The sequence below is a fragment of the Anaerolineales bacterium genome, assembly GCA_003105035.1.
Lineage (GTDB): Bacteria > Chloroflexota > Anaerolineae > Anaerolineales > UBA4823 > FEB-25.
Genome location: PQAL01000019.1, coordinates 1 through 198,954, shown reverse-complemented (window position 1 = coordinate 198,954; position 198,954 = coordinate 1). Strand labels below are relative to the sequence as shown.

The 198,954-nt window shown below is 52.2% G+C and carries 161 protein-coding genes, 3 pseudogenes and 1 riboswitch; of the genes and pseudogenes, 93 read left to right on the top strand and 71 right to left on the bottom strand.

Annotation, left to right across the window (positions count from 1 at the left end; all coding sequences use genetic code 11):
* Positions 1 to 60 precede the first annotated feature (60 nt).
* Complete coding sequence (locus C3F13_09415) at positions 61 to 1,956, bottom strand: aldehyde:ferredoxin oxidoreductase (protein PWB53616.1); 1,896 nt, start codon at positions 1,954 to 1,956, stop codon at positions 61 to 63.
* 283 nt (positions 1,957 to 2,239) lie between these two features.
* Here C3F13_09415 and C3F13_09410 point away from each other — a divergent pair, with 283 nt between their 5' ends.
* Positions 2,240 to 2,584 (top strand): TIGR04076 family protein, encoded by a 345-nt coding sequence (locus C3F13_09410; protein PWB53615.1) that lies wholly within the window; start codon positions 2,240 to 2,242, stop codon positions 2,582 to 2,584.
* 22 nt (positions 2,585 to 2,606) lie between these two features.
* Positions 2,607 to 3,458, top strand: coding sequence for a hypothetical protein (locus C3F13_09405; GenBank protein ID PWB53614.1), 852 nt, complete (start codon positions 2,607 to 2,609; stop codon positions 3,456 to 3,458).
* Positions 3,459 to 3,471: 13 nt separating this feature from the next.
* Here the strand turns inward: C3F13_09405 and C3F13_09400 are convergent, their stop codons facing one another.
* Positions 3,472 to 3,849, bottom strand: a complete 378-nt coding sequence (locus C3F13_09400; GenBank protein PWB53627.1) for a thioesterase — start codon at positions 3,847 to 3,849, stop codon at positions 3,472 to 3,474.
* 241 nt (positions 3,850 to 4,090) lie between these two features.
* Between C3F13_09400 and C3F13_09395 the strand changes: the two genes are divergently transcribed.
* The 5 genes from C3F13_09395 to C3F13_09375 all read left to right on the top strand — a co-directional run bounded on the left by C3F13_09395 (position 4,091) and on the right by C3F13_09375 (position 9,738).
* Positions 4,091 to 5,467, top strand: coding sequence for a hypothetical protein (locus tag C3F13_09395; protein ID PWB53613.1), 1,377 nt, complete (start codon positions 4,091 to 4,093; stop codon positions 5,465 to 5,467).
* A gap of 76 nt (positions 5,468 to 5,543) precedes the next feature.
* Entirely contained in the window at positions 5,544 to 6,227 is a 684-nt protein-coding gene (locus C3F13_09390) for a metal-dependent hydrolase (GenBank protein PWB53612.1), read from the top strand.
* A gap of 20 nt (positions 6,228 to 6,247) precedes the next feature.
* Positions 6,248 to 6,886, top strand: coding sequence for a sulfite oxidase-like oxidoreductase (locus C3F13_09385; protein PWB53611.1), 639 nt, complete (start codon positions 6,248 to 6,250; stop codon positions 6,884 to 6,886).
* A 50-nt stretch (positions 6,887 to 6,936) separates the two neighbouring features.
* Positions 6,937 to 8,370: a peptidase C69 gene (locus C3F13_09380; GenBank protein ID PWB53610.1), complete on the top strand. Its 1,434-nt coding sequence runs from the start codon at positions 6,937 to 6,939 to the stop codon at positions 8,368 to 8,370.
* 24 nt (positions 8,371 to 8,394) lie between these two features.
* Positions 8,395 to 9,738 (top strand): hypothetical protein, encoded by a 1,344-nt coding sequence (locus C3F13_09375; GenBank protein PWB53609.1) that lies wholly within the window; start codon positions 8,395 to 8,397, stop codon positions 9,736 to 9,738.
* 108 nt (positions 9,739 to 9,846) lie between these two features.
* On the opposite strand, the gene rnz is transcribed toward C3F13_09375, so the two are convergent.
* Positions 9,847 to 10,806, bottom strand: coding sequence for a ribonuclease Z (gene rnz / locus C3F13_09370; protein PWB53608.1), 960 nt, complete (start codon positions 10,804 to 10,806; stop codon positions 9,847 to 9,849).
* Between the two features lie 65 nt (positions 10,807 to 10,871).
* Here rnz and C3F13_09365 point away from each other — a divergent pair, with 65 nt between their 5' ends.
* The 16 genes from C3F13_09365 (at position 10,872) to C3F13_09290 (ending at position 28,992) form a co-directional block, all read left to right on the top strand.
* Positions 10,872 to 13,370: a hypothetical protein gene (locus C3F13_09365; protein PWB53607.1), complete on the top strand. Its 2,499-nt coding sequence runs from the start codon at positions 10,872 to 10,874 to the stop codon at positions 13,368 to 13,370.
* 116 nt (positions 13,371 to 13,486) lie between these two features.
* On the top strand, positions 13,487 to 13,867 hold the full coding sequence (locus tag C3F13_09360) for a hypothetical protein (GenBank protein PWB53606.1): 381 nt from the start codon (positions 13,487 to 13,489) through the stop codon (positions 13,865 to 13,867).
* Positions 13,864 to 15,177 (top strand): glucose dehydrogenase, encoded by a 1,314-nt coding sequence (locus C3F13_09355; GenBank protein PWB53605.1) that lies wholly within the window; start codon positions 13,864 to 13,866, stop codon positions 15,175 to 15,177. The genes C3F13_09360 and C3F13_09355 overlap by 4 nt, the downstream gene beginning before the upstream one ends.
* Entirely contained in the window at positions 15,174 to 16,265 is a 1,092-nt protein-coding gene (locus C3F13_09350; GenBank protein PWB53604.1) for an alkaline phosphatase, read from the top strand. The genes C3F13_09355 and C3F13_09350 overlap by 4 nt, the downstream gene beginning before the upstream one ends.
* Positions 16,262 to 18,286, top strand: a complete 2,025-nt coding sequence (locus C3F13_09345; protein ID PWB53603.1) for a hypothetical protein — start codon at positions 16,262 to 16,264, stop codon at positions 18,284 to 18,286. The genes C3F13_09350 and C3F13_09345 overlap by 4 nt, the downstream gene beginning before the upstream one ends.
* A gap of 558 nt (positions 18,287 to 18,844) precedes the next feature.
* Complete coding sequence (locus C3F13_09340) at positions 18,845 to 19,672, top strand: ABC transporter (protein PWB53602.1); 828 nt, start codon at positions 18,845 to 18,847, stop codon at positions 19,670 to 19,672.
* A gap of 1 nt (position 19,673) precedes the next feature.
* Positions 19,674 to 20,057 (top strand): hypothetical protein, encoded by a 384-nt coding sequence (locus tag C3F13_09335; protein PWB53601.1) that lies wholly within the window; start codon positions 19,674 to 19,676, stop codon positions 20,055 to 20,057.
* Positions 20,058 to 20,118: 61 nt separating this feature from the next.
* Positions 20,119 to 20,709, top strand: coding sequence for a GNAT family N-acetyltransferase (locus C3F13_09330; GenBank protein ID PWB53600.1), 591 nt, complete (start codon positions 20,119 to 20,121; stop codon positions 20,707 to 20,709).
* Positions 20,702 to 21,271 carry a GNAT family N-acetyltransferase gene (locus C3F13_09325; GenBank protein ID PWB53599.1) on the top strand — a complete coding sequence of 190 codons (570 nt, stop codon included), beginning with the start codon at positions 20,702 to 20,704 and terminating at the stop codon, positions 21,269 to 21,271. Before C3F13_09330 ends, C3F13_09325 begins: the two co-directional genes overlap by 8 nt.
* Before the next feature lie 48 nt (positions 21,272 to 21,319).
* Positions 21,320 to 21,883 (top strand): GNAT family N-acetyltransferase, encoded by a 564-nt coding sequence (locus tag C3F13_09320; GenBank protein ID PWB53598.1) that lies wholly within the window; start codon positions 21,320 to 21,322, stop codon positions 21,881 to 21,883.
* A 17-nt stretch (positions 21,884 to 21,900) separates the two neighbouring features.
* Complete coding sequence (locus C3F13_09315; GenBank protein ID PWB53597.1) at positions 21,901 to 22,728, top strand: ABC transporter; 828 nt, start codon at positions 21,901 to 21,903, stop codon at positions 22,726 to 22,728.
* Between the two features lie 148 nt (positions 22,729 to 22,876).
* Positions 22,877 to 24,865 carry a hypothetical protein gene (locus C3F13_09310; GenBank protein PWB53596.1) on the top strand — a complete coding sequence of 663 codons (1,989 nt, stop codon included), beginning with the start codon at positions 22,877 to 22,879 and terminating at the stop codon, positions 24,863 to 24,865.
* Positions 24,862 to 25,785, top strand: a complete 924-nt coding sequence (locus C3F13_09305; GenBank protein ID PWB53595.1) for a hypothetical protein — start codon at positions 24,862 to 24,864, stop codon at positions 25,783 to 25,785. The genes C3F13_09310 and C3F13_09305 overlap by 4 nt, the downstream gene beginning before the upstream one ends.
* A 1-nt stretch (position 25,786) precedes the next feature.
* Positions 25,787 to 26,557, top strand: coding sequence for an SAM-dependent methyltransferase (locus C3F13_09300; GenBank protein PWB53594.1), 771 nt, complete (start codon positions 25,787 to 25,789; stop codon positions 26,555 to 26,557).
* Positions 26,558 to 26,619: 62 nt separating this feature from the next.
* Positions 26,620 to 27,894 (top strand): hypothetical protein, encoded by a 1,275-nt coding sequence (locus tag C3F13_09295; GenBank protein ID PWB53593.1) that lies wholly within the window; start codon positions 26,620 to 26,622, stop codon positions 27,892 to 27,894.
* Between the two features lie 57 nt (positions 27,895 to 27,951).
* Positions 27,952 to 28,992, top strand: coding sequence for an N-acetyltransferase (locus tag C3F13_09290; GenBank protein PWB53592.1), 1,041 nt, complete (start codon positions 27,952 to 27,954; stop codon positions 28,990 to 28,992).
* A gap of 86 nt (positions 28,993 to 29,078) precedes the next feature.
* On the opposite strand, the gene C3F13_09285 is transcribed toward C3F13_09290, so the two are convergent.
* The gene (locus tag C3F13_09285) at positions 29,079 to 29,582 is read right to left on the bottom strand and encodes a hypothetical protein (GenBank protein PWB53591.1); all 504 of its coding nucleotides are present in this window, start codon (positions 29,580 to 29,582) and stop codon (positions 29,079 to 29,081) included.
* Positions 29,583 to 29,715: 133 nt separating this feature from the next.
* Between C3F13_09285 and C3F13_09280 the strand changes: the two genes are divergently transcribed.
* Complete coding sequence (locus tag C3F13_09280; GenBank protein ID PWB53590.1) at positions 29,716 to 31,743, top strand: glycoside hydrolase family 15; 2,028 nt, start codon at positions 29,716 to 29,718, stop codon at positions 31,741 to 31,743.
* A gap of 48 nt (positions 31,744 to 31,791) precedes the next feature.
* On the opposite strand, the gene C3F13_09275 is transcribed toward C3F13_09280, so the two are convergent.
* On the bottom strand, positions 31,792 to 32,544 hold the full coding sequence (locus tag C3F13_09275; protein PWB53589.1) for a hypothetical protein: 753 nt from the start codon (positions 32,542 to 32,544) through the stop codon (positions 31,792 to 31,794).
* A gap of 227 nt (positions 32,545 to 32,771) precedes the next feature.
* On the opposite strand from C3F13_09275, the gene C3F13_09270 reads away from it, so the two are divergent.
* Genes C3F13_09270 through C3F13_09255 form a run of 4 tightly spaced genes read left to right on the top strand, consistent with a single transcriptional unit; the run spans position 32,772 to position 36,291 of the window.
* Positions 32,772 to 33,380 carry a hypothetical protein gene (locus C3F13_09270; protein PWB53588.1) on the top strand — a complete coding sequence of 203 codons (609 nt, stop codon included), beginning with the start codon at positions 32,772 to 32,774 and terminating at the stop codon, positions 33,378 to 33,380.
* Positions 33,381 to 33,388: 8 nt separating this feature from the next.
* Positions 33,389 to 34,000 carry a hypothetical protein gene (locus C3F13_09265; protein ID PWB53587.1) on the top strand — a complete coding sequence of 204 codons (612 nt, stop codon included), beginning with the start codon at positions 33,389 to 33,391 and terminating at the stop codon, positions 33,998 to 34,000.
* Between the two features lie 10 nt (positions 34,001 to 34,010).
* Complete coding sequence (locus tag C3F13_09260; GenBank protein ID PWB53586.1) at positions 34,011 to 34,853, top strand: spermine synthase; 843 nt, start codon at positions 34,011 to 34,013, stop codon at positions 34,851 to 34,853.
* Positions 34,854 to 34,893: 40 nt separating this feature from the next.
* On the top strand, positions 34,894 to 36,291 hold the full coding sequence (locus tag C3F13_09255; protein PWB53585.1) for an Asp-tRNA(Asn)/Glu-tRNA(Gln) amidotransferase subunit GatA: 1,398 nt from the start codon (positions 34,894 to 34,896) through the stop codon (positions 36,289 to 36,291).
* Here C3F13_09255 and C3F13_09250 read toward each other — a convergent pair.
* On the bottom strand, positions 36,280 to 36,960 hold the full coding sequence (locus tag C3F13_09250; protein PWB53584.1) for a CDP-alcohol phosphatidyltransferase: 681 nt from the start codon (positions 36,958 to 36,960) through the stop codon (positions 36,280 to 36,282). The genes C3F13_09255 and C3F13_09250 overlap by 12 nt on opposite strands.
* Positions 36,961 to 36,981: 21 nt before the next feature.
* A complete protein-coding gene (locus tag C3F13_09245; GenBank protein PWB53583.1) occupies positions 36,982 to 37,893 on the bottom strand; it encodes a hypothetical protein in 912 nt (303 codons plus the stop codon).
* Between the two features lie 218 nt (positions 37,894 to 38,111).
* On the opposite strand from C3F13_09245, the gene C3F13_09240 reads away from it, so the two are divergent.
* The 8 genes from C3F13_09240 to C3F13_09205 all read left to right on the top strand — a co-directional run bounded on the left by C3F13_09240 (position 38,112) and on the right by C3F13_09205 (position 46,554).
* Positions 38,112 to 38,372, top strand: coding sequence for a 4Fe-4S ferredoxin (locus C3F13_09240; protein ID PWB53582.1), 261 nt, complete (start codon positions 38,112 to 38,114; stop codon positions 38,370 to 38,372).
* Positions 38,373 to 38,397: 25 nt separating this feature from the next.
* Positions 38,398 to 39,504 (top strand): 2-oxoglutarate synthase subunit alpha, encoded by a 1,107-nt coding sequence (locus C3F13_09235; GenBank protein ID PWB53581.1) that lies wholly within the window; start codon positions 38,398 to 38,400, stop codon positions 39,502 to 39,504.
* A 2-nt stretch (positions 39,505 to 39,506) separates the two neighbouring features.
* Positions 39,507 to 40,361, top strand: a complete 855-nt coding sequence (locus C3F13_09230) for a 2-oxoacid:ferredoxin oxidoreductase subunit beta (GenBank protein PWB53580.1) — start codon at positions 39,507 to 39,509, stop codon at positions 40,359 to 40,361.
* Between the two features lie 38 nt (positions 40,362 to 40,399).
* Positions 40,400 to 40,948, top strand: coding sequence for a 2-oxoglutarate ferredoxin oxidoreductase subunit gamma (locus C3F13_09225; protein ID PWB53579.1), 549 nt, complete (start codon positions 40,400 to 40,402; stop codon positions 40,946 to 40,948).
* Between the two features lie 81 nt (positions 40,949 to 41,029).
* A riboswitch (cobalamin riboswitch) is annotated at positions 41,030 to 41,181 on the top strand.
* A gap of 116 nt (positions 41,182 to 41,297) precedes the next feature.
* Positions 41,298 to 42,893, top strand: coding sequence for a hypothetical protein (locus tag C3F13_09220; protein PWB53578.1), 1,596 nt, complete (start codon positions 41,298 to 41,300; stop codon positions 42,891 to 42,893).
* 47 nt (positions 42,894 to 42,940) lie between these two features.
* Positions 42,941 to 43,813: an ECF transporter S component gene (locus C3F13_09215; protein PWB53577.1), complete on the top strand. Its 873-nt coding sequence runs from the start codon at positions 42,941 to 42,943 to the stop codon at positions 43,811 to 43,813.
* A complete protein-coding gene (locus C3F13_09210) occupies positions 43,810 to 44,877 on the top strand; it encodes a hypothetical protein (GenBank protein ID PWB53576.1) in 1,068 nt (355 codons plus the stop codon). Before C3F13_09215 ends, C3F13_09210 begins: the two co-directional genes overlap by 4 nt.
* Positions 44,878 to 44,931: 54 nt before the next feature.
* On the top strand, positions 44,932 to 46,554 hold the full coding sequence (locus tag C3F13_09205) for a hypothetical protein (protein ID PWB53575.1): 1,623 nt from the start codon (positions 44,932 to 44,934) through the stop codon (positions 46,552 to 46,554).
* Here the strand turns inward: C3F13_09205 and C3F13_09200 are convergent.
* Together C3F13_09200 and C3F13_09195 are read right to left on the bottom strand one after the other, a co-directional pair.
* Entirely contained in the window at positions 46,551 to 47,936 is a 1,386-nt protein-coding gene (locus C3F13_09200) for a hypothetical protein (protein ID PWB53574.1), read from the bottom strand. The two genes, C3F13_09205 and C3F13_09200, sit on opposite strands and share 4 nt — an antisense overlap.
* A 90-nt stretch (positions 47,937 to 48,026) precedes the next feature.
* Positions 48,027 to 48,416: a cupin domain-containing protein gene (locus tag C3F13_09195; GenBank protein PWB53573.1), complete on the bottom strand. Its 390-nt coding sequence runs from the start codon at positions 48,414 to 48,416 to the stop codon at positions 48,027 to 48,029.
* A 389-nt stretch (positions 48,417 to 48,805) separates the two neighbouring features.
* Between C3F13_09195 and C3F13_09190 the strand changes: the two genes are divergently transcribed.
* From C3F13_09190 to C3F13_09165, 6 genes are all read left to right on the top strand, one after another.
* On the top strand, positions 48,806 to 49,666 hold the full coding sequence (locus tag C3F13_09190) for a cytochrome C (GenBank protein PWB53572.1): 861 nt from the start codon (positions 48,806 to 48,808) through the stop codon (positions 49,664 to 49,666).
* 50 nt (positions 49,667 to 49,716) lie between these two features.
* Complete coding sequence (locus tag C3F13_09185; protein PWB53571.1) at positions 49,717 to 53,349, top strand: nitrate reductase subunit alpha; 3,633 nt, start codon at positions 49,717 to 49,719, stop codon at positions 53,347 to 53,349.
* Between the two features lie 9 nt (positions 53,350 to 53,358).
* Complete coding sequence (gene narH / locus C3F13_09180; protein ID PWB53570.1) at positions 53,359 to 54,861, top strand: nitrate reductase subunit beta; 1,503 nt, start codon at positions 53,359 to 53,361, stop codon at positions 54,859 to 54,861.
* Positions 54,862 to 54,864: 3 nt separating this feature from the next.
* Complete coding sequence (locus C3F13_09175; GenBank protein PWB53569.1) at positions 54,865 to 55,443, top strand: hypothetical protein; 579 nt, start codon at positions 54,865 to 54,867, stop codon at positions 55,441 to 55,443.
* The gene (gene narI, locus C3F13_09170) at positions 55,379 to 56,119 is read left to right on the top strand and encodes a respiratory nitrate reductase subunit gamma (GenBank protein PWB53568.1); all 741 of its coding nucleotides are present in this window, start codon (positions 55,379 to 55,381) and stop codon (positions 56,117 to 56,119) included. The genes C3F13_09175 and narI overlap by 65 nt, the downstream gene beginning before the upstream one ends.
* Positions 56,120 to 56,193: 74 nt before the next feature.
* A complete protein-coding gene (locus tag C3F13_09165) occupies positions 56,194 to 57,195 on the top strand; it encodes a C4-dicarboxylate ABC transporter (protein PWB53626.1) in 1,002 nt (333 codons plus the stop codon).
* On the opposite strand, the gene C3F13_09160 is transcribed toward C3F13_09165, so the two are convergent.
* The 6 genes from C3F13_09160 to C3F13_09135 form a co-directional block, all read right to left on the bottom strand.
* Positions 57,184 to 58,338 carry a 2-alkenal reductase gene (locus C3F13_09160; protein ID PWB53567.1) on the bottom strand — a complete coding sequence of 385 codons (1,155 nt, stop codon included), beginning with the start codon at positions 58,336 to 58,338 and terminating at the stop codon, positions 57,184 to 57,186. The two genes, C3F13_09165 and C3F13_09160, sit on opposite strands and share 12 nt — an antisense overlap.
* Before the next feature lie 347 nt (positions 58,339 to 58,685).
* Positions 58,686 to 62,747, bottom strand: a complete 4,062-nt coding sequence (locus C3F13_09155; GenBank protein ID PWB53566.1) for a hypothetical protein — start codon at positions 62,745 to 62,747, stop codon at positions 58,686 to 58,688.
* Positions 62,748 to 63,451: 704 nt separating this feature from the next.
* Positions 63,452 to 67,216 carry a hypothetical protein gene (locus tag C3F13_09150; GenBank protein ID PWB53565.1) on the bottom strand — a complete coding sequence of 1,255 codons (3,765 nt, stop codon included), beginning with the start codon at positions 67,214 to 67,216 and terminating at the stop codon, positions 63,452 to 63,454.
* A gap of 381 nt (positions 67,217 to 67,597) precedes the next feature.
* Entirely contained in the window at positions 67,598 to 68,266 is a 669-nt protein-coding gene (locus C3F13_09145; GenBank protein PWB53564.1) for a hypothetical protein, read from the bottom strand.
* Positions 68,267 to 68,520: 254 nt separating this feature from the next.
* On the bottom strand, positions 68,521 to 69,138 hold the full coding sequence (locus tag C3F13_09140) for a hypothetical protein (GenBank protein ID PWB53563.1): 618 nt from the start codon (positions 69,136 to 69,138) through the stop codon (positions 68,521 to 68,523).
* A gap of 211 nt (positions 69,139 to 69,349) precedes the next feature.
* Complete coding sequence (locus C3F13_09135) at positions 69,350 to 72,328, bottom strand: hypothetical protein (GenBank protein PWB53562.1); 2,979 nt, start codon at positions 72,326 to 72,328, stop codon at positions 69,350 to 69,352.
* Between the two features lie 941 nt (positions 72,329 to 73,269).
* Between C3F13_09135 and C3F13_09130 the strand changes: the two genes are divergently transcribed.
* Complete coding sequence (locus C3F13_09130) at positions 73,270 to 75,837, top strand: peptidase S8 (GenBank protein ID PWB53625.1); 2,568 nt, start codon at positions 73,270 to 73,272, stop codon at positions 75,835 to 75,837.
* A 269-nt stretch (positions 75,838 to 76,106) separates the two neighbouring features.
* Here the strand turns inward: C3F13_09130 and C3F13_09125 are convergent, their stop codons facing one another.
* The 15 genes and pseudogenes from C3F13_09125 to C3F13_09055 all read right to left on the bottom strand — a co-directional run bounded on the left by C3F13_09125 (position 76,107) and on the right by C3F13_09055 (position 94,966).
* Positions 76,107 to 76,727, bottom strand: coding sequence for a hypothetical protein (locus tag C3F13_09125; GenBank protein ID PWB53561.1), 621 nt, complete (start codon positions 76,725 to 76,727; stop codon positions 76,107 to 76,109).
* A gap of 292 nt (positions 76,728 to 77,019) precedes the next feature.
* Positions 77,020 to 77,222: pseudogene (locus C3F13_09120) on the bottom strand (hypothetical protein).
* A gap of 263 nt (positions 77,223 to 77,485) precedes the next feature.
* The gene (locus tag C3F13_09115; GenBank protein ID PWB53560.1) at positions 77,486 to 78,154 is read right to left on the bottom strand and encodes a hypothetical protein; all 669 of its coding nucleotides are present in this window, start codon (positions 78,152 to 78,154) and stop codon (positions 77,486 to 77,488) included.
* A 157-nt stretch (positions 78,155 to 78,311) separates the two neighbouring features.
* A complete protein-coding gene (locus C3F13_09110; GenBank protein PWB53559.1) occupies positions 78,312 to 78,518 on the bottom strand; it encodes a hypothetical protein in 207 nt (68 codons plus the stop codon).
* A 70-nt stretch (positions 78,519 to 78,588) separates the two neighbouring features.
* Entirely contained in the window at positions 78,589 to 78,756 is a 168-nt protein-coding gene (locus tag C3F13_09105; protein ID PWB53558.1) for a hypothetical protein, read from the bottom strand.
* 214 nt (positions 78,757 to 78,970) lie between these two features.
* Positions 78,971 to 79,645, bottom strand: coding sequence for a hypothetical protein (locus C3F13_09100; protein PWB53557.1), 675 nt, complete (start codon positions 79,643 to 79,645; stop codon positions 78,971 to 78,973).
* A gap of 264 nt (positions 79,646 to 79,909) precedes the next feature.
* Positions 79,910 to 81,091, bottom strand: a complete 1,182-nt coding sequence (locus C3F13_09095; protein PWB53556.1) for a hypothetical protein — start codon at positions 81,089 to 81,091, stop codon at positions 79,910 to 79,912.
* Positions 81,092 to 81,374: 283 nt separating this feature from the next.
* Complete coding sequence (locus tag C3F13_09090; protein PWB53555.1) at positions 81,375 to 81,770, bottom strand: hypothetical protein; 396 nt, start codon at positions 81,768 to 81,770, stop codon at positions 81,375 to 81,377.
* Positions 81,771 to 81,864: 94 nt separating this feature from the next.
* Positions 81,865 to 83,361, bottom strand: coding sequence for a hypothetical protein (locus C3F13_09085; protein ID PWB53554.1), 1,497 nt, complete (start codon positions 83,359 to 83,361; stop codon positions 81,865 to 81,867).
* Positions 83,362 to 83,747: 386 nt separating this feature from the next.
* Positions 83,748 to 85,340, bottom strand: a complete 1,593-nt coding sequence (locus C3F13_09080; GenBank protein PWB53553.1) for a magnesium chelatase — start codon at positions 85,338 to 85,340, stop codon at positions 83,748 to 83,750.
* Between the two features lie 151 nt (positions 85,341 to 85,491).
* Positions 85,492 to 85,974: a hypothetical protein gene (locus tag C3F13_09075; GenBank protein ID PWB53552.1), complete on the bottom strand. Its 483-nt coding sequence runs from the start codon at positions 85,972 to 85,974 to the stop codon at positions 85,492 to 85,494.
* Between the two features lie 177 nt (positions 85,975 to 86,151).
* The gene (locus C3F13_09070; GenBank protein PWB53551.1) at positions 86,152 to 87,540 is read right to left on the bottom strand and encodes a penicillin-binding protein; all 1,389 of its coding nucleotides are present in this window, start codon (positions 87,538 to 87,540) and stop codon (positions 86,152 to 86,154) included.
* Between the two features lie 216 nt (positions 87,541 to 87,756).
* Positions 87,757 to 88,539, bottom strand: a complete 783-nt coding sequence (locus tag C3F13_09065) for a hypothetical protein (GenBank protein PWB53550.1) — start codon at positions 88,537 to 88,539, stop codon at positions 87,757 to 87,759.
* Positions 88,540 to 88,768: 229 nt separating this feature from the next.
* Positions 88,769 to 90,133: a Subtilisin DY gene (locus C3F13_09060; GenBank protein PWB53549.1), complete on the bottom strand. Its 1,365-nt coding sequence runs from the start codon at positions 90,131 to 90,133 to the stop codon at positions 88,769 to 88,771.
* An 87-nt stretch (positions 90,134 to 90,220) separates the two neighbouring features.
* Positions 90,221 to 94,966 (bottom strand): alpha-amylase, encoded by a 4,746-nt coding sequence (locus tag C3F13_09055; protein ID PWB53624.1) that lies wholly within the window; start codon positions 94,964 to 94,966, stop codon positions 90,221 to 90,223.
* 519 nt (positions 94,967 to 95,485) lie between these two features.
* Here C3F13_09055 and C3F13_09050 point away from each other — a divergent pair.
* Positions 95,486 to 95,827 carry a hypothetical protein gene (locus tag C3F13_09050; GenBank protein ID PWB53548.1) on the top strand — a complete coding sequence of 114 codons (342 nt, stop codon included), beginning with the start codon at positions 95,486 to 95,488 and terminating at the stop codon, positions 95,825 to 95,827.
* 170 nt (positions 95,828 to 95,997) lie between these two features.
* Positions 95,998 to 97,881 carry a hypothetical protein gene (locus tag C3F13_09045; GenBank protein PWB53547.1) on the top strand — a complete coding sequence of 628 codons (1,884 nt, stop codon included), beginning with the start codon at positions 95,998 to 96,000 and terminating at the stop codon, positions 97,879 to 97,881.
* A 144-nt stretch (positions 97,882 to 98,025) separates the two neighbouring features.
* Here C3F13_09045 and C3F13_09040 read toward each other — a convergent pair whose 3' ends face one another.
* Positions 98,026 to 99,582: a hypothetical protein gene (locus C3F13_09040; GenBank protein ID PWB53546.1), complete on the bottom strand. Its 1,557-nt coding sequence runs from the start codon at positions 99,580 to 99,582 to the stop codon at positions 98,026 to 98,028.
* 55 nt (positions 99,583 to 99,637) lie between these two features.
* On the bottom strand, positions 99,638 to 100,138 hold the full coding sequence (locus tag C3F13_09035) for a cation-binding protein (GenBank protein ID PWB53545.1): 501 nt from the start codon (positions 100,136 to 100,138) through the stop codon (positions 99,638 to 99,640).
* Between the two features lie 240 nt (positions 100,139 to 100,378).
* On the opposite strand from C3F13_09035, the gene C3F13_09030 reads away from it, so the two are divergent.
* The 7 genes from C3F13_09030 to C3F13_09000 all read left to right on the top strand — a co-directional run bounded on the left by C3F13_09030 (position 100,379) and on the right by C3F13_09000 (position 109,309).
* On the top strand, positions 100,379 to 101,083 hold the full coding sequence (locus tag C3F13_09030) for a Crp/Fnr family transcriptional regulator (protein PWB53544.1): 705 nt from the start codon (positions 100,379 to 100,381) through the stop codon (positions 101,081 to 101,083).
* 580 nt (positions 101,084 to 101,663) lie between these two features.
* On the top strand, positions 101,664 to 103,889 hold the full coding sequence (locus C3F13_09025) for a copper oxidase (GenBank protein PWB53623.1): 2,226 nt from the start codon (positions 101,664 to 101,666) through the stop codon (positions 103,887 to 103,889).
* A gap of 304 nt (positions 103,890 to 104,193) precedes the next feature.
* A complete protein-coding gene (locus C3F13_09020) occupies positions 104,194 to 105,528 on the top strand; it encodes a hypothetical protein (GenBank protein PWB53543.1) in 1,335 nt (444 codons plus the stop codon).
* A 138-nt stretch (positions 105,529 to 105,666) separates the two neighbouring features.
* Positions 105,667 to 107,004, top strand: coding sequence for a DUF711 domain-containing protein (locus tag C3F13_09015; GenBank protein ID PWB53542.1), 1,338 nt, complete (start codon positions 105,667 to 105,669; stop codon positions 107,002 to 107,004).
* A complete protein-coding gene (locus C3F13_09010; protein ID PWB53541.1) occupies positions 107,004 to 107,690 on the top strand; it encodes a hypothetical protein in 687 nt (228 codons plus the stop codon). The genes C3F13_09015 and C3F13_09010 overlap by 1 nt, the downstream gene beginning before the upstream one ends.
* Positions 107,691 to 107,721: 31 nt before the next feature.
* Positions 107,722 to 107,928 (top strand): hypothetical protein, encoded by a 207-nt coding sequence (locus C3F13_09005; protein PWB53622.1) that lies wholly within the window; start codon positions 107,722 to 107,724, stop codon positions 107,926 to 107,928.
* Complete coding sequence (locus tag C3F13_09000; GenBank protein PWB53540.1) at positions 107,906 to 109,309, top strand: SAM-dependent methyltransferase; 1,404 nt, start codon at positions 107,906 to 107,908, stop codon at positions 109,307 to 109,309. The genes C3F13_09005 and C3F13_09000 overlap by 23 nt, the downstream gene beginning before the upstream one ends.
* A 253-nt stretch (positions 109,310 to 109,562) precedes the next feature.
* On the opposite strand, the gene C3F13_08995 is transcribed toward C3F13_09000, so the two are convergent.
* Positions 109,563 to 110,156, bottom strand: coding sequence for an ArsR family transcriptional regulator (locus C3F13_08995; protein PWB53539.1), 594 nt, complete (start codon positions 110,154 to 110,156; stop codon positions 109,563 to 109,565).
* Positions 110,137 to 110,724 (bottom strand): ArsR family transcriptional regulator, encoded by a 588-nt coding sequence (locus C3F13_08990; GenBank protein PWB53538.1) that lies wholly within the window; start codon positions 110,722 to 110,724, stop codon positions 110,137 to 110,139. The genes C3F13_08995 and C3F13_08990 overlap by 20 nt, the downstream gene beginning before the upstream one ends.
* Positions 110,725 to 110,952: 228 nt before the next feature.
* On the opposite strand from C3F13_08990, the gene C3F13_08985 reads away from it, so the two are divergent.
* The 19 genes from C3F13_08985 (at position 110,953) to C3F13_08895 (ending at position 133,063) form a co-directional block, all read left to right on the top strand.
* A complete protein-coding gene (locus tag C3F13_08985) occupies positions 110,953 to 112,854 on the top strand; it encodes a DNA primase (protein ID PWB53537.1) in 1,902 nt (633 codons plus the stop codon).
* Between the two features lie 57 nt (positions 112,855 to 112,911).
* Positions 112,912 to 113,523, top strand: coding sequence for a hypothetical protein (locus C3F13_08980; protein ID PWB53536.1), 612 nt, complete (start codon positions 112,912 to 112,914; stop codon positions 113,521 to 113,523).
* A gap of 117 nt (positions 113,524 to 113,640) precedes the next feature.
* On the top strand, positions 113,641 to 115,332 hold the full coding sequence (locus tag C3F13_08975; GenBank protein ID PWB53535.1) for an RNA polymerase sigma factor RpoD: 1,692 nt from the start codon (positions 113,641 to 113,643) through the stop codon (positions 115,330 to 115,332).
* A 302-nt stretch (positions 115,333 to 115,634) separates the two neighbouring features.
* A complete protein-coding gene (locus C3F13_08970; protein PWB53534.1) occupies positions 115,635 to 116,006 on the top strand; it encodes an NADH-quinone oxidoreductase subunit A in 372 nt (123 codons plus the stop codon).
* Positions 115,997 to 116,479, top strand: coding sequence for an NADH-quinone oxidoreductase subunit B (locus C3F13_08965; protein ID PWB53533.1), 483 nt, complete (start codon positions 115,997 to 115,999; stop codon positions 116,477 to 116,479). The genes C3F13_08970 and C3F13_08965 overlap by 10 nt, the downstream gene beginning before the upstream one ends.
* Before the next feature lie 86 nt (positions 116,480 to 116,565).
* Positions 116,566 to 117,021, top strand: a complete 456-nt coding sequence (locus C3F13_08960) for an NADH-quinone oxidoreductase subunit C (GenBank protein ID PWB53621.1) — start codon at positions 116,566 to 116,568, stop codon at positions 117,019 to 117,021.
* A gap of 2 nt (positions 117,022 to 117,023) precedes the next feature.
* Positions 117,024 to 118,256 (top strand): NADH-quinone oxidoreductase subunit D, encoded by a 1,233-nt coding sequence (locus tag C3F13_08955; protein ID PWB53532.1) that lies wholly within the window; start codon positions 117,024 to 117,026, stop codon positions 118,254 to 118,256.
* On the top strand, positions 118,253 to 118,753 hold the full coding sequence (locus C3F13_08950; protein PWB53531.1) for a hypothetical protein: 501 nt from the start codon (positions 118,253 to 118,255) through the stop codon (positions 118,751 to 118,753). Before C3F13_08955 ends, C3F13_08950 begins: the two co-directional genes overlap by 4 nt.
* Before the next feature lie 5 nt (positions 118,754 to 118,758).
* Positions 118,759 to 120,018, top strand: a complete 1,260-nt coding sequence (locus tag C3F13_08945; GenBank protein ID PWB53530.1) for an NADH-quinone oxidoreductase subunit NuoF — start codon at positions 118,759 to 118,761, stop codon at positions 120,016 to 120,018.
* A 6-nt stretch (positions 120,019 to 120,024) separates the two neighbouring features.
* The gene (gene nuoG, locus C3F13_08940) at positions 120,025 to 122,550 is read left to right on the top strand and encodes an NADH dehydrogenase (quinone) subunit G (protein ID PWB53529.1); all 2,526 of its coding nucleotides are present in this window, start codon (positions 120,025 to 120,027) and stop codon (positions 122,548 to 122,550) included.
* 48 nt (positions 122,551 to 122,598) lie between these two features.
* Positions 122,599 to 123,621, top strand: coding sequence for an NADH-quinone oxidoreductase subunit NuoH (locus C3F13_08935; protein ID PWB53528.1), 1,023 nt, complete (start codon positions 122,599 to 122,601; stop codon positions 123,619 to 123,621).
* 4 nt (positions 123,622 to 123,625) lie between these two features.
* Positions 123,626 to 124,132, top strand: coding sequence for an NADH-quinone oxidoreductase subunit NuoI (locus C3F13_08930; protein ID PWB53527.1), 507 nt, complete (start codon positions 123,626 to 123,628; stop codon positions 124,130 to 124,132).
* Positions 124,133 to 124,159: 27 nt separating this feature from the next.
* Positions 124,160 to 124,663, top strand: coding sequence for an NADH-quinone oxidoreductase subunit J (locus C3F13_08925; protein ID PWB53620.1), 504 nt, complete (start codon positions 124,160 to 124,162; stop codon positions 124,661 to 124,663).
* Positions 124,664 to 124,675: 12 nt separating this feature from the next.
* Positions 124,676 to 124,978, top strand: a complete 303-nt coding sequence (locus C3F13_08920; protein PWB53526.1) for an NADH-quinone oxidoreductase subunit NuoK — start codon at positions 124,676 to 124,678, stop codon at positions 124,976 to 124,978.
* Positions 124,979 to 124,999: 21 nt separating this feature from the next.
* On the top strand, positions 125,000 to 127,159 hold the full coding sequence (locus C3F13_08915; GenBank protein ID PWB53525.1) for an NADH-quinone oxidoreductase subunit L: 2,160 nt from the start codon (positions 125,000 to 125,002) through the stop codon (positions 127,157 to 127,159).
* A 52-nt stretch (positions 127,160 to 127,211) separates the two neighbouring features.
* Positions 127,212 to 128,714: an NADH-quinone oxidoreductase subunit M gene (locus C3F13_08910; GenBank protein ID PWB53524.1), complete on the top strand. Its 1,503-nt coding sequence runs from the start codon at positions 127,212 to 127,214 to the stop codon at positions 128,712 to 128,714.
* Positions 128,715 to 128,800: 86 nt separating this feature from the next.
* Positions 128,801 to 130,258 (top strand): NADH-quinone oxidoreductase subunit N, encoded by a 1,458-nt coding sequence (locus C3F13_08905; protein PWB53523.1) that lies wholly within the window; start codon positions 128,801 to 128,803, stop codon positions 130,256 to 130,258.
* An 88-nt stretch (positions 130,259 to 130,346) separates the two neighbouring features.
* Positions 130,347 to 130,658: a hypothetical protein gene (locus C3F13_08900; protein ID PWB53522.1), complete on the top strand. Its 312-nt coding sequence runs from the start codon at positions 130,347 to 130,349 to the stop codon at positions 130,656 to 130,658.
* Between the two features lie 353 nt (positions 130,659 to 131,011).
* A complete protein-coding gene (locus C3F13_08895; protein PWB53521.1) occupies positions 131,012 to 133,063 on the top strand; it encodes a hypothetical protein in 2,052 nt (683 codons plus the stop codon).
* A gap of 54 nt (positions 133,064 to 133,117) precedes the next feature.
* Here C3F13_08895 and C3F13_08890 read toward each other — a convergent pair whose 3' ends face one another.
* The 6 genes from C3F13_08890 to C3F13_08865 form a co-directional block, all read right to left on the bottom strand.
* Positions 133,118 to 133,534: a hypothetical protein gene (locus C3F13_08890; protein ID PWB53520.1), complete on the bottom strand. Its 417-nt coding sequence runs from the start codon at positions 133,532 to 133,534 to the stop codon at positions 133,118 to 133,120.
* 8 nt (positions 133,535 to 133,542) lie between these two features.
* Positions 133,543 to 133,872, bottom strand: coding sequence for a hypothetical protein (locus C3F13_08885; GenBank protein ID PWB53519.1), 330 nt, complete (start codon positions 133,870 to 133,872; stop codon positions 133,543 to 133,545).
* 336 nt (positions 133,873 to 134,208) lie between these two features.
* The gene (locus C3F13_08880) at positions 134,209 to 134,583 is read right to left on the bottom strand and encodes a hypothetical protein (protein PWB53619.1); all 375 of its coding nucleotides are present in this window, start codon (positions 134,581 to 134,583) and stop codon (positions 134,209 to 134,211) included.
* A 94-nt stretch (positions 134,584 to 134,677) separates the two neighbouring features.
* Entirely contained in the window at positions 134,678 to 134,950 is a 273-nt protein-coding gene (locus C3F13_08875; GenBank protein PWB53518.1) for a hypothetical protein, read from the bottom strand.
* A gap of 8 nt (positions 134,951 to 134,958) precedes the next feature.
* On the bottom strand, positions 134,959 to 135,339 hold the full coding sequence (locus tag C3F13_08870) for a hypothetical protein (protein PWB53517.1): 381 nt from the start codon (positions 135,337 to 135,339) through the stop codon (positions 134,959 to 134,961).
* A 116-nt stretch (positions 135,340 to 135,455) separates the two neighbouring features.
* Entirely contained in the window at positions 135,456 to 136,688 is a 1,233-nt protein-coding gene (locus tag C3F13_08865; GenBank protein PWB53516.1) for a tyrosine--tRNA ligase, read from the bottom strand.
* A 183-nt stretch (positions 136,689 to 136,871) separates the two neighbouring features.
* On the opposite strand from C3F13_08865, the gene C3F13_08860 reads away from it, so the two are divergent.
* The 4 genes from C3F13_08860 (at position 136,872) to C3F13_08845 (ending at position 139,348) form a co-directional block, all read left to right on the top strand.
* Positions 136,872 to 137,345 carry a hypothetical protein gene (locus tag C3F13_08860; protein PWB53515.1) on the top strand — a complete coding sequence of 158 codons (474 nt, stop codon included), beginning with the start codon at positions 136,872 to 136,874 and terminating at the stop codon, positions 137,343 to 137,345.
* Between the two features lie 15 nt (positions 137,346 to 137,360).
* A complete protein-coding gene (locus C3F13_08855) occupies positions 137,361 to 138,098 on the top strand; it encodes a radical SAM protein (GenBank protein ID PWB53514.1) in 738 nt (245 codons plus the stop codon).
* A 143-nt stretch (positions 138,099 to 138,241) separates the two neighbouring features.
* Positions 138,242 to 138,760 (top strand): DinB family protein, encoded by a 519-nt coding sequence (locus C3F13_08850; GenBank protein PWB53513.1) that lies wholly within the window; start codon positions 138,242 to 138,244, stop codon positions 138,758 to 138,760.
* 84 nt (positions 138,761 to 138,844) lie between these two features.
* Positions 138,845 to 139,348 carry an HNH endonuclease gene (locus C3F13_08845; GenBank protein PWB53512.1) on the top strand — a complete coding sequence of 168 codons (504 nt, stop codon included), beginning with the start codon at positions 138,845 to 138,847 and terminating at the stop codon, positions 139,346 to 139,348.
* Between the two features lie 17 nt (positions 139,349 to 139,365).
* On the opposite strand, the gene C3F13_08840 is transcribed toward C3F13_08845, so the two are convergent.
* The 8 genes from C3F13_08840 to sodN all read right to left on the bottom strand — a co-directional run bounded on the left by C3F13_08840 (position 139,366) and on the right by sodN (position 147,718).
* Complete coding sequence (locus C3F13_08840) at positions 139,366 to 140,856, bottom strand: hypothetical protein (protein PWB53511.1); 1,491 nt, start codon at positions 140,854 to 140,856, stop codon at positions 139,366 to 139,368.
* Positions 140,789 to 141,772, bottom strand: coding sequence for an ABC transporter ATP-binding protein (locus tag C3F13_08835; protein PWB53510.1), 984 nt, complete (start codon positions 141,770 to 141,772; stop codon positions 140,789 to 140,791). Before C3F13_08835 ends, C3F13_08840 begins: the two co-directional genes overlap by 68 nt.
* A gap of 41 nt (positions 141,773 to 141,813) precedes the next feature.
* On the bottom strand, positions 141,814 to 142,668 hold the full coding sequence (locus C3F13_08830) for a prolipoprotein diacylglyceryl transferase (GenBank protein ID PWB53509.1): 855 nt from the start codon (positions 142,666 to 142,668) through the stop codon (positions 141,814 to 141,816).
* Positions 142,669 to 142,683: 15 nt separating this feature from the next.
* Positions 142,684 to 143,304 carry a hypothetical protein gene (locus C3F13_08825; protein ID PWB53508.1) on the bottom strand — a complete coding sequence of 207 codons (621 nt, stop codon included), beginning with the start codon at positions 143,302 to 143,304 and terminating at the stop codon, positions 142,684 to 142,686.
* Between the two features lie 124 nt (positions 143,305 to 143,428).
* Entirely contained in the window at positions 143,429 to 145,699 is a 2,271-nt protein-coding gene (locus tag C3F13_08820; GenBank protein ID PWB53507.1) for a DNA translocase FtsK, read from the bottom strand.
* 214 nt (positions 145,700 to 145,913) lie between these two features.
* Complete coding sequence (locus C3F13_08815; GenBank protein PWB53506.1) at positions 145,914 to 146,867, bottom strand: hypothetical protein; 954 nt, start codon at positions 146,865 to 146,867, stop codon at positions 145,914 to 145,916.
* A gap of 57 nt (positions 146,868 to 146,924) precedes the next feature.
* A complete protein-coding gene (locus C3F13_08810) occupies positions 146,925 to 147,218 on the bottom strand; it encodes a S26 family signal peptidase (GenBank protein ID PWB53505.1) in 294 nt (97 codons plus the stop codon).
* Positions 147,218 to 147,718, bottom strand: coding sequence for a superoxide dismutase, Ni (gene sodN / locus C3F13_08805; GenBank protein ID PWB53504.1), 501 nt, complete (start codon positions 147,716 to 147,718; stop codon positions 147,218 to 147,220). Before sodN ends, C3F13_08810 begins: the two co-directional genes overlap by 1 nt.
* 262 nt (positions 147,719 to 147,980) lie before the next feature.
* Between sodN and C3F13_08800 the strand changes: the two genes are divergently transcribed.
* Positions 147,981 to 148,379, top strand: a complete 399-nt coding sequence (locus C3F13_08800; protein ID PWB53503.1) for a hypothetical protein — start codon at positions 147,981 to 147,983, stop codon at positions 148,377 to 148,379.
* 112 nt (positions 148,380 to 148,491) lie between these two features.
* Here the strand turns inward: C3F13_08800 and C3F13_08795 are convergent, their stop codons facing one another.
* From C3F13_08795 to mtnP, 8 genes and pseudogenes are all read right to left on the bottom strand, one after another.
* Complete coding sequence (locus C3F13_08795) at positions 148,492 to 149,376, bottom strand: hypothetical protein (GenBank protein ID PWB53502.1); 885 nt, start codon at positions 149,374 to 149,376, stop codon at positions 148,492 to 148,494.
* A 38-nt stretch (positions 149,377 to 149,414) separates the two neighbouring features.
* A complete protein-coding gene (locus C3F13_08790; protein PWB53501.1) occupies positions 149,415 to 149,978 on the bottom strand; it encodes a hypothetical protein in 564 nt (187 codons plus the stop codon).
* A gap of 470 nt (positions 149,979 to 150,448) precedes the next feature.
* Positions 150,449 to 152,044 (bottom strand): annotated as a pseudogene (locus C3F13_08785) (hypothetical protein).
* Between the two features lie 222 nt (positions 152,045 to 152,266).
* Positions 152,267 to 152,653 (bottom strand): DUF805 domain-containing protein, encoded by a 387-nt coding sequence (locus C3F13_08780; protein ID PWB53500.1) that lies wholly within the window; start codon positions 152,651 to 152,653, stop codon positions 152,267 to 152,269.
* A 403-nt stretch (positions 152,654 to 153,056) separates the two neighbouring features.
* Entirely contained in the window at positions 153,057 to 154,058 is a 1,002-nt protein-coding gene (locus tag C3F13_08775; protein ID PWB53499.1) for a hypothetical protein, read from the bottom strand.
* A gap of 14 nt (positions 154,059 to 154,072) precedes the next feature.
* Complete coding sequence (locus C3F13_08770; protein ID PWB53498.1) at positions 154,073 to 154,405, bottom strand: PadR family transcriptional regulator; 333 nt, start codon at positions 154,403 to 154,405, stop codon at positions 154,073 to 154,075.
* An 87-nt stretch (positions 154,406 to 154,492) separates the two neighbouring features.
* Positions 154,493 to 157,174, bottom strand: a complete 2,682-nt coding sequence (locus tag C3F13_08765) for a hypothetical protein (protein PWB53497.1) — start codon at positions 157,172 to 157,174, stop codon at positions 154,493 to 154,495.
* A 7-nt stretch (positions 157,175 to 157,181) separates the two neighbouring features.
* On the bottom strand, positions 157,182 to 158,045 hold the full coding sequence (gene mtnP, locus C3F13_08760) for an S-methyl-5'-thioadenosine phosphorylase (GenBank protein PWB53496.1): 864 nt from the start codon (positions 158,043 to 158,045) through the stop codon (positions 157,182 to 157,184).
* 258 nt (positions 158,046 to 158,303) lie between these two features.
* Between mtnP and C3F13_08755 the strand changes: the two genes are divergently transcribed.
* A complete protein-coding gene (locus C3F13_08755) occupies positions 158,304 to 159,287 on the top strand; it encodes a hypothetical protein (protein PWB53495.1) in 984 nt (327 codons plus the stop codon).
* A gap of 3,303 nt (positions 159,288 to 162,590) precedes the next feature.
* Here the strand turns inward: C3F13_08755 and C3F13_08750 are convergent.
* Positions 162,591 to 163,025 (bottom strand): annotated as a pseudogene (locus C3F13_08750) (isoleucine--tRNA ligase).
* Positions 163,026 to 163,205: 180 nt separating this feature from the next.
* Between C3F13_08750 and C3F13_08745 the strand changes: the two are divergent.
* The gene (locus C3F13_08745) at positions 163,206 to 163,505 is read left to right on the top strand and encodes a hypothetical protein (protein ID PWB53494.1); all 300 of its coding nucleotides are present in this window, start codon (positions 163,206 to 163,208) and stop codon (positions 163,503 to 163,505) included.
* A gap of 365 nt (positions 163,506 to 163,870) precedes the next feature.
* Here the strand turns inward: C3F13_08745 and C3F13_08740 are convergent, their stop codons facing one another.
* Positions 163,871 to 164,911: an aspartate--ammonia ligase gene (locus C3F13_08740; protein ID PWB53493.1), complete on the bottom strand. Its 1,041-nt coding sequence runs from the start codon at positions 164,909 to 164,911 to the stop codon at positions 163,871 to 163,873.
* A gap of 272 nt (positions 164,912 to 165,183) precedes the next feature.
* Here C3F13_08740 and C3F13_08735 point away from each other — a divergent pair, with 272 nt between their 5' ends.
* The 4 genes from C3F13_08735 to C3F13_08720 all read left to right on the top strand — a co-directional run bounded on the left by C3F13_08735 (position 165,184) and on the right by C3F13_08720 (position 169,685).
* Positions 165,184 to 165,891, top strand: a complete 708-nt coding sequence (locus tag C3F13_08735) for a hypothetical protein (protein ID PWB53492.1) — start codon at positions 165,184 to 165,186, stop codon at positions 165,889 to 165,891.
* 202 nt (positions 165,892 to 166,093) lie between these two features.
* The gene (locus tag C3F13_08730) at positions 166,094 to 167,308 is read left to right on the top strand and encodes an MFS transporter (protein ID PWB53491.1); all 1,215 of its coding nucleotides are present in this window, start codon (positions 166,094 to 166,096) and stop codon (positions 167,306 to 167,308) included.
* Positions 167,266 to 168,090: a hypothetical protein gene (locus tag C3F13_08725; GenBank protein PWB53490.1), complete on the top strand. Its 825-nt coding sequence runs from the start codon at positions 167,266 to 167,268 to the stop codon at positions 168,088 to 168,090. The genes C3F13_08730 and C3F13_08725 overlap by 43 nt, the downstream gene beginning before the upstream one ends.
* A 230-nt stretch (positions 168,091 to 168,320) precedes the next feature.
* Entirely contained in the window at positions 168,321 to 169,685 is a 1,365-nt protein-coding gene (locus tag C3F13_08720) for a hypothetical protein (protein PWB53489.1), read from the top strand.
* On the opposite strand, the gene C3F13_08715 is transcribed toward C3F13_08720, so the two are convergent.
* From C3F13_08715 to C3F13_08695, 5 genes are read right to left on the bottom strand one after another with little or no spacing between them, the layout of a single operon-like run.
* Entirely contained in the window at positions 169,641 to 171,011 is a 1,371-nt protein-coding gene (locus tag C3F13_08715; GenBank protein PWB53488.1) for a hypothetical protein, read from the bottom strand. The genes C3F13_08720 and C3F13_08715 overlap by 45 nt on opposite strands.
* Positions 171,008 to 171,841, bottom strand: coding sequence for a hypothetical protein (locus C3F13_08710; protein ID PWB53487.1), 834 nt, complete (start codon positions 171,839 to 171,841; stop codon positions 171,008 to 171,010). The genes C3F13_08715 and C3F13_08710 overlap by 4 nt, the downstream gene beginning before the upstream one ends.
* Positions 171,838 to 173,127, bottom strand: coding sequence for a hypothetical protein (locus C3F13_08705; protein ID PWB53486.1), 1,290 nt, complete (start codon positions 173,125 to 173,127; stop codon positions 171,838 to 171,840). The genes C3F13_08710 and C3F13_08705 overlap by 4 nt, the downstream gene beginning before the upstream one ends.
* A complete protein-coding gene (locus tag C3F13_08700) occupies positions 173,117 to 174,679 on the bottom strand; it encodes a hypothetical protein (protein ID PWB53485.1) in 1,563 nt (520 codons plus the stop codon). The genes C3F13_08705 and C3F13_08700 overlap by 11 nt, the downstream gene beginning before the upstream one ends.
* 12 nt (positions 174,680 to 174,691) lie before the next feature.
* On the bottom strand, positions 174,692 to 175,159 hold the full coding sequence (locus C3F13_08695) for a hypothetical protein (protein PWB53484.1): 468 nt from the start codon (positions 175,157 to 175,159) through the stop codon (positions 174,692 to 174,694).
* Between the two features lie 155 nt (positions 175,160 to 175,314).
* On the opposite strand from C3F13_08695, the gene C3F13_08690 reads away from it, so the two are divergent.
* The 4 genes from C3F13_08690 (at position 175,315) to C3F13_08675 (ending at position 180,468) form a co-directional block, all read left to right on the top strand.
* Entirely contained in the window at positions 175,315 to 176,817 is a 1,503-nt protein-coding gene (locus C3F13_08690; protein PWB53483.1) for a peptidase S10, read from the top strand.
* Between the two features lie 725 nt (positions 176,818 to 177,542).
* Entirely contained in the window at positions 177,543 to 178,661 is a 1,119-nt protein-coding gene (locus tag C3F13_08685; protein PWB53482.1) for a hypothetical protein, read from the top strand.
* A gap of 90 nt (positions 178,662 to 178,751) precedes the next feature.
* Positions 178,752 to 179,888: a hypothetical protein gene (locus C3F13_08680; GenBank protein ID PWB53481.1), complete on the top strand. Its 1,137-nt coding sequence runs from the start codon at positions 178,752 to 178,754 to the stop codon at positions 179,886 to 179,888.
* Positions 179,889 to 179,967: 79 nt separating this feature from the next.
* Positions 179,968 to 180,468: a GNAT family N-acetyltransferase gene (locus tag C3F13_08675; protein ID PWB53480.1), complete on the top strand. Its 501-nt coding sequence runs from the start codon at positions 179,968 to 179,970 to the stop codon at positions 180,466 to 180,468.
* A 69-nt stretch (positions 180,469 to 180,537) separates the two neighbouring features.
* On the opposite strand, the gene C3F13_08670 is transcribed toward C3F13_08675, so the two are convergent.
* The 4 genes from C3F13_08670 to C3F13_08655 are packed head-to-tail and all read right to left on the bottom strand — an operon-like array spanning position 180,538 to position 183,588.
* On the bottom strand, positions 180,538 to 181,329 hold the full coding sequence (locus tag C3F13_08670) for an ABC transporter permease (GenBank protein ID PWB53618.1): 792 nt from the start codon (positions 181,327 to 181,329) through the stop codon (positions 180,538 to 180,540).
* A gap of 43 nt (positions 181,330 to 181,372) precedes the next feature.
* Positions 181,373 to 181,741 (bottom strand): GxxExxY protein, encoded by a 369-nt coding sequence (locus C3F13_08665; protein ID PWB53479.1) that lies wholly within the window; start codon positions 181,739 to 181,741, stop codon positions 181,373 to 181,375.
* Positions 181,742 to 181,795: 54 nt separating this feature from the next.
* Complete coding sequence (locus C3F13_08660; protein PWB53478.1) at positions 181,796 to 182,599, bottom strand: ABC transporter permease; 804 nt, start codon at positions 182,597 to 182,599, stop codon at positions 181,796 to 181,798.
* Positions 182,596 to 183,588, bottom strand: a complete 993-nt coding sequence (locus tag C3F13_08655) for an ABC transporter (protein ID PWB53477.1) — start codon at positions 183,586 to 183,588, stop codon at positions 182,596 to 182,598. Before C3F13_08655 ends, C3F13_08660 begins: the two co-directional genes overlap by 4 nt.
* An 80-nt stretch (positions 183,589 to 183,668) precedes the next feature.
* Between C3F13_08655 and C3F13_08650 the strand changes: the two genes are divergently transcribed.
* From C3F13_08650 to glnA, 4 genes are all read left to right on the top strand, one after another.
* Positions 183,669 to 184,760 (top strand): hypothetical protein, encoded by a 1,092-nt coding sequence (locus tag C3F13_08650; GenBank protein PWB53476.1) that lies wholly within the window; start codon positions 183,669 to 183,671, stop codon positions 184,758 to 184,760.
* Positions 184,761 to 184,840: 80 nt separating this feature from the next.
* Positions 184,841 to 185,326, top strand: coding sequence for a GNAT family N-acetyltransferase (locus tag C3F13_08645; GenBank protein ID PWB53475.1), 486 nt, complete (start codon positions 184,841 to 184,843; stop codon positions 185,324 to 185,326).
* Positions 185,327 to 185,365: 39 nt separating this feature from the next.
* Positions 185,366 to 186,100 carry a zinc ribbon domain-containing protein gene (locus C3F13_08640; GenBank protein ID PWB53474.1) on the top strand — a complete coding sequence of 245 codons (735 nt, stop codon included), beginning with the start codon at positions 185,366 to 185,368 and terminating at the stop codon, positions 186,098 to 186,100.
* A gap of 75 nt (positions 186,101 to 186,175) precedes the next feature.
* The gene (glnA, locus tag C3F13_08635) at positions 186,176 to 187,597 is read left to right on the top strand and encodes a type I glutamate--ammonia ligase (GenBank protein ID PWB53473.1); all 1,422 of its coding nucleotides are present in this window, start codon (positions 186,176 to 186,178) and stop codon (positions 187,595 to 187,597) included.
* A gap of 176 nt (positions 187,598 to 187,773) precedes the next feature.
* Here glnA and C3F13_08630 read toward each other — a convergent pair whose 3' ends face one another.
* Complete coding sequence (locus C3F13_08630; GenBank protein ID PWB53617.1) at positions 187,774 to 187,956, bottom strand: hypothetical protein; 183 nt, start codon at positions 187,954 to 187,956, stop codon at positions 187,774 to 187,776.
* A gap of 351 nt (positions 187,957 to 188,307) precedes the next feature.
* Here C3F13_08630 and C3F13_08625 point away from each other — a divergent pair, with 351 nt between their 5' ends.
* From C3F13_08625 to C3F13_08615, 3 genes are all read left to right on the top strand, one after another.
* Positions 188,308 to 189,507, top strand: a complete 1,200-nt coding sequence (locus C3F13_08625) for a hypothetical protein (protein PWB53472.1) — start codon at positions 188,308 to 188,310, stop codon at positions 189,505 to 189,507.
* A 548-nt stretch (positions 189,508 to 190,055) separates the two neighbouring features.
* Positions 190,056 to 191,096 (top strand): ribosome small subunit-dependent GTPase A, encoded by a 1,041-nt coding sequence (gene rsgA / locus C3F13_08620; GenBank protein PWB53471.1) that lies wholly within the window; start codon positions 190,056 to 190,058, stop codon positions 191,094 to 191,096.
* The gene (locus C3F13_08615; GenBank protein PWB53470.1) at positions 191,080 to 191,571 is read left to right on the top strand and encodes a hypothetical protein; all 492 of its coding nucleotides are present in this window, start codon (positions 191,080 to 191,082) and stop codon (positions 191,569 to 191,571) included. The genes rsgA and C3F13_08615 overlap by 17 nt, the downstream gene beginning before the upstream one ends.
* A gap of 58 nt (positions 191,572 to 191,629) precedes the next feature.
* Here the strand turns inward: C3F13_08615 and C3F13_08610 are convergent, their stop codons facing one another.
* From C3F13_08610 to C3F13_08600, 3 genes are all read right to left on the bottom strand, one after another.
* Positions 191,630 to 192,316: a hypothetical protein gene (locus tag C3F13_08610; protein PWB53469.1), complete on the bottom strand. Its 687-nt coding sequence runs from the start codon at positions 192,314 to 192,316 to the stop codon at positions 191,630 to 191,632.
* Between the two features lie 282 nt (positions 192,317 to 192,598).
* Complete coding sequence (locus C3F13_08605) at positions 192,599 to 194,635, bottom strand: excinuclease ABC subunit B (protein PWB53468.1); 2,037 nt, start codon at positions 194,633 to 194,635, stop codon at positions 192,599 to 192,601.
* A 369-nt stretch (positions 194,636 to 195,004) separates the two neighbouring features.
* Entirely contained in the window at positions 195,005 to 198,853 is a 3,849-nt protein-coding gene (locus tag C3F13_08600; protein PWB53467.1) for a hypothetical protein, read from the bottom strand.
* Positions 198,854 to 198,954: the final 101 nt, after the last annotated feature.

Sequence of the window (198,954 nt, the reverse complement as noted above, 5' to 3'; positions counted from 1 at the left end):
ACATTATCTTTTGAATTGACTAGTCCCTACGGGCTTGTTGATATACTCAAGCTTCAGTTATCAAACCATCCAGCCAAGGCCCAATTCTTCCAGCTTGGCTTGGGTTGGTTTCCCGCTGGTCACATCCCAACCGCACATCTCATAGTAAATATCCAGCGCTTCTTCAAGCTCCTGGCGGGTAACGGTCAGGCCATCGGATGCACCGCCCTTGAGCGGTTCATCAAATATCTTCTTGGGCAGTGTATCCATCTCACGACCAGCCCCTTCACGGGCATTAAAAGCTCGCATCATGTTCAAGCGCCGCTCCCCAACTTTCTGCACGTCGGCGACAGACCAATCCCAGCCAGTCGTGGCCCGCATAAGCTCCGCTTCCTCATTAGGGCCATACACCTGCCAGGCAGGTCCAAATACGAACTGGCACAATGTGGCCGTATCCATGAAGCAGTAGTTCAGCTCCGTAGTCAGCGCCATATTGACTTTCTCCCTGTCCAGCACCCGGTCAGACATGGGGTGGGTCAGTCCAACTTCCGACATCCGTTCCAGGTTATAGGAGGCTGTATCGGGTGTATAGCCAGGATCATGCTCAGACGATTGGTGGTCCGCCCCAAAGGGATTGACTGCATAGATCAACGCCAGGCTGCGTTTCACCTGCGGCATATGAGCCGGTAGTTCATGGCTCTTGATAGCCACGACCAGGTCTTCAGCTCCCTTGCCGATTTTCTTCGCCGCTGCTGCAGAGCCATTTGCAAGCAGCTCTCCCAGGCCTTCCCGCCGGGCGATCATGCCCACCATTGCAATCAATGCATCGGCATCGCCAAAACGCAGGTCGATACCGCCCGTGTCCTTCAAGGTCAGGTAGCCATGTTCGAAGCAATCCATGGCAAACGCAATGGTTGCTCCGCAGGCGATGGTATCCATTCCATACTGGTCGCAGATCTGGTGGGCGATGGAGACGGCATTGAGATCGCTTATCCCGCAATACGACCCCATGGTGGACAGGGTTTCATACTCAGGGCCACCATAAAGCGGATCGAAAGGTTGATCCTTATATTGGGTCTGCACCACCCGCTTGCAACGCACCACACAGGCATAGCAGGTGTCATTCTTTGTTAATATCGTTTCAGACATGTGCTCACCAGAGATATCTTCCGCGGGCTCGAAAAATCCGCTGGAATAGTTGCGGGTCGGCAAGCCTCCCACTGAATTCTGGTAATTCAAGACGGAGGCAGTGCCGAAGTCTTGCAAGCCTTTCATGTCGGGGATATCCTGGACGCGCTTAGGGCCCAGGCGTGCGAGTTTGGTGATAGCTGCTGGGTCGGCGGTTTTTACTTTCTGATGGCCGCGCACGGCGATGGCTTTGAGATTCTTGCTGCCCATCACTGCGCCCATGCCGGTGCGGCCATTGGCGCGGTTGCACATGTTCATGATAGCGGCAAAGCGTACCAATTTTTCACCTGCCGGCCCGATCTGCGCTACTTCGATCTTGGCATCGCCAAGCTCATCTCGGATGGTCCTCTGCACTTCGCCGGTGATTTTTCCCCACAGGTGGGATGCATCACGCAGCTCTGCCTCATTATCGTGGATCCACAGATAGACTGGCTTGGGAGATTTACCCGTGAACACCACACCATCAAAGCCGGTGAATTTTAATTCTGCGGGGAAGAACCCACCCACCTGGCTGTCACCGATCAACCCGGTCTCTGGGCTCTTGGCAGTGACATTCATGCGACTTTGCCCGCTGATTGAGACCCCTGTGGTAGGTGAGATCATGAAGGCCAGAGTGTTCTCAGGCCCCAAAGGGTCGGCACCCGCTGGGGTATTTTTATAAAGGTAATAAATCCCCATAGCACTGCCGCCAATGTAGGTCTTATAAAAATCCTCACCTGGTTGCTCGATGCTAATTTTTCCTTTGGTAAGGTCGACGTGTAGAATTTTCCCGGCACTTCCGTAAAGCATGGAACACTCTCCTCTTTTTATATTTCTGCTAATGTTCTAGGAAATATTTTTATTCAGGTGATCAGCTTTCACTATTTATTATTATCGGGTAGGCATAGACGGGTATCAGCATGCTATCAAAGCAACAGGTTTCACAATGATCTGCTAACCCATATTATATCAACCAATAAGATTTCGTGGTTTAGAACGGGAATATCCTCTTTCGACAATTCATTGAATGGTAAAAAACCAATATCTCAGAGGATGATTGGTTTGACCTGAAATTCGGCATATAATGAATTGAATGACAGGCGATTGCAGGAATCCAATTCCTGGAGAGACGCAAATGAAAAAATGGTATCCAGAAGATTGGCAGTTCAAAATCGAAGTATTAAAAGTGGGCAAGGAGAATAAGGCTGAGGAATGCCGAATAGGCTTAGAGCCAGGTGATATCTTCCTATGTGAATACAGCACACCGGCAGGATTTTGTCCATCATCGTTTATAAAGATATTTCCGCTAATGGAAATTATCCGTTGCGAGGGTGACCTGAGATACCTGGGCGCTCGTAATTCACAGGAAATGGAATGTCTCTGCCCGGATGGTTGTGTCAGATTCCGCATCAGCGGGTTCAGGCAAGAAAAAGCCTAATCATGTATAATTCTATTTCGTTATGTTAAAAAAATTCCTGTTTACCGTGAGCCTGGCTGGGCTAATCCTCCTGATCTTCGCCCAGAGCTACCATACCCTGGCAGCCCCCTTGGCTCAGCTGACGGTGTTCCCCACGCCCACCCCTGGACCGGATGGGAAGATCATCTATATTGCCCAGGAGAACGATACCGTTTGGCGTATCGCAGCCATCAGTGGGATAACCGTTGATGAATTCCGCAAGCTGAACCCATTGTTGAAAAACGATATCATTATCCCGGGCGAGTCTTACCTGATTGGATATGCTGGCCCCTCAGGCCCAACTGCGATTCCGGGTGTCTTGCCCACCCAGGCACCCGTAACCCCTTCACCAACCGCGCCTCCCGGTTGGGGGATACTCTGTGTGTTGCTTTATAACGACGTCAATGGTGATTCGATGCGCCAGGAGACTGAGCCATCAATCCAGGGAGGCGAGATCAGCATCAGCAACCGTCTGGGGAGCGTGTCGTTGACGGCTGAGACTCCCTCCGGTGGAATCGCCACGAATATCCAAAACCCCACGCCCCAGGAGCGGGGGTATACATGCTTTGACCAGCTGTTACAGGGGGAGTATCTCATCAGCGTGGCTGCCCCCGAAGGCTATAACCGGACCACGGAGCTCAACCAAACCTTACGACTGGAGGCAGGTCAGACCACCGAAATCGCTTTTGGTGCCCAGGCGAACTCAGAGACGGAGGCCCAGACGGCGATCATCCCGGAGACGCCTGGGAAAAGCCCGCTGCTGGGTATTTTGGGAGGGTTATTCCTGTTAGCAGGGATTGGGTTGGGGGTATATGCAGCCTTGCTTCGCCGGGCAGGTGGAACAAAAACTGGATAGTTTTCCCTCAGGGTTATAGACTGGCGATCTTTTTCTCCACCCGGCGCCAAAAACGCGCCTCATCAATGATCACCCGTTCATGTTTCCCTTCGCCCACCTTTTCCAGGTAATCCCAGGCTTCGATCGAAAAACTGACTTTGAATCCTTCCAGGGAGAGCACTTCCGCCCTGACGCGTAAGACTGCCCCGACGGGGGTGGGTGCCAGGTGGTGGACATCCAGGTGGGTGCCAACACTGGAATAGCCCTCCGGCAGGCAGCAGGTCAACAAGCGGTGCGATACCCTTTCCATGAAGGCGATCATCCAGGGCGTGGCCAGCACACGCGAAGACCCACTTCCCAGGTGGATGGCGCTGTTTTCTAGCATGATCTCAAAGCTATCTTCGCGGGTCATGCCCGGATGGAAGAGTTCCGAAAATTCCATGGTGTACTCCTAAAGCTTAATCTCAAGATTGCTTGGGATATCAGGTAATTAAAATCAACCTGAAATATCGGTCAGGTTTTTCCTGCTTTCGATATTTATCGATCTACTATGGATTATAGCAGACCGGATGGACGGGAGCGGTTTCAGCTTGCTTTCACCTGCGAGGTGTATACTTAATGCCATCTTCCTCGATGGGAGAATTGGATCAGGAATGAAGGATGATATCCACCAGCTAAACGAAGTTTTCAAACGAGCCAGCCATGACCTTGGTGTTACCCTGCTTCCTGGTGAGATTGCCCGGCTTTCTACTTTCATATATCAAGCGATGACGGGGGAAGGAAGATATTTCCATACCACCGCGCATGCCCTAAACCTGTGCGACCTCCATGACCCCATCCAATCCATGGCAGCATTGTTCCATGATGTGGTTTATTTTCAGGTTGATCGAGGTTTTAGTGATCAGGTATGGGAAACCCTAAAGGATTATCTCTTACCACGCGGCAAAGGAAATCCGGTCTACACGATCACCGGGTCAGTCCCTGGCGATGACCGGGGCTTTCATATGGTGAGGGAGCTATTTGGGTGGCCAGCAGGGCAGGATGTTGCGCTCAATTCTGGCACCAACGAATTACTCAGCTGCCTGGTCATGCTACGCCAGCTATCTGCTAACCTGACTGCCCCAATCCTGCTAAAAATCAGTGCGTATATTGAGACCACGATCCCTTTCAGGCCCAGAGACGAAAAAGGAATCGGTCCATTCGAGCGCTTGCAGTCACGCTTTATCAAAGTGTCCCACGACTTTAATTTACCGATGGCCGAGGCTGAGATCGAAGAGACCATGCATGGTGCCGTGCGCTTCGCCAACCGGGATGTCGAGAATTTCGCCGGGAGTGACCCGGCGGGTTTCCTGGAGACTACCTGGAAATTACTGCCAGAGGCATACCCAGCCATACGGATTGGATGCGATTACACATATGGGGAGTACCGCCAGGCATTGCAGGGGATGGTGAAGTTCCTGCATTCCATTCAAGCTGAGCACGTGTATCACGATTACGCCGGGATTCCTGATCAGCAAACAATGGGTATGAAACTTGAACAGGTACGGAGCAACTTACAAACCAGTAGCCGATACATCGAGGTGAAGCTATTGACCATGGCTATCCTGGAAACCCTGGCAGAGATATCTGGTGGCGATGCACCGGTTGCGTTGTTCCTGGGAGATATTCACAACGAAAGTCATACCCAGCAGGATATCAGTAACCAGCTCCCCAGGGATGGTCGAGAAATGGTCCACAGAGATGTTAACCCATCGATTGCTCAATTGCTGCACTCTGGTCGACGCGGCCTGGTAGATTTCACCGATCTGAAGACTTCGCCTGTTGCCCTGTTTATTTATGAGCGAAGCGGAGAAAAATTGCTTTCTCAATACCTTCAGCAGGCATATCTAATGTTTGACAATCGCCTTTCAGCGGAAGAATTCCTGCTGGGTCTGGAACCAGCACTACTGACCAATATTGTGGAAGCGTGTGGAAAAATGGCAAGCCAGCGAGCTGGACAATTGAAGTCATTTGCCAGGGTAATCGCCTAATACGCAATATCCGCAAACAAATCAGGTTCAATCATTTCAAGATAAGGTATAACAGCACAAGGTTAAAGGAGGAAAAATGAGCACGAAAATCACCTGGTTCGGTCATTCGACCTTAGGATTGGAGGTGGGGGGCTACAAGCTGCTCGTCGATCCCTACTTCACCGATAACCCTGCCGTGTCCATCTCTGCCCAGGATGCTATCGCCGACTTCATCCTCATCACCCATGGGCATTTTGATCACGTAGGAGATGCGGTGGCAATTGCTAAACGCACCGGGGCGATGGTGGTGAGCAACTTCGAGATTGCCGAATGGGTAGCGAAACAGGGCGTGCAAAACACCCATGGGCAGCATATTGGCGGCGGGCACAGCTTTCCGTTTGGCTATCTCAAGCTCACCCCCGCATTACATGGCTCTGGCTTGCCAGACGGCACGAATGGTGGGAACCCTGCCGGTTTCTTGATCACACCTGAAGATGGTCAGAAGATCTACATCACGGGTGACACGGGTTTATTCAGCGATATGAAGCTGATCGGCCAGGAGGGCATTGCTGTCGCATTGCTCCCCATCGGCGATAACTACACCATGGGACCGGATGATGCTTATAAGGCTGTTGAACTGATCATGCCGAAACATGTCATCCCTGTCCACTATAATACCTGGGAACTCATCGCCCAGGACGCGATAAAATGGGCCGAGTGTGTTAGCCGGCTGGGCGTGAAGGTTCACGTGCTGAAGCCCGGCGAAAGCCTGGCATTATAACCTGCGTGCTAAAGGTGACTATGTTTAACGGTATATTCAAGCGTAAAGAATTAGAAGACCAGACTAAAAAAGAAGGACGCCTGCCTCCAGGCCAGTCATTAACAGTAAAATTCCCGGTGCTGCATTATGGACCGGTGCCAATGTTTAACCCTGCCACCTGGGATTTTCGCATCTGGGGTGAAGTTGAGGAAGAAAAAAGCTGGACCTGGGATGAATTTAATCAGCTGCCCCGCACTACCCTGACTATGGATATCCACTGCGTCACCCGCTGGAGCAAGCTGGATACCACCTGGAAAGGTGTTTCGGTACGCAATCTCGTGGACCAGGGATTGATCAGGTTGAAACCGAGTGCCAAATTCGTACTGCAGCATGCTGAACACGGCTTCACGGTGAACCTGCCCCTCGAAGTGGTATTGGCAGAGAACTTCTTGCTGGCAACCCATTTTAATGGTCAACCGCTGACCGCAGAACACGGTGCACCCTTGCGTGGGGTGGTGGGATACGTTCCTGGCCGGGTTGACCTGAAGACGCCATATTTTTGGAAGGGGGCAAAATGGCTGCGGAGTCTTGAGTTCATGCCACGCGACCGGCCTGGGTTTTGGGAACAGGCTGGCTATCATAATGAAGCGGATATCTGGAAAGAACAACGATTTGGTTAATCAAATCGATTATTACGCATAATAGACAGGAGGTTAATTTGAAAGAGCTAATGATGCGTGCCCTCGACCTGGCTCGCAGGCGGGGAGCACAATATGCCGATGTACGCCTGGTAAATGACCGTTCAGAAAGTGTCTCGGTGAAGGACGGGCTCGTGGAGGAATTGGCTTCTAGCGAGAGTGAAGGCCTGGGAGTGAGGGTGTTGGTGAATGGCGCCTGGGGCTTTGCTTCGAGCCGTAACCTGGATGGTGCAGAAATCGACCAGATCACCGCTCAGGCACTAGAAATCGCCCAGGCTTCATCCCTGGTGGGTGGTGAAAAGGTAAGCCTTGGACCGGAAGTGACCAGCCAGGGGACTTACCAGACGCCTTATAAAATTGACCCGTTTAGTGTGCCATTGGATGAGAAACTTGCCTTGCTCCTCAAGGCTGATGCTGAGATGGGCCGTGTGCAGGGGATACGCACGCGCCGGTCGCATGCCACCATGCTCAAGGTGCACAAGCAATTTGCCAACACTGAAGGGGCTTTCACCGATCAGACCCTCCTGGAAACCGGGGGTGGTATCGCCGCGACTGCCGTGGGAGGCAGCGAGATCCAGGTGCGGTCGTATCCCAATGCTTTCGCCCGCCAGCAGGTGACTGGCGGCTGGGAGCAGCTGTTGCGCTGGGACTTGCCTGGAAATGCAGAACGGATTGCCAGCGAGGCGGTGGCGTTGCTGACCGCTGACCCCTGCCCATCCAATATCACCACGTCACTGATCCTGGGTGGTTCGCAATTAGCCTTGCAGATTCATGAATCATGTGGCCATCCCACCGAGCTGGACCGGGTGTACGGAAGCGAAGCAGCTTATGCAGGCACGTCCTTCCTGACCACCGAGAAGTTGGGTAATTTTAAATACGGTTCGCCGGTGGTCAACCTGACTGCCGACAGCATACGCCCACTCGGTTTGGGTACTTTTGGCTGGGATGACGAAGGTGTGCCTGCCCAATCGTCTCCTCTGGTGAAGGAAGGTTTGTTTGTTGGCTATCTGATGTCGCGCGAGACTGCCACGCAGCTGGGGCGGACCTCCAACGCATGTATGCGTGCCTCGGGATGGAACCGCATCCCGATCATCCGCATGGTCAACGTCAGCCTCGAGCCGGGCACCTGGAAGTTCAATGACCTGATTGCCGACACCGAGGATGGGATTTACATGGAGTCAAACCGCTCATGGTCTATTGACGACAAGCGTTACAACTTCCAGTTCGGTACAGAGATCGGTTATGAGATCAAGCATGGGAAAATGGGCCGGCTGCTGCGTAACTGCACCTACACTGGGATCACCCCAGAGTTCTGGAATAGCTGCGATGCAGTGTGTAACTCAGACCATTGGGTAATGTGGGGCACCCCTAACTGTGGGAAAGGCCAGCCAGCTCAGGTTGCCCATACCGGGCATGGAGCAGCACCGGCACGCTTCCGTAATGTGAAGGTTGGGGTATTGAAATAAAGGCAGCGTTCCTCAGGAGATGACATGATAGACGAAAAAGAAGCACGAAAAATTACCGAGGCGATCTTGGCGCGTTGCAAGGGGAACCCCGCTGAAGTGACATTGTTAACCCTTGACACTGCCCTGACGCGCTTTGCCAACAATATCATCCACCAAAATGTTGCCGAGCGAGACGCTGAAGTCAGCTTGCGTTACTTAATTGGGAAGAAGATCGGTACAGCCACCACGAACCGCCTTGACCAGGCTGGCCTGGACGAATTGGTGAGGCGGGCAAAGACCAATGCCCAGGCCAGCCCTGAAGATCCAAATTACCCGGGCTTACCCGAACCAGCTGCTTACCAGCACGTGAATTCATGGGATTCCAATACTGCCAGTTATTCGGCTGAAAAACGTGCCAGGGCTGTGGGGGTCGTGTGCCACGTGGCAGCTGAAAAGGGCTTGATTGCCTCAGGCGCGCTGACCACCGGTTCAGGCGATACTGTGGTGGCGAATTCGCAAGGTGTCTTCGCCCATCACTCGAGGACCAACGCGGACTTCCAAACAGTGGTGATGAGCCATGACTCTTCCGGATGGTCCCAAGGGTCTGCCTGGAAAATCACTGAGCTGGATGTGGAATCCCTTGGAAAAAGGGCCATTGATACTGCCGAAAGAGGCCATAACCCGGTCAAGATCGAGCCAGGGGAATATACCGTCATCCTTGAGCACTACGCCACGGATGATCTGCTGAGTAGCTTGAACTTTTATGGGATGGGTGCGCAGGCTGTCCAGGAAGGCCATTCATGGATGAATGACCGGCTGGGGCAACAGGTCATGAGCCCACAGGTCAACATCTGGGACGACGGCTGCAACACTGCGGGGGCTCCGCTGCCCTTCGATTATGAAGGGGTACCTAAACAGAAGGTGGATATCGTTAAAGAAGGCGTGGTAATCGGGCCAGTTTACGACCGGTACTCGGCTGCCAAGGAAGGTAAAACCAGCACCGGGCATGCCACACCGATCACCTTCCGTGGTTTTGGGCCGATCGCCGCCCACCTGTTCATGGGTCCGGGTAGTGCCACAGTTGAAGAGATGGTTCAATCCACCCAAAAAGGTCTTTACATAAACCGCTTCTGGTACACACGCCTGGTGCACCCACGGGAATGTGTCATCACCGGCATGACCCGTGACGGTGTGTTCATGATCGAGAATGGTGAGATCGCCTATCCAGTAAAGAACCTGCGTTACACCATGCCCTATGTCCAGGCACTGGCTAATGTGGAAGCAGTAGGAAAAACAGCCCATCTGCTGATCGGTGAGTTTGGTGGGATCAGTACTCGTGTCCCAGCCTTGAAAATCAAGGGTTTCAACTTTACGGGAAGCACGGTATAAGAAAAAACCGACTAACAGAGAAGGCCAGAAAGTTATCTACCCACGATCGCGCTGAGGGTGGAAGTATACTTTTGGCCTTCTTTTATTTAATTACGAAGACCTATTCGGTTAGCTGTCTCTGCTTTCCTGGATAGTGTTCGTTTTCAAGCATTCGCCGCGCCTCACCTGGAACGCGTCGAAATCCCTGGCGACGCTGGTATTGGGGAAGATCGACTGGGCTTCTGCCAGCACGTCACGCTCGCGATAACGGCGCGAGATGTGGGTTAGGATGAGTTGTTTGACTCCGGAATCTCTGGCCAGATGGGCAGCCTTGCTGGCAGTGAGGTGGGCGAATTGATCAGCCAGCTCTGCTTCCTCCTCAAGATAGGTGGCTTCGATGATTAAGGCGTCCACTTCCCTGACGGCATTCACCAGCTCGTCAACCCGGCCCACATCGCCCACATGAGCAATACGCGTGCCCGGTCGTTCTGGGCCGAGCACCTGTTCGGGTTGGATCGTCCGGCCATCTGGAAGCGTGACCGACTCGCCATTAACCAGGTCACGGCGCCAAGGCCCAGGAGGGATGGCCAGCTCGTCAGCCTTCTCGGGCAGGAACGGGCGGCGGGTCTTCTCCTCGAAAAGATAGCCAAAGCAATCCGGACCCCGGTGCCAGACGGGGAACGCCTTCACGGTGAAGTCGTCTTCGTCGAAGATCAGCCCGCTGCTGATCTGCACAAGCTGCAGGTCCATGGGAGGTTTGGTACCTCGCAGGACGATCCCGTAGATCAGGTCATGGATGCGATCGAGGGCCCATTGGCCGCCATAGATCTCCAATTTGTCAATCGTCTCCCAGCGCATGAATGTGGAAAGCAATCCCGCCAGCCCCAGGATGTGATCGAGGTGACCGTGGGTGATCAGCACACGGTTCAGGCGCTTAAATCCAAGCCCAGACTGCAGGATTTGCCGTTGCGTACCCTCTCCACAATCGATGAGGAAGCGGAATTCATCATGAATCACCACCTGGCTGGATAGGCCGCGGTGCACGGAGGGAGCGGAAGCAGATGTGCCAAGGAAGACGATTTCGAACAAGATGACCTCAGAAAAAGGGGATGATTACAAACTCGCCCTAGAATTTTACCTTATTTCCGGGGTAAATGCCGTTGCGATGGAAGGCTGGCCATTCATGCTATAATGCCAGAGAAATGGTCGATTCTGCCAAGACTTCGCCAAGAAAAAAGAGTGCTGCAGCACCATCCCGCCAGTATGCCAAGACAAGTCGCAGGGTTTCGAGTACCCGCACTCCGGCTCGGCGAGGGCGGCCGCCAGGCCGTACTTCCACCCGCAAGGGTAGTAAGACAGCAGCAAGCAGTCATAGCAGCCGGGGCGCTTCAGTGGGAATCCTGGCCATGCTTGGGGCGCTCTTTCACCGGGGAGCTTCAAAATCCAGAGGCAGGCCATCCACGGAGGCGGCTTCGGCTTCACCCGGCATGTCGCTTGACCGTAAGCTTGACCTGGTGGGCATTGTGCTGCTGTTTATCGGCTTGCTCACCCTGTTGAGCCTGCTCTCAGCCAGCCACAATAAGGCAACTGCTGGCTGGTTAAGTATCCTTGGTATGGCGTTTGGCTGGGGAGCATATCTTTTCCCCGCTGCTTTATTCGTTGTGGGCTTGTGGCTGGTGCTGCGTAGTTTTGAGCGTGTGCCTCACTTTGCCTTCGAGCGAATTATTGGCGTGGTCCTGCTTTTCCTTGATATCCTGGGCTGGATGCACTTCTTCACCTTTACCCAGGATGCCTATGCCCTGGCAGCCAGTAAAGGGGGCGGGGGCTATGTGGGGGCATTCATTTATACCCCGCTATATGTTGGCCTGGGTTGGGCGGGCATGGCAGTGACCCTGCTTGCCTGGCTGATCATTGCCTGGATCCTCATCCTCGATGTAGCTGCAGTGGACTTATTCCGCTGGGCGCCACCGCTTGTGGAACGCATCCAGGACAACCTCCAGGATTGGTTGGATGAACGCCGGAACCATGGGAAACCTGCAACGAGTGCAGCCAGTCTCAGCCAACCTGCTCCACCTGCGAACTGGCCTGATATGGGGGCTGGACCTGCTACTGATACAGGAGGGGCAGCTCATTTAATGGTAAATCCCAACCAGCCTCGCCCGTGGGCACTGCCGCCCATCGACCGGATTTTGGAAAAGGGCAACGAGACCGTTTATGATGACGATGTCGACCGGCAACGCGCCCGGGTGATCGAAGAAACCCTGCGGGTATTAGGTGCACCGGTGAATGTGGTAGAAATCAACCGGGGACCGACCATTACCCAATTTGGGGTCGAGCCTGATTTTATCGAAACGCGCGGCTCAAGGACGCGCGTACGGGTGGCCAAAATAGCTTCGCTGGCGGATGACCTGGCTTTAGCGCTTTCCGCTCGCACCATCCGCGTGGAAGCGCCCGTCCCAGGCAAAGGTTATATCGGCATCGAAGTGCCGAACGAGCACATCGATGTGGTGAATCTACGCGATGTGGTTGAAAGCGACGCATTCAAGCGCCTAAAATCCTCGCTGCGCTTTGCCCTGGGGCAGGATGTAGCCGGGAATGTCGTGGCAGCCGATCTGGCAGCCATGCCACACCTGTTGATTGCCGGCCAAACTGGCTCGGGTAAATCAGTGTGCGTGAACTCGCTCATCTGCTGCCTGCTCCTGAATAACACGCCCGATGACCTGCGGCTGATCATGGTTGACCCGAAGCGGGTTGAGCTTACCAACTATAACGGCATCCCCCACCTGCTTGCACCCGTGGTGGTTGAGACGGAGAAAGTGGTGGGAGTGTTGCAGTGGGTGCTGCGCGAGATGGATATGCGTTATCACAAACTGGCCCAGGCAGGTACCCGCAATATCAGCGAGTATAATGCGCGCATGGATAGCCACCCAGATGGTAAGGATAAGAAGCTGTCCAAGCTGGTGGTGTTTATCGATGAGCTGGCGGACCTGATGATGCTGGCACCCGATGAAACCCAAAGTGCCATCACGCGCCTGGCGCAGCTCTCGCGTGCTACCGGTATCCACCTCGTGTTGGCTACTCAACGCCCGTCGGTAGAGGTAGTGACCGGCATTATCAAGGCCAACTTCCCAGCCCGCATTGCCTTCGCCGTGGCTTCCAATACCGACAGTCGTGTGATCCTCGATCAACCTGGCGCTGAAAGGCTGCTGGGGCGGGGTGACATGCTTTTCCAGGCGCCGGATGCACCCGCACCATTACGTTTGCAGGGTACCTACGTTTCTGATAGCGAAATCCTCAGCCTGGTGACCTATTGGCAAAGCTTTCTTCCCGAGCGTGCACCTCTCGCAACCGCCGCAGGTGGCATCCCTGACCTGCCCCCGGCCGGAATCCCACTGACCCAAATGCCATTATGGGATGATATGCAATCGCAGGAAGAAGAGGATCCCTTGCTGGATGAATCAATCGACCTGGCCCGGCGCCAGGGGCGGGCCTCGGTATCCATGCTGCAAAGACGTTTACGCATCGGGTACACGCGCGCCTCCCGCCTGGTGGAAGCCATGCAAGAGAAAGGCATCATTTCCAAGGATTCAGGCCCGCAGGGTTATGAGATCCTGGATTATGGACAGACAGCACCTCCGGCAGACGAAGCATAGGCAGGGGCTGGTAAAATTGTCAAAAAACGGCGACCTTCTAGATTGGTATATGGGGTGGAGGGAACCAATTCTTAACCGGTACGTATAATTAAATGGCAGGTATTTGGAGAACGAAAATGTCTGAAAAATCCAATCGAAAAATCATTTACCCACAAAGTGATGGGGTCTTGCAGGGATTGACGTTGCGGATCAAGCTCATCCTGCGCCTCCTGACGGATCCACGGGTGAATTTTTTACTGAAATTGATGCCCATTGGGTCAGTAGTCTACCTCCTGTGGCCATTGGATGTGCCCGGACCGATCGATGATGCCATGGTCATCTGGCTGGCTTCATACTTATTTGTTGAGCTTTGCCCGCCCAATGTGGTGCAGGAACATCTGGATGCTTTGAACGCCACGCGCAAGGTGATGGACAGCTATCAGGAAACATACCAACCCGAGACTCACGGTGAGGTCATTGACGGGGAGATTGTGGATGGTGACCCGGAGGCGAAATGAGCCGCCTCGCCAGATTAATTTGTGCCGTTTTAGCGTTCCTCCTGGTTGGATGTGCCCAAGCGCCTAAGACACCCGTCCCCACCAATACACCCACACCTGGTCGGTTCATTCGCGTACCCACTCCGACACTTTCAGCCTCGCGGACACCTCGTCCGACCATCACCCCCACGATATCGGTATCTTCAACCCTTACCGTCACGCTGCCCATACCCACCTCTACGCCGGTCACCGTAGTCGAGCTGCCTGATCCATCTGGGTATTCCTGGCAGGTGGTGGTGGATGGTCTGGATAACCCTGAAGGCCTGGTCAATGCTGGCGATGGCTTGGGTCGATTATTCATTGTTGAACAAACCGGTTTGATCCGCATATTCATAGATGGGAAGCTTTTACCTGTCCCGTTCCTGGATCTGACCCAAAAGGTAAACTGTTGTGGCGAAAAGGGCCTGCTCGGATTAACTTTTCATCCGAAATTCGCCGAGAATGGCTACTTCTACGTTGACTATACCGAGAAGGTGGGTAGCACAATTTATACCGTTGTTGCCCGCTATAACGTTTCGGCAGACAGCCCTGACCAGGCTGACCCGGGTAGCGAGATACGCATCCTGCACATCGAACAACCTTTCCAAAACCATAAAGGCGGGCAGCTGCAGTTCGGCCCGGATGGATACCTGTACGTTGGAATGGGCGATGGCGGTTCAGAGGGTGACCCGCTTTTAAATGGCCAATCCTTACAAACTCTGCTGGGAAAAATCCTGCGTATCGATGTTGATCACGGCGAGCCATATGCAGTCCCATCGGATAATCCTTTCGTTGATGGTGGCGGCTTATGGGAGATTTGGGCCTACGGGTTGCGTAACCCCTGGCGGTTTTCCTTTGACAAGCTAACTGGTGACCTGTATATTGCAGACGTCGGGCAGGACGCCTGGGAGGAGATCGACTACCTGCCGGCCGGCAGCCCGAGTGGAGCGAATTTTGGTTGGAGCTATTTTGAAGGCTCGCACCCTTACCGAGGCTCGCCGCCTGCCGGGGCGGAATTCGTCATACCGGTTGCTGAATACAGCCATGACCAGGGTAATGCCGTGATCGGTGGTTATGTGTACCGGGGGAACGACCTTCCTGCGTGGCAGGGTGTGTACCTGTATGGCGATTATGGCTCCGGTAGGGTATGGGGCTTGCTTCACCTGCCGGATGGCACCTGGCTGAACAACCAGCTATTTGATACCGGCAGGAATATCTCTTCCTTCGGAGTCGATGAAAACGGGGAAATCTACCTGGTGGATGACAGTGGCAGCATCTTAATGCTGAAATGAAGCCCAAAGACCTGACAGCAACACCAGGTAAGCACGGATCATTTTTGCTACAATTGATGGCCTGCCTGCCAGTCTGCCTGCTAATGATCCTCTTGCAAGCATGCGGGTTGACTGGGGGTGTGACAACCTTACCTTCAACCCAGGTTAATCCGATAGCCATCGAGGTTGTGCCTGGCTCGCCAACGCCTACCCTGCCTGTGGAATTCCTAACCATGCCGGCGACGCTAGCGCCGACCCTCACCCCAAAAGCCGCAGCCACAGCACAAGTCATCACCGCTACCCCCGAACCTACAACTACTTATGTTTCTCCAGTGGTATTTGCTGTGATTGGAGATTACGGTACAGGGCATCGGGATGAGGGCAAAGTAGCTGACCTGGTCTTGGGCTGGCAGCCCGACTTCATCATCACGGTAGGGGATAATAATTATCCAGATGGCGCGGCAGACACGCTCGATCAAAACGTCGGGCAGTTCTTCCATGCTTACATCTACCCGTATACTGGCAGCTATGGTGCGGGGGCCGATGTGAACCGCTTCTTCCCGACCATGGGGAATCACGATTGGTACACCGATAATGCCCGGCCATATTTTGACTACTTCACCTTACCTGGGAACGAACGCTATTATGACTTTATCTGCGGGCCTGTCCACCTGTTCGCGCTCAATAACTACGAGCTCGAACCAGACGGGGTAGGTGCTACCTCTACGCAAGCAGAGTGGCTGAAAGCTAGCCTGGCTGCATCTACTTCACCATGGAATATCGTTTACATGCACTACCCGCCTTATTCGTCGGGAATGCACGGCTCAACGGATTGGGCACGCTGGCCCTATAAAGAATGGGGTGCAGACGCGGTATTGTCAGGTCATGACCACACCTATGAACGTCTGGAGCAGGACGGCCTGCCATATATTGTGAATGGATTGGGCAGCGGTGGCAGGTATGATTTCGAAGAGGTCCTGGATGGTAGCCAGGTGAGGTATAACTCTGAGTATGGGGCAATGAAGATAACAGCGGCAAGCACAAGTCTCGCGTTTGAATTTCTTACAACCACGAACAAATTAGTCGACCAAAAAGTTATTTTCAAATGATAAGCGATAATGAGGCAAGCTTGATAAAAATAAATAATAAATTTCGAGACAGGAATTACATAAATCATCTTCAAATTTCTTTAATTTGGCCTAAATTAGTTCTTTATGCAGGAATAATTATTTTTGGGCTGTTATTAGGGGTTCTAAGTAGCCAAATTTATCACGGATACAATAACAGCATGTTCGATTTAGGAAACATGGCTCAATCGATTTGGAGTGTATTCCATGGTCGTCCTCTGGAATTTACGATAAATAATGGGCAATTGAGTCGACTTGGATTGCATGTTGAGTTGATATATTTATTAATAAGCCCGATTTATGCAATCTATCCACAACCTCCTACATTGCTTTTTTTTCAGTCTTTCCTTTTCGCCATTGGGGCTATTCCTGTCTATCAAATTGCAATTAGAAATATAAACAGGCCAGCTTATGCACTAGCTTTCGTATTCATGTATCTTTTATATCCAGTTGCGCAAACAGCTGTTTTATTTGATTTCCATGGTGATACTCTTGCAATGCCGATATTATTGTTTGCTTTAAATTCGCTTGAACAACAGCGATGGAAGGCATATGCACTATTCATCATTCTAGCATTATGCTGTAAATTTTATGTGTCTGTTCCGGTTTTTTTCTTGGGTTTAGTAATTATCTATAATAATAGAAAAGGACCTAGGGTCAATAAAATTGTTGGAATTTTGACTGCATTGGTAGCTATATCATGGGGAATTTTGACATTCTTATTTATCCGTCCATTTTTTTCACCTGGTGAAGGATTCACCCTTTCTTCTTCAGTATCGCCTTTTGGTTATGTAACTTATTATTTTAGTGAACTAATAAATGGATTGGTAAATTCGTCAGCCCAGCGGATAGGTGTGCTGTTTCTAATCTTAGCACCAGTAATCTGGCTGAGTTGTCATTCCCTGATTTGGTTGATTCCAGCTGCAGTAACAGCGGTACCATCACTATTATCAAATGGTATCCAATATACATATTTGTTTCATCATTATGCATTAGCAGTTCCATTTCTTATATACTCTGCTGTTAAAGGGGTAAGTAAATTACAGAATAAGGATCAAGCGCTGGGTAAAATTTCTATCTTTTACAAACCAGAGAAGATGATTCAATTATCTCTTCTGATGACATTTATTTTGAATATCACAATCGTTGACACGCCTTTGAATCCTTTGTTTTGGTCAAGGCAACCCGGGAAGGGAATTGATTCTCTTCGTTATGGGGTAATACCACGGGATAGAATGAAAGATGAATTATTAAGTTCTTATAATCGACCTGATGAGTCATTAGCAGTTAGTTGGGCTTTGGCACCTCATTTGACAAATCGCCATACATTATATGTGTTAGATTATTTCGATATTAACTCGCGAGATTTTAATATAGCAATTGCAGACGGTTTGTTTGATTATGCGGTACCTGTGCCTGGTGGTTTCACTGGTGGAGTACTTCACGATGCACAATATATTCAAGCATTGCTAAACCGTCCGGATTACTCATTGTTGAACGTTCAAGATGGTTTGTTATTTTTCGTGCGAGATCATAATTCTGATAATTTAGATCAAACTATAGAGAACGACCAAATAGGTAAGAATGCTAAACTTCTCCATACGTACTCTGATTTAATCGGAGCAATTGATGCAACAATAGTTCAGAAGGATAATAATGTGTATACAATGAAATTTACTTGGAATCTAGTTGGTAACTTACAAGAAATTGGACCTGTATTTGCAATTACCAGATTTAGAAATCAACTTAATAGGCAGGAAATATCTAACTTCCGGGTTATCCATATACCAACAGAAATCATTTATCCAGCGATTGATTGGAAGAAGGATGAGACAATAATTGAAACATTTGATATCAGAATACCAGAAAACTTTCCATCAGGAACCTACCTGCTTTCTACAGTATGGTACATTGCAAACAATATCGATGCGTACAAGACTGACAATCGCAGTCAGCTGGGTGATGAGTGGTATTGGGGCGAGATAAAAATTTCAAAAAAATAATAATTCTATTCCAGAATGCCTTTTATTTATATCACTTGGAAAAATGCTTATTACAGAATCATTTCCGGTTTTCTACGACTTTCTCATTTAGTCAACATAGGAGTAAAGATCTCGTTGTATTTCGCAAACTATTCTTGAATATTTGTATTTGACAGATTATAGATATAACAAGATAAAATTTAACCCTTGACGATATTAAGCTGGTAATGGTAAACTTCAAAGGTTGTTAATCTTATTCTAATGAAAGGAAAGGCGCGAAGATGTTCGATCTTATCAAGCAAACCTGTGATGTGCGTGCAGTCGCCGCTGGCAGCGGATCTGCCGTACCTTCGCGGAGCGCGCCTATAGCTCGTTAGGTAGTCTTTGTAAACCTATCGACCACGGTGTGCTCCAAGCCCCGTGGTCGTTTTGTTTTTTTGGGTGTATTGGATTTAGCCGGTCACGGGGACCACTTCCGTGACCGGTTTTTTTTATTGGATGGGTGAGGCATCTCATAAAGATTTATAAAATTAGCACCATCACGAATGATGCTTCACAGCAACAAGATAGGAGTATGAAATGTACGAGGCGATACAGGTAAAGGATGCATACAAAAAGTTCGGTAAAGTCAGCCACCCGGTGTGGAAGCGCAATAGCTCCCAGGCAGAGGCTGGCAAGACGCTCAAGGTGGCGCTGGATCATGTCTCCTTCTCGGTACATGAGGCTGAGATCTTCGGCGTGCTGGGACCGAACGGTTCGGGTAAATCCACGTTGATCCGCCTGATCGCCACGCTGCTGCTGCCTGACGCAGGCTCAATCACGGTCTTCGGGCACGACGTGGTGAGCCAATCAATGCAGGTCCAGCGGATCATCAACCGTGTTTCGGTGGAAGCCAGCTTCTTCAAGAAGCTCTCACCCATGGAGAACCTGTTATACGGGGCACGCCTGTATGGGATGGAAGGCGGGGAGACACGTCGCAGAGTGCTGGAGATCCTCACCCGCCTGGGCCTGGATAGACGCACGATCGTGTCACCGATGGAGGAGATGTCGCGTGGCATGCAGCAGAAGGTGGCAATTGCCCGTGCGTTGCTTTCCACACCGAAGCTCCTGCTGCTGGATGAGCCGACCACCGGGCTTGACCCCCGCTCCAAGCGCGAGGTGCAGGCGGTGATCCGGGAGCTGAACGAGCAGCACGGCACGACGATTTTGCTCACCACGCATGACATGAGCGAAGCTGAAGCACTCTGCCAGCGCATCGCCATCGTGGATGACGGCAAGATTGTGGCACTGGACACACCTGAAGCACTCAAGCGGATGATCCCGCGCAATGGGCACGAGCCGACGCTGGAGGATGTGTTCCTGGAGCTGACCGGGAACAAGCTGGTGAGTGACGAAGATGAGGAGTAGCATGGCTTTCCCTCTAAACCCAGGAAGAACCAGCCTGGGGGCAGGAAAAACCAGGGCTCTCCCACCTCCAACAAAACTACTGATGATTTGCAGTTTTGGAGGAGATCTGGATCGAGAAAATTCGTTGGGTTTTTATGGGCAACCCAACTTACCAAGGATACCCACCAGGCTGGTTAGCAACCAGCTGGCAGTGGATGATGAACAGGAAGGAAAGAATGTCGCACAACAGAGATTGCAAATACGAGGAGCGCATCCTACGACGAAGCAATCTCAGCTCTTCAATGAGGAGATTGCTTCGCAAGGCCTGGAATATGCTGGCATCGTTCATCGCGTATGCGAGCGATATCTCCGGCTCAGGGCGCATATTGTTATAAAACGACATTGACAGACAAATGACTGGACTGGCATATATGCCTGGTTCCGCATTGACATGAAAGGACTGCATAATGAGCATCGACAGACAACTTTTTGAAGGTAAATTGATCCGCCTGGCACCCATTGACCATGAACATGACCCGGAAGTGGAAGCACGCTGGACGCACGACCTGACGCTTTCCAGGGCTCTGAGCCGCAAGCCTGCCATGCCTCAATCGGTGGCGCAGATAAAAAAGAAATATGAGGCCATCGAGAAAGAGGTGGAGGAAGCCAAGAATCTCTTCCATTTCACCATCCGTAGCAAGGAGGATGGCAGGCTGCTGGGCTATATCCGCATTGAGTGGATCGAGTGGAACCATGGCACGGGTAACCTCAAGATCGCCATTGGTGATGCAGCTGAGCGAGGTAAAGGCTACGGAAGTGAAGCTCTACAGCAAATGCTCTACATGGCCTTCAATGAGCTGAATCTCTACCGCCTGTCGGCTGTGGTGGTCGAAGACAATCCAGGTGCTCTGAGGTTCTTCAAGAAACACGGCTTCGTGGATGAGGTCCGCCGGCGTAAAGCCATCACGCGCGATGGCCAGACGTGGGATGTGATTCATCTCGGGTTACTGCAGCAGGAATGGTCGGCTGCAGTGAAAGAGAGTGTAGACAATGCCTAACGATCTGTTGCATGGTGAGTTGGTGCGCCTGACATCTGAGAATCCGGATGTGATGGCGAGCCATTTTGCCCATTGGAACCAGGATACCGGATTTCTGCGCTTGCTGGATACCGAGCCACCCAGGAACTTCTCTGCCAAGAAATGGCAGGAGTGGCTTGAAAAAGACCTGGAACGTCCTTTGGTGGACGGCTGCATGTATGCCATCCGAACCCTGAAAGGTGATGATCTGATCGGTTTCATTGGCCTTTTTGAGCTTTTCCTCCATCACGGTGATGCCCATGTAGCCATCGCCCTGGGAGAGCGCCACGCCTGGAATCAGGGCTATGGGACAGATGCCATGCGCATCATGTTACGCTATGCCTTCAACGAGTTAAACCTTCGCAGGGTAAGCCTGGGTGTCTTCGAATACAACACCCGTGCCATAAGCTCTTATGAAAAAGCCGGGTTTGTATATGAAGGGTGCAAGCGTGAATACATCCACCGGGATGGAAAACGCTGGGACTTCTTGTTTATGGGCATTTTTCGAGAAGAATGGCTGGCAAAGGGTATCCTGACCAGCTAATGAATATTCGGCTTGAGATTGGATGGGCGGAAGAAACACAGGTGGTTTATGGATACGGACATGCTTCGTGGTAGATTGGTGAAAATAACTGCTCAGGATCCGAAAGAGGAAGCTGAGGCTGTAGCTCATTGGAACACTGATTCAGAATGGTGGCGCTTGTTAGCTTCTGAACCGACGAACCTGTTCTCAGCCAAAAAGATCTCTGACTGGATCCAGAAGGACCAGGAGAAAGAACCCATTCCTGGTTATTTCTTCTCCATCTGCACCCTGGAAGATGATCGTTTCATCGGTTTTGTTGGCCTGGATGGCGATATATATGCTCACGGTGAAGCTTTTGTAGGTATCGGCATTGGAGAGCGTGAGTACTGGAGTAAGGGTTATGGCACGGATGCCATGCAGGTGATATTAAGGTATGGCTTCCGTGAGCTTAACTTGAGAAGGGTGGCCCTTACCACCTTCGAATATAACCCTCGCGCTGTCCGTTCTTACGAGAAAGCCGGGTTTATTCACGAAGGACGAGCTCGGGAATTCTTGTGGCGGGAAGGACGTCGTTGGGATTTGATTTTTATGGGTATCCTGCGCGAAGAATGGTTTGCACTGAATACCGCCTAGTTTTTGGAGTAATTGAAATGAGTACGATTGTTAATGAATTTAGAGCAACTTACGCGTTCATGGAACGCAATGCCAACCTGGTGAAGCGCTACTGGTCATGGGAGCTGGTATGGATCGTCTATTCCATTGCTAACAGCCTGTCGGTGAGCTTCATTGGGCTGGGCATGGAGAAGATCGGTGGCACCTCCGTAACAGATGGACGCTACCTGGTGCTGTACCTGGTAGTGGGCACATTGGTATGGCGTTACCTGTCACTGATCTTTTACTGGATCACCGATGTGATTGGGATGGAACGTTGGGAAGGCACCATCGAATATACCCTGATGGCTCCTATCCGGCGTATCACCCATATGGCAGGGCAAACGTTGTGGGCAGTGATTTATAGCATGTTCTCGACCGGGATTATCCTGGCTGTGACTGTGGCCTTGTTCAAGATCGACCTGAGCCATGCCAACCTGGCAGGCGCCACCGTGATGTTGCTGGCAGGCAGCCTGTCATTCATCGGTGTGGGCGTGATGGGTAGCGTGCTGCCGTTGCTCTTTCCTGAGCGCGGCTCACAGATGACGCACGTGATCATTGCCGTACTCCTGCTGGTATCAGGGGTGTACTACCCGGTGGAAGTCCTCCCGAGTTCTCTGCAGAAACTGGCAGTATACAGCCCGGCAACCTATGTGTTGGACGGCACGCGCAAAGCATTGCTGGAAGGCACTCCCACTATGCAACTGTGGCAATATATCTGGCCAACCTTGTTGATGGGTGTCATAGCCATCCCCGTCGGCCTGTGGGTCTTTGGCCTGGCGGAGCGTTATGCCAAGCGGGCAGGGAAGCTGCACCGCAATGGATAAAACCTTGTTCACCTGGTCTTCGAATGGTTGGGGTGAGGATTACCCTTCAATCCAACATCTCGATAGTTAGGGTAGGGGCGAACAGGCGCACGTAAACAAGAAGGAGATTGCTGTGGGTTAATCACCCTGGCAATAATGAAGTGGAAATATGTCGATATTATCTGCACAAAACATCGGTTTATCGTTCGGGGCATTTGACCTGTTCCGCGGCATTACGGTCACCATTGCCAATGATAGCAAAATTGGCTTGATCGGGCCAAACGGGATTGGGAAAACCTCGTTGATGATGATCCTGGCTGGGTTGAACCAACCGACTACGGGAAGAATTCATATTGCCCGGGGTAAGCGTTTGGGATACTTGCGCCAGGAAGCCAGCGATGCTTTTGCCAGGGATGAGAACACCGTCTATGCAGAAATGCTGACCGTTTTCTCAGGCTTGCGTGAACAGCAAGAACGCCTGCACAGGTTGGAAGCTCAAATGGCTGGGGGTTGCTATACAGAGGAGATGTTGGAGAGCTACGGTGACCTGCAGGCAGCCTTTGAGCATGCCGGAGGTTACGATTATGATTTGCGCATCCAACAGACCCTGCAGGGGCTTGGCTTGAGCAGACAAACGTGGGATATGCCCCTTGACCACTTGAGTGGGGGTCAAAAGACACGCCTGCTTTTAGCCCGCCTGCTGCTGGAAAGGCCTGCCTTGCTGATGCTGGATGAGCCCACCAATCACCTGGATGCGGAAGCTATTGAGTGGCTCGAGCATACTTTAAAGGTTTGGGATGGGGCCGTGCTGGTAGCCAGCCACGACCGCTATTTCCTGGATAACGCGGTTGATTCAATCTGGGAGATGGGTCCCGCGGGCATTGAGGAATATTCTGGGAATTACAGCAGCTATCTGTTACAGCGTGATGCCCGCTGGGAATATGCCGAGCGTGTTTTTGAAGAAGAGAAAGAACGCTTACAGAATGAAGTGGATTTCATACAGCGTAACTGGGTCCGTGCCAGTACGCATGCCCGTGCCCTGGGGATGCTGCGGAAAGTGACGCGAGAGCTGATGGCGGTGGAGACTTACGGGATCATGGTGCTGCGTAGTGGAAAAGATTGGCATGAGCTTGACTTGCGGGCGGATAAGCCATTGGATGTGATTGAGGCCATCCGCAAGGTAAATGCCCTATCCATGCCAGCCAGGCCACCCCATATCCGGCCGCGCCTTGCGCCGGTCAAGGATAGTAGCAATATCATCCTGCGCGCCAGATCTGCCAGGATAGGCTACCCGGGCAAGGTGTTGTTCACGGTTGGGCAGCTGGAACTCAGGCGGGGGGAGTGCGCAGCCCTGATTGGGCCGAACGGAAGTGGTAAAACCACATTCCTGAAGACGCTACTCGGTCAGGTGGATACTCTGGGCGGTGAAGTTGGCCTGGGCGCCAGCCTGGATATTGGTTACTTTGCACAGGCTCATGATGAGCTGGGTCCGCAGAACACGGTGCTGGATGAGCTGCTCAGCCAGCGGCAGATGGACCCTGAAGCTGCCCGTAGTTACCTGGCTCAGTATTTGTTTCGTGGTGATGATGTCTTCAAGCTGGTCAGTGCCTTGAGCGGCGGGGAACGCGGCCGGCTGGCATTGGCTATCCTAGCCTTGCGAGGGGCTAACGTCCTGCTGTTGGACGAACCCACCAACCATCTCGATTTACCTGCCCGCGAGGTCTTGCAGCAGGTATTGCAGGATTATCAGGGTACGATCCTGCTGGTGTCTCACGACCGATATCTGATCGACCAACTCGCCACCCAGATCTGGGAGCTGCATGATGGCAGCCTGCAAATCTTCGAGGGCACCTACCGCGAATTTGTGCTACACCGGGCAGCATCCGCAGGGCAAGCCAGGCACATGATCCTGCCCTCCAGGCCTCTGGTGCGGGATAACAGCCAGGAGACACGCCGCGTCCAGCAAGCCCTGGAAAGGCTGGAATTGCGCATCCGTGAGCAGGAGCAGGCGGTGCAGCATCTATCGCAAGAGCTGCACCAGGCAACCGGCTCAAGGGGTTTTGAAACCGTAAATGCCTTGAGCTGGCAATATGCAAAGGCCCAGGCAGAGTTGGAGAAGCTAACCGGTGAATGGGAAAAGCTGGTTGAAAAATCATGAGTGAGCCACGACCCTACCTGGATGAACATGACCTGCAGGCAATGATAGACCTGCTGACCAGCGGGCGTAAAGCTGGTAATGGTACCTACTATATACATACCGGTGATCTGCGTTGGTGGTTGTACTACCCGCCCTTGGAAGCGGATTTCTGGAAGGATATCTACCTGTGGGATGACCCGCAGCAACCCGCTAGATTGCTTGGTTGGGCGTTTTTAAGCACGGATTGGGTGGGTTTTGACGTCTACGTACAACCTGAGCTGCGCGGCAGCCCACTCACTATGAATATGTATACCTGGGCTGAGCAGAAGGCGACAATGATAGCCCAAGAAAAAGGCAAGCCAACCATCTACTGCCTGTGGATCAGGCATGATGATGAAGTGATGGATAGGTACTTTATGGAGCATGGCTTTAGCCGGAAACGTGGCATGGTTCACCTGACGTGCAACCTGGATAACGTGCTCCAGACCCTGGATACGCCGGTCGGTTTCGATGTTCGCAGCTGCATGGGAGAGCCTGAAGTGAACGCCCGGGCTCGCGCCCAGTATGGGGCGTTCGCTTCGCTGGCACCTTTCGAACACTACGAGGGGCGATTCAGGAGCTTCATGCGATCGCCCGTGTATGACCGAGACCACGATATCGTCGCAGTCGCACAGGATGGACAGGTAGGCGCATTTGGCATTATCTGGCTGGATGCGGAGAACCTCGTGGGCCTGTTTGAGCCGGTGGGGACGCACCCCAATTTTCAGCGTAAAGGGCTGGGAAGGGCAGTCATGCAGGAAGGGCTGCGCAGGTTGCAAGCGTATGGCATGAAGCAAGCCATTGTCTCAACTTATGAGGATAACCCAACTGCGATCAAGTTTTATGAATCACTGGGTTTTCAGGTGGTTTACCACCTGGGAACTTATGAAAAGGATGTTTGAAATGGATGTAAGTTCAATCAATCGAAAACGATGGGATAAGCAGGTGGAACTGGGCAATCCCTGGACGATCCCCTGCAGCCCAGAGATCATCGCCGCGGCTCGGCAAGGCGAATGGTCGGTTTTACTGACCGAACAAAAACCTGTACCGCGCCGCTGGTTCCCGGATGATCTGCGCGGCCTGGATATCCTCTGCCTGGCTTCCGGGGGTGGTCAGCAGGGACCGATCTTTGCTTCACTGGGTGCAAACGTGACTGTCTTCGACCTTTCACCCCGGCAGCTGGAACAAGACCGTATGGTCGCCCGGCGGGAGGGATTGAAGCTTGTAACCGTAGAAGGCGATATGCGCGACCTTTCAGCGTTTGGAAATGAATGCTTTGACCTTATCTTACACCCGGTATCGAACGTCTTCTGCCCGGAGGTGTTGCCAGTGTGGCGGGAAGCTTTCCGTGTCTTGCGCAAGGGAGGTGTCCTGCTGGCTGGTTTCGATAACCCATGTAATTTCATCTTCGATTTCCCCAAAGCAGAGCAAGGCGTTTTCGAAGTGAAGTACTCGCTTCCATATGATGCCACCAGGCTGACTGAAGAGCAACGCCAGCGCGAGTTCGGAGAAGACAGTCCATTGGAGTTCAGCCACAGCCTGGAAGAGCAGATCGGTGGGCAGCTACAGGCAGGTTTCAGGCTGTTGGACATATACGAAGATGGGCAGAATTCTCCGCTGGGGAAATTCATGCCTGGGTATATCGCCACCAGGGCAGTCAAGCCCTCCTCATAGCAAGACTGTTGCATTAGGAATATTAGCATGAACCAGATGGTATGTAATAAAGGAAGTTTATTATGGACATTGCGAAAGGCTCTGTAAAAGCCGAGCCGTTGGTCAATGGTACGCTGCTGATGTTCTTGCTGGCCATGATCCTGGCCAATATCGGCGGTGAAATGTATGGTATGTTGCTCCCGCTCTACCTGAAGGAGCTGAATGCCTCGGTAGTGCAGATCGGGTTGTTCTTCACCATCTCGCAGGTCATCCCCCTGGTGGTACAGATCCTGGGTGGCTGGGTGTCCGATTCGCTTGGCAGATTACGCAGTATTGCCTGGGGAAGTGTCGCGGGTAACCTGACCTACGTTGGGATAATCTTTGCACCCACCTGGCAGTGGGTGATGAGCAGCATGTTTTTCAGTGCGGTAACGCGCTCGCTGATCGGCCCAAGTTTCAGCGCTTTTATTGCTGAACAATCGGAAGAAAAGAATCGGGCCAAGGTGTTTGGCATCACGGATACACTTTTTATGATCGTTGGTGTGGTGGGACCTCCGCTGGGTGGATACCTGGCTGATAGATATGGCTTCCGTATCATGCTGGCTTGTGCCTGGGTCTTATATTTCTTCGCCACCATCATCCGGGTCAGCATGGCCCGCACGGCTGCAAAAGGCGAGGAAGCCCACCCGCAAAGGTTATCTTTTGGAAACCTGAAAACCAACCTGGGCACGATGACCACCCTGCTGTTGAGCGGTGGGCTGATTACCTGGGTGTTGATCACCGATGGGGTGCGCGATATCGCCTACTCACTCTCGGGTAACCTGATGCCGGTCTACCTGGAGCAGATTGGTGGAATGACCTTCCAGCAGATCGGCTGGCTGGGATCTATCTTCAGTATGTGCATGATGACCGTCACCATGCCCGCTGGCTGGTTGGCTGACCGAAAAGGTGAACGAGTGGGTATCGTGATCGGTTTCCTGACCGAGTTTATTGCCATGTTTACTTTTATGAAGGCAGCAGGGTTCTGGGGCTACGCACTGGTATGGGCCTTATTCGGGTTGGGTGCAGGGATGATGTCACCTGCCTATAACTCGCTGATCAGCAAAGCTGTGCCTGAAAAGCTGCGAGGCACTGCCTTTGGCTTGTTCGGTACCAGCCTGGGTTTGGTATCCCTCCCGGCCCCCTGGGTAGGTGCCAAGCTATGGGAAAAATACAGTCCAAAAGTGCCGTTTTATGTGACTGGACTGGCGGCTTTAGTCAGTGTCATCCCAGCATGGTTCAAGTTCAAGCTGCCTCCGAATGGGCAGATAGTTCCCGATATGAGAACCGATGATCCCGGGATAGAAATGGGTGAGTAACCCAAATACTGCTGAGCTTAACAAAAATAGTGTGATTTGATTGTTTAAGGAAAAACGATGAATACCAATACAGCATTTATTGAATCATATGTTGACCCACGAATCTCAGATATCGCAGGGTTATCCCTGCGAGGATTTAGTGGCGAAGGGGAATACCCAAATATCCTGAAGGTCATCCACGGCTGTGGTGAAGCCGATGGGCTGGAGCGTTCAGAAAAGCTGGAGGATGTGATCAATACCTATACTCACTTGCACAATTGCGATCCATACCAAGACGCGCTTTTTGTTGAAGTAAACGGGATGGTGATTGCGTATAGCCGTGTATGGTGGGAAGTCGATGGCAGCAGAACCTGGGTGGGTTTTCACTTTGGCAATGTCATCCCCAAGTGGCGTAGGAAGGGTATCGGAAGCACCTTGCTCCGTTTTAATGAGGAACGTTTGGGCCAGATCGCGTGCCAGCTTAAAGACTCGGGCAGCCTACCCAGTGATGCTCCATGCATCCTGGAAAACTTTGTCAGCTGCACTGAAGTTGACCGTATCAACCTGCTCAAAAGGCGGGGTTATAAGCCGGCACGCTACACCTTTGAGATGGTACGTCCTAACCTGGAGAATATCCCTGATCTGCCCCTACCGGTGGGTATGGAGGTTCGACTTGCCACACCTGACCATATGCGCTTGATCTGGGAGGCTTCCAACGAGGCCTTCCAAGACCACTGGGGCTACATCCCCGACCCGTGGGAGGAATACGAGCAGATGATGAGTGACCCAGATTTCGACCCAAGCTTGTGGAGGGTGGCCTGGCAGGGAGACCAGATTGCCGGGATGGTGCTGAGCTTTATCAATAAAGATGAAAACGAGATGTATGGTCGGCTGCGAGGCTATACTGAAAATATATGCGTGCGCCGGCCATGGCGCAAGCAAGGTTTGGCAAAAGCCTTGATTGCACTTAGCTTAAAGGCTCTAAAGGAACGCGGCATGCTAGAAGCTGCTTTAGGCGTGGATACACAGAACACCTCTGGAGCATTAAATCTTTATAAATTTATGGGCTACCAGGTAGTCAAAAACGGGACGATCTACCGAAAACCATTAAATGTTTGATCGATCGAAGGTCAGTTTTTTCGACGGCCATCACGAATGCAAAGAGGGGTTGTCAAATAGATGGGCAGCCCCTTTTGCATAATTATTTAATGGAAAAGCTTTTCCCCGGCACGGATAGGCACTTTGAGGTGGTTTTCGAAGGGTGTGAGTGGGCAAGACCAATAATCGTTATAGGCACAATAAGGGTTATATGCCATATTGAAATCCACTTTAAAGCGGTGGCTGTTCAGCGGCACAGGCTCGAGGTAACGGCCAGCGGGGTAGGTCTCGCGGCTTGCCAGGCTGTCCACAAAAGGGAGAAAATAGCCATCCTCGCTGCGATAAATGGTCAGTTCAGCAGGCTGACCTTCAACAATAAAATTGAACTTTCCATAGCGTTCATATTCCTGGATCTCACCCGTGGTGGTTTGCATCTTGATCTGCTGCTTATCCGGGTATTCTTCCACCGTCACTTCCAAATCAAGGCTTGGATTAGGCGGGAAATACTTGAGGCCTTTGAAGCTCTTTTTTTGTCCTGGTGTAAGCGGGCTTTGTCCATCATTGGCGAATAAATCATCTTTCATCTTTCGGAATTCAATCAGGTCGCTCATTTGGGTTCCTCTCTATCCCTTAGATGCCATCAGATTGTTTGAAGTGGCAGGGAATGACGGCGGGTTATTAATCCATTAATATGATGCTATAGAGGTTACCCTTATAATCAAGTAAGGCGAGAAGGAGGAAATTATGCCCAGAGATTTACCGCTCGGAAATGGCTCATTGCTGGTAGCTTTTGACCAAACTTATCAAATACGTGATCTCTACTGGCCGCATGTTGGGCAGGAAAACCATGCTTTGGGGCATCCCTTCCGGACCGGTGTGTGGGTGGATGGCCAGTTCTGCTGGTTTGACGATGCACGCTGGCAGCGGAGCATTAAATATCAACCAGAAACCCTGGTGAGCGCAGTGGTGATGGAACACCCAAACCTGCGGGTGAGGCTCGAATGTGCCGATATGGTGGATTTTCACGAAGACCTTTTAATCAGGCGTATGGAAATCGAAAACCTGCAGCCTGAAGAGCGTGAGATCCGGGTATTCTTCCACCATGATTTTCACATCGCCGGAAACGATATTGGTGATACCGCCTATTATGAACCGGAGCGGCGGGCAATCTTTCATTACAAAGATAAGTACTGGTTCATGATGAATGGTGCTGTATTGACCGGGGAGGGGCAGCCCAGGCCAGGTTGGGAGCCATCACTGGAGACATTCCCGGGTATTTTGGTGGGGGTCCACCAGTGGGCTTGTGGATTGAAGGAAATCCGCAACCTCCAAGGCACCTGGAAGGATGCAGAAGATGGTGAGCTGGCCTGCGGCGTGGTAGCCCATGGCTCAGTCGACTCAACGGTCGGCTTCAACCTGCAGGTCAAGGGTGGGCAGAAAAAAATGCTTTATTATTGGATGGCAGTGGGAAAGAATTTCGAGGCGGTGACGATTCTTAATCGCATGGTTCGCCAGCGCGGTCCCCAATTTTTTATTGACCGGACCGTGGCCTTCTGGCGCCTGTGGCTACAGGTGCATCTACCGGAGCTGAGTGGCCTACCCGAGAAGGTGAAAGACCAATATGAACGCAGCCTGCTTACCATTCGGACCCAGGTAGATGAAGGAGGTGCCATCATCGCTGCCAACGATTCAGATATCTCCTCCGATGTGCGCGACACTTACAGCTACATGTGGTCGCGTGATGGCGCGCTGGTAGCACACGCCTTGAATAAGGCGGGTTACCTCGATCTTCCAAGGGCTTTCTTCCAGTTCTGCGACCAGGTGCACAGCCGCGAAGGTTACATGCTGCATAAATATAACCCGGATGGCTCGCTGGCCTCCAGCTGGTTACCCTGGGCAGTGGACGGTGCTAAGAACCTGCCTATACAGGAGGATGAAACTGCCCTGGTGTTATGGGCATTGTGGGAGCATTTCTCACGTTACGGGGATGTGGCTTTTATTAAGCCGTTGTACCGAACGTTGATTTGTCCCCTGGCAGATTTCATGGCAAGTTTTCGAGATCCACACGCTGGGTTACCCTTAGCGAGTTATGACCTCTGGGAGGAGCGCCTGGGCATTCTTAGCTGGACGGTGGCAGCCACCTGGGGTGGCTTGACTGCTGCGGCGCGTTTTGCTGAGGCTTTCGGTGAGATCGAGCGTGCTAACCATTACCACCAGGCAGCCCGGGAGATCAAAGCTGGCACAGAGGCACACCTTTGGCAACCTGCCTTGAAACGCTTTGTTCGCATGGTCAATGTGAATGAAAAGGGCGAGTGGCAGATCGACGAGACACTCGATGCCAGCCTGGTTGGGTTATGGCAGTTTGGCATGTATAAGGCGGATGACCCAAAGATCCTGCCTACCATGCAGGCCATCCGCGACCAGCTGTGGGTGAAGACGAGTGTGGGAGGTGTGGCGCGTTATACCAATGACCATTACCACCAGGTCAGCCAGGATATCGGCAATGTGCCAGGCAATCCCTGGTTCATCTGCACATTATGGCTGGCGGAGTGGCTGTCGCTGGTTGCCACAAAACCAGATGAGCTACAGCCTGCCCTTGAGCTCCTGGAGTGGGTGGCAGGGCATGCCTTGCCCAGTGGAATATTGGCTGAGCAGGTTGACCCATACACTGACCAGCCGGTATCAGTCAGCCCGCTTACCTGGAGTCATGCTGCGTATGTCAGCACAGTGCTCACCTACCTGCAGCGCAAGAGGCACTTAAAAGCAGGTTAAACAGAAAAGGGCAGACTTGTTCAGCCTGCCCTTTCATTATCAATAATGCTAGCCTAATTTTGTCCCGCATTCTGGACAGAATTTAGCACCCTTCGTCTCGGCCCCGCAATTTGGGCAGTGGGTAGGGGCTTGCTCCATTTTATTACCACAGTTAGGGCAAAACTTGGCACCGTGAGTATCAGCACCGCATTTCGGGCAAGTGGTGGCTACCGGTTGGGTCATGGGTGAGCCGCACTCGGGGCAGAATTTGGTTCCTGGGGCTGCCAGGGTGCCGTCGTTGGGACACACGGCCATTTGAGCACTGGCCCTACCCGCAGCTTCAACGGTTTTACCAATGCCTTCGAGTGCTCCACCCAGACCAAAGGCCGTGGCAAAGCCTTTGATCGCAGCTCCAGCCTGGGCGCCCCGCGCTTCAGATATTTCCTCTGTACGGGGGCTATCTTCCTGGCAGAAGCCGCTCTGTGCATCGAAATCTGATAGGCAGACGATGCGATTGCAGGTAGGGCACTCACCAAAATGCACCTGGCATTGTTTCCAGGCAGATTCCAGCTGGGCAGGGCTCATCTTATAGCTGTAGCGCGGGTCTTCCCCGACTACGTTTTCTGCAACAGCGTCTCCGACCAGGGGTACCTTTCGCAAGAATCCGCCCAGGGCAGACTTGCCGATATCCTGCTTCACCGTATTGACATAATCAGGTTGGCTGCGGAATTCGCGCCCGCACATATCGCAATAAAAGATAGCATAGGGACCAGCGCCATCATTACGAATATCATAGCGTGGCATGCGAGAGAAGGGGGACATGATATGCTCCTTAAAATTCAAAATTTATGAAGAATCATTGAGAGGATTGCTGTAAGGCGTAAGTATACATCGTGGGTTAAGCGGATGTCAAGCAAAGATGACAGAAGGAAGTTTGCAAAATTATAAGGTAGGAGGAGCTGGCAACGGTTACAAGGCGTATCCCCAGCATTCGTTTTTCGTGCTCTTTTGTTTGCATACGGTTTTTATCAGATGTTATACTTGCTGGCATGCCGATCAAAGCCATCATCTTCGATCTCGGCGGAGTGCTGTTGCGCACCACCGATTTCGCGCAGCGGGAGCACCTGGCAGCACGCCTTGGGATGAGCCGGTCTGAGCTGGAGGAGCTGATTTTCTGGGGTGAATCAGGCAGCAAAGCACAACGAGGTGAAATCAGCATTAAGCAACACCTCGAATACGTACGATCGGTGCTCAACCTCTCACCAGAAAAATTCAATGAGGCGATCGACATTTTCTTTGCCGAAGATGCCCTGGACAACGACCTTGTCGATTATATCCGCGACCTGCACCGGGGTTTTAAAACCGCCCTTCTCAGTAACGCAGCCAATGATTTACGGAAACAGATCGTAAAGACGTGGCATATCGAGGACGCTTTTGATACGATGGTCATCTCCGGTGAGGTTGGGATGGTCAAGCCCGATGCGCAGATATACCAGCTGGTGCTGGATCGACTTGGGGTTAAGGCGAGTGAGGCAGTCTTTGTGGATGATGCCCAAACAAACATAGATGCAGCAATACAGGTTGGTCTGTGTGGCATTCGCTTCAGGGATGCACGCCAAGTGCAGCAAGACCTTGCTACTCTTCTTGTAGAGTCTTGAAACAATCCATGGCAAAAATCCAGGCTGTCATTTTCGATTTTGGGGGCGTGCTGGTGCGCATGGTGGATGACCGCCCACGCCAGGAGCTAGCTCAGGAATTAGGTGTGACCCTTGCAAGGTTGGATGAGCTGGTATTCTCGAGCGTTTCTGCCCAGCGAGCATCCAAGGGCGAGATCAGCGTGGATGAGCACTGGGAATCGGTCAGGGAAGCTCTCCATCTTACCCGTGAAGCGATGCCTGCTTTCCTGGAGAAATACTGGTCTGCCGATGATGTCAATTGGGAGCTCTTGAAATTTATCCGGGAGCTTCATCCTCATTATAAGGTGGGGTTGCTTAGTAACGCCTGGGATAACCTGCGCCAAACCATGCATGAGCGATGGGGCATCGATGGGTTGTTTGATCAGCTGATCATTTCAGCCGAGGTGAAGATGATCAAGCCAGACCCGGGCATCTTTCATCTTGCTGTTAAACGCCTGGGAGTCCAACCATCGGAAACTGTATTTATAGATGACATGCTAGAGAATATCGAAGCCGCCCGTAAAGAAGGCTTATGTGCTATCTTGCATCGGGATACCAATAACACAATCACAGCACTTCGTGATTGCTTAGCAGGCAGATAAAAAGGATTTCATGATGGTAGTCCTGTCTTTCTACCAGGCAAAGATGGCACTCGATGCAAAGGCTGAAGGGGCTACCCATGTAAATGTGTCCCTGGATTTGGGGATCAGCACCATTGAATTACCCATTAATGAGAAAGGTCTCCAACTGCCACAGGACGATATCCTGTCGTGGGACCAGTTAAATATTATCGCCGGATCGGAATCCAGCTGTTTTTTTATCGAAGATAGCCATGCCCAACCGATCCAATTCTATTCCGAGGAGACCGAGCGGGTGTACAGCCTGTACCCCACTTCCGGAGCGCCCACCATGTTGGTCTCGGGCATCCCCATGCATCGCATCAAGGGCACCGATCCACACCGGGATACACTGGAGAAAATTCGAGCGATCAAGCCCCTGGTCGGGCAGGTTCTGGATACAGCCACCGGTCTGGGATACACCGCCATTGAAGCTGCCAGGACTGCAGAACACGTCACAACAATCGAGCTGGACCCCGCGGCTTTAGAGGTTTGCCTCCGAAACCCCTGGTCTCAGATTTTGTTCAATAACCCAAAAATTACCCAGCTCATGGGTGACAGCTTTGATGTGGTGAGCACCTTCCCGGATGCGAGCTTCACCCGTGTGATTCATGATCCGCCAGTCTTCAGCCTGGCAGGGGACCTGTATTCAGGCGAGTTTTACCATGAGCTGTATCGGGTGATGCGTAACCGCAGCCAGTTATTTCATTATGTTGGTGATCCTGAAAGTAAATCGGGGAGGAACATCACCGCAGGCGTGATGCGCAGGCTGGAACAAGTGGGCTTCAGACAGGTGCGGCGCGCCCCGCGAGCTTTCGGGGTGGTGGCAGTTAAGTAGACGAGAATAAAATTTTAATACCAAGCAAATGGGAGAAGATATGGAGTTAACATCGTTGACGTTAAATCAAGCCGCAGCGTTGCTTGAGCATAAAGAAATATCACCAGTCGAGCTGACGAAAGCCCATATCGAGCGCATCGAATTATTCAATGATAAGGTGAATGCATTCATCACCGTCACTCCAGAGCTAGCCTTACAGCAAGCGCGCCTGGCGGAGCAGGAAATTATCAATGGAATATATAAGGGACCTCTGCATGGCATTCCGCTGGGGTTGAAAGATCTCTTTGAAACCGAGGGCATCCGCACAACCGCAGGATCGACTTTTTTTTCGGAATACTTCCCTAAAGCTGATGCTGCCGTGGTGCAGAAGCTTAAAGGGGCCGGTTGTGTGTTAGTGGGGAAGCTCAATATGCACGAAATTGCCCTGGGTGTGACGAACGAAAACCCTCATTATGGTGATTGCTGTAATCCCTGGGACCTGAAGTGCATCTCGGGGGGCTCATCGGGTGGGAACGCTGCTGCCCTGGCTGCTGGACTATGCATGGGTGCGGTGGGCAGTGACACTGGTGGGTCCATCCGCATCCCTTCGGCATGTTGTGGGGTGGTTGGCCTTAAGCCGACGTATGGCAGGGTGAGCCTGCGCGGCGTTATTCCATTAAGTTGGAACCTGGACCACGCCGGACCTATGGCGCGCTGCGTGCGTGATGTCGCCATCTTACTAAATGCCATCGCAGGCTATGACCCGCAGGATGCCTGGTCAGTCGACCAACCGGTGGTGGATTATCTGAGCATACCGGATAACGGCATTCAAGGCTGGCGGATTGCCCTGGCAAACAACGATTATTTCACCGATCCTGAAATTATTGACCCAGAGGTGCACGAAGCCATCCAACAATCAGTGACAATATTTGAAAATCTTGGAGCTCGCGTTGATGAAGTGGCATTATCAGAGGCACGCGAGGCAGCCATAGCCAATGGTCTGATGACTCCTGCTGATGCTGCTGCTTTTCATTACCAGCGCCTGGTTGAGCAGCCTCAAGGATTTGGTAGCGATGTACTCAAGCGCCTCCAAACCGGGGCATCTTTCAGAGCCATTGAATATGCAGAAGCCCGCCGCCTGCAGACCGTCCTGCGACACCAGTTCGACCAATTCTTTAACGAGTTTGACCTGCTGCTCACACCAACCGTGCCGATCACCGCACCCAGGCGCGGTTCAGCGGATGCGCTGGAACGTGCCCGCTTGCTGACGCGCTTTACCGCTCCATTCAACCTGACTGGCTTGCCTGCCCTCTCACTGCTTTGCGGTTGGTCGAAAAGTGGGCTGCCTATCGGGTTGCAGATCGTAGGCAAGGCATGGACAGAAGATAAAGTAATCCTTGCTGGAGAGTTGTTTGAACGCTGCAGGGATCTGCCGAAGCAGACATCTTCACTCGTGTAAATTTCGCAAGGCTACAGCCTGTTTAAAGCTCGTTTCACCGAAGAAGTAGATCAATAGCAGAGCGATAATTGCCACAACCAGGTCATACGGGCTGATGGCAGCTGTAACACCGCCCAACGAGAAGTTGATTTTATACACACCGAAGATGAACATGGCTGTATTGAGCAGGATAGCCAGCACCCTTACTTCGGTGGGCCCCAGCTTGCCGTATGAGATCTTGAATTCACCCATCACATTCATGCGGACGTAGACCAGCACCGACATTGAAATATAAGCGATGCAGCACATGGCCGCCACCGAAAAGCTGATGTAGAAAGTCAAACCCAGACCCAGGATGATGATGATCTCGGTAAGGCAGTCGGTGACATGGTCGATAAAGAAGCCATATTTTGGACGCTCAATATGGCGGTAGCGTGCCAGGGTACCATCCAGGCTGTCTCCAAACCAGTTGACGATAAAACCAAACGTGGCCAGCCATAAAAATGCAGGATTATAGCGGCTTAATCCATACCCCAGGGTGATGATCAACGCTCCAATGATGCCAATCACAGTCATCAGGTCGGGTGTTGCCCAGGCGGGCAAATGGGCTGCCAGCCACTGAAGGGCAGGGCGTTCAAGCGGTCCTAAAAGGATGTCATTTACCCGCTTATGATCCTTGATTTCACTCATGTTTTCCCTCCCGTGATATTTTCATTCAGGAACCTGATCCATGATACCCGGCCAGACTGGGAAGGTCATTGCCCATTGGTTGGGGTATTGACGGATGTAGCCCTCCGCCACACGCAAGATCTTTTCGGCATTAAGGATAATCTCCGCCTGGCGGTCAGGATGGGGCTCCATCTCGATAGGGTCGGAGAATAGGAAGTGGTAGCGCTTGTCCGGTTGCCAGACGACCCCTGCGACGAGAACTGGCACCTGGGCTTTAAGGGCCAGGAATACATGATGCACAGGCAGAGCTGCCGGTCGCCCAAAGAAGCATGGGCGATAAGGGTAACTCTCATCCGGTCGGTCGATCCCGGTCATCACCACGCCACCCTCCCGCAGATACTTGACTGCCTGTTTAATTACCCCCGGGGTCGTGGGATGGATGTTCATACCCTTTTCGCGGCGCATCTCCAGCTGTTTCTGATAGCCCGGGTTCAGGTCGGGTAAGACCAGGAACATGGCTTTTACCCCAACAGTACCCGCAGCCTGACCAATGAAATCAAAGCTGCTTAGATGCACTGCAGAGATTACCAGACCACGCTCGGTAAATTCGGGTCGCTGGACGAATTGTTCAGCAATTGGATCGACATTAATGATTTTACGGAATATATCGGGGTTATTAATGTTATGGTACAGGTCGAAAATCGAATGCGCCGTGCTGCGGAAGTTATCCCTCACAGCCTCATCCAGGAGGCGAGCTGAAAGCTGCTCACCCCGCACTACCCACTGATTTAAACGGGCAGCCCGCACCATCGGCCAATCCTTGCGTGATGACAGTTGGTCTGCCGCGAATGAAGCGATGCCGCGCCCCATCCAGGCAGGCAGATATCTGCCAATAAAATAAGCGATATTTAAGCCATATCGGCTGTTTATAATATTCCGCGCTTCAATCGCCATAAGGATCAGGTTAATCTGGAATTACCATTTTAACATGAGATTAATAAAAAAATGTCTGGGATAATTCTCGTTCAGAAATCAGGTGACCTCACGCAGTTAATGTGATGATATTCACTGGAAAGATTAGCTGTTTATCGGTTAACATGCGATGTTCCGAAAAGTATAATGATTGGATAAGTTGAGTCTAATTTTTTCAGTTTGGGTGAGGATGAAATTCGATGAGTGATCCCTCAAAGGCAGAAGAATCCATAGCCGAAGTAAAGCCCACAGCCAAAAAAGGGCCACGTGGTCATGTTACGGTGTTCGCCAACTGGTGTAAGGGGTGTGGTATTTGTGTGGCTTTTTGTCCAACCGGGGTACTGGCGCTTGATGACGATGATCATCCGGTGGTGGTCTACCCTGAAAAATGCACTGCCTGCCATTGGTGTGACACGCACTGCCCAGATTTGGCGATTATCGTCAAGAAGATCGAACCATAAGGAGGCCGGATTGACCGTTCGATTGATGCAAGGGAATGAAGCTGTAGGTTGGGGGGCGATTGCGGCAGGGTGTAAATTCTATGCCGGTTACCCGATCACTCCGTCGACTGAGATCGCTGAAATGTTATCGCGCGAGCTGCCCAAGGTGGGCGGAAAATTTATCCAGATGGAAGATGAGATCGCCAGCCTGGCTGCCTGCATCGGTGCTTCCGTGGGTGGTTTGAAATCGCTAACTGCCACATCAGGACCAGGCTTTTCATTGATGCAGGAGCATATTGGTTACGCCGCCATGACCGAAGTGCCTGTGGTTGTTGTGGATGTCCAGCGCCTGGGTCCCAGTACTGGGCAGCCGACCAGTGCTTCTCAAGGAGATGTCATGCAGGCGCGTTGGGGAACGCATGGCGACCATCCAATGATCGTGCTCAGTCCGGTATCGGTCAGCCAGTCCTTCGATCTGACTGTCAAAGCCTTCAACTACTCAGAAAAATACCGTACACCGGTCATCCTGTTGTTGGATGAGGTGGTCGGGCACATGCGCGAGAAAATCGAGCTGCCCGATTTTGAAAGCGTTGAACGGGTCGAGCGGATTGCCACGGATGTGCCACCGGAGTGGTACAAACCTTACGGGGATTCACTCAGTGATGTGCCTCCCATGGCGAATTTTGGTGAGGGTTATCGATATCATATTACTGGCTTGTTCCATGATGTATTGGGCTATCCTACAACCCGGCTGGATGAGATTGATCCCTGGATCGAGCGGGTTCACCGCAAGATTGACCGCAATCTTAACGACATCATTCTCTTTGAAGAGGACTTATCTCCAACCGACAAAACCGTCGTAGTCACTTATGGTGCATCAGCGCGCAGCGCCCGGCATGCCGTCAAGCTAGCCCGCCAGCGCCGCACCAAGGTGGGCATGGTCACCTTGTTGACCATCTGGCCATTTGCAGAAGAAGAAATCAGCCGGGTAGCACGCACCGCCAAGCGTATCATCGTCCCCGAGATGAACCTCGGGCAGCTGGCCTTAGAAGTGGAAAGGGTGGCAGGGCGCAACAAGGTGGTGAGGGTGAACCGCGCCAATGGTGAAATGGTGACTCCCCAGATGATCCTGGAAGCGATCGAAGACAGGTAATTATGCCAACACACGCTGAACATACCGAGTATATGTATCTACGTCCGACCAAGAAATTCCCAAACGTATGGTGCGCTGGCTGCGGGATCGGCATCGTCATGAGTGCACTGATCCGCGCCATAGATCGGATTGGCATCGAAAAAGATGACGTCGCCCTGGTATCGGGGATCGGCTGCACGGGACGCATGCCGGTCTATATGGATTTCAATACCATTCACACCACGCATGGTCGCGCCCTGGCTTTTGCCACTGGGTTAAAAATCGCCCGGCCTGCCATGAAGGTGATCACTATCATGGGTGATGGCGATGCCCTGGCGATCGGGGGCAACCATTTCATTCATGCCGCCCGCCGCAATATCGGCATAACGGCGATTGTGGTCAATAATGCCATCTACGGCATGACTGGTGGGCAGTACAGCCCGACCACACCGATTGGTGCTCGAGCTGCTACAGCTCCGTACGGAAACGTGGAACCTCCCATGCCGATTTGCGAGCTGGCGAAGGCTGCCGGGGCAACTTATGTAGCACGCAGTACGGTCTATCATGCTGTTGAGCTGGATCGCTTCCTCGAACAGGCTATCCGCAAGAATGGCTTCAGCCTGGTGGAAGCTGTCAGCTATTGCCACACCACCTTTGGGCGGGTGAATAAGCTGGGCTCACCGGTAGACATGATGCGCCTGCTCAAGGAAAATAGTGTTTCAGCCAGTGCCGCCGAAAAACTTTCCCCCGAAGAGCGTGAGGCGAAAATCGTGCGTGGTGTCATCCACGATATCGAAAAACCTGAATACACCCAGCTTTACGAAGAGCTGATCCAGCGGGTGCAGGCTGAGCAAACCGCTAAACGGGTTAAGGCGTGAGGAGGTGACTTGTGGCAACAAAAAACCATGGTAGTCGAATGGAAATCCGTCTGGCGGGTGAGGGTGGTCAGGGCATGATTTTAGCAGGCATCATCCTGGCTGAAGCAGCGGCCATCTTTGACAATAAAAACGCCACGCAAACCCAGAGCTACGGCCCAGAGGCGCGTGGGGGTGCCAGCAAGGCTGAAGTGGTGATTTCTGGAGCGGAAATTGACCATCCTGAGGTGATCATCGCTGATGTGCTGGTGGCCATGAGCCAGGAAGCTTGCGATAAATATGCCGGGAACCTCAAAAAAGATGGCCTGTTGATCGTGGACCAGGAGAAGGTCGGCCGTGTCCCTTCCAGCCGGGCGATCAAGGTGCCTATCAGCCGCCTGGCACAGGAAAGCAGCGGGAAAAGCATCACCGCCAATGTGGTAGCCCTGGGTGTGTTGGTGGGCCTGACGAATGTCGTATCCCGCCAGGCAATTATCCAGGCAGTAGCCGCCCGCGCGCCCAAGGGCACCGAGGAAATGAACCGGGCAGCTCTATCAGCTGGTTTTGCAGCCGCTGACCTGGTGGGCCGAAAGCATCCTCACAAAATCTGATTCGTACAGGATATCGAGACGTTTTCATTATCAAGAATAGACTTGACGCACGCTTCTTAGCAGTATAAAATACCTTCACAATCGAATATTATCCACTTGGGTGCCATATCCCCCGGATGGGATGGCTTAAAGGCGAAGCCGGTAGGTTTCAAGGTTCATAGTCCGGCGCTGTCACGCAACTGTAAAGGAGATACTCCTCAGCCAGGTCGCCCGCCCAAGTTGGGTTCACCATTACCTCGCCTGAAGGCACTGTGAACAATGCCGTTAATTAACGATGTGCATTTCACCCCTGTCCGAAAAGCAACAGGGGTTTCTTTTTTAGTGGAATAACACTGGGATGGAGACGACCATGAAAAAATTTTTAAAATTATCGCTCTCATTGATTGCCGGATTTTTGCTAGTCGCAGGGGTGATATGCCTGGTGCAGGTAAAACTTGGTTTCGCACAAGTCGCTCCCAGCCAGACGGATGTGATTCAGGCAGGCCTGACATATCTTCAAAGCCAGCAGCAATCCGATGGTGGCATCACTGGCTTCAGCGAGGTCTCCGACCCCGATACGACGGCCCGGTCGGTGATGGCGTTCATCGCTGCCAGGCAAACCCTCACCGATGTGCTTTCCACAGATAGTCTATCCATGCTGGACTATCTGGCCAACCAGGCGATCTCGTATACGCACGATATCACGGGATCATTGTTTCCAGGAAGGGCTGGAGTTTTGCTGACGGCCGTATCACTGGCAGGTGGCGATCCATCCGATTTCGGTGGCATGGACCTGGCAGGCGAGCTGGAGGCAAATTACCATTCGGATGCAGGCACGTACAGCACGGATGCAAAGGGAGGCTTCAGCAGCGGGGAGGCCAGTGACCTGAGCCAAGCCTGGTCCATCCTGGGGTTGAGCCTGGCTGGGCGAACCACCCCTGCCACTGCCACCGATTACCTCATCCGTTCACAGGCTGTGGATGGCAGTTGGGGAGCGGGAGACCCTGACACAACTGCCTTGGCGGTGACTGCCCTGCTTGCCAGCCGTAATCTCGACAGCCAGGCAGATGCCATCCAAAAAGCAATTGCTTATTTCCACGCCTCACAGGCTCCTAGCGGCGGTTGGAAGCCTGCCTGGGATACCGACCCACTCAATGCCGATTCGACCGGGTGGATCATCCAGGCCCTGGTCACTGCTGGGGAGGATGTGCGTGGGCAAAGCTGGAGCATGCAGCAGGCTAATCCCCTGGATGCCTTGCTAAGCCTGCATAAACCCGATGGCTCGATCGGTGGCAGCTACGCCAATACGTACAGCACTGCCGAGGCCATCATCGGCCTTTCCGGTATACCCTTATCGAATCTCGTAGCTGCACCCGTCCCCCACCGTGCTGGGTTGGTGATTTATTATAGTGACAGCTCGCTATATACCACCTGTATTAGCTTCACGGAGACCACGATCACCGGCTTGGACTTGCTGATACGCTCAGGCTTACCGGTGGAGACTGCCACGAACCCTAACCAGGGTACTGCAGTTTGTAAAATCGGTGAGGTAGGGAATGCCTCTTCCGATTGCTTCGGGAGTATGCCTGATTATTGGTCCTATTGGCAGCTGGCGACCAATGGCTGGGATTATGCGGTGAGCGGTGCAGACCAAAGCCAGGTGCAGGATGGCGCTATCAATGCCTGGAGCTGGGGCACCGGGAACCCACCTCCCGTGCTCACCTTCCAAAATATCTGTGAAGGTGTGCCGTATGTACTACCACCTTCCACTCAGACCGTGGTGCCTGCGACGGATACCTCAGAGCCTCAAATGAATGTCACCGAAGCCCTGGCAACGCTTACACCGGTGGCAACCGAAGCACCACCGCCCTCACCGGCAGTACCAGTTAATTACATCATCTATGCCGTCATTCTGCTCGGATTGGGATTACTGATTCTGTTCTTAATCCGGCGGGGAGGGAAATGATTGAATTTTCAGCCGAAAAATACTTGTTATTGAGAATGTGAGTCGGTATGAAGTCGCGTTTATCCAGTGCCGCTATTTACCTGACTGCAACCCTATCTGGGCTGCTGGTGCTGTTGTATCCCTTCTTCTTACCTACGGCATCGCAACAGACCGGCTTTGGCACGTTGCGGATGAGCGAGATGCCGTTGATGATGACCTTCCTGCTGGCTTTATGCCTGGTGGTGCTCCTGTTCGAAGCCCAGGGTCAGATGGTCAACACCAAGCTCATCGCCTTGTTGGGAATCCTCGTAGCGATCAACTCGGCTCTGCGATTTATCGAGACTGCCATACCAGGGCCAGGAGGCTTCACCCCGATCTTCTTTCTGATCATCCTGGTGGGTTATGTGTTTGGTGGGCGGGTGGGATTCCTGATGGGGGCTCTCACCATGCTGGTTTCAGCGCTCGTGACAGGTGGTGTTGGGCCCTGGCTGCCAGCCCAGATGTTCACCGCCGGGTGGGTAGGGATGAGTGCAATCCTGCTACGGCCTATCGTTAGAAGGCTGACTGCCCGAATGACTGGCAGACCAAAACGAGCTGGCCAGCTGGAAGTATACGCGCTGGCGGGCTTTGGCCTCTTGTGGGGATTCATGTACGGGGCGGTGATGAACCTATGGCAATGGCCATTCATCGTTGGCCCACAGGATCAATCCTTCACGGCAGGCTTGGGTTTCCTGGCCACCCTGCGGCACTACCTGGCTTTTTACCTGGTGACTTCTCTGGTGTGGGACACCATCGCTGCGCTAGGCAACCTGTTCTTATTGTTGCTATTGGGTGGGCCAGCCTTGCGTTCGTTACGTCGCTTCCGCCAACGCTTTGAATTCACCTATACTCCGGATGGAAATCCATCTGCTAGTTTACCGGAAGAGAGATCCACTCGATGAAGCAACCTTGGGCCTGGGTCGCCTGGCTGGTCACTGCGGTCATCATCCTCTCGATAACGCGCAACCCGCTTTACCTGGTGTTGATCTTGATGTGCGTCAGTTTTGTCGGGATGGTTTTACGCCAGGCAGGTGGGGATGTGCGTAATCCCTTCCCCTTGTGGAAATTAGCGCTTTGGATCATGCTGCTCTCCACGGTTTTTAACGCCCTGACCTCCCATTACGGCGAAACAGTGCTGTTCACCATCCCCGGCAATTTGCCCCTGTTAAGCGGCCCGGTGACCCTGGAAGCCATGGTGTATGGGGCGATTAATGGTTTGATCCTGACGGGTATGCTGGCCAGCTTCGTGGTGCTAAATCTGGCTTTAACCGTGCGCGAATTGATCAGTTTGATTCCGCAGGCTTTTTTCCCGCTGGCCGTGGTGACCTCTATTGCGGTCACCTACATTCCCACGACGATTCGGCAATTCCACAAGATCCGCGAGGCCCAGGCCATCCGCGGCCATCAGATGCGAACCCTGCGCGATTGGCTCCCGCTGTGGATGCCTCTCCTCGTGGGCGGCCTCGAGCATGCCATGCAGCTGGCCGAGGCGATGACTGCCAGGGGGTTTGCCAGCACCAGGCCTTCAGCGGATGAAAAGCGGAATTTTCCCCGCCTGGTGATGGTTGTAGGGCTGGTGCTGCTCTCGCTGGGATGGATTATCCAGCTTGGCGGTGCAGGATTATACGGGACAAGCCTGCTCGTGGCAGGGGCTGCCCTGATCATCGGGGGGATATGGTACATGGGCCGAAAATCAACCCGAACCACCTACCATAACCCTGGATGGACCTGGCAAGATGTGCTCACTGTGCTGGTATCGTTGCTCATCCTGGCGATTTGCGTGCTACCCATACCATGGATAAGCCACGAGAGCCTGTACTATGACCCGTATCCGACCTTGACCCTTCCGCTTTTTGACCCATTGCTTGGAGCAACCATCCTGGGATTGCTCATCCCCGGCCTCTTAAAATTGATGAGAATCCAGCCAACCCGCAAGTCGCACCATAAGCTGGCTGAACCGGGGTGAAACATGCTGATGTTATAATGGCAGGCAGTAAGTGAATTTTCAGGAGGTGGGTAATTGGTAATATCTGAGACCTGGCAGCAAAATATCCAAGCATACTGTAACATCCTGCAACAAAACCAAGGGCCTAAGGTAGTAAATATCGTATCCGGCAGCACTGCCGACCAGGAGTATTGGCAGGATCGGTTGGAAATGACCCGCCGAGATGTATTCCGCTGTGATGGAGACACGCTGGTAGTCTCCAGCCTTGAAAAGACCCGCAAAGGGAATTTCCTGGGAAGCATTAATGCCTGGCAGGCATTACGCCAGGCTATGGCCGGTCGTCAACAGCCACCGGTGATCCTCATGAATATGGTTTTTGGCTTGGGCAAGCGTCTCAGCCCATTTACCCAGGCTCTCACCAACCGTAAACCGGCCTTCCCGACCCCGATGAAAAGCTCGAATGGTGAAGTCTACCTGAGCACGGTGGACGCAGCTTCCATGTCTGCCACGCTGTGGCTGCACCACCTCGAGACCAATGGTTTCCGCGGCATCGTGGTCAAATGGGGCGATGAAGCGGTTATCCCAGGCAAGCTCTGGCAGACCAGTCCAGATGAATACCAGCAGGTGGATGGGATCCGCTTCGTCTGGCAAACCCAACCGACTGAAGACCTGGCACGCGAGAAGGAATGGGTGGAATTCGAGGCCGAATCCTCGAAAATGACCTACCAGTTCACCCGTCAGGGGTTGGGAGGCCTGCAAAAGAGGTTGGCCGGGCGTGGCCAGGACCGACTGATAGGGGTCAACCTGGGTAGCCTGGGGATCAGCTATCGCCTGATGGAGGTGGCTGAAGAAGTATTTAAGGGTGACCTATTAGATGAAGGGAAGTGGGTGGACTGGGATCCATACACCTGGATAGCTCTGGCTTGCCCGACAGAGACTGAATGGCGTGCTGAAGCAGCTTTTGAGGAAGGGATTGGAAAGACCGGCATCCGCGAACTCGAAGCACGCTTCCCTGATTTTTATCGTCAAATCAAACGCATGCGGGATGCTTTCCACGAGCGCTATGGCCGGCAGCCCATGGTTAAGGTGCTCGATTTTGGCCAACCTTACTGGATGGACTGGGGCCTTCACCTGAGTTTGAGGCGTTCTCTGGAAGCGATGACCGTTGATTCGGACCTGGGGAGGACCACTCGTGAGCTTTTTCAGCTACCCCATGAACGCGATCGCAACGGAAATATCCTCCTGCGCAGCACGGTTCCGACAGGCGCGGATATCCGCGATTCACTCCTGTTGGATACACTGATCACCGGGATTGATACCGTGATCTTTGGGGGAGTGGTTGTGGCGGGGAAACACAATACGCTGAAAATGCCACATGGCGGGGCTGCCCTTTTCTGTGCGGCTGATCGGATGGAATTCAGCGGTCCGCATGCCATTGCTTTCAAAGTGATTGGGGATGAGTTCATCCTCACTGAAGGCGATCGCCTCACCTGCCTGTTTTACTCAGACGGCGTGTTGCAAATGCACTCGAACGAAGCCTTGATCCAGTACGAGGGCGAGAATTATTCTCAGCCGGTATTGGGCAACCCGATTTCCTTCGAAGAAGCAACCAGGCGGATGTACCTGGAAGACACCCGCCTGGTGGAAAAGCGCTGGTCGGAGAGATGGTCACAGTGGGATAAGAGACCTGGCTCCTAGGGAAAGACTGCAGTAGTTAGCGATTGTGCCGTTGTGGAATCGGGGGCAGTGATCCACAGGGTGGTATCTCCCAAGTGGTACAGGCTGGTATACCCCCCTGAATAGCTCCAAGTGGTGGTATCCCCCTGGGTAGCCGCCGGGACTCCAAAGCGAGTGTTGGCATAAGTGCTGAATGCCGATGCGAATTGCGCAGCATCCTTATTCGTATCCCATACAGTTTTCATCACGAAGGCGGTCTCACCGGTAGCATCATTGTGCAGTAGCACGTATTCGTCGCCGCCCCAGCCCGCCGTTGCATCTTTAGCAGTGGAGTCATCCAGGCGGGCAGCTGTGTTAGCACCGCGTGCCAGGATGAGATAGGTGTACCACTCGCCCATCTGGTTGCGTGAGACTTCTCGCCAGCCTTCGCCAGGCACAGTCGTCAGGTCTGGCAAATCAACTGGGATGGGTTTATCGGCTGGGTAGTGATTAGGGTGCAGGATCTGCTCGGTTGATATGGGTGGGTCTTTATAGACCGCATCGACTGCTGACCAGCCACCATTGGTGAACACCTCCTGGACAAATGCAGCCCCCTGGTCGTAAGGAAAACCGAAATCATCCTTGAGGAAAGCAGGCGCATTATCGTAGACCGGGCTTTTAAACGTGCTGTAGAATGACTCGATCTGTTGTTTATCTTGATCGGTGGCGTAATATTGGTACCAGATGGTCTGTGACAGGGTGGCATCGCCTTCAAGCAATGCCTGGATGCCAGCACAGCGTTCGGTGTCGGCTTCACAGGCATCATCATTATAATCAAGGCCGTTCTGGATATCGTAGTTCTGGTCTTGCAAGACATGCGTGTACTCATGGGAATAGGTGAAACGCTCTGGTCCTTCAAAACCTTGTCCCTGGACTACAAACATCTCCTTGGTCTCATTATCATAATACCCGGCAATCTGCTCACTCAACAGGTTAACCATCAATGTACGCAGGTCGAAGCCTGGCTCTAGCAGGCCGATGGTCGAGAGCTCAAGCACATCGTCAGCTGCTTCATCGTCGGAGTAGTCCATTTCATAATCATTGACCACATTTTGACGCAGCTCAGCCGGCGAAAGAAGCACAACCGGTACTGGATATTTCGGCTGAAGGCCACGCTCTTCCACCACCTGAGTCTGGATCAGGTTGATCTCATTCTCCAGGCTGGCATCCAGCTGGGAGGTGGGGTAGGGCGTCTTGGTTGGTTCTTCAGAGGTGGGGCGGGGGGTCTTCACCTGGGTTGGCGGCAATGTGCCAGCAGGAACGGTAGTGGGCAGGCTGACTGGTTCCTGAGTGACATTACTGGTAAAAACGCAGGCCAGTGAGGCAATGACCAGAAAAATTATGGCAAGATAAGCTCGTTTCATTTGGCCCTCAGACAGTATATATCCGTAAAGAAAAGAACCTCCTGCAGTCAATGACTCTGCAGGAGGTCAATGACTCAAAGATTTAGGATGTTAATGATGATGGGCAGCTTCAGCAGCTTCTGCCTCCGCTTTGGTCTTGTGAACTGTTCCATCGGGATGGTTGGGCGGCGAGTAGATAGTGTACAGCTGCAGTGATTCCTTGGATGAGGTGTTGATTACATTGTGGAATGTGCCGGCTGGGACGATAACAGCATCCCCCTCGTGAACCACGTGTTCCTCGCTGCCGCTGAAGACGAACTTGGCCTCGCCTTCCTCAATGCGGAAGAATTGGTCAACCGTGTGGTGCACTTCGTTACCAATCTCTTCTCCCGGCTGCAGGCACATGACTACCAGCTGGGCGAATTTCCCGGTGTAGAGTACCTGCCGGAAGTATTTGTTCTTCTCAGTTAGTTTTTCGATATCGCCAACAAAACCAGTCATAATTATCCTCCTCAATTTTTTTTATGTATTCTCGACTAGTATAGCATAAGATAACTTTCGACTACCATGAGAAATGGGTTAGCACTACCGCATGGAAGGATTTTTAAGCAAGACATTACCACTTTGTGTCAGGGGCACAGCTGAGGCATAGAAAATTTATCCATTATTAATCTGATTTATAATAGATTAAGTGATTTATACGGCACAATAGAGATGGCAAGTTGATAGCCTGGTAACCAACGCACTCCCTGGGTGGGTATAAAGGATATTTTTGTAGAGAAAATCACCACCGCAGGTTGCGTTGATAGTGACCAACAGATATTCGTGATCGACCGGTTTTAATCAATTCCTGATAGATCAATGATGATACCTGGGGGGAGGAGGGATTAATGATCGCAAGGATACACGGTTCTCACGCTGGGGTAATTTACATCCCTCTGGTCTTCTTATTATTTGGTATTGGGGTGATGGCCGCATGCGCCTCTTCTTCCCAGATCAACCTGGACGGCCAGGAGATATTTGCTGCCAATTGCAGCAGCTGCCATACGATCGGAAGGGGAAACCTGGTTGGCCCAGACTTAATAGGGGTGACTGACCAGCAAAGCCAGAAATGGCTGATCGATTTCATCAGCAATCCCGACCAGATGATCACCTCGGGTGATACGAGAGCCAACCAGCTTTTGCAGCAATTTAATTTCGTCGTTATGCCCAACATGGGGCTCACTACCGACCAGATCCTGGCAGTCCTAGACTACTTGAAAGCCGAATCCGGGCTGGTGATGGCATCACCGGTTGGCACTTCAGCGCAAGTCCTCCCAGCTGGTGACCCGAACAATGGACGGGCTTTATTTTTAGGCGATATCCACCTGAAAAATGGCGCTCCATTTTGCATCGGGTGCCACAATAACGACGATACCGGGATCCTGGGTGGGGGAACGCTTGGCCCTGACCTGACTGAGGCATTCACCAAGTATGGTGATGCTGGATTGGAAGAAATTTTATCCAACCTGCCATTCCCGACCATGCGCCTTATCTTTTCCAACCATACACTTACCATCAGCGAGCGGGCGGATATCCGGGCTTTCTTGAAAGAATCAGCAGGCAAGCCTGTTGTGAATAAAGAACCATGGATCATCCTTATCTCCCTGGTTGGGTTTGGAGCCAGTTTGATCGCTTTTGCATTCATATGGCGTAATCGTCTGCAGGGTGTTCGCAAGGAGCTATTAAATAATTATCGGGAGAAAAAATAGGTTGATGGGTCAGGCGGTTAGGCGGTGATTTTTATTAGGAGGAGGTCGATGTGAGCTGGATCCAGGATATATACAGTCCGCAACAACGCCAGTGGGAGGAGTTCTACCGCAACCGCTGGCAATATGACCGAATGGTCCGCAGCACGCACGGGGTCAACTGCACCGGTGGCTGCTCATGGATGGTGTACGTTAAAGACGGCATCGTAACCTGGGAGCTGCAGGCTACCGACTACCCAGAGCTGGCTGGAGAAATTCCCCCATACGAGCCACGTGGTTGCCAGCGTGGTATCAGTTTTTCGTGGTATATGTATTCGCCGCTGCGCGTGAAGTATCCTTATCTGCGTGGGGTATTAATGGATTTATGGCGGGCAGTGCGCCAGCGATCAGACGACCCTGTTGAAGCATGGACAATGCTGGTTGAAGATGAAACCGGGCACAGGTCATACCAGGAAGCCCGCGGGAAAGGCGGCTTTCGTCGTGCCAGCTGGGATGAAGTGCTGGAAATCATAGCCGCATCGACGATCTACACGATAAAGAAATATGGTCCTGACCGGGTGGTGGGTTTTTCACCCATCCCAGCCATGTCGATGCTCAGCCATGCGTCGGGCAATCGCTTCCTGCAGCTGCTCGGGGGGGTGAGCCTGAGCTTTTATGACTGGTATTCTGACCTGCCTCCCGCTTCGCCTGAGGTGTTTGGAGAGCAGACTGATGTGGCAGAGGCAGCCGATTGGTACAACGCCAAGTACATCGCCACGGTTGGCTCAAACCTGAGCATGACCCGCACACCCGATGTGCATTATGTGGTAGAAGCACGCCATAACGGCACAAAGCTGGTTGTTTTCTCTCCCGATTTCAGCCAGGTAGCGAAGTATGCTGATTGGTGGGTGCCGGTGCATGCCGGGCAGGATGCGGCCTTCTGGATGGCGGTGAATCATGTCATCCTCAATGAATACCATTACGAAAAACCCACCGCCTACTTTTTGGACTACCTTAAACGCTATACCGATGCACCCTTCCTGGTGGTATTGGACAAGGCGGGGGAGGATTATGTACCAGGGAGATTACTGCGCCTCAGCCAGCTGGAAGGCAAGCAGGATGAGGAATTAGCTGATTGGAAGTTCCCTGTGTGGGATAGCCTGAGCAATTCCTGGCGTACCCCGCAAGGTTCGGTAGGCTTCCGCTGGCAGAAGCAAAAGGGCCAATGGAACCTTGAGCTTAAAGATGGGTTGGATGGATCGGAGATCGCCCCCCAGCTGACCTTTTTTGAACAGCACGACAATCTCCTGCGAGTAGCCTTCTCAGATTTCGGTATGGATAAAGCGGTGCGCCGTGAAATCCCTGTACGAATGGTTGATACCCGCGATGGGCGCTTACCGGTGGCCACCATCTACGACCTGCTCATGGGGCAGTTCGGTGTGGGGCGCGGATTGGGAGGCGATTATCCGGCGAGCTACGATGATGAAAGCGCCTATACGCCCGCCTGGCAGGAGCGTTTCACAGGCGTAGACCGCCAGACGGTGATCCAATTCGCTCGCGAGTGGGCCTCCACCGCAGTCCAAACCCAAGGGAAGTGCACCATCATCATCGGGTCGGGCGTTAATCACTGGTACCACAACAACCTGATCTACCGGGCGGGGATCGCCACGTTGATGCTGACCGGCTGTATCGGGCGCAACGGCGGTGGGCTCAACCATTATGTCGGCCAGGAAAAGATCGCTCCATTATCTTCGTGGTCAACCATCGCTTTTGCGCTCGACTGGCTCAAGCCACCCCGCCAGCAAAATGCACCATCGTTCCATTATGTCCACACTGATCAATGGCGCTATGAGCATGCGTATAGCCTGCCTGAACCGGTTACACGCCCTGCTGATGGGCGTTGGGCACAGGGCTTAACCCACCAGCACACCATGGATACCCAGGTGCAGGCGGTGAGGATGGGGTGGCTGCCATTCTACCCGCAATTCAACCTTAGTCCGCTTGAGTTGGTACACCAGGCCAGGCAAGCTGGTGCTGAAACAGAATCGCAGGTGCGCCAGTGGGTAGTGGATCAGCTCACATCTAAAAAGTTCAACTTCTCCGTGCAGGACCCGGATGCCCCTGAGAATTGGCCGCGCCTCTGGTTCATCTGGAGGGGAAGTGCCTTGAATTCCAGCGCCAAGGGGCAGGAATTTTTCTTTAAACACTACCTGGGCACGCACAACCAGGTCATCGCTGACCAGGCTGCAGGTGATGAGGTTGAAGAGGCTACCTGGCATGACCAGGAAGTGCGTGGCAAGCTCGACCTGGTGGTGAACCTGAATTTCCGCATGGATACTACTGCCCTCTATTCGGATATCATCCTTCCGGCTGCCACCTGGTATGAAAAGGATGACCTGAATACCACCGACCTGCATTCCTTCATCCACCCGCTCTCAGCCGCAGTGCCCCCCTGCTGGGAATCGAGGAGCGATTGGGACATCTTCAAGGCGATTGCCAAAAAGGTGAGTGAGCTGGCTGTAGTACACCTGCCCGAGCCGGTAACCGATCTGGTGTGCGTGCCGTTACAGCATGACACCTCAGGCGAAGTTGCCCAGAGCTCAGTGAAGGATTGGAGCCAGGGGGAATGCCAGCCTCAACCAGGCATCAGCATGCCCAACTTCAAGACGGTTGAGCGTGATTACGTCAACCTGTATAACCGTTATATCTCTCTGGGTCCGCTTGCCGAAAAAGAGGGTATGGGTGCCCATGGCCACCGCTGGTCGATCGCTGATCTATACCAGGATTTGCTGGTAAACAAGCCGACCGTTGAATGGGATGGCAAGAAATTTCCATCCTTGGAAGAAGCCTGTGAGGCTGCCAATGTTGTGCTCTACCTGGCGCCGGAGACCAATGGTGAAGTGGGCTACCGGGCATTTGAGACCGCTGAAGAGGAGACCGGATTACACCTGTCGGACCTGGCCGAGGCGACCCGCGGCGTGCGCATGACATTTGAAGACCTGGTGAGCCAACCCCGGCGAGTGCTGAACAGCCCCAACTGGTCCGGCATCGTCAGTGACGGCCGGGCATATTCAGCATACTGCCAGAATGTGGAGCGCCTGGTACCCTGGCACACCCTGACAGGCCGCCAGCATTTTTATCTCGACCATGAAGGTTATCTGGCTTTCGGCGAAAACCTTCCTACTTACAAACCTCCGCCGGGGCCGGCAGATTTCGGTGATCTGGACAAGAGTCAGCCGGAAGGCAATTGCCTGCAGCTGAATTACCTCACGCCCCACGGAAAATGGCACATCCATTCCACCTACTACGACAATGAGCGTATGCTCACCTTATCCCGGGGCATTGAACCGCTATGGCTGAATGACCAGGATGCCGCCAGGCTTGGCATCCTGGATAACGATTGGGTGGAAGCCTACAACGACAACGGGGTGATTGTCACCCGTGCCGTGGTCAGTGCCCGCATCCCTGCCGGCCTGTGTCTCCATTATCACGCCTATGACCGGACACTCGGGATCCCAAAATCACCCCTGCGCGGGCGCAAACGGGCTGGAGCCACCAACAGCCCCACCCGGGCCCGCTTGAAGCCCGTGTTGATGATGGGCGGTTATGGTCAATTCACCTATGCGATCAATTACTGGGGGCCGACCGGGGTCAACCGCGACACTTACGTATTGGTGCGCAAGCTGCCAGGCGAACCGGAGTATTAGAGGCTATATATGGACATACGCTCACAGATATCAATGGTCTTCCACCTCGATAAATGCATCGGCTGCCACACCTGCAGCGTGGCTTGTAAGAACATCTGGACCGACCGGCGCGGTGTGGAATATATGTGGTGGAACAACGTGGAGACGAAACCTGGCACGGGTTACCCCACCCTATGGGAAGATCAGGGTAAATATCACGGTGGATGGGAGGTCAAGGCCAAGGGCAAATCGCGCCGTTTAGGGCTGCGTCTGCAGAACCGGCTGAGGGAGCTGGGTGAGATTTTCTATAACCCCTCCATGCCCCAACTGGATGATTACTACGAGCCCTGGACCTACCGCTACAATGACCTGTTCACCGCTCCTCAGGGTGATGACCAGCCGGTTGCCAGGGTCATTTCTCAGATCGATGGACGGCCCATGGAGATCGAATCTGGACCGAACTGGGATGATGACTACGGCGGTTCCCAGGTCTATGCTGCCAACGACCCGCAGGTGACCCGCCTGAGCGAGGTGGAGCAGCAACAGCTTTTAACCATCGAAAAACAGGTCTACTTCTATATCCCGCGCATCTGCAACCACTGCCTGAACCCTGGCTGCCTGGCAGCCTGCCCGGCAGGGGCGATCTATAAACGTGGCGAGGATGGGATCGTGCTCGTCAGCCAGGAAAAGTGCCGAGCCTGGCGGATGTGTATCTCCGGATGCCCCTATAAAAAAGTCTATTACAACTGGTCGACCGGAAAATCAGAGAAATGCATCCTGTGTTACCCACGCCAGGAGACCGGGCAAGCCCCGGCTTGTTTCCATGTTTGCGTGGGGCGCATCCGCTACCTGGGTGTGCTACTCTATGATGCTGACCGCATCGAAGAAGCAGCAAAAGCGGAAGATGTAGTTCTTGTTGAGCGGCAGCTGGAGATGATCCTCAACCCGGCGGACCCTCAGGTGATTGAAGCAGCAAGGAAGAATGGCATCCCGGATGGTGTGCTGGCGATCGCACAGAAGTCCCCCGTCTATAAATATGTGAAGGAGTGGAGATTGGCATTGCCTTTACACCCCGAGTTCCGCACCCTGCCGATGCTGTTCTATGTACCTCCCCTCCTGCCGGTTGTTTCCGCTACCCAACCAGGCGGAACCCAACGCCTGGCGGATGACTTTTTCGGAACTCTGGAACATGCCCGCCTACCCATGCAGTATATGGCTGGGCTATTTAGCGCCGGGCAGGTGGAACCCGTCGAAGCGGTATACAGGCGTTTGTTGGCGGTCCGGCTAGTGAAGCGCCTCCAGGCTGTTGGCGATGCTGATCCCACCCAGGTGAGTGCTGTTATGGCAGAGGCACAGCTATCTGAAGGGCAGGTCGAGGAGATTTACCACCTAACGACCCAATCTACGTATTACGACCATTTTGTCATTCCGCCCATGGCACGCGAAATGGCGGATGAATCCATCACGAGCACCGATATCAAGAAGAAGGAAACCGGTTTTGGTTTCAAGCGCCACCCCCACAGAGGACCCTGAGCGATGTTGCCGGACACGCACGGACAACTATATAGCCTGTTCGCCAGTTTGCTGGAGCATCCAACCTCATCGCTGTGTATACAGGTGGAGCAGGCTGCTTCATTACTATGTGATCGCTTCCCTCAAAGAGAAGGATGGCTCACAGTATTCTACGATTATGTGAATTCCCATTCGCTCGCTGCGGTAGAAGAGCTGTATACCCATACCTTTGATCTGCAAGGCGTGAGTTGCCCGTATGTTGGGCATCAGTTATTTGGTGAGAGCTTCAAGCGCAGCCGGTTTATGGCTTGCTTGAACCACGAATATCACACCAGGCAGTTTTCTTCCGGTACGGAGCTGCCTGACCATGTAACCGTGATCCTGCATTTCCTGGCGCTTGGCACTGGAGATGAATTCAGCCAGACCTTGGTCGTTGAAGGGCTGATTCCCGCCTTGACCAGGATGACAGGTGAGCTGGCGGCACATGAAGAAAATCCATACAGCGATGTACTCCAGGTAGTCCTGGATGTGCTGAGCCATGCGTTTGACACCCCATCACAATCTGTGGTTGGTTCCGAAACAGGAGACGTTGCCCATGCTTAATACACTCCTTTTTATCGTCTTTCCGTATGTCGCCGTGCTATTGACCGTGGTGGTTGGCCTGGCTCGCTACTTCTATAACCGGTACAGTTATTCCAGCCTGTCTTCACAGTTGGTGGAGAGTAAGGTGTTGTTTTGGGGTGCGGTCCCATGGCATTACGGCGTGGTGCCCATCCTGATCATCCACCTGGCGGGCTTTACCATCCCATCCATCATGCATCAGATTCACAGCCAGGCCGACCGATTGTATATCGCCGAGCTGATCGGGAAATTCATGGCATTTTTGGCCTTGCTGGGGATCCTCATCCTGATCATCCGCAGGCTATCCCACTCCAAATTGCGCCTGCTGACCACACCCCTTGATTGGATCGTCCTGCTCCTGTTACTTAATCAGATTTTCCTGGGCTTGTGGGTCTCCTTGTTCTACCGCTGGGGTGCGGTCTGGTTCCTGGAGACTGTTTCGGTATGGGTGGGGTCATTGGCTAAATTCCAACCCCAGACGCTTAATATCGCTCCGTTGCCACTCATCCCCAAGCTGCATTTTCTCAATGCCACGCTGCTGATTGCCTTGTTTCCTTTCACCCGTCTGGTACATATGATGAGCTTCCCTATCACCTACCTGTGGCGGCACATCCAGGTGTTCATTTGGAACCGACGCTTAGCAAACAAAGGCACCTGAGAGTGGATTCAAGCCCAGCCAATTCTCTTAAAAACGGGGTCAGAGACCTGCTGCCGGGGTACTTTTCGCTGGTGATGGCTACCGGAATCGTATCTATCGCTGCCCATCTGTTTGGGTTGGAATGGGTGGCACGCGTGTTGTTCACCATCAATATCGGTTTTTATTTCCTTTTGTGGATATTTTTCCTGGCACGCCTGGTCTTTTTCTTTAGCTACATCACTGCTGATATTCAGGATAACTTGCGTGCGGCAGGATTTTTCACCCTGGTGGCGGGCACGTGCGTGCTTGGCAGCCAGTTTGTTTTGCTTTCGGGCGAAATCATCGTTGCAGGCATCTTGTGGGGAGTCGGGCTTGTTCTGTGGTTGATCTTCATTAATCTGATCCTGGTGAGCATGATGGTGAAAGCCGATAAGCCGCCCATGGAGATGGGGATCAACGGCACCTGGCTGGTAGCCGTGGTGGCAACTCAATCCGTCTCGGTCTTGGGAACGCTCCTGGCCGGAAATGCAGCTGGTCTTCAGCAACCATTATTGTTTTTTACTCTGGCAATGTACCTGTTGGGTGGGATGCTCTATATCCTGATCATCACGCTGATCTTATCCCGCCTGTTATTCTCCAGGCTCACGCCTTACCAGCTTACCCCGTCGTATTGGATCAGCATGGGGGCAGCTGCCATATCCACCCTGGCCGGCGCATTGCTGATCTTAAATGCTGGCCAATGGGACTTTTTAGCTGAGCTACTGCCTTTCCTGAAGGGCATCACCAGCATGTTTTGGGCTACTGCCACCTGGTGGGTTCCCATGCTCGTGCTCCTGGGTATCTGGCGGCATCTCCTACAGCATTACCCTTTACGCTATGACCCGCAGTACTGGAGCATGGTGTTTCCCCTCGGGATGTACACGGTGTGTAGCTATCAATTAGCGAAGGCTCTGGGCCTGCAGTTTTTATCTGCGATTCCACACTATTTTTTCTACGTTGCCCTGGCAGCCTGGTTGGTTACCCTCGCTGGGATGCTCTATACATGGGTGGTGAGCTTATTCTCCATTCACAGCTCAGCCCCAAGCTCAGGAACCTGATTCACCCAATGTGACCTGTACCTGTATCTCCCGGTTGTTGCGCATCACTGTAAGGTTCACTGTATCTCCTGCAGAATATTGGAATAAGGTATTAAGATAAGCATGGGTTTCATCGATGGTGGTGGCATCGATGCCGGTGATGATATCGCCGGCTCGCAGGCCAGCCAGATCTGCTGGGCTGTTGCTGGTCACATCGGTTATGTACACGCCGTACTGGACGGGCAGGCGATATATGGCAGCAACCCGCGGTGTGATGGGCTGCCAGCTGATGCCCAGATTGGGCCGGGAAACGTAACCTTTCTGGATGAGCTGGTCTGACACCACACGAGCCGTGTTGATGGGTATGGCGAACCCTAGGCCTTCCGTGACCGTTCCCGAGTTGCTACTTCGGATGATCAGGGTGTTGATTGCGATTACTTCCCCGGCCAGGTTGACCAATGGCCCGCCAGAATTGCCCTGATTGATGGCCGCGTCGGTTTGGATCAAGCCGTCAATGGAGTAGCCGTCCCCTGTATCGATGGAGCGCCCGGTGGCACTGACCACCCCAACGGTGACCGTGTTCTTGAAGTCACCCAGGGGTGAGCCGATGGCAATAACCGTCTCACCCGGGTTCAATGCATCGGAGTTGCCAAGCGTGGCAACTGCAGGCATTGTCCCGCTCACTTTTAAGACAGCCAGGTCGGAATATTGATCACTCCCCACCAGGGAAGCATCCTGCTGGGTTCCATCCGCAAAGATGACCTGGAGCTGCTTTGCCCCATCAATGACATGGTTATTGGTGAGGATGTACCCATCTGAGGAAATGATCACACCGCTACCGGTTGAGGTCGAATCACCGCTATAGCCGAAGAAAGTCTGCTGGCCTGGGATGGTGCCCACCACGGTGACCACCGAGGGACCAACATCCTGGACTGCCTGGGTGACAGCGGTCTCAACATCCATAGTGTTCACGGCCAGGGTTTGGCCTTGGTGATTGGCAGGCAGGGCTTGCACCGAAGATTCGGTTGGCAACGCAGAAATAGCTGTCTGGTTTTTACTCATCAGTTGGTACACGACGACCCCTCCCGCCATGGCACCCAACATGGCGGTGCCTCCCAGGATGAAGATCGCCAGGATAAATCCAAGGAGCTTTTTCATGGTCATACACAACCTCCGTAACGAACCTTAAGGTATATCTATCTCTTGATAAGTATAAAGGGAGCAGGTTCAGAAAATATTAAGAATTGATTGGTGAATTATATATATTTCACAATGGAGGTTAATCCGACCATTTTATTGAGGTACGAGGGTAAAAATGATCAGAACAGCTGGTTGCGTGAATGGGTGCCTCATGGTTTGACTTGCCATGCATAATCTCATGGTGCTGGTGGTGGGTAGGAGACAAAAACCTATGGTAGAAAGGAAATTAAGTAAGGATTATAAACAACAGGGTGTTCGTGGTTATCACGAACACCCTGTAGGTTACTGCTTTATGTTGAAGGGATTATTGGTTATCGACCACTTGACTTAGTGAGATCTCTTGGGAGGACGGGCAGGATGGTGCTTCCGCCCGACAAGTGATTGATGACCCACATTGCGTCGGCAATCAACAGATCGGCAGCGTCCATTGTGATGTGCTGGCCACGTTGTGCCATTACTTCATTGATGAAGGCATTCAGCACGTTTCCAACTATACGGTAGTTTCCTTTCTCGTATGCTTTCTCGGCCTGGGTTAGTTTTACCCACAAACTGTTGTAGAGACCGAGATTGTCGATTTTTCCCTCAAGGTAGAAGCGAGTCAGGGTTTCCTTCAGGCTGCCGATCGTGGCGGTGATTGTGAAGGTTACCGAGGCGCTTGACTGGTTGTAGGCGTTGTCCATCGCGTACACAGTCAGGGTGTGGTCACCTAATGCCAATGTGAGCAGGTCGATTACCTGACCATCGGTCACGGGTACGCCATCGAGGTCGGCCCAGACATCCTTAAGACCCGCAGGACCTACATCTTCTGCACTAAAGTCGAGGGTTAGCATGGCAGTGTGCAGGTAAGTCGTCGCGGTGGGGGCTGTGATCGTGATTACTGGAGCCTGGGTATCGTAGATGAATTGCAGCCGGCCTTCAACCAAGGGATTGACAGTCTCTTCCGCCTGGACATAGTGGATGACCGCATCGCGTACATAGAACTGTGTGTCATTGACGATCTGGTCCAGCGGCCACAAACTGACACCGCCATTGTTGAAGTTGCACGAGCCTGCTGCCAGGTAATTGACTGTCGAGACACGGTAGTAAGTATCCGCGTCGTTAAAGTCTACCTGGTGTCCGTCAAATTCCAGTGACACGACATAGCTTTTATTAGGATCATATGCCTGGTCAAAAATGTCGTTGTATGTAATCTGGCCACCGGAATTAATGTCGACCATACAGGTGGTGTAGTAGGAGTAACCGCCATACCCGGGTACATAATTGTAGTAATAGTAGTTGCGGTAGGCGCGCTCCAGCACCGCCTTCAGCTGTGGACCGTTCATTTCCAAGACCACCAGCGAGTTCTCATAGGGCATGAGGGTGAACATGTCGCTGACCTTCATTGGTACCGGATTAACAGGTGTGGCGTCGTCAAACATGATCCAATTTGCCTGTGCGCTTGGCCTTGTCATCGCACCGGATAAATGGAAGTCGACAGGGATACTATTGAGCACTTCCAATTCATGGACTGCGGCATCCGCCTGTAAGTTAGCTGCATTGGTTTCGGCGATGTAAGCATTGGTAGTGTCAATGGGTTGGGTGGTCGTGCCGATGATCGTATTGTTGTATTCACTCAACAGCGCTACGTACGGCGCGGCAATCGCCTGAATAGCCGGATCTTCTTGATCTGTCAAAGCGATTGAGATGTAGCGCCCAGCACGGCTGACGACTTCATAACCACCGTTTCCATCGGGGCGTAGGCCAATCACGTTCTCGCCCAGGGTGTTGTTGTAACGGTAGGCCTGGTTAATCAGCACCGGGGTGTTATTGGGGCCTGCCACAAAGGTTGGGAGGAACTTGTAGGGTCCAAAGCCATAAACAGGGTTCGTGTGGCTGTGCCCGCCTACGATCATGTCCAACCCGCTAACATTGGCTGCCATGTAAGTGTCAACGTTGTTGTCGATCTCCACGCTGCCCGGGTTTTCAGTGAAGCCGATATGGGTGAGCGCCAGCACTACATCATTGGTCGCCCGCAACGCGTCAGATAGCTCTTGAGCTTTCGCCATCGGGTCGGTGAATGTCAGACCAGGGATGTTACTGGGCAGCTCATAATTGGGTACCCGGTGATTACCGATGCCCAGGATTGCCACATTGATGCCCTCTGGACCAACCGACTTCAAGACATAGTCTTGTACTGGAACCTGAGCGATACCATATGCACCGGTATCTTCCAGGTTAGCCTGTAAGACTGGGAAGGTAGCTTGTGACATTGAGCTGGTGAAGATCTGTGAGCCGAAGTTGAACTCATGGTTGCCCAGCGTCATGGCATCATAGTTCATCAGGTTGAAGGCAGCCATGAGTGGGTTGATCTGCAATGCCGGATCGAGCGGCGTGTTATCAGCAGCATAGCCCAGTGCGGCTGACTTGAAGTAATACATCATCGAGTCGCCCTGGAAGCTGTCACCTGCATTCAGCAACAGTGTGCGGGTGGGGTTATGGGCGCGTTCCTGGGTAATCTTGGCGGCCAGCTGGCTATAACCAACATATGATCCCTTGACCAGGTTGCCGTGTGAATCGTTGTGATGCAAGACTGTGATGGGTACGATGCTTCCACCTGCATCAGTTCCATCCCGGGTGATGCGTCCGTCAAGTGTGCCGTCACCATCTGGACCCTTGTAGGCAGTCTCAGGTGTGCCATAGGTGGCAGCCACATGGGCATTAACTGCGTTGAGCATATCGCCCCAGTAGGAAATGTTGGTCATATACTTGAACTGGACATAGCCATCCTGCCCGGCAGGAGCCAGGAACTCATTGGTGCCCACCCGGTAAGTCTTTTCCAGGTCTAGGGGCACCCAAGCGTCAGCCACCTTATCGAACACCTCGACGTCATATCCGCCCCATGCCCATGGCTGTGGACCAGGCAGAGCATCGGAATAGCGGTAGAATGAATAGCGTATGCCGGAGGGTTGGATGGCACCCTTGAACAGGGTGGCACTCTGATTGATCAGATCCAGGATCTGGGCACCGGTCATGTCACCAACAATGGTGGCATTACCGAAGGGCAAGATCTGGAACATCTGGCCATAGGTCAGCAGCAGTGGGTCATGCGCCCAGAGCCCTGGCTGGCAATCTGCTGCAGCGCTGCTCCAAATCCATTGCCCCAAACCAGCATCCCACTTATCGCACCAGTCGATGCGGATGCCACCTGCGTTATTGAGGAACAGGTCAACATCGTTGGTTGGCTCAGCGTCATTATTAAGGTATTCATAGATCGCATCGTCGACGAAATCGCCCATCATGTTATCGCCGTTGTAATCGCGTAGCAGGTCCGTTTGGGCATAACCGATAGGCTGGTTAATCAGCGCCAGGTAGTCGGGGTCGGTGGCATATGTGGCGATGAGGGCTGCGACAGCGGAATCTTGTGGATCACTCGTGCCGATCGTAAGCCTTGTCCAGACAATGCTGACTGCACCACTGGGTTGAACAGTGATATCTGCTCGGCCAAGCTTGCGACCATTGTAATGTGCTTGAGCCACTGTAGTTGGTCCTACTACGGTCGCTGTAGCCAAGTCAGTATGGCTGTGACCACCGATGATCAGGTCAACCGGCTTCCCGGCATCGATCAGCTTTTGCGCCAGGGTCTTATCACCGTAAACTGTGAAACCGTAACCGTAACCCCCATCATTGAAACCGAGGTGGCTCAGGACCACAATTACATCTACCTGGGCATTCAATTCGTCGTAATAATGAAGGATTGAGTCTTTTGGATCCTTGAAACACAATCCGTCAGTGGCTTCGGCAATGGTGATGTAGGGTGTTTCCTGCGTGGTGACACCGATCACCCCAACCTTGACCTGCACAGGATCCCCGACTGTCAAGATCGTATAGGGAGTAGCGAAATCCGGGCTGGTCCAACCAGCTGTGTTGCAGTTGCCGGTGTCGTTGACCACGATATTGGCTGAGACGTAGGGGTAGGTTGCTTCGCCAGTGCGGGCAGTCAGCACATCTTGACCCCAGTCAAACTCGTGGTTGCCGAAGGTGGCAGCGTCATAACCCATTAGGTCGTAAGCCGCAATGACCGGCTCACCCTGCCAGATGTTCGAGAGCAGGCTACCCTGCATCTCGTCACCAGCGTCCAGGAGTAAGACGTTACCCGCACCGACGGCTGTACGGACTCCATTGACCGTGTTGGCCAGGCGCGCCAGGCCAGGGTTGCTGCCAGATGGCTCGAGCTGGCCGTGGAAATCGTTGTGGTGCAAGATGCTGAAGGTCACCGGTACAGCCGGAGCGGCGGTGGCATTCACCTTGGGCAGAGCGATCGCCAGCACTGCCGCAACACACGCTATGGCGATCAGCATTGCAATTACGCTTCGTGATTTTTTATTTCTAAACATGCATTCCTCCTCAAAAATATTAGAATCAAAAGTATGTCACGTTTTCAAGTGACCTGGTGAAAAAAGATCGAGTTGATGCACCTCCAAGCTTGCTAGAATCCACCTCGGTGAAAGTACAACACTAAATAGCACCACACCAAGGTGAGATTGAAATATCACTTTACGTACTTCCTCCTCTCATTGATTCGTACGCAAATCATGGTATTTCAAAGCGCCATCCCCTGAGAATTAGTATTCCACGAATAGATAGGGGATATACCTGATGTCTATGACCGGGTTAATCGGTGCGACGGCACCTCCTTTCTGACCCATTAAACGCAACGAACAATTATGGCTGATCTCCCTGTAGATCTATTTCTCTGCGAGCTATCTGCGTTTAGATTAGACCGTGATTAGATTATAGCAACAATTTTTGAGCACGTCAATTTATTTTCACTTGATTCCGCCTGTTTTTACCTTAAAATATTCGTAAATGCAATAAATATTGTTCGCCATGCGATTCGTTTCTATCATTCTTGATTTCGAGTGGATCCCGATGTGAATATTCGACACTCGTTGTAATATGCTTAACCGGAGCGAAGTTGTATTACAGAGAATAATCCAGGCAGCTTGCTATCGCAACGCTACAGGTGGTGGGATATATGGAAAAAAGGTCAGGAGGATAACGACCCTCCTGACCTTTTGGCGAACAAGACGTGCTTACTTTATGGTGTGACCACAGGGCAAGCCGTTGCTCCACTGGTCGTGCAAGCAACGCGTCCCTGGATCGCAGGGCTGATCGGGGTATTGACTGTGATATAGTCGGCCAACACCTGGTCCATGATATTCTGGGTAGTACCGCGAGCATAAAAGTTCGGGTACCCATCTCCACCGGTCGCCATGAAGTCGTTTTCAGCGATCGTGTAGGTGGAGGCAGCGGTAAGGTCGACTGGGGCCCCTGTGCAGGAACCGTTTGCTGCCTGCCGGACGGCACTTAACACCCGGCTACCGACGGCTGCAGAGATATCGTAGGTGAAGCACAGGCCAGACACCTGGGGGAACTTGCCATTGGCTGCTGGCATTGCAGAGACACCGTTCTCCAGCATGGTTTTGAGCTCTGCCCCGCTGATGCTTACCGTGAAGACCACGTTACCAAACGGCAGCACACCCAGCACAGAACCACGCGTAATGGGGTACGGTGGTGGAGTATAAGGTGGGCAAAAATCACTTGGGTTGTCCGTCGTGGGGCAGGTCAGGTCAGCCCGCAAGCCGCCCGAGTTGGTGATTGCGAAATCGACGTTGTATGTCAGGCGCAAAGCATCAGCGGTCACATCGCCGATGAGCGATTCACACAATCGACCATCTGCTCGACCGCACGCATCTGCTCGAGGAATATATCGGGTGGAGTTTCCAATCACTGTGCTCATGATCGGTGCAAGCTCAGCATTCAGCTCGTCGATATACGCCTGGATGGCAGGGTTGGGGGTGACGCCGATATTCCAGGGCTTGTGGTAATCGGCAGTCATATAGATCACCTGTTTCGTATTGGTATCAACGGTGATGCGAATGCGGTTGAAGCGTAAGCCACCATTGGGGGCTTCAGTCACCAGCTTACCATCTGGGCGGTAGGTAATGTACTCCGAGTGGGTATGACCACCAAATACGGCGTTCACCCCAGTCAGATTATCAGCTAGATTCACCAGCGCACCCGTGGGGTTGAAGATACTTGTACCATCCCCACCCATATGGCCGACAGCGATGACGGCATTGACTTTGCCCTTCGAGCGTAGACTGGCTGCTTCAGCATTGATCGCCGCAACAGGATCGGTGACCATGAATGGGTCAAGGTAACCCGGGAAGATCAACGTTGGTAGCTCCGGCAGGGTGTATCCAATGACGCCCAGCTTAAAGCCGTTAAAGTTGAAGATCTTCGATGCCATCCACTCTGGCGGCAGCTTGCCAGTGGTCTGATAGACCACGTTGGAGGCCAGGTAAGGGAAGTCTGCCAGTGGAATAAGCACATTCCGTAAGTAATCAGAACCCCGGTCAAAGTTATGGTTGCCCAGCGTGTCGGCGGTCAGGCCCATCATATTGGCGATTTCCATGGTAGGTGTGTCGCCGAAGAAGTTGGAGATGGGAGGAGTAGCACCTACCAGGTCTCCTCCTGACAGGGTGAGCACGCTGTAGTTACTGGTGGTTGGCACTTCTGCACGATAGGTATCGAACCAGGGCTTCAGGTAAGCTGCGCCACCGATACTGTATGTTGGACTGCTAAACGTGTCAGCAGCCTGGGAGAGTGGGGTAAGCTGACCATGGAAGTCACTGATGTAAAGGATGGTGGCTTCCTTGTACTGCCCGGGAGATTTGAGCAGGTTGTAGAGGATTCTGCCACGTGCATTGGCCGGGCCAGGGACATTCAACAAGAATGACAGTGTGGGGGCCAGGTCAACCGCACGTATCCCTGCCACCGGACCTTGATGACGAATGCCAGGCCCAGCAGCCACGAAGGTGGCATGCATGTTGACGCCATCTGCCAGGCTGACCGTCTCAGGCAGGTAGCCGTGCTGTCCGAAGAACTGCGAGAAGGCGATTGTCTGACCAAAAGTGGCCGCATCGAACTGGTAGGGTGGATTGAGCACCACGACGACATCACCACTGCGATTGGGGTGCAGGGAGTCAGAGCCGTCAACGTCGCGTAGCTCTTCCTTCATCATAATCCTCAGCACCACCTGGGCACCCGGGTTAGCCGGGTCGGTCAAATTCTGGAAGGCATTGACCACCGCTGTGCGAACCTGTTCGTAAGTTGTACCGGCGGGTAATGAAGTATTCACGTAGATCTGTGCCGTTCCGCCTGCCCAGCAAGCCTTGGCCAAATTTATCGCGGTGGCACCAGTGGCTGCCCGGCAGTTGCTGAACACTTCGCTCCCATCTGCATTCTTTTGAATGCCAGCATCAGCTAGCACCTTACCGGCGTTGACGGCCAGCCATTGGGAGCCAAAGCCGTGGTCGGAAGTGGCAAAGATGGTTGGCGAGCCGCCCATCAGCTGCTTCCCTAAAGCCAGGGTAGCATCGGCTTCCATATACGCTTCTCTCAAGAAGCCATCTGCGATATCAGGGGTGATGAGCTCGCCGTATGAATAATAGTTATTGTAGTATGGGTTGGTGATGCCGTTAACCTGGGATTGAGTTAATCCAAAGAACATGTGGGAAAACTCATCCGTGGCCGGGTTGCCCATCATCAGCAAATCGGCTGGGTACCCCATTCCGGGCACGCTACCACCGCTAACTGTTTGAACCGGATCTGTGCCGAGGATAAAATTCAGGTAAGCCCAGTGGGCATTCTTCCACATCAGGCCCTGCTCGATATAGGTATCAGCATCCACCAGGCCTGACTCGAAGATGGCGTAGTCTGCTGCAGTTGAGCTGGGGAACCACCGGTTCAGATCGTCCTCAAAGTCACCTATGTATCCACAACCGTTGCAAGTGGCAACCGAACGAGCCACAGAGCTGAAAAATATGGCAAACTGGCTCAGGTCAGGCACAAACATCTGGGCTTTGACATAAAACCCCGCACTCTTGCCAGCTGGGTTTGCGAGTACGACCTTGACATCCGCCCACTCATCGGCCATCAGATTGGCGACAGCCGTGCTACCATCTTTCAGGCTAGCATTAGGGACAATCAGCACATGGTCATAGTTGATCGTAGCATCGTTGGTTGAGTCATACACATAGAAATCATACTGGTCATTGGTGATCACCGGGCTACCACCGCTGGTGTAGGAACCAACATCAAAAGTTCCTTGTTTGGCGGTGCTGTAAGTGGCGGGTACATTCATCCATCCACTGGCATCAGCCAGGTCAAAACGCTGGTATTGCACGCCGAAGGCGTTGGCACCCGCTGGCTGACCGAGGACATCATAATTGGTCCACAAGCCGCGGTTGGAGTAGAAATTGCGGTAGTCGACCACAGGACCCTGGACGGGGGTCATTGTGCGCGATCCGCCTGACCACTCCATGGAGACGACTTTCTTGCCGGCCCGCTCGGCTGATTCGGCAATGGTATCCGCCTGGAGCACGCCCGCAGAAAACGCCGCAGTCCGGTTGTTGAAACTATCGCCTGTGCGGAAGAAAGTGTTGTTGGTTGAGCCAGCCTCACCAGGGTAGGCACCTGTCGCCAGGGTATACCAGCCCACGCCTGTATTGGGTGGGAAGGCTTGCACCAGACCGTTCTCCCCTATCACACCTTTGGCGATCAAATCCGCATAGGTGGGCAGGCTGCCTTCTGCGGCATAGCGCTCCATCAGGTCGGGGCGCATGCCATCAGCAGCAAAATAGATCGCTTTGGAAGCCAGTGTACCATCTATCTCTGCCTGGCTTTGCGCGGTGACAGGCACGACCCCCAGTAATAACACTAACACCATGGTTAAATAAAATAGCTTTTTCACGTACGTCCTCCTCTCATTGATTGGTACGCAATATTTTTTTGGCATCCCCTGAGAATCAGCATGCCATGATTAGATTGGGGATATTATTGATATGCAAGACCAGATCGATCGGTGTGAAAACACCTCCTTTCTGACCAATTAAAGGAAAAAAACTTCTGACTGATCTCCCTGTAGATCTATCCTTCTGCAAGCGATTGCGTCTCGTTTAGACCGTGATTAGATTATAGCAACTATTTTTGAGCAAGTCAATTCGATTCCGCCTGATTTTGCCAGCTTATACCTTAAAATAAATAAATTAGCAATAATATTTGCATACCCAGCGATTTGATTCTATCATTCTTGATTACGGAGGAATCTATGCGATGTTTGCTCGACCAAAGTTGTAAAATTCTTGCCCAGAGCATATTTCAAAAATATTCCAGGCAGCTAACCGGTTGCGGTGACTTTTAACTGGGCAAGAAGGCTATCCACGCTGGTCACCCAGGCGAAACCGAAAGCCAGGTTGAGCAGGCTGGCCAGGTGCATTTCCTCAGTGATGCTGCCCGTCCCGTCAGCCAGGAAGAAGACCCGGTAATCGCGAAAATAGGCATCTCGGGCAGTCGATTCGCAGCACATATTGGTCATGATGCCGCTGATTACCAAATCTTCCACCTTCATCACGCGCAGGATGGTCTCCAGGTCGGTGTTGTAGAAGGACGAATAGCGGTGCTTAAGCACCTGCTTTTCACCGGGCTGTGGTGCCAGGTCTGGATGGACCTCGCTTTCCGGGTAACCCTCACGGCACATGCCCGGCCACCACCAACGCATGATGCCGGCATCCAACAGGTCGGGGTGGTGTACATGGCGGGTGTAGATGACCGGGAGGTTGGCTTTCCGGTAAGCCTGGATTAGCGTTTTGAGGTTGGGCAGGATTGCCTGCCCACCACAGGTGAAGCTGGGCGAAGCCGGGTCAAGGAAGAAGTTTTGCATGTCGATCACCAGTAAGGCAGATCTGGCCGCATTGAGCTCCATTTTATGGGTATTGAAGGGAGCGATGTGGTCGAGCCATTGCTTGCCTTTGGTATGGATGTCTTGTGGGGTGGCGTAATATTCCATTATTTTCCTCCCGTGAAACTAGTTGATTTGGGTTTATTCATGCAGTGAGCAGATCTTAAGCAAGGCCTGATATTCGCATAATTTTACAGGCGAATGAGAAGAATATTACCAGTATACCCAGTTAGAATTTCTGAAATTCGAGAATTAAGAATATACAAAGAATAGCGGGTTGTTTGAAGACCATGTACTTCAAGCCTCAATTTTCCGCCCCCGCGGATCTAGCGAGATTATCAAGTTCACTTATCCGAAAGCGATTACCCATCCTCGCTAACCTGGAAGGTAACGTGATCGATGAACAAGCCGCTTTGATAATATAGATCCGTAAATCCCCCAAATTTTATCTCAACTGTTTCTCCTCGATAGGCATGCAAATCTACCACTCTTTGTACCCAGCCATTTGTTTTGGTAGCCGTACACAGGTAATATTCATCTACTGTTGCACCATTAACTGTCACCTGGGCGAGGTCGTATGCAATACCACAATTAGGATCTTCAGAATCGATCCATATCCAGTATGACAGATATGGGTGGTTATATGGAACCAGGATTTGCTGGCTGATCGTCGAGTATTCGATATCAACAAATCCTAACCATGCCACCCAGCGACCATTGTAGGGTGGAATGGTTGCAGGAAGCCCGTAGGGATATTGTTCGAGGATCAATTCGTATCCCTGAGTAGAAGATTCTACCCATATCGTCGCACCTTGTTCAAAGTCCCCATTGGGGAATAATATCGGGCTGAGGTTTGGCGTGGGTGTTGGCGTATTCATATTGGATGCAATCGGTAAATACACGGTTGTAGATGAAGCCGCGGCTACGCCAGCGCCCAGGAGCAGAAATATCACGAATAAAGCCAGGACAATTCCTTTCAACCTAACCTCCAATTACGAGAACGTCATTTCACAAAAAAAAACAGAGATATACTCACCTATAACCTGATGATCATGAATCGGCATACGCCAGGAAGAACACCCAGGACATAACCGAACTTCATTGTGCTTCAATCTGACAGTTATTGAAAATCAGGTTGGCAGGTAAGCCTGCCAACCTGATGATCGATAATACAAAATGTGGATAAGCTGGTTATGGTGTGTCCACACGCACGATGGTGGGGTTTGGCAGGCCAGCGATACCGGAGTAAGCCACACTGCCCAGATACTTGGTCCCAGCTGCGAGTCCGCTGAAGGTCAGGTCGATCATGCCGGTGGTTCCAATGACCGCAGTTGTGGGTGCGGTGACCGTCATGTTACCCTCATCAGCAGTGCCCAGCACCCAGGTGAACAGGGTGAAGGTGGCTGGCTGGTTGTTGGGCGTGGCATAACCATCGACAAGCACCAGGTAGGTAGCAGCTGTGGGATTCAGCAGGTTGACTTCTTCTGCAGATGTTCCACCTCCACTTGAGCCTACTTGTGTTCCTGTCGCACAGGTTGGATCACCACAGCGATAAACAACCAGGTCAAGGTCACTGGCTGGGATGACGTTGGCATCGAAAAGCGAGAAGCGGGCATAGGTGCTACCAGCTGGCACAGTCACGGGATAGTATTGCTGTTGGCCGGTGCTGATTGAGTCAGTAAATGTAGTTGCCGGAACCAGGCCGCGCGGAGTTGCCGTGAAATCTCCGTTATATCCAAAGACTACTGTGTAGCTGCCAGAAACCTGTGCTGGCGCTGCTAGGGCGACTGGTTGTACTACCATGGGGATGCGCACGCTGTGCGTGCCATCTGTCCAGGTGAGCTGTCCGCCAGTGTATGCATTCAATGCAGCCGTGGTGCGGGTGAAGATCACAGTGAATGACTTCGTCTGACCCGGATTGAGTGATAGCGATGTAGGCGCGATCACGACATTGAACCCGCCCATGCCAGTGTAGGAAGCAGTGTAGGTGGCTGCGCTTGTTCCGACGTTGGTCACCTTGCGGGTGATCGTCTGTACTCCTGCCAGGTCGCCGATGGCAATGGAAGCCACATTCAGGTCGCTCGGATCCAGCGAGTAGCCCAGCCCAGCTAATGCACTACAAGTAGCAGGGGCAACACCCGTAGTCGTGCCGCACAAGAAAGCCAGCCAGTCATTCCAGCCGGCATTGTACACCAGGCCGGGATTCACCGCGCTGTTGGGCTTGATGTGACCGGCACCCTGGCGGAAAATCACCAGCGGATTGGTGTTCGGTCCATCCAGGACGTCATACGCGGAGGTCATCAGGGCCGACTTGACCATCATTACGGTCCAGTCGGGGTGGGCCTGCATCAGCAGAGCCGCCACGCCCGCCACATGCGGTGCTGACATGGACGTGCCTTGATACAGGTTGAAATTCAAACCGCCACCACTGGCTGGGGATACTGCCGCGAGGATGTCCACGCCCGGAGCCATCACATCCGGCTTGAGCAGGTCACCACCACCTGCGCGCAATGGTCCACGGGACGAGAAGGAAGCGGTATATGGAGCAGGGGTGTTATATTCGATAGTCGCTGGATTGATGGTTGCGGTAGCACCTGCGGTGGCAGCATAAGCGTGGACAGCTGCGTAGTCTGTGTTTTGCAGATGCACTGTCGGAACGGAGTGGAAATCGGCATTTAGTGTGGCGGAAGTAGGATTCAATAGGATCATCCCGACACCACCGGCTTCCTTCACCGCCAGGCTCTTATTCACCCGGGCGGTCACGCCCCGGTCACAGACTACAATCTTGCCGGCCACTTTAGCAGGATCGAGCACATTACCACCGTCGAGCGAGCTATAGCACAACGCAACTTGTGTCGGGTCTGCACCGGGTAATCCGGCAGCGATTGAGTCAATCAAAGGAGCTGTAACGGAGACCACAGATACTGATGATCCATAGTAGGTCGAGCCATTACCTAAAGTCACAGAGCCAACCGCACTACGGTTGTGGGTACCGGCAGCAACGGTCGTCACCCACGGGCCGGGGTGTGCAACCGTGGCGGTGGTGGGGCCACTGTTACCAGCCGAGCAGGAGACAAACACACCGGCACGCGCCGCATAAAGGTAAGCGACCATTACCGGATCCAGGAAGTTGGTGAGGGAACCGCTGATCGAGTAGTTGATCACATCCACGCCATCCGCCACCGCCTGGTCAATGGCTGCCACGAGATCGGAGGTGTTTCCGCTGGCTGTGGAGGCATCCTCGGTGGACCACAAGGCCTTGTACATGGCAATACGGGCACGGGGTGCCATACCGCTGATCTTGCCGAATGCTTCAGTCGGACCGGTCGCTAAGACTCCATAGTTACCACCTGAAGTAGAAGAAGTGTGGCTGCCGTGGCCGTTGTAATCGCGCACCGAGTTGAACTCCCAGGGGCGTTGGGCATCGATACCTGCATCACCGCCCCACCCGGCATTGAACCACTGGGCGCCGATCAGCTTCTGGTTACACATGGAGGCGTTGAACTGCTCACCGGGGGTACACTTGCCGTGCCAGCCGGGGATCTGTTGGTAAACCAGCTTGCCCTTGGCAGCTGGGTCGCCATTCCTGTCGACACGGTCGGTGAAGCTCAGGCTCTCAGGCCAGATACCCGAGTCGATAATGCCAATGATCATGCCTTCACCGGCACCGGCTGTTCCACCAAGTTGATCCCACAACCCACCCGGTGCATTCAATTCAAGGAATTTATAAGTAGATGAGGTATCCATCGTTTGCAGCGCATCGGGGGTCACCACCTTGACGCCGTCGACGGAGGTCATCTTGTTGGCCTGGTCCAGGCTCAATTGGGCGGCAAAGCCATTGAAGCTGTAGGTATAGCTATATAGCTTCTTACCACCACCCACTTTTCCCAAGGCCTGGTCATGCTTGCCTTTCAAATAATTGTCATAGGCTACCACAGTTGGGCTATAGGGGTCGATCTTATCGCCGTTCTTGGGTGCAGTGGCCTTCAGGCCAGGGATACCGCCTTCATAAGCAACCACAGGTTCGTCCAGCATCTGGACAATATAGACCCCGTTGGGGCTTTCAGTAAGATTTCCTCCCTTGGATTGAGGGGCTTGAGCCAGGCTGGCTACTGGCAGGAAGCCTGCTAACAACACCACTATTATGGTTAGATATAATAATCGTTTCACGTACGTCCTCCTCTCATTGATCGGTACGGAATATGTGATATTTTAAAAACGCATCCCCTGGGATTTCGCGTTCAACGACCAGATAGGGGATATTACTGGTCTTTTAGACCAGGTAGATTGGTGGGCTGACACCTCCTTTCTATCCTTTTAAATGCAACAAACAATTATGGCTGATCTCCCTGTAGATCTGCACTTCGGCGGTGCTACTGCGTTTTGTTTAGACCGTGACCTGATTATAGCAACTTATTTTGAGCAAGTCAACTAGATTTTTCATGATTTTGCCATTCTTTCCCTAAATTTATGCCAGAATAGCAATTAATATTGCGAGTTGATTATTAAAATTCTATCCATCTTGATAACAGGAAGGTTTAACAAGCTGAGTGAAGAACCTGCTTTTGCTTGCTTCACCACAGCCAAGTGATTACACCGACCAATTCCCCTGCCGTCTCTTTTTGAGACCATTGATGGTGAATAGCTCTCCGTGCTAAAGAAATAGACAAAAGCTAAATAATAGACATGGATAGTATCATTTGCTATAATAGATTTGCGTTCAATCTACTCTGTAACTAAGTTAACGAATTGAAAATATAACTCATTGGTAGGCGATGATCCAACAGGGGACTGGTCGCAGAGATTATTGAAGCATCCTATTGGGGAGCCAATTGCGAAGCCGGCCAGGTATGGTCAATGTTGTTGTAGCTTTTTCTTGCTGCCTGCATATGCTCGGTGAGCAGAAAGGAGGATGATGGACATACCAATAGCTAGAGGTCTCACTCGATTCTTGGAACTTTACAAAAGGGGGCATTGGGACCGTTGTTATATGAGGAGGTGAAGTTACGGTTTATTGGTACTGCATAAGATAATGATCTTGTGTCTTCTGGAAGACAAAATCTTACCCAAACCAAACGGAGGATAATGTGTCTAAGAAAATCATTTTTTCCATGCTTGTGGTCACACTTTTATTAAGCCTGATCGTCGTGCCTGTTTTTGCTGATGATGTGGTTCCGATCGAGCCATTATTCCCGCCTCCTTCAGCAGAAACGGGAGAGATGGTTGACGAAACACCCCAATTGTGGTTTGTCGAATTGTCCAGCGCTCCCACCGCGGATGGCACCAATCTCGCTGCACTTAAAGCTGAGAAAGCTGCTTTCCGGGTGAATGCGAAAAAGGCAGGCCTGGTCTACACCGAGCGCTACGCTTTCGACACCCTGTTCAACGGTTTCTCGATTTCCATCACAACTGACCAGCTAGGCAAGCTTAACCGTATGGCGGGCGTGAAGAACATCTACCCTGTGGAAACCATTGCCATGCCGGTAACCACACCGTCAGAGCCTGAGCTCTTCACCTCTTTGGCGATGATTGGCGCGGATGTTGCCCAATCAGAGCTCGGTTATACCGGGATGGGGGTCAAGGTGGCAGTGATGGACACCGGTATTGACTACGATCACCAGGCATTTGGTGGTGACGGAGTCGCTCGGTCGAACAGCACTGTTTTCCCAACTGCCCGTGTTGCCTATGGTTATGACCTGGTTGGGGACGCCTTCAATGCCGATTCGACCTCACCATCCTATAATCCTGTTCCAACACCTGATCTATACCCAGACGACTGTTATGGACATGGTACTCATGTGGCGGGCATCATCGGTGCCAACGATCTAACCAATGGTTTGAAGGGTGTTGCTCCGGATGTCACGTTCGGGTCTTACCGTGTCTTTGGCTGTGAAGGCTCCACAACTGCCGACATAATGATTGCAGCCATGGAGAGAGCCCTTGCGGATGGCATGCAGGTGCTCAACATGAGCATCGGCTCAGCCTACCAGTGGCCGCAATATCCAACAGCTATGGCAGCCAATCGCCTGGTTAACAAGGGCATGGTCGTTGTGGCGTCCATCGGCAACAATGGTGCCAACGGCCTCTATTCTGCCGGTGCCCCCGGTGTGGGTGATAAAGTGATCGGGGTAGCATCTTACGATAACACCAATGTGATGCTGCCATACTTTACGGTAAATGGATGGAAAATTGGTTACATCACGATGACATTTTCACCCAATCCACCTACCGCTGGGACAGGTGAAATCGTCAATGTTGGCTTGGCATGCTCAGCTTTACCAGCTGGATCACTCACAGGGAAAGTAGCCCATGCAGTACGAGGAACATGCTCATTTGCCATAAAGGCTACCAATGCAATCAACGCCGGGGCCGTGGCGGTATTGATTTCTAACAATGCTCCTGGTGTCTTTAATGGCACACTTGGAGGACCACTTGACGGGATTACACCGGTCGTGGGCATTTCTCAAGCAGATGGTAATTTCCTGAATACCCAAACTGCACCCATAACCCTTACCTGGACTGACCAGATGGATTCCTTTCCCAGCCCAACTGGTGGATTGATCTCGTCCTTCAGTTCCTATGGCCTCTCACCTGATTTAGCGCTTAAGCCAGACCTCGGTGCACCAGGCGGAAACATCTACTCCACCTACCCGCTGGAATTAGGCGGATATACCACCATGAGCGGCACTTCCATGTCGTCACCTCACGTGGCAGGTGCAGTGGCTTTGCTCTTGCAAGCCAGGCCGCGCACCAGCTCACAGGCTGTACGCGGCATCCTGCAGAATAGCTCAGTGCCAAAGAACTGGTGGGGTGGTCCAACATATGGCTACCTTGATAATGTGCATCGCCAGGGTGCGGGTATGGTCCAGATCGATAAAGCCATCCTTGCCACGACCATGATCTCACCAGCTAAAATTGCTACCGGTGAAGGAGCCGCTGGACCCTTTACACAGGTGCTGACGCTTAAGAACAATGGTGCCGAAGCTGTGTCATACAACCTGTCGTTCGTCAATGCACTCTCTACTGGGGGCGTGATTAATCCTGGTTTCTACACGTCAAATGCCAGCGTCAGCTTCAGTGCTACCAGTGTGACTGTACCCGCTGGTGCATCTGCGAGTGTCACTGCAACTATCAATCCTGCCACCGGTCCAACCTATGGGCAATATGGCGGTTACATCGTTTTCACACCGCAAGGTGGCGGGCAGGTCTACCGCGTGCCCTTTGCAGGCTTTGTTGGTGATTACCAGGGCATCCAGGCGCTAACTGCTGGACCCGTTGCTGAAGCTCCCATGCCATGGCTGGCTCTCCTCTATGGAGGTTCATACTATCAACTGACCGATCCCACGGATTGGACCTTCACCATGCAGGGTAGCGATATCCCATTCTTCCTGGTGCACTTTGAGCACCAGGCGCGCCTGTTCCGGATTGAGATCTTTTCTCAGAATGGCAAGGCATGGCACCGTGCCTATAACGAAGAATACTTGGGACGAAACAGCACCAGCACAGGCTTCTTTGCCTTCCCATTCGATGGCACCACCCTTGCAGGCAACAAGACTTATACCGTGCCGGATGGGACCTATTATGCAAAGATTTCCGTTCTAAAAGCCCTCGGTGATGCCAGCAACCCGGCAGACTGGGAAACCTGGACCTCACCGCTCTTTGTGATCGACCGGCCATAAGTAATTAATGATTCATGCAGGTTAATAAATACCGGGCCAGATCGATCGAATAACCAATAATTTGATCACACAGGGGCACAGTAAGGATGTGCCCCTGTAGTTTTTAATGCTCGAGATCCATCCGACCACAAATATCTCAACATCTTTCACTATCAATTTATAGTATCTGGAATCTCAAACCAAGGAACCTCAAACCAGGTAAGCTGAATAGGCTCACCTAGATATATCTAAATCTATTCCTGTTGGGATGCGTCTCAGTCACTGAATTATTAGGGGGAAGTGTTAACAATGTCCCTGACTTGCCTGATTAGGTCATCGATTTCGTCTGTGCAATGGTCTAAATCTTGCTGAAAAGGAAACAGCAAGACCTGGGATGAAACCTCGCTCATCAACCATCCATCCAGCAACAGCTCAAGATCAACAAATTCATGTGGATTAAATCGTTGATCAACTGTTTTTCTATCCCTTTGCAATCTCCTCTGCAGCAAAGTTGGCGCATCGATCAAGATTCGGATAATAATATCTGGTGGGGGCAAATAACCCCTAACAAAATAATAAAAGCGCTCACATATCCGGTATTCATCTGCAATCAGATGGCCTTTATTGTAAAGATTTTTAGTGAATACATGGAAATCCTGGTCGAATCCCCCATCCATAACCGCGATTTGATCATCCCGCCGGATGAGCCTCTCCTGTTCACCGCGATAGAGCAGAAAATCCATCTGGTTCGCCAGGGCCCATTTACGAATATCAGCCGTAAAGTCCTTTTGAAAAGGATGCTCTTCGGGCTTTTCCCAATAAGGAGTAAATCCCGCTTTATCGCAGATGATCTTGGTGAGTGTTGTCTTACCTGCGCCAAGGTTTCCGGCTACTACGATTAATTTTCCCATAGGTACTTCCGTTACTTGTTTCTTATGCCAGATGAGCAGTGGCAGGTCCTGGCCGGGTTATGATAATAACCACATGGGCAGGCGTGCAGTTCAATTCGACGGCGGGTGGGTAAATGTGAGGAGGCAGGAATAAATATGACGGCTATTGATAGAAGCAACTTATCCTTCATATACTCCTCCTTTTTGTTTTATTTAAATAAACTGAAAATCTAAAATCTTCTGGAATTTCCTGTCTTCCGATTTTTGTGGCATTTCATAAAATCATTATAACAATTTCTGGCAGGCGGGGCAATTAATTGTTCATTTTTGGAATCCAGGCCGTTGAAGAGTTCTTGAGGTACTGGATAGCTTCAGCCAGATCGGCGATGGTGCGGCTCGCTTGAGAATGCGGTGGTAGGCGCGTGCCGAGAGCTGCAGCTGGCTCATCGCAGAACGCCTCAGGGCACGGCTGGTATCATCCAGCTCGCAGAACTGGTGCACCTCCGCCGGGCGCATATCGGCATTATTATGTATTGGAGATAAAATTAGTTCGTTGGCATTAATCGGAAGCTCGTCTGACTAAGTTGGGCGTTCCATATGAATAATAGACCGGTCGCGGTGGATCTGATATGCAGCTCCGACGCATTACTGGATAACAAATAATAAATTGGCCTGATTAAAATTTATACGAATGGGCGAATAACTCTTGATAAAAACCAATCCGCTTTGAGCGGGAGAGTATTAACGAAGTAGGTAGCCATAACGGTTAAAAATAATTGTTAAGGATTAAAGCTAAGGGTATTTATCGCCTCCTGCACTAAGACATCATACTCAGCTCCCATCTGATCTCCGCGAACATAATTGATCTGTAGTTTCATCCCATTATTCTCGAAGAAGTAATATGTCGATTTCTCCTTTGACGAAGGGTATCCGATTACCCACCGTATATATGGATTTCCATTTTGTGTTACCAGTGAATCATAACTAATCGCAGTCAGGTCTGTGTACTTCTTTTTTACAGCTGCTTGGACAAGAGACGAATATTCTGATAAGGAGACATCAATTTCCTGTGTAGCAAAACCAATAATAGGTTTCTCCTCCACGCGCGGATCAATCAAATTGTCATATTTCCCACCCGAATGCTGGAGCACCCAGCCATCGGGGATGATCATCGTGAAGCTTCCGTCAGATGCATAATAACGATTAGGGTCTTGTGTCGGAGCTGGTGTACGAGTGGCAGTCGGTGTGGGTGTCTCAGTAGGTGTAGGTGTGGGTGTGTAAAAAGCTTGAGCAATTTTAGGCATAAATTGGATATTGAAGTTTATTACAAACAAGATTAAAACGATAACAAAGACAAAAATCAAGCCACAACCAATACCCACCACAATCTTCACATTTCGATTGTGTTGGCTAGACTTTAGGCTCTCTTCAGTCTGTGGCATTGCCATTTGTTCCTCATCCCAATGTGCGTATTGCAATTATCATTGCTTGGTTGCCCAAACCATGGAGTTCTCTCCTGATTACTATCAGGTATGCAATCTAATTATAGATTTATTTTTGCAAATAGGTAATTTCTACGGATAGAGATAGATAAACATGCTTCGATCATCCATGGCCGGTAATGTAATGCCTCCGCCAGGTGAGCCAGCCGCTGATGCGCTTCTGATACTTGGTGACCGTACCGGGGCTGTAGCTGCAGGCCTTGACCGGGTCACCAAAGTACCTGCATGGGCAAGCGTGTGGTGCAATACAATGGCGGATGGGAAAGTGTGCAGAAATGGGAAAATCATATGGATAATGGGGATATCCCATGATATTTCTCTTTCGCTCTCCCCACATCGAAATCACATATCTGGCATGCTATCAAGACAGCATTATGATTTCATGGCTGGTCTTTAATCATAGCCTGACAAAATATATAATTCCCTAACATTGGTGCTACTGTCGATACAGCTATGCCACCTAAAGGCTTCCAACCTTGCTTTATCAGCTCTGCTACTTTCCTAATAAGTTCTTCACGATTGTGTTCTTCGACCACTGTATATTCCATGTCTCCTCCTTATCAATATTTGATCTTATGGGTTGATTTCAGCAGGATTATCATACCAAGGATGCTCAAACCAGGGATTTTTTATCGGCGAGAACCATAATCAAATGATGACCATCCCAGGGCAACAACAATATATTATCTGGATGCAACTTCGGGTAAGCTTCACACCCAAAAGCCTCGTATTTAACCGCACTGTAAAAGTTAATCACAACAATTAGAATCCATCACAGAACTCGCCTGTTTGTGGGTTCCACATATCCGTATCTTTTGACATTAGCCAATAAGTCGTCCCATCGAATGTTGTTTTAAATGGATATGGACTCTCATCGGGTGAAGAATCAATTACTTTTCCAATGGAAATAATTCTTAGCTTATCAATATCTCCGCCTGTGGCCAGATGCATCTGATTATCCTGGATACCCCAGATTCCTTCCTCAATTGGAGATGGCGAACAAGCTAAGTCATTCAGGTCACATTCATATTGAGAGGGGAAAAACAGATAATTGCCTGAAGGGAAAAATACAAAACGTTCATTATATCCAGAACCAACCATGGGTGCCGCATGCCAGCTACCAATATACCCTTCTTTTATTTCCCCAAGCTCTTCATCATGCTTATTTCGCTTGCCAAGACATTCACATGGGTTACTGGCATTTGTGCATAGATCTGGAACTTCTATCTCAGCGACACTGGTTGCTGCTTCCGTTGGAGTTGCAATAACTGTTATATCTGTGCCTTGGACGGTCGATGTTGCAACTCGTTCTGGTGCTTGGGTTTGTGTAGATGTTGGCCTAATTATTTTGGAAGCTTGAGGTGACGGGGAACAAGCTGCCAAGAAAGTGAGAAAAAAACCCGTAACCGCTACCAGAAAGAGATGTTTACGAAACATGATCCCTCCTCGAGTCAACCACCCCATCCTACTTGTTGATTAGGGTTATTATCCTACGATTTATCAAAACAGGGATACTTGAATGGAAAGGACCATAAACGAATACGGTTCCATCTTGGCCGTGCCAGCTCTAGTGTAATTATTGCCGGCAACCCGATTTCAATGGAAAGCAGGTCATATTTACCAGGTAAGACGAGCTTTGTGAAATTTTATGAATGTCTGAGAGACCAGGATCATGTTTTAAGCCTGAAGATATGGCAATCATCATGGCGAATCATTGACCACGGGCATGTAGATACGATTATCAAAGCTCAAATCGGATAGATGCACGTTAATATCTGCTTCCACGATTGTTCCTACCCCTTTCGAATTGCACCCCATTAATGCCTTACGCAGGTTGTTGTCATTGTCTGGATTCATAAAAGCCTGGCTTGGGGCGCACGGGTACATGACATACTTGCTCATCCAGTAATCTAGCGTCACTGGATCTGTGCATAATCCCACTGTTTTGGTATGTGCTGCAATCGGGTCAGTACGGCTTCGATAGCCGGTGAATTCGGCGCAGGTCATATAGAAAACTGGCCTGAGCAGCTGGGTAATCAAATGTCCGACTGATTCTCCCATAGCTTGCGGGCTGATTGGTTTGCTATACCCGACGCCATGCAAGGTGTAATTGGAAAGATTACCAAAATCAACAACACCAATATGGGTCTTGAGTGCGCTGGTTGGACCAGCATAATCTTCAATATTAAAGCTCCCGTGGTTATTGAGGGTGGGCAGGAGGATGAGCTTCACATTTTGCCCGGTATAGGCACCGCCTTGCCAGACGCCGTTTTTTAGGTCAATCAATCTATCGCTGTAACTCGAGCGGAGGATGGGATAAGACAGTTCTACGATGCGACCGTTCGCGATAGTCGTGTATGGGCTGTGTACCCAACCCTGGTTGCCTGGTCCAACCATGTCTGGCCCTGTGACCTTTTCCCAATTCCCTTGACCAGAATCGTACAGGGGATCAGCGGTGACATTCGGAAAACCTTGGTTTTGATAATCTGCAATCAACTCAAGGTAATTCATAACAGGCCAGTTGTTCACACGGTTACCTTCTGACATGTTCCAACAATAGTTACCAGACATGGCGGCTACCGGGTCGCGGTGTACATGCTCGGTGAGGATGATCTCCCCGGTGAAACCACCCGGCCTATCGAGGATTACATCAATAAGAGCTTTTATACACTGGGTATGTGTATATCCCTGGTTTGGCCATTGCCCGTTGGGTTTGAGCACAACCACATCATCGCTGCCAATGAAATGCTGGATGCCGCCAGCTATGTCAATGACTCTTCTTACATTTGTCGTGGGTGAGCCATTGTGCGCTACATAGACATCGACCTTCTGGTTCGAGGCCTGGGCGAGTCTATCCAAGCGGTTGAGCTTACGGCCAAACACGGGTGTGGCAGCAAAGATCGCCAGAGCTTTTAGAAATTCACGTCGCGTAAGAGGTGAAATAGGTTTGATCCTTCCGGATTAGAATAAGCATTATTATCAATGAAATGCTCGACAGATCGATAGGAGAATGAAAAATACTAACCTTCGATTATATCTTGGTCCACGGAATTCCAGGGTCTGAGGGAAGGGGGAAAATGATGGTCTGGTTACCGGACAAAATTTTGAGGAAGTATGTAGCTTGTTATTGTTTACCCCGTATAGATCTATGGATGAAAAGCCAGGGTCAGTATATCTCCATCATCCTGGGCCGGTACTGCAGCGCCTCAGCCAGGTGCGCTGGTTGGATCCTCTCACTTCCCCCCAAATCTGCAATTGTTTGCGCCAGCTTGAGGATGCGGTGGTAAGCGCGTTCCGAGAGCTGCAGCTGGCACATGGCTGAGCGTATCAGGGTGCGGCTGGTATCATCCTGATCGCAGAATGGACGCACCTCCGCCAGGCGCATGTCGGCATTAGACTGGATACTTTGTAAGGGCGAAGCATTTGCCGGTGAATGATCATTTATATTTTCCGGTTCGTTTGATGCATGCTTCGCCCCGACAAGAAAGCGCTTACGCTGGATCTGCCTGGCCGCGTCGTTTGCTTGAAACAATGATTTCCTACCCTCTTTAGGCTGACTGATTGATCTGACAGAATTACCATGTAAAACGAAGCGCTCATTTACACTTACTGAATTTCACGCTGTAGGAAATGAGCGCTTCGTCCAATTCAGATTTTCAACGGAGGGTTATTGGCAGTAATATCTGTGCGATGAAATCGGGCATGCCATAGAAGACGACAGCGCGGCCTTCATTGTTTTCGCCACCATCATAATCTCGCGCCCCGACGATAATATCGTCACGACCATCGCCATTCACATCTCCAGCTGTATTAACTGACCAACCCCATTTGGCATCAGTTTGCTTGGCACCTATGTGATATTCAGTTGTGAAAGGATTTACGTTGGGTGAGCCAAAAAAGAGAAATGACGCGCCTTCTCCACGTAATGTATCGGTATACCACGGTGATCCAATGATGACATCATCATATCCATCATCATTGACATCTCCTGCTGGGGCAATAGACCAACCAAACTGTGCCCATTTTTGGTTGCCTTCCTGCGACCAGGCTGGAGTTGATAACGGTCCAGCTGCAGAGCCAAGGAATAGATAGGCAATGCCCTCGTAAGGCAAAGGATTTGGATACTTGCCACCGCCAACCATTACATCGTCGTATCCATCCCCATTGATGTCCCCAACTCCAGCAACAGAAATCCCCAGCTCACTATACGCGTGGTTATTCTCAAAGGTCCACGAAGCTGTAAGTGACAGCCCGGACACCGAGCCAAGGTAAACATACGCACGACCTTCAGCTTCATCAGGGCTACTCCAGCCCGGATGACCGACAATTACATCAGCATAGCCATCTCCATTGACATCGCCAGCCGAGTCCACCCATGTACCGTAACCGGTCCAGGCTATATCGCTTTCAGTGACCCAATTTGCGGTATCTGCAAAACCACTGGCTGAGCCATAAAAGACGTATGCCCGACCTTCGTTGCCTTCCGGATAATCCGCCCAGGGAGCACCGATGATCACGTCATCAAATCCATCATTATTCACATCACCAGCAGATGCAATTGACCACCCGAAGCTTTCATCGGATGTTCCCCCATTTTTCATCCAATTGTAATTGCTTGGAAGACCGTCCGCCGAGCCCAGGAAGAGGTATACTCGACCTTCACGGTGAGTGTCTGGATCACCCGTGGTGCAATATTCGGATGAAGCGAGGACATCGTCAAATCCATCATTATTCACATCACCAGCTGAGGCAACCTTCCAGCCAAGCTGACACTTTGCCAAATTGCTCTCAAACGTCCAATCTGGAGTCGTGCTTAAGCCTGTTGCGGAGCCGTAGTATGCATAGACGCGGCCTTCCATGATTTCCCCATTCATGTAATATGGCGCTCCAAGGATGATATCTGCATACCCATCACCATTCACATCGCCAGCCGTGGAAACAGCAGCACCGTAGCTGTCACCGCCATAATTGGCCTCACCAATCCAATCTGGCGTTAGGAATGGATTCATTGGGTAAGGTAATGTATTTATTCCCTGAAGTAAAGGGTTCAATACAGCTGCTTGTCCACCCTGGTTGTTATGCCCACCATTCGTAATCTGTAAGAAGCCTGCAACGAAGATCAGAGACGTTAATAGATACAACAATCGTTTCATGTGCTTCCTCCTCACCTTAGTTGTTATTAAAAAATTGGGTTGATGTAACAAAAAAACCAGACGATCACCTTTTTCTTCGTTCTGGTTTATACACAGCTTATTCTTCGGTCAATCCTACCCCACCTCCTTCGAAATCTTTAGGACCATTGTTATAAGAATATCGCCACGGTTAATAAATCAATCGATATCAGAAGATTGGGTTGAGAAAATTTATAACCAGCTTGTTACATTATAGAAAATAATGGAAGTGATGTCAACTCATATTAATAATTTATCCTTTACCATTAGTGACGGATGATTTATTACACACCGATATAAAGATTAAGTATTTGGGTTATTGAAACAAAAACCCTTTATTGTGCAGTTCACGGCTAATCAGAACGTTATTAATTCGCATCCATCCCCTTCGGTCTATACTGCAGTGCTTCGGCCAGGTGAGCGGGCTGTATCCTTTCGCTTCCTCCAAGATCTGCTATCGTCCGTGCCAGCTTGAGGATGCGGTGGTAAGCACGTGCCGAGAGCTGCAGCTGGCTCATGGCTGAGCGCATCAGGGTGCGGCTGGTATCATCCAGATCACAGAATTGGCGCACCTCCGCCGGGCGCATGTCGGCATTACACTGGATACTTTGTAAGGGCGAAGCATTTGCCGGTGAATATTTATTTACATTTTCCGGTTCGTTTGACGAATGCTTCGCCCCAACAAGGAAGCGTTCGCGCTGGATCTGCCTGGCCGCTTCAACCCGTTTCTGGATGGTTGCAGAAGGCTCGCCCAGGCGTTGGTCGCTCAGCTTGTCGTATTCCACCCTGGGCACTTCGATGTGGATATCGATGCGGTCGAGCAGCGGGCCAGAGATACGTTTATGGTATTTAGTGACGATGCCTGGCGAGCAGGTACAAGCCTTGACCGGGTCACCGAAGTAGCCACAGGGGCATGGATTCATGGCTCCAATCAGCTGGAAGTTGGCAGGAAAGGTAAGCGAGCCCTGCGCCCGACTGATGGTGACAGTCTTATCTTCGATTGGCTGGCGTAGCACTTCCAAGACGCGCGGGCCGAATTCAGGCAGCTCGTCCAGGAAGAGTACCCCACGGTGAGCCAGGGATATCTCACCTGGATGAGGCCAATTTCCTCCACCCACCAGCCCGGCATGACTGATGGTATGGTGCGGGGCGCGGAATGGGCGGTTTTGGATTAGGGGCACATCTGGGGGGAGCTGGTCTGCTACTGAATAAATGCGGGTGACGTCCAGGGCTTCATCAACAGTGAGGTGCGGCAGGATACTTGGCATAGCACGTGCCAGCAGGGTCTTGCCCGATCCCGGTGGGCCTGTCATCAGGAGATTATGACTCCCAGCCGCGGCAACCTCGAAGGCACGTTTGACGTGTTCCTGGCCCTTGATCTCCTGAAAGTCGGTCTGAACCAGCACCGGCAGCTGCTCGGGCGTGATGGGCTGCTGGGCTGGGATGGGCTGCAGGCCAGAGAGGTGACCGTACAGCTCCGCCAGGCTGGTCACCGGGATAACCTCCAGGTTGGGGATCAAGGCTGCTTCGGCTGCGTCGCTCTGCGGGACGAAGATGCGCTTGAAACCTTGCTGGCGGGCGACCACGGACATGGGTAGAATGCCACGCGAGTGCCGCACGCTGCCATCCAGAGACAACTCCCCCACCACCAGGGCGTCCTCGCAGGCAGCCTGGGGAAGCCGTCCCGCCATCACTAAAACACCCAACGCGATCGGCAGGTCATAGGCCGGGCCTTCCTTGCGCACTGAAGCAGGTGCAAGATTGACGATGATGCGCTTGCGGGGGAACTCAATCCCGGCGTTTTTGACGGCAGCCTGGACGCGCTCGCGGCTTTCCTGCACAGCCGTGTCGGGCAATCCAACGATGGTCATCCCTGGCAGGCCGAGGCCGGTGTCAACCTCCACCTCAACCACAACACCTTCCAAACCAATCACAGCACAGGAAAAGATTCTTGCGAGCATGGGAATTATTCAGGAAAATTTCAAAGAATGGATAATCATCAGGAAAACCCTGATTAGAGTTGGCTATGGAGAACAATAAACACAATATGGCGAGTAGAAGTATTTGGAGAATGATCGATAAAATAGTCAGCCAGTAAATGAGTAACTAGATCTACAAACGAGTCCACTTCCAGATGCCCAGGTCGTTCAGTACCCAATAGGCTTCGGTAAGGATGCGGTAATGGTTATGCTCTTCCTCTGACAACCGCATAAACATCCTATGGCCAGAAGGATTACTGATCTGGCCAGCCAGCTCCGCATAAGCCTTTTCCGCAATTTTCTCCCGCTCGATGGCCTCCGAGATGATCTTCATCACGCTTTTTCGGTCATGCTCTTCGGCTGCGGTGATCTCAAATTTCGGTGGAAGGGGAAAAGTCTTCCCGGTGTAGCTGATAAACTCGCCCGTGTCGATCAGTGACTTTTCCAAGGCGGTCAGTTGATGCAGGTGGTATTTCTCGAATTCGCTTAACTCAATGAATAATTTCTGGCCCATCGAGTTATGAATTGCCTGCGCGGCTTCAGCATAATGCAGAGCAGCTAGTCTCTCGTTTTCTTTTACCACACGGACGGCATCAAGCAAGGTGGTTGTACTCACTCGTTCCTCCAGGAAATCAAAGCAAGCGGTAGGCTAGATTTGCGGGGAATTGATCGGTAGTGATCGTCAATGATGGTTATTATAGTATAGAAATCCTGCCATACGTAGTATGGATCGTATTCACACATTCTTTGGATGATATGCCCCTTAAGTACGCCGACTTACATGGCGATATGTTCAGTTTACCCTTTCATGGAGCCTTCCCCCAAAGCGTAGCCAGGTAATATTCCCGTCAGGGTTCCTTAAAAACTCTCCGCGCGCGTTTTTCATGGGTTCATCCAGGCTGATCACCCGGTCTTCGGCATACATACCCATCCGCACGGGAGGTGGGGCTTGCGGGGCGGGTGACTCAGGCGTGGGGAAGCCACCTTTCGGGATATACTGCAGCATCAGCACGCCTTCGTTGACATAGATATCACATATGCCTGAGGCAGAATCGTACCTGGCAACCAATGGTTGGAGTTTTTCAGCCGGGATATCCATGGGGAGCGCTTCTGGTAGGGTTAATCCTGTATAGGCTTTCATGGAAAGATTGGCGATCTCGTCACACAGCAGGTTGCCTTCGTCGCTATTGGTGAAGATAGCCACGGCAAATTTCCGCGACGGTATGATCCTGAGATATGAAGACTGACCATTCGTGCCGCCGCCGTGGCTGATCATTTTCGTGCTATCCAGCATGGTGATGCTCCAGCTCAACCCGATGCTGCTGATCCCCGTTGAAGGAAACAGGGGGGTCTGCATCTGCTCAAGCAAATCCCTTGAAAGCAAGCGCTTTCCATCAGGAGTGAGCCCATCCCCCATGTGAAAACGGGCGAAGCGGAACAGGTCTCGGATTGTGCAGATGACCCCTCCTGCCGGGTGGGCGGCGCGGCCGATCGCCCACGGCCGGGCAACCTTTGCCTGGCGGTCCAGTACTTCATGCCCGATCGCCACACGGTGCGTGATGACATCATCGGTGAAGAAAAAAGACATGTGCATACCCAGTGGTTCAAGAACCAGTTCCTTTATTGCAGCTTCAAAGTTAGTGCCCGTCACTGCCTCGATCACCCTCCCGGCCAGGTAAAACCCCGAGTTGTTATATGACCAGACTTCACCAAGCGGTGTGAGTTGGGGGAGCTCGGCCATTTTGTCTACCATTTTCGCCAGGGCATCCTCACCTGGCCCAAAATCGTTGAAATAATCTCCCACCCAGCCACCCGTATGTGTTAGCAGGTGGCGCATCGTGACGTGGGCAGCAACGCTCTCATCGGCCAGTTTCAGGGATGGTAAGTAAGTGCGCACTGGCGCATCCAAGGCGAGCTTGCCCATCTCCACCAGCTGCATGACCGCAGTGCCCAGGAAGGTCTTGGTGATCGAACCGATCTGGAAGAGGGTATCTTCTGAAACCGGCAAGGGGTGTTCAAGGCTGGTCACTCCAAATGGGGCGATGGATTCCAATCCATCGAACAGCACACCCAGCACTGCACCTGGGATTGGTAAGCGCTTCTGCTCGGCACTGGCCAATTCGATGATGGCCTGAAATCTCTCATCGTGCTGCAAACTAGTTAGGTTATCTTTGATCATCATGAGCTCCTCGTATTGAAGCTTATACACTCAGTATTGTGTTTTAGGCAGTTGACAGAACCGATTCCCATCAGATTTATCCCAGGATACTCGTAGCTGGATAGGCAAGAGGTTGGCGTTCGATGATATTATAGCCTTGGTGGTCAGTTGATCCGGTAGAGATGCCTTTTTATTGATGAATTGGCGGGGGACCCTATTGCACCAGGCTATTATTCGTTTCTAGCTATCCTCCAGGATTCTTGGGACGATCCTGGCGATACGGTAGCTGTTTTCAATCTCATTACCCAGCTTCAGGTTTTTACCAATTTTCTTACCATAGGCAAAGAAATCCGCATACAGTTGGTCGGGGTCGGCGCTGGCTAATTGAGCCAGGCTGGAATACCCGGCCCCGATAATATTAGAGATGGTCGCCTTGCTGGCCCAGGGCAGGCGTGACAGATCCGCCCGGTTGACCAGCTCGAGGATAGTATTCGCAGGCAGGTTGCTGCTATCGCTCAGCGCTCGTCGACCATCTGTGGTGCGACCCTGCTCCAGGGTTTGCAAATTGGTGCGCACCCCCATCTTTCCCAGCTGTTTAATCGCCTCGGTCATGGCAGAACTGCTGCGCACCAGCCCGCTCAGATATTTCTCGTTGGGGATGAACCAGTAGACGAGATATTTGAGGACTGCGACCGTCTCTGTCGCTGGGATGCCGCTATCCCGTGTGAAGTTTTCCAGTTTGTCGCGATCGGCAGTGCGCACACTCAAGTCCAGCACATTTGCCACGCTGGCTTGCTGCAGACGGCCGAGGATACTCGTCAGCCCCGCGTGGTAATTGCGGTAGCGGTTGCGCGCATCCCCGAGCAAAAGCTTATTCGTATAGTCGACGACATCGTTCAGTGGATAGTTAAAAATCTGGCAGACGAAACCGTAACCAAACGCCGTTTTATAGCGCTGGCAACAATCCTCATAATCTTTCATGGGGGAGAGTGCTTTGTGGACCTCGTCCCAATTAATAGCCATGCGTCCTCCGCATTCATACGACGTGCAGGAATAATTCTACTGGTACCTATGAAATCTTGCAATCGGTAAGGTGAGGTCGTGTTAGCGTGGCAAGACGGATACCCATGCTGAGCAGGCACACTGGTGAGCACGCATGATAGGGAATTAATAATAAAAAGCTGCTCGGCGATTTCGCCGAGCAGCTCTTGTGTTGCCTGAAACGCTTCTACCAAGGTTTCAATCTTAATGTCTACGGAGTGGCTGCCAATGCCGCATCTGCGGTCGCCAGCCCAGCTCCGGTAGCATCAGCCTCCCAGCAATACTCGACCAGGTTTCCATAACCATCGTTCACTGTCCGGCAGCCAGGAGCCAGGCTTATTGCACTGCCTTCCAGGATGCCCTCAGCATCGCTGGCAGTCAAAGTGGCGTCCTTCTGAGCCATCAAAGCCACGATACCAGCGACGTGTGGGCTGGCCATGCTTGTGCCACCCAGGTAGTAGTAGGAAATCTGCCCGCTATTTGTCTGGTAGGGGCCAACGATCCACGATCCAGGGGCAGCCACATCTAGGTCCTGCCCAGGCAGCTCCCGGCTCGAGAAATCGGTGATATAGAAATCTGCCGGGTTGGTCGGCTCAAGTACATCCAGGGTTCGCCACCAGCTGGCTGCGGTCCATTCGCCGACCCAGCCGGAGGCGGCTACGGAGATGACCGGTGCGTATGCGCCAGGATAACCCATTCCATATGTACCTTCATTCCCAGCTGAGGCAACAACGATAACGCCCTGCTCGATGGCATAATCGATAGCAGCCTTTTCCATGGCGTCCAGGATAGATCCCCCAAGGCTCATGTTGATCACCACTGGGTAATCAGCCAATGGACCGGCTTTTAGGTCAGCGATATATGTGATGCCACGCGCCACTACCGACGACCAGCCCGAGCCCGACTGGCCAAGGACTTTCACCGGTATGACTGTTGCCAATGGCGCCACGCCATTAATCTTCGCTGTGCCATATTGATAGCCCAGGATGGTGCTGGTGACGTGCGTGCCGTGTGAGTTCTGGTCATGCTCCCACATGTTGGGTGGTTCGGATACATTTCCGTTTTCACCACCACCTCCGCGGAAGGCTTTGGCATACTGGGTGGCGATGCGCTCCTGTGGGAAGTACTGCCGCCAAGAGTCGAGCAGGCCGGTATCCAGCACTGCCACGTACACACCCGTGCCATCATATCCAATAGTCCTCCCGACCCCAAAATCAGTCACGTTGATCGCATCCTGGTCCCATGTGTTCCATCCGTCAGCAAAGTCGCTGGCCGAGACGGTATCAATGGGTGCCCCGTTACGCGCTGCATCAGGGTTGGCTGCAGCAACGAATGGCAGCGCCCGGATGGCGGACAGGTCGTTTTCAGCAATTTTCATGGTCACGGCATTAATTTCATAGACCATTTCGTTAATTTTGCCATACGTGCCTAATTTTGCCAGGATGCGATTATTGATTCCGGTATTCAATAATACGTTTATCCCAATCTGCTTGTTCAGCGGTGCAGCCAACGTGGCTGAGACGTTGGAAATTAACAAAGCTGCGATGACAATTACATAAATCAGTATCTTTTTCATGATTCATCTCCTTATGTTTGTTTTTGTCTGTCTTTCTGGTGCCCCAAGGAAGATGACTCCTTGGGGCGTTTCCATTACATTATATTCTTAGTTTCCGCATGGAGCAATATTACGCCAGTTGAGCACGGTATCGTTGATGGTCTGGGTGCCATTGCTGCCATAGCTCAGGGTAAGCATCCGGTTGCCGATCTCACCGCAGCTGACATCCTTTTCGACGTGCTCCCAATCGCCCAGGGTGTATTTATACTCAATCTGGGTTGATTCCTTGCCCGTCAAGGTGATGGTCCAATGGGTGGCATCGACCCTGGTCAGTACCGTGGCACCGGGGTTCCAACTTGGCCAGCCACCATCCAGGCGGTCAAGCGTGCCGGCGATATATACCGAGCGCCCTGTCCCGTCCGTCGTAGCTGGTACCGTTACGTCAAAGATTAAGGTCACGGTACGTAGTTCAGCCGTGGCACTTAGCTCCGCCGAATATGCTGAGCGGTTGAACGAGAGGTCAACCGACCGGACTACATAGTAATAAGTGGCTGCTTCGACCACATTGAGATCGAAGAAGCTCGTGCCGGTCAGTCGGGCAAGCAGGGTATACAGGCCGCCAGCTGTGTCGCTGCGTAGGACTTCATAGCCGTAAAGGGTTGGATCGCCCAACACGGCATCCCATGCCAGGCTGACCCCCTCCGGAGATGCTGAAACAACCGACAAACCTGTTGGTATGGCGGGCGGCGTGGTGTCACCACTCGGGTTCACCGTCAGCTTGCCCGGGTTGGGGGGCAGGGAACCGGCGCTGATTGGCCCATTGAGGTCAGCGTACAGCCAGTCACGTCCATTCGTGGTTGAATATCGGTAGACATAATCATACAATCCGGTGCTTTCGGGGAGCATGCTGGCCATGAGCTCATCATTATTACCATTATCCAAATTCCAGGCAGCCTCCACCCAGGTCCAGTCCAGGTTAGCTGCAGGGTTGCTACCCACAGGTCCAAAGCCAAGTTGACCTCGCAAGGTAGGGGTGAGTCCAGGTAGCTGGGTCACACCATCGATCCACACCTGCCCAAAAGCCGCATCCGTCCGGTTCACCGCGCTGATCACATGGTTCATTGTTGGAGGCCACACCAAGCCAGCCCACCCAATGATCAGGTGCGGCATGGCGAAGACTTCGGTTGAATAAGCTGATTCATTGCCTGACCCGTCGAGAGCGGTCACCACGTAGAAGTAGTCCTGCGCATTACGCAGCCCCGAATCAAAGAAACTTGTATCTGCTAATGGATCGGTATTGACCTTGATATAGCCACCACCAGTAAGTGGGCTGCGATACAGGTTGTAGCCTGTTGCACCAGGAACATCATACCAGGAAAGCAGGACCGCACCAGGGTCTTCGACCGCGCTTAAACCAGTCGGAGCAGCTGGCGGAGTCAGGTCGACCGTACCGGTCATCAGCACGATTGCGCTGAGTGGACCCAGGCTGCCAACCAGCTCGCCATTGATCACACTTATTGCACCCGGCTCGGCGGTTCCTACGATGTAAGCTGGATTGAAGACTACCCCATCGGGGATATAACCTGCCACCGGAACTGCGCCGGTTTGCTCAAGATTGCTGCGGTTGATGATGATGACCGCGGCTCGGTCCCCCGTCTTGCGCCCATAAGCAACGACACCGCTGGCATCATCTGCCAGGAGCACGCGCAGGTCACCATTAATGAGCACCGGGTTAAGTTTGCGTAAGTTCGCCAGAGCCTGGTAATGGCTGAACATGGGATTCGTGATATTCGTTGACGCCAGTGGAACCATTGGGTAAGTGCGACGGTCATCTGGATCATCATCGCCGGTCATAGCCAGCTCATCGCCATAATATACTGTTGGCGCACCAGGCAGGGTGAACTGGATCAGGGAAGCGATCATAACTTTTTGCTTCCCTTCCGCCAGGTTGGCTGCATTCAACTCTTTATCGGCAGTGGTTTCACTCCCTGGGGTAAGTGCCCACAGGATACGCTCGGTGTCGTGGCTGTCGACCAGGTTCATCAAGGCATAGAACACCTGTTGTGGGTAATCTTCCTGGATGGACTCCAGACGGGAGGCGAACTCGGAGGGGAGCAGGATACGACCACTGTCAGCGAACCCCTTCGAGTCAAAAGGACCCGGGGTGAGCAAACCCAGGATGGCGTCCCGCAGGCGATAGTTCATGGTGGTGTCGGCTCGCTCGCCACGCAGGTAACTCAGCAGGGTGCTGTCCTTCTGCCACAGCTCTCCGATGATCAGGGCATCGGCTTTGGCATCTTTCACTACGTCCCTGAAGGTTTGCCAGTAACCCGGCGGGAACGAAGCATCACCCATCACGTCCATCCGCCAGCCACCCGCTCCCTTGTTGAGCCAGTAGGAGGTTACGTTGGTCGGGCCTGTGATGAAATATAACTGGACCTCAGGGTTGGATTTATTGAGCACTGGGATACTATCAAAACCGAACCAGCCGTCATAGGTGGCGGAATCAGTTCCACCTGTGCCAACACATGTGCCCGTACCCTGGGCTACCTCATGGAAGGTGAACCAATCCCGGTAAGGTGAGTCCAGTGATTCGCATGCCCCCACAATTGGGTAGCGATGATAGCGGTCGAAGAACGGGCTGTCAGATGAAAGATGGTTGAACACTCCATCCAGGATAATGCGCATACCGAGCTGGTTGGCGTGCTTGACCAGGTTCTCCCAATCTTTCTGGGTACCGAAGTATGGGTCAATCTGGAAATAGTCCTGGGTGTCGTAACCATGGTTGGAAGCCGCATCGAACACCGGGTTGAAGTAAAGCGTGTTCACCCCCAGTGACATCAAGTATTGCAGGGATTGGTCGATGCCTTTCAGGTCACCGCCCATGTAGTCACGGCCTCGGGGTGACTCCGGGCCGGGGGGTGGGTTGAAGAGGAAACGCCACGGGCAGTTGGTGCCAGCATCACTATAATTGCGGCAGTAACCTTCAGGTAAAGTGCCCCACGGCAGCTTGAGCACCGGGTCATCATAGCGTAGCTGGCCGGTTTTCGGGTCGTTATCCTTGCGGCCGTTGCGGAAGCGGTCTGGGAAGATCTGGTAGATGACCGCGTTGTGGGCCCAATCGGGGACCATGAAATCCGGGTCGTAAACCATCAGGGCATAGCTGTTATCCACAGCATCCTCCGACATGGCACCTAAGCCACCATCCAGGGCAGGGGTGTTATCGGCGTAGTAGTCAGTGTCAGTTCCGTCGCTGATGATAAATCGGTACCAGAAGTTATTTGCAAACTGGTTCGGCAAGGTGATCGCCCAGAAATCACAGGTGAAAGGCAAGTCAGCCTGGTAACAGTCCACGTCTTCAGCTACCAGATTCATGGTCAGGATGGTTTGGGCAGCCTGGTTGAGGTCGTATACGCGCAGCTTTACATCCGTTATGTCGTTGTGGTAGGTGCGCAGGCGCAGGATGACCGGTGTGCCGGCTTCCACTGCCCCGCCAGGGGTACGGTAAAGCGGCTCACGCGAGTCATGGCGTACACCATCCCACCAGACGCTGTTATCATGCGCAGGGCTGGCTCCCCAAACCTCAGGTACGTGGGTGTAACTGTTGTACACAAAGGTGAGGGTCACTGGTTGAGTGAAGCTGAAGAGAATATTTGAGCCATTTTGAACCCCACCCAGGCCGTAATTCTCAGCCCATGATTCATTGATAGCCACCTTGAACTCATAGCTACCAGGAGGGATCGCATCGGTTGTGAACATATAGATGCCATCTCCATCGATGTCTTGAAGCCACGAGCGCAGGCAGCCTGGATCCCAATCTCCTGGGCAGCCCAGCTCCGACTGGAAGCTCCCGGGAGCCACCGCGATTACCGAATACTGGTTATCGGTGATCCAGTGACTTTTCTGGTCGTAGTAGAACTTCACCGATGTTAGCGCACCCAGGTTAATGGGGATGTTATCTCCACCAGGTAGAGCATGTAAGCCGTAATTTTCATCCCATGAGTCGTTAATGGCAGCTTTATATTGCCAGCTGCCTGCCGGGACAGGGAAGTTACCCTGCCAGACATCGTCTGATGCATCATAAGTGAGGTGTGTAGCTGCGCAGGCTGGGTCCCAGTCTCCACCACACCCAAGCTCACTTTGCAAGTCACCCGCAATGGTGACACTGGCTGTGCCTATAGGAGTGACGCTGACGGCTGGAATGTGGGTAATGCTATCGTATGTAAACGCTACGAGGAAGCTACCGGCAGGCACATTGAATGGGATGTTTGAACCACCCGGAGCACCGCCTTGGCCGTAATTCTCAGCCCATGATTCATCGATGGCCACTTTGAACTCATACGGGCCAGCTGGAAGAGCGGTCGTAGAAAGTGTGTAGATGCCATCTCCATCGATATCCTGCAGCCAGGAGCGCAGGCAGCCAGGGTCCCAATCGCCGGGGCAGCCCAGCTCAGATTGGAAACTACCTGGGGCGACCGCGATGACAGAATACTGGTTGTCGGTGATCCAGTGGCTCTTGTCGTCGTAGTAGAACTTGACCGAGGTCTGTGCTGCCAGGCTAAGCGGGATGTTGTCTCCACCAGGCACAGCGTGCAGCCCGTAGTTTTCAGCCCATGAAGCATCCAGGGCAGCTTTGTATTGCCAATTTCCAGCTGGGACAGGGAAGATACCCTGCCAGACATCATCTGCAGCATCGTAGGTGAGATTGGTGTTTGGGCAGGCTGGATCCCAGTCGCCCGCACAACCCAGCTCACTCTGCAAGTCGCCCGGAATGTTTACCGACGATGCATTGATCGTATCACCACGCGCCTGTAAAGCACCGACGACCACGAAGGTGCCTGACAAGGCAATCATAATTGCTAATAAAAAGCGAAAAATGACTTTCTTGTTTTTCAACATGAGCTCCTCCTCAAATTGATTGACGTTTATTAGAAAATGGCGGCATTAAATGATCCCCAGGTTTTTTTTACCTCCTTGTGTGCCCACAAACGAGACATAGACGCGTGAATAACCAATGTGTGTTTCCTGGTAAACCTGCTGTGCGTTGTTATTATCCTCTGTAATGCACAGCCTTAATGAATTAATCTCATATTAACATAAAATCAGGAGAGAGTCAATTTTTCTTAATCCAACTGCTGCTACACAGCTGCAGCTGAACTAGTTTATATGCATCATCATCACTCAATGTGGCAATAAATAAACTCCCCGGGAATCCAGTATGGGATTCTGTGGATTCCGCTATAATTTATGGGCTACAGCATATAGAGCTAGATTATTTCACATACCCCGATACATTGCGCTCGTTGTTGGCGACATTGTGAAAGGGGTAATGGAAGTGCATTGTTTTGAGGGATCATAAAATGGAGGTGTGAGATGACTGATCAAATGAGTGACTTATTGAAGGATAATAAACAAGAGACAGATACTTACCATGACCAGGAAAATTTATTGCGCATCGCTGTGACTTCTGACCGATTATCGTGGCTCTTCCTGGCATTATTTACTGTGACGGGTATTTTCATAGCTTTGTTTCTATATTGGTATATTAAAAGCACCTTCAGTGTTGAACAGCTGGTGGTCTACTTGTTGTTTGCCATCACCCCATTTGTCTTAGGGGGCTTCCTTTGGATCGCCTCCCGGGCACTCTCGGAGGTGATTTACCTGCTGATGGATATTGAGGACAACACACGCAAGCCGAAGAGTCACGAAGCTTGAGATTGCACGGATGTGGGGTCGATAAATAAGAGTCGGAATTCACCTGCGGATGACTATTCAGGCGGCTCCCTAGATATAAAAAACTTCATGCAAAGACATTGAGCTTTGGTCGCCTGATGGAGGTATATTAAACATATCAATCTACCCCGGCGATCAAAGAGAGTACGAAAATGACCGACCAGAAAACAACATCTCAGTCAACTGAAGCGATTAACCAGGAGCTGGTTGAGCGAGAAGCAGAATTGATGCTCATCAACAGCGTGCAACAAGCATTGGCCTCACACCTGGATGTGCAGGCCATCTACAACCTGGTGGGTGATAAGATCCGCGATATCTTCGATTCACCAGTGGTGATGATCTCCACTTACGATGCCGTAACAGATACCATGGAGCACCGTTACGCCATCGAGCGCGGTGAGCATATCTATGCACCAGGGCATTACCCGGTTCGCGGCTTCCGCACCCAGATTGTGCAAACCCGCCAACCTGTACTGGTCAGTAAGAACGTAGCTGAGCTGGCTGCTCGCCTGGGTCAGCACACCATCCCAGGCACGATCACTCCCAAAACATGGCTGGGGGTACCGATGATCGTGGGTGACCAGGTGACCGGCATTTTGAGCTTGCAGGATATCGACCGTGAATATGCATACGACGAGTCGGATGTGCGCCTGTTGCAGACCCTGGCTTCATCGATGAGCGTGGCCCTGGAAAACGCCAGGCTGTTCGATGAAACCGCGCGTTTACTTAATGAAACAAAGCAACGCGCCACTGAGCTGCACCTGATTAATAGCGTCCAGGAGGTGCTGGCTCAAAAGTTGGAACAAGCAGGCATCTACGAAATGGTTGGCGAGAAGTTGAGCGAATTCTTTACGCCAGCCAGCTTTTCGATCATGGTCTATGACCATGTTTCCGATCTACTTTCCACGCCTTACCAGGTTGAAAACGGAAAACGCATCCAGGTCAGTCCATATCACCCGGAGGGAAAAGGCTTTTTTGCTTACCTTTTACAAAACCCTCAGCCTTTGTTGATCGATGAAAATATGGACGAAGCAGTCATCCGCTATCAGAATGTATACTCGTCTGCCAGTGAGCTTCCGAAATCAGCCTTGTTCGTTCCGCTGATCATGAATGGCAGGGTCGATGGCGCGCTCGTCTTGAAGGACATGGACAACGAACATGCTTTTGATGAGACCATCATGCGCCTGATGCGGACCCTGGCCAACGCCATGAGTGTAGCCCTGGAAAATGCACGCTTGTGGGAGCAGGAGGCGCTCTACCGCAAGGCTATGGAACGCGAGTTTGAGATCGGCCATGAGATCCAGGCTGGTTTTCTTCCCGAAAGCATCCCCCAGCCACCCGGTTGGGAAATCGCTGCTTCCTTAAAATCTGCCCGAGAAGTCACAGGAGACTTTTACGATGTATTTGAGCTGCCCGAGGGGAATATTGGGCTGGTCATCGCCGATGTGTGCGACAAAGGGCTGGGTGCGGCCTTGTTCATGACCCTGTTCCGCAGCCTGATCAGAGCGGTGGCAAATATCGAATTTTACTCCCGTGTAGAAAGCATTGATACAAACAACCCGGGCCAACGCATCGAAAACGCCATGGCTTTCACCAACAACTATATTGCTGAAACCCACAACCGGGCGAGCATGTTCTGTACGATCTTCTTTGGGGTGCTGGATATTCAAACCGGAGTGCTCACCTATTCTAATGGCGGTCACTTGCCTCCGTTGGTGATTAACCAGGCAGGTGTAAAGGAAGCCCTGAAGGTCTGTGGTCCGGCAGTTGGTGTAGCAGCTGGCGCTATTTACAAAGTGTGCGAGGTGACCATCGCTGCGGGTGATATCCTGTTTGCGCACACCGATGGCCTAACCGATACCATAAACCCCTCCGGCGAATATTTTGACAAGCAGCAGCTCATCCCCTTATTTACCAGCGGAAAAAACCTGGCTGATGTGTTGGCCCACATCCAAAATCAGGTGAAGGATTATTCCACGGGCGCCACGCAGGTTGACGATATCACCATGCTGGCCGTGCGTCGGAACGCCGGATAACCATCACTAATGACGGGCATTTGGTACAAAATCCTGGTAAAGTAAAACGAACTACCCCTATTAATTCATTTCTTTCTGAAATCGGAAAAAATCCCCCAACAGCCCCAGAGCAACCTGGGGCTGTTCTTCTTCGATCGAGTCCCCCTACGGGATAAATGCGACGCTGGGCTGCATCCCTTGGGCAATGATTTTGGTTTCTCCAGTGAGCACATCCACTTCGCTAATTCGCTGTGCCTCGTAAGGTCCAGAGCTTAATATTAAGCGCGTTCCATCTGGAGACCAATTCAACTGGATGACATTGTCGAATTCGCCCAGTGTAACCGGATCACCTTGCGGATAGGGCTGGATGATGAGGCTGTAATGCTGCACATCCGGGTTGGTCAGGTTCGCCAGGTAGGCGATTTGGTTATCCTGGGGTGAAAATACTGGCATAGCCGCGTATCCGGGGTCATATTCTTGTGAGAAAGGTGTGCCTTCACCACTCTCTCTTGTGCGTATATAGATACGCTCGTTCCCCGTGGCGGTGTATGTCAGGTTGTCATATGCCAACCATTCACTATCCGGAGACCAGCTGTAAATTCCCAGGGGGATATCCAGGGCAGTATATTGATTGTTGGTGAAATCAACATAAGCGAGAGGCCCTTGACCTTCATAATATTGAACTTCGTTGAAACTGAGGAACCGCCCATCCGGTGACCAGACCGGTTGTACCATGGCATAACCACGCTCTGGCAAGACCAGATCACTGGTCTGTTGGGATTCGGCATCGTAGCCTTGAATGCGGTTGGCGAAGTTCGAGTCGGGTGTACCAGCGTGTAAGCCGAAATAATCCTGGCTCAGCTCGCTGGCAAATGCCAGCAAGTGACTCCCGTGTTTCCAGCTGTAGCTAGCCGGGTCCATGTCATACACTTCACGGCTTGCCCCTGTGCTGAGGTCAGTCACCCACAGGCCAAAATCGACCTGGATTCCACTGCCTACCTGCACACTATCGTTTCGCTGGTAGGCGACGAACCTGCCATCAGATGAGAGTCTCGGCTGGTCATAAGTGATATCCGGGCTGGTGAAGGTGTACAAGTCAGTCCCATCTGTTGTCACCTGATGTAACCCCCCATCCGGTTCATCCATGATCCATACGTTTCCATCCGGGCCGACCAACGCTATCCGTACCGGTGTTTCCGAAGGTGTCTGCTCGCCTCCAACTGGTGGCCAATCGAAGCTAGCCTGCACACCGTTGACACTGATCGCATAGTTTCCGGCAGGTAACCCTGACATGTTGAGAGGGAACCTGAAGATGAATGGCAACCCTTGTGTTGATGCTGGGCAACCGGTTGATATTGGGTTGCTGAGCAAGTCAATGGATAGTTGGAATTGGGCTGGGTAATGCAAGTTCACCTGATCCAGCTGAGCGCAGGGAGTTGACCATTCTCCTTCCACGACCACATCGACTGGGATTGGAGACCCAAAGCCTACTTCCACGTGAAATTGATTTACCAGCACATTGGGTAGGACAGAAGGTGTTGGAGTGGGAACATCAGATGAACTGGATTCTTCGGGCGAGCTTGCGGGAGTCCCGACCTCACGGATCGGTGTAATGGTTGCGAGTACGCCAGCACTCACCAGCACTGCACCTCCGAAAACCACCATGACGGTGACAATGATTATAGTCAGTATAAAAGGCAGGGATTTTTTTTGTGGTTGCATTGGATTCCTTTATTTATTACTGATTCAGACAGGTTTGAACAATATGGTGGGCAAGTCATTGTGCTTTGTGAGAGTACGACTGGATATCTCTTTCGAGGGCTTCAGCCAGCGCTTCATATTTTTCGTAAAAACCTTCACCAGTTTCGATTTTTTCAACTTGCTCAAACGCATTCATGATCAGGGCATTCTGGCCAGGCGGGATCACTTGATCCGCCATCGGGAACAGGATATTATCTTCTTTGTATATATGCAGGCGAAGCAAAGCGATATAACTACGGGAGCTCATGATTGCCCTGCGTGACCCACTCTCGTCCCCTGCCTGCATTGCCTGGGTTGCTGAGGTCAAGGCACGTGTGTACTGCCGGCCGCATTCATGCTCAGCTAGCATCACCCCCAGCGGGCAGCCTTCCATGGCAATGCCCTGCTGCTTCATCTGTGAAAATAAGATCCCTTCTTCCTTGGCATGGTGGCATTGGTCAGCGAAACCGCGCATAAACTCGGTAGCCGAGGAGAAGAACTGAGGATTTACTTTCTCGCCAGATTCAAGCAAGTCCACACCAGTCTCAAGCGTATCAAGGACTCATTCGATTATTCGATGTTCACTGCTTAATAAATCGGTTGCTTCCATTTTTCCCATCCTTTAACTGTTTTCTAATACGATATTTGCCAGTATGGAAGTCGTGTATAGTATGATTTCAATGCAGGCGATGAACGCTGGCACCTTACTGTGCAGATTTTATCGGGATCGCCATTAGCTGTCTTTGCGCCAGCGTAAATTAGGAGAATTGCTCCGAGCATGAAAATTACACCAGATTTTCCTGTCGACAAGATCGAAGGAATTTCCTTGTTTATGGGGTTGAAACATAATGATGTATTGTCATTGATCGAAGCAGCCCATGAAAAGCGTCTGCATGCAGGCGGGTTCTATTACCACCAGGGTGATCCAGCAGAATACATGTTCGTGCTTATGCGGGGTCAGGTAAAGAGGCTCCGCCTGGGCTCTGATGGCCGCCAGTCATTGATCGAGGTGGTTAATCCCATCCAGCCATTTGGTCTGGTTGCAATGACCGGCAGCACATATCCAGTGACTGCCCAGGCAGCGGAGGATTGTCAGGCCATTGCCTGGCACCAGCATGAGATGATGCAACAGGTGATGCACATCCCGCAGCTGGCATTGAATGCCATGAAGATCATGTCTGAACAGCTCAGCGAAATCCAGGAGCGCTTCCACCAGGTGACCACCCAACGTGTGGAGCAGCGCCTGGCACATACTTTGATCCGCCTAGCTGCCCAATCGGGGAAAAGGGTCAAGGAGGGGATCATGATCGACCTCGGGCTCACCCGCCGGGACCTGGCAGAAATGTCAGGCACTACCCTCTATACCGCCAGCCGCACCCTCAGCCAGTGGCATGGGCAGGAGTTGGTCGTGGCTGGGCGTGAGAAGGTCATCATCCGTAACCCGCATGGGCTGATCCGGATTATCGAAGATAATTCGCTGTAAGCTGGCGCTCATAATACAATTCATTCCTTATGCTGGAATATATAGCCGCGATAGCCGGCTTACAGGTGTCAAAAACCACGGACTTGCCTGCTGGCTATGGTTTGGTAGGTTATTTACATACTCCCGCAATTTATGGAAAGTTCAAGAGTAATAATCTATCTCTTGATAAAAGTCGGAGGATATTTGTAGGCTACTGGGTCAGGTTTAAGGTGAGCATTAGATAATATTTATGGATATATGTAGCTTATCATCACTAAGTGGCAGGTTCGAAAAGAGCCTGCTACTTTGATTCTTGCAGTTTCGTTTGAGCTCATGTAGGTATTGAGATCGAACAAATCGATCGGCAAAGAATTGATTAATAGCCAATAAACGCAAATTTTTTCCAATTATTTACCAGGTATTAATTTATAAAATAATATTGGCACATCGGAACTATTTGGTTGAAGCAAAGATAGCTAGGTCAAAAGCAATTTTAATAGATTTCATTGAGGAGGAAAACATGCTTACACGTAAAGGCTTTATAAAAATAGTAGCTGCAGGAGGGGCAACTACCTACCTGGCAACCCGCGGAAGCTTCCTGATGCGGGCTCAGGCAGTCCAGTCGACCCAAATCCCATTAAACCCCAAAAATATTCCTCAATTCGTGGATGAGTTGCCAGACCTGCTCGCTGGAGATTCACTACTTGTGGATAGTGGCACTCAAATCGACTTAACTATGACCGAAAGGCTGTCGATGGTGTTGTCTACTGGAACCGTCCCTAATTATCAAGGAACCGTTACCTGGGCATATATTGGTTCAGGTCAAGCAAACCGGGCAAGCTATCTTGGACCGGTAGTTCTAGCGACGAAGAACAGCCCAACCCAAATAAAATTTATCAATAACCTTGGTTCTGCCGCAAGCACCCAGGTGCTGGCATATAAATATTCCACCGATCAAACCCTGCATTGGGCAGATCCCATGCATGACGGTATGAATATGTGGAATCATATGGCTCGTCCACCAGTTAAAGGTGAGGAAGGAGCCGAAAACTACCTGGATGCCATTCCGGCTGTCCCACACCTGCATGGTGGTTACATCCCGCCTGTATTGGACGGTGGGCCGGATGCCTGGTTCACCAGCGATGGGGTGAAGGTCGGAAGTGGCTACTATTCAAGGGATGGGTTATCACCAAAGAATTACTGCATCTACAATTATCTTAACGACCAGGAAGGAGCCCTGATCTGGTTCCATGACCATACCCTGGGAGCGACGCGCCTTAATGTATATTGCGGCCTGGCAGGTGCATATCTTATCTTAGATCCAGGTGATACCGTCTTGCCTACTTTTTTTGTAGAAGGGCAACCTCTGGGATATACCATCACCCCGTTGGTGATACAAGACCGCATGTTTGATACGAATGGGCAGCTCTTCTTCCCTGCCGATAGTGCCGGAGGGTTGTTATGGGCATTGAATCCTGAGCACCCCTACTGGGTGCCGGAGTTTATCGGTGACACCATTTGCGTGAATGGCAAGACCTGGCCACGCAAGACCGTGGAGCAGCGGCGTTACCTCTTAATGTTCATCAATGGCTCAAATGCCCGAAGCTATGAGCTGAGCCTGGTTGATCCGGTATCTAAGAACTTCGGGCCTCCGCTGTGGGTTGTCGCTACTGATGGTGGCTACCTGAACAAACCGGTCAGGATCGACCCTGCTGCAGCAGTAAACAACAAGCTATTAATGATGCCCGGCGAGCGTTATTGGGTAATCGTTGACTTCGCGGGATATGCTGGAACAGTGGTCGGGCCCAATGGAGTGCCATATTCAGGAAAATGGTTGCTGAAGAACACAGCCAAAGCGCCCTATCCCGGCGGTGCATCACCGCAGGGTGCCACAACCGGTAAGATTATGCAATTTGTGGTGACTGGTGGTGCAGTTGTCGATACAAGTTACAATCCGGACCCTACTGCGTTTATCCGGCCCGTGATCAATGATTTGACGCTTGCCCCACTTGCTAAGACCCGCCAGCTAACCCTGAACGAGATCATGGGCATGCCTCAAAATGCAATTGATCCGGTTACTGGGGTCCTGACTGCTTATCCTGGTGGGCCGCTTGAGATCCTGGTCAATAATACGAAGTGGGACGGGTACCGCATCACTGGTGTTGATAACACGGATCCCATGATGCCCATCTACACCAAGAGCCCCATTCCGGGCTTCATCGATGATGGGCATGGAAATTACCTGTCAGAAATTCCGACTGAAGGTGATACGGAGCTATGGGAAATTGTCAACACGACTGCAGATGCCCACCCTATCCATACCCACCTGGCTCAATTCCAGCTCCAAAGTAGGCAAGCATACGACACGAAAAAGTATTTTGCAGCGTATTCCACGGCATTTCCTGCCGGGTTTGATTTCACAATGAAAATGAATGTTGGACCGGGTGTATTCATCCCTGCTTATGGGCCACCCCTGGCCTATGACACACCGATTGGTGGAAAATATGGTGGTAATCCTGATGTGACCCCGTTCCTGAAAGGTCCTGTCAAAGCGGCCTTGCCCCAGGAGGCTGGCTGGAAAGATACCGTGATGGCTCCGCCTGGGATGGTGACTCGCTTCCTTATCCGCTGGGCACCCCAGGGTATCGATCCAACAACACCATCTACAAATTGCCACCTGAGCTTTGATCCGAGTGCTGGGGGAGGTGGGTATGTCTGGCATTGCCATATTGTGGATCATGAAGACAACGAGATGATGCGCCCCGACATGATCACACCGAACCAGGATGAGCCAAGTCGTCAATATCGTATCGGGCTCGATTACTAATCAACTGAAATCATTTATTGGCGCTTAATCAATCAGGGGGAAATCGAAAGCTAAAAACAGGCTGCCTGTACGGAGCCTGTTTTAATTAATCAATTGCTAAAACTCGCCCTGGATTGATGTCTCCCACTAGTTCAAGCGGGTAGTTGATAGACAATTGGCAACATGCCAATTAACCCCAATTCTTTCCAATGTTAGCTCTGTTATTTTTCTTTAAAATATCCTTAATCTTCCATTCATCTTGTGGGTGAATTGAGGTTCTACATCCAAACGAATTACTCTTAGCGAGGGGTTATGGAGGAAAAATATGGACACATACAAAAGTAGCTTCCTGAGGCAGCGCCCAGCAGCCACTGGGTATCTATCGTTTTATGGAAAAGAAAGTGAAAAACCTCCCGTCACAAGCACCAAAATCTACAAACGTCCGCTCCCATCCAATCAAATGAATAATGTAATGGGTGGGCCTGATTCGCTGCGTGTTTGTATCGATTACCACGGCTGTTTCGCCCTCGAGAATGACATCCCGGCAGCACTACGCTCGATCAACAAATCGCGCTTATCTTCCGTGGTCAGGAGATCGTTGAACCGGAATAATTTTCAAATCCAGGGATGGCGCACGCGCAATATGGATGGTAAATCAGCTAACCCGGTAAGTGCAGGCCTGTACCGGTTTGAAGGTGTTGGTGTTGACCGGGGTGAGTGGCTGGATTGGTCAGTGATCCTCAAGGTGATCCAGTCGCCGGCCAATCTGGGTTATAGTAACTACGGTGAAGGAAATGACCCAACCCACTGGAATTATTGGAAACGTGAGCTGCTCATCTACCAATCCGGCTGGCTGGATGGGCTACCGGAGGGTGTCACTGCTCCACGTTGTTACGAAGCCCAGGAAATCCCGGGGAATATTGCTGGGATGTGGTTGGAGGATGTCAGTGATACCTACTCGGGGAATTGGCCGTTGGCGCGTTATGCAATGGCTGCCCGCCACCTGGGTCGTTTCAATGGCATTTATATCTCCCGCCGCCAGCTGCCAACCTTTCCCTGGCTGTCCAGGCACCGTACGCGGCAGTGGCTGTCATTCATCCCATGGCAGGATTTCCCGTGGGATCATCCCCAAGTGTGGCAGGTTTATCCCAACCCTGAGCTGGATAGCTTCCGCAGCTTGCTGAATGATCATGACCGCTTCCTGGCCAAATTAGAACAGCTGCCAAAAACGATCAGTCACGGTGATACGAACCCAGTGAATTTCATCTCGCGCCATTCACCCCGCAAACTGGACCAGACGGTGGCCATGGATTGGTCGCTGACCGGTATTGAAGCCCTGGGTGATGACCTTGGCCAGCTGGTGTATGGCACCTACTTGAATCTACGTAATTACCGCCTGCATGATATCTCGGAGACATTGTTCACCAGCTATGTCAATGGATTACAAGATAGCGGCTGCCGTATCGATTCCCAGCTGGTCCGCTTCGGTTATGTCGTATCCGCGGCTTACCGGGTAGGGCTGAGCCGGTTGTTGCACCTCACCGAGCAGATAAATCGTAATTCCGATTTCATGGGGCAAAGTATGTATCCCTCTGTGATCCCCCAACCGTTTGAATCGGTCATGGCGGATGAAGCCTACCGACTCTTGGACCGTATCTGACCACTGTTAGAATGATGTCCATTGAATAAGATGTATATGCAGGAGTGATTTACCAAAAATTAAATTATTGCGCTTGTGCGCCTGATGTATTAAAGGCAGTTAGCAAGGGGGTGCCATCATAACGTCTGGACAGGTTGGATGGGTCGGCCTGTCCAGTACATTTTCTCTGCCAACATTATTCATGTGTCATGTTCTCCCATCAGAATTTATAATCTCATCTTGCCCGGGATTTCCAACCCTGATAGAATTCCAGGCATGAAGATCCGCTCCATCACCTGCTTTATCGACCCTTCCTACCCTCTGGATGAGCGTCGACTCGACCTGGCGGGTGAGTTCCTGATCATCGCCCAGCCCATTTTCAGCGAGTTCGGTTACGAAGTCCAATCCAGCCGTCTGGCCATCATCCCGTTCAGTAAACTGTTGGCAGATTTTAAAGAAGGTAAGCTTTCCAGGTTTGCCCATGAGCTCGAAGACAAAGCTGCTCAAAGGGGATTTTCCTATGTGTCCGTTGGACCGGCTTTCCCTGAGACGCCTGAGGCTTATGCGGTTATCCCCGAGGCCCTGGCTGCCACGAAAAATGCCTTTTTTGCCGGATCGCTAACCACTCAGGATGCGCGGGTGTCACTCCCGGCAGTTATTGAGTGTGCCCGTGTGATTCACAGGGCCAGCGTTATCGCTGCAGATGGTTTTGCCAACCTGCGCTTTGCTGCCCTGGCCAACGTCCCAGCCGGTTCACCTTTTTTCCCCGCTGCCTATCACCAGGGGGGTGAGCCATCCTTTGCTCTCGCCACCGAGGCTGCCGACCTGGCCGTCGCCGCCTTCAGCCAGGTTGCCAACCTTCAGGAAGCGCGTGACAGTCTGGTGAAATCGATTGAGACCCATGCACGGCTGCTGACCCGGCTCGCCCAGCGCATTGAAAAGCAGACCCGGGTAAGCTTTGGTGGGATAGATTTTTCCCTGGCTCCCTTCCCTTCTGAGGAAATTTCGCTGGGGACTACCTTGGAGCGCCTGGGAATTCGGGCCGTAGGTAATCACGGCTCGCTGGCTGCAGCGGCGATCCTGGCAGACACGCTGGACAAGGCTGAATTCCCCCGAGCTGGCTTCAGTGGCTTGATGTTACCTTTGCTTGAAGATGCCACACTCGCCCGGCGCGCAGCAGAAGGACTTCTGGGTGTGAAAGACCTGCTGCTTTATTCGGCGGTGTGTGGTACAGGCCTGGATACGGTCCCACTACCAGGTGACACCAGCGTGGAACAGCTGGGGGCTGTCCTGCTCGACCTGGCAAGCCTCTCTACTCGCCTGGCCAAACCCCTCACCGCCCGATTGATGCCCATCCCAAACAAAAAAGCTGGTGACCCAACCGGCTTCGATTTCCCCTATTTTGCCAATAGCCGCATCCTGCCGCTCACTGCACAGCCGCTGGGAGGTTTTTTGAATAAAGACGAATCATTCAGCCTGCACCCAAGGGCCAGGTAATGCCTGGACGCTATGCCTCCTTGTGGTTACGTTGGGTGCTTGCCAACGGTCTCGGCGAGATGTTCGGGCTGGGGTTGACATTTGGCGTCGGTGCCGCCATCATCGCCTCGCTTGGCAGCACTAACAACTACATAACTATTTTACTTACATTCCTGGTGGCGGTCGTCAGTGGCGTCATCGAAGCCACCCTGGTCGGATTACTACAGTGGTGGGCCATGCATCCCTGGTTTCCAAAAATCCGCCAGGCTGCCTGGTGGCTGGCGACCCTGCTGGGGGCGTTGCTGGCATACGTGCTGGGGTACCTGCCCTCCACTCTCATGAGCCTGGGTGAGGCAACTGCGCAAGCTTCAATCCCTGCCCACGAACCGGAGCAATGGGTGTTCCTGCTGCTGGCGGCTGGCCTTGGTGCAGTCGGAGGGGCAGTTTTATCCTTCGCCCAGTGGCTCGTCTTGCGCAAAACTGTCCAGGGGGCTGGAATATGGGTTCCCGCCAATATGCTCGCCTGGCTGGTCGGTATGCCGATCATTTTTTGGGGCATCGACAACGCGATGAGGTTTACCCAACTCTCCTCGATCATCCTGTTCATGGCTGGCATCTTGCTGCTCACAGGCCTGATCGTAGGGGCTATTCACGGAGCCTTTCTCGTCCGTATCGTGAAATCACAGGTTTCACACCAGCCGGCATGATTTGTTGGCAAATTTTTACCTGCGAGGCTGCATGATCGAAAATCTTTTCAACCTATTTGCTCCCCACTTCCGCTCCCTTGCGTACCTGGATCCGGGCAGCGGCAGCATCATTGTCCAGGTGTTGATCGCTGGATTAATGACGGTCGGGATCGTTCTCAAGGTTTTCTGGAAGAAGATCAAGGGCTTATTCAAACGCAGCGCTGAAATAGACCAGGATGACCTCACCAAACAACCCTGAGCAGCGTTTAGGTGCTTCGTTTCGCGACCCGAGTGGTTTCCTGTTCCAACGCGACGGGATCTTATACCGGCAGATCAACCATGTGTACCGGGAACAATATGACCTGCTGATGAGCTCTGGGCTGTACGCCAGGTTGGCAGGCGCAGGGCTGCTCATCCCCCATCGCGAAGTTGATACGGCCCCCGTCGACCCATTAGCAGCTTCCCGGGTCATCCAACCCGAGTTATTGCCTTTCATCTCTTATCCGTATGAATGGTGTTTCAGCCAGCTCAAGGATGCTGCCCTGGCTACCCTGTATATCCAAAACCTTGCCTTACAAGCGGGAATGGTGCTTAAAGATGCCAGCGCCTACAATATCCAGTTTATGGACGGGAAGCCCATCCTGATCGATACGCTGTCCTTCGAACGTTACCGGGAAGGTGAGCCCTGGGTTGCCTACCGCCAATACTGCCAGCATTTCCTGGCGCCCCTGGCACTCATGGCTCATCGCGATATCCGCTTGGGGCAGCTGCTGCGGGTGCACCTGGATGGCGTGCCACTCGATCTCGCTTCAGCGCTGCTGCCCAGACGCACGCATTATTCCTTTGGCCTGGCCACGCACATACACTTGCACGCATCCGCGCAAAAACGCTATGCTGGTGGCAAGCAGGATAAAGTCGTTTCATCCAGGAAAATTAGCAAACTATCGTTATTGGGGTTGATTGACAGCCTGGAGAATGCCACTCGTAAGCTGGACTGGAAGCCAGCCGGTACCGAGTGGGGCGACTACTACGCTGCATCTGCTGGCCATTATTCTCCTCCTGCCATGGAACACAAGCGGCAGGTGGTTACCCAATACCTGGAGCGTGTTCAACCAGCCAGGGTGTGGGATCTGGGGGCGAATACGGGTGATTTCAGTCGCCTGGCTTCTGAGATGGGTGCTTCAACCCTGGCGATGGATGTCGACCCGGCTGCAGTGGAGATCAACTACCTGCGTATGAAGGAGCAGGCAGAGCACAATTTACTTCCCCTGATCATGGATTTCAGCAACCCATCGCCTTCACTCGGCTGGCATGGCCACGAACGCCTGTCACTCCTCCAACGCGGCTCCGCAGATGTAGTGCTGGCCCTGGCGATCATCCATCACCTGGCGATTTCGAATAATGTGCCTCTCTTCCTCCTGGCAGATTACTTTCATGAACTTGGTCACTGGCTGATCATCGAATGGGTACCTAAGGATGATTCACAGGTTCAGGTGCTCCTGTCCAGCCGGTCTGATATTTTCATAGATTACCATCAGGATGGATTCGAATCTGCCTTCAGCAGGTATTTTAATATCGATGACCGGACACCGATCATCGATTCCGGCCGGGTGCTCTACCTGATGGAGAAAAAGTTTTAATTTCGGTAATTTCGGCTGGTTGTCTATAAAAAAGCACTTTTTGAAAAGTCGGACTGTCCTTAACCATGCTGCACATAGACACATCGCATGCGCACTTCATAGAATAATATGCGAAAATGGAGCGAAACATTGCAGCAATTCCACCTCAACACCCCGTAAGAATTCCAAACATATGAGTAAGGGCGCAGTGGCGCTGCGCCCTTACTCTGATCTGAACTGTCGCGTGATATCCACAAAATATTGTGACTACCGTTTAAACGTCCACTTCGGTTCGCCAGTATATGCCCTTGTTTCGCTGGAGCAGGCCATTATCCACCATATAGCGGCGCAAAGCAGCGGTATCCTCATGGTAACGCCGGAGCATCTGGTTGACCTGGCTTTCCGGGTACTTCACACCCCGCTCGAAATCTTTCACCAGGTGATTCAGGATCACCATCAGCTTTTTGTGTTGGTTAGGGATGGATTTTAGAGTGCCATCACGGTTGAGATAGGAACGTAAAGTCTTGACTTCAAATTCGTCTCCTTCATATTGAGGGGCAGGGGGGCGCGATTGGGCCAACATGCGGCGCGATAACGCTTCCAGGGCGCGGCTGTCTAAGCAGTAGGCATTGCCTTCCTTCTGTGCCAAACCCGCCTGAACCAGCACCTCCAGATGATGTGCAGCTTCAGCCGGTTTCATCTTCAGCCGTTCAGCCACCTGGCTGGCGGTCAGGGCTTCCACGCCCAGCAGCCCGGCGATCTTCATCCGCTCGGCGTCTGCCAATGACTTCATAAAGTTCATGAGTTCTTCTTGACTATCAGATGATGTGTTCATTTTTATTCTTCCTTCAAGATGGCTGTTCGCCATCGATTCTCCAGTATTCTCCACCAGACCGCTGCATGAACTTGTATGTGATCATCTCGCGCCGCAGGGTAGCGGTATCTGCGTGGTAATGAGAAAGGATCTCATTAACCTGTGCTTCTGTGTAATGTATCCCAGGCTCAAAATCTTTGAGGATGTGCTTGAGCACCACCTCACGTTTCTTGCGTTGAGCAGGGATCACTTTCAGCCTGCCATCTGGCAGTAATATATTGTGTAGCACCATCCGATCATAGGCTTGCAGGTCCACTTCAGCCGCCATGCTGGGAAGCTTGTCCTGAGCAACCAACCGCCTGGCGATCTGCTCCAGCACACCCGGCTCCAGCTGGTACAGGTTGTAGTAACTTTCAGCTTTAGCGCTGACCAAACCAGCCTCGGAGAGCATCTTCAGGTGATGTGACACCGTGGGAGGGCGTACCTCAAGCATGGCGGCCAGTTGCTCGACGGTATACGGTTTTTGGGCAAGTAAACCAACGATCTTCAACCGGTTAGCATCCGCCAGGGCCTTGAAAAAGGTCAACAACTGTTCATCATTTTGCACATTTAGCGTGTTCATCATCGATTCCTTGTTGCGCTCGCTGTAGCGAGGTTTATGGCCTCACAAATGTCTTCTAACTAATTAGATATTTATCGAATTAATTATACATAATATAAATGTTATGTCAAGTGGAAATCAATACAATCACAGCCTAACGTAAATACACTGGTCATCCAACCCCCTGGCTGACCAGGCTGGTATAATCTAATCGAGTTCTTAATCATCCCTGAACCGTGAGAATAACGGATGTCATCCATCGATGAGATCAAATCTCGCATAGATATCGTTGACCTTGTGTCAGAGTCGGTGCAGCTCAAGCATTCCGGCAAGAATTACACAGGTTTCTGCCCATTCCACCCCAACACGCGCACGCCTTCGTTTGCGGTATTTCCCTCCACCGGCACGTGGCGTTGTTTTGGGCAGTGCAACGAAGGTGGGGACATCTTTACTTTCACCATGAAAAAACAGGGCTGGGATTTTGCCGAAGCCCTGAACTACCTGGCAGACCGGGCGGGTGTACAGCTCAAACCCCAGACTCCCGAGGAGGTCGTTGCTGAAGAAGAGCATGCCCAGCTGCGTGCCCTGCTAGATGAAGCGGCTACCTATTACAGACACCAGCTGCGTAATACGCCCAATGGACTGAAAGCGTTGGATTACCTGAAAAAGCGGGGTTTGACGGATGAGATCATCGAAACCTTTGGGCTGGGTTATGCCCCCGATGCTCGCGAGGCTCTTATCCAATACTTCAAGAGCAAAGGCCGGGAAGAGTCACAGCTGCGAGAAGCCGGTCTGGTATCCGAACGGGATGATGGCTCGATCTACGATAAATTCAGGCACCGCATCATGTTCCCCATACGTGATGGCCGCAGCCGCATGGCAGGTTTCGGGGGACGTATTCTCGACCCAGATGACCTGCCTAAGTTCCTGAACTCACCCCAGACCCCTGTTTTTGATAAGAGTGGCCTGCTGTATGGACTGGAACGTGCCCGTAATGCCATACGAGCGCAAGACCAGGTGGTGATCGTCGAGGGTTACTTCGATGTAATCGCCTTGCACCAGGCAGGTTTCACCAACACTGTGTCTCCCATGGGCACCGCCCTTACCGAACACCAGCTGCGCCTGTTAAAACACCTCACCCAGCGTTATATCCTGGCGCTTGATCCCGACACTGCCGGGGATAAAGCTACACTACGGGGCTTGCAGATCGCCCGGCAGACCATGGATCGCGAGACGGAGCCGGTATTTGATGCCCATGGACTGATCGCCCACGAGTCGCGCCTGCATGCGGATATCCGTGTCACTACCCTGCCGGAGGGCATGGACCCCGATGATGTGGTCAAGCGTGATCCGCTTGAGTGGCAGCAAATCCTGGAGAATGCCAAGCCAGTGGTCGTGCACGTCATGGAGACCCTGGCGCGTGGCCGGGATGTGAATGACCCCAAGACAAAAGCCGATATCGCTGCCCAGGTGTTGCCGCTGATTAACGAAGTGCCCAACGCCATCGAACGCGAAGCCTACCGGCAGCAGCTTGCCCGCCTGATCCGGGTAGAGGAACGCATGCTAACAGGCGGGGGAGGCCTCGCTCGCCCCACTCGCCGGCGCCCTCGAACAGCGCCTTCGCCCGAGAAGGAGCCTGTTCCTGAGATTGCCGTCCAAACCGGGAACGCCCGCCTGGAGGCTCATTGCCTGGGGATCCTGGTACGCCGGCCAGAGCTCTTGTTCCATGTCGACCGTGCCCTGCATGAATCACACCTGATCCCGCTCTCAAGGCAGGACTTCGAAAGCGCCGAGTACCAGGCAGTCTTCATGCTTGTGAAGGAATCGCTGGCTCAAGACCAAACTGAACCGATGAATTACGTATTAAATCGCTTGTCTCTGTTGCTAATGGAGACCGTGGATGGATTGTTGGAACGCACGGAAAAACTCGATCCACGCGAAGCGCGCGTATTGGAAGATATGATGCGGGCAGTGCTTGAGATCCGCCGCCGGCAGGTTACGGAGGTGATCAACCAGCTACGCTATCAAATGGATGAAGCGGTGAAGACCGGTGAGCCGCGCAGTAAGGAATATGAAGAAAGTATTACCAAATGTACCCGGTCATTGAGAAACCTGCACCAGGCCAAGGAAAAGTTCATGATTGCCCGCTAAGCAGGCCGCGGTTTATTTCAACCAATATCCAGACACTCAGATGAATAGCCCACATCCATGAATATTCAACCAGTCACCGGGCAAACATACCGCCAGGCCGCGCAAGTGCTGGGCCGGGCGTTTATGTCTGATCCGGTCAGCCTCGCCGTCTATAAGGATTTATCACCTGAGCGGATGTTGCAGGCATTAATAAACGATTTTCGAGCCGAAATCAGGATTTGCCTGCATCGTGCCTACCCTATCCAGGTGAGTGAAGGAAGCAACCTGCTTGGTGTAGCGGTGATCTATCCTCCTGGGCGCTACCCATTGCCCAGGCTGGCCCAGTGGTGGTTATTGGTCCAGTCGTTTGTAGAAAATGGGTTTTACGACATCCGTGACTGGACGAGCTGGTTGGGTAAAGTGGAGCATTATCACCCACGTGAGCCCCATTATTACCTTGCATATATCGGGGTGCATCCAGAATGCCAGGGGCGGGGTGTGGGTTCAGCAATGCTCCAGCACCTTGTTGACAAAGCGGATCAAGACCAGGTGGGGTGTCACCTTGAGAATGCCAACCCGCGCAACTTGCCCATCTATGAGCGTTTTGGCTTTCAGATTTCCAGGCAAATCGAGCTCATTGGTTTATCCACCTGGCTGATGTGGCGCTCACCAACAGAAAAACCTGGGTAAATATTGCCACCGTCTGGGCGTAAACCTAACCAGGTGGGGAAAGACCGCTATCTTCGGGTAAGCTCGTTGATCAATAGATGATTCGCCAAAAATGATAAATTAGGTGATAATTGTTGTATGGCTCGCAAGCGAAATGCTAACCGCGAAGAAATCGCAGGTGTTGAGGGTTTTACTGATGAGGATGACAAGCAACAGCCGGCCAATTCGGTTGATGATGTTGACGATTTGGTCTCGGAGCTGGATGAAGAAGTAATCATTGATGAGCCTGATGAGGATCTGATAGCCCAAGCTAGCCAGGGTTTGAGCGAGGTCGCTGAAGATGAAACTTTCGATATGCTCAGCCCCGCTTTGGAAGGTGAGCTTAGCGAAGACCCGGTCAGGCTGTACCTCAGGGAAATTGGCGAGATCGAGCTGCTCAGCGTCGATCACGAGTTTTGGCTGGCTACTCGCATCGAAGCTGCCCGCCGGGTAAATGTGTTGATGCGTGACCACCCAATTGCCCGCCGCGGGCAGCAGATCACTACCAACATCTATATGGCGCTATCGGATGAGCTCATTATCAGCTGGAGCAGGCTGGCTGAAGACACCCAGCGCCTGGGTTATGATACCCCGGATTTTACAAAGATTCATATGGAAGCTCTTCAGCTCAGGCAAACCTGGGCTATCACCACGCCTTCCTACCTGCGTGCATATCTCGACAATGGGCGGTGGGGCGTAGATCATTTTTGGGACCAGGTTGCTCGCAATGCATTGACAGTCTTCATCTTCCTGTACCTGCTGCCAGAAGAAACTGCCATGGCTGCGGATAACTTCTTCGCCCAAAAGCACAAAATGCCTTCTCTCGCCCCATATCTAGTCGAACAAGCAAGTGAAGGTGAGCCGAAAAAGAGAGCCAGGAAAACCCCCTCAGCTGAAGATAAAACCCATGAAGAGGACTTGGTCAGGCTTCCCGCTGAAAGCCAGCTCAGGTCCACCCTTGAAGAGGTCCAGTTTCGCGCACAGGAATCGCGCCAGATGCTCATCCGATCAAACCTGCGTTTAGTGGTAAGCGTCGCCAAGCGCTACCTTGGGAGAGGCAGCTCATTCCTCGACCTCATCCAGGAGGGGAATCTTGGTTTGCTACGAGCGGTATCTAAGTTTGACCCTTCCAGGGGCTATAAATTCAGCACATATGCCACCTGGTGGATACGCCAGTCCATCAGCCGCTCGATCGCAGACCAGGCGCGCACCATACGCATCCCGGTGCATATCTTTGAGACCTTCAACCGCCTGATGCAGGTGCAGCGCCAGCTGACCCAAACCTTGGGACGGTCGCCCACCCCTGAAGAATTGGCTCTGGAAGCTGATTTCGTGGATGCCAAGGACAAGCAGCTGATCCAGAGAGTGAAAGGTGAACCCAGCCTGATACCCCATGAGGTGCATATGCGCTGGAACCAGGCGGCTTCCAAGGTGGTGCAGGTACTGCGGGCAGCTGAAGAACCGGTGTCGTTGGAGAGCCCGGTCGGCAGCGAAGACAACTCGATGTTGGGTGATTTTATTGAAGATGAAGAAGCCCAGGAACCCATGGACGCGGCTGCCAGGGAAATGTTACGTGAGCAAGTGAAGAATGCTCTGGCAGTGCTCTCGCCGCGCGAGCGTGAGGTGTTGGAAATGCGCTTTGGCTTGCTGGATGGTAAGGACCACACTCTTGAAGAGGTTGGTCAAGCGTTCAATGTCACCCGCGAGCGTATCCGCCAGATTGAAGCCAAAGCCCTGCGCAAGCTGCGCCACCCGACTCGCAGCAGGCACTTGCGTGACTTCTTGAGTTGATCGCTCATTCGTACCGTATCCACCTTAGAGACACGTTAAATTAAATTAAAATCACGAAAGCATCCGCGTGGACTGCTTGGTGTTTACCGTAAGCAGTGGCATTAATATTGCTTTTATCAACTCAAATTGACACCGCTGTTTGCATGTGATAAACTTCACGCGGTCGCGCTCGGGTAGCACCTTGCCAGGATGGGGTATACCGCTTAAAATTTGTCTGTTAATCCCATACTGACTGGCTGCATGCTTTACCAGATATAACCTGCTTGTTACTAGCTTAACAACTACTTGACTGCTGAGGTAAAATGCTGGCTTCCTATATCCCTGTCGCTGTCATTGTCATCCTTTCTATCCTATTCGCCTTCCTGATCATCGCTTTAGGCATGCTGTTCGGTCCCAGGCGAAAAACGGCGCGCAAGTTAATGCCATATGAATCGGGTATGACCCCCATTGGCCCGGGCACCCGCCGGGTACCAGTGCGTTTTTACCTGGTAGCAGTCCTCTTCATCCTCTTCGATATTGAAATCATTTTTATCATCCCTTGGGCAGTGATCCTAAAACAATTCGTTCAGGCCGGTTCAGGTGTATTCGCTCTGGTGGAGATGGTTATCTTTGTTGTTATTTTGATGATCGGCCTTTTTTACGCCTGGAAGAAAGGAGCACTGGAATGGGAATAGAGCAAAAAGCTGGTAACTTTGGTGTGGTCACAGTCGGCCTTGAACAAGCGGTTGACTGGGCGCGCATCAATGCCATGTGGCCGATGCTTTTTGGTTTGGCATGCTGCGCGATCGAGATGATGAGCGCCCAGGCTTCGCACTATGACATGAGCCGCTTTGGAATGGAGCTGATGCGCGCCAGCCCCAGGCAATCGGACCTGATGATTGTCGCCGGGAGGGTTGCCCGTAAGATGGCGCCGGTGCTGCGACGTTTATATGACCAGCTTCCCGATCCCAAGTGGGTGATCTCCATGGGCGACTGTGCTTCGTGCAGTGGAGTTTTTAATAATTACGCCTTGCTCCAGGGAGTGGATGAAGTGGTACCAGTCGATGTGTATGTGGCTGGCTGCCCGCCACGCCCTGAAGCCTTAATTCACGGGGTAATCACCTTGTACGAAAAAGTTAAAGGCGAAAAGCTTGGTTCGTGGGTTTAATCGGGTGAAATAATATGTCAGAAGAGCATCTGAGGAAAACGATTAGAACCATCAAGGAACGGTTCGGGCTAACAGAGTCGGATATCATGAGCTATCCGCCTACTTTGATCGCCCAGCCGGAACAGATTGTGGAGATCAGTCAGGCTCTCCGGGATGAATATAAATTCAACCTCTTGTGTGAGCTGACTGCAGTGGATTATTGGCCGGAGGAAGAGCCGCGTTTCAACATGCTCTATGGCTACTATTCGATCTCTGAGAACTCGCGCATGGCGATCAGAGTACCGTTGAATGGCGACCACCCAACCATTCAAACCATATCCGGTGTATATCCGGGGGCAAACTGGCATGAACGTGAAGTGTGGGATATGTTCGGGATCAAGTTTGAGAACCACCCCGACCTTCGCCGGGTATTGATGCCCTACGACTGGGAAGGGCACCCTCTCCGCAAGGATTACCCCCTGGGTTATGAAGAACCTCAGTTTACCTTTAATTATGATGAAATAGATAAGCGGAAGCACCATGGCCGCTACGAAGAGGCCTAGCGATGACGGAACAGCCACTGGAATACGATTTTCCTGAATTGAAGCATCTTGTTTCCGAACGCGCCCTCAAAGGTGAGACTGTTTTATTGAACATGGGCCCCCAGCACCCCAGCACACATGGTGTGCTGCGCTTGCTGCTTGAGCTGGACGGTGAGGTCATTGTGAACTGCATCCCGGATGTTGGCTTCCTGCACACCGGGATCGAGAAGAACATGGAAGCCAAGCGTTGGGAGCTAGCCGAAGTGATGACCGACCGGACTGATTATCTCAATAACACCGGTAATAACCTGGCCTACTGCCTGGCCATCGAGAAGCTGGCTGATCTGGACGTCCCACCCCGTGCACAGGCGGTGCGCGTCATTCTGGCTGAGCTGGAACGCATCTCCAACCACCTGGTGTGGCTGGGGACGCAGGCGCTCGACCTGGCTGCCCAATCCATGTTTCTCTATTGCTTTCGCGAGCGCGAATCCATCCTCGATATCAAGGAATTGTGTTCAGGCCAGCGCATGATGACCACCTTCTTCAGGCCGGGTGGGCTGTGGCGCGATATTCCGGCTGAATTTGAGATCGCGGTTCGCCGCTTTCTACGCATGTTCCCTGGCCGCATCAAACAGTATGAAGCGTTGCTCACCAAGAACCCAATCTTCACTGACCGGACCAAGAAAATCGGTCGGATCAGCGCCGATCAAGCAATATCCTTGTCCCTGACTGGTCCTGTGCTGAGAGGATCAGGTGTGGCTTATGATGTGCGCAAAGCCCAGCCTTATTCAGGGTACGAGCAGTACGATTTTGTCATCCCAACCGGTACCCATGGTGATGTCTATGACCGGTACCTGGTGCGCATTGAAGAAATGCGCCAATCCTTGCGTATCATCCAGCAAGCCCTGGATAAACTGCCTCTCGGTCCGTTCCGCTCGAACAACCGCAAGTACGTACCTCCACCCCGGGCTGAACTGGGCACCAGCATGGAGGCAGTCATCCACCACTTTAAATTATGGACCGAAGGATTTAAGGTGCCTAAGGGTGCGACATACTTGCCAGTTGAATCACCAAAAGGTGAATTAGGCTACTACCTGGAAAGCAACGGGGGCAATCAACCTTACCGAATACACATGCGCACACCGTCCTTCCTGGGCATCCAGGCCCTTCCAGTTCTGGCCAAAGGCCACCTGGTCGCTGATCTGGTCGCCATCATTGGCAGCGTTGATATTGTTTTGGGAGATTGTGACCGGTGAATCCATTCCTCGAAAAACATCCCGACGAAATCCAGGCAATCCTGGCGAAATATCCTGCCGACGAGCTGGGTAAACGTTCAGCAGTCATGCCTCTGATGTATCTCGCCCAGCTGGATAACGGTTACGTGACCAAGGATGCGATCCTGCAGATCGCTGAAATATGTGAGATGAGCACCACGGAAGTTGCCTCCATAATCGGCTTTTATACACTTTATTACGATCAACCGACCGGGAAATATCATGTCCAGGTCTGTACTGACCTGCCCTGTGCCTTGCGCGGGGCTGATCAATTTCTTGAAAAATTATGTGAAAACCTGGGGATCAAGGTTGGCGAAACTACGCCAGATGGAAAGGTGAAGGTCGAAGCGGTCATGTGCCTGGCGGGGTGTGATAAGGCCCCCATGTTCCAGGTACAGGGCCCACAGGGAATTGAATACCATGAGAACCAGACGGTTGAGAGTGCACTCGACGTGATCAGCAAGCTGAGGGAGGCTTGACAGCCATGGCAGAACATATCCTCCTCCGTCACCGTGTCATCCCCGGCCTGGACCAGATCGATACCTACCGCCAGAACGAGGGTTTTATCGCCTTACGTAAGGCAGTCACCAGCATGGACCCCGATGACGTCACCAACGAAGTCAAGGCTTCCGGCTTGCGGGGCAGGGGTGGGGCAGGTTTCCCTACGGGGTTGAAGTGGTCATTTATTGATGGGAACAACTGGCCACATTATGTTGTTGCCAATGCCGATGAATCGGAACCGGGTACATTTAAAGATCGCGAGATACTGGAAGGTAATCCCTACCAGTTCCTGGAAGGGGTGGCGATTTGCTGCTATGCGGTGAAAGCTAACCACGGTTATATTTACCTCAGGGGTGAATTTTGGCCTATCGCCCAAAAGCTGGATCAATGCATCAGGGAGATGGAAGCGGCAGGATTCCTGGGCGATAAGTTGTTTGGCACCAACATATCGCTTCACCTGCACACTCACCTGGGGGCAGGAGCCTACATTTGTGGGGAAGAGTCGGCCATGCTCGAATCGATCGAGGGCAAGCTTGGCCAGCCCCGCTTGCGCCCGCCATTCCCTCCGGCGGTGGGCTTATACAACAAGCCAACCATCGTCAATAACGTTGAAACCCTGACCAATGTGCCTTTCATAATTAACCGTGGCGCAACCTGGTATCGCACCATCGGCACCGAGAAAAGCCCGGGCCCGAAAATCTTCAGCCTGTCCGGCTGTGTCAACCGGCCCGGAAATTATGAGCTTCCACTCGGCACCAGCTTTCGCGAGCTGATCATGGACCATGGGCGCGGTATCCCCGGCGGGCATAAGATCAAGGCCATCATGGCGGCTGGCGCCTCCTCCTCATTGATTGTTGCCAATGATGAGGCCTTGAACACGTTGATGGACTACGAAAGTGTCCCCAAGCTTGGGGCACAGCTGGGTTCGGCTTCGGTTATTGTCATCGATGATTCGGTTGATATCCCCTGGCTGATTAACAAGACCATCCACTTTTTTGCTCATGAATCGTGCGGCAAGTGTACACCCTGCCGGGAAGGCACGTACTGGATGAGGCACCTTACCGAACGGATCAGCACGGGTGAAGCCACAAAGAATGATGTTGAGCTGTTGCACGAGGTTGCCAGTCAAATGAAAGGTAAATGCCTGTGTGCCTTGGGTGAGTTCTCCATTGAAGCCCCCATCTCAGGCATTGAACGCTTCCCAGCAGATTTTGAAGCTGCCACCGCCAAATCCAATGCATAGGATTTAATGGTCGATATGCCTACGAAAAAAATGGTTAGCCTGACAATTGATGGAAAGCCAGTGAGCGTGCCGGAAGGCACCCTGATCGTGAACGCCGCCAAGCAGGTTGGCATCGATATTCCGGTGTTCTGTTACCATCCCAAGATGGAGCCAGTGGGCATGTGCCGCCAGTGTCTGGTGGAAGTGGGCCGCCCGCTGATCGACCGTGCCACGGGGAACCCTCTGTTGGAAGCAGATGGCTCACCAAAGATTCAATTTGGCGCCAAGCTTGAGACGGCTTGTTCAACCCCCGTATCCGAAGGGATGGTGGTCCATGGGACGACCCCCAACGCTGTCCGAGGGCGCCGGGATATCCTGGAGTTCCTGCTTACTTCGCACCCACTGGATTGCCCGATATGTGATAAGGGTGGCGAGTGCCCCCTGCAAAATCTAACCTTGCGCCATGGTCCTGGCACCTCCCGATTTACTTATGACGAAAAATGCCACCTGGCTAAGAAGTTCCCTCTGGGTGAGTTGATCTTGCTGGACCGTGAACGTTGCATCCAGTGCGGCCGCTGCGTGCGTTTTCAGAGCATCATTGCCGATGATCCGGTGCTTTCATTCACCAATCGCGGGCGCAGCATGCAGATCTTCACCAATTCTGATCCAGGCTTCGACTCCTATTTCTCCGGGAACACAACCGATATCTGTCCGGTGGGTGCATTGACCACGCGCGACTTTCGCTTTGAAGCCCGACCCTGGGAGATGTGCATGACGTCGTCCATCTGCCCGCACTGCCCGGTGGGCTGCAACCTGGCCATCAACGAGCGCCGCGAGGCCCGCTCCAGGGGCGATATCATGATCAAGCGCATCATGCCCCGCCAGAATGAATCCGTAAATGAGTTGTGGATATGCGATAAAGGTCGCTTCGGCTATCACTACGCGGAGAGCAGGGAGCGCCTGGCCAGGCCGCTGGTTCGCCGGGAGGGCGAGCTGGTGGAGATTGGCTGGGACGAAGTTCTCAGCTATGTGGCTGAGAATTTCAAGCACGCCGGTAAAAGCCTGTTGACCCTCGCCAGCGGACGCCTCTCCAATGAAGACTTGTTCAACCTGAAAGAGCTGACTTCCGGTCTGGGTGGGACCTCAGCGCTGTACACCCACATGGCGGGTGGCGACCTGGTCTCTCAGCTTGGGGTGGCTAAAGGCAGCAACCTGTCTGATCTCGGCAAAGGCTCAGTGATCCTGGTTGTTGCGTCAGACCTTGAAGAAGAAGCGCCTGTCTGGTGGCTGCGAGTGAAGCAGGCTGCTGAACGTGGCGCAACCTTGATCGTCGCCAACCCACGACCTACCAAGCTTGAACGATATGCCAGCCAGGTGGTGCGCTACAACTATAGCGCTGAAGCCAATATCGTGTTGGGTATGGTCAACAGCTTATCTACCAGGCAAAACGTTTCGAAAGAAACCAAGGCACCCAAGGTGAGCCAGGCTGGAAGTGTAGTGAAAACTGCTGCCGAGGCAATTTCTGCCGCAGAGAACCTGGTCATCTTCTATGGCAGTGAGGGGCTCGGCCTGGAAGGCTCACAAGCCCTCGCACAAGCCTGCGCCAACCTGCTGATCACCACAAACCACGTCCGCAAGGTGAACAATGGCTTGATCGCCGTCTGGTCACGCGGTAATGACCAGGGAGCCTGGGAAGTTGGTTTCCGCCCAACACCTGACCTCATGGCAGCAATCAAGCAATCCGAATCGATTTATATTGCAGGGGCTGACCCGGCTGCGGATGATCCTGCGCTGGCTGAGGCCCTGAAAGATGCCGAATTTGTTGTTGTACAGGACCTGTTCATGACTGAGACTGCCCGATTGGCAGATGTCATCCTGCCAGCCCAACCGTGGACGGAACGGGAAGGCACCTTCACCAGTGGTGAACGCAGGGTACAGCGCTTTTACCCGGGCGTGCCTCGCGGTGAGTATATGGCAGATTACGCTATCACTGCAAGCATTGGAAAGCTGGCAGGGGTAGACCTGGAAACGATCCCGTTACGCATTTTCAACCGCCTGGCAGCCAAGGTTCCGGATTATAAAGGCCTTAATTATCGCCTGCTCGCAGAAGTAACTGAGCAATGGCCGATCGTCGGCCGCGGTGAAATGTATTACGGCGGCACCCTGTATGCCAACGAACAGGGTTTAGGGGTGCAGTTATCCCTGCCATCGCAAACGCCGGCATTGACCTGGCTGGAGATGCCCGAAACGAAAATCCCTGAGGGCAGTGTCCTTGGGGTGCCGGTCACGATCCTGTACGACCAGGGCCAAACGATTTATCGTAGTAAACTGTTGCACCAACGCACGCCTGAGGCACACCTGGTAATGAATCCAGCGGATGCCATACGGTTTAATATTTCCGAAAGAACCACCGTGCACTTCACCATGGATGGACGCCAGTATAGCGCAGAGCTGCGTACGAATGACGAAATTCCTGCCGGTGTTGCCCTGGTTCCACGCAGCCTTGGTTTGCCGGTCAATTCACCAGCGGCGATTGAGTTCGTTAGTAAGTAATTTTGTTTGATTAAAGGCTCGACGAATGCTTAGCAGAACGAGGTTTGCATGACAGCTGCCTTACTCATAGAATATATCATCAAATCCGTGCTTATCCTGCTGGTTATGACGGCTGGCTTTGCTTATGTCACCTATTATGAACGCAAAGCACTGGCGCGCATGCAAACCCGCATCGGACCCAACCGTGCTGGGCCTTGGGGATTATTCCAGCCTGTCGCCGATGGCATTAAACTGATCTTCAAAGAAGAATTCATCCCTGCGAAGGCCGATAAACTGCTGTTCTTGCTGGCTCCTGTGATCACCGTCATCCCTGCCCTGATCATCACTGCAGTGGTACCCTGGGGACCGACGATCGAGGTATTGGGCAGGCAGATCAACCTTTACCTGGCAAACGTGAATGTGGCCATTCTCTACCTAGGTGCGGTCGCTTCCATCGCCGTGTACGGGATTGTGCTGGCGGGCTGGTCATCGAACAACAAGTATGCCATGATGGGCGGATTGCGCTCAACTGCCCAGATGATCTCGTACGAGCTGGCACTTGGCTTATCGTTCGTGTCGGTCACCTTGCTGGCTGGCTCGATGAGCCTGGTGGATATCGTTAACGCCCAGGGTACAAATGGCATCCTGGGTTGGATCGTGTGGAACCTCTCCCAACCTCTGGGGTTCGTCCTGTTTATGATTGCTGGCCTGGCGGAGACTAACCGGGCTCCATTCGATCTACCTGAAGCAGAACACGAGCTGACTGCAGGGTACCACACTGAATATTCAGGCATGAAATTCGCCATGTTCTATATGGCTGAATACATCAAGATCATTGCCATCAGCATGATCGCAGCCACGCTCTTCCTGGGAGGCTATTTGGGTCCATTCATCAACCAGTTACCCTGGTTGGGACCAATCTACTTATTTATCAAGACTTTGATCGTGATCTTTGTTTTCATCTGGATACGGGCAACCTGGCCACGCTTCAGGTACGACCGATTGATGGCTTTTGGTTGGAAAGTATTGCTCCCACTGGGATTCCTCAACGTATTTATTGCCGCAGTCGTCACTGTGTTGAGGGGAGGTTAGTGGCATGTTCATTGTTGAATTAGCTCGTGGATTGTGGGTCATCCTGCGCTCGATGTTCGAGAAGCCGGTGACTTACCAGTATCCTGAAGTCAAACGCCCAGTGCATGCCCGTTTCAAAGGCCGGCATAACCTGCATCGTTATGAGAACGGATTGGAAAAATGCATCGGTTGTGCGTTGTGCGCAGCTGCCTGCCCATCCGATGCGATTTTTGTGGAATCGGCGGAAAATACCGATGAGGTACGCTATTCACCGGGTGAGCGTTATGCCAGCACGTACGAGATCAACATGCTACGCTGCATCTTCTGCGGTTACTGTGAAGATGCCTGCCCAACCGAAGCGATCGTGTTGGGCGATAATTACGAGCTCTCCTTCTATGACCGGCGCTCTGCCATCTACACCAAGGAAATGCTGATCATGCCCGTGCCTGAAGCGGGGAAACCCACTCCCCAGAAAGTTGAGCCAGGTAAATTCACCCGCTCAATACCCGTGATGGAAAATCCTAAGGATTGACCTCTAGAGATAAATAAGATTATGACCATACAACTGCTCCTCTTCCTTGTGTTAGCCCTGGTCGCCATTGCATCAGCCCTGGGGATGCTCATCAGCCGCAACGCGATCTATTCTGCGCTTTTCCTAGTGCTGAACTTTGCCACAGTAGCGGTGTACTTCTTACTGCTGAATGCCCCATTTATCGCCGTTGCCCAGGTGAGCGTGTACACGGGGGCCATTATGGTTCTGTTCTTGTTTGTGATTATGCTCCTGGGAGCAGAGAGGGCCGGCTCAGTACAGGCTATTCAATGGCAGCGCCCCCTGGCGATTGCGCTGGCTGTAATCCTCTTTTTAGAAGCAGGCTATATCATCTTCACCCAGAGGGGTGTGACACCGCTGGTGACCACACCGCTGCCCGAGGGATTTGGCAGCCCCTCCCAGGTGGGCACGAGTTTATACACCAGCTACCTGCTGCCGTTTGAGATCACTTCGGTCTTACTGCTGGTTGCCATGGTGGGGGCCATCATCCTCACCAAGGGTGAAAAGAAATAACGGAAGGTGCACATGCTACCTGTTCATTACTACCTTGGTCTTTCAGTAATTTTGTTCATTATCGGTACGCTTGGTGTGCTTATCCGTCGCAACGCCATCGTCGTTTTCATGTCAATCGAGCTGATGCTAAATGCTGCAAATCTGGCATTCGTTGCTTATGCATTGTACTGGCAGTCGATGAATGGTCAAATTTTCGTCTTCTTCATCATGACGGTGGCTGCAGCTGAAGTAGCCATCGGCCTGGCTTTGATCGTGACCATCTTCCGCACCAAGGCCAGCATCGATGTGGATCAGATCAGCACATTGAAGGGTTAATCTGGTAGACGGAGAGACACCATGGGATTGAGTGAAACATTGAATGCAGGGCAGTTCTTTTACCTGGTACCATTCGTAGTCTTTTTCCCGGTAATTGGTTTGCTGATCAACCTGTTCCTGGGTAAATGGTTCGGGGAAAAAGGCATTGGGACGATCGCCTGTTTGGCTTCAGGGGCGTCGTTTATCATTGCAGTCCTGTTGGGCATCGCCCTACTTGGGCAACCGGAAGGGATGACCCTGCCTTACCTGAACTGGATCAAAATCGGCAGCCTGCAGCTCGATTGGGCTTTCCGGGTGGATACCCTCTCGGTCACCATGATGCTGGTGGTAGGCGGGGTGGGCACGCTGATCCATATTTACGCCGTCGGTTACATGCACGATGATGTGCGTCACAACGGTGACCCTGGGCGCTTCCGCCGCTTCTTTGTGTACTTCAACCTGTTCATCGCAGCCATGATGATCCTGGTCAGTGCCAGTAACTACATGATGCTGTTTATCGGCTGGGAAGGCGTAGGGTTGTGCTCATACCTGCTGATCAGCTTCTGGTATGACAAGGGCAAGGATGGGATTGGCAATGCCCTGGCAGGCAAGAAAGCTTTCATAGTCAACCGTATTGGTGATTTTGGCTTCCTGATCGCAGCCTTCCTGATGTTCAAGTATTTCCAGCCCCTGGCTCCAGGCGGAGTCTTCACGTTTGATTTCCAGATGGTAGCTGAGCTTGCTCCACAAGTACCGGCCACGATCATTATCGCCATCACCTTGTTCCTGCTACTCGGAGTGACCGGCAAATCTGCCCAGCTCCCCCTTTACGTCTGGTTGCCGGATGCCATGGCAGGCCCAACCCCTGTGTCTGCACTGATCCATGCCGCAACCATGGTCACAGCCGGTGTGTACTTGATCACCCGGTCACATGCCATGTACTCACTTGTCCCTGTTGCGCAGAACTGGGTGGCAATTGTCGGTGGGGTGACTGCCCTGTTCGCTGCGACCATTGCTGTGGGCCAGTTCGATATCAAGAAAGTGCTGGCATATTCCACAATCAGCCAGCTGGGCTTTATGGTGGCTGCGGTGGGCATGGGGGCTTATGTGGCTGGGATGTTCCACCTGGTCATGCATGCCTTCTTCAAAGCCCTGCTCTTCCTTTCCGCTGGCTCGGTCATCCAGGGCGTCGAACGCGGTGAGCACCATGTGATGCATGACCCAACCCTACGCAAGCGCATGAAGCATGAGGCGCACTTCGACCCACAAGACATGCGTAATATGGGTGGCCTGCGTACCAAGATGAAAACCACCTTTTGGGTGTATCTGATCGGTTCACTGGCTTTAGCGGGCATCGTGCCACTGGCAGGTTTCTGGTCAAAGGATGAGATCCTTACGGAAGCCAACGCGTTGAACCCGGTTGTGTTATGGTTACTGGTGATCGCTGCATTTTTCACTGCGTTTTATATGGGTCGCCAGGTATTCATGGTGTTTTTCGGTGAGCCACGCACGGAACCGAGCGCACATGCGGTGGAAAGCAAAGCGATCATCACCATCCCGTTAATCATCCTGGCCTTGTTATCCCTCACCGGTGGTTTTCTAAATTTCCCCACCTTACACACCTTTACCACCTGGCTGGATCATATCTTCAAGGCTGTTGTGGAAGGCGGTGCAGCGGGGGAGGCTGAGGCGGTGGGCTTTAATTTCATGATTGCCATCGGCTCCACCGTGATCGCTGTCGGGGGTATCCTGCTGGCATGGTACCTGTATATGCGTCGTGCCCGCCAGAGTGAGCATCTGCCCTTGAATCAACGACCCGATGACCCGTTGCGATCCATGCTTGGCCCGGTCTTCACCCTCCTGGAGAATAAATACTGGGTGGACGAGCTGTATGGATATGTCATCGTGAAGCCCTACCAATGGCTCTCCCACTTCCTGGCTGAGAAGGTGGATTGGGATTTCTGGCACGATTTTGTCCACGATAAGATCCTGGTGGGTGCCTACAATGGCATTACGCGCATCCTTGCCGGACCAATAGACCTGGGCATCATCGATGGCTTCGCCAATTTCCTGGGAGATGGTTTCAAAGAACTGGCAGCCCAGATGCGCAAGCTGCAGTCGGGTTTCGTACGGAATTATGCTCTTTCCATCTTTATCGGTGTGATTTTTATCATCGGCTACTTGATCTTGCGTTTGGGATAGACCGGGGTTACTGTGTAACCTTAGAATGCTACTTTGCTACCGAGGAACAGATATGAACTTAGTACTCCACCCGCTCATACTTACCACCTTCCTGCCCCTGGTAGGCATTTTGGTGATCCTTTTCCTAAAACCCGAATGGAAAAATGCCATACGGTGGGTCGCCCTGCTTACCTCAACTGCGACATTTGCCATATCCGTGGTGATGCTGACTTACTTCCAAGTTGGCAACCCGGATATCCAGATGGAAATTAACACACCCTGGTTCAATTTTGCCAACTGGACCATTTACTTCCACCTGGGTGTGGATGGCTTGAGCATCTTGCTGGTCGTGCTCACCACCTTGCTGACCCCACTCTCTATCCTATCCACCTGGACGGCCATTGAAGATCGGGTCAAGGAATTCATGATCTTCTTCCTGCTGCTTGAGGTGGGTATGGTGGGCGTTTTCGTGTCTCTTGACCTCTTCCTGTTCTACATCTTCTGGGAGTTCACCCTGATCCCGATGTATTTCATCATTGGCATGTGGGGTGGACCGCGTCGCATGTACGCAGCCTTGAAGTTCTTCTTGTACACCATGGCCGGCTCCGTTCTCATGCTGCTGGCTATCCTGTGGCTGGGGATCAACCAGGGCACCTTCTCGGTGACCGAGCTGATCGCCCGTGGTGGTATCCCGGCGAATATTCAATTCTGGTTGTTCATTGCCTTTGGGGCCGCGTTTGCCATCAAAGTGCCTATGTGGCCGTTACACTCCTGGTTGCCCGATGCCCATGTGGAAGCCCCGACGGCTGGCTCGGTAATCCTGGCAGGTGTCTTGCTGAAGCTTGGTACCTACGGTTTTGTGCGCTTTAACCTTTCCATGTTCCCGAATGCGGCGGTCAAACTGGCCCCGTGGGTCGCCGGCCTGGCAGTAATCGGTATCCTATACGGGGCTGCTGTCTCCTATGCTCAAAAAGATGCCAAGAAACTGGTGGCTTATTCCTCGGTGAGTCACCTCGGTTTCGTGATGCTGGGCTTGTTCGCCCTGAATGCACAGGGCATCCAGGGTGGTATCCTGCAGATGGTCAACCACGGATTGAGCACGGGTGCATTGTTCCTTGTCGTCGGCATGATCTATGAGCGCCGCCACACGCGCGAGATGGATGCCTTTGGAGGGCTTTGGAAGGTCATGCCGATCTACGGTGCCCTGACAATGATTGTCACATTATCCTCAATGGGCCTCCCGGGTCTGAATGGCTTCGTCGGTGAATTCACCATTCTCCTGGGTGCCTTTGGCTCGGCGTACATATCCCCCTGGTTTGCCGGGATTGCCGCAGCCGGTGTCATCCTGGCAGCCATCTACCTTCTGTTCATGTTTCAGAAATTATTCCTCGGGCAGCTTGACAAGGAAGACAACAAGCTTCTCAAGGATATCAACTGGCGTGAGATTGTCACCCTGGTGCCCCTGCTGATCCTGTTCTTCTGGATCGGGCTATACCCCAAGTTTTTCTTCAATATCATGGCTCCGGCTGTCGATAAACTCGTCACCATCATCCAGACTGCCTCAGTCATTCCATGATGTTAAGTGCTATGACACTTGTCGTTTGTAAAGGTTTTGGTAATGGTTACTTTCTTAAGTGCACATGGTTGGTAGGAGACTGACGCATGACATTAAATGACCTGCTGCACAACCTAGATAGCATCCTTCCCCTGGCGGTATTGGTTGCCTGGAGCTGCATCCTGCTCATTGTTGACCTGTTCATACCCAAAGGGCGCAAGGGTTGGACAGCCCTACTGGCGGCAGTGGGACTGATTGTTAGCCTGGGATTAACCATCCTGCGGGTCGGTAAGCCAACCGCTTCCTTTGATGGCATGGTCATCAACGATGACTTTTCATCCTTCCTGATCATCTTGTTTCTCAGCAGCGGTTTGGCAGGCATCGTCCTGGCATACGATTATCTCAAACGCATGAATATAGAGAAAGGTGAGTATTACACCCTGCTACTGTTCTCTGTCAGTGGCATGCTTCTCATGTCCATGGCCAATGACCTGATCGTGGTTTTCCTGGCCCTTGAGCTGCTTTCCATCCCGCTGTATGTGTTGGCTGGTTTTGCCCGCCCTCAGGTGGAATCAGAAGAAGCCTCGCTTAAATACTTCCTGATGGGTGCTTTTGCGGGTGGTTTTGTTGTTTTCGGGATCGCCCTGGTATTCGGTGCCACGGGCACGACCAACCTGACGGCCATCTTCGCTTCAATCGGAGCTTCCATCGCGAACATCCCCATATTGGTGATGGGTGCTGCCTTGATCCTGGTGGGATTCGGCTTCAAAGTCGCAGCCGTTCCATTCCACATGTGGACGCCCGACGTATACCACGGCTCACCCAGCGCAGTCACAGCTTTCATGTCGGTGGGTGCCAAGGCGGCCGGGTTTGCAGCTCTGCTGCGTATCTTCGTTTCTGCTTTCCCCGCCCTGTCCACCGATCTCACGATGGTCCTATGGGCTGTTTCCGCCCTGACCATGTTCCTGGGGAATGTGGTGGCCATCGCTCAGAAGAATATTAAGCGCATGCTGGCTTACTCAAGCATCGCGCATGCGGGGTATATCCTGATGGCACTGGTCCCGTACGGTAATTCTACGGTGAGCTCTGATACCATCAGTGCGGCCTTATTCTATCTCGTAGCCTATGCCCTGACCAGCTTTGGAGCCTGGGCAGTGGTCATCGCCCTGGAGAAAGCCGAAGGTAAGGGCCTGGAGCTCGATGATTATGCCGGCCTATCGCGCAAATACCCCCTCCTGGCTGCCTGCATGGCTGTGTTCATGCTGTCATTCACGGGTGTCCCGCCCACCCTGGGCTTTATGGGGAAATTTTATCTCTTCCGCACCGTCATTGAAGGAGGCTACCTAGGCCTGGCATTGATCGGTGTTTTCACCTCACTGATCTCCGCATACTACTACCTGCGTGTCATCGTGATCATGTACATGCGCGATGGGGAACCAGAAGCCAGGCGTGAGTTTTGGGTGCAGTTTACTGCCGCTTTGACAGCTGTGTTGGTGGTTCTGCTGACCCTCTTTGCCCAACCGTTATTGAGCCTGGCCAGCCAAGCTGTAATGTTGACTTATTAAAGGGAAAAACTATCCAAAATACCCATGGACCCGGTGCGACATCAGCCGGGTCTTTTATTTTTATTAAATCTTCTCTCCAGGAGTGTGTATGGAGATAATCATTAATTTCTACCGTCCTGGTAAAGGCATCACTCGTTATATTGATGGTTTGGCACAAGAAACTCAGGATTTCCTTAAAACCCGTACTGAGATCTCCCAGGAATTCAGCCAGGCCTGGTGTGAACAGGTATGGTGGCAGAATGGCAGTGTTCCCAAAGGAGTATTAATCGGCTCAGTCCAGAAACATCTATTTTTCGAGGAGTGGTTTTCGGTAATGGAGTTAATCGATACCCAAGGAAAACATCTTGGATACTATGTTGATATCGACACACCGCTGGAAAAAAAAGATGGAGAGTACTAGCTCACCGACCTGTTTCTGGATATATGGGTGGGACCATACGGCAGGATGGTTGAGCTCGACCAGGATGAATTTGAGCTTGCATTTCAGGCAGGAGGCCTGACCCCATTTCAATATCATCAAGCCAGGAAAGTATTCGACCAGATCAAAGTTGAGATAACAACGGGTGAGTTCTACTTGAGGCTCAAGTAAGGTCGGAGTAGAAAAAAGGGTTAAATTTTCCTAACCTGCATCACTCAAGCATCAGTTATAATCTTCAGCCAAAGAATAGTACATAAACGGATTTATCTCGCTAGTGGGAAAACTTGATTCCGGGATGATTGTCCTGCGATGATGGTCAAGGAAGTACTCGGTTTATGAACGATATCATATATAATCTCGCCCTAAAAATCCGACCTGAGTTAAAAAACCTGACTGGCCAGCAACGCATGTCAAGTACAGCCGACGTGCTTACGTTGATCTATACCTTCCCTATGGCTGTGGCCGGCCTGGTCTGGTTGCTGCGGGTGTCAGATTGGTCTTCTATACGCCTCTACTGGAAAGACTACCTCCTGATGGCGGTAATACTTTACTTATTTAACCGCCTGCGTTTCTTCTTCATCACTGAAATCCGCTCGGGTGGCTATGCCAATTCTGACGGGGCGATGGATGGGATTGCGGTTTGGGCTGCAATACTTACCCTCGGTCCAACCGCCTTATGGTTGAAGGTTTTATGGGATTTCATGACCTTTGTCACCTCAATAAACAAGGATAAGACAACCCAATCGTATTGGAACCGCAGCCGGTTGCTATCCGCAGACCTATCGATAGATCTACTGGCAACCCTGGTGGCATTGGTAGTGTATCAAAGGGTTGGGGGTTTAATACCCATACCAGGTCCCTCGATAGAATACATCCTTCCAGCATTTCTGGCGGTGGTTGTCCAGTATTTGTGCTCTCTTGTGGTCTACTCAGGTTACATCGGATATGTAATCTGGTCACTTAAGAATGTTTTACACACTCCAGCCAGGCCGGCTGTTTCATTCTTCTTCATGGCACTCACGCTACCTGCCCTCGCTAATCCATTCGGGATTCTAGCAGCCGGGATTTATGTTTCAGAAGGACTGGACGAATTTTTATTCATCACCCTTGGCCTGCTGCTTGTGGCTATTTTGGCACGCCGCCTAAGCCAGGCAGCGGAATACTCCCGGCAGCAATCCAGCCAGATTGAGCAGCTGGAAAAATTAGGGCGCGCCATCCTGGATGCCCCACCGGATGGCTCTATGCTGGCTGAGGTGTTGAAAAGCCATGTATTGCCCATGTTCGCATCGCAGGCGATCCTCGTGTGGACGGAAGACAAGGGAGTGCTGGTTCAGAATCCGGAAAACTCCTTGTTCAACCGTGAATTAGCCTGGCAGTGGCTGCGGGAGAAAAACGAAGCGTATTATTCCATGCCAGGTAAACGCCTGCCCTGGGACCCGACTATCACACTGGCTGGCCCGCTCATCCTGTGCCCGGTCATGGACGAAGAAACCAATCTGCCGATTGGCGAGGTGTTCATCGAGCTGCAGACCTTGAACATACCATGGAACAACCAGGCTTTGCGCAGGCAGCTGCCTGCCGTCCAGTCTCTGGCTGCACAGGTAGCCTCGGCCATTCACCAATCCCGCATGTATCGAAATTCTCTGGCGATGCAAAAGACCCTCCAGGAGCTCTCGCTGGCTCGTTCCATCCAGGCTAGCTTTTTACCCGAGGCGATTCCACAAATTCCCGGCTGGGAGATCGCTGCTGCCCTCGAGCCTGCTCGCCAGATCGCAGGAGATTTTTATGATTTCATCAGCTTGCCTGACGGAAAATTAGGCTTCCTGATTGCCGACGTTGCTGATAAGGGCTTGGGTTCGGCTTTATACATGGCCTTGAGCAATACATTGATTCGCACATTTGCCACCCAGTACCCACGCGACCCTGCCCAGGTCATGAAGTCGGCCAACCAACAAATCCTGCGTAATGCCCGTGCGAATCTGTTCGTCACGGTGTTTTTTGGCGTGCTCGATCCAGTCACGGGCACGTTATGTTATGCAAATGCAGGGCACAATCCACCCTTTTTAATTGGCTCTACTGGGATACGCACACTGGGAAATACCGGGATGCCACTTGGTATTGATGAAGAAAACGATTGGTCACAAGATGAGGTGGAAATTTTGCCTGGTGAGATTTTGCTGCTGTACACGGATGGTGTGACGGACGCGCAGAACAACGCAGGTGAATTCATCGATCGGAAAATCATCTTGAACACGGTTCAGAAGAATTCCGGGAAATCAGTTCAGGTTGTGCAAAAAAATATCCTCGAAAAAGTCCATCATTTCGTAGGCGATGCGTCTCGTTTTGATGACCTGACCCTGGTTATCCTGGGGCGAGAAAAAGGTTAAAAAACTGCCCGGTGATCGACAAAGGTCATCGGGCAGTTGTTTTTTATCTCATTGTTATTTTGGTTTATGACGCTTGATCATGGTCAAAATATTGCCGAGTTCGGGATTAGCCTCATAGCTGACCTCATCCATCATTTTACGCATCAGGAAAATACCCAGACCGCGCGGTTTAATATCATCCAGAGACACGTTCACCTCCGGCTCTGGCACTGAAGATGGGTCAAAGGGCTCAGCGTCATCATAGATCACCACTTTGAGCCCGTCTTTCAGGATCTCGCAGGTAATATCGATGCGACTTGGACATTCCTGGCCATAACCATGCTCGATGATGTTGGTAGTCGCCTCATCAACGGCTAGCTGGACCGCATACACCTCCGATTCATCCAACCCGGCTTCAGTGGCATACTGGGATACGTAATCGCAGATCTTTTCCAGATTATTCAAACTGCAAGAGAACCGTTGTGTCGGCATTATGCCTATCAAAAGTTACCTACCGCGGTCGTGAGGTCCTCAAATATGGTGAAGTAAGAGCCCATCCCCACCAGGTTTAGTGAATCCCTGATACCTTTGTCGACTTTAACCAGCACCAGCTCACCACTTGGTTTACATGTTTTTTGAGTGTCGATCAAGACCCACCACCCGGCGCTGGCAACAAAGTTCACCTCGCTCATATCAAACACGATATTGTACGTGTTCTTAGCAGTTATGGCTTTAAGGGCTTGACCAAACTCCTGGGCGTTGGAGCCGTCGATGCGGCCGCTGGTCTTGACGACGGTACAGCGCTTTAATTCAGTTGTCTGTATATCCATAATACTCCTCCTCGCAGGATAGCTATTATTTCTATATCAAGGAATAAAACTCATTCCATATAACTGGTTAATTTTACCAGATTGCAGCCTTACGATGAAATACAGGTCTTCTTCGTAGCGCAACCTCCTCATCAAAGTGGGTTATCTTACTATCAACACATCTCATCGGTTATTTCTTTAGATCTACGCCCAACTTTAACCTACATCAATTCAAGGGAAATAAAATCCTCACGGGTGGAAATTCCCATGAGGATTTACGTCGTGAAGAGGGAAAAATTTGCTAATTGAGCTCAATACCCCAGCTTGATGCTCAGATCATTCACTATCTTTGTAACCTTATTCTTCCAGTTCTGGTAAGCTATGCCGTCTACCGCTCATACGGAATAGCATGCCAACCATGAAGCCCATCGCAGTCAGGCCCGCCAGGGCGATTTTTGTGATATCTACAACTGGTTCTATCCGTATACCTTCGGGTGAAGCGACGACCACCGCTACCGGTCTTGATAGAATACGCCCGCCACCACCTCCTCCACTGCCTGAACCGCGGGAAAGGTTTTCGGGGTTTTTCTCGGTATCCGTGCCGCTACCTCCTCCGACACCGAAACCAGCCACGCATAGCACCTCGGCTGTCGGGATGATCAGCGTATCTTCGTGCTGGATCGGTTCACCGTACACCACCCTGACGTCACCAGCTGCTAAAAATTCCTCCATTGTGTCTTGAAATGCTTCATAACCAGCCAGCTCGGGCTGAGTGCTTGCCAGTTCATCTGTCATAGCATTACCTCCTTTTTTCAACGCTCAGGCTTTATTTTTCTCGCTTCATCAATCCAATTAAGACCGCCCCTAAGATACCTCCCGCCAGCATCCCCCAAATGATCGTGCGGGTAATATCTTTGACAGGCAGGATGGTTTCCTGGCCATCGGGCCTTCTGAGTAATACTGCCCGGGGCCGGTTCCAGACCAGGCCTGCATTGTGCCCACGCAGCTTGATCTGCAGCACATTGGTTTGGGGGATGAGTTCAACATCACCCACCTGCTGAGGTTCTCCGCTGCGGACAAGGTTTTCTATGTCCAACATGGTTCCTCTTAAGAGCTGGGTTGATCCGGTGGGGGAGGGGTATTCTTTCGGGCAGCTTTTTGTAGCTCGTCATTCACTTTGCGTAATGCATCGACGACCTCAGAATGGACCTTCGAGCCCACTTCACCGGTGCGCCACCGCTCTTGCAGGTCTTTGACGTCTTCCTTAATTGTTTGGCCCGTGGATGTGCCAGAGAAGTCCTTGGCCGCCTGGCTCAAGGATGCGCCCAGGCTGGCCAGGCCGGTTTCAATATCCTGCTGGAGCTTGCGCCGTTCTTCACTTGTCCAGGCTGCATGCAGGGCATCCCGCAGGTTGTTCCCCAGCTCATTCAGCTGTTCACTGATCGATTCTTCCTTCGGTTTGTTTTCATTGGGATTGCTGTCACTCATAAGATCCTCCTTGCAGTTAAGCTCTAGCTATTATACGCTTTGTACACCGAAAAGTAGCTTATTTAAATATTAAGGGCACATGATGCGATTTCCATGCGCCCTTTCCTATTTATTGACTACTTGCTGATCACCCTCAGGTATTTCCGCTTGCCCGCTTGTAACACGCCGGGGTGTGGGAAAACTTGATTAGCGTCGGTGAGGGTTACCCCATCCAGGCGCACGCCTTTCTGCTCCAGTAAGCGCCTGCCCTCGCTTTTGCTACCTGCCAGGTTCCCTTCCAGCAGCACATCCAGCACGGTCTGCCCGGCTTTTATCATATATTCTGGCATTTCATCCGGAAGGCTACCCTTCTGGAATACGCTGATGAAGTTATCTTCAGCGCGCTGCGCGGCTTCGACCCCATAAAATATCTCGGTGACCTCACGCGCCATTTTCATCTTGGCATCGCGCGGGTGCAGCTTACCTGAAGCAATCTCCCTTTCAAGGACATCGATCTCTGCCACCGACCAGCGAGTGACCAGCCGGTAATACTGGGGCATGGCCTTATCTGGCACGCTCATCAGCTTGCCATACATATCATCTGAGGTGGTGTTGATGGGAATGTAGTTCCCCATGGATTTGCTCATCTTGACTTCACCGTCAGTGCCCGGAAGGATTCCCATGATGATGCCGATATTGGGCTTTTCTCCCAGGAAGGTCATGATCTTGCGCGCCGCAGTAATGATGTTGAACAGCTGGTCAGTGCCGCCCACCTGTACATCTGCCTTCATGGAGTAGGCATCGTAACCCTGCATGATGGCGTAGAAAAACTCGTGCACAAAGATTGGATCACCGTTTTCCCAACGCAGCTTGAAATTCTCGCGGGTGATGAACTGCTGCACGGTGAAGTTGGAGCACAGGTAGATCAGCCTTTCAAACGTCAGTTTGGATAACCAGTCGGCATTGTAGCGCAGGAGGGTCTTGCTGCGATCCAGCACATGGAAAGCCTGTTCGGCGTAGGTCAGTCCGTTTTGTGCCACCTGCTCGGGGGAGAGTATCGGGCGAGTTTTATCTTTATCGGATGGGTCCCCGATCAGCGACGTGTAGTTGCCGATCAGAAAAGTCACCTCATGCCCCAATTCCTGGAATTGGGCCAGTTTACGCATGGTGATGGTGTGGCCCAGGGTAAGGTCAGGCTTGGTCGGGTCGTAGCCGCAATACACCCTCAGCGGCCGTTCCTCCTGCTTGGCTTCCAACAGGCGCTGGCGCAGCTCATTTTTCATGGCTTGCTTCAGGTCCTCATCACCGTATTCTGTGCCCCGCATCAAGTATTCAACTTGCTCATCGATGCACATCTGGGTCTTATCCATTCTCGCCTCCTGGTATACTCACCGACCTTGATTTCCCTGCTGATATTTTCATAAAAAAACGCGCCCTCTGTGGGAAGACGCGTCAGCTTCTCCACAGCAGGGGGTCAATCACTTGTATAATAAGCGTATCCTGTACAGAATAATTTCACGCGCTGATTATACCATCGTTGACCCGAGGGAAAAATGGATGCCAGGATAGATAAATTAATCGCCCGCATGGAAAAATCGCGAGCACAGCTCGATGCTGCCCTGGAAAAGCTCGCCCCGCAGCAAGACATTTACCCTACCTGGAAGGTGAAGCAGCTGATGGATCATATCACCGGCTGGGATGAGCTCGTCGCTGCCACATTGCAGGCGTATTCACGAGGCGTAGATCCTGTGATGATGATGGCGGATGGGATCGATCATTACAATTCCGAATCAATCTCGGCGCGCAAGGATGTCACCCTGGAGAAATCACGTCGCGACTACCAGGAGGCGCGCGCTAAAGTACTGCGGTTGTTGCGTGGTCTGCCTGTGGAAATTTACGAAAAGGAATTTGTCGCACCCTGGGGTGGGCAGTGCACGGTTGAAGGCATCATGAAGATATTTGTCTCGCACGAGCGGGAGCACGCCAGGCACATAGAAGCGGTTCTGAGGGATTCCGCAGGAGAATAACCCGGCGTAAGCTCAATGATCATCCGCGAAGTCCAGGCCAAGTCAATCCTGTCTGATTCGAAGGTTTACCCGTATGTGGTGAACCCCTATACCGGCTGCCAGCATGCCTGTACCTATTGCTATGCGCGCTTCATGAAGCGCTTCACCCATCATCATGAGCCGTGGGGTGAGTTTGTCGATGTCAAGATTAATGCCCCAGAGCTATTACTCCGTCAAATAAGCAAGAAAAAAATTGAAAGGGTGTGGGTCAGTGGGGTGTGTGATCCGTACCAGCCTGTGGAGCGGAAATATCGGCTTACCCGCCAATGCCTCGAGATCCTGGCTGATCACGGCTGGCCCGTCAGTATCCAAACCCGCTCACCCCTGGTTGTGCGCGATATTGACATCCTCAAAGCGGCGAAAGGGTTGGAGGTAGGTTTGAGCGTCACCACCGCAGACGATGGCATCCGCAGGCTGTTTGAGCCCCACGCGCCTCCAATCGCTGAGCGACTGGAGGCGCTCGATGAACTGCACAAGAGCGAGCTCCGTACCTATGTTATGGTAGCCCCCATGCTGCCCGGTGCAGCTGAACTGGCAGAACTGTTGGTCGGCAAGGTCGATTATGTGATCGTTGATCGCATGAATTACAATCATGCTGATTGGGTATACCGTAAATATAGTTTGCTGGACATGCTGAGGGATGAGTTTTTCATCCAAACGAAACAGCAGCTCAGCAGCGTATTAGGAAATTATGGCATCCCCGTGAGCGGATGAAAACCTTGGCAGAACGGGGTCAGTATGGATCGGTTTGTTTTTTGCCACCCAGACCAATTCTGTTTGCGTCATCTGCGACAATATATGACTGGATCAATCCTTTGATTTAAACACTCAATAGAACATCCTCATAGGTGAACCGGATGGACGAGCTTTGGAAAAAAGTGCTAAAGAGCCAATTTATCGCCTCGATCGAGATGCTCAGCGAGGCGATCAGCGCCTGCCCAGATGAACTTTGGCAGGCGAAGCTGTGGGACGACCTTACCGCGCCACCCGGGTTCTCCGATTTTTGGTACGTGACTTACCACGCATTGTTCTGGTTGGATCTCTACCTGTCTGGTACTGCCGAAGGCTTCACTCCACCGGCACCGTTTGACCTCAACGAGCTGGAACCACAAGGAGTGCTCCCGGAAAAAGTGTTTACTAAGGATGAGCTGCTTGCTTATCTTGATCACTGCCGCCTGGAATGTTCTCGGATATTAGATACCTTCACGGATGAAAAAGCCCATCAAGACTGTGAATTCCCCTGGAGCAATTGGAAGATCAGCTACGCTGAGCTGCTGCTGGATAACATGCGCCATGTCCAGGAGCATGGTGCCCAGCTGCACATGTTTTTGGGCCAACAGAAGGGGATTAATGCCAGGTGGGTGTCGCGTACTTGAGAGCATATACCTGCCGGTGGAACTCGTTCGGGCGTCTGTGCGCTTGAGATGAGTGTGCTATAATTCGCAGAATTAGAGGCAGTTATGCAGGCCCCCGTTCTGGTTCTCAATGCGAATTTCGAGCCGATCAACGTCTGCAATACCCGCCGCGCCATTACCCTCATCATTGATGGAAAAGCCAGCTTGATATTGAATGGGCGCGGTGAGATCAAGACCATACGGCTAATCTACCCGCGTCCATCTGTCATCCGTCTCGAGAAGATGATCCACCGTCCACACCCACGGGTAAAGCTGACCAAGCGGGAGGTGCTGCGCCGTGATGACTACACCTGCCAGTATTGTGGGCAGCATTTCTCCACCCTCACTGTGGACCACATTGTCCCTCGTCACCTGGGTGGTGAGCATGTTTGGACGAACCTGGTGGCTGCCTGCCCGCACTGCAATCACCGCAAGGGCGGGCGCACGATCGACCAGGCCCAGATGCACCTGCTACGGGTTCCATCGGTGCCTCCGGCCTCAGCAACTTATCTATTTGCCCGGCATCTGCATGACAATACAGATTGGCTGCCGTTTGTCACCGGTTGGTGAGCTGGCAGCTTGAGTTCCTAACCCCCGCCTAACAACTTCACCATCACTTGCGGGCTGACGAATACTTCCAATATTGCTGCACCCAAAAAAAGCGGGAGGACAATCACCAGGGTGATCTTGGCCCAATCTGCCAAAGATTTAACCAGACCTTCCCCGATTGACTGGCCCTGGTTTGGGGATACAAAGCTGGCGCCAACCCGCAGGATGGCTGCCCCAGACAGGATGATAGCTGGGATCTCCAGCAAGCCATGTGGCAGGGTGAAGGCTGCCAGGACGGTCAGCGGGCTTAGCCCTGCCAGGCTGGCCGCTCCCGTAAAAAACCCGATCAAGCCCATCGGCAACATCAAGACCAGGACCCCCGCTACACCCAGCGTGAAGCTGCCTAACAACGCTGCAATGCTTACCGCCCGCAGGTTGTGCCAGAACAGGGTGAGCACGCTGCCAGGGTTAAAGAATCCCATCTGGCCCATCTGGCTGAGGATCTGGGAATCGATTTTTCCCAGCCGATCGAAACCGATCTGGCTGGCGCTGATGCCGAGCCGGTTGAATTCGACCGCTCCCAGGTAAGTGACTGCCACGAGCAGCACGGTCATCCAGCTGATGGGTATCCACATGCGGCTCAAGGTATGTGGGATTTCATACTGCAGCCATTCTTTAACCGAATGGGCATCACCCATGAATTGGCGGCGGAAGACCTTTCCCATCCATCGCAAGTTTAGCGTGTCGATCTCATGCCCCAACAGCTCTTCCCGGTTTAGGTGGGTAACCCCCATGCGCACCAGCAAAATAGCCAGCACCACCAGGGCCAGCACAGCCCACCACAACACGTTGTAGTCTGCCCACAGCATCATCACCGATTCAATCTGGATCAACAAAGCTACCGGGATGATGATGAAGGAAGCCAGTAAATTGGCTGCCCGAACCGAGGTGGTTTGGGTGGAGATGACCACTGCCCCACATACCATCACCAGGGCCTGGACTGCTGTCAGCAGGATGATCAGCACCAGGAACATGGGTTCAGGCCGCCAGCTACTCAGGCGGTAGATGCCCGCCAGGTACACCCCCATGCCCAGGTAGGCTGCCATCAAAGGGGTGATTACACAGGCCAGCAATTTTCCCAGATACAGCTGCCCATCATTAAGCGGGCTACTCAACAATGGCTCGATCGTACGCCGTTCAGATTCTCCGGCAAAGCTTTCCAGGGCGATCACCAGTGAGATGGAGATGGGAAAAAACCCCACGATCATCAACAGGAAGGGGATGAAGCGCTCGGCAATCAGGGTGGCCCCATAACGCTGGACAAATTCCAGGATACGGCGGGTAGTGAAGTTGGCCAGGAATGGAAAAATGATCGTTAGAACCGCGATGGGTAGGATGATACGCCAGTCGCGCAGCTGATCGCGGATCTCACGGCGGGTGATGATCAGGGCGGGGCGGATGTTATCCAGCATGAGTGTTCCCTTTGCCGATCCTTCCTGATGCGTCCTTCCCAGGGGTGTGGTTGCCATTCTCGCCAGCACCAACAGCTTGCAGATAGACTTTTTCCAGGCTACGCGGGATCTCTGCTAAGCCCATCACGGGGACATTCTGGTTCACCAGGTATTGGACGACCTGCGGATTGGCCCGCACAGGGGTCTCAGTTTCATATTGGAACCAGTTCTCACCATGATGGAGCAGGCTGATCGATGCCGGCAGGTTGAGCTGGGAGAGATCTATCGCTGCTCCCAGGCGTACTTCGAATTGAGCTGCCCCTAACAGGTGATTTTTAAGCTCCTCGACCTGGCCAAGGATGATAATGCGCCCATGCTGGATGATGGCGATCTTATCGGCCAGCTCTTCCGCTTCAGCCAGGTTGTGGGTGCAGATGATGATGGTGCGCTTGGCACTACGCAGCCCGTGGATTGCATCCCTCACCAACCGAGCGCTCTCCGGGTCCATGGCAGAAGTCGGTTCGTCCATCAGCAGCACCGGTGGGTCATGGATCAGTGCCCGCGCCAGGGCCAGCTTCTGTCGCATGCCCTTGGAGTATTCACCAATTTTTCGCCTGCGGTCTTCAAACAATCCAAATTGCTCCAGCAGCTCAGCGGTCCGCACCTGGCGGGTTGCGCTATCCATGTGGTAAATCTGTCCGAAGAAATCCAGGTATTCCAGGGCGTTCATTCGACCATACAGGCCATGTTGTTCAGTCAAGACGCCCACTGAAGCCCGCACCTCCGCAGGTTGTGTGACGACATCGTAGCCCGCCACGCGCGCCCAACCGCCTGTGGGTTTGAGCACGGAAGTCAGCATACGCAAAGTAGTGGTCTTCCCTGCACCATTAGGCCCTAGCAATGCCAGCACTTCTCCTGAGCGGACCTCCAGGCTGACCTGGTCCACAGCGATGAAATTATTAAATGATTTACTGAGCTTATCAGTCTGGATCATTCAACCCGCATTTTTATCCGCAGCAGCGCATGGTGTGATGATCAGTTGACTGATGGCTGGCTGGGTGTTTCTGTATCTGCCGGGGGAATGACGTCCTGTTTGCGATATCGCCAGAATAGCACGAAGCCCGAAACCAGGGCTACAACCAGCATGAACATCTGGTTGATATTGATCGTGCCAAAACGGGGTGCATCCAGGCGCAGGAATTCCAGGAAGAACCTGCCGATGGGATAAAGCACAAGGTAGGTCAGGAAGATATCCCCGTCTTTTAATTTCCCTTCAAATTTTCTCGACATCCACAGCAAGAGCCCCATGTTGAGCAGGTTCCAAATTGATTCATACAGGAATAGCGGCTGGAAGGTTGAGTATTGGGTATAACCGGGCACCCGGTTCTCAGGGGCGATGGTGACAGCCCATGGCAGGTTGGTGGGTTTCCCGTACAGCTCCTGGTTGAAGTAGTTACCCCAACGGCCAATGGCCTGGGCCAGGGCGACTGCTGGTGCAGCGATATCTGCCCAGATTAAGAAACTCATCTTGCGATGGCGGGAATACAGGTATAAACCAATTGCTCCCCCGATCACCGCCCCCGGGATGCCTAATCCGCCAGCGCGGGTGTTGATCAGTGCCAGTGGGTGGGTCAGGTAATACTGGGTGGTATAGCCCATAGCCTGCATGGATGGGGGTGGGGTAAAGACGTGCCACAAGCGTGCCCCGATAATGCCAGCGATCAGCACCCAGATCAAAGCGTCCCAGACGAATTCGCTTTTTAATCCCTTGCGTTTGGCCTCATGCTCGGCCAGGAAGGCTGCAGCAAGGGCACCAAGCATCAGGATGATGCCATAAAATCTGAGATAAAATGTTCCGATAAAAAAACCGCTGGGTATACCACTTGGCATGGCGACCTCTCCTTACTATTTGGTATTCGAGTTATCTTTCCGCAAGATTTTGTTTTGTTCGTGAGCTTGCCGCCGCACGTCCACGATGCGCTGTATGGCAGTAACATTAGCCAGCACGGCGATGATCCACACCCCCACCATCGGGATGCTCAGGATCAGGGTAGGTGCCAGTACCAGGTAGCGTTCAAAGCGGCTGAGGAATCCAACCTTGGTATCCATCCCTACAGCTGAGCCCCTCGCCCTGATGTAAGATACCAGCACCGACCCGCTGGCTGCGATATAGATCCCGATCACAGAAATCCAATCGGCTTGATGGGCGAAGTGATACAGCAGTCCCCCCAGGATGATCAGCTCTGAATATCGGTCAGAGACCGAATCTACGAAGGCTCCAAAATCCGTAGGCATACCGCGTAAACGTGCCATGGTGCCATCGAGTGTGTCCACCAGCCCCATGAGTAAAACGAGGATGCCACCCACAGTAATGTATCCCAGGGCCAGCAAAACGGCTGCCACAACATTTCCACCCACACCAATCAACGTCATCGTATTCGGGTAGATTCCCAGGCGGTTAAAGAATGCCCCGAATGGGTCGAGGACTCCTTTAAATACTATTCGAGCCCGGTCTGATAAGGTCATTCTTTGTTTTTTAGGTTGAGATTGTTCCAACGGATGGGTCACGCTACCTTTCCAACGCTAAATTAAACTCACGTATGCTATCTCATGCAGCAGCGGATGTCAAGATAAAACACCCCCGATGGACTCATTCATCTTCTGTTTCGTCGTTCTCCAGCAATACCTCACGCTCACGGCCGCCTGTCTGGGCAGGGCCAACCACACCCATTTCTTCCAGCTCATCCATTAAGCGCGCCGCGCGCGGGTAGCCAATGCGTAGGCGGCGTTGGAGCATCGAAGCACTGGTGCGTTTTTCTCCGCGCAGCATCTCGATGGCTTTCTTCACCAGCTCATCCCGGTCTGCCAGCACAGCTTCTTCTTTGAGGAAATCCTCCCAGGGAGGCACGACTCCTTGTTCGAGGGGATGGATGGTTTGCCAGTAGGTGATCACTTTCTCCACTTCACTGTCGGAAACCATCACCCCCTGTACTCTGACGGGTGCGGCCACTTCGGGGGGCATGAATAGCATGTCTCCATGCCCAAGCAAGCTTTCGGCACCACCTGTATCGAGGATCACGCGCGAGTCTACCGAGGAAGCCACCGCGAACGATATGCGGGCCGGGAAGTTGGCCTTAATCAAGCCAGTCACCACGTCGGTGCTGGGACGTTGGGTCGCAACTACCAGGTGGATGCCTGTGGCCCGCGCCAGTTGTGCCAGGCGGATCAACATTGGCTCGGTCTGGTCAGGGGCAGTCATCATCAGGTCAGCCAGCTCATCCAGCAATACCACGACGCGGGGTAAGGGTGCAACCAGCTTATGCCGTCGAACCTTACGGTTATATGAGTCGATATTTCGAGCGTGGGTTTCCTCTAAAAGCTTATAACGCCGGTCCATCTCGGCTACCACCCAGCGCAAGACACCCAGGATACGCTGAATGTCGGTTTCAACCTTTCCGAACAGGTGCGGCAAGCCATTGAAGCGGATCAGCTCAACCATTTTTGGGTCGATCATCACCAGGCGCAAATCATCAGGCGTATTATTCATCACCAGGCAGGTGGTGATGGCTGCAATGCAGACGGACTTCCCGGAGCCGGTGGTGCCGGCGATTAACAAATGTGGCATGGTGCTGAGGTCAGCTACCACGGGAAGGCCGCTTACGTCTCGCCCCAGGGCGATGGCCAGTGGGGAGTTCACCTTGTAAAAAGCTTCCGTTTCAAGGATTGAGCGCAGTTTTACCATGCTGGTGCGGTTATTCGGTACTTCGATGCCCACATACGGTCGGCCAGGGACGGGTGCTTCGATCCGCAAGCGCTCAGCCGACAGGGCTAATGCCAGGTCGCGCCGCAAGCCTGCAATCTGTGCTACGCGTACTTTAATCTTGTTCGCCTGTTCTTCGTCGGAGCTGCCTTTTTCAAGAAATCCTGGCTCGACTGCAAACTGGGTTACCGTTGGCCCCACCCGGTACCCGACCACCTTGGCGGGGATACCGAATTCCGCCAACGATTTCTCGATCATCCCAGCGGTTTGGTTGATGTTGCGTTCGTCCGGTCGATCTTGTTGGTCTTTCACCAGCATATCGAGCGATGGCAGATGTTCATCCCGCTGAGGCGGAGGTAGATTTTTTGCTGGTTCGTTGGCAGCCACCAGGCGTTTCCGGAATTCAGTCGGCACCAGCGTACGGCGCTTCTTACTCTCAGCCCGCATGGGGCTGGCGCCTGCCCCTGCCGTTGAAGGTGCAACGCTGACCACCGGCTCACTAACCACCGGGCTGGGTGGCTTGGTGGTGGTTATTTTTTGCAGAGATTTATACAAAGCTGGTACCAATCCCATCCCATACAGTAGGCATACCAGCAGGATCACTCCAAAGACGATCCCTCCCCACAGATTACGGTCCAGGCCGATGGCTCTCAGCCCCAATGCCATTAAATCGGCTAAACCCCAGCCTACAAAACCTCCATCCAGGCCTTGCTCAGCCCTCCCTACCAGCCGCCCACCGATCACGGTCAGCAAGCCAAGGGCGGCGAAAGCAGCCACTTCCAGGGCGATGAGGCGGCCCCAGGGAATCTTCCTGTCCGCTGAGGCGACTGGTTCTCCGTTGACGCCTGAGTGTGACGAATGTAAGCGCAGCACCAGGATACCGGCTACTGCACTGCCTAGGGCTACCAGGATGGCCCCATATCCGAAGGCATGCCTGATGAAGTTGCGCCACAAGGTGAGCAGGGTGCCACCGGAAGTAGGCAGCGAAAAGAGTGCAATCAGGGTGAGAAGAGCGAATGCCAGCAGGAAGATCCCAACAAAATCCCACAGGAAGCGCTGGAAACGTACAGCACAGCCGGCGCCTTCGTCGACGATGCCGTCATATCCCTGCCCTGATGAAATTTCCCTGATCGGGGAGTTCTGTGTTTTAGGTGGTGTCATTTACCAATAGTCTAGTCGATGTGGAGATTTATCCTAGTATACATCAACTTTTCCCTGCTCTTCCAGCCTGCGCCAGCGATTCGCAATCTTTTACTTCTTCCCCGGCAAGCACCCTGCTTAGAAGTCTCTACACCTTACCCGCATCACCCGTCGATCCTGCAGGACGCGAAATTAACCGCGATGAGAGGTATAAATCACCATCTGTATCGACCATTCAATCTGGGAGCTCGGGGGTTTTTCCCACTTCTGACCGTGAAGTAATATATATCCCCACCAGGATTAACCCCCCGCCCAACAGCTTGAGGGAGGTGGGTTTTTCATCCAGGATGAAATATGCCAGGATGGTCGACCCGATTGGCTCACCCAAGAGTGTGATGGAGACAAACGCAGCGGAGAGGTAGCCCAAGGCCCAATTAAAGGTGGAGTGGCCAATCAGCTGCGGGATGACCGCCAGCAGGATCAACCATAAATAGATCTGTGGAGAGTAACCAAACGCTTTCTCCCCGGCTGAAAGCATAATAATGACCAGCACTACCGCTGCCATGCCATAGACCAGTGAGATGTAACCGACCAGTGACATTTTGGCACGCAGCTTCCGGCCGATCAGCAAGTAACCCGCTCCGGCGATGGCCCCGCAGATCGCCAGCATGTCACCCAGGAATGCCTTTCCCTGCATGAAATTTATCAGGCTCGGGCAGGCTATGCTGCCTGCAGAGATCGTGCAGGAATCGCTGACAGCTACCACCGCGCCTCCCACCAGGGCCAGGATCAAGCCGATCCACACCGCCCGCGTGATGGGTTCCTTGATGGTAAATGGCGAGAGCAGTGCCACCCAGAGCGGGATCGTGCTCACCAGCACCACTGAGCTGGCCACCGTTGTGTATTGCAATGAAGTGATCCAGGTGGCAAAATGTAACGCCAGGAAGATGCCTGAAAGCAATGCCAGAAGAAGCTCAGGACGTTTAAGTGAGGTCAGCTCGCGTTTCTGCCTGGTGGCTGCGACCGGCACCAGGATGAGAGAGGCGATGGTCAGCCGCCAGGCGGCGATCACCAGCGAGCTGGCTTCCTGCTGGGCGAAGCGGATGAATATCGAGGCAGTTGAGACCGCCAGGATGCCGATAATGATGGCTAAAATGGGTGGAACAGGGGGGTGCTTGGGTGAATCCATCTACGGTGGCTTATTATAGACGAAATTCACCAATCCTGGTTGTCATGCGGCAGGCGTTCAGGTCTTGTGGATATGCCAGACAACCTTGCCGATAATATTCTTGCGCCTGACAGGCCCAAAAACGCGGCTGTCGGTGCTATCCGGCTGGGTACCGATCACTTCAACCATGCCTGTAGTATCCACCGCCTGGATACGTTTGATTAACGTGCCGTAGCCTGGCTGGTGAAAAGCGATAACGTCTCCTACAGCGGGAGGAGAGAACAAAAAGGGGATTTTGCTCACAAGGACAAAATCCCCATGCTCGAAACCGGGGGAAAGGCTTTCCCCCACGATTTTCAAGAATTTAAGCATTACAAGGCCGGGTAAACAAGCTCCAATGCCGGGGCGTAGGGTGCCTTGGCGCGCTTTGTGGCGATCCCTTTGGTCTCCCAGAACATCTGGGCAAATTCATTGATGGCTTCCACCAGCTGGGTGGCTTGCTCACGGTCGGTGGTCTGGCGCACTTTCGAGCCCTGCTGCATGATCTTGTGTACCAGGGCATGAGCATTGGGATATTTTTCAAGGTGCTGGGCTTTGAGATAATCACCCCAGATTACCCGGATCTCTGCCTTGGCACGTTCTGCGTGCTCTTCCTTAACGGCAATGTAGCGGGCCATGCTGTTCATATATTCCTTGTTGCGATCTGGAGTTTTCGCTTCAAACTCGGTCATCAGGTCAAGCATGCGAACTACGGTCAAAGCGCTGATCTGGGCGATGATCGGGTCATAGATCCCACACGGGATGTCGCAATGTGCTTGAGCGGTATCGATGTGTAGTTTCTGGTCAACTTTGTTTAAAATCTCGTAAATCATATGTCCTCCTATTGAACAAGATATAATTGATAGTATGGATGGATAATAATAAGATTAAGAGTACTTGTCAAGCAAATGAAGATGATGAACTTTTAATATTGATAAGATCCAGCCTGAAAATTATCCATCGCTACCTTAATGGGCTTCTAATGGTATTTGCTTGACAAAGGGGTGCTGCCAGAATAAAATTTTTTATGCTGCAATACGTGTTTTGTATCCAATAGAAGGACGATATTGATAATTTAAAAAGGAGGATTCAATTATGACCCATATCATTACAAGCTTGTGCCTGCGTGATTCTGGCTGTGTGGATGTCTGCCCGGTAGAGTGCATCGTCGGTGGGAAGCCCATCGACCAGTACCCCCTGTTTTACATCGACCCGGATACGTGCATCGACTGTGGGGCGTGTATCCCAGAATGCCCCTTCGAAGCCATCTTCCCCGAAGATGAAGTCCCTTCGGCATATACCGCCAAGGGAGGTGAACGGGTCAATTTGGTGGGTCTCAGCGGGCATTATGAAGGCGTTGACCACCATGGAAAACCGGTGGTGCTGAACACCACGCGTGAATTGGCTGCGGGTGAAGTGGTGGATTTGACCAAGGATATCCCCCTGAATTATTATTTTTATACCAAAGGTCCCGGTTATAAGGCGAACGAATAATTATAAAGGTTCAGGCTGCCCGTCTCATGAAAAGGGGCAGCCTGATTCATTATCACATGAATTGCTATTTAAGATGATAGCTGGCGAACTTACTGCCAGCTTTTTTATTCCTTTACTTGCTATTTTCCAATTGCAGGCTTCCAGCCCCCATCTTTACCAGGATGGTGATTTTATATCCGCTGCCGGACTGCTGGTAGGTGTTGCCCGACTGTTGCCAGCTGCTGGAGGACATCACCGAAGTAAGTGAGCTTTCCGAGGTCACCTGGGCCGCCACTCCCGTGGGAACGAGGATGGTGACGCTGCTGACTCCCGAATCTATGCTGACCGTCATATTCCGCTGCAAGGTTCCACTGAAATCAAGCGTATAGCTGCCTGCCCCGCCAGTGAAGGACACCGCGTCGACATTGGCATTGCCCAATCCGCTAATCTTTACTTCTGACGCTCCGGTGCTGTACTTCAAGGTGGTCATCTCCACCTGGTTAGGGGTAGTAAATCCTAAGCTTACCTTGGAAGCTCCATCGGTCACTTCCAGGCGATTGATGGATAACCCACCCAGCTCATAATTGCCTTCATAAGCGCCGGCCTTGATCACCAGGCTCATCGGGGTATTGGCAAAGGCCAAATCCCATTCATTAACAACATCAGAACCGAAGGTTGGCAGGCCTTTCAATTTAAAACTACCTTGGGTTACGCTGACAGAATTCCCATTGGTGGTGACGACCGGTTTCAGCTCAGCAACATTGTAGCGCGCAGAGCCACTGATGATCCCTTCGGTAGCGCCAGGCTGAATCTTAAGGGTACCGGCCCCAAAGCTGATACTTACCTCTGCTGGCACTGTCTGGTTGGATGGCAGAGGCACGTTGATGGTTTCTGACACTGTATCTCCAACTTTCGTTTTGGTATCCGGCAGGTTGATGGTCACTGAACATGCCAGGCTAACCAGGGTGAGTACGACCAGGGGAACGAGCAAAAATTTCTTATTCATGATTGCCTCCATATATCATTGTTTTATTCTTATATACGCTTTGTTGTCTATCAAGTTGCATTACCTGCCACTGGCCTGGTAGTCAGGCGAACCACCAGTCCATACAGAATATGGATGATAGCAATAATGATTACCGAGAATTTTAACAAAGCACATATGCCTGCAATTTGGGGGTATGGAGATATCACTTTACCGAACAACTCAGTGACCAGGGCTATATTTTCCAGGTAATCGCATGCTGCCGCCACGACCAGCGCCCAAGCCAGGATGAGCCCCCAGGTAGCAAGTGGTTTTCTCCGCTCGAGTAAAACCCGCCCTGCCAAGATACAGCCCAACCCGAGTGCAGCACTGTATACCAATGGAAAGAGGAAATCAAGCCCCTGGATGAAGGCTGCCCTGAGCTGGCTATCTGGGTTCCATGAGCTGAGAATATCTTCGGCACGTGAGGGCGTAAAGGCCAGTTCAAATGAGACGATGCCTGCCGGCGCAGTGGTTGTGGTCAATGGCGCCCCGATCAGGTTCATGACCAGCATGATCACTATGGTCAGGCTGAGCAGGATGATAAAGGCTTTCTTTTGATCTTCCGCTTGGAGGCACAACAATGGGTGGCGCATATCACCTCACTTATAAATTTAGAAAGTCAATCGGATCGATACATTGGCTAATGCCCAACAAGGGGCAAGAAAATCGCCTTGCCCAAAACATACACGCGCGCTTTGGGCAGCCAGCTGTGACCGAGGCCGTCTGAAATTTGTGCTGTGTTGACGACCACCACTGGTTCGGTGATGCTGCTATCCATGATGGCAGTGAAACGAATGAGCACATCCTCAGCAGAATTAACAGGTCCAGTCCAGGAAACCACACCGTCGGAATAAGTAGCACTGCCTGAGGATGCCCAGAGGTTATCGGCATAAGACACCAGCGGCGGCAACACATCTGTCATGCTGGCGTTGTAGATAAGCTGACCAGGATTGTGTAGGGTTATGGTATAGGTGAATAACTCACCAGGTGCAATACGCCACGAGCTGGCAACCTTCGTCGAATCATGTAAACTTGGCCTGACTGCATTCGCAAGGTATCCATCCCGCTGATAATCCCCTCTGCCTGTACCCCACAGGATCAGTGCTTCCGCTGTGCCAGGCATGTCATACGCTACCACTCCCGAGCTGGCCGTCAGCAGGATGACCTCAAGGTTATCATCAGAATCGATATTTGCCAGGGTCGGGGCGGGGAGTGCGCCATTCCAGTCTCTGCCTCCGAAAGCTGCTGGCAGGTCCACTTCGTAGATCGGATTGCCCAAATAATCCAGGATGTGCAGCTTGCCCGTATGATTACTACCTTTTTGTGTCCAGGAGCTGAAGATCACTTCAGCCTGGCCGTTATTATCCAGGTCGGCAATGGCTGGCTCGGAGGCAAAACGAATAAAACCTTCTGCAGGCTGTGTGACAGAATATGGCCAACTGCCTTGCTCACTTTTATCAAGCCAGAATGCATGCACCCGCCCATCGTATGAAGCATAAATGATCTCCAAATGGCCATCGGCATCCAGGTCGGCTACGGCTGGATTTGGCTGAGCGCTTTCAATGAGGTTGTAATTCTCCGCCAGTGGGGCACCTGTGTCGATTGGTACAGTCTGCCAGTCAAAGTTGCCGTCATTGAAGCGGCTTCGGTCTGCGTTCAGGATAAAAACGCCATCATATTTGCTTGTATATGGATCAGTGCTGCAGTCGTATGTATTACCCGTTACCACTACTTCATTCACGTCGTCGCCATTCACGTCAGCAATGACACTTGGCCCATCGGCAAAGTTGGTGCGGAAGCTTTCCACTCGCACTCCGTTGCACTGACCCCAGCCGCGCAGCTCGGTTTCCAGCCTCTCCCATACGCCCACCTTTCCCCAAGCTTTGCCGCCATAAATCTCGTTTGTAGGAATCTGCATACCGTTGGCTTCGTAAGCACAGATGTAATGGACATCGGAAGGTACGACGATTTCATTATGTTTATCCCCATCCAGGTCACCTACCGAGGCATTGGCATTGTACACGCCCCAGGCATACCCGCTGTCGTTGCTCAATTGAGGCCAGCCTGGCCGGAGCGTCCCATCGGCTTCATAAATCCAGGTGTTGGTCCGGTTGCCCACCGCGCCAGTCACGATGATTTCCAACGATCCGTCACCATCCAGGTCACTGGCTGATAAACCACGTAGCTCATGGTCTGATGGTCGCTGGGGCCAATTTGGCTCGAAATATCCCTGTGCAGTGTACACTGACACCCATCCGCCACCGTGGGCGGTGACGATTTCTTCATCCCCATCTTGGTCCACATCCGCGACGACAATGCCAGGCCAGGTTCGCCCGACATTGGATGCATTAGGCTCTGAGCGGTCATGCCCGGATGAAACCTTCCACTCGAGCATGCCAGTCTCTCCATTCAGCACGAAAATAGAATAGGCTGAGGCAATCACTTCCACCTGCCCATCATCGTCCAGGTCAGCGGTGGCCGGGGAGGAATACCAGCCTGTTTCACACCATGAGTTATAGCAGCCACCTCGTTGCCATTTCAACACTGGCGCGCTGAAAGCCGGCGCTGCCTTCCTCGTTGTAGTGCCTGCCTGAACAGCGAGCAATGTCAGGCTCAGGCAAATACTCAATAAGACTTGTAGTTTCTGCAATTTATGCATGGGCAAGCGGTATTTAATTCTGCTTTGCGTTTCATTATAGACTATTCCCGGATAAATAATGGATGCTTAGCAAACAAGGTAAAAAAACGGAAGCCAGTCGCAATTAACTGGCCGCCGAATGATCGAGTCAAGCTCCAAACAAATGAAAATCCTTCAGCTAATGCAGAGCTTGAGCGACTCTGCAATCGCTAAGTTACGCTGAGATTTTTCTTTAGAAGACCTTTACACAGATGCAGGAACGGCAGGCGCTTCCTTTGGATTCGGCCCATACTGGTTGCTGCCTGACTGGCTGTCGGTGAGCATTAATACCAGCAGCCACAGGGAACCAATAAACGGGATGAGAGAAATAAAAATCCACCAACCGCTTTTACCTACATCGTGCAACCGTCGGATCTGCACAGCCAGGCTGGGCAGAATGATTGCAAAGCTGTATAAAACGATGACCCAATAAAATGGTGACGCCTGGTTTTCGTTGCTCGTAAACAGGGCAATCATCGCCAAGATCCAGGCAATGATGATATTAACCAGGTAGAACCACCAGTACTCTCTTCTTCTTGCCCTGCCGCTAAAATCCACATACTTCTTCCAACAGGTGATATACCAGCTCATGCTTAGCCTCCTAGGAATTTAGAAAATCTTGTGTGAAGGATCAATCGTTCTGAACTAAGTTACAAAAAACAAGCCCCATGTCGCCAGGGTAGCGTCGAGTGTCACACCGTAGGGTGGTTTCTCTTAATCTAGGTATCCGTCTGAGTGCCTGTATGACCACACTGGTCATCCGATTACAGGAGGAGAATCCGGGTAAGCTATTGGAATCGCCTTACGGAGATTGTGCCCTGGCGAATACCATTGTGCTTGGGCCAGTCATGTGAAATTGACCCGGTCAATTGAATGGAGTCTAGTATATATAGAAACCCAGAATGGTGCAACAAGATTTGATTTATTAAAAAATCCACCGGCGATAAATCTGCATGATTTAACCGCCGGTGTGTTGTTTATTCAAAGAAATCTTCTATTCCAAAACAGGTTTGGGGCGCACCAGGCGGATCACTTGTTGGATGATCTTGACTCCACTGACAATAATCACGATACCAAACACGATGATCAAAGCCTGATTCAGCAGCGATTGTAGGATACCTTCCACACCTTGCATGCCCAGGGCTCCTTGCAGCGTGTACAGGTAAGGGATATTCATCATCAGGCTGACAGCCAGGGCGATGTTCAAACCGCTCAGCACGATGGAGAACAACCTTGACCCGGTTTGCCAGGCATTCCTGCGCAGCAGGACCACATCCAGCACAATGGTCAGGGTCCACAGCAGGTCGAACCAAGGGATGTAGGCATTGAAAGCGGGCTCCAGGATGGGTGTCATCACCCACTGACCACCGACCAGGTTGTAGATGCCCACCTTGTCCAGGTAAAAGTTGAAGATAATCAATCCCAGAAAGGTGAAGATAATCTCCGTAATCAGCTCACCACGCTTGATCTTATCAGGTTGGCTGATGGCTTTCAGGCTGTGTGGTTCCCATTCAGCCTCCTTGGCCGGCAACTTGAATTCTGGCAGAGCCCACTGCAGGATGGCGAAGATCAGGACGATATTGCCGAAAGCCTGCACGACCGCCGATAAGGCAGTTCCCAAGGATTTGATGATATCGGCCAGTAGCTCAGCACCAGAGATGAAAGCTGCCTGCGACTGCCCGACCCAAAATCCTACCATAGCCAGGACTGCAATGATGGGCAGGGCGATGCGCAATACCAGCATGAAGGTGGGGAAGAGCCGTGGCCCGATCAGGTATTTTTCCGGCAGGTAGGGGGCTACGATTTTTTCGGGTGGGCCAAATTGTTTGAGCACCGCCGCCATCATCTCGTCATCGGGTGCCCGACCTTCGGCTTTACTGCGATCCTCCAATGCATCCTGGATTAGAGAACGGATCTCGGTCACAGTGTCTTTGCGTTGTTTGGCAGGTAAATTGTCACTAACGGCTGCTAGGTAGCGATCTATCATAGTATCCATTTTTATTCTCCTCGTTACGATTTCAACATCAGTCCCATCATCTGGACCATGGCTTCCCATTCGGTGATGAGCCTTGGCAGGATTGCCTGACCTTCCTGGCTGATCACATAATAGCGGCGTGGGCGGGCATCCTCGAGGCGCCAGTTGGAGCTGAGCAAACCCTGTGATTCCAGCCGCCGCAGCAAGGGGTAGAGTGTGCCCTGGTCGATTTCGAGCCCTTTATCCGATAAGGATTTCATCAGTGAGTAACCATATTGTTCCTGCTCACACTGGCTGAGAACCGCCAGGACGATCACCCCGCGCCGCATTTCCAGTATCATGTTTTCAATGGTTTGCGTATTTTCCATATCAATCATCCTTTGTCACATTATACTGTATAATATACAGTATGTCAAGAGAATTAATATAATTAATATACTGATATTGTTTCATGATTAAGGTGAGATGGCTGTTTGCAACAAGGAGTGGCCAATCTGCCGGGCCAGCTGGGGGTTATTTTCTTCGATCACAACCGCTAAAGCCAGCGGCGCTCCACTCCATTCTAGTGAAGTGCCTCCCAGGTACCAGGAGCTGCCTAACGAGCCCTGATCAGTGCTTGTGCTCGCACTAGGAGTGTTTTTAATTGATGTTACCAGCTGCCAGATGGGCAAATCTTCGGAAACGGCGCCTCCTACGGTACGATTGACACTAATTTCTGATAATGCCTGCACAGCCTGGGAGGTAAGCGGCAAAGTGATCCAACCCGACAGTGGGGTATCCACTGCCATCACCAATCGAGGAGCGGGTCGCTCGCCGTGATTGCTTAAAGTAGCGGCAGCTAGTGCCATTTGAAGTGGGCTTGCCAGGAGCGCTGGCTCTGGATTTTTGATCGAGCTCTGGCCAGACAGGTATGTAATGGTATCTGTAATGTTAGCCGGCATGCTTGAGCTTAGCGTCTCAACTTGAAATGCTGGCGCGGTGAAGAGCCCCAGCTTGTCTAGCAGATCGAGCATTTCCTGGTTACTCATACTCGCGACCAACTTCTTTAGTGAACTATCGCAACCAGCGGCAACCAGATCACCCCAAGCATTGCCAACTGGAACCAGGGCACACTCCGTCCCAACCGTCCCTGGATAGTTGCTGGATGGATCCATCCCAGTGGCTGCCAGCAGGAAGGGTGCCAGTGAATTCCCCGTTGGATACAACCCCATGGCTGCCCGATCATACAGCGGAGCATTGTGGTCATTCAATAACTCATTCCAGCTACTGCTCAGCTGGTTGGCATCAAAGCTGGGGCTGGAAGCCATAGATAGGATTTCGCCTGTTCGGGCGTTCAGCAGCACCAACGCACCTTTGTGGCCTTTCAACAGATCGTCAGCTTTGGCTTGCAGGTCCATGTCAAGGCTCAGGCTGATGTCCAATCCTGGGGGTGGCTGCCCGTAAAGCAGGTGCTCCCACCAGGTGGTCAATGCCGGGTAACCCTGTAGTCCACGCAGGTAATTATCCTGGCTGGCTTCCACGCCAGCCTGCCCATACACCGGGTCGGTATACCCAAGCAAGGGGCTGAGGGCAGGGTAATTGTACTGGCGTGTGTAATCGCCAGGTTGCCCCAGTGATTCTGCCAATATCTGCCCGTGGTTATCCAGGATCGAGCCTCGCTTAACATAGCGATCGGCAATGGTCCGGCGTGCGTTATCGGTGCGGGTAAGCACGTCAGGGCCACGCACCAGGCTCCACCAGCCGGCGGCAAGGGCTGTCACTGCCAGCCCAGCTAGAAGGCCCGCCGAGATCAACAGGTTAAGATTGGTCTGGGCTTTCAATACCGTGGGCTGAAATTCTATGAGCTCCTCCTGGCGGTTGCTGATCAACAGCAGGCATAATAGCTCAAAGTATGACACAAACAGTGACGAACCCCCATAGGACACGAAAGGCAGGGTAACCCCGGTAAGCGGTAACACGCGCAGGTTGCCGGCGATGATCAAAATACTCTGCCCCACCAGGTGCACCACCAGCCCGATTGCTAGCAGCCGGTGAAACAGGTCTCCCGATTTCATTCCCAGGCGCATCCCCCGGCTGACCAGCAGTGCTAACAAGACCAGGACGCCCAGCGCACCTACCAGCCCAATCTCCTCGCTGACTGCTGAAAAGATGAAGTCTGATTGAGCAATGGGCACCAAAGCCGGACTGCCCATTCCCACACCCCGGCCGAATAAACCTCCATTCGCCACCGCCAGCAGTGATTGCACGATTTGGTACGAGCGACCAGCAGGATCAAGCCAAGGGTTGATCCAGGCGTCCACCCGCAGGCTGACCACATCAAATAATGCATAACCAGCGGCTGCCGCTAAGAGCAGTATCACCAGGCTGGCCAGCAGCACGCGCTTCTTACCGGTACCCGTGTAAACGACCACTGCATAAAGCACCATGAACAAAGCTGCGGTTCCCAGGTCGCGTTGAAAAACAAGCAGAAGCAATGCCAATCCAGTCATGAGCAGCGTGGGGGTTAATAAGGGTAGCAGTCTGGTGGAAGACGCCTGTGTCACCTGACGGTCTGCCAGGTAAGCGGCCAGGTAAATGATCAAAAGCAGCTTGAGGGGCTCGGAAGGTTGAAAGTATAAACCACAGCAACCCAGCCACAGGCGTGGCCCGCCCCCCATCGGGTTTGTCCCCAGGAAGAGCGTAGCAGCTGTTAGTAGCAGCCCAGAGGTCAGCCAAACGTATTTGAAACGCCGCAGGTATTCCAGGATGCGGCCATTTTCACCCGTGCGGTCGAAGCGGATGGCCAGCATGAAGGCGATCCCGATCAGCAATAACCAGGCACTCTGCCGTAGCCCCAGGCCGTCTGATAGGCGCCAGATCGTCAGCAATCCCCATCCGCTTAGAAGGGCTGTGATTGGAAAGAGAAAAGGGTCACGATCGGGAAGGTGGCGGGCGAGCTGCTGGTGGAGTAACCAGGCAACGATGAGCCACACGGCGAACCCCAGCCAGTGCACCCAGCGGTAATCCACCTGCCAGGTGCGCAGCCGGGCCGCATTCGATAAGGACAGGGCCAGGGAAAATACTGCCATGAAAGCCCCTGCCAGGATCAGCAGGCGCTGTTCAGTACGGTCAGTTGAAGAGACGGGGTTTTTGCTCAAGCTGAAGTTACAGGTATTTTCGCACCAACAGGTCCAGCTTTTGGCGTGTCGCAGGTGGGATGCGTTCCGGTTGGGTGATCAGGGCAGTCGCCAGGGCGTTGGCACACTCACACCGGTGCTCTGGCTCGAGATTCCTTGCCAGGTTGGCGATCGCCTGCTGGGCGATGTGGGTGTTGCGATTCAGGACTGTGATCACCGCTTCCACACTGACCGGTTCTTTTTCCAGGTGCCACACGTCATAGTCGGTGACGTGGGCCATCACACTGTAACACAGCTCAGCTTCGCGGGCCAGAAAGGCTTCCGGTGAGGTGGTCATCCCGATAATGGACATGCCCCACGAACGGTAGACATTCGATTCCGCTTTGGTCGAAAAGCGAGGTCCTTCAATGGTGATGAGCGTCCCACACTGGTGGACCTGAGCTGCGGTAGCCGCTACAGCCTGGTAGAGCTGGTTAGACAGATCAGGGCAGAAAGGCTCAGCCACCCCAATATGCGCCACCAGTCCATCGGAAAAGAACGTACGTTGCCGGTTACGGGTTAGATCGAATAATTGGTCAGGTATGACCAGGTCGCCAGGGATGTAATCTTCGCGCAGGCTGCCGCACGCTGAGATACTCACCACTCGCTCAGCGCCTAGCATCTTCAGAGCATAGATATTGGCGCGGTAATTCACTTCGGTTGGCGAAATATGATGGCCAATGCCATGGCGGGCCAGGAAGGCCACCTCAATCCCTTCCAGCGTGCCCGTGATGATTGGAGCGGAAGGCTTTCCGAAGGGCGTCGTGAGTTCATGCTCCGTAGAATCTTTCAGCCCGGGCATATGGTACAGCCCCGAGCCGCCGATGATTGCCAGGGTAAGTTTTGGATTCATAAGCTGTCGCTCTTTTGTTGAGAGTTTTAATAATTGTACTCGAAAACGTAGGCCTGGATTTAAGTGCGGACACTTGCACTTGACAATACAAACGTCATTTTAAGCCGGTGGTTGATCACTGGCTGGCTATCTGTAGACGTAGTGGCAGGGACTTTATGTTCCGTCTCCTTTTTAAGATGGCGCCGTTGATCTTCGTAATCGCCTCAACCCGATTGAGTAATTACGCAAAAAAGAGTAAGATATATCCAGGGCAAAGCGATGTTCGTAAAATCAGATGGGGAGGGGATGATGGACAAGTCAGATGTTTTTAACTCCAGCCATTTCATGTTGGAACAACTGTCGGAAGGTGTGTACGCCGCGGTCAATAAAGCCGCTGGTTGGGCGATTTGCAACGCTGGCATCATCGATCTGGGCGACCGTACCCTGGTATATGACGCCTTCATGTCCCCGACGGCAGCCAGCGACCTGCGGGCTGCAGCAGAAACACTCACCGGCCGCCCGGTGCACTACCTGGTCAACAGTCATTACCATAACGACCACATCTGGGGAAACCAGGCATTTTCGGCTGACACAGACGTCATCTCCACTGTTGAAACACGAGAGCTGATCATCACCGAAGGCCCCAAGGAGATCAAAGCCTACAGTGAGGTGATCCAGGAACGCTTGAGTGCGGTGGAAAAGCGAGTAACTGGTATCCAGGATAAGGTTGAATTGGAGAATGCCATGCTGATGTATGCGTATTTCCAGGGGATTGCTGCCGCCCTGCCGATCCTGCAGATCCGCCTGCCGACACTGACCTTCACAGGAAAACTTGTGTTGGAAGGCTCGAAGCGCTCTGCCTGGCTTATACCCTCCACTGGCGGTCACTGTGCTGATGATGCAATCTTATACCTACCCCAGGATGGGATCGTGTTCATGGAGGACCTGCTCTTCAGTGGATTCCACCCTTATATAGAAGAATGCGACCCGGTGAAACTCCGCCAGATTTATGCTGAGATTAAAAATCTCGGAGCAACGATCTTCGTACCCGGCCATGGACCGGTGGCAGATATCTCCCAATTGGATTGGATGCTCGATTATCTTGACAGCCTGGACGCCCTGGCAGGGGAAGTGGTTAATCAGGGTCGGGCGGAAGATGAGCTGGATAAGGTGATCATGCCCGATGAGTACAGGTCCCTGCTCTTTCCCCAATATTTTAAGGCTAATTTGAGGTATATCTACAAACAGAGGGTCAGTAGTTAAAAACATTACATTATAATTCCCCTCGTAGCCAAGCACGAATGCCTAAATTATATTTTTGTGACATAAATATCGATTCTACCCCCTCCGCACAAAGACCGTGTAGGTGACCCCAACATCCCCCAAATAAAAGTCAATTTGGTGGAGGAGTTATTAAACAACCTTCCCATAATCCCTATTAGCGGGATCATGGAGTTTAACAGAATAAAACATAAGGAGCGGTCCATAAAAAGAACCGCTCCCATAACCTTTTACCTAGTAATCATGCCAATCATTTATTCACTACAATTATCGTTCTGATTGTTTCTGTTTCACTCCCAGCACCAGCTTTTCACCTTCGAGCTGGAACTCTTCCACGTAGGCTCCATCAACTGGCGGGGAGTCAAGCAGTTGTGTGGTAAGCGTCTCCGAAGCGATATATTCGCCCCACCTACTGAATACATCTCCAAGCGTTTTTTCTGCCTGGTACCAGGTGGTGATGCGGTCTTCTATATTGAAACCGGCTTTCTTGCGCATGTCCTGTACCAGGCGGACAATCTCGCGCGCCAGACCTTCAGCCTTTAGTTCAGGGGTGATATTGGTGTCCAGTCCAACGATGTAGGACTTACCAAACGCCACCGCCAGGCCTGGGCGAGGTTCGCTGTTCACCAGCACAGCTTCCGGGGCCAGCTCAACCGTCTCGCCAGCCAGCTCCAGGATTACCGACTGCCCAGCCCGCACACTGGCCGCAATGTGGGCAGGATCAATCTCTGCTAGGGCTGCCCTTACTTCGGGGAATCGTGATCCATACATCGGCCCCAAAACCTTATTATCGGGCAGGATTTTGTATTGGACCAGCTCATCTTCCTTTTCAACGAACTCAATCGCCTTGACATTCAGCTCATCTTCCACGATGTCCACCAGCTCCTGGCGCAAGACCGCCTTACCGGGCTGTACAACCATCACCTTGCTGAGCGGTTGGCGCACCTTTAGATTGGCACCCTTGCGAGCGCTCAACCCCAGAGACGCTACCTGCCGGGCGAGATCCATTTGCTCAACCAGTGTGTCGTCTAGTGTGGATGGATCTACCTTCGGCCAGGAGGTGTGATGGACGCTCTCATAGCCTTGGGCTTGAACACTTCTCACCAGGTTCTGGTAGATCACTTCGGCCATGAACGGGATGAAGGGGGACAGGAGTCTGGTAAATTTCACCAGCACATGATAGAGCGTGGCATAAGCTGTGTTCTTATCAGTATCGTGCTCCGATTTCCAGAATCGTCGGCGACTGCGGCGAACATACCAATTCGATAAATCATCCAGGAAAACTTCACAGATCAGGGCAGCATCCATGAAGTCTGAGGCTTCAAGCTGGGAATTTACCTGTTCAACCACTTCATTCAGGCGAGCCAGTATCCAGCGATCCAGCAGGCTGTCACTCTGCGGGGTGTCGCCTTCCGGATAGTTGGGGTCAAAGCCACCTGAAGGCTGCCAGCCATCCAGGCGGGCATAATTGGCGAAGAAGTAATAGACATTCCACAGCGGGATGATGAAGTCTTTCCGTACATCATCTCCCGTGCGCACGCCCGACTGCGGGTCGTCTTTTGGCTTGGAATAGCGAAAGATCAAGTCAGTTTCTGGCTTGTGGGTTAAAAACAGCCAGCGCATCACGTCCACACCCATCTTATCTGCAGCTTCATTAAATTCGATCATATTCCCCCAGCTTTTGTGCATCGGTCGGCCGTCCGGGCCGAACAGCAAGGCATATCCAAAATTCTCTAGGAAAGGCGGGGTTCCATCCAGAACTGTGGCCATCGCCAGCAGGGAATAGAACCAGTTGCGGAATTGACCTGGGAACGATTCGCTGATCCAATGCGCCGGGTACCAGTTCTTCCAAAACTCTGGGTCTGTGCGGTAGCCGAGTGTGCTGAAGGGTACGATCCCAGCATCCAGCCAGGGATTACCCACATCGCGGACACGCCTCATCTCTCCAGCGCACTTTGAACAGGTTACTGTGACTGCGTCGATGTAGGGTCGATGGGGAGTGTGGTCATCCAGCACATCCAAACCAGCCGTGGCACGTTGCCTGAGCTCATCATCACTGCCGATGACTTCAAAATTCCCGCAAGCCTCGCACTCCCAAATAGGTAAGGCCAGTCCCCAATAGCGCTTCTTGCTAATCATCCAGTCGTGCATGTTACGCAGCCAGTCCATTTCCCGTGCAAAGCCGAATTCAGGGATCCACTTGATCTGCTCAACCACATCCATGATCTGGTAGCGCAGGCTGGCTGCTTTTTCTTCCTTGGTCAGCTCCTGCCGCGGTTTCTCATAGCTGACACCCATGCTGATGAACCACTCGTCCACCAGGCGAAAAACCAGCTCTGTATTGCAGCGCCAGCACACCGGGTAGCGATGGGTGTAGGGCACCACACTGTACAGCAAGCCTTTACGGCGGAGGTCTTCGAAGATCGGATTAGCCACCTCCGAGACATGCATGCCGCTCAGCCAGCCAAAGCCTTCCAGGAAATCCCCCTCTTCGTTAAGCGGAGCGATTAACGGCATATGGTATTCCTTGCCCAGCTGGAAGTCTTCAGCACCGCAGCCCGGGGCGATGTGGACAATCCCGGTACCCTCCTCCTCGCCCACTGCCTCCCAAAGGATTACGCGGTGAGCCTGGACGGCGTTCTGTTTTACATCGCGGATCAGCTGCGCCAGATAAGTATAACCACCCGGCATCTTGGCCGCATCTAAATCATCGAATGGGCCATCATAGATCCAGCCTCCCATCTCGGTACCTTTTAGCTCGCCGAGTAATTCATAGGAGCCCTGTAGCATATCCAGGGTGCCCCTGGAGAGGTAAAACACCTCATCCCCTTGTTTTACCCTGGCATAGGTTAATTCAGGCCCAACGGCAGCTGCCACATTGCTGGTGAGCGTCCAGGGGGTGGTCGTCCAAACCAGCAGTGATTCTTTCTCGCGGTTCCGCAAAGGGAAGCGCAGGATCACAGAGCGGTGAGTAAGCTCCTGGTAACCTTCCGTGGCGATTTCATGCTGGCTGATACCCGTAGCACAGCGTGGACACCACGGCATGACGTCATCCCCTTTGTACAACCAGCCATTTTGCCAGCATTTCTTGAGGAAAGCCCAGATCATATAGTTGTTCTCGTTGGAGAAGGTGAAATAAGAGCCACCCAGCTCAGGCAAGCCCAGGTGAGCCACCACCTGCTCCACGGTACCGGTAAAAGGTCCATTTGGGCCGGGCACGGTGATAACCTGCGAAGGATCTTGCATCAGCTTCTGCGCCAGGTCCTTTAGCATATCTGTGTCATTCCAATCCATCCAGTATCCCAGGCGGATGGACTGCTCGGTTTGCACCGCGGCAAAACGCAGAACGCGCTCCTTGCATGCCAATACGAATTTAGCCAGCCCGTACTGCTCAATATCTAGCTTTGATTTGAAGCCCAGGTCGCGCTCCACATTGACCTCGACCCATAAACCCTGGCAGTCGAAGCCGTTCTGGTAGCGCATCTCATGCCCTTGCATGGTGCGAAAGCGCAGCATTACGTCTTTATAAGAGCGTCCCCAGCCGTGATGCACACCCATCGGGTTGTTTGCAGTGATCGGTCCATCAATGAATGACCAGCGCGGTTGCCCTTTGTGAATGGCAACCATCTTCTCAAAGGCGCGGCTTTCTTTCCAGAATTTAAGTACTTCCAGCTCCTGGGCCTGAAAATCAACTTTATTGGGTACATCTTGAAATGCCATTCCTACCTCCAGAACCATCATCGCGTGGATTGAGGGTGTCAATTAACCATCGCAATGTAATTAGAGAATAAAAAATCTCGTCCCAGCACAGGGACGAGAGCGCAACATCATAACTCCCGCGGTACCACCCTGGTTCCTGCCGTTCGGGCAAGCACCTCCGCTGCATGGGCGGCCCCTGCATTGCAGGTGGCGATCCATGTACCCCTGGTAACGGTGGGGAATTCCGGCTTTCCTACTTGTTTCGCTCGCTTACGCTGGGTCAACTTTCAGATCGCAGCTCCGGAAGGATTTTCAGCCTGTGGTTCTGCCCCGGCTCGCACCACACCCGGGGTCGCTGGCAGGGAAGCAGGCTTACTCGTTTCCATCAAAGCTTATCAAGGTTCGATTGGCGGGAATTATGCCATAATTCCAATGATTGGTCAATCGAGAGCGATTCATAAAGAGAAACCGGCTGTCATGCCGGTTTCTGCACATCAATGATATTTTTTCCTGGATTTACCATCCAGTTTGGCGACCCACATGGGTCAAAAATCTTCGATAGACATTCCTCTATTTAGTTTGACGGACTGAGACTTGTTAATTAGCTTACTCGGCGCCTCCTTTCCTGGTTGACTGACACTATGAAGAGGAAGAAAATGGTATCGAAGCACCTCCGTAATCTGTACCGCTAAATATGAGGGTTGTTAAACTGTCCTAACGATAATGCTGTATTTCACAAACTTACAAGTTAATTATAGCAGGCGTTCGAAAAAAGTAAATGACAGAATTGATAGGCAAGAGAGAACTTTGCGAAAGCCTATGTACTTCGAAGTGTGATTTTAAAGAGTTAACCCCACAGTGTAATTTTATAACAGTAGGATATTATGCTCTCGGCATTGCTCCACCATCTCCGATGGCCACAGGCTCGATTGGATCTCGCCGATGTGCGCCTTACGCAAGTAAAACATGCACAGGCGGGATTGCCCGATCCCACCTCCGATCGAAAGCGGTAGCTCGTTGTTGAGCAGGCGGCGGTGGAACAACAGGTTCTTGCGCTCCAGCATGCCGCGGGCTTCCAGCTGGTGCAACATGGCAATGGGGTCAACACGAATACCCATCGATGAGAGTTCATAAGCACAATCGAGCAGGGGATAATTGACCAGGATGTCACCATTAAGACCGCGATAACCCGCGTTTGTTGGAGTTGACCAATCATCATAATCGGGTGCCCGGCCATCATGAGGCTGTCCGTCGGCAAGCTCTGCTCCAATCCCAATCACGAACACCGCCCCGTGTTCCTTGCAGATCAGTTTCTCGCGCTCCTTGGAGGTCAGGTTTGGGTACCGTTTCTGCAAGTCTTCACTATGGACAAAGGTGATTTGATCAGGCAGGCTGGGTTGGATCACCGGGTAAAGGTGGCAGATGTATCGCTCAGTTCGCCGGATGGTGTCGTAGATTTTCCTGACTATTTCCATTAAGAAGGGGATATTTCGCTGCTGGTTGTCTATGACCCGTTCCCAATCCCACTGGTCCACGTAGAGCGAGTGCAGGTTATCAAGGGTTTCTTCCGGGCGGATGGCGTTCATATCGGTGTAAAGGCCTTCGCCTGGTTGCATGCCGAAATCTGCCAGCTGCAGACGTTTCCACTTGGCCAGTGACTGGACGATCTCGACCCGGCTTCCTCCTAATGCTCTGACCGGGAAATGCACGGGCTGTTCGATGCCGTTCAGGTCATCGTTGATCCCGGTCCCCGATGGAACAAACAATGGAGCCGTTACGCGCATCAGGTTCAGCTCAAATGAAAGGTTGGTCTGAAAGAATTCCTTGATCTGGCGGATGGCCAGCTCTGTCTGGCGCACATCCAATAGGGGCTGGTAATCAGCCGGGCATTGTAGACACTCTTCCATAATGCTCCTCCACTTGAAAGTCAACGTATGGCATGATATGAATAATTACATCTGCAGATGGATAATCGTTCAACCCGGCAGGCTGAGGTCTTGCGAAAATCCAGCAGAGGTTCAGGCTGGTTGCCAATGCATAAAAACTATGGGTGACCAGCCACTTCCACGATTAAACCATATAAGCACCAATAATGGACAATCTGCATAAGCAATTGCAATGCTGGGGTAAAATTATTCCGGTATGTGAGCGTAATCATCCTTCATAAGGCGAATCCGACATGGGCTTTCTTTCCTTCATCCTGATGCAGTTAATGGCGGCTTATCTGGTTCTGGTTGAGCCTCTCTTGCGTGCGAATATTTATCGCAACTTCAAGAAACAGCTGCCAGTTGATCCACACGCTCGCCTGCTGTACTACCGTACCCAGGTGCTTTGGGAATTGAGCTGGCTGGTGGTACTTGTCCTGATCGTTATCCCTATACCTGATCCCCTCAATTATCTTGGCCTCACCCTGCCCAATCAGGTTGGTTGGATCATCAGCTTTGCACTGTTGGGTGGCATTGTCCTTTCGGTATCTCTGATCCGGCGTAACCCGAATGCGTTGGAAAATATGCGCCACAGCCTGGAGACTTCAGCCGCGGTGCTGCCCTCCACCCCTGCGGAACGCAAATGGTTCACCATCGCTACCATCACTGCCGGGATCTGCGAAGAGCTGCTCTACCGTGGTTTTTTCCTGCGCTACCTGAGGACGGTTTTGCCTGGCTGGAATTGGATTGTGCTCGCCCTGCTTTCCGGTATTGTGTATGGCCTGAGCCGGGCCTACCAGGGCCGCAAAGGCATCCTGACGACCACGCTCGCCGGGTTCAGTTACGCAGTCATCTACATCCTGGGTGGCAGCCTGCTGCCAGCCATGGCTTTTCACATCCTGGCTGACTTGCGTACGTTGTTCTTCTGGCAGCCGAAAGAAGATAAAAAGAAATCACGCTAGCTATTTTCTCCAAGGTGGAATGCTCAGTGGGGTAGAAACGTGAATAGCGGGCAGCTCAGGCGGACGTTTTAAAAATGCTAGATAAAACCAGCAACCATATCTCTGGTCGATCCTAAGATGCCTTCACATCAAAGATTTCGAAGCATTAAGAGTGCTCCTTGCATGTAATTTTTTTTTAATCATTGCTCACTCACTATAGAACATGCCACGCGATATCCCCCTCCTTTTCGTCACTCGTGTTATTCGAATGTTCGGCTACGGCTTTCTGTCAGTGGTCCTGGCCCTTTATCTGGCGCAGCGTGGCCTGAGCGAAGGTGAGATCGGACTGCTGTTCACCCTCACCCTAGCTGGCGATGCAGCCATTACCCTATGGCTCACCACCTCCGCCGACCGAGCAGGACGGAAGAAAATGTTGATCATCGGTGCATTGCTGATGATCATGGCAGGTGTCATTTTCAGCCTGACCGGGAATTTTATCTTCCTGGTGGTCACTGCCATCATCGGGGTGATCAGTCCGTCGGGCAATGAGATCGGTCCCTTTTTATCCATCGAGCAGGCTGCCCTTTCTCAACTGGTGCCTGATGCCAGGCGTACTCAGGTTTTCGCCTGGTATAACCTGGCAGGCTCCTTCGCCACCGCCACAGGTGCCCTGATTGGTGGATTCCTGGCGCAGCTGCTGCAGAAAAATGGGTATACACCGTTAAATTCCTACCGGGCAGTGGTATTCGGTTATACCCTGGTGGGTTTGCTCCTGGTTATGCTATTCCTCTTTGTTTCGTCAGCTGTGGAAGCACCAAGGTCGCAGGAAACGATTACCCTGCAGCGCAGGTTTGGCCTGCATAAATCGCGCCGGGTGGTGTTCAAGCTGTCCAGCCTGTTTGCCCTGGATGCCTTCGCGGGTGGGCTGGTGGTGCAGAGTATGGTGGCGTACTGGTTCAATGTTAAGTTTGGCGTCCAGCCAGCCGTGCTGGGGACGATTTTCTTCGCTGCCAACATCCTGGCGGGCATCTCAGCCCTGTCTGCTGCCTGGATCGCCAGGCGTATTGGCTTGATCAATACCATGGTGTTCACCCACATCCCTTCCAACATCCTGCTTATCCTGGTGCCGTTCATGCCGACCCTTCCGCTGGCAATCACCGCCTTACTGCTCAGGTTCAGCATCTCGCAAATGGATGTACCCACGCGCCAATCCTATACCGTGGCAGTGGTTAGCCCGGATGAGCGCTCGGCAGCCATGGGCGTCACCAGCATCTCCCGTTCGGTAGGTGCCAGCCTATCCCCTGCCATCACCGGTCAGTTCCTGGCGATCCCTGGGCTTCTGGGAGCGCCTTTTGTAATCGCTGGCAGCTTGAAGATCATCTATGATGTCTTAATCTGGCGGGGCTTCCGGGCGGTGAAGCCGCCGGAGGAGCGGTGAGCCTCTCCTTCCAGTGGTCAGGCACAGCCAGCCTGGTGTTTAAGGCTGGGGGTCAGGTGCTGGCCATTGACCCATTCTTCACCCGCCCTTCGTTAACGACCTTATTGCGACCACTGGCACCTGACGGTGAATTAGTTGCTGAGTATCTGCCACGCTGTGACTTCGTGTTGGTCACTCATTCGCATTATGATCACCTGCTCGACGTCTCGGAGGTAATGCGCCAGACCGATGCAGTTGTGTTCGGCTCAGCCAACACCTGCCACCTGCTGGCGATTGTTGGTGCTCCCGTTCCGAAAACAACCGAAATTACTGTAGGAGAAAGACTTGTGCTGGGCAGTTTTGAAGTGGAAGTCATTCGCGGCCAGCATAGCCCGATCCCGTTAGCGAAGCTTTTCAACGGCCCATTCCGCCTGGGTCTGGAGCCGCCCCTGCACGCCTGGGATTACCGCATGGACCTCTGCCTGGGTTATCGCATCATGGTGAATGGCATCCGGTTGTTAATTTGCGCAGGTGACCCGCATGCCGCGGACCTCTGGTTCGCGGTTGCACAGGAACCACAGCGCTACTACCGCGATATGCTACAGGGTATCCATCCCCGGGTGATTGTCCCAATCCACTGGGATAACTTCACCCGCCCGCTCAGTAAGCCTTTACGCCGATTCACCCGTCCAGGGAGATTATCATTGCAAAATCTGGAAGTATTGGCACACCAAATCCTGCCTGGGTGCCGGGTGATCATCCCCGAGGTATCCAAAGAGTACACAATTGCTGAATTGCTGTAGTGCATTGCTCATATCGATAGCGTAGCTCAGGGTTGTCTTTGGTTCAGGATATATCCAAAAAATACTCATCTCAGTCTAAACTTCTCTTTTAAATAGAATAATATGACCGCGATATACTCACCTCAACGCTACGAGATTTCTATCTTTTCGCAAGCCGGTTAATGACTTAAGGAACTCGTGTGGGAAGTACCTCGTGAAATAGTGTGCTGGTCGTCGGGGATTATCGAATTATGCCTAGGGTAGCTCTTGTCTTTCCATATTTCCGCACGCGATCGGCCACGGAGATGTTGTTCGCTCCTCTGGGGATCGCCAGCCTGGCAGCCCAGCTACGCCAGAGAGATATCGAGACTGGCGTGTTCGACTGCACTTTCCAGACGTTCAGCAGAGTGGCCGAGAAGCTGTTGGACTACCAGCCGGATATCGTTGGCGTCTCTTCCATGATCCTGTTGAACCGCAGCACCTTCCGCTTCGCAGAATTATTGCGCCAGCGCCTGCCCGAGGCTTTACTCGTCGCAGGTGGCCCGATGCCGACCTTATACCCCGAAAATTTTCTCGGGTCTTTCGACCTGGTATTCCGCGGCGAGGCTGACCTGAGCTTCCCCAGGTTTTGCCAGGATTATTTCTCCCATGGCGTGAATTGGAAGACCCTCTACCGGCTTGACCTGGCATCATATCCGGGTTTAAACGGCCATACCCTCGACTTATTCATCCAAAATCCCATCGTTCATTACAGCCAGCACGAGGTGCGCAAGTTTCCCATCCCCGACCGCTCGGATTTTGATCATAAATCCTACCAGCAAGACTGGATGCGCAAGAATGGCTCCCGCACGGCCTCGCTCATGGTCACCTTTGGCTGCCCATTCGATTGTGACTTTTGCTCCCGACCAGTTTTCGGCCATCTCTATCGCAAGCGCAACCTGGAGGTGGTTTTCGAGGAGATTAATCAGCTCAGGCAGCTGGGTTATGACCGGCTGTGGATCGCCGACGATAACTTCACCCTCGACCTTTCCTTTTTATTCCAGTTCTGCCAGCGCATTGAGAAGTTGGGGATTGGCTGGAGCTGCCTGTCACGGTCAACTGGCATCACGCAGGAGATCGCCATGCAGATGAAGACAGCCGGCTGCACGCGGGTGTATCTGGGGCTGGAATCCGGCAGTGATGAAACCCTGCGCTTGATGAACAAGAAAGCCACCCTGGAAGATGGCATCCGAGCGGTTGAACATTTCCACCAGGCAGGTATCCAGGTGGCAGCATTTTTTATTGTTGGTTATCCTGGTGAAAGCCGTGAGGCAGTCGAAAAGACGTTCAGCCTGGCGCTCAGCCTGCCACTGGATGAGATTTCCTTCAATGTACCATTCCCATTGCCGGGCTCAGCGCTCTTCACACGGGTCAGCGGGATTGACCCAACGAAGGACTGGAGTCGCGAAAACGATGTAACCTTCGTCTACCAGTCAGAATTCGATCCATCGTGGCTCAAGCACTGCATCCAGCAGACCATGCACGCATTTAACCATCGCAATATGCCTTCGTCAGGATCTCGAAAAAAATCTTCACCGCATGTGGCACAACAACCAATCCGTCGTAACCTCGAATAAACGATAAACCCAGCCAGCTGCTTGCTTCAAACGGGGCGATCTGCGCAGTCTACGGTTGATGGCGAATTGTATACGGCCCTTGATGATCCCCAGCCACATCTTGGCTTCAGAGAATTCACCTCTATAGATGAGCACATGGCTGCCGAACACACTCTCACCGGGGTGCCATTCGCGCCGGATCTGACCCTGAACACGCTCGTAAAGCGCAGTCCCCGGTAGCGGATAAGGCATGGTCAACCCCAGGTAATCCAATGGCAGGGAGGTGGCAAAGCGAAGGGTATTGAGCACCGTCTGGTTCGTTTCACCAGGGTAGAACAGGATAAAGAATGCCCCCACCTCCAACCCTGCCTGGTGGGCAGCCTGTACCGCTGTTTGGGCACCCTCGACAGTGATTTTCTTATTCATCAACCTTAGTATGGTATCGTCACCCGATTCGATGCCGAAATACACCCTGCGGCAGCCAGCCTGGTACATTTCGACATAGCTGGAAGCATCGATCGAATCTACGCGCGCCAGGCACTCCCAGTAAAACTTTAGGTTACGGTTGTTGATCTCGTTACAAATCTGCAATACCCGCTTCTGATTGAGGGTGAAGACATCGTCGGCGAAAGAGATGCGGTCGTAGCCTGCAGCTAGTGCCTGCTCAACTTCATCGACCACGTTCCTGGCAGACCGCTCACGGTATGAGCCTCCGAAGATGACATTGCTACAGAACTCGCAGTGGTACGGGCAACCACGCGTGCTCATCACCGTGGTGATGGCGTAGCCATATTTTTTCCGACCAAACTGGATGTATCCCTGGTTCGGCAGCAGGTCGCGGGCTGGCAAGGGCAGACTGTCTAGATCCTTTATAAAGGGTCGCAAAGGTGTGGAAATGCATTCGCCGTTTTCGCCAAGCATGGTAATACCATTAACGGTGCGGTAATCACCTCCGCTTGCATAGGCTTGAAGCAGCTCGACCACGGTATGTTCAGCTTCACCCCGGGCGACCACATCAAAGTCATGCACGAACTTCTGCGGCTCACAGGTGGGGAGTGGCCCGCCCACCACAAGCAATTTTGTCTGAGGGCGTAACTGCCTGGCCAGCCAGAGGCAATCTTCCAGCATGGTCACCATACAGTAGATACCCACCACTTCGGCAGCAGCCTGCCGGGCCTGGTTGAGGGCATCGGCTTTATTAATAAAAGTGCAATCGAGCACCTGCACCTCATGCCCCGCCTTGATCAAGCTGGCAGCCAAGTAGCTCACCCCTAGGGGTGGGAAGCGGAACACCGATCGATCCCGCCTGGGTTTGAAATACGGGTAGATCAATAGCACCCTGCTCATAGCAGCTTGCGTAACATGACCTGATACTTGAAACGCTCAAGTCTTGGAGAAAAAGAGTAGCCAAAGCCCGACCAGGCTAAGCGGTCGCCAACCAGCTCTCTACCGCAGAATAATTTTGCTCCTTCGACCTGGTGCAGGCTGAAGGAAAGCTTTTCCGAATCACTCGTAAATTCTGCCCATGCTGTGCTCACCTCATCCCAACAGCCGATCTCGGCTCCACGCTGCGAGAAGCCGTCATCACTCCAGTAGCTGTCGAAGTAGTGTGCCCCTTGCTCATTCATGACGATGATTTCGCTGACTTGCTCTGGACTCAACTGCTTATCGATCAGCTCTACTTCCAGACTCCCTGATTTAGGGTTGATCGTGTAATGCATCGTCACGTGGGCGGAAAAACCTGCCGGTTCATAAACCGTTTGCCATCCGAATCGATCACGCATCTGGTTCGAAACGCCAGTCAGCTGCCTGCGTAACCCAGGAAACTGCCGGATCATCCCAGCCAGGATGTTTTTCGTGCTGGTGATCAGGCGGCTATTAATCGGGCTGGTTGAGTGATTGATCTTCTCCACCAGGTTGAGGGTATAACGCGCCGAAAACTTGCACTGATCGACGCCTCCACCCAGGAAGAGCTCGATCTCACCGGGGAAAATTGCCTGGAGCCCGCGCTTGACTATGGGAACTCCGAAACCGACGGCTTCTTCCGATAGATCCTTGCCATCATTGAGCAACAACCAGCCCTTGGCGATGCTGGCAGTGGGGAAGGGCGTGTTGCGAATGATCTTCGAAGAGATCTCCAGGCTTATTCCATGGTTTAAGGCTACATCAAATCTCATATTGTATCCACGCTATTTTTTCTAAAACAACGGGCAACCATCCACCAACCTGCAACCTGCCATGGAATGACTACCAGCATGCGCGCCCATAATCTTTCGGTGCGGAAGATATCGGTAAAGCGTAACAAGAAAGACATCAGGTCAGGTCGAATCGTAAACAGCAGCTGCGCGGGGGTGGTGTTGAATACGGTGAAAATCATTGGTAAAACCCAGGTGGCATAAAAAGCCAGTCTGGGCAGCTCATCGATGCAGGTCAGGATCAGCACCATGGGTAGGATCAAGGCCAGATTCTGCTCCGAGAGCCAGGTGCGGGTCAGGAAGAAAATCAAAGTCAGGCTAAGGCTATTCTTGAGCAGTGTAACGAAACCCAGCTCTCCCCTGGGGAGCAGCAGGGTGCCTATCAGGATCGCAGGGAGCCATACTATCCCCAACAGCCACCAGTTGCCAGGTAGCACGTAGGTGTCAGCGGTCAGCTCATAGAGCGTGATCAGCGACATGCCGCTGCTGACGGTGAACTGGTTGTTCCAACCGTGGTAGATAGGGCTTGCATCCCATCTGAATAGAAGGAATGGCAGCACGCAAAACACCAGCATACCGATGGCAAAGGTGATCAAGAACGCACCCAACCTTTGCCAGGGTGGCTTCCAAAGGTAGACCACTGCTGCCAGTGCGACTGCCACGGGGGTGGGTTTCATTGCGATTGCGAGTGCCAGGAGGATAGCCGCCAGGAATATTCGCTGCTTGCTGAGCAATAGCAACGATAACAATGTGAAGGTTGCCAATATAGAATCAAACTGACCCCACGCGGCAGTGAAATATAAAGCAAATGGGTTGAACAACATGAACAACCAGGCTGCCCGAACAAGCCCAGGCCTGACGTTTTGGGTTTGAAGAATTTCTCGAACAAGGTATGCCAGGGCGATGTTCGCTAGGATCGACGGCAGCTTAATCCCAAGGTTATATAGGAGAAAATTATGCGTACCGGCGTAGGTAAGTAAGTAGATCATGCCAAGGATCAACGGCCAGGGAGGTGGATAGCCGATACTGGTCATCCCAATAAAATCGGGATTGTTGAAAACCGCCCGCAAATCTGGCAGGATATATGGATCCTGGCCATGGGAGGTCAGGTAACCGCTGGCCATAAAGATCCGTATGTCGTAGGCATGTCCGAAGAATGCTCCCAAGATGAGCTGCAAGCCAATACTTGCCAACAATGGCAGGATATCCCTGGATGGTAGCGCCAGGTCTTTGTGGCTTGCTTCGATGGGGTGCGCCTCACTGGACATGCTGCATCTCTACCCCTGGCTGACTTTGTTTATAGGTCAGGATGGAGATGAAAATATATGAGACAGTGTAAGGAACCAGGATGAGCAGGACCGCATAATGTGCCCGGAAGATGGAGATAACTGTAGCGAGAATCCCTAAGAGTACCGAGGCCAGCTCAAGCATGAAGACCGAATCCAGCGGTATTTGATAGCTGCGCGTACGCCAGCCTTCCTTGTCTTTCACGCTGGCGTACTTCGGGGTGCGTTTGAATTCCCACTCGCGGTTGGTGAGCAAAGCTTTCGCTGCTTCCACCGTGTTGCTCACGCTGATCCCACTGCCAAGCAAAAACAACACGAGCAACCCCAGCAGGTTTTTCCTCACCGACAGCTTTTGGATCATCAGGCTGATGGTCGGTGAGAGCCAGGCCGCCACCATGCTGAGGATGATCATTGCGTCGAGGACGCCCCAGGTGATATCGTGAATATTCCTGGCCACCATCGGGTCAAATGTAGAGAATGCCCCACCCAGCGGAGTGAGCATGTGGGAATGGAGCAGGAATGTATCGATTTCAAAGATCGTGCCCAGGGAGGCTAGCAGGAAGGAGATGAACATCATCGGGTGCAGGATGTATCCGGTCAGGTGGATGAATGCCTCCAGCCGTTGGTACAGCTTGAAGCGCTTATCAGACAGGAGAGACGGCAAAAGCTTGCGTGCGGTACGCAGCGAGCCATTCGCCCAGCGAGCCTGTTGCTTCTTGAAACTCGGTACCGTGGGTGGCACCTCGCCCGGGCTGTGCAAGTCTTTCAGATACAGGACATGGTATCCGTTCATTTGGATGCGGTAGCTGGCATCCAGGTCTTCAGCCAGGGTATCCGCCTGCCAGCCGCCTGCCTCAACCAGTGCACTCCTGCGCAAGACACCTCCGCTGCCGTTGAAATTCTGAAAGCAGCGCGATGCATATCGGGCGGTCTGTTCTACAACGAAGTGAACGTCGATACCGATCGCCACTGCACTGGTGACCCGATTGAAGAAGCGGTTGAGGTGCGTCCAACGGCTCTGGACGATAGCCAGCTTTTCGTCCTTTAGGAAATATGGGATTGTATTTAAAAGGAAATCGCTGTGGGGGGTGTAATCCGCATCAAATATAGCGATGAACTCAGCCGGGGTGTTTTCAAGTGCCACCTGCAAGGCGCCCGCTTTGTACCCGCGCCGGTCAGGCCTGCGCTGGACCAGGATGTTATAGTCCTTCTGCTGGTATTCCTGGACAATTTCATCAACAATTTGGCGGGTGTCATCTGTTGAATCGTCCAGGATGCGAATCTCTGCGAATTTAATTCCATACTGTTCCGCCATCCTGGCGCAAGCTTCCACCAGGCGATGTACCACGTAGCGCTCATTATAGATTGGCAGCTGAATGGAGACAAAGGGGTGGTTATCTTTCGCCAGAAGGAACGACTGTGGTATCCGATAACGATGCATGACGCTTAACATGAAGTACTGGTTGAATCCATACAAAAAAAACATGAAGGTCAGGAAAATGGACAACCCCAGGAAGATGATCTGGATATACAACAAGATGACACCCTAGATGCCCAGGATATAGACGATGAAATAGACCACGATCCCGCCAAGTGTCGCCAGCATGTAGAGCGCATAAGCCCAGCGCATGAACAGCTTGTAATTGCTAAACTGCAGTGTCCTTGGCACCAGGTTGTTGCCCCGCAAGGCGACAAAGATTCCGAACACCAAACCAATGGTCCCGATAAGGGCATGTAGGCTGGTCACGGCGTAATCGCCTTCACCAAGCTTGGCCGGGATGCCTGGCAGGATATGGATGACGTAGGAGGTGACCATGGAGATCAGCACAACTGCCGAGTTTAGAATTACGGCCACAGATTGAACCCAGCGGTGAGCTACGTAGTGCTTCCGCCTGGCCAGGACGAAGCCTATATTGAATAGCACCGCGGAGAGTAAAATCAACACCAGGGTAAGGTCGGCACGTAGCGTAGCCCTGGTTCCTAAAAGCCCAGGCATGGTGAGGAAGTCATTCATATAGCTTTGTCCCTAGTTCATTGGTTTCATTGTAGCAGAATAAAAAAGAATAGTTGCCAGGCCTACATTACTAGTTTATTAATACACTTCACCCAGCAATCTGCTGGGTGTAAAATCATTCGAGATAAAATAATCGAATTCAGGAGAGGATAACCATGGTCGAGCAGGAAAAAGAAACCCCAAAAAGCGAAGAGCCATCCCACCCAGAGCCCAAGGATAATCTGGTTGAGACGAAGCACACCATCATCATCGACGGTGAGGAAATCAGCTACACTGTCGTTTGCGGGACGATTGTTCTGAAGGAAGAGTCGGAAAAGAAAGGTGAAAAGGAAGGCGAGTCGGAAGGAGAGAAACCCCGCGCGGCGATCTTCTTTGTGGCTTACACCCGCGATGGTGTTGCTGACAAGCAGAAGCGTCCATTGACTTTTTCATTTAATGGAGGGCCTGGATCGTCTTCTGTCTGGCTTCACCTGGGTCTGTTAGGCCCACGCCGCGTGCTGCTCGATGATGACGGCTTTGCCTATCCACCTCCGTACCAGCTGGTGGATAATGCCTACTCGCTGCTTGATCATACCGACCTGGTGTTCATTGACCCGGTCAGCACAGGTTTCAGCCGCGCCATTCCTGGTGAGAAACCCAAGCAATTCCACGGTTTTAAGAAGGATATTGAATCGGTGGGTGATTTTATCCGCCTGTACACAACCCGCTATCAACGCTGGACTTCTCCGAAGTTCCTGATCGGCGAGAGTTATGGCACCACCCGGGCAGCCGGTCTTTCAGGCTATCTGCAGGAACGCCATGGCATGTACTTGAATGGGATCATGTTGATCTCATCCATTTTAAATTTCCAAACAGCCGATTTCCATACCGGGAATGACCTGCCATACATTCTCTTCTTGCCCACCTATACTGCCACGGCCTGGTATCATCACCGCTTGAGTGGCGAATTGGAAAAGGATCTGCAAGCTACCCTGACTGAGGTTGAAGACTTTGCCATGGGCGAATATGCCCACGCCTTGATGCAAGGTGATGACCTGCAGGATGAGGAGCGCTTGTTGATCGCCCGCAAGCTGGCACGCTTTACTGGCCTCTCCGAGGATTACATCGATCGCACGAGCCTGCGGATTGATATCTTTCGCTTCACCAAGGAACTGCTACGCCACGCCAAGCGTACCGTCGGCCGCCTGGATAGCCGCTTCAAGGGTATTGACCTCGATTCAGCGGGTGAACATTTCGAGTTCGATCCGAGCATGAGCAATATCGGCGGACCCTATACTGCCACATTGAATGATTATGTGCGAGGTGAGCTGAAATTTGAGTCTGACCTGAACTATGAGATCCTGTCAGAACGCGTCTATCCTTGGAGTTATGCGGAATTCGAAAACGAGTACGTCAACGTCGCCGAGACGTTGCGTAAGGCAATGACCACCAACCAGTACCTGAAGGTGTATGTCGCAAATGGCTATTTCGACCTGGCCACACCCTACCTGGCCACAAGATACACCTTCAAACACCTGGGACTTGATCGAGCTTTGCTGGACAATCTGCGGATGGGTTTCTTTGAAGCCGGGCATATGATGTATATCCATATCCCCTCCCTTGCCAGGTTGAAATCTGACCTCGTGGATTTCATCACCTGGGCAGTACCCAATCCATAAGCGTAAGGTTTACTGCATGTCATGCATCTGACATTGGTCGCTGTGGGTTCGCGCAGGGCCGTTCAACCCTAGCTGGCCCTCGGATGAGGTTTGCAACGCGGTGGTTACCAGCGACAGTTTTGTGCCGACCGGTTATTCGAAGGGTTGGTGAGATCCACCGGACTGGATTAGACCCCCATATCAGCGACCTCGGTGGATTTGATGCAGCAGGATCTTTCCCAGTTCGGTGGACCGGTGAAGTTGATGGGCTGGCAGTAAAGCCATTTCAAACCCTTGGCGCGCCAATTCTTCGCCTGCCAGCCATGCTGGGGTATGCGAGTCCATCAGCTAGGGGTTGGCCCTAAGCTCATCCCATTCGCAAAGCTGTATGCAGATAGCCTGGCAGCAGCCATTGACCAGCTGGCCAATGACCCCAGCCTGTGAAGCAATGCAGGAGTTTTAAGTGAGAAGCTGCAATATGAGGATGGCATAGGTAAAGCCAAGGGCATGATCCCGGCATTCTTCGAGCTGCACTAGCTCGGTTTCCTCCCAGAATTGCGATTATGGGAACAAAACCCCTCGCGCTTGCGTTAATAACCACGCGGGCAATACCCGTGCGGCATGCTATTAAAAAGAGAACCCAATGGCAGAAATCAACAAGCGAACCATCCCGTTGCTGGCTTTATTGATGATTGTAGATGGTCGGCTGGTGTGGATTGCCTGGGTTCCACTAGGATTAGATAAAAATGCGTAAAGGATTATTAAAGAAAATCTTGATCGCCGAGGTGGCCATTGCCTCCCTGGCGATGGTGTTTATCCTGGTAGCCTTGTGGAATAAACCCCTCGGGCCAGCACTGGCTTACTCTCCCACCCAGGTGTTAACGAACGCCCAAACCACTGAAGAGATGACCGCGGCCTCAGGCGATCAGGCCCCCGTTCCAGAAGCCACTCCCACCCAGGCATCATTGCTGGGGAAGATCATTTCGCTGGGTAAACCACCTGCCTCCACCACCAAGACCCTCTGTGGTGGGCCAGTCGTCATGACCATCCTCCTGGTTGGATCGGACGAGAGGTCTGAGGGTTACTTGTATGGGCTGGCTGACTCCATTCGCCTTGTGCGCGTGGATTTCGCCACACCCAGCTTGAAAACCCTGGATATCCCGCGTGACTTGTGGGTTGAGATCCCAGGCATTTCTGATCACTATGGCATCACCCATGGCAAGCTCAACCAGGCATATTTCTTCGGTAATCCGGGGATGGGTTATTACGATGGCCCTGGTCAGGGGCCAGGTCTGCTTGCAGACACCCTCAAGCAGAACTTTGGGGTGAGTGTGGATCACTACCTGGCCATGGATATGACCACCTTCGTGCGCATTATCGACACCATCAATGGCATCGATGTCTACCTGGATGGTTTAACCGATCTCAACCAAAATCATGATGGTGAAAATCCGCTGTATGTCTTACAGCCAGGTGTGCAACACCTCGACGGGCAAATGGCTCTCCGGCTGGCGATGAACCGTTACCCCACTATATTCCAGCGTGCCCGCAACCAGGATATCGTCATAAAGGCCATTGAGACAAAACTACTCTCACCCGAAGGCCTGCTCCGGCTGCCTGACCTGGTGGCAATGTTCTCCAGTTCGATCCAAACTGACATGAGCCCGAATGACATCAGCAAGCTAATTTGCCTGAGTAAATCCTTGCCGAAGGAGAATATTAGCGTGGCCGCGTTTCCCGATGAAATGTTCACCGGCGCCCATGCCTATGACCCCTATCGTCAGGTAAACACCTATATCCTGGAAGTAGATAACAACCAATTACGTACTGAATTTTCCGGGTTCGTGGAAGGGACCTGGCCCTAAACCTGGCTAACAATACTGTTGGTTTAGACTGACATTGCCTGCCTTAAAGATGGTTGGAATGGGTGTAAAATCAGGCAGAGTCAGGTGACCATGCGCCTATCCATGATCTTATTGCTGCTTCTGCTGGTCGTGCTCCTTGGGCTAACTGCCGCAGGGATCTACGTCATATTCTCCTGGGAAAAACCTCTCGGACCGGCGCTTAATCTACCCACCTACACTGCACCCATAAGTCAACCGTTACCCATCGCAACACAGGTTGCCACACCATTGGTCAATCTGGCTGAGGCTACACCTCAGGCGGCCATCTCAACCCAGGTTAATGAGTTCGAACAACCGAGCTCACCTTCTAGTACACTCGAGCCCTCTGCCCAACCCTTGTGTGGTGGACCGCCAATCATGACCATCCTGATGATCGGCTCGGATGCGCGTTCTACAGGGTACTTGTATGGCCTGGCTGATTCGGTCCACGTTGTGCGTATCGATTACACCAAACCCGATGTAATGATGGTCGATTTTCCGCGCGACCTGTGGGTGGAAATTCCCGGCATTTCCGATCACCACGGGATCACACATGGCAAGCTCAACCAGGCTTATTTATATGGCAACCCGGGTATGGGATATTATGATGGTGACGGTGCCGGGCCTGGTCTGTTGGCCCTCACCCTAGACTACAACTATGGCATGCGCGCCGACCACTATATTGCCGTCGACCGACAGACATTTGTCAAGATGATCGATGCCATCGGTGGGGTTGATGTGAAACTAAATTCTCCCGTCGACTTGAATGATATTCATGACACACCTGAACCTCGCATGGTACTCCAGGCAGGCATGAACCACCTGGATGGTGAGCAATCGCTCAGGCTGGCATCCGATCGCAACCCGACCACCTTCCAGCGCATGAAATATGAGAAGCTCATCCTGAGTGCCCTGCGTGAGAAGTTACTCACCCCCGAGATGCTCCCCAAGCTGCCCCTGCTTGCCGCCAGGTTCATTGGCTCTGTTCAGACAGATCTAAGCTTGTCTGAAATCAATAGCTTGATCTGCATTTCCCAGGAGATACCCACGGATAACATCATGGCCGATTCCTTCCCCCATGATATGTTTACCGCCGAAGTCACGTACGACGAAAACCGTGACGTGAATACGTTTATTTACGGGGTGGATAATATTGCCTTGAGAGCCATGGTTTCTAAATTCATGAATGGCATCTGGCCCATGCCGTGAGCTGCGAATTTCTCGTTTCTCCAAAGACAAGGCAAAAAATAATTTAAAATATGATCTCAGGTCAAGATTTATTTGACCGATGCTTTACCATTTATTGGAGCTGCGTATGCCTGAAAATCTTCCCTCCATCAAAATTTCCAGGGTGACTGAGCTCACCGATGATCTGTACCAGGCCTGCCAGCGCCTGGTGCCCCAGCTGACCAATAATAATCCACCTCCCACACAGGATCAGCTGGCCCGGCTGATCGGAAGTGAGGCATCACGCCTGTTTATTGCCCAGGATATGTCAAGCAGCCGCACAGAGATCATCGGACTGGCAACGTTGATCGTCTACCCCGTCCCAACCGGTCTGCGGGGTTATATCGAGGATGTGGTGGTCGAAGGCAGCTGGAGAGGCAAAGGCATCGGTGAGGCGCTCACCCTGGCATGCCTCGATGCTGCCGAAGAAGCTGGCTGCCCGCAGGTCATGCTGACCTGCAACCCGGGCAGGACGGCTGCCAACCGCCTGTATCAACGAATGGCCTTCGAGCAGCGCAAGACGAACGTGTATCGATATAGTTTTCAGAAAAAGCAAGCATAAGGATTAGCCAGGATATTTTTACAGCAGGCACTATTCTAAAAATTTTCGGAGATCAGCTCGAATAATTCTTTACGCCGATGCTCCCGAATAATTCTTCAACCCCCAACGCCAGACGAGGCGCGCCAGTACAACAAATAATACGGTCAGTGCGAATGTGCCAAGCAGGATCAGCGGTGTCAGGCGTGAGGTGAGTGCTTCAGCAGGAATGGTGACCGCGAACGCCACCGGGATGATGAAGGTCAACCCCACCCGCAGCCATTGCGGGTAGATACCCACCGGCCACCTTCCAGCCGCATACACCCCCTGGAACAGGTTAACGATTTCGTCCACACGCACGAACCAGAAAGCTGTTGAGGTGATCATCAGCCAGAAGCAATAAATCAGGATGCTGCCCAGGAAGAGTGCCAGAATGAAAGCTACCGATTGGCTGATGCCCACGATCCCCTGGTAGTGGTATATCCCATAGCCCAGCACAATAAATCCCACCAACGCATCGGTGAGTGACCAAAAGCGGAATTCCCGGATGCTCACCAGGCCTTGAGCATCAGCCGGCTTGGTCAGTGCATAATCCAGTGTGCCCTGCTGGATTTCTTCCAGCAAGCGGGTCATGTTGGGTTGGATAAAGGCATTGATCACCCCTCCCATCAGCACGAAAATCCCCATTACGATCAACAGCTCCGCCTGGTTCCAACCATTCAGGTCAGTGGTGTGTGAAAACACCAGCCACAGCCCGATCAACCCGGTGACCAGTGAGATGAGCGATTGGCCGAGTTGCACGAAGAAGTTCACCCGGTACTGCATCTCGTTCTGTATCCCCACCCGCAAATATTTCATCGCCAGATATAACATAATCAACTCCAGGTATGAACCACTGATGAACACAGATTGACACAGATGACTATCCTTAATAAACCATCCTTTTAATTCCAAGCCTGGTGGTTCCGAAATTAAGGATGAGTCCACGATGTATACCTGTTGCCTTTAGATAATTGATTAATTGAGCTTGATAGCTATCATCAATTGCCTTGGCTGCTTTGATTTCTAGGATGACCTGCCCTTCCACTAAAATGTCTGCGTAGTACTCACCTACCAAGATTCCCTGGTAAGCCACTGGGATAGATTTCTGCTGTTCGCAATTCATCCCAGCTGTCTTCAATTCGATCATCAGCGCGTTTTCATTTACTTTTTCAAGAAATCCACAGCCGAGAGTGTTGCTGACTTTGAAAGCACAGCCAAGTATCTTCTCGGTTAGCTCATCTCTTTCTTCATTCATTCTTATTCTTTACCTCATTTTCTGTGTTCATCTGTGTTTATCTGTGGTTGCTTCTTACCCTCCCACTGCAGAGAACTGGCGGACGGAATACTTCCACATGATCTTCACTGCCAGCCAGCCAATGGCGATCCACAACAGCTGCATGCCTAGCCCGGCCAGCATCTGCTGCACGCTCATGGTTGACACCAGCACTTCGATGGGGAAGTAGAATGTCCATTGGAACGGCATATAAGCCGCTATCTGTTGGACTACCGGCGGCATGAGCGGCATCGGCACCAGCCGGCCAGAGAAAATCAACTCAATGGCGAAGAATAGCTCGAAGATTGCTCCCACACGGGTGGTAAAGAAGGTGATCAGCCCCAGCAATGAGAGCAGCATGGTGCGGATCAGATAAGCTCCCCAGATGGCGAAGAAGAAACCGATCACCTGGTACCAGGCAGGGTGCAGCTCGGGCTTGAAGAACAGGGACAGGAACAGCCCCAGCGGGATCCACAGCACGATCACCACTACTTTCATCCCGGCGAAGTAAGCCACATCATTGTTCAAGGGGTGGATCGGCCGCAGCAGGTCCATGGAAAACCACCCACCTCGGATGCGGTTTTCCCACCCATAGGGAGTGAACACGATATTCATGTTGCGTACCAGCGTCCACACCAGATAATAGGCGGCGAAGGCGCCGGGAGTATAGCCACCCACCGAGCCTCCCTGGGCATTGGCTACGGTCGACCATACCACCAGGTAGATCACCGGCTCGGCGATCATCCCGATCATGTAAAAATAGTGGAATGCCCGGTACTGGATCTGCGACTGGATGGCGACCTTCATCGTAGTCAGGTAATAATCGATCATGTGCCTCATGCAGGGTCCTCCTCCGGTTTTCCCTGGGCAAAGACCTGCTCGATCACATCTTCGATCGGTGGGTCTTCCACGTTCAGGTCCTCCACTTCCAGGTCATTCAGCAGGCGGGCGGTTACCTGAGGCGTTTCTGCCTTCGGCACCCGCAGGGTGAAGCGCATGCCATCCTGGCTTATCACCTGTCCATACCTTTCCAGGCTGGCACCTGCTGTTTGGAGCGTCACACCAACGGTCTTGAAGGCTGAGAACTGTTCCACCAGGCAGCTTAGCTCTCCATCAAACAGCAGCTTGCCGTGGTGAATCACAATCACCCGCTTGCAGAGCGCTTCCACGTCAGCCATGTAGTGCGAGGTAAGCAGCACGGTGGCTCCGTAGCGTTTGTTGTATTCAGCCACGAAGGTCCGGATACGCCGCTGCATGGTGACATCCAACCCCAGGGTGGGTTCATCCAGGAATAGCACCTTCGGGCGGTGCAGCAAGGCCCCGGCAATTTCCATCTTCATGCGCTCACCCAGGCTGAGGTTGCGGACCGGTTTCGTCACCAGGTCTTTTAGCTCCAGCAGCTCGATGAATTCATCACGGGTACGGGTGAACTCGGTGGTGGGGATATCATAAATGGAGCGCATCAGGTCAAACGAGTCAAGGGCGGGCAAGTCCCAAACCAGCTGCTGGCGGTTACCCATCACCAGGGTGATCTGCCGCAGGAATTCCGGCTGGCGTTTGGAAGGCACGTAGCCAAGCACACTCAGGTTTCCATGGGTGGGGTAGAGCAGCCCCGATAGCATTTTCAGCGTGGTGGTTTTCCCCGCACCATTGGGGCCTAAGAATCCGACCACCTCTCCTTGGACGATTGAGAAATTAATCTGCTCAACCGCCTTTACGATCACGTATTCTCGTTTAAACAAGCTCCCGATGGAGGCTTTCAGGCCGGCTTTGCGTACGGGAACTTGATAGTGTTTGGAAAGGTCATTCAGCTGGATGATGGCGGGCATGCTGGCTCCTTTACCAATGCAGAAATCAGGATTTCCTCATGGATGTGATTTGCTATAATTCTAGTAGATGGAGTGATCCTATGATCGTTAAATTCTCTGGAACTGTCTATTATGCCAATGGTGATCCTATCTCTGGCGTGATCGTTCGAATATTCGATAAGGATGCGGTTGGGAAACAGGATGATGACCTTACCATGGTGCAGGGGATCTCAGATGTGTATGGCTGCTTCACACTGACATATGAACCCTTGCGTTACCTTGACTATCATACCATTCACCTCCCCGGCGGATCTGAAGATGATAATCCTGATGAAGGCAGTAATCCAGGCTATCAATTCCCAGACCTCGGAGATATCTATCTCCCCTACCTTCAGTTTAATTATACAATCAACAGCATTGATCAGGTGCATACGGCCTCGTTGGGGCTATTTCGCACGAAATTCATCTTACCTGTCCACCCTCCGGTGAATTTCGTGCCCTCCAAGGGAGGCTTTAAGTTTCCTAACTGTTTCAATGGGTATTTCTTACCTTACTCCACCCCGGATTTCTTGTCCCCCAAAGTGCCACCCACCTATGGTCTGTGTGGGGGGATGTGCGCTGCAGCCTATGATTTTGCCTTATCAGGGCGGCTCGTTCCATCGCGGGCTGAGGCACCTCACCAGGGCACACGCCTGCAGCGCTACCTGTATCATCGCCAGATGGATTCTCTGGGTGGGTTGGGTCAGCAAGCCATTAAGGTTGCGCAGTGGACCAGCCTGCCCAGTGACACCCTGCTTGGCACCTACCGCCGGACTTTCGACGAATTTAGCATCCTGCGGCAGAAGCTATCCAATGGGAATCCGGTCATCCTGGCCCTGATCTATGAGCAGGCTACATCCATCAAGCAGCTTTCCGAGGTGATTTTCAAAAACCATCAGGTGCTGGCTTATGCTTATCAGGAGGATCCTGCCGGGGCGATCACCCTGCAGGTCTATGACCCAAACCTGCCTGGGCATGATGATGTCGTCATCCGGGCTGAGCCGGTGGAGATGGGTGAAAGCTCACCTTCAGCCTCTTCAGAGACAGTCCGGGGATTGCAGTCCACGCAGCTGGTCGGCGGTGGCTTTTACCGGGATGTGCGCGGCTTTTTCGAGATGCCTTATACCCCGGTGAAGCCGCCCCAAGGGTTATGATTGCAAGCTGTGGATTTCCAAAGGCTTGAAATATCAAGTATACTTCGAACAAATCCAACCTGAACATCACCGAGGAACTTATGGAGTGGCAAAAAGACCAATACACGATCGATACCGATAAATCCAAACTCAATATTGCGATGATTCATCATTTTCTCTACACTACTGCCCATTGGGCAATTGGCCGGCCGATGAGCGTGGTGAAGAAATCCATTGAGAATTCTTTGTGCTTTGGGGTGTATCAGGGTGATGAACAGATCGGTTTTGCCCGTTTAGTCACCGATGGAGCCACAGTGGGCTGGATCTGCGACATGTTCATCCTGCCTGCCCATCGTGGAAAAGGATTGGGATCCTGGCTGGTGGATTGCATGATGAAGCATCCAGATGTGGCGGGTTTACGCCGTATCCTGCTCAATACCCGTGATGCGCACGAACTCTACAAGAAATATGCCGGGTTCCGCCAGCTGCTGGCGCCTGAAAGCTGGCTGGAAAGGTTTAATGATTCACCGATGCGGATGGCTGAAAAATCAGTAAAACCCGGATCAAAGAAACCCGTTGTAAAATGATCATGGTTAACATTCCACTTTAGCAAATGGAGTTATTTTATGAGTGAGAGAATCGAATTCACGCGGAATTATGAAGACTTGAGCACCAACCAGGGGTTTCAGTATGAATTCAAGTGCGATCGCTGCGGTACGGGCTATCGCACCCGCTTCCAGCCATCGGTATTAGGAACGGCAGCCTCGGCATTGTCGACTGCCAGTAATATCTTTGGGGGTTTCCTCAACAGTCTCTCCAATGCGGGTGAGAATATGCGCTCAGCCTCCTGGGAAAAAGCCCACGACGAAGCCTTTCTCAAGGCGGTGGAAGAGATCAAACCCGATTTTATCCAATGCCCGCGCTGCACCAGCTGGGTATGCAAGAAGACCTGCTGGAATGAGAAGCGCGGCTTGTGCAAGCAATGCGCCCCCGACCTGGGTGTTGAGATGGCAGCTGCCCAGGCCTCCCGTACTACCGAGGAGATTTGGGCTCACTCTAAGGTGGCTGAAGAAGACCTGGCCATGATGAAGGAAGAAGCCTGGAGGGAGGGGGTGCGCGCTACCTGCCCGAGCTGCGGGAAGCCGCTCCCTGGGAAGACCAAATTCTGCCCAGAGTGTGGTGCGGAAGTCCTGGCTGATATCAAGTGTGCACAGTGCGGTGCCAAGCTGGCCGCCAACGCTAAGTTTTGCCCGGAGTGTGGCGCAAAAGTGGAAATTGAGCTCAAGTGTTCAGGATGCGGAGCAAAACTGGCCCCAGGCACGAAATTTTGCCCTGAGTGTGGCGCAAAAGCTCCTAGTTAATCCGGTTAACGCTGGCATCAGATGCTCGATAAAAACATGCAAGCTTAAATTCCTGTGATTTGAGGAGAACCTTCAATGTTTCAGACATATGAACAGGCCAGACGATTCTTGGATGAACACAACATCCAGATGGTGGACCTCAAGTTCACAGATCTGTGGGGTAGGTGGCACCACCTGACCGTCCCCACCAGCCAGTTTTCACCGCAGCTGCTCGAGAACGGCATTGGTTTCGATGGCTCTGCTGTGGGTTTGAAAAGTGTCAAAGCAGGAGACATGGTGCTGGTGCCTGAGCTTTCTACCGGCATGCGCGATCCATTCTGGGATGCAGCCACGCTCAGCTTCATCTGCACCACCCTGGAAGCTGACACGCATGATGTATTCACCAATGACCCGCGTAATATTGCCATTCGGGCTGAGCAATATCTTCAGTCCACAGGCATCGCTGACGAAAGCCGCTGGGGGCCGGAATTTGAGTTCTATATCTTTGACAGCGTCTCCTATGAATATGGGGTTAACCGGGCCAGTTATCGGGTCGAATGCCAGGAAGCCGATTGGTCCAGCGTGCAGAGTGGGCATGGGCATTACATCCCAGTACATGGCGGTTACCATGCCATCCCCCCCAAGGACCAATTCTTCAACCTGCGTACTGAAATGACCCTCCATCTCCAGGATATGAACATCCCGGTGAAATATCACCACCACGAGGTGGGTGGGCCGGGCCAGTCAGAGATTGAAACCCCGATGATGGGCATGCTGCAGGCTGCCGATGCCACCATGATTATTAAATATGTCACCAAGATGACTGCCCATGCCCATGGCAAGACCGTCACCTTTATGCCCAAACCATTGTATGGCGAGGCTGGCTCAGGGATGCACTTCCACCAGCACCTGTTCAAGGATGGCAAGAACGTATTCTACGACCCAAATGGTTACGGCTGCATGAGCCAGACCGCTTTGTACTACATTGGTGGGTTGCTTAGTCACGGTGCAGCATTGCTGGCCCTCACCAACCCCAGCACCAATTCGTATAGCCGATTGGTGCCAGGATATGAGGCCCCAGTGAATGCCTTTTTCTCGCTGGGGAACCGCAGCGCGGCGGTGCGCATCCCCAAGTATGCCACCCAACCGGAAGCGGCCCGCATGGAATTCCGCCCGCCCGATGCCACCTGTAACGTTTACCTGGCCCTCTCAGCCCAATTGCTGGCCGGGCTGGATGGAATTGCACGTAAAATTGACCCGACAGAGGCCGGTTTTGGTCCCATCGATGCCAATATATTCGCCTGGAGTGACGACCAGCGCTCGCATATCATGAGCCTGCCCGATTCGCTCAATGCTGCCCTGGTCGCCCTTGAGAATGACCACCAGTTCCTGCTCGCCGGGGATGTGTTTAGCGAGCTGCTGCTCAGCCAGTGGGTGGACTTCAAGCGCAACCAGGAGTATTACCAGGTGCGCAACCGGCCACATCCGTATGAAATGAGCCTATATTTTGACGTTTAGTCGATAAGTTGGTTAATCGGTGGTAATCTTTCCCCAATAAATATTTCGACATTATAAATTTTTACCCGGATAATGAAACCAATCATTATCCAGGCAGATGCCAGGTATTCTCCCCCATCCTTTAGCTTTTATAGTTGTAATTCGCTGTCGAGAATTTCAGGTACTAACCCGCCTGCTTACTCTCTTTCAAGGAATTCCAATGCTTGTTTCACCAGGAACACCGGCCAGACCAGGGCTTTCAGAAACCCCAGGGCTTTTTCCTGTGGGTTGAGGCCTTTATTGATGTAATAGATGGCTGCCCCGATGATGCCTAATCCATACACCGCCCCGGAAGAGCCACCCTGGACGCGCACATTCACTTTCTGATCTTCTTTTTCATTAGATGGGGTAATATTAGTGTCCATTGCTTCTCCTGTATGTTCGATCCATATTTGGGGTTGATTAATTGCACCCATAATGAGGTAATTGACCACCGTGGTTATATTCTCACCTCTGTGCTTAACCCATATTTGAGGTTGGTTGATCAGGCCAAAGATGACATGGTTCAGCTGATTTCTCATTTTTTCCACCATTCTTATATGTAATGATCCTTTTCCCCAACTGTAATTGTCCCCGAATTTATTCGTTTTGACAATAGCCAGGGATATTTGATCTACCGTTGATTTTCGAAGATCCGTGTTCTGAATAAATGGATACGTTATAATCGCCGCATGGATTCTCAGCTTCTCTACCAGCAAGATGTAAGCACGCTTGAATTCGATGCCGAGGTGGTGGAGTGCCTCACCCTGGCGGATGGCCACCAGGAAGTACTGCTCGACCGCACCTATTTCTACCCAACCGGCGGTGGGCAGGAGCATGACACCGGGATGATTGGGTCCGCCAGGGTACTGGATGTGTATAAGCATGAAACACGCCACTGCACAGTGCATGTCGTGGAAGGTGAGCCAGGGCTGGGTTATGTCCATGCACAAATCGATCGTGAGCGGCGCCTGCGCCATATGCAGCATCACACTGCCCAGCACCTGCTCACGCAGTGTCTCCTGCGCCAGACCGGCTTTGAGACCGTTTCTGCCAACATCAATGGCTACACACCCTCCACGCTGGATATCATGGCCACCCAGCTGAACAAGCCTGATTTAGACCAGGCGGAGCTGGTTGCCAACCAGGTGATCTATGAGGATCGGGTGGTGAAGACCTATTTTATTTCCCCTGCAGACCTGCCCTCGATCCCCTTACGCAGGCCACCCAAGGTTACCGAAAATATTCGCATCGTGGAGATCGACGGCTATGACTACTCGCCCTGTGGAGGCACGCACGTTTTGCGCACGGGCAGTATCGGCCTGATCAAGGTGGTCAAGGCCGAGCGTCAAAATGACAGGTTACGCATCTACTTCGTCGCTGGTCTTCAGGCACTGGAGTTAGCCAGTCAAATGTATGAGGCTTTCAGTGGATTGGCGAGCCGTATGAGCACCGCATGGCAGGAAATTCCCGAAGCATTCACCCGCCAGGCTGAACAGCTCAACGCGCTCCAGAAGGAAAACCAGGCTCTGCGCCAGGCTGGTATCCACTATGAAGCCACGGATCTCGCAGAATCTGCAGATGTGATCAGCGGTATCAAACTGGTAAGGGCTGCTTTCTCTGGGCGCCCGGTGGGCGAGCTGAGACTCTTGGGTGAGGCGCTAAAGAAGATGGCAGATGTGGTTGCCTATCTGGCTTCTTATGATGGTCAGAAGGTCTCGCTCATCGTCATCTGTGGAGAAGCAACCGGGAGAGATGCGCGGCAACTGCTCTCCGTACAGCTGGCTGAGCTCAATGGACGAGGAGGTGGCGATAGTCGCCTGGCTCAAGGGGGTGGGGTTGCCAGCTCCGAGCAGTTCAGTCACCTGCTCGAGCAGGTCAGCTTGGGCTGAGCGGAACTAAAATTTTATAAAAGTTTTCCGATGAAGGGGAAAATCTAACTTTCGCTTGAGCCTCAGGCAAGAAAATAATCTGAGGATTTTTTTATGATTGCTTTACAGAAATCGAGCTCCGAACTTCAAAACCAGTGCCTGCCCGAAGTGATGCAGTGATTTTTTACAGCTGGTTACCCAAAATGGAAATTTCCCTGTCAATGCAAAGTAGAAATGTCCCTTGACAGGGATAAATTGCGGTGATAAACTCATTTGGCATTAATCTAACCTTACGAAAGGAGCGCGTTTTCATGTCGTATTTAAAATCGGTAAATGTCTTAGACAATGCATGGACGCGCATCCAGGTGACAGGGTAAGACTTGTTGTAGCTTGACTGACTTGCCTGCCACGGGAGCGCTCATGCCCCGTGGTTTTTGTTTTAATCGCCAAAGGGTGAATTCCAGCAAGACTAAAATCTGTGTGAATTCCCTCTTGGCTGAGCTTGATAGAATATTCCACCAGCCACGGGAAACAAAGTGGCTGGTTTTATTTTGTTAGGATTGAAGACAATGCATTCTGATGTAACAAATATGTATGATGGCAGACCCGCTTTTACCGGCGTGGTCTACAAAAAAATAATTGGTAACTACGTGGTCCATGCAAATGGGTCAGCTGTGACCTGTGAATTATCAAACCGGATCCGCAAACAGCTGGTCTATCCAACCGCCGACCCAGCCAGCCTGCACCATCGGGTGCAAAAAGTGATCGAGCTGGACCATATGGACCCGTTGGCGGTGGGTGACGAGGTGCGCTACATCATGGCTGAAGGCGGTAAAGGCTTGATCGTAGAGCTGCTGCCCAGGCGTAATAAGCTGACTCGCCGGAGTGCGGTGCCCAAACCACTTCACCATGGGGCACACCCCTTCGAGCACATCATCGTGACCAACGTGGACCAGGTGATGCCAGTCATTGCTGCAGCCCAACCCGATCCGAAATGGAACTTGCTAGACCGCTACCTGACCGCCGCTGAAGAAGCCAACGTCCCTGCGTTCGTGTGTATCACCAAGATGGACCTTGTAACAGGGCAGGACGTGGCATTCCAGGAGGCACTCGATGAGTACCGTAAGATCGGATATTCGGTGGTCTTGACCAGCACCTTTAGCGGCGAGGGCATCGATGATCTGCAGAAGGCGCTCAATGGACATAAAACGGTGCTGGTGGGTAAATCTGGTGTGGGTAAGACCGCCCTGTTGAATGCCCTGCAGCCCGGATTGGGCCTGCGCGTGAAGGAAGTGAACCAGGCAACCGGGAAAGGCCGCCACACCACCACCAACCTGGAAATGTTCCCCCTGGAAGGGAGCGGCGCGATCGTGGACACCCCCGGGACGCGGGAGTTTGGTTTATGGGAGACGCAGGGCTATGACCTGGCACTCCTTTTCCCAGAGATGCGATCGCTGGTGGGAAAGTGCAAGTTCGGACTGGATTGCCAGCATGACGAAGAACCAGGCTGCGCCATACGTATGGCGGTAACGGCAGGGGAAATCCACCCGCGCCGATACCAGAGCCTGATGGTGTTAAAGAAGGAAGTACTTTATGCCCAGAGAGAATAAACACTCGCATTGGGAATGGCGTACCAGCCATGCGGGTCACAGCTTTTTCGGCTTCAAATGCCGCGTTTGCCAGGCATATGTTCCTACACTCGAAGAAATATCGGGCGTACAAAACCGCAACCACTGCCCTAACTGCCTGTGCTCACGGCACATGGACTGGATGGAGGCAGGTGATCGCCTGTCGGCATGTAAAGCGGTCATGTACCCCGTTGGTCTGAGCATCAAATGGAGCCACAACAAGTACGCCAGGGTGCTGGATGGTGAGCTGTTGCTTGTGCACCAATGCACTGACTGCGGTAAGCTATCCATCAACCGGATCGCGGCAGACGATCGCCCAGACATGCTCCAGGAACTGTTCCACACCTCGATTGAATGGGTGGACCAGTTGCAGATGTCGATCAAATCAGACATCCATCTGCTGACCAAGAAGGATGCCTGGCTGATTGACCGGCAGCTGGGTGGACTTGGGGGGTAAAAAAAGAGAGACGCGGCCAAAAGCCGCGTCTCTTCATCCTTCTAAAGAAATTTTATGATTAAGGCTGGGCTTCGTCATCATCCCACATCGGGCAATCACCGAAACCATTACCCGGGCCGAAGTCATTTCCAGAAAAATTGTTCATGTGTTCGAGCATCACATCAGCCTGCGCCTGGGTGATGACCCCCGCTGCTACTGTAGCTTTGAGAGCATCCTGGCGTACCTGCTGCCACAGGGCAGGCAGGTCAGCAGCAGTCTTTCCCTGGGCAAGGGCAATTTCCCTGGGGGTTTCACCATTGGTGAGGCGCGTGTTGACTTCGTCCACTGTCAACCCTACCGCACTGGCGAAGGCTGAGATCATGTAATCATGCATGACACCTTCTCCGCGCAGGCCACCCATCATGCCACCACGCCCGTAGCCGTCCATCATCCCGCCCCGCCCGTAGCCGCCCATCATACCACCGGGACCATAACCATATCCATTTCCCTGTGATTTTCCGTTTGGGCCGGTACGGTAGTTAAATTCACCCATCATGCCACCAGGGCCAACAAAGATGCCTGGATCGACCTGTCGCCCGTTCCGCATGATACCGAATGGGACTTGCTGATTACGTTGCTGCCCTGTAGTAACTGTCACAGTTGCAGGATTGTTGGCTTGCTGGACGCGGGCATAAACCACACCTACGCCACCCACCAAGACCAGCGCGAGACCGACGATCAAACCAATAAGCAAGAACTTTTTCATTATCTTCTCCTTTTAACAATGGTAATTCCGAGGCAGACCAAATTCATCACAATCATGGCCGGTTCGACGAAAAATGCCATTCTCACAACCTAAGAAATACATTTACCTACCAAAGAACTTTGATAATCAATAGTTTAATCCAAAATTGTGAAGGAAATATGAAGAAACGGGAAGAGAAAGCAAGTTACGTCAGAGGCGGTGGGTAATTACTATGAACCAGGCATTCTCGTAGGCTAAAAAGCGCTACCGATTTAAGGATAAGTCAGACAGGTAAACAGCAATTTAGTCTTTCTCGCCAGCCAGGTAGCGGACCTTCTCCCATGGCGGAGCCTTGGTTTCCTCGGCCAGCACACCGCGTAGCTCGTAGATCTCGTCGCGTAACATGGCGGCTTTTTCGAACTCCAATTCCTTGGCAGCCTGCTTCATCTGCACCTCTAATGCTTCGATCAGACGCTTGAGCTCGCCTCTGGGCATCCTGGCAGGCTCGATAGGACGCTCGCCGCGCGCTGTGGCCTGCGCTTTACCACCCAGCTGATCCGTCAGATCACGTACTGCCTTTACAATACTTACCGGCTCGATGCCGTGCTCCTTGTTGTAGGCAACCTGTTTCGCTCGCCGGCGATTCGTTTCTTCGATGGCGGTCTGCATCGAATTGGTCATTTTATCGGCATACATGATGACCTTGCCATCCACGTGGCGGGCAGCCCGGCCGATTGTCTGGATCAAGGCAGTATCCGAACGGAGGAAGCCTTCTTTGTCGGCGTCCAAAATTGCCACCAGCGAAACTTCCGGAAGGTCGAGGCCTTCACGCAACAGGTTAATCCCCACCACCACATCGAATACACCCAGGCGCAGGTCACGCAGGATGCCGATGCGCTCAAGGGTCTCTACCTCTGAGTGCAGGTAGTGCACCTTGATACCCAGCTCCATCAGGTAATCGGCCAGTTTTTCTGCCATGCGCTTGGTGAGGGTGGTGACCAGGGTACGCTGGCCCACTTCCACGCGCTTGCGGATCTCGACAATCAGGTTATCCACCTGGCCTTCAATCGGGCGGACCTCTACTTCGGGATCCACCAGACCTGTGGGGCGGATGATCTGCTCAACGACCTGTTCAGCATGCTCCATCTCATACGGGCCGGGGGTGGCGGAGGTATAGATTGTCGTGCCCATATGCTGCTCGAATTCTTTGAACTTGAGTGGGCGGTTATCGAGGGCGGAGGGCAGGCGAAAACCATACTCTACAAGGGTCTCCTTGCGGGAACGGTCACCGTTATACATGCCGCGTATCTGCGGGACAGTCATGTGCGATTCATCAATGATCAGCAGGTAGTCGTGGGGCAGGTAATCGATGAGCGTCCAGGGGGGAGTACCTGTGGCACGCTGGTCGAGGTGGCGCGAGTAGTTCTCAATGCCGGCGCATGAACCGATCTCGCGCAGCATCTCCAGGTCGTATATCGTGCGCTGTTCGATACGCTGAGCCTCGAGAATCTTATCGTGCTCCCGGTAGTACTTCACTCGTTCCTGAAGCTCTTCTTCGATGTCGGAAATGGCTTGCTTAAGCTTATCTTCAGCGGCAATGTAATGCTTGGCGGGGTAGATGGCGACGTTTTCCAGATCCTGGCGTAGCTCACCGGTGACGGCATCGAACTCGACGATCCGCTCGACTTCATCCCCGAAGTAGGTGACCCGGTAGCCGAAACGATCCTGGTAGGCTGGGATCACTTCCAGGGTATCGCCACGCACGCGGAAGGTGGCGGGCTTGAGCTCCATGTCATTGCGCTCGTATTGGCTTTCGATGAGGTCACGCAGGAGGGCATTGCGGCGGTAGATCTTGGCCTTATCAATGTTGATAACTACACGCCCATACTCAGCCGGGTTGCCCAGTCCGTAGATGCAGGAGACAGACGCGACGATGATCACGTCCTTGCGCGACATGAGGGAGGTTGTGGCAGCCAGGCGCAGGCGCTCAATCTCCTCGTTACGCTCGGTCTCCTTCTCGATGTAAAGGTCATGCCGGGGGACGTACGCTTCAGGCTGGTAATAATCATAGTAGCTGACGAAGTACTCCACGGCATTGTCGGGGAAGAATTCCTTGAACTCAGCATATAACTGGGCAGCCAGGGTCTTATTGTGAGCCATCACCAGGGCCGGTCGCTGCACCTGGGTGATGACCTGTGCCATGGAGTAGGTCTTGCCTGTGCCGGTGGCACCCAGCAGCACCTGGTGCTTATAACCTTTATTAATCCCGTCGATGAGTTGACGGATAGCTTCCGGCTGGTCGCCGGTGGGTTGGTAGGGGGCGTGGAGGGAGAAGTCCATAGGAGGTCACCTTGAGGAGTAAGAATCATACCTTAATATGATAGATAGAACAAGGGTTCTAGGGCAAGAGAAAGAAATAATGCGGTTAAATTGAACCATCCAAAATTTCAAGTAATACCTATCAACCGGGTTTTCGATCCATTTTTGGGTGCGCTGAAATCGATCAGGCTAATATCGACCAGCAAGAATTATGTTTCAGAATCCTGGAGTAAGCCTAGTCAAATATTTGTCACTCTCGCAGATATCAGAAATAGAAAAGGAGTGGCAAGAATAAAAAACCAGCGGATTTTTCCGCTGGTATAAGGCATTATCATCATGCTTTTATAGAAATATTTTTTTAAGTTTTGACAATTATGCAAAAAAGGAATTTCACCTCCGAATATAGGGCAAAAAGATCGGGTACTTATCACCCACGATGATCGTTGAATCTGTAAACGGACCTTGATTCCCATCCCGGTCCTTAATAGCTACGCGCCAATAATATATAACATCCATTTGATAAATTTTCGTAGGTGTAAATTGAGTATTAATGGTTACTATTGAATCGTAAGTTGGAGCAAAAGTTGAAAATTTTGAGACTTCGAAGACATATGTTGCAGCTCCATCCACAGCACTCCAGATAAAAGTGGGCGTCTGATCAACAGGCTCACTGATTGGGCTTAAAAGGGTGGTAATTGGATATTGTTTTGTAAATGTCGCGTAAGGGACATTATACGGGCCTCTCCTTCCATTTCCATCGATTATGGCAAGATGCCAATAGTAACTTCCATCTTTATATCCTTTTGTCGGCGTCCAGCAATTATTGAATGTCTCAACCGAATCATAAATCTGGCTGAAATTTGGATCAAGGCTTACCTCAAGCCGATATTTCCAGGCAGTCAATACTGGATTTTCTTGACTATCATATCCTACCAATGGCTCCCAACAGAAGGTTGGCGCATAATGTTCGACTGATTGGTCGGGGGTTAGTTTTGTCGGAACAGGTAAGCTAAGCGAAAATTGTTGAACTTCCGACCAATCGTTAATAACACTACCATAACGTATAATATGAACACGCCAGTAATATAGTGCAGGTGGAAGAGTATTGGTCGGAGTGAAAGATGTAAGTGGTGTAACCTGGTTGATTACAGTTGATCCAAAGTTGGGATCTGTTGAAACCTGTAGACGATAGGTGCTTGCCCCTTCCGCCATGTCCCAGCTAAAGGTAGGTGTAGCAAACGTCACCGAAGTTTGCAGATTCAAAGGTGTAAAACCTAACCTTCGAAAACTCCAACCGCTCACCCAAGCTCCAAATGTTGCGGTCTCCCCTAGCATCCAATATCTTGGCTGTACCCTCCAATAATAGATATTATCTCCAACAAGATCATCGAGCATGGTGCTATTGTTTTCACCGAACCACGGTGCAGTTGAAGTCATCGTAAATTCAGCCACTAAATTGGTGTAACCGGGATCCAAATGAACCTCCAGTTTACTTCCAGCCCAAGGGCTTGATGGATTGCTTCCAGTAGGCCAATCCCAATAGAAAGGTTGGAGCGATGCTAATATCGAAGTATCTGCATTTGGATCACCAGCATTAATATTAAGCGGATAGATCATGTTCATGCGTTCTGATACAGCGCTAAATCTGCTTAGCTCTCCAGTTCCAGGTATCTGTGGATCTGATGGAACAGAATCAACAGCCACCTTTGAACTCGTATCCATACTTACCAACATTACCGAAGCCCGGCTGGTTACCTGACTCATACCAATGGCGCCATTTGGAATCCGCAGCTCGACGTATCCTTCAGCAGAATTAATTTCGGCTCCAATATCGATAAAACGCTGACCGAAATTCCAATTCGTACCATTCCAAGCATAAACCCAGGTATTTTCCTCATCCATGCCACTTGCTGTATTATCAACATATATCACATACTCAGGTCGATGAGCATCAATTGTGCTCATGCTATAATCTCTTTCTGGTGGATAAGTACCACCAGATCCGTCTATCGAATTTAGGTCGAGATAGATAATATAGGTTAAATTTGCAGGTGTAGTTTGTGCATTAAATCCAAAGAACCAGTCAGTACTTGATTGCGAAGCATAGAGTGTTGATAAATCATAAGCTCCAGACGCATCAGAAACTGGGTCATCCCCGATCAATAATTGGTTCGGTGGATCAGCTATCGAACGATCGAATCGCCACTCGGATTGAGACGCGATCTGGAATCTTCGGACCTCACTCCAGTTGCTCCAATCAGCATCAACAAAACCACGCGCTCGCCAATAAAAGGTCCCGTAATCTGTACGGTTGAGGCTGCGCTGGACCAGGCTATAGGTCGGTGAATAGGCAGGGATACTTACAATTTCAGATATTTCAAAGGTAGAAAAATCAGGGGTTCTGCTGATCTCCACTTGGTATTGGCTAGCCCCGGCAAGTGGCCACCACTCTAACAAGGGTGTAGCTTCCACAGAATCCTGGCCGTGTGCTGGTCTCAATAATTCAGGTGCTTCACCGCTTGTTGGGTCAAGTGAAAGGTTATTATTAAATCGACTTCTCCATATTTGACTCCACCAGATCAATCCAGTGCCAGGATTTGTCAGGCAGTTTCCACCCATGCTGTCAAGAGGACATACCCTCCAATAATAATCTTGATCAATAACCGTAGGAAAATCATCGCTAGAGATAGGGGTTGCACTTGTATTTTCAGTATCACATTCCCACTCTAGAGAACTGAAGTAGGGAGTCTTTGCAACCTGAATGCGATAGGCATTTATAGAAACTCCTCCAACCGGGGTTGGATTCATGACACGATGCCAGATAAATATAGGATAAGCAACGGTCCTATCTTCAACAGGGTTCAAATTATAATCGTCATAATACACTGGATCATTAGGTATATAGTAATAAAGAGGATATACCTGGATCGGTGCAAGAGATGTGGTAGAGCTTTGAAACTCGAAAACGCTGCTGGTCATGCCTAACTCGCCCCCACCATCAATCGGGGTAACTCGCCAGTAATAATATTCAGAGCCAATATATTTTTTTTGCGGTGTATATGTTGTATTGGCTGTAAGAAAACTCTCGATTAATGGAGTAGTAAAGCTTGGTTCGTCGTCTATATCAATTCTATATTGCGCAGCCCCAGGAACCGGAGTCCAGCTATACAACGGATATAGTCCAGTCTGGTACAGATTCGTAGGAGTCAATAATTGGGGTTGTAAATACCATTGTTTTTGAACATACCAGGTTTCACTCCACTGGCCTACAGCATCTCCTGATTCAACACGTACATGCCAGCAATACCTTTTGTCATTCGGGAATGTGTCGGTTGGAGTATATGATGTTTGTCTGGTGTTTATGATGGTGCCTATGTTGAAATCGCAGGTTTCATCAGAGGTATACTCGAGCCGATAGTGTTCAGCTCCTTCTATGGCTGTCCACTTAAAGGTGGGAGTAAATGTTGGGTAAGACCAATTAGCTGGCTCAAGCAATGTTGGGATCATACTTCCGTAGCCATACGCCAAGATGAATGTATTAATTCCACTCGTGGTACCAAGATGATCTGCATTGTCCATTGGAACGACACGCCAGTAGTAAGTTCCATTCTCAAGCCTATTGGCCGGTTGGTGATTAGTGGACAGGGTATCTTTCGTGTAGACTGGAGTACCGAAGCCATTATAGGATGATGCTATTTGAAAACGATATTTTGCTGCACCGGTCACTCGCCCCCAACTAAAAACAGGTGCATCAAAAAAAGTGATCGTAGCTCCATCATTCGGGCTGATCAATTCAGGTTTATTATCAACTTCTGCCCAGGTTTTTACAAATCTCCTTATCTCACTCCATTCGCCGACTGGTGCAGGTTCTTCAACCCGTACACGCCAGTACCAATCACCATCCGCCAACAAATGGCTTCCGGAAGAAGGTGTAAAGGATGTATTCGGAGTTGTGATATTGATGGTAATCGGAGTATTAAATCCAGTTTCACTATCTACTTGCAAGCGATATTTCGTTGCACTGGCAACTGTCTCCCATGAAAACGATGGAACACCTAAGGGTGGGTCTGATAGAGTAGTAGTGATCGCATCGTAATCGGGATATATTAATTGTGGAACATCCATAGCATAAGCATTTTTAGTTGTAAAAGGGAAAATTAAACTAGATATTATGACGGTGATTGAAATAATATACAGGAGCATAAATTTATTTCCAGGTTGTTTATTTCTAGGATGCATGTTCTCCTCCAAATATGCTCAAGATTTGAACTAAATATAATGTTACCTTATATCCATATTTTTACAAAGAGAATTAAGAAGTTGGTGTAACATTCTTTCTG

Bases quoted from the DNA above. Each gene is read 5' to 3' on its own strand.
- C3F13_09415 (PWB53616.1), bottom strand. From the start codon at position 1,956: ATGCTTTACGGAAGTGCCGGGAAAATTCTACACGTCGACCTTACCAAA.
- C3F13_09410 (PWB53615.1), top strand. From the start codon at position 2,240: ATGACAGGCGATTGCAGGAATCCAATTCCTGGAGAGACGCAAATGAAA.
- C3F13_09405 (PWB53614.1), top strand. From the start codon at position 2,607: ATGTTAAAAAAATTCCTGTTTACCGTGAGCCTGGCTGGGCTAATCCTC.
- C3F13_09400 (PWB53627.1), bottom strand. From the start codon at position 3,849: ATGACCCGCGAAGATAGCTTTGAGATCATGCTAGAAAACAGCGCCATC.
- C3F13_09395 (PWB53613.1), top strand. From the start codon at position 4,091: ATGAAGGATGATATCCACCAGCTAAACGAAGTTTTCAAACGAGCCAGC.
- C3F13_09390 (PWB53612.1), top strand. From the start codon at position 5,544: ATGAGCACGAAAATCACCTGGTTCGGTCATTCGACCTTAGGATTGGAG.
- C3F13_09385 (PWB53611.1), top strand. From the start codon at position 6,248: ATGTTTAACGGTATATTCAAGCGTAAAGAATTAGAAGACCAGACTAAA.
- C3F13_09380 (PWB53610.1), top strand. From the start codon at position 6,937: ATGATGCGTGCCCTCGACCTGGCTCGCAGGCGGGGAGCACAATATGCC.
- C3F13_09375 (PWB53609.1), top strand. From the start codon at position 8,395: ATGATAGACGAAAAAGAAGCACGAAAAATTACCGAGGCGATCTTGGCG.
- C3F13_09365 (PWB53607.1), top strand. From the start codon at position 10,872: ATGCCGTTGCGATGGAAGGCTGGCCATTCATGCTATAATGCCAGAGAA.
- C3F13_09360 (PWB53606.1), top strand. From the start codon at position 13,487: ATGTCTGAAAAATCCAATCGAAAAATCATTTACCCACAAAGTGATGGG.
- C3F13_09355 (PWB53605.1), top strand. From the start codon at position 13,864: ATGAGCCGCCTCGCCAGATTAATTTGTGCCGTTTTAGCGTTCCTCCTG.
- C3F13_09350 (PWB53604.1), top strand. From the start codon at position 15,174: ATGAAGCCCAAAGACCTGACAGCAACACCAGGTAAGCACGGATCATTT.
- C3F13_09345 (PWB53603.1), top strand. From the start codon at position 16,262: ATGATAAGCGATAATGAGGCAAGCTTGATAAAAATAAATAATAAATTT.
- C3F13_09340 (PWB53602.1), top strand. From the start codon at position 18,845: ATGTACGAGGCGATACAGGTAAAGGATGCATACAAAAAGTTCGGTAAA.
- C3F13_09335 (PWB53601.1), top strand. From the start codon at position 19,674: ATGGCTTTCCCTCTAAACCCAGGAAGAACCAGCCTGGGGGCAGGAAAA.
- C3F13_09330 (PWB53600.1), top strand. From the start codon at position 20,119: ATGAGCATCGACAGACAACTTTTTGAAGGTAAATTGATCCGCCTGGCA.
- C3F13_09325 (PWB53599.1), top strand. From the start codon at position 20,702: ATGCCTAACGATCTGTTGCATGGTGAGTTGGTGCGCCTGACATCTGAG.
- C3F13_09320 (PWB53598.1), top strand. From the start codon at position 21,320: ATGGATACGGACATGCTTCGTGGTAGATTGGTGAAAATAACTGCTCAG.
- C3F13_09315 (PWB53597.1), top strand. From the start codon at position 21,901: ATGAGTACGATTGTTAATGAATTTAGAGCAACTTACGCGTTCATGGAA.
- C3F13_09310 (PWB53596.1), top strand. From the start codon at position 22,877: ATGTCGATATTATCTGCACAAAACATCGGTTTATCGTTCGGGGCATTT.
- C3F13_09305 (PWB53595.1), top strand. From the start codon at position 24,862: ATGAGTGAGCCACGACCCTACCTGGATGAACATGACCTGCAGGCAATG.
- C3F13_09300 (PWB53594.1), top strand. From the start codon at position 25,787: ATGGATGTAAGTTCAATCAATCGAAAACGATGGGATAAGCAGGTGGAA.
- C3F13_09295 (PWB53593.1), top strand. From the start codon at position 26,620: ATGGACATTGCGAAAGGCTCTGTAAAAGCCGAGCCGTTGGTCAATGGT.
- C3F13_09290 (PWB53592.1), top strand. From the start codon at position 27,952: ATGAATACCAATACAGCATTTATTGAATCATATGTTGACCCACGAATC.
- C3F13_09285 (PWB53591.1), bottom strand. From the start codon at position 29,582: ATGAGCGACCTGATTGAATTCCGAAAGATGAAAGATGATTTATTCGCC.
- C3F13_09280 (PWB53590.1), top strand. From the start codon at position 29,716: ATGCCCAGAGATTTACCGCTCGGAAATGGCTCATTGCTGGTAGCTTTT.
- C3F13_09275 (PWB53589.1), bottom strand. From the start codon at position 32,544: ATGTCCCCCTTCTCTCGCATGCCACGCTATGATATTCGTAATGATGGC.
- C3F13_09270 (PWB53588.1), top strand. From the start codon at position 32,772: ATGCCGATCAAAGCCATCATCTTCGATCTCGGCGGAGTGCTGTTGCGC.
- C3F13_09265 (PWB53587.1), top strand. From the start codon at position 33,389: ATGGCAAAAATCCAGGCTGTCATTTTCGATTTTGGGGGCGTGCTGGTG.
- C3F13_09260 (PWB53586.1), top strand. From the start codon at position 34,011: ATGATGGTAGTCCTGTCTTTCTACCAGGCAAAGATGGCACTCGATGCA.
- C3F13_09255 (PWB53585.1), top strand. From the start codon at position 34,894: ATGGAGTTAACATCGTTGACGTTAAATCAAGCCGCAGCGTTGCTTGAG.
- C3F13_09250 (PWB53584.1), bottom strand. From the start codon at position 36,960: ATGAGTGAAATCAAGGATCATAAGCGGGTAAATGACATCCTTTTAGGA.
- C3F13_09245 (PWB53583.1), bottom strand. From the start codon at position 37,893: ATGGCGATTGAAGCGCGGAATATTATAAACAGCCGATATGGCTTAAAT.
- C3F13_09240 (PWB53582.1), top strand. From the start codon at position 38,112: ATGAGTGATCCCTCAAAGGCAGAAGAATCCATAGCCGAAGTAAAGCCC.
- C3F13_09235 (PWB53581.1), top strand. From the start codon at position 38,398: ATGCAAGGGAATGAAGCTGTAGGTTGGGGGGCGATTGCGGCAGGGTGT.
- C3F13_09230 (PWB53580.1), top strand. From the start codon at position 39,507: ATGCCAACACACGCTGAACATACCGAGTATATGTATCTACGTCCGACC.
- C3F13_09225 (PWB53579.1), top strand. From the start codon at position 40,400: ATGGAAATCCGTCTGGCGGGTGAGGGTGGTCAGGGCATGATTTTAGCA.
- C3F13_09220 (PWB53578.1), top strand. From the start codon at position 41,298: ATGAAAAAATTTTTAAAATTATCGCTCTCATTGATTGCCGGATTTTTG.
- C3F13_09215 (PWB53577.1), top strand. From the start codon at position 42,941: ATGAAGTCGCGTTTATCCAGTGCCGCTATTTACCTGACTGCAACCCTA.
- C3F13_09210 (PWB53576.1), top strand. From the start codon at position 43,810: ATGAAGCAACCTTGGGCCTGGGTCGCCTGGCTGGTCACTGCGGTCATC.
- C3F13_09200 (PWB53574.1), bottom strand. From the start codon at position 47,936: ATGAAACGAGCTTATCTTGCCATAATTTTTCTGGTCATTGCCTCACTG.
- C3F13_09195 (PWB53573.1), bottom strand. From the start codon at position 48,416: ATGACTGGTTTTGTTGGCGATATCGAAAAACTAACTGAGAAGAACAAA.
- C3F13_09190 (PWB53572.1), top strand. From the start codon at position 48,806: ATGATCGCAAGGATACACGGTTCTCACGCTGGGGTAATTTACATCCCT.
- narH (PWB53570.1), top strand. From the start codon at position 53,359: ATGGACATACGCTCACAGATATCAATGGTCTTCCACCTCGATAAATGC.
- C3F13_09175 (PWB53569.1), top strand. From the start codon at position 54,865: ATGTTGCCGGACACGCACGGACAACTATATAGCCTGTTCGCCAGTTTG.
- narI (PWB53568.1), top strand. From the start codon at position 55,379: ATGCGTTTGACACCCCATCACAATCTGTGGTTGGTTCCGAAACAGGAG.
- C3F13_09165 (PWB53626.1), top strand. From the start codon at position 56,194: ATGGCTACCGGAATCGTATCTATCGCTGCCCATCTGTTTGGGTTGGAA.
- C3F13_09160 (PWB53567.1), bottom strand. From the start codon at position 58,338: ATGACCATGAAAAAGCTCCTTGGATTTATCCTGGCGATCTTCATCCTG.
- C3F13_09155 (PWB53566.1), bottom strand. From the start codon at position 62,747: ATGTTTAGAAATAAAAAATCACGAAGCGTAATTGCAATGCTGATCGCC.
- C3F13_09150 (PWB53565.1), bottom strand. From the start codon at position 67,216: ATGCCAAAAAAATATTGCGTACCAATCAATGAGAGGAGGACGTACGTG.
- C3F13_09145 (PWB53564.1), bottom strand. From the start codon at position 68,266: ATGGAATATTACGCCACCCCACAAGACATCCATACCAAAGGCAAGCAA.
- C3F13_09130 (PWB53625.1), top strand. From the start codon at position 73,270: ATGCTTGTGGTCACACTTTTATTAAGCCTGATCGTCGTGCCTGTTTTT.
- C3F13_09125 (PWB53561.1), bottom strand. From the start codon at position 76,727: ATGGGAAAATTAATCGTAGTAGCCGGAAACCTTGGCGCAGGTAAGACA.
- C3F13_09115 (PWB53560.1), bottom strand. From the start codon at position 78,154: ATGGCAATGCCACAGACTGAAGAGAGCCTAAAGTCTAGCCAACACAAT.
- C3F13_09110 (PWB53559.1), bottom strand. From the start codon at position 78,518: ATGGGATATCCCCATTATCCATATGATTTTCCCATTTCTGCACACTTT.
- C3F13_09105 (PWB53558.1), bottom strand. From the start codon at position 78,756: ATGGAATATACAGTGGTCGAAGAACACAATCGTGAAGAACTTATTAGG.
- C3F13_09100 (PWB53557.1), bottom strand. From the start codon at position 79,645: ATGTTTCGTAAACATCTCTTTCTGGTAGCGGTTACGGGTTTTTTTCTC.
- C3F13_09085 (PWB53554.1), bottom strand. From the start codon at position 83,361: ATGAAACGATTGTTGTATCTATTAACGTCTCTGATCTTCGTTGCAGGC.
- C3F13_09080 (PWB53553.1), bottom strand. From the start codon at position 85,340: ATGCTCGCAAGAATCTTTTCCTGTGCTGTGATTGGTTTGGAAGGTGTT.
- C3F13_09070 (PWB53551.1), bottom strand. From the start codon at position 87,540: ATGATGATCAAAGATAACCTAACTAGTTTGCAGCACGATGAGAGATTT.
- C3F13_09065 (PWB53550.1), bottom strand. From the start codon at position 88,539: ATGGCTATTAATTGGGACGAGGTCCACAAAGCACTCTCCCCCATGAAA.
- C3F13_09060 (PWB53549.1), bottom strand. From the start codon at position 90,133: ATGAAAAAGATACTGATTTATGTAATTGTCATCGCAGCTTTGTTAATT.
- C3F13_09055 (PWB53624.1), bottom strand. From the start codon at position 94,966: ATGATTGCCTTGTCAGGCACCTTCGTGGTCGTCGGTGCTTTACAGGCG.
- C3F13_09050 (PWB53548.1), top strand. From the start codon at position 95,486: ATGACTGATCAAATGAGTGACTTATTGAAGGATAATAAACAAGAGACA.
- C3F13_09045 (PWB53547.1), top strand. From the start codon at position 95,998: ATGACCGACCAGAAAACAACATCTCAGTCAACTGAAGCGATTAACCAG.
- C3F13_09040 (PWB53546.1), bottom strand. From the start codon at position 99,582: ATGCAACCACAAAAAAAATCCCTGCCTTTTATACTGACTATAATCATT.
- C3F13_09030 (PWB53544.1), top strand. From the start codon at position 100,379: ATGAAAATTACACCAGATTTTCCTGTCGACAAGATCGAAGGAATTTCC.
- C3F13_09025 (PWB53623.1), top strand. From the start codon at position 101,664: ATGCGGGCTCAGGCAGTCCAGTCGACCCAAATCCCATTAAACCCCAAA.
- C3F13_09020 (PWB53543.1), top strand. From the start codon at position 104,194: ATGGACACATACAAAAGTAGCTTCCTGAGGCAGCGCCCAGCAGCCACT.
- C3F13_09015 (PWB53542.1), top strand. From the start codon at position 105,667: ATGGGTCGGCCTGTCCAGTACATTTTCTCTGCCAACATTATTCATGTG.
- C3F13_09010 (PWB53541.1), top strand. From the start codon at position 107,004: ATGCCTGGACGCTATGCCTCCTTGTGGTTACGTTGGGTGCTTGCCAAC.
- C3F13_09005 (PWB53622.1), top strand. From the start codon at position 107,722: ATGATCGAAAATCTTTTCAACCTATTTGCTCCCCACTTCCGCTCCCTT.
- C3F13_09000 (PWB53540.1), top strand. From the start codon at position 107,906: ATGACCTCACCAAACAACCCTGAGCAGCGTTTAGGTGCTTCGTTTCGC.
- C3F13_08995 (PWB53539.1), bottom strand. From the start codon at position 110,156: ATGGCGAACAGCCATCTTGAAGGAAGAATAAAAATGAACACATCATCT.
- C3F13_08990 (PWB53538.1), bottom strand. From the start codon at position 110,724: ATGAACACGCTAAATGTGCAAAATGATGAACAGTTGTTGACCTTTTTC.
- C3F13_08985 (PWB53537.1), top strand. From the start codon at position 110,953: ATGTCATCCATCGATGAGATCAAATCTCGCATAGATATCGTTGACCTT.
- C3F13_08980 (PWB53536.1), top strand. From the start codon at position 112,912: ATGAATATTCAACCAGTCACCGGGCAAACATACCGCCAGGCCGCGCAA.
- C3F13_08975 (PWB53535.1), top strand. From the start codon at position 113,641: ATGGCTCGCAAGCGAAATGCTAACCGCGAAGAAATCGCAGGTGTTGAG.
- C3F13_08970 (PWB53534.1), top strand. From the start codon at position 115,635: ATGCTGGCTTCCTATATCCCTGTCGCTGTCATTGTCATCCTTTCTATC.
- C3F13_08965 (PWB53533.1), top strand. From the start codon at position 115,997: ATGGGAATAGAGCAAAAAGCTGGTAACTTTGGTGTGGTCACAGTCGGC.
- C3F13_08960 (PWB53621.1), top strand. From the start codon at position 116,566: ATGAGCTATCCGCCTACTTTGATCGCCCAGCCGGAACAGATTGTGGAG.
- C3F13_08955 (PWB53532.1), top strand. From the start codon at position 117,024: ATGACGGAACAGCCACTGGAATACGATTTTCCTGAATTGAAGCATCTT.
- C3F13_08945 (PWB53530.1), top strand. From the start codon at position 118,759: ATGGCAGAACATATCCTCCTCCGTCACCGTGTCATCCCCGGCCTGGAC.
- nuoG (PWB53529.1), top strand. From the start codon at position 120,025: ATGGTCGATATGCCTACGAAAAAAATGGTTAGCCTGACAATTGATGGA.
- C3F13_08935 (PWB53528.1), top strand. From the start codon at position 122,599: ATGACAGCTGCCTTACTCATAGAATATATCATCAAATCCGTGCTTATC.
- C3F13_08930 (PWB53527.1), top strand. From the start codon at position 123,626: ATGTTCATTGTTGAATTAGCTCGTGGATTGTGGGTCATCCTGCGCTCG.
- C3F13_08920 (PWB53526.1), top strand. From the start codon at position 124,676: ATGCTACCTGTTCATTACTACCTTGGTCTTTCAGTAATTTTGTTCATT.
- C3F13_08915 (PWB53525.1), top strand. From the start codon at position 125,000: ATGGGATTGAGTGAAACATTGAATGCAGGGCAGTTCTTTTACCTGGTA.
- C3F13_08910 (PWB53524.1), top strand. From the start codon at position 127,212: ATGAACTTAGTACTCCACCCGCTCATACTTACCACCTTCCTGCCCCTG.
- C3F13_08905 (PWB53523.1), top strand. From the start codon at position 128,801: ATGACATTAAATGACCTGCTGCACAACCTAGATAGCATCCTTCCCCTG.
- C3F13_08900 (PWB53522.1), top strand. From the start codon at position 130,347: ATGGAGATAATCATTAATTTCTACCGTCCTGGTAAAGGCATCACTCGT.
- C3F13_08895 (PWB53521.1), top strand. From the start codon at position 131,012: ATGAACGATATCATATATAATCTCGCCCTAAAAATCCGACCTGAGTTA.
- C3F13_08890 (PWB53520.1), bottom strand. From the start codon at position 133,534: ATGCCGACACAACGGTTCTCTTGCAGTTTGAATAATCTGGAAAAGATC.
- C3F13_08885 (PWB53519.1), bottom strand. From the start codon at position 133,872: ATGGATATACAGACAACTGAATTAAAGCGCTGTACCGTCGTCAAGACC.
- C3F13_08880 (PWB53619.1), bottom strand. From the start codon at position 134,583: ATGGAGGAATTTTTAGCAGCTGGTGACGTCAGGGTGGTGTACGGTGAA.
- C3F13_08875 (PWB53518.1), bottom strand. From the start codon at position 134,950: ATGTTGGACATAGAAAACCTTGTCCGCAGCGGAGAACCTCAGCAGGTG.
- C3F13_08870 (PWB53517.1), bottom strand. From the start codon at position 135,339: ATGAGTGACAGCAATCCCAATGAAAACAAACCGAAGGAAGAATCGATC.
- C3F13_08865 (PWB53516.1), bottom strand. From the start codon at position 136,688: ATGGATAAGACCCAGATGTGCATCGATGAGCAAGTTGAATACTTGATG.
- C3F13_08860 (PWB53515.1), top strand. From the start codon at position 136,872: ATGGATGCCAGGATAGATAAATTAATCGCCCGCATGGAAAAATCGCGA.
- C3F13_08855 (PWB53514.1), top strand. From the start codon at position 137,361: ATGATCATCCGCGAAGTCCAGGCCAAGTCAATCCTGTCTGATTCGAAG.
- C3F13_08850 (PWB53513.1), top strand. From the start codon at position 138,242: ATGGACGAGCTTTGGAAAAAAGTGCTAAAGAGCCAATTTATCGCCTCG.
- C3F13_08845 (PWB53512.1), top strand. From the start codon at position 138,845: ATGCAGGCCCCCGTTCTGGTTCTCAATGCGAATTTCGAGCCGATCAAC.
- C3F13_08840 (PWB53511.1), bottom strand. From the start codon at position 140,856: ATGGCAACCACACCCCTGGGAAGGACGCATCAGGAAGGATCGGCAAAG.
- C3F13_08835 (PWB53510.1), bottom strand. From the start codon at position 141,772: ATGATCCAGACTGATAAGCTCAGTAAATCATTTAATAATTTCATCGCT.
- C3F13_08830 (PWB53509.1), bottom strand. From the start codon at position 142,668: ATGCCAAGTGGTATACCCAGCGGTTTTTTTATCGGAACATTTTATCTC.
- C3F13_08825 (PWB53508.1), bottom strand. From the start codon at position 143,304: ATGACCTTATCAGACCGGGCTCGAATAGTATTTAAAGGAGTCCTCGAC.
- C3F13_08820 (PWB53507.1), bottom strand. From the start codon at position 145,699: ATGACACCACCTAAAACACAGAACTCCCCGATCAGGGAAATTTCATCA.
- C3F13_08815 (PWB53506.1), bottom strand. From the start codon at position 146,867: ATGGATTCACCCAAGCACCCCCCTGTTCCACCCATTTTAGCCATCATT.
- C3F13_08810 (PWB53505.1), bottom strand. From the start codon at position 147,218: ATGCTTAAATTCTTGAAAATCGTGGGGGAAAGCCTTTCCCCCGGTTTC.
- sodN (PWB53504.1), bottom strand. From the start codon at position 147,718: ATGATTTACGAGATTTTAAACAAAGTTGACCAGAAACTACACATCGAT.
- C3F13_08800 (PWB53503.1), top strand. From the start codon at position 147,981: ATGACCCATATCATTACAAGCTTGTGCCTGCGTGATTCTGGCTGTGTG.
- C3F13_08795 (PWB53502.1), bottom strand. From the start codon at position 149,376: ATGGAGGCAATCATGAATAAGAAATTTTTGCTCGTTCCCCTGGTCGTA.
- C3F13_08790 (PWB53501.1), bottom strand. From the start codon at position 149,978: ATGCGCCACCCATTGTTGTGCCTCCAAGCGGAAGATCAAAAGAAAGCC.
- C3F13_08780 (PWB53500.1), bottom strand. From the start codon at position 152,653: ATGAGCTGGTATATCACCTGTTGGAAGAAGTATGTGGATTTTAGCGGC.
- C3F13_08775 (PWB53499.1), bottom strand. From the start codon at position 154,058: ATGGATACTATGATAGATCGCTACCTAGCAGCCGTTAGTGACAATTTA.
- C3F13_08770 (PWB53498.1), bottom strand. From the start codon at position 154,405: ATGGAAAATACGCAAACCATTGAAAACATGATACTGGAAATGCGGCGC.
- mtnP (PWB53496.1), bottom strand. From the start codon at position 158,045: ATGAATCCAAAACTTACCCTGGCAATCATCGGCGGCTCGGGGCTGTAC.
- C3F13_08755 (PWB53495.1), top strand. From the start codon at position 158,304: ATGTTCGTAAAATCAGATGGGGAGGGGATGATGGACAAGTCAGATGTT.
- C3F13_08740 (PWB53493.1), bottom strand. From the start codon at position 164,911: ATGGAAGAGTGTCTACAATGCCCGGCTGATTACCAGCCCCTATTGGAT.
- C3F13_08735 (PWB53492.1), top strand. From the start codon at position 165,184: ATGGGCTTTCTTTCCTTCATCCTGATGCAGTTAATGGCGGCTTATCTG.
- C3F13_08730 (PWB53491.1), top strand. From the start codon at position 166,094: ATGCCACGCGATATCCCCCTCCTTTTCGTCACTCGTGTTATTCGAATG.
- C3F13_08720 (PWB53489.1), top strand. From the start codon at position 168,321: ATGCCTAGGGTAGCTCTTGTCTTTCCATATTTCCGCACGCGATCGGCC.
- C3F13_08715 (PWB53488.1), bottom strand. From the start codon at position 171,011: ATGAGCAGGGTGCTATTGATCTACCCGTATTTCAAACCCAGGCGGGAT.
- C3F13_08710 (PWB53487.1), bottom strand. From the start codon at position 171,841: ATGAGATTTGATGTAGCCTTAAACCATGGAATAAGCCTGGAGATCTCT.
- C3F13_08705 (PWB53486.1), bottom strand. From the start codon at position 173,127: ATGTCCAGTGAGGCGCACCCCATCGAAGCAAGCCACAAAGACCTGGCG.
- C3F13_08695 (PWB53484.1), bottom strand. From the start codon at position 175,159: ATGAATGACTTCCTCACCATGCCTGGGCTTTTAGGAACCAGGGCTACG.
- C3F13_08690 (PWB53483.1), top strand. From the start codon at position 175,315: ATGGTCGAGCAGGAAAAAGAAACCCCAAAAAGCGAAGAGCCATCCCAC.
- C3F13_08685 (PWB53482.1), top strand. From the start codon at position 177,543: ATGCGTAAAGGATTATTAAAGAAAATCTTGATCGCCGAGGTGGCCATT.
- C3F13_08680 (PWB53481.1), top strand. From the start codon at position 178,752: ATGCGCCTATCCATGATCTTATTGCTGCTTCTGCTGGTCGTGCTCCTT.
- C3F13_08675 (PWB53480.1), top strand. From the start codon at position 179,968: ATGCTTTACCATTTATTGGAGCTGCGTATGCCTGAAAATCTTCCCTCC.
- C3F13_08665 (PWB53479.1), bottom strand. From the start codon at position 181,741: ATGAATGAAGAAAGAGATGAGCTAACCGAGAAGATACTTGGCTGTGCT.
- C3F13_08660 (PWB53478.1), bottom strand. From the start codon at position 182,599: ATGAGGCACATGATCGATTATTACCTGACTACGATGAAGGTCGCCATC.
- C3F13_08655 (PWB53477.1), bottom strand. From the start codon at position 183,588: ATGCCCGCCATCATCCAGCTGAATGACCTTTCCAAACACTATCAAGTT.
- C3F13_08650 (PWB53476.1), top strand. From the start codon at position 183,669: ATGATCGTTAAATTCTCTGGAACTGTCTATTATGCCAATGGTGATCCT.
- C3F13_08645 (PWB53475.1), top strand. From the start codon at position 184,841: ATGGAGTGGCAAAAAGACCAATACACGATCGATACCGATAAATCCAAA.
- C3F13_08640 (PWB53474.1), top strand. From the start codon at position 185,366: ATGAGTGAGAGAATCGAATTCACGCGGAATTATGAAGACTTGAGCACC.
- glnA (PWB53473.1), top strand. From the start codon at position 186,176: ATGTTTCAGACATATGAACAGGCCAGACGATTCTTGGATGAACACAAC.
- C3F13_08625 (PWB53472.1), top strand. From the start codon at position 188,308: ATGGATTCTCAGCTTCTCTACCAGCAAGATGTAAGCACGCTTGAATTC.
- rsgA (PWB53471.1), top strand. From the start codon at position 190,056: ATGCATTCTGATGTAACAAATATGTATGATGGCAGACCCGCTTTTACC.
- C3F13_08615 (PWB53470.1), top strand. From the start codon at position 191,080: ATGCCCAGAGAGAATAAACACTCGCATTGGGAATGGCGTACCAGCCAT.
- C3F13_08610 (PWB53469.1), bottom strand. From the start codon at position 192,316: ATGAAAAAGTTCTTGCTTATTGGTTTGATCGTCGGTCTCGCGCTGGTC.
- C3F13_08605 (PWB53468.1), bottom strand. From the start codon at position 194,635: ATGGACTTCTCCCTCCACGCCCCCTACCAACCCACCGGCGACCAGCCG.
- C3F13_08600 (PWB53467.1), bottom strand. From the start codon at position 198,853: ATGCATCCTAGAAATAAACAACCTGGAAATAAATTTATGCTCCTGTAT.